Source organism: Streptomyces sp. NPDC051452 (assembly GCF_044454765.1).
In the GTDB taxonomy this organism is placed as follows: Bacteria; Actinomycetota; Actinomycetes; order Streptomycetales; family Streptomycetaceae; genus Streptomyces.
Genome location: NZ_JBITEB010000003.1, coordinates 399,809 through 615,286 on the forward strand (window position 1 = coordinate 399,809; position 215,478 = coordinate 615,286).

At 71.1% G+C, this 215,478-nt stretch carries 198 protein-coding genes, 3 tRNA genes, 3 pseudogenes and 1 riboswitch (1 of these 205 running past the window's edge); of the genes and pseudogenes, 112 read left to right on the top strand and 92 right to left on the bottom strand.

The genetic code is table 11. The annotated features are described in order from the left end of the window. Together ACIBA9_RS11190 and ACIBA9_RS11195 are read right to left on the bottom strand one after the other, a co-directional pair. Positions 1 to 127: the 5' end (the start) of an ABC1 kinase family protein gene (locus tag ACIBA9_RS11190; protein WP_399361793.1), read on the bottom strand. It extends 1,241 nt beyond the left edge of the window; only the first 127 of its 1,368 coding nucleotides appear in the window; its start codon is at positions 125 to 127; its stop codon lies off the left edge, out of view. Continuing rightward, positions 120 to 1,334, bottom strand: coding sequence for a TOMM precursor leader peptide-binding protein (locus tag ACIBA9_RS11195; protein ID WP_399361795.1), 1,215 nt, complete (start codon positions 1,332 to 1,334; stop codon positions 120 to 122). The genes ACIBA9_RS11190 and ACIBA9_RS11195 overlap by 8 nt, the downstream gene beginning before the upstream one ends. 344 nt (positions 1,335 to 1,678) lie before the next feature. Between ACIBA9_RS11195 and ACIBA9_RS11200 the strand changes: the two genes are divergently transcribed. The 4 genes from ACIBA9_RS11200 (at position 1,679) to ACIBA9_RS11215 (ending at position 5,613) form a co-directional block, all read left to right on the top strand. After that, complete coding sequence (locus ACIBA9_RS11200) at positions 1,679 to 2,275, top strand: M48 family metallopeptidase (RefSeq protein ID WP_399361797.1); 597 nt, start codon at positions 1,679 to 1,681, stop codon at positions 2,273 to 2,275. A 175-nt stretch (positions 2,276 to 2,450) separates the two neighbouring features. Continuing rightward, positions 2,451 to 4,148 (top strand): TerD family protein, encoded by a 1,698-nt coding sequence (locus ACIBA9_RS11205; RefSeq protein WP_399361799.1) that lies wholly within the window; start codon positions 2,451 to 2,453, stop codon positions 4,146 to 4,148. A gap of 11 nt (positions 4,149 to 4,159) precedes the next feature. Then, complete coding sequence (locus ACIBA9_RS11210; protein ID WP_362160318.1) at positions 4,160 to 4,840, top strand: AIM24 family protein; 681 nt, start codon at positions 4,160 to 4,162, stop codon at positions 4,838 to 4,840. A 17-nt stretch (positions 4,841 to 4,857) separates the two neighbouring features. Beyond that, entirely contained in the window at positions 4,858 to 5,613 is a 756-nt protein-coding gene (locus ACIBA9_RS11215; protein ID WP_399361801.1) for an AIM24 family protein, read from the top strand. Between the two features lie 75 nt (positions 5,614 to 5,688). On the opposite strand, the gene ACIBA9_RS11220 is transcribed toward ACIBA9_RS11215, so the two are convergent. Then, complete coding sequence (locus ACIBA9_RS11220; protein WP_399361803.1) at positions 5,689 to 6,204, bottom strand: NUDIX hydrolase; 516 nt, start codon at positions 6,202 to 6,204, stop codon at positions 5,689 to 5,691. Beyond that, a complete protein-coding gene (locus tag ACIBA9_RS11225) occupies positions 6,201 to 7,676 on the bottom strand; it encodes a zinc-dependent metalloprotease (protein WP_399361805.1) in 1,476 nt (491 codons plus the stop codon). Before ACIBA9_RS11225 ends, ACIBA9_RS11220 begins: the two co-directional genes overlap by 4 nt. A gap of 191 nt (positions 7,677 to 7,867) precedes the next feature. Here ACIBA9_RS11225 and ACIBA9_RS11230 point away from each other — a divergent pair, with 191 nt between their 5' ends. From ACIBA9_RS11230 to ACIBA9_RS11245, 4 genes are all read left to right on the top strand, one after another. Next, entirely contained in the window at positions 7,868 to 8,980 is a 1,113-nt protein-coding gene (locus ACIBA9_RS11230; RefSeq protein ID WP_399361807.1) for an SDR family oxidoreductase, read from the top strand. Positions 8,981 to 9,412: 432 nt separating this feature from the next. Then, positions 9,413 to 9,874 carry a molybdenum cofactor biosynthesis protein MoaE gene (locus ACIBA9_RS11235; RefSeq protein ID WP_399361809.1) on the top strand — a complete coding sequence of 154 codons (462 nt, stop codon included), beginning with the start codon at positions 9,413 to 9,415 and terminating at the stop codon, positions 9,872 to 9,874. Positions 9,875 to 10,023: 149 nt separating this feature from the next. Then, a complete protein-coding gene (locus ACIBA9_RS11240) occupies positions 10,024 to 10,197 on the top strand; it encodes a hypothetical protein (RefSeq protein ID WP_362160334.1) in 174 nt (57 codons plus the stop codon). Between the two features lie 50 nt (positions 10,198 to 10,247). After that, positions 10,248 to 11,345 carry a PDZ domain-containing protein gene (locus ACIBA9_RS11245; RefSeq protein ID WP_399361811.1) on the top strand — a complete coding sequence of 366 codons (1,098 nt, stop codon included), beginning with the start codon at positions 10,248 to 10,250 and terminating at the stop codon, positions 11,343 to 11,345. A gap of 182 nt (positions 11,346 to 11,527) precedes the next feature. Here the strand turns inward: ACIBA9_RS11245 and ACIBA9_RS11250 are convergent, their stop codons facing one another. Continuing rightward, positions 11,528 to 12,070, bottom strand: a complete 543-nt coding sequence (locus ACIBA9_RS11250; protein ID WP_399361813.1) for a PPA1309 family protein — start codon at positions 12,068 to 12,070, stop codon at positions 11,528 to 11,530. Between the two features lie 164 nt (positions 12,071 to 12,234). Between ACIBA9_RS11250 and ACIBA9_RS11255 the strand changes: the two genes are divergently transcribed. From ACIBA9_RS11255 to ACIBA9_RS11270, 4 genes are all read left to right on the top strand, one after another. Continuing rightward, positions 12,235 to 15,156 (top strand): UPF0182 family protein, encoded by a 2,922-nt coding sequence (locus ACIBA9_RS11255; RefSeq protein WP_399362110.1) that lies wholly within the window; start codon positions 12,235 to 12,237, stop codon positions 15,154 to 15,156. Positions 15,157 to 15,197: 41 nt separating this feature from the next. Then, a tRNA-Met gene (locus tag ACIBA9_RS11260) sits at positions 15,198 to 15,271 on the top strand. Between the two features lie 206 nt (positions 15,272 to 15,477). After that, the gene (locus ACIBA9_RS11265; RefSeq protein WP_399361815.1) at positions 15,478 to 17,289 is read left to right on the top strand and encodes a tetratricopeptide repeat protein; all 1,812 of its coding nucleotides are present in this window, start codon (positions 15,478 to 15,480) and stop codon (positions 17,287 to 17,289) included. A gap of 60 nt (positions 17,290 to 17,349) precedes the next feature. Further along, positions 17,350 to 17,423: transfer RNA gene (locus tag ACIBA9_RS11270), tRNA-Met, on the top strand. A 135-nt stretch (positions 17,424 to 17,558) separates the two neighbouring features. On the opposite strand, the gene ACIBA9_RS11275 is transcribed toward ACIBA9_RS11270, so the two are convergent. Beyond that, positions 17,559 to 17,975: a Fur family transcriptional regulator gene (locus ACIBA9_RS11275; protein ID WP_362160343.1), complete on the bottom strand. Its 417-nt coding sequence runs from the start codon at positions 17,973 to 17,975 to the stop codon at positions 17,559 to 17,561. Positions 17,976 to 18,118: 143 nt separating this feature from the next. On the opposite strand from ACIBA9_RS11275, the gene ACIBA9_RS11280 reads away from it, so the two are divergent. Further along, complete coding sequence (locus tag ACIBA9_RS11280; protein WP_399362112.1) at positions 18,119 to 19,573, top strand: catalase; 1,455 nt, start codon at positions 18,119 to 18,121, stop codon at positions 19,571 to 19,573. 67 nt (positions 19,574 to 19,640) lie between these two features. Here ACIBA9_RS11280 and ACIBA9_RS11285 read toward each other — a convergent pair whose 3' ends face one another. Both ACIBA9_RS11285 and hisN read right to left on the bottom strand, forming a co-directional pair. Continuing rightward, complete coding sequence (locus ACIBA9_RS11285; protein WP_362160346.1) at positions 19,641 to 20,042, bottom strand: CBS domain-containing protein; 402 nt, start codon at positions 20,040 to 20,042, stop codon at positions 19,641 to 19,643. Positions 20,043 to 20,331: 289 nt separating this feature from the next. Further along, positions 20,332 to 21,132, bottom strand: a complete 801-nt coding sequence (hisN, locus tag ACIBA9_RS11290) for a histidinol-phosphatase (protein ID WP_399361817.1) — start codon at positions 21,130 to 21,132, stop codon at positions 20,332 to 20,334. Between the two features lie 175 nt (positions 21,133 to 21,307). On the opposite strand from hisN, the gene ACIBA9_RS11295 reads away from it, so the two are divergent. Beyond that, the gene (locus ACIBA9_RS11295; protein ID WP_399361819.1) at positions 21,308 to 22,009 is read left to right on the top strand and encodes a TetR/AcrR family transcriptional regulator; all 702 of its coding nucleotides are present in this window, start codon (positions 21,308 to 21,310) and stop codon (positions 22,007 to 22,009) included. 16 nt (positions 22,010 to 22,025) lie between these two features. On the opposite strand, the gene ACIBA9_RS11300 is transcribed toward ACIBA9_RS11295, so the two are convergent. The 4 genes from ACIBA9_RS11300 to ACIBA9_RS11315 form a co-directional block, all read right to left on the bottom strand. Next, positions 22,026 to 22,349 carry a DMT family transporter gene (locus tag ACIBA9_RS11300; RefSeq protein WP_399361821.1) on the bottom strand — a complete coding sequence of 108 codons (324 nt, stop codon included), beginning with the start codon at positions 22,347 to 22,349 and terminating at the stop codon, positions 22,026 to 22,028. Between the two features lie 84 nt (positions 22,350 to 22,433). Continuing rightward, entirely contained in the window at positions 22,434 to 23,447 is a 1,014-nt protein-coding gene (rsgA, locus tag ACIBA9_RS11305) for a ribosome small subunit-dependent GTPase A (RefSeq protein ID WP_399361823.1), read from the bottom strand. Positions 23,448 to 23,459: 12 nt separating this feature from the next. Then, complete coding sequence (aroA, locus tag ACIBA9_RS11310; RefSeq protein WP_399361825.1) at positions 23,460 to 24,776, bottom strand: 3-phosphoshikimate 1-carboxyvinyltransferase; 1,317 nt, start codon at positions 24,774 to 24,776, stop codon at positions 23,460 to 23,462. Positions 24,777 to 24,804: 28 nt separating this feature from the next. Beyond that, the gene (locus tag ACIBA9_RS11315; protein WP_362160363.1) at positions 24,805 to 25,527 is read right to left on the bottom strand and encodes a M50 family metallopeptidase; all 723 of its coding nucleotides are present in this window, start codon (positions 25,525 to 25,527) and stop codon (positions 24,805 to 24,807) included. Between the two features lie 50 nt (positions 25,528 to 25,577). Here ACIBA9_RS11315 and ACIBA9_RS11320 point away from each other — a divergent pair, with 50 nt between their 5' ends. From ACIBA9_RS11320 to ACIBA9_RS11365, 10 genes are all read left to right on the top strand, one after another. After that, entirely contained in the window at positions 25,578 to 26,393 is an 816-nt protein-coding gene (locus ACIBA9_RS11320) for an SOS response-associated peptidase (protein ID WP_362160365.1), read from the top strand. A gap of 118 nt (positions 26,394 to 26,511) precedes the next feature. Beyond that, positions 26,512 to 27,168, top strand: a complete 657-nt coding sequence (locus tag ACIBA9_RS11325) for an alpha/beta family hydrolase (RefSeq protein ID WP_399362114.1) — start codon at positions 26,512 to 26,514, stop codon at positions 27,166 to 27,168. Between the two features lie 256 nt (positions 27,169 to 27,424). Then, positions 27,425 to 28,108: a sigma-70 family RNA polymerase sigma factor gene (locus ACIBA9_RS11330; RefSeq protein WP_399361828.1), complete on the top strand. Its 684-nt coding sequence runs from the start codon at positions 27,425 to 27,427 to the stop codon at positions 28,106 to 28,108. Further along, positions 28,105 to 28,407 carry a mycothiol system anti-sigma-R factor gene (gene rsrA / locus ACIBA9_RS11335; protein ID WP_362160373.1) on the top strand — a complete coding sequence of 101 codons (303 nt, stop codon included), beginning with the start codon at positions 28,105 to 28,107 and terminating at the stop codon, positions 28,405 to 28,407. The genes ACIBA9_RS11330 and rsrA overlap by 4 nt, the downstream gene beginning before the upstream one ends. A 108-nt stretch (positions 28,408 to 28,515) precedes the next feature. Beyond that, on the top strand, positions 28,516 to 29,829 hold the full coding sequence (locus tag ACIBA9_RS11340; protein ID WP_399361830.1) for an HD-GYP domain-containing protein: 1,314 nt from the start codon (positions 28,516 to 28,518) through the stop codon (positions 29,827 to 29,829). Continuing rightward, complete coding sequence (locus ACIBA9_RS11345) at positions 29,826 to 31,118, top strand: HD-GYP domain-containing protein (RefSeq protein WP_399361832.1); 1,293 nt, start codon at positions 29,826 to 29,828, stop codon at positions 31,116 to 31,118. The genes ACIBA9_RS11340 and ACIBA9_RS11345 overlap by 4 nt, the downstream gene beginning before the upstream one ends. Before the next feature lie 100 nt (positions 31,119 to 31,218). After that, positions 31,219 to 32,199 (top strand): hypothetical protein, encoded by a 981-nt coding sequence (locus ACIBA9_RS11350; protein WP_362160557.1) that lies wholly within the window; start codon positions 31,219 to 31,221, stop codon positions 32,197 to 32,199. 72 nt (positions 32,200 to 32,271) lie between these two features. Continuing rightward, positions 32,272 to 32,922, top strand: coding sequence for a peptide deformylase (gene def / locus ACIBA9_RS11355; protein WP_362160379.1), 651 nt, complete (start codon positions 32,272 to 32,274; stop codon positions 32,920 to 32,922). A 293-nt stretch (positions 32,923 to 33,215) separates the two neighbouring features. Continuing rightward, on the top strand, positions 33,216 to 34,301 hold the full coding sequence (cyc1, locus tag ACIBA9_RS11360; RefSeq protein WP_399361835.1) for an epi-isozizaene synthase: 1,086 nt from the start codon (positions 33,216 to 33,218) through the stop codon (positions 34,299 to 34,301). After that, positions 34,298 to 35,668: a cytochrome P450 gene (locus ACIBA9_RS11365; protein ID WP_362160383.1), complete on the top strand. Its 1,371-nt coding sequence runs from the start codon at positions 34,298 to 34,300 to the stop codon at positions 35,666 to 35,668. The genes cyc1 and ACIBA9_RS11365 overlap by 4 nt, the downstream gene beginning before the upstream one ends. Positions 35,669 to 35,690: 22 nt before the next feature. On the opposite strand, the gene ACIBA9_RS11370 is transcribed toward ACIBA9_RS11365, so the two are convergent. Next, positions 35,691 to 36,653, bottom strand: coding sequence for a GlxA family transcriptional regulator (locus ACIBA9_RS11370; RefSeq protein ID WP_399361837.1), 963 nt, complete (start codon positions 36,651 to 36,653; stop codon positions 35,691 to 35,693). A 93-nt stretch (positions 36,654 to 36,746) separates the two neighbouring features. On the opposite strand from ACIBA9_RS11370, the gene ACIBA9_RS11375 reads away from it, so the two are divergent. Further along, entirely contained in the window at positions 36,747 to 36,923 is a 177-nt protein-coding gene (locus ACIBA9_RS11375) for a hypothetical protein (protein ID WP_399361839.1), read from the top strand. A gap of 104 nt (positions 36,924 to 37,027) precedes the next feature. On the opposite strand, the gene ACIBA9_RS11380 is transcribed toward ACIBA9_RS11375, so the two are convergent. The 6 genes from ACIBA9_RS11380 to nagB form a co-directional block, all read right to left on the bottom strand. Beyond that, positions 37,028 to 38,038 carry a ribonucleotide-diphosphate reductase subunit beta gene (locus tag ACIBA9_RS11380; RefSeq protein WP_362160389.1) on the bottom strand — a complete coding sequence of 337 codons (1,011 nt, stop codon included), beginning with the start codon at positions 38,036 to 38,038 and terminating at the stop codon, positions 37,028 to 37,030. Beyond that, entirely contained in the window at positions 38,038 to 40,434 is a 2,397-nt protein-coding gene (locus ACIBA9_RS11385; RefSeq protein ID WP_399361841.1) for a ribonucleoside-diphosphate reductase subunit alpha, read from the bottom strand. The genes ACIBA9_RS11380 and ACIBA9_RS11385 overlap by 1 nt, the downstream gene beginning before the upstream one ends. Positions 40,435 to 40,558: 124 nt before the next feature. Continuing rightward, a riboswitch (cobalamin riboswitch) is annotated at positions 40,559 to 40,700 on the bottom strand. A gap of 138 nt (positions 40,701 to 40,838) precedes the next feature. Continuing rightward, complete coding sequence (gene mctP, locus ACIBA9_RS11390) at positions 40,839 to 42,467, bottom strand: monocarboxylate uptake permease MctP (protein ID WP_399361843.1); 1,629 nt, start codon at positions 42,465 to 42,467, stop codon at positions 40,839 to 40,841. After that, the gene (locus ACIBA9_RS11395; protein ID WP_362160398.1) at positions 42,464 to 42,727 is read right to left on the bottom strand and encodes a DUF3311 domain-containing protein; all 264 of its coding nucleotides are present in this window, start codon (positions 42,725 to 42,727) and stop codon (positions 42,464 to 42,466) included. Before ACIBA9_RS11395 ends, mctP begins: the two co-directional genes overlap by 4 nt. A 145-nt stretch (positions 42,728 to 42,872) precedes the next feature. Beyond that, positions 42,873 to 43,637, bottom strand: a complete 765-nt coding sequence (locus tag ACIBA9_RS11400) for a GntR family transcriptional regulator (RefSeq protein WP_362160400.1) — start codon at positions 43,635 to 43,637, stop codon at positions 42,873 to 42,875. A 187-nt stretch (positions 43,638 to 43,824) separates the two neighbouring features. Then, entirely contained in the window at positions 43,825 to 44,610 is a 786-nt protein-coding gene (gene nagB / locus ACIBA9_RS11405; protein WP_399361846.1) for a glucosamine-6-phosphate deaminase, read from the bottom strand. A 519-nt stretch (positions 44,611 to 45,129) separates the two neighbouring features. Between nagB and ACIBA9_RS11410 the strand changes: the two genes are divergently transcribed. Further along, positions 45,130 to 46,596 carry a sensor histidine kinase gene (locus ACIBA9_RS11410; protein ID WP_399362116.1) on the top strand — a complete coding sequence of 489 codons (1,467 nt, stop codon included), beginning with the start codon at positions 45,130 to 45,132 and terminating at the stop codon, positions 46,594 to 46,596. Positions 46,597 to 46,810: 214 nt separating this feature from the next. On the opposite strand, the gene ACIBA9_RS11415 is transcribed toward ACIBA9_RS11410, so the two are convergent. Beyond that, complete coding sequence (locus ACIBA9_RS11415) at positions 46,811 to 47,068, bottom strand: WhiB family transcriptional regulator (RefSeq protein ID WP_003992873.1); 258 nt, start codon at positions 47,066 to 47,068, stop codon at positions 46,811 to 46,813. A 320-nt stretch (positions 47,069 to 47,388) separates the two neighbouring features. Then, entirely contained in the window at positions 47,389 to 48,357 is a 969-nt protein-coding gene (locus tag ACIBA9_RS11420) for a diacylglycerol/lipid kinase family protein (protein ID WP_399361848.1), read from the bottom strand. A 146-nt stretch (positions 48,358 to 48,503) separates the two neighbouring features. Between ACIBA9_RS11420 and ACIBA9_RS11425 the strand changes: the two genes are divergently transcribed. Continuing rightward, positions 48,504 to 48,962 carry a hypothetical protein gene (locus ACIBA9_RS11425; RefSeq protein WP_399361850.1) on the top strand — a complete coding sequence of 153 codons (459 nt, stop codon included), beginning with the start codon at positions 48,504 to 48,506 and terminating at the stop codon, positions 48,960 to 48,962. Between the two features lie 3 nt (positions 48,963 to 48,965). On the opposite strand, the gene ACIBA9_RS11430 is transcribed toward ACIBA9_RS11425, so the two are convergent. The 3 genes from ACIBA9_RS11430 to ACIBA9_RS11440 all read right to left on the bottom strand — a co-directional run bounded on the left by ACIBA9_RS11430 (position 48,966) and on the right by ACIBA9_RS11440 (position 51,213). Next, positions 48,966 to 50,072 (bottom strand): RNA polymerase sigma factor SigF, encoded by a 1,107-nt coding sequence (locus ACIBA9_RS11430; protein ID WP_362160413.1) that lies wholly within the window; start codon positions 50,070 to 50,072, stop codon positions 48,966 to 48,968. 17 nt (positions 50,073 to 50,089) lie between these two features. Beyond that, complete coding sequence (locus ACIBA9_RS11435; RefSeq protein WP_362160416.1) at positions 50,090 to 50,506, bottom strand: anti-sigma regulatory factor; 417 nt, start codon at positions 50,504 to 50,506, stop codon at positions 50,090 to 50,092. A gap of 446 nt (positions 50,507 to 50,952) precedes the next feature. After that, positions 50,953 to 51,213, bottom strand: a complete 261-nt coding sequence (locus tag ACIBA9_RS11440; protein WP_362160418.1) for a UBP-type zinc finger domain-containing protein — start codon at positions 51,211 to 51,213, stop codon at positions 50,953 to 50,955. Positions 51,214 to 51,274: 61 nt separating this feature from the next. On the opposite strand from ACIBA9_RS11440, the gene ACIBA9_RS11445 reads away from it, so the two are divergent. After that, positions 51,275 to 52,870, top strand: a complete 1,596-nt coding sequence (locus ACIBA9_RS11445; RefSeq protein WP_399361853.1) for a Na+/H+ antiporter — start codon at positions 51,275 to 51,277, stop codon at positions 52,868 to 52,870. Positions 52,871 to 52,888: 18 nt separating this feature from the next. Here ACIBA9_RS11445 and ACIBA9_RS11450 read toward each other — a convergent pair whose 3' ends face one another. Then, on the bottom strand, positions 52,889 to 53,782 hold the full coding sequence (locus ACIBA9_RS11450; protein WP_399361855.1) for a 1-aminocyclopropane-1-carboxylate deaminase/D-cysteine desulfhydrase: 894 nt from the start codon (positions 53,780 to 53,782) through the stop codon (positions 52,889 to 52,891). A 145-nt stretch (positions 53,783 to 53,927) separates the two neighbouring features. Then, on the bottom strand, positions 53,928 to 54,521 hold the full coding sequence (locus ACIBA9_RS11455; RefSeq protein ID WP_399361857.1) for an N-acetylmuramoyl-L-alanine amidase: 594 nt from the start codon (positions 54,519 to 54,521) through the stop codon (positions 53,928 to 53,930). Between the two features lie 293 nt (positions 54,522 to 54,814). On the opposite strand from ACIBA9_RS11455, the gene ACIBA9_RS11460 reads away from it, so the two are divergent. The 3 genes from ACIBA9_RS11460 to ACIBA9_RS11470 all read left to right on the top strand — a co-directional run bounded on the left by ACIBA9_RS11460 (position 54,815) and on the right by ACIBA9_RS11470 (position 58,349). Next, a complete protein-coding gene (locus ACIBA9_RS11460; RefSeq protein WP_399361859.1) occupies positions 54,815 to 56,221 on the top strand; it encodes a family 2B encapsulin nanocompartment shell protein in 1,407 nt (468 codons plus the stop codon). A gap of 112 nt (positions 56,222 to 56,333) precedes the next feature. Then, on the top strand, positions 56,334 to 57,503 hold the full coding sequence (locus tag ACIBA9_RS11465) for a family 2 encapsulin nanocompartment cargo protein polyprenyl transferase (RefSeq protein WP_399361861.1): 1,170 nt from the start codon (positions 56,334 to 56,336) through the stop codon (positions 57,501 to 57,503). A gap of 513 nt (positions 57,504 to 58,016) precedes the next feature. After that, on the top strand, positions 58,017 to 58,349 hold the full coding sequence (locus ACIBA9_RS11470) for a DUF952 domain-containing protein (protein ID WP_399361863.1): 333 nt from the start codon (positions 58,017 to 58,019) through the stop codon (positions 58,347 to 58,349). Positions 58,350 to 58,605: 256 nt separating this feature from the next. Here the strand turns inward: ACIBA9_RS11470 and ACIBA9_RS11475 are convergent, their stop codons facing one another. The 5 genes from ACIBA9_RS11475 to ACIBA9_RS11495 form a co-directional block, all read right to left on the bottom strand. Beyond that, positions 58,606 to 59,379, bottom strand: coding sequence for a VOC family protein (locus tag ACIBA9_RS11475; RefSeq protein WP_399361865.1), 774 nt, complete (start codon positions 59,377 to 59,379; stop codon positions 58,606 to 58,608). Positions 59,380 to 59,422: 43 nt separating this feature from the next. Next, the gene (locus tag ACIBA9_RS11480) at positions 59,423 to 59,839 is read right to left on the bottom strand and encodes a VOC family protein (RefSeq protein WP_399361867.1); all 417 of its coding nucleotides are present in this window, start codon (positions 59,837 to 59,839) and stop codon (positions 59,423 to 59,425) included. Positions 59,840 to 59,961: 122 nt separating this feature from the next. Further along, positions 59,962 to 60,363 carry a helix-turn-helix transcriptional regulator gene (locus ACIBA9_RS11485; protein WP_362160442.1) on the bottom strand — a complete coding sequence of 134 codons (402 nt, stop codon included), beginning with the start codon at positions 60,361 to 60,363 and terminating at the stop codon, positions 59,962 to 59,964. Positions 60,364 to 60,543: 180 nt separating this feature from the next. Continuing rightward, on the bottom strand, positions 60,544 to 60,939 hold the full coding sequence (gene sodN / locus ACIBA9_RS11490; RefSeq protein ID WP_362160445.1) for a superoxide dismutase, Ni: 396 nt from the start codon (positions 60,937 to 60,939) through the stop codon (positions 60,544 to 60,546). Between the two features lie 75 nt (positions 60,940 to 61,014). Next, positions 61,015 to 61,164, bottom strand: coding sequence for a hypothetical protein (locus ACIBA9_RS11495; RefSeq protein ID WP_399362133.1), 150 nt, complete (start codon positions 61,162 to 61,164; stop codon positions 61,015 to 61,017). Between ACIBA9_RS11495 and sodX the strand changes: the two genes are divergently transcribed. After that, on the top strand, positions 61,124 to 61,519 hold the full coding sequence (gene sodX, locus ACIBA9_RS11500; protein WP_399362118.1) for a nickel-type superoxide dismutase maturation protease: 396 nt from the start codon (positions 61,124 to 61,126) through the stop codon (positions 61,517 to 61,519). The two genes, ACIBA9_RS11495 and sodX, sit on opposite strands and share 41 nt — an antisense overlap. On the opposite strand, the gene ACIBA9_RS11505 is transcribed toward sodX, so the two are convergent. Then, positions 61,423 to 62,052 carry a CGNR zinc finger domain-containing protein gene (locus ACIBA9_RS11505; RefSeq protein WP_362160447.1) on the bottom strand — a complete coding sequence of 210 codons (630 nt, stop codon included), beginning with the start codon at positions 62,050 to 62,052 and terminating at the stop codon, positions 61,423 to 61,425. The genes sodX and ACIBA9_RS11505 overlap by 97 nt on opposite strands. A gap of 101 nt (positions 62,053 to 62,153) precedes the next feature. Here ACIBA9_RS11505 and ACIBA9_RS11510 point away from each other — a divergent pair, with 101 nt between their 5' ends. Then, positions 62,154 to 62,930: a class I SAM-dependent methyltransferase gene (locus ACIBA9_RS11510; protein ID WP_399361869.1), complete on the top strand. Its 777-nt coding sequence runs from the start codon at positions 62,154 to 62,156 to the stop codon at positions 62,928 to 62,930. Positions 62,931 to 63,069: 139 nt separating this feature from the next. Here ACIBA9_RS11510 and ACIBA9_RS11515 read toward each other — a convergent pair whose 3' ends face one another. The 3 genes from ACIBA9_RS11515 to ACIBA9_RS11525 are packed head-to-tail and all read right to left on the bottom strand — an operon-like array spanning position 63,070 to position 65,798. Beyond that, positions 63,070 to 63,876, bottom strand: a complete 807-nt coding sequence (locus ACIBA9_RS11515) for an amino acid ABC transporter ATP-binding protein (RefSeq protein ID WP_362160452.1) — start codon at positions 63,874 to 63,876, stop codon at positions 63,070 to 63,072. Then, positions 63,873 to 64,805 carry an amino acid ABC transporter permease gene (locus ACIBA9_RS11520; RefSeq protein ID WP_399361872.1) on the bottom strand — a complete coding sequence of 311 codons (933 nt, stop codon included), beginning with the start codon at positions 64,803 to 64,805 and terminating at the stop codon, positions 63,873 to 63,875. Before ACIBA9_RS11520 ends, ACIBA9_RS11515 begins: the two co-directional genes overlap by 4 nt. Positions 64,806 to 64,844: 39 nt before the next feature. Next, complete coding sequence (locus ACIBA9_RS11525) at positions 64,845 to 65,798, bottom strand: ABC transporter substrate-binding protein (RefSeq protein WP_399361874.1); 954 nt, start codon at positions 65,796 to 65,798, stop codon at positions 64,845 to 64,847. A gap of 553 nt (positions 65,799 to 66,351) precedes the next feature. On the opposite strand from ACIBA9_RS11525, the gene ACIBA9_RS11530 reads away from it, so the two are divergent. The 4 genes from ACIBA9_RS11530 (at position 66,352) to ACIBA9_RS11545 (ending at position 69,625) form a co-directional block, all read left to right on the top strand. Continuing rightward, positions 66,352 to 67,575: an NADP-dependent malic enzyme gene (locus ACIBA9_RS11530; RefSeq protein ID WP_399361876.1), complete on the top strand. Its 1,224-nt coding sequence runs from the start codon at positions 66,352 to 66,354 to the stop codon at positions 67,573 to 67,575. 192 nt (positions 67,576 to 67,767) lie between these two features. Further along, a complete protein-coding gene (locus tag ACIBA9_RS11535) occupies positions 67,768 to 68,733 on the top strand; it encodes a zinc-binding dehydrogenase (protein ID WP_399361878.1) in 966 nt (321 codons plus the stop codon). A gap of 119 nt (positions 68,734 to 68,852) precedes the next feature. After that, a complete protein-coding gene (locus tag ACIBA9_RS11540; RefSeq protein WP_129802197.1) occupies positions 68,853 to 69,062 on the top strand; it encodes a helix-turn-helix domain-containing protein in 210 nt (69 codons plus the stop codon). Next, positions 69,062 to 69,625, top strand: a complete 564-nt coding sequence (locus ACIBA9_RS11545; protein WP_399361880.1) for a Clp protease N-terminal domain-containing protein — start codon at positions 69,062 to 69,064, stop codon at positions 69,623 to 69,625. Before ACIBA9_RS11540 ends, ACIBA9_RS11545 begins: the two co-directional genes overlap by 1 nt. An 86-nt stretch (positions 69,626 to 69,711) precedes the next feature. Here ACIBA9_RS11545 and ACIBA9_RS11550 read toward each other — a convergent pair whose 3' ends face one another. The 7 genes from ACIBA9_RS11550 to ACIBA9_RS11580 form a co-directional block, all read right to left on the bottom strand. Continuing rightward, positions 69,712 to 70,779, bottom strand: coding sequence for a helix-turn-helix transcriptional regulator (locus ACIBA9_RS11550; protein ID WP_399361882.1), 1,068 nt, complete (start codon positions 70,777 to 70,779; stop codon positions 69,712 to 69,714). A 1-nt stretch (position 70,780) separates the two neighbouring features. Then, complete coding sequence (locus ACIBA9_RS11555) at positions 70,781 to 71,692, bottom strand: DUF4097 family beta strand repeat-containing protein (RefSeq protein ID WP_399361884.1); 912 nt, start codon at positions 71,690 to 71,692, stop codon at positions 70,781 to 70,783. A gap of 215 nt (positions 71,693 to 71,907) precedes the next feature. Continuing rightward, entirely contained in the window at positions 71,908 to 72,087 is a 180-nt protein-coding gene (locus ACIBA9_RS11560; protein ID WP_362160473.1) for a DUF6104 family protein, read from the bottom strand. Between the two features lie 145 nt (positions 72,088 to 72,232). Further along, positions 72,233 to 76,051, bottom strand: coding sequence for a multifunctional oxoglutarate decarboxylase/oxoglutarate dehydrogenase thiamine pyrophosphate-binding subunit/dihydrolipoyllysine-residue succinyltransferase subunit (locus ACIBA9_RS11565; RefSeq protein ID WP_399361886.1), 3,819 nt, complete (start codon positions 76,049 to 76,051; stop codon positions 72,233 to 72,235). A gap of 303 nt (positions 76,052 to 76,354) precedes the next feature. Continuing rightward, positions 76,355 to 77,470, bottom strand: a complete 1,116-nt coding sequence (locus ACIBA9_RS11570) for an ATP-binding protein (protein WP_362160477.1) — start codon at positions 77,468 to 77,470, stop codon at positions 76,355 to 76,357. Then, positions 77,467 to 78,207 (bottom strand): response regulator transcription factor, encoded by a 741-nt coding sequence (locus ACIBA9_RS11575; protein ID WP_362160480.1) that lies wholly within the window; start codon positions 78,205 to 78,207, stop codon positions 77,467 to 77,469. The genes ACIBA9_RS11570 and ACIBA9_RS11575 overlap by 4 nt, the downstream gene beginning before the upstream one ends. A gap of 112 nt (positions 78,208 to 78,319) precedes the next feature. Beyond that, a complete protein-coding gene (locus ACIBA9_RS11580; RefSeq protein ID WP_399361888.1) occupies positions 78,320 to 78,997 on the bottom strand; it encodes a spermidine synthase in 678 nt (225 codons plus the stop codon). A 198-nt stretch (positions 78,998 to 79,195) separates the two neighbouring features. Here ACIBA9_RS11580 and ACIBA9_RS11585 point away from each other — a divergent pair, with 198 nt between their 5' ends. The 3 genes from ACIBA9_RS11585 (at position 79,196) to lon (ending at position 83,207) form a co-directional block, all read left to right on the top strand. Beyond that, positions 79,196 to 80,005 (top strand): rhomboid-like protein, encoded by an 810-nt coding sequence (locus ACIBA9_RS11585; protein WP_399361890.1) that lies wholly within the window; start codon positions 79,196 to 79,198, stop codon positions 80,003 to 80,005. A gap of 108 nt (positions 80,006 to 80,113) precedes the next feature. Then, positions 80,114 to 80,674: a GNAT family N-acetyltransferase gene (locus tag ACIBA9_RS11590; RefSeq protein ID WP_399361892.1), complete on the top strand. Its 561-nt coding sequence runs from the start codon at positions 80,114 to 80,116 to the stop codon at positions 80,672 to 80,674. Positions 80,675 to 80,786: 112 nt separating this feature from the next. Next, the gene (lon, locus tag ACIBA9_RS11595; RefSeq protein ID WP_399361894.1) at positions 80,787 to 83,207 is read left to right on the top strand and encodes an endopeptidase La; all 2,421 of its coding nucleotides are present in this window, start codon (positions 80,787 to 80,789) and stop codon (positions 83,205 to 83,207) included. Positions 83,208 to 83,328: 121 nt separating this feature from the next. Here the strand turns inward: lon and ACIBA9_RS11600 are convergent, their stop codons facing one another. Next, positions 83,329 to 84,153, bottom strand: coding sequence for a lysozyme (locus ACIBA9_RS11600; RefSeq protein WP_399361896.1), 825 nt, complete (start codon positions 84,151 to 84,153; stop codon positions 83,329 to 83,331). A gap of 241 nt (positions 84,154 to 84,394) precedes the next feature. Here ACIBA9_RS11600 and ACIBA9_RS11605 point away from each other — a divergent pair, with 241 nt between their 5' ends. After that, on the top strand, positions 84,395 to 84,886 hold the full coding sequence (locus ACIBA9_RS11605) for a MarR family winged helix-turn-helix transcriptional regulator (RefSeq protein ID WP_399362120.1): 492 nt from the start codon (positions 84,395 to 84,397) through the stop codon (positions 84,884 to 84,886). A gap of 793 nt (positions 84,887 to 85,679) precedes the next feature. Here ACIBA9_RS11605 and ACIBA9_RS11610 read toward each other — a convergent pair. Continuing rightward, positions 85,680 to 86,468: a protein phosphatase 2C domain-containing protein gene (locus ACIBA9_RS11610; protein WP_399361898.1), complete on the bottom strand. Its 789-nt coding sequence runs from the start codon at positions 86,466 to 86,468 to the stop codon at positions 85,680 to 85,682. 384 nt (positions 86,469 to 86,852) lie between these two features. On the opposite strand from ACIBA9_RS11610, the gene ACIBA9_RS11615 reads away from it, so the two are divergent. The 5 genes from ACIBA9_RS11615 to ACIBA9_RS11635 are packed head-to-tail and all read left to right on the top strand — an operon-like array spanning position 86,853 to position 92,562. Next, positions 86,853 to 89,729: a nitrate- and nitrite sensing domain-containing protein gene (locus ACIBA9_RS11615; protein WP_399361900.1), complete on the top strand. Its 2,877-nt coding sequence runs from the start codon at positions 86,853 to 86,855 to the stop codon at positions 89,727 to 89,729. Then, positions 89,726 to 90,238 carry a roadblock/LC7 domain-containing protein gene (locus tag ACIBA9_RS11620; protein WP_399361902.1) on the top strand — a complete coding sequence of 171 codons (513 nt, stop codon included), beginning with the start codon at positions 89,726 to 89,728 and terminating at the stop codon, positions 90,236 to 90,238. The genes ACIBA9_RS11615 and ACIBA9_RS11620 overlap by 4 nt, the downstream gene beginning before the upstream one ends. Beyond that, positions 90,235 to 90,642, top strand: coding sequence for a DUF742 domain-containing protein (locus ACIBA9_RS11625; protein WP_399361904.1), 408 nt, complete (start codon positions 90,235 to 90,237; stop codon positions 90,640 to 90,642). Before ACIBA9_RS11620 ends, ACIBA9_RS11625 begins: the two co-directional genes overlap by 4 nt. Beyond that, on the top strand, positions 90,623 to 91,282 hold the full coding sequence (locus tag ACIBA9_RS11630; protein WP_399361906.1) for a GTP-binding protein: 660 nt from the start codon (positions 90,623 to 90,625) through the stop codon (positions 91,280 to 91,282). Before ACIBA9_RS11625 ends, ACIBA9_RS11630 begins: the two co-directional genes overlap by 20 nt. A gap of 26 nt (positions 91,283 to 91,308) precedes the next feature. Further along, positions 91,309 to 92,562: a styrene monooxygenase/indole monooxygenase family protein gene (locus ACIBA9_RS11635; RefSeq protein ID WP_399361908.1), complete on the top strand. Its 1,254-nt coding sequence runs from the start codon at positions 91,309 to 91,311 to the stop codon at positions 92,560 to 92,562. Positions 92,563 to 92,669: 107 nt separating this feature from the next. On the opposite strand, the gene ACIBA9_RS11640 is transcribed toward ACIBA9_RS11635, so the two are convergent. The 5 genes from ACIBA9_RS11640 to ACIBA9_RS11660 all read right to left on the bottom strand — a co-directional run bounded on the left by ACIBA9_RS11640 (position 92,670) and on the right by ACIBA9_RS11660 (position 96,274). Beyond that, complete coding sequence (locus ACIBA9_RS11640) at positions 92,670 to 92,960, bottom strand: hypothetical protein (protein WP_399361910.1); 291 nt, start codon at positions 92,958 to 92,960, stop codon at positions 92,670 to 92,672. A 163-nt stretch (positions 92,961 to 93,123) separates the two neighbouring features. Then, entirely contained in the window at positions 93,124 to 94,167 is a 1,044-nt protein-coding gene (locus ACIBA9_RS11645) for an NlpC/P60 family protein (RefSeq protein ID WP_399361912.1), read from the bottom strand. A gap of 110 nt (positions 94,168 to 94,277) precedes the next feature. Further along, positions 94,278 to 94,592, bottom strand: a complete 315-nt coding sequence (locus ACIBA9_RS11650; RefSeq protein ID WP_393901564.1) for a hypothetical protein — start codon at positions 94,590 to 94,592, stop codon at positions 94,278 to 94,280. Positions 94,593 to 94,602: 10 nt separating this feature from the next. Further along, a complete protein-coding gene (locus ACIBA9_RS11655; protein WP_393901563.1) occupies positions 94,603 to 95,253 on the bottom strand; it encodes a TetR/AcrR family transcriptional regulator in 651 nt (216 codons plus the stop codon). A gap of 82 nt (positions 95,254 to 95,335) precedes the next feature. Next, the gene (locus ACIBA9_RS11660) at positions 95,336 to 96,274 is read right to left on the bottom strand and encodes a diiron oxygenase (RefSeq protein ID WP_362160515.1); all 939 of its coding nucleotides are present in this window, start codon (positions 96,272 to 96,274) and stop codon (positions 95,336 to 95,338) included. A 160-nt stretch (positions 96,275 to 96,434) separates the two neighbouring features. On the opposite strand from ACIBA9_RS11660, the gene ACIBA9_RS11665 reads away from it, so the two are divergent. After that, complete coding sequence (locus ACIBA9_RS11665) at positions 96,435 to 97,367, top strand: hypothetical protein (protein ID WP_399362122.1); 933 nt, start codon at positions 96,435 to 96,437, stop codon at positions 97,365 to 97,367. 152 nt (positions 97,368 to 97,519) lie between these two features. Here ACIBA9_RS11665 and ACIBA9_RS11670 read toward each other — a convergent pair whose 3' ends face one another. The 5 genes from ACIBA9_RS11670 to ACIBA9_RS11690 all read right to left on the bottom strand — a co-directional run bounded on the left by ACIBA9_RS11670 (position 97,520) and on the right by ACIBA9_RS11690 (position 103,828). Then, entirely contained in the window at positions 97,520 to 98,977 is a 1,458-nt protein-coding gene (locus ACIBA9_RS11670; RefSeq protein WP_399362124.1) for a peptidoglycan D,D-transpeptidase FtsI family protein, read from the bottom strand. Positions 98,978 to 99,000: 23 nt separating this feature from the next. Beyond that, positions 99,001 to 100,362, bottom strand: a complete 1,362-nt coding sequence (locus ACIBA9_RS11675) for an FtsW/RodA/SpoVE family cell cycle protein (RefSeq protein WP_399361915.1) — start codon at positions 100,360 to 100,362, stop codon at positions 99,001 to 99,003. A 619-nt stretch (positions 100,363 to 100,981) separates the two neighbouring features. Continuing rightward, entirely contained in the window at positions 100,982 to 102,238 is a 1,257-nt protein-coding gene (locus ACIBA9_RS11680) for an ATP-binding protein (protein WP_399361917.1), read from the bottom strand. Then, on the bottom strand, positions 102,235 to 103,086 hold the full coding sequence (locus ACIBA9_RS11685; protein ID WP_399361919.1) for a hypothetical protein: 852 nt from the start codon (positions 103,084 to 103,086) through the stop codon (positions 102,235 to 102,237). The genes ACIBA9_RS11680 and ACIBA9_RS11685 overlap by 4 nt, the downstream gene beginning before the upstream one ends. Positions 103,087 to 103,318: 232 nt before the next feature. Further along, complete coding sequence (locus ACIBA9_RS11690) at positions 103,319 to 103,828, bottom strand: dual specificity protein phosphatase family protein (protein WP_399361921.1); 510 nt, start codon at positions 103,826 to 103,828, stop codon at positions 103,319 to 103,321. A 100-nt stretch (positions 103,829 to 103,928) separates the two neighbouring features. Here ACIBA9_RS11690 and ACIBA9_RS11695 point away from each other — a divergent pair, with 100 nt between their 5' ends. After that, complete coding sequence (locus ACIBA9_RS11695; protein WP_399361923.1) at positions 103,929 to 104,732, top strand: nuclease-related domain-containing protein; 804 nt, start codon at positions 103,929 to 103,931, stop codon at positions 104,730 to 104,732. Positions 104,733 to 104,787: 55 nt separating this feature from the next. Here the strand turns inward: ACIBA9_RS11695 and ligD are convergent, their stop codons facing one another. Then, positions 104,788 to 105,675: a non-homologous end-joining DNA ligase gene (gene ligD / locus ACIBA9_RS11700; RefSeq protein ID WP_393901557.1), complete on the bottom strand. Its 888-nt coding sequence runs from the start codon at positions 105,673 to 105,675 to the stop codon at positions 104,788 to 104,790. Between the two features lie 53 nt (positions 105,676 to 105,728). Between ligD and ACIBA9_RS11705 the strand changes: the two genes are divergently transcribed. Next, positions 105,729 to 106,847: a Ku protein gene (locus ACIBA9_RS11705; RefSeq protein WP_399361926.1), complete on the top strand. Its 1,119-nt coding sequence runs from the start codon at positions 105,729 to 105,731 to the stop codon at positions 106,845 to 106,847. Between the two features lie 233 nt (positions 106,848 to 107,080). Further along, positions 107,081 to 107,461, top strand: coding sequence for an ArsR/SmtB family transcription factor (locus ACIBA9_RS11710; protein ID WP_399361928.1), 381 nt, complete (start codon positions 107,081 to 107,083; stop codon positions 107,459 to 107,461). Positions 107,462 to 107,724: 263 nt separating this feature from the next. Here ACIBA9_RS11710 and ACIBA9_RS11715 read toward each other — a convergent pair whose 3' ends face one another. Further along, the gene (locus ACIBA9_RS11715; RefSeq protein ID WP_399361930.1) at positions 107,725 to 108,066 is read right to left on the bottom strand and encodes a hypothetical protein; all 342 of its coding nucleotides are present in this window, start codon (positions 108,064 to 108,066) and stop codon (positions 107,725 to 107,727) included. A 70-nt stretch (positions 108,067 to 108,136) separates the two neighbouring features. After that, positions 108,137 to 108,661 carry a hypothetical protein gene (locus tag ACIBA9_RS11720; protein WP_399361932.1) on the bottom strand — a complete coding sequence of 175 codons (525 nt, stop codon included), beginning with the start codon at positions 108,659 to 108,661 and terminating at the stop codon, positions 108,137 to 108,139. A gap of 656 nt (positions 108,662 to 109,317) precedes the next feature. On the opposite strand from ACIBA9_RS11720, the gene ACIBA9_RS11725 reads away from it, so the two are divergent. From ACIBA9_RS11725 to ACIBA9_RS11735, 3 genes are read left to right on the top strand one after another with little or no spacing between them, the layout of a single operon-like run. Next, on the top strand, positions 109,318 to 109,626 hold the full coding sequence (locus tag ACIBA9_RS11725) for a ferrous iron transport protein A (RefSeq protein ID WP_399361934.1): 309 nt from the start codon (positions 109,318 to 109,320) through the stop codon (positions 109,624 to 109,626). Further along, positions 109,623 to 111,557: a ferrous iron transporter B gene (locus tag ACIBA9_RS11730; protein ID WP_399361936.1), complete on the top strand. Its 1,935-nt coding sequence runs from the start codon at positions 109,623 to 109,625 to the stop codon at positions 111,555 to 111,557. The genes ACIBA9_RS11725 and ACIBA9_RS11730 overlap by 4 nt, the downstream gene beginning before the upstream one ends. Beyond that, positions 111,554 to 112,132: a NifU family protein gene (locus ACIBA9_RS11735; protein ID WP_399361938.1), complete on the top strand. Its 579-nt coding sequence runs from the start codon at positions 111,554 to 111,556 to the stop codon at positions 112,130 to 112,132. The genes ACIBA9_RS11730 and ACIBA9_RS11735 overlap by 4 nt, the downstream gene beginning before the upstream one ends. Positions 112,133 to 112,450: 318 nt before the next feature. On the opposite strand, the gene ACIBA9_RS11740 is transcribed toward ACIBA9_RS11735, so the two are convergent. Then, complete coding sequence (locus ACIBA9_RS11740; RefSeq protein ID WP_399361940.1) at positions 112,451 to 113,614, bottom strand: metallophosphoesterase family protein; 1,164 nt, start codon at positions 113,612 to 113,614, stop codon at positions 112,451 to 112,453. A gap of 125 nt (positions 113,615 to 113,739) precedes the next feature. Here ACIBA9_RS11740 and ACIBA9_RS11745 point away from each other — a divergent pair. From ACIBA9_RS11745 to ACIBA9_RS11765, 5 genes and pseudogenes are all read left to right on the top strand, one after another. After that, positions 113,740 to 113,924: pseudogene (locus ACIBA9_RS11745) on the top strand (IS481 family transposase); the annotation flags it as partial. Beyond that, positions 113,900 to 114,213: pseudogene (locus ACIBA9_RS11750) on the top strand (TerD family protein); the annotation flags it as partial. The pseudogenes ACIBA9_RS11745 and ACIBA9_RS11750, both read left to right, overlap by 25 nt. A gap of 322 nt (positions 114,214 to 114,535) precedes the next feature. After that, positions 114,536 to 115,882, top strand: coding sequence for a hypothetical protein (locus tag ACIBA9_RS11755; RefSeq protein WP_399361942.1), 1,347 nt, complete (start codon positions 114,536 to 114,538; stop codon positions 115,880 to 115,882). 116 nt (positions 115,883 to 115,998) lie between these two features. Beyond that, complete coding sequence (locus ACIBA9_RS11760) at positions 115,999 to 117,258, top strand: DUF4041 domain-containing protein (protein ID WP_399361944.1); 1,260 nt, start codon at positions 115,999 to 116,001, stop codon at positions 117,256 to 117,258. 517 nt (positions 117,259 to 117,775) lie between these two features. Beyond that, positions 117,776 to 118,198, top strand: coding sequence for a hypothetical protein (locus tag ACIBA9_RS11765; RefSeq protein WP_399361946.1), 423 nt, complete (start codon positions 117,776 to 117,778; stop codon positions 118,196 to 118,198). 360 nt (positions 118,199 to 118,558) lie between these two features. Here the strand turns inward: ACIBA9_RS11765 and ACIBA9_RS11770 are convergent, their stop codons facing one another. From ACIBA9_RS11770 to ACIBA9_RS11785, 4 genes are all read right to left on the bottom strand, one after another. Continuing rightward, the gene (locus ACIBA9_RS11770) at positions 118,559 to 118,993 is read right to left on the bottom strand and encodes a cupin domain-containing protein (RefSeq protein WP_399361948.1); all 435 of its coding nucleotides are present in this window, start codon (positions 118,991 to 118,993) and stop codon (positions 118,559 to 118,561) included. Between the two features lie 192 nt (positions 118,994 to 119,185). Continuing rightward, a complete protein-coding gene (locus tag ACIBA9_RS11775; RefSeq protein ID WP_399361950.1) occupies positions 119,186 to 120,988 on the bottom strand; it encodes a hypothetical protein in 1,803 nt (600 codons plus the stop codon). Positions 120,989 to 121,371: 383 nt separating this feature from the next. Next, positions 121,372 to 121,842: a GNAT family N-acetyltransferase gene (locus ACIBA9_RS11780; protein WP_399361952.1), complete on the bottom strand. Its 471-nt coding sequence runs from the start codon at positions 121,840 to 121,842 to the stop codon at positions 121,372 to 121,374. 848 nt (positions 121,843 to 122,690) lie between these two features. Then, positions 122,691 to 122,762 (bottom strand) — tRNA-Arg (locus ACIBA9_RS11785). Between the two features lie 167 nt (positions 122,763 to 122,929). Between ACIBA9_RS11785 and ACIBA9_RS11790 the strand changes: the two genes are divergently transcribed. From ACIBA9_RS11790 to ACIBA9_RS11910, 25 genes are all read left to right on the top strand, one after another. Beyond that, positions 122,930 to 123,490: a response regulator gene (locus ACIBA9_RS11790; RefSeq protein ID WP_399361954.1), complete on the top strand. Its 561-nt coding sequence runs from the start codon at positions 122,930 to 122,932 to the stop codon at positions 123,488 to 123,490. A 174-nt stretch (positions 123,491 to 123,664) separates the two neighbouring features. Next, on the top strand, positions 123,665 to 124,957 hold the full coding sequence (gene nrtL, locus ACIBA9_RS11795; RefSeq protein ID WP_399361956.1) for an ArgS-related anticodon-binding protein NrtL: 1,293 nt from the start codon (positions 123,665 to 123,667) through the stop codon (positions 124,955 to 124,957). A 54-nt stretch (positions 124,958 to 125,011) separates the two neighbouring features. Then, positions 125,012 to 126,403 carry a diaminopimelate decarboxylase gene (gene lysA, locus ACIBA9_RS11800; protein WP_362163113.1) on the top strand — a complete coding sequence of 464 codons (1,392 nt, stop codon included), beginning with the start codon at positions 125,012 to 125,014 and terminating at the stop codon, positions 126,401 to 126,403. 402 nt (positions 126,404 to 126,805) lie between these two features. Then, complete coding sequence (locus ACIBA9_RS11805; RefSeq protein WP_399362126.1) at positions 126,806 to 128,098, top strand: homoserine dehydrogenase; 1,293 nt, start codon at positions 126,806 to 126,808, stop codon at positions 128,096 to 128,098. A gap of 6 nt (positions 128,099 to 128,104) precedes the next feature. Further along, complete coding sequence (gene thrC / locus ACIBA9_RS11810) at positions 128,105 to 129,163, top strand: threonine synthase (protein ID WP_399361958.1); 1,059 nt, start codon at positions 128,105 to 128,107, stop codon at positions 129,161 to 129,163. Between the two features lie 382 nt (positions 129,164 to 129,545). Further along, positions 129,546 to 130,463: a homoserine kinase gene (gene thrB, locus ACIBA9_RS11815; protein ID WP_399362128.1), complete on the top strand. Its 918-nt coding sequence runs from the start codon at positions 129,546 to 129,548 to the stop codon at positions 130,461 to 130,463. Positions 130,464 to 130,868: 405 nt separating this feature from the next. After that, the gene (rho, locus tag ACIBA9_RS11820) at positions 130,869 to 132,935 is read left to right on the top strand and encodes a transcription termination factor Rho (RefSeq protein WP_399361960.1); all 2,067 of its coding nucleotides are present in this window, start codon (positions 130,869 to 130,871) and stop codon (positions 132,933 to 132,935) included. 353 nt (positions 132,936 to 133,288) lie between these two features. Continuing rightward, positions 133,289 to 134,425, top strand: coding sequence for an LCP family protein (locus tag ACIBA9_RS11825; RefSeq protein ID WP_399361962.1), 1,137 nt, complete (start codon positions 133,289 to 133,291; stop codon positions 134,423 to 134,425). Between the two features lie 149 nt (positions 134,426 to 134,574). After that, on the top strand, positions 134,575 to 134,799 hold the full coding sequence (gene rpmE, locus ACIBA9_RS11830; RefSeq protein ID WP_018571447.1) for a 50S ribosomal protein L31: 225 nt from the start codon (positions 134,575 to 134,577) through the stop codon (positions 134,797 to 134,799). Between the two features lie 105 nt (positions 134,800 to 134,904). Then, positions 134,905 to 135,981, top strand: coding sequence for a peptide chain release factor 1 (prfA, locus tag ACIBA9_RS11835; protein WP_362163105.1), 1,077 nt, complete (start codon positions 134,905 to 134,907; stop codon positions 135,979 to 135,981). A 39-nt stretch (positions 135,982 to 136,020) separates the two neighbouring features. After that, positions 136,021 to 136,866, top strand: coding sequence for a peptide chain release factor N(5)-glutamine methyltransferase (gene prmC / locus ACIBA9_RS11840; protein WP_362163103.1), 846 nt, complete (start codon positions 136,021 to 136,023; stop codon positions 136,864 to 136,866). Positions 136,867 to 136,918: 52 nt separating this feature from the next. After that, entirely contained in the window at positions 136,919 to 137,566 is a 648-nt protein-coding gene (locus ACIBA9_RS11845; RefSeq protein ID WP_362163101.1) for an L-threonylcarbamoyladenylate synthase, read from the top strand. Then, positions 137,563 to 138,240, top strand: coding sequence for a protein-tyrosine-phosphatase (locus ACIBA9_RS11850; protein WP_399361965.1), 678 nt, complete (start codon positions 137,563 to 137,565; stop codon positions 138,238 to 138,240). The genes ACIBA9_RS11845 and ACIBA9_RS11850 overlap by 4 nt, the downstream gene beginning before the upstream one ends. A 96-nt stretch (positions 138,241 to 138,336) precedes the next feature. Beyond that, on the top strand, positions 138,337 to 139,575 hold the full coding sequence (gene glyA / locus ACIBA9_RS11855; protein WP_399361967.1) for a serine hydroxymethyltransferase: 1,239 nt from the start codon (positions 138,337 to 138,339) through the stop codon (positions 139,573 to 139,575). Positions 139,576 to 139,736: 161 nt separating this feature from the next. Then, entirely contained in the window at positions 139,737 to 141,083 is a 1,347-nt protein-coding gene (locus tag ACIBA9_RS11860; protein WP_399361969.1) for an MraY family glycosyltransferase, read from the top strand. Positions 141,084 to 141,385: 302 nt separating this feature from the next. Further along, positions 141,386 to 141,829: a hypothetical protein gene (locus ACIBA9_RS11865; protein WP_362163093.1), complete on the top strand. Its 444-nt coding sequence runs from the start codon at positions 141,386 to 141,388 to the stop codon at positions 141,827 to 141,829. Positions 141,830 to 142,054: 225 nt separating this feature from the next. Continuing rightward, on the top strand, positions 142,055 to 142,876 hold the full coding sequence (gene atpB / locus ACIBA9_RS11870; protein WP_399361971.1) for a F0F1 ATP synthase subunit A: 822 nt from the start codon (positions 142,055 to 142,057) through the stop codon (positions 142,874 to 142,876). Positions 142,877 to 142,949: 73 nt separating this feature from the next. Further along, entirely contained in the window at positions 142,950 to 143,192 is a 243-nt protein-coding gene (locus ACIBA9_RS11875) for a F0F1 ATP synthase subunit C (RefSeq protein ID WP_352224704.1), read from the top strand. 41 nt (positions 143,193 to 143,233) lie between these two features. Further along, positions 143,234 to 143,779 carry a F0F1 ATP synthase subunit B gene (locus tag ACIBA9_RS11880; protein ID WP_399361973.1) on the top strand — a complete coding sequence of 182 codons (546 nt, stop codon included), beginning with the start codon at positions 143,234 to 143,236 and terminating at the stop codon, positions 143,777 to 143,779. Beyond that, on the top strand, positions 143,776 to 144,591 hold the full coding sequence (locus ACIBA9_RS11885) for a F0F1 ATP synthase subunit delta (protein ID WP_399361975.1): 816 nt from the start codon (positions 143,776 to 143,778) through the stop codon (positions 144,589 to 144,591). Before ACIBA9_RS11880 ends, ACIBA9_RS11885 begins: the two co-directional genes overlap by 4 nt. Before the next feature lie 140 nt (positions 144,592 to 144,731). After that, the gene (gene atpA, locus ACIBA9_RS11890; protein WP_399361977.1) at positions 144,732 to 146,324 is read left to right on the top strand and encodes a F0F1 ATP synthase subunit alpha; all 1,593 of its coding nucleotides are present in this window, start codon (positions 144,732 to 144,734) and stop codon (positions 146,322 to 146,324) included. Between the two features lie 21 nt (positions 146,325 to 146,345). Continuing rightward, positions 146,346 to 147,263, top strand: coding sequence for a F0F1 ATP synthase subunit gamma (locus ACIBA9_RS11895; protein ID WP_399361979.1), 918 nt, complete (start codon positions 146,346 to 146,348; stop codon positions 147,261 to 147,263). Further along, positions 147,263 to 148,699 (top strand): F0F1 ATP synthase subunit beta, encoded by a 1,437-nt coding sequence (gene atpD / locus ACIBA9_RS11900; RefSeq protein WP_399361981.1) that lies wholly within the window; start codon positions 147,263 to 147,265, stop codon positions 148,697 to 148,699. Before ACIBA9_RS11895 ends, atpD begins: the two co-directional genes overlap by 1 nt. A gap of 111 nt (positions 148,700 to 148,810) precedes the next feature. Beyond that, a complete protein-coding gene (locus ACIBA9_RS11905) occupies positions 148,811 to 149,185 on the top strand; it encodes a F0F1 ATP synthase subunit epsilon (RefSeq protein WP_362163079.1) in 375 nt (124 codons plus the stop codon). A 154-nt stretch (positions 149,186 to 149,339) separates the two neighbouring features. Beyond that, entirely contained in the window at positions 149,340 to 149,786 is a 447-nt protein-coding gene (locus ACIBA9_RS11910; protein ID WP_399361983.1) for a DUF2550 domain-containing protein, read from the top strand. A 29-nt stretch (positions 149,787 to 149,815) separates the two neighbouring features. Here the strand turns inward: ACIBA9_RS11910 and ACIBA9_RS11915 are convergent, their stop codons facing one another. Further along, positions 149,816 to 151,636: a glycosyl hydrolase family 18 protein gene (locus ACIBA9_RS11915; protein ID WP_399361985.1), complete on the bottom strand. Its 1,821-nt coding sequence runs from the start codon at positions 151,634 to 151,636 to the stop codon at positions 149,816 to 149,818. 298 nt (positions 151,637 to 151,934) lie between these two features. On the opposite strand from ACIBA9_RS11915, the gene ACIBA9_RS11920 reads away from it, so the two are divergent. Genes ACIBA9_RS11920 through ACIBA9_RS11935 form a run of 4 tightly spaced genes read left to right on the top strand, consistent with a single transcriptional unit; the run spans position 151,935 to position 154,788 of the window. Then, positions 151,935 to 152,639: a response regulator transcription factor gene (locus ACIBA9_RS11920; RefSeq protein ID WP_399361987.1), complete on the top strand. Its 705-nt coding sequence runs from the start codon at positions 151,935 to 151,937 to the stop codon at positions 152,637 to 152,639. Next, positions 152,636 to 154,099 (top strand): ATP-binding protein, encoded by a 1,464-nt coding sequence (locus ACIBA9_RS11925; protein WP_399361989.1) that lies wholly within the window; start codon positions 152,636 to 152,638, stop codon positions 154,097 to 154,099. Before ACIBA9_RS11920 ends, ACIBA9_RS11925 begins: the two co-directional genes overlap by 4 nt. A 57-nt stretch (positions 154,100 to 154,156) precedes the next feature. Next, positions 154,157 to 154,561 (top strand): hypothetical protein, encoded by a 405-nt coding sequence (locus ACIBA9_RS11930; RefSeq protein WP_399361991.1) that lies wholly within the window; start codon positions 154,157 to 154,159, stop codon positions 154,559 to 154,561. Beyond that, the gene (locus tag ACIBA9_RS11935; protein ID WP_399361993.1) at positions 154,561 to 154,788 is read left to right on the top strand and encodes a hypothetical protein; all 228 of its coding nucleotides are present in this window, start codon (positions 154,561 to 154,563) and stop codon (positions 154,786 to 154,788) included. The genes ACIBA9_RS11930 and ACIBA9_RS11935 overlap by 1 nt, the downstream gene beginning before the upstream one ends. A 19-nt stretch (positions 154,789 to 154,807) precedes the next feature. Here the strand turns inward: ACIBA9_RS11935 and ACIBA9_RS11940 are convergent, their stop codons facing one another. Genes ACIBA9_RS11940 through ACIBA9_RS11950 form a run of 3 tightly spaced genes read right to left on the bottom strand, consistent with a single transcriptional unit; the run spans position 154,808 to position 156,964 of the window. Next, positions 154,808 to 155,380, bottom strand: coding sequence for a cob(I)yrinic acid a,c-diamide adenosyltransferase (locus tag ACIBA9_RS11940; RefSeq protein WP_362163067.1), 573 nt, complete (start codon positions 155,378 to 155,380; stop codon positions 154,808 to 154,810). 13 nt (positions 155,381 to 155,393) lie between these two features. Then, positions 155,394 to 156,143, bottom strand: a complete 750-nt coding sequence (locus ACIBA9_RS11945) for an ABC transporter permease (protein ID WP_399361995.1) — start codon at positions 156,141 to 156,143, stop codon at positions 155,394 to 155,396. 29 nt (positions 156,144 to 156,172) lie between these two features. Next, the gene (locus ACIBA9_RS11950) at positions 156,173 to 156,964 is read right to left on the bottom strand and encodes an ABC transporter ATP-binding protein (protein ID WP_399361997.1); all 792 of its coding nucleotides are present in this window, start codon (positions 156,962 to 156,964) and stop codon (positions 156,173 to 156,175) included. Positions 156,965 to 157,043: 79 nt separating this feature from the next. On the opposite strand from ACIBA9_RS11950, the gene ACIBA9_RS11955 reads away from it, so the two are divergent. From ACIBA9_RS11955 to ACIBA9_RS11970, 4 genes are all read left to right on the top strand, one after another. Continuing rightward, on the top strand, positions 157,044 to 157,685 hold the full coding sequence (locus ACIBA9_RS11955) for a TetR/AcrR family transcriptional regulator (RefSeq protein ID WP_399361999.1): 642 nt from the start codon (positions 157,044 to 157,046) through the stop codon (positions 157,683 to 157,685). Between the two features lie 146 nt (positions 157,686 to 157,831). After that, positions 157,832 to 158,680 carry a 3-hydroxyacyl-CoA dehydrogenase family protein gene (locus ACIBA9_RS11960; protein WP_393900212.1) on the top strand — a complete coding sequence of 283 codons (849 nt, stop codon included), beginning with the start codon at positions 157,832 to 157,834 and terminating at the stop codon, positions 158,678 to 158,680. A 214-nt stretch (positions 158,681 to 158,894) separates the two neighbouring features. Then, positions 158,895 to 159,218 carry an STAS domain-containing protein gene (locus tag ACIBA9_RS11965; protein ID WP_362163059.1) on the top strand — a complete coding sequence of 108 codons (324 nt, stop codon included), beginning with the start codon at positions 158,895 to 158,897 and terminating at the stop codon, positions 159,216 to 159,218. 272 nt (positions 159,219 to 159,490) lie between these two features. Beyond that, positions 159,491 to 161,878: an ATP-binding protein gene (locus tag ACIBA9_RS11970; RefSeq protein ID WP_399362002.1), complete on the top strand. Its 2,388-nt coding sequence runs from the start codon at positions 159,491 to 159,493 to the stop codon at positions 161,876 to 161,878. Between the two features lie 275 nt (positions 161,879 to 162,153). Here the strand turns inward: ACIBA9_RS11970 and nucS are convergent, their stop codons facing one another. Then, complete coding sequence (nucS, locus tag ACIBA9_RS11975) at positions 162,154 to 162,825, bottom strand: endonuclease NucS (protein WP_399362004.1); 672 nt, start codon at positions 162,823 to 162,825, stop codon at positions 162,154 to 162,156. 276 nt (positions 162,826 to 163,101) lie between these two features. Between nucS and ACIBA9_RS11980 the strand changes: the two genes are divergently transcribed. Beyond that, positions 163,102 to 163,494: an SCO5389 family protein gene (locus ACIBA9_RS11980; protein ID WP_362163053.1), complete on the top strand. Its 393-nt coding sequence runs from the start codon at positions 163,102 to 163,104 to the stop codon at positions 163,492 to 163,494. A 123-nt stretch (positions 163,495 to 163,617) separates the two neighbouring features. On the opposite strand, the gene ACIBA9_RS11985 is transcribed toward ACIBA9_RS11980, so the two are convergent. Then, a complete protein-coding gene (locus ACIBA9_RS11985) occupies positions 163,618 to 164,646 on the bottom strand; it encodes an LLM class flavin-dependent oxidoreductase (protein WP_399362006.1) in 1,029 nt (342 codons plus the stop codon). Positions 164,647 to 164,869: 223 nt separating this feature from the next. On the opposite strand from ACIBA9_RS11985, the gene ACIBA9_RS11990 reads away from it, so the two are divergent. Next, positions 164,870 to 165,202 (top strand): ATP/GTP-binding protein, encoded by a 333-nt coding sequence (locus ACIBA9_RS11990; protein WP_399362008.1) that lies wholly within the window; start codon positions 164,870 to 164,872, stop codon positions 165,200 to 165,202. Between the two features lie 41 nt (positions 165,203 to 165,243). Here ACIBA9_RS11990 and ACIBA9_RS11995 read toward each other — a convergent pair whose 3' ends face one another. From ACIBA9_RS11995 to mce, 8 genes are all read right to left on the bottom strand, one after another. Further along, positions 165,244 to 166,128, bottom strand: a complete 885-nt coding sequence (locus ACIBA9_RS11995) for an ABC transporter permease (protein ID WP_399362010.1) — start codon at positions 166,126 to 166,128, stop codon at positions 165,244 to 165,246. Continuing rightward, positions 166,125 to 167,501: an ABC transporter ATP-binding protein gene (locus ACIBA9_RS12000; protein WP_399362012.1), complete on the bottom strand. Its 1,377-nt coding sequence runs from the start codon at positions 167,499 to 167,501 to the stop codon at positions 166,125 to 166,127. The genes ACIBA9_RS11995 and ACIBA9_RS12000 overlap by 4 nt, the downstream gene beginning before the upstream one ends. Before the next feature lie 132 nt (positions 167,502 to 167,633). Beyond that, a complete protein-coding gene (locus ACIBA9_RS12005) occupies positions 167,634 to 168,407 on the bottom strand; it encodes an ABC transporter permease (RefSeq protein ID WP_399362014.1) in 774 nt (257 codons plus the stop codon). A gap of 3 nt (positions 168,408 to 168,410) precedes the next feature. After that, positions 168,411 to 169,385, bottom strand: coding sequence for an ABC transporter ATP-binding protein (locus ACIBA9_RS12010; protein WP_399362016.1), 975 nt, complete (start codon positions 169,383 to 169,385; stop codon positions 168,411 to 168,413). A gap of 56 nt (positions 169,386 to 169,441) precedes the next feature. After that, positions 169,442 to 169,702, bottom strand: coding sequence for a DUF3253 domain-containing protein (locus ACIBA9_RS12015; RefSeq protein WP_399362018.1), 261 nt, complete (start codon positions 169,700 to 169,702; stop codon positions 169,442 to 169,444). Positions 169,703 to 169,883: 181 nt separating this feature from the next. Next, positions 169,884 to 170,819, bottom strand: coding sequence for a cellulose-binding protein (locus ACIBA9_RS12020; protein WP_362163037.1), 936 nt, complete (start codon positions 170,817 to 170,819; stop codon positions 169,884 to 169,886). Between the two features lie 183 nt (positions 170,820 to 171,002). Beyond that, positions 171,003 to 174,917: a polarized growth protein Scy gene (gene scy / locus ACIBA9_RS12025; protein ID WP_399362021.1), complete on the bottom strand. Its 3,915-nt coding sequence runs from the start codon at positions 174,915 to 174,917 to the stop codon at positions 171,003 to 171,005. A 207-nt stretch (positions 174,918 to 175,124) separates the two neighbouring features. Then, positions 175,125 to 175,565 (bottom strand): methylmalonyl-CoA epimerase, encoded by a 441-nt coding sequence (gene mce, locus ACIBA9_RS12030; protein ID WP_362163033.1) that lies wholly within the window; start codon positions 175,563 to 175,565, stop codon positions 175,125 to 175,127. Positions 175,566 to 175,714: 149 nt separating this feature from the next. On the opposite strand from mce, the gene ACIBA9_RS12035 reads away from it, so the two are divergent. The 3 genes from ACIBA9_RS12035 to ACIBA9_RS12045 all read left to right on the top strand — a co-directional run bounded on the left by ACIBA9_RS12035 (position 175,715) and on the right by ACIBA9_RS12045 (position 179,390). After that, positions 175,715 to 176,914, top strand: coding sequence for an acetyl-CoA C-acetyltransferase (locus ACIBA9_RS12035; protein ID WP_399362023.1), 1,200 nt, complete (start codon positions 175,715 to 175,717; stop codon positions 176,912 to 176,914). A 31-nt stretch (positions 176,915 to 176,945) separates the two neighbouring features. Beyond that, a complete protein-coding gene (meaB, locus tag ACIBA9_RS12040; protein WP_399362025.1) occupies positions 176,946 to 177,902 on the top strand; it encodes a methylmalonyl Co-A mutase-associated GTPase MeaB in 957 nt (318 codons plus the stop codon). 210 nt (positions 177,903 to 178,112) lie between these two features. Further along, positions 178,113 to 179,390 carry an MFS transporter gene (locus ACIBA9_RS12045; RefSeq protein ID WP_399362027.1) on the top strand — a complete coding sequence of 426 codons (1,278 nt, stop codon included), beginning with the start codon at positions 178,113 to 178,115 and terminating at the stop codon, positions 179,388 to 179,390. Here the strand turns inward: ACIBA9_RS12045 and ACIBA9_RS12050 are convergent. The 4 genes from ACIBA9_RS12050 to ACIBA9_RS12065 form a co-directional block, all read right to left on the bottom strand. Beyond that, positions 179,344 to 179,820, bottom strand: a complete 477-nt coding sequence (locus ACIBA9_RS12050; protein WP_393900201.1) for a MarR family winged helix-turn-helix transcriptional regulator — start codon at positions 179,818 to 179,820, stop codon at positions 179,344 to 179,346. The genes ACIBA9_RS12045 and ACIBA9_RS12050 overlap by 47 nt on opposite strands. Before the next feature lie 92 nt (positions 179,821 to 179,912). Continuing rightward, positions 179,913 to 180,719: an AIM24 family protein gene (locus tag ACIBA9_RS12055; protein ID WP_399362029.1), complete on the bottom strand. Its 807-nt coding sequence runs from the start codon at positions 180,717 to 180,719 to the stop codon at positions 179,913 to 179,915. Further along, a complete protein-coding gene (locus ACIBA9_RS12060; protein ID WP_399362031.1) occupies positions 180,716 to 181,366 on the bottom strand; it encodes an AIM24 family protein in 651 nt (216 codons plus the stop codon). Before ACIBA9_RS12060 ends, ACIBA9_RS12055 begins: the two co-directional genes overlap by 4 nt. Then, positions 181,366 to 181,998, bottom strand: a complete 633-nt coding sequence (locus tag ACIBA9_RS12065; RefSeq protein ID WP_399362130.1) for an AIM24 family protein — start codon at positions 181,996 to 181,998, stop codon at positions 181,366 to 181,368. The genes ACIBA9_RS12060 and ACIBA9_RS12065 overlap by 1 nt, the downstream gene beginning before the upstream one ends. Before the next feature lie 181 nt (positions 181,999 to 182,179). On the opposite strand from ACIBA9_RS12065, the gene ACIBA9_RS12070 reads away from it, so the two are divergent. From ACIBA9_RS12070 to ACIBA9_RS12090, 5 genes are all read left to right on the top strand, one after another. Continuing rightward, on the top strand, positions 182,180 to 182,530 hold the full coding sequence (locus ACIBA9_RS12070; RefSeq protein ID WP_362163023.1) for a DUF3817 domain-containing protein: 351 nt from the start codon (positions 182,180 to 182,182) through the stop codon (positions 182,528 to 182,530). Beyond that, the gene (locus ACIBA9_RS12075) at positions 182,527 to 182,829 is read left to right on the top strand and encodes an MTH1187 family thiamine-binding protein (protein ID WP_362163022.1); all 303 of its coding nucleotides are present in this window, start codon (positions 182,527 to 182,529) and stop codon (positions 182,827 to 182,829) included. The genes ACIBA9_RS12070 and ACIBA9_RS12075 overlap by 4 nt, the downstream gene beginning before the upstream one ends. A gap of 561 nt (positions 182,830 to 183,390) precedes the next feature. Further along, entirely contained in the window at positions 183,391 to 183,897 is a 507-nt protein-coding gene (locus tag ACIBA9_RS12080) for a MarR family transcriptional regulator (protein ID WP_362163020.1), read from the top strand. Between the two features lie 43 nt (positions 183,898 to 183,940). Next, positions 183,941 to 184,279 carry a DUF3817 domain-containing protein gene (locus ACIBA9_RS12085; RefSeq protein ID WP_362163018.1) on the top strand — a complete coding sequence of 113 codons (339 nt, stop codon included), beginning with the start codon at positions 183,941 to 183,943 and terminating at the stop codon, positions 184,277 to 184,279. An 84-nt stretch (positions 184,280 to 184,363) separates the two neighbouring features. Then, positions 184,364 to 186,064 (top strand): methylmalonyl-CoA mutase, encoded by a 1,701-nt coding sequence (locus ACIBA9_RS12090; RefSeq protein ID WP_399362034.1) that lies wholly within the window; start codon positions 184,364 to 184,366, stop codon positions 186,062 to 186,064. Positions 186,065 to 186,139: 75 nt separating this feature from the next. Here ACIBA9_RS12090 and ACIBA9_RS12095 read toward each other — a convergent pair whose 3' ends face one another. Beyond that, on the bottom strand, positions 186,140 to 186,784 hold the full coding sequence (locus tag ACIBA9_RS12095) for a TetR/AcrR family transcriptional regulator (protein ID WP_399362035.1): 645 nt from the start codon (positions 186,782 to 186,784) through the stop codon (positions 186,140 to 186,142). 210 nt (positions 186,785 to 186,994) lie between these two features. Between ACIBA9_RS12095 and ACIBA9_RS12100 the strand changes: the two genes are divergently transcribed. From ACIBA9_RS12100 to ACIBA9_RS12115, 4 genes are all read left to right on the top strand, one after another. Beyond that, the gene (locus ACIBA9_RS12100; protein ID WP_399362037.1) at positions 186,995 to 187,963 is read left to right on the top strand and encodes a tetratricopeptide repeat protein; all 969 of its coding nucleotides are present in this window, start codon (positions 186,995 to 186,997) and stop codon (positions 187,961 to 187,963) included. Positions 187,964 to 188,585: 622 nt separating this feature from the next. Further along, positions 188,586 to 189,233 carry a DUF6230 family protein gene (locus ACIBA9_RS12105; RefSeq protein WP_399362039.1) on the top strand — a complete coding sequence of 216 codons (648 nt, stop codon included), beginning with the start codon at positions 188,586 to 188,588 and terminating at the stop codon, positions 189,231 to 189,233. Between the two features lie 117 nt (positions 189,234 to 189,350). After that, positions 189,351 to 189,902 carry a DUF6114 domain-containing protein gene (locus ACIBA9_RS12110; RefSeq protein ID WP_399362041.1) on the top strand — a complete coding sequence of 184 codons (552 nt, stop codon included), beginning with the start codon at positions 189,351 to 189,353 and terminating at the stop codon, positions 189,900 to 189,902. Beyond that, on the top strand, positions 189,892 to 191,325 hold the full coding sequence (locus ACIBA9_RS12115) for a hypothetical protein (protein WP_399362043.1): 1,434 nt from the start codon (positions 189,892 to 189,894) through the stop codon (positions 191,323 to 191,325). Before ACIBA9_RS12110 ends, ACIBA9_RS12115 begins: the two co-directional genes overlap by 11 nt. Before the next feature lie 93 nt (positions 191,326 to 191,418). On the opposite strand, the gene pyk is transcribed toward ACIBA9_RS12115, so the two are convergent. The 3 genes from pyk to pta form a co-directional block, all read right to left on the bottom strand. Continuing rightward, a complete protein-coding gene (gene pyk, locus ACIBA9_RS12120; protein ID WP_399362045.1) occupies positions 191,419 to 192,843 on the bottom strand; it encodes a pyruvate kinase in 1,425 nt (474 codons plus the stop codon). A gap of 84 nt (positions 192,844 to 192,927) precedes the next feature. Next, entirely contained in the window at positions 192,928 to 194,148 is a 1,221-nt protein-coding gene (locus ACIBA9_RS12125; protein ID WP_399362047.1) for an acetate kinase, read from the bottom strand. A gap of 23 nt (positions 194,149 to 194,171) precedes the next feature. Beyond that, entirely contained in the window at positions 194,172 to 196,247 is a 2,076-nt protein-coding gene (gene pta / locus ACIBA9_RS12130; RefSeq protein ID WP_399362048.1) for a phosphate acetyltransferase, read from the bottom strand. A gap of 201 nt (positions 196,248 to 196,448) precedes the next feature. Between pta and ACIBA9_RS12135 the strand changes: the two genes are divergently transcribed. Next, positions 196,449 to 197,474 carry an ATP-dependent 6-phosphofructokinase gene (locus ACIBA9_RS12135; RefSeq protein WP_362162999.1) on the top strand — a complete coding sequence of 342 codons (1,026 nt, stop codon included), beginning with the start codon at positions 196,449 to 196,451 and terminating at the stop codon, positions 197,472 to 197,474. 42 nt (positions 197,475 to 197,516) lie between these two features. Here the strand turns inward: ACIBA9_RS12135 and ACIBA9_RS12140 are convergent, their stop codons facing one another. The 3 genes from ACIBA9_RS12140 to ACIBA9_RS12150 all read right to left on the bottom strand — a co-directional run bounded on the left by ACIBA9_RS12140 (position 197,517) and on the right by ACIBA9_RS12150 (position 200,707). Further along, positions 197,517 to 198,224 carry a helix-turn-helix domain-containing protein gene (locus ACIBA9_RS12140; protein WP_399362050.1) on the bottom strand — a complete coding sequence of 236 codons (708 nt, stop codon included), beginning with the start codon at positions 198,222 to 198,224 and terminating at the stop codon, positions 197,517 to 197,519. Positions 198,225 to 198,368: 144 nt separating this feature from the next. Beyond that, complete coding sequence (locus ACIBA9_RS12145) at positions 198,369 to 199,058, bottom strand: response regulator (protein ID WP_393900191.1); 690 nt, start codon at positions 199,056 to 199,058, stop codon at positions 198,369 to 198,371. Beyond that, entirely contained in the window at positions 199,055 to 200,707 is a 1,653-nt protein-coding gene (locus ACIBA9_RS12150) for an ATP-binding protein (protein WP_399362053.1), read from the bottom strand. The genes ACIBA9_RS12145 and ACIBA9_RS12150 overlap by 4 nt, the downstream gene beginning before the upstream one ends. A 154-nt stretch (positions 200,708 to 200,861) precedes the next feature. Between ACIBA9_RS12150 and ACIBA9_RS12155 the strand changes: the two genes are divergently transcribed. Further along, positions 200,862 to 202,280, top strand: coding sequence for a cation:dicarboxylate symporter family transporter (locus tag ACIBA9_RS12155; RefSeq protein ID WP_399362055.1), 1,419 nt, complete (start codon positions 200,862 to 200,864; stop codon positions 202,278 to 202,280). A 110-nt stretch (positions 202,281 to 202,390) separates the two neighbouring features. Here ACIBA9_RS12155 and ACIBA9_RS12160 read toward each other — a convergent pair whose 3' ends face one another. Beyond that, positions 202,391 to 203,014, bottom strand: coding sequence for a TetR/AcrR family transcriptional regulator (locus ACIBA9_RS12160; RefSeq protein WP_399362057.1), 624 nt, complete (start codon positions 203,012 to 203,014; stop codon positions 202,391 to 202,393). A gap of 141 nt (positions 203,015 to 203,155) precedes the next feature. Here ACIBA9_RS12160 and ACIBA9_RS12165 point away from each other — a divergent pair, with 141 nt between their 5' ends. From ACIBA9_RS12165 to ACIBA9_RS12185, 5 genes are all read left to right on the top strand, one after another. Further along, positions 203,156 to 204,829 (top strand): MFS transporter, encoded by a 1,674-nt coding sequence (locus ACIBA9_RS12165; protein WP_399362059.1) that lies wholly within the window; start codon positions 203,156 to 203,158, stop codon positions 204,827 to 204,829. 94 nt (positions 204,830 to 204,923) lie between these two features. Continuing rightward, positions 204,924 to 205,688, top strand: coding sequence for a DUF2127 domain-containing protein (locus tag ACIBA9_RS12170; RefSeq protein WP_399362061.1), 765 nt, complete (start codon positions 204,924 to 204,926; stop codon positions 205,686 to 205,688). A gap of 48 nt (positions 205,689 to 205,736) precedes the next feature. Next, positions 205,737 to 206,165 (top strand): MerR family transcriptional regulator, encoded by a 429-nt coding sequence (locus ACIBA9_RS12175; protein WP_399362063.1) that lies wholly within the window; start codon positions 205,737 to 205,739, stop codon positions 206,163 to 206,165. Next, positions 206,162 to 206,494 (top strand): thioredoxin family protein, encoded by a 333-nt coding sequence (locus ACIBA9_RS12180; protein WP_399362065.1) that lies wholly within the window; start codon positions 206,162 to 206,164, stop codon positions 206,492 to 206,494. Before ACIBA9_RS12175 ends, ACIBA9_RS12180 begins: the two co-directional genes overlap by 4 nt. A gap of 171 nt (positions 206,495 to 206,665) precedes the next feature. Further along, positions 206,666 to 208,891: a HelD family protein gene (locus ACIBA9_RS12185; protein WP_399362132.1), complete on the top strand. Its 2,226-nt coding sequence runs from the start codon at positions 206,666 to 206,668 to the stop codon at positions 208,889 to 208,891. Between the two features lie 85 nt (positions 208,892 to 208,976). On the opposite strand, the gene glgB is transcribed toward ACIBA9_RS12185, so the two are convergent. From glgB to ACIBA9_RS12205, 4 genes and pseudogenes are all read right to left on the bottom strand, one after another. After that, positions 208,977 to 211,304, bottom strand: coding sequence for a 1,4-alpha-glucan branching enzyme (glgB, locus tag ACIBA9_RS12190; RefSeq protein WP_399362067.1), 2,328 nt, complete (start codon positions 211,302 to 211,304; stop codon positions 208,977 to 208,979). 22 nt (positions 211,305 to 211,326) lie between these two features. Continuing rightward, positions 211,327 to 212,730, bottom strand: coding sequence for a phosphotransferase (locus ACIBA9_RS12195; protein ID WP_399362069.1), 1,404 nt, complete (start codon positions 212,728 to 212,730; stop codon positions 211,327 to 211,329). 94 nt (positions 212,731 to 212,824) lie between these two features. Then, on the bottom strand, positions 212,825 to 214,525 hold the full coding sequence (treS, locus tag ACIBA9_RS12200; RefSeq protein ID WP_399362071.1) for a maltose alpha-D-glucosyltransferase: 1,701 nt from the start codon (positions 214,523 to 214,525) through the stop codon (positions 212,825 to 212,827). Further along, positions 214,522 to 215,478 (bottom strand): annotated as a pseudogene (locus tag ACIBA9_RS12205) (alpha-1,4-glucan--maltose-1-phosphate maltosyltransferase); the annotation flags it as partial. The gene treS and the pseudogene ACIBA9_RS12205, both read right to left, overlap by 4 nt.

Sequence of the window (215,478 nt, forward strand, 5' to 3'; positions counted from 1 at the left end):
CGACGATCTCCGCGGACTCGCCCACGATGCGCTTGCCCAGCCCCCAGGTCGCTCGGCCGGCGAAGCCGAGCGGGAGCGCGGCGAGCTTGGCGGTACGGGTGACCGCCTTGCGGGGAAGATCAGACATGCGCCCTCCAAGTCCCAGTCGGCCGCGCCGCGCCTGTCTCGCGTCGTCGCCCGGTCGGCGGCCGTTGCACCGCCATTGTCGCGCGTGACCGCCCGCCGGTTGAGGAGTGCCTCCCTTTAGCTCTCTCCACCGCGCCGCATCCGCATGCCGGATGTGGCCGCACAGGTCGGGAATGCCAGTTCAGAGCGGGTGCGGCCACTTCCCACCGGACGCCGACGGCCGACGGCGACCCGCCGTCGAGGAAGGCCAGGGCGTGCGCCGCGGCCAGTCCGGCCACCGCCGTGGCCAGTGCCAGATCGCAGGCCCCGACCCGGCGGGCCCGGCCGGACCGCCACTGGGAGATCAACCGGGGCCAGACCGGGTCCCGGTCCGTGCGCTCCTGGTGCAGACAGCTCGCGCAGCCCGACTCGCCGGGTAGGACCAGCGGGCCGACGACGCCAGTGCCCTCCACGACCCCGGCGTACAGATGAGGGGTTCCGGAGGCCATGAGCGGCTCGGCGCCGAGCGGATCGGGCGCGTGCACGGCCACGTCGTCCCGGGGGGTGAGGACCACCAGGGACAGTCCGGGGTCCTCGGCGCCGGAGCCGGGGGTGTGCGGGCGGCGCGGCGCGCGGTCCGGTGCCGCGCGGCGGACGGCGGCTCGCGCCGCCGCGTCCCGGCGCTCCCCGAGCGACTCGGCGGCAAGCCCGCCGGGCGCCACGTCCCAGGGCTCCACCCGGCCCACGTCCCGTACGTCCACCTCGCCGACCCCGGCGCCCGACAGCACCGACGCCAGCACGGCGCCGACCCGCCCGGCGCCGCGCACCTGCACTCTCAGTGATCGGCGGGCGGCGAGCCGGGCGAGTGCGTCACCCGGAGCCGCGGTGGTCAGGGTCAGCGCCGCGAGGTCGGGGCGCATCCGCCGCAGGACGTCCTCCTTCTCGCGCAGGGTGTCCGCGGCCGGCCCGCCGCCGCGCGCGTCGTCCACGAGGCCCGCCCGGGCCAGTCCTTCCACCAGCGCGTCGACGTGCCCGTCCGGCAGGTCCATGCGACGGCCCTCCTCGCGCAGCAACGGCAGTCCGCGCGTGCCGTCGAGGAGTTCCAGGAAGCTGCCCGTCGCCGTGTCCATCGGGCCGAGCGTCAGCGCGTGCGCCGGCGTCATACCGAACTGCACGGTGTTGAGATCACGCCAGCCGCGCCGCAGCGCCGGTTTCACCATCGGATGCATGACTGTCCCCCGTATCCGTCCAAACGTCGCGGAACATCCTTCGGTCGGCGGAACCGGTCACGCTCCGCCCACACCGGACAGCATGCACGGCCCGTGCGCCGGCCGTCGAAGGTTGTCCACAGGCAGGGGATTTTCATCATATGAACCAACCGGCGTGAGGCCGGAAGAGGCCGGAAGCGGCCAGAAGGGGTCGGAAGAGGTCTAAGGGGGCCGCGTGGATCCGGGGTGAATGGGTGTAAAGAGGGTGATCGGATCGATCGTACAAATCAAACGCATGGTGGGGGATCCGCATCGAACGGACTCGGAGCCGGGACTTGCCCCGGCCCAGCGGGTAACGTCGGGGCGTGCCCGCCGACCCACTGCACCGCGCCGGAAAACCACAGCGCAGCACGACGAGCCAGCCGCCCGTCGGCTCAAGGGCGAGCGCGATCGAGGTCCGCAGGAGTGCCCGGCGTCGCCGGACCGTCTCCGCGTACCGCGAGGGCGATCGCACCGTCGTGCTGATCCCTGCCAGGATGTCCAAGGCGGAGGAACAGCGCTGGGTGACCGTCATGCTCGACAAACTCGCCGCCCAGGAGAGCAAGCGGCGGCTGGGCGACGCCCAGCTGGCCGAACGCGCCGAGCGGCTGTCGGCCCAGTACTTCGACGGCCGGGCCCGGGCCGCCTCCGTGCGCTGGGTCACCAACCAGAACACCCGCTGGGGCTCGTGCACGCCGGCCGAGCGCAGCATCCGCCTCTCGCACCGGTTGCAGGGCATGCCGGAGTACGTCGTCGACTACGTGCTCTGCCACGAACTGGCGCATCTGCTGGTCCCCGGTCACGGGCCCGACTTCTGGCGCTTGCTGGAGGCCTATCCGCGCACCGAGCGGGCCCGCGGCTACCTCGAAGGGGTGGTCGCCGCGGAACGGCTGCCGCACCTGCCCGACACCGGCGAGGACTGAGCGCTCCGGCCGGCGTGCCCCGCGCCCCGGGCCGCGACCGGCGCGTCCGGGTGAGCGGTCGGGCGCGGTTGTGTACCGGGTGTGTACCGACCAGGCCCGGCCGGGGTCGATGTCGGCCGTTGCCGTTAGCCTGGCGCGACGCACTCGCATTCGGGATGGGGGACGGTCGTAACGCATGGCCAGGGAATTCCAACGCGGCCACAAGGCCAGGATCAGTGACCTCACGGCGGGCACGGATCTGTACGTAGGCGTGCAGATCTCCGGCCCCGGGCTGACCTTCGACATCAGCTGCTTCGGTCTGGACGCGGACGAGCGCCTCTCGGACGACCGGTACTTCGTCTTCTTCAACCAGCCGAAGTCCCCCGAGGAGTCCATCCAGCTGCTGGGTGCCCAGTCGGGCGACACGGAGTCCTTCCGGGTCACGCTCGACCGGATCCCCTCGCGGATCCGCAGGCTGTCCTTCACGGCGACCATCGACGGCCCCGGGCAGATGTCGCAGGTCGCTCCCGGCTATCTGCGGGTCGTGGCCGGTGGCGAGGAGGTCGCGCGGTACTCCTTCAGCGGGTCCGAGTTCTCCACCGAGCGGGCGGTGATGCTCGGTGACTTCTACTTCAAGGACGGCTGGCGGTTCGCCGCCGTCGGACAGGGCTTCGACGGCGGCCTGGAAGCGCTGCTGAAGAACTTCGGCGGCGAGGTGCTGGAGGAGGAGGCGTCCGACGCCCCGCAGCAGCCCCAGTCGGGTGCCGCGCCCGGCTTCGCCCCGCCCGCCCAGACCGGCGCCCCGCCCGCGTTCGGCGCGCCGGCCGCCCCCCTCCCGGCTCCCGCACCGCAGCCCGTCCCGGCGCCGCCGCCCACCCCGCAGGGCTATACGCCGGCGCCCACCCCGCAGGGCTATACGCCGCCGCCCGGCACCACCCCGCCTCCGCCGCCCGCGCCCGTAGCGAACATGCACGGCGCGCCGACCGTCATCGCCCCCCTGACGCCGCCCGTCGGCGGCACCCTCCCGCCGCCACCCCCGGCGCCGTCGCCCTACGGCCAGCCGCCGCAGCAGTCGTACGGCGGTCAGCCGAGCGCGCCGATGCCCCCGGGCTACGGTCACCAGCCGCCCGGCCACGGCGGCCCGCCCACCGCGCCCATGCCCCCGGGCTACGGCCAGGTGCCCGGCCAGCAGGCCGCGCCCTACGGAGTGCCCCAGGGGGCGCCGCGGGGCGGTGCCGGAGTGACCGCGGCGCTCCAGGCGTTCAAGGAGACGCCGACCGGGCAGCGCTGGACGCAGCAGAACAGCAAGCTGGTCCGCGTCGACCTCGGCATCGGCGGCCAGCCCGTGCTGGCCCGGCAGGGCAGCATGGTGCTCTACCAGGGCAAGGTCGACTTCGGCTACAAGGGCGCCGGGTTCGCCGGGCGACTCGTCGGCAACGCCACCGGCCAGGAGATGCAGCTGATGCGCTGCACCGGCCAGGGCCAGGTGTTCCTCGCCGAGAACTCCACCCATCTGCATCCCGTGGAGCTGCAGGGCGACGCGATCTGCGTCTCCGCCGAGAACGTCCTCGCCTTCGACGAGAGCCTCCAGTACGAGGTCCGCCGCATCGAGGGCCACGGCATCCCCGGCGGCGCGCTGTTCACCATGCAGTTCCAGGGCACCGGCACGATCGTGGTCAAGACGCACGGCACGCCCGTCGTCCTGCCCGTGACCCCGACGACGTTCGCCGACTGCAACGCGGTCGTCGCCTGGTCGGCGGCCTCCCAGGTGATCGTCTCCAGCCAGGTCCGCATGCGCCGCAACGCCTACCCGGGCGACACCGGGGAGAGCGTCAACCTGCAGTTCCGGGGCGCACCCGGCAACTTCATCGTCGTCCAGCCGTACGAGGTCTGAGGGAGCCCGTCATGAACCAGCCGCTCGCGGGCCATGCCCCCGCACCCGTCACCGCCCGCATGGAGAACCACGGCAACCACATGCTGAAGGTCGCCCTGCAGACCGGAAGCGACCTCCTCGCACGCGTGGGGTCGATGGTCGCCTACGAGGGCTTCATCCAGTACGAGCCCAATCCGCCGGCCGTCCGCCAGATCGCCCGTGACTGGATCACCGGCGAGGGCGCGCCCCTGATGAAGTGCTCCGGCGACGGTCTGCTCTACCTCGCCGACTACGGCGCCGACGTCGTCGTGATCAATCTCGACGGCGACGGCATCTCGGTGAACGCCACCAACCTGCTCGCCTTCGACGCCCACCTCACCTGGGGCGTGGAGCGGGTCAAGGGGCTCGCGAAGTTCGCCGGGCAGGGCCTGTGGAACACGAAGATCTCCGGACAGGGCTGGGTCGCGCTCACCTCCCGGGGCAAGCCGATCGTCGTGGACTGCGGCGGCGGCGAGGACGAGACGTACGTCGACCCGGACGCGCTCGTCGCCTGGTCCCCGAACCTGAAGGTGAAGGGCAAGCGCAGCTTCAAGGCGCAGTCGCTGATCGGCCGGGGCAGCGGCGAGGCCTACCAGATGGCCTTCTCCGGCCAGGGCATCGTCGTCGTCCAGCCCAGTGAGGACAGCACCGACCGCCTCCGGTTCCGGGGCTGAGGGGGAACCAGAACACCATGCAGAGTTCGCTTTTCGCGCACAACGACCTGCAGTCCCAGGAGCGCTGGAGCCTGCAGAACAAGCAGATGCTCCGCGTCACCCTGGACGGCCACGAGGACCTCCTCGCCCGCAAGGGCACCATGGTCGCCTATCAGGGCCTGGTCGAGTTCGACGCCGAGTACCGCAGCAACAACCAGGCACGCGCGCGCGCGTACACCGGCGAGGGCCTGGACCTGATGCGCTGCCACGGGCAGGGCACGGTCTACCTCGCCAACCTCGCCCAGCACGTGCACGTCATGGACGTCGAGCAGGACGGGCTGACCGTCGACAGCGGCTACGTGCTCGCCATGGACTCCTCGCTGCACCACGAGGTCATCGCCGTCGACAGCCTCTACGGCATCTCCGGCTCCGGGAAGTACCAGCTGAACATCACCGGGCGCGGCAAGGTGGCCCTGATGACCTCGGGCGCGCCGCTGCTGATGCAGGTCACGCCCGACAAGTACGTCAACTGCGACGCGGACGCGATCGTCGCCTGGTCCACCGGGCTGCGGGTGCAGATGCAGGCGCAGACCCATTCCTCCGGAGTGTGGCGCAGGCGCGGCAACACCGGCGAGGGGTGGGAGCTGAGCTTCCTGGGCTCCGGGTTCGCGCTCGTCCAGCCCAGCGAGCTGTTGCCGCCGCAGAACGCGCACATCGGGCAGGGTGTGGCCGCCCAGTTCGGCATGGGACAGCAGGGCGCGCGCGGACAGAACCAGGGGAACGTCTGGAGCTGACCTGCCCGTAAACAGAGGCAGAGGCAGAGGCAGAGGTGTGAGGGGCGGCCGCGTGTGCGGTCGCCCCTCACCGTTTCAGAGCCGGTCCCGGGTCGCCTGTACCAGCCGTACGACCGAGTCGTCCGCCACGTCGGCCACCTCGTCGTAGGCGAACCAGCGCAGGTCCAGGGATTCGTCGCTGATCGCCTCGACGGCACCGGCCGGGGCGAGCGCCGCGTACTGGACGTCGAGGTGCCAGGCGCACGGCGTGTGGTGGCGGTCCAGGCGCACCGGGCCGCCGGGCAGCAGGGTCAGCCCCGCGATGCCCGACTCCTCGGTCGCCTCGCGCTGGGCCGCCTCCTCCAGGGTGCCGTCGGCCGGCTCGCAGTGGCCGCCCATCTGCAGCCACATCCGCAACTTCTTGTGCAGGGTCAGCAGCACCCGGCCGCGCTCCGGGTCGATCACCAGGGCGCTCGCCGTGATGTGGCCGTCCCGGCAGGCCTTCCACATGCCGTCCGGGTGCGTCTCCAGATGACCCAGATAGACCTGGCGCAGGTCTTCCTGGCCCTCGTACTCCTTCAGGACGAGGACCGCGTCGTCGTGCAGGCTCACTCGGTGTCGTCGCCCTCCGCGTCGCCGTCGTCCTTCTTGCGCAGGTCGGGTCGGCCCTCGGAAGCGGTGCCGGAGACGCCGCCGGACGCCGCGCCGTCCGCCGCCTCACCGAGCATCCTGTCCAGCTCGGAGAAGTCCATCTGCTCGCGGTGGACGAAGCCGTCCGGGTCGTCCAGATCGCCGGCGGTGGGCAGCATGTCCGGGTGGTGCCACAGGGCGTCCCGGCCGTCGACCCCGCGCGCGTCCGTGAGCGAGGCCCACAGACGGGAGGCGTCGCGCAGCCGGCGCGGGCGCAGCTCCAGGCCGATCAGCGTGGCGAAGGTCTGCTCCGCCGGTCCACCGGTCGCCCGGCGGCGGCGCAGGGTCTCGCGCAGGGCGTCGGCCGACGACAGACGCGGCTTCGCGGCCGCGTGCACCACCGCGTCCACCCAGCCCTCGACCAGGGCCAGAGCGGTCTCCAGACGGGCCAGCGCGGCCTTCTGCTCGGGCGTGTCCTCCGGCTGGAACATGCCCTGCTGAAGGGCGTCCTGCAACTGCTCGGGGTTCTGCGGGTCGAACTGGCCGACCACGTCCTCCAGCTTGGCGGTGTCGACCTTGATGCCGCGCGCGTAGCCCTCGACCGCGCCGAACAGGTGCGAGCGCAGCCACGGCACATGTGCGAACAGGCGCTGGTGCGCGGCCTCGCGCAGCGCCAGGTACAGCCGCACCTCCTCCTGCGGGACACCGAGGTCCTTGCCGAAGGCCTCGACGTTGGCCGGGAGCAGCGCGGCCCTGCCGGCCGGGCCGAGCGGCAGGCCGACGTCCGAGGAGCCGACGACCTCGCCCGCGAGCACGCCGACGGCCTGCCCGATCTGCGTGCCGAACATGGCACCGCCCATCGAACGCATCATGCCGATCAGCGGGCCCGCCATGGCCTGCATCTCCTCCGGCAGGACGTCGCCCATGGCCGCGCCGACCCGCTCGGCGACCGGGTCGACCAGCTCCTGCCAGGCGGGCAGCGTCGCCTCGACCCACTCCGCGCGGGACCAGGCCACCGCGGAGGAGGAACCCGAGGGCAGGGATGTCGCGTCGTCCAGCCACAGGTCGGCCAGGCGGACGGACTCCTCGACCGACCTGCGCTCGGCCGGCCCCACGCTGGCGTCCTTCGTGCCGTCCGGGGCGCCCTGGGCGACCGTCTGGCGGGCGATCTGCTTGGCCATGTCCCAGTTCACCGGGCCGCCCTCGTAGGAGAGCATCTGGCCCAGCTGCTGGAACGCGGCGCCCAGGTCGGTGGGGTTCAGGGAACCGAACATGGCTGCGAGCGGATTGTCGGCGCCGGGGCCGCCAAAGCCCCCGGCTCCGGGGAGTCCGCCGAAACCGAACGGGTTGGCCGGTCCCTGCCCACCGCCGCTCTCCTGGTCCTTCTTCTTGCCCTCGTCGCCGTCGTCCGGCTCCTCCGGCGGAAGGCCGAATCCGAATGGGGTGTCACTCACGGGATTCCTCGGCTGGTAAGGCCACCGGTTCTCTCCGGCGGCGCGGCTGCCCGACGTCACCACCCAGCGTAGACACCCGGACCCGATCGGGCCTCGGTGCTTCGCCCACGGAAGGCCTGCGGCAGGATGGATGCACCTGGTACGCGCGCGTCACACGCGCTCGTACTGAAGACAACCGCTGGAGACGCCCGGTGAGTTCCCCAGATCCTCAGGTTCGCGCAGCGCGAAACCTCTCAACCCCTCCCGCCGTGCGCGGGCCCGTCGTCGCGGTCACCGGCGCCGCCACCGGGGTCGGCGCCCTGCTCACCGAGCGGCTCGCCGCCTCCAAGGAGATCAAACAGGTCGTCGCCATCGACGAGCGGCGCGGGGAGTGCGCGGACGCCGAGTGGCACATCCTCGACGTCCGCGACCCGGCGATCGCGGAGAAGCTGCGCGGCGCGGACGTGGTCGTCCACCTCGCCCTCGACCTCGATCTGGAGACCGATCCGGCGGCCCGCACCGCTTACAACGTCCGGGGGACCCAGACCGTGCTGACGGCCGCGGCGGCGGCCGGTGTGCACCGGGTGGTGCTGTGCACCTCGACGATGGTCTACGGCGCGCTGCCGGACAACGAGCTGCCCCTCTCGGAGGACGCCGAGCTGCGCGCGACGGCCGAGGCCACGGGCGTGGGGGACCTGCTGGAGATCGAGCGGCTGGCGCGGCGGGCTCCGCGGGCCCATCCCGGCCTGAACGTCACCGTCGTACGGCCGGCCGTCCTGGTCGGGGGCACGGACACCGCGCTGACGCGGTACTTCGAGTCGCCCCGGCTGCTGGTGGTGGCCGGGTCGCGGCCCGCCTGGCAGTTCTGCCACGTCGACGATCTCTGCGGGGCGCTGGAGTACGCCGTGCAGGAGAAGGTCGACGGGGAGCTGGCCGTCGGCTGCGACGGATGGCTGGAGCAGGAGGAGGTCGAGGAGCTGAGCGGGATCCGGCGGATGGAACTGCCCTCCGCGGTCGCGCTCGGCGCGGCGGCCCGGCTGCACCGGATCGGGCTCACCCCGTCCCCGGCGGGTGACCTGGCCTACACGATGTACCCCTGGGTGGTCAGCGGCAGCCGGCTGCACGAGGCGGGGTGGCGGCCGCGGTGGACCAACGAGGAAGTGCTCGCCGAGCTGCTGGAGGAGGTCGCCGGACGGCACACCGTCGCCGGACGGCGGCTGGGCCGCAAGGACGCGACCGCCGCGGGGGCGGCGGGGGCCACGGTGGCCCTGCTGGGCGCCGCCGCCGTGGTCCGCCGGGCCCGCAAGGCGCGCCGGCGCGTGTGAATCGTGGCTCCGCGCCCGCGCCCTGTCGTGCGCCCGCGCCCTGTCGTGCGCCCGCGCCCTGTCGCGCGTCGGCGCGTGTGAGCCGGAGTCGCCGCGCACTCCCGCGCCGGGGTCTGTCGGCCGGATCGCACGCCCCCAGTTCTTTGCCGGGGCCCCTGTCGGCCGGAACGCGCGCGCAGTTCCTTGCCGGGACCTGTCGGCCGGGATTCGCGCTCGCAGTTCTTCGCCGACGCGTGTGGGGCGGGGTTTGGCCCGCGCTTGCCGCGTCGGGCGTGTGAGTCGGGGTTTCGCCGCTGCCCGCCTCGCACCGACGCGCGCGGGCCGGGGTCCCGCTCGTGCTCCCCTCCTGTAGGAGGCTCCAAACGCCCCCGCGCGCGTGCCTGGTGAAAGTCGTATTCCGGGTTGTCGCAGGCGTGCGGCACCATGGGGGTCATGGCACAGGCGAACGAGCACCCGGGTGAGCACGCGGCTCAGGATCCCCTCAAGCTGATCGGGATCCGGGAGACCCCGCTGTCGGTGGACGAGGTGTTCCGGGCCGTCGGGGAGGCGGCGGCGGGAGGGATCGCGCTGTTCGTGGGGACCGTGCGGAACCACGACGGGGGCGCCGGCGTGGACGCGCTCGGCTACTCCTGCCACCCCAGCGCGGAGGAGGAGATACGGCGGGTCGCCGAGAAGGTCGTCGCGGACTATCCGGTGCGCGCGCTGGCCGCCGTCCACCGGGTGGGGGATCTGCGGGTCGGGGAGATCGCCGTGGTCGTCGCCGTCGCCTGCCCGCACCGGGCGGAAGCCTTCGAGGCCTGCCGCAGGCTGATCGACGACCTCAAGCACGAGGTGCCCATCTGGAAGCACCAGACCTTCTCCGACGGCACCGAGGAGTGGGTCGGCGCCTGCTGAGCCCGGCCGTCGGCCCGGCGTGCGGGTCACGTCCGGGGAACAGTCCGTTCGGGTTGCGTAACCGGCACCCTGGCGTGAGCGTTGTCATGGCGAATGGTTAATCTGCTGATCAGTCAGTTCGCGGACGCTCATGGGGTTGGGAGGTCGGCATGGCGGCGCTTGCCTGGTTGCTGATTCCGCTGGTGGCGGCGATAGCGGCCGGACTGTGGGGCACATGGGCCAACCGGACCCGCAAGGTCCGCAGTGACGGCCCGGAGCTGGACGGGTACGCCCGTTTCCGCGCGGCCATGGAGAAGACCGACTCCGGCGCGCGCGGTGCGTGACGCGGGTGCCCTGACAGTGCGCTGACAGAGCCGTCCCGTACTGTCGTGCCATGCCACGCCGCACCGCGACGATGCTCGCCTCCACCCTGATGCTGATCGCGCTCCTGTGCGCGGGAGTGCTCATCCCCGTGCCGTACTCGGAGATGTCCCCGGGCCCGACCGTGAACACCCTGGCGGAGCACGACGGCGAGCCGGTGCTGCAGATCTCCGGCCACAAGACCTACCCGGCCGACGGTCACCTGAACATGACCACCGTGCGTGTGACCAGCGCGGACTTCCGGATGAACCTGGTCGAGGCCGTCTACGGCTGGCTGGCGCACGACAGCAAGATCGTGCCGCACGACACGCTGTACCCGGACGGCAAGACCGAGCAGCAGTCCACCCAGGAGAATGCCGAGGAGTTCAGCCAGTCCCAGGAGAGCGCCAAGGTCTCCGCCCTGAGGGAGCTGGGCGTCCCGGTCAAGTCCTGGGTGATCGTCTCCACCGTCGTCAAGAACTCCCCGGCCGAGGGCCGACTGCACGCCGGTGACGTGATCAAGGCCGTGGACGGTACGGCGGTAAAGCAACCCACCGACGTGGCCAAGCTGGTCACCCGGCGCAAGCCCGGTCAGGACGTCGTCTTCACCGTGGTCCCCGCCAAGGAGCAGGCCGCCGCCGAGAAGGCGAACAAGGCGGCGACCAAGACCCGGGACGTCCGGATCAGGACCGCGACCTCGGACGACAGCGGCGCCAAGCGGGCCATCGTCGGGATCTCCGCGGGGACCGACCACACCTTCCCGTTCACCATCGACATCAAGCTCGCCGATGTCGGCGGCCCCAGCGCCGGTCTGATGTTCGCCCTCGGCATCTACGACAAGCTCACCCCGGGCGACCTCACCGGCGGCAAGTTCGTCGCGGGTACCGGGACCATCGACGACAACGGCACCGTCGGTCCGATCGGCGGCATCGAGATGAAGACCGTCGGCGCGCGCGACAAGGGCGCCCAGTACTTCCTGACGCCGGCCGAGAACTGCGCGGCGGCGGCCAAGGACACTCCGAGCGGGCTCACCCTGGTCAAGGTCAAGACGATCAAGGACGCGCTCGGCGCTCTGAAGGACATCCGCGGCGGGAACACCGCGGCACTGCCCAAGTGCACCACCAAGGGCTGAGAACACCACCCACGCGCCCGCGCGCAGCCTCGGCGGCCGGAGAAGCTGCCCGAAAAGCGACCGGAGAAGCGACCGGAGAAGCGGTCGGAGAAGCTGCCGGAGAAGCGGCCGAGAGCGGCCGGTGACACGGCTGGGGGCGCCCCGCTGAGCCGGGGCGCCCCCATCGCCGTACCCGCCGGGACTCAGTCCGCGAACGTCGCGACCAGGGCCTCCGCGAGGCCCGGTACCAGGGCCGGGCCGGTCAGGACCTCCGTCGCGGAGTCCTTCTCGCGCAGCCGCAGCGCCGACTCGCGGGTGCCGTCGCGCAGCACCGCGACCGTCATACGGACCTCCTGGCGCTCGGGGTGCTCGGCCACCCACTTGGCCAGCTTCGCCTCGCTCAGACCCTGCGGGACCTGTGCCTCGGCCGACGGCGGCAGCATCAGGCGCTCCACCGTGAGCGCGCAGCCGGCCACCGCGTCGGGCCAGGCGATGGTGCCGAGGAACTCGTCCAGTGGTTTGCCGGCCGGGATCTCGTCCTGCTCGATCGGGGTGAGACCGGTGGTCTCCGGCGCGTCCTGGAGGCCCAGCTGGGCCGCGAGCGCGGGTTCCTGGACCCGCAGCCGTGCGGTGTCGACGAGGGCGAAGAGGCGAGCGGGCTGGTCCCAGCCGAGGCCGGAGGCGTACTCGTCGATCTCGAGTACGGCCCGGGTGAGGGGGTTCGCTGCCATGGGAGTGTTGGACATGGTCACAATCCTGCCTCGTTCCCGGCCGATATCGGGAACCGAGTAAACCGTGAGTAAGTTGCATAGGTGTGGGCCCGCGATCACGGGGGGCCACGGAGGGCCCGCGAACACGAGGGCCTGACGGATCGACAGCGAACTTCGAGGGGCGCACCTTGGCTTTCCAGATGCCGGACCGCGGCGGAGGCCCGACGGGGCCGCGGATGAGGGCGGGCCGTCCGTCCCGGCGTGTCCGGGCCCTGCTCATGACACTGGGCGTGCTGGCCGTCCTCGGCATGGCGTTCACCATGTTCGCGGGCTTCTGGACGGACTGGCTGTGGTACCGCTCGGTGCACTACTCGTCCGTCTTCACCACCACCCTGTGGACGAAGATCGGGCTGTTCCTGGTCTTCGGTCTGCTGATGGCGGTGGCGGTCGGCGTCAACATCTGGCTCGCCCACCGGCTGCGGCCGCCGCTGAGCGCCATGTCCATGGAGCAGCAGAGCCTGGACCGCTACCGGATGGGCATCGCGCCGTACAAGAAGTGGCTGCTGCTCGCCGTCACCGCCCTCGTCGGCCTCATCGCCGGCGCGTCGGCGGCCGGCCAGTGGCGGACCTGGCTGATGTGGGTCAACGGCGTGCCCTTCCACCAGAAGGACCCGCAGTTCCACCTCGACGTGGCCTTCTACGCCTTCGACCTGCCCTGGTACCGCTTCCTGCTGGGCTTCGGCTTCGCCGCGGCCATCCTCGGCCTGATCGCCGCCGCGCTCACCCACTACCTGTACGGCGGGCTGCGGGTCACCAGCCCCGGCGCGCGCGCCACCGCCGCCGCGACCGGGCATCTGTCGGTGCTCCTCGGCATCTTCGTGGCGCTGAAGGCGGTCGCCTATTGGCTCGACCGGTACGGCCTGGCCGTGAAGTCCAGCGACTTCAAGGCGACCGACAACTGGACGGGCCTGCGTTACGTCGACGCCAACGCCTATCTGCCGGCCAAGACGATCCTGTTCTGCATCGCGGTCATCTGCGCCCTGCTGTTCTTCGCCACGCTGTGGCGGCGCACCTGGCAGCTGCCGGTCATCGGCTTCGGCCTGATGGTCCTCTCGGCGATCCTGATCGGCGGCCTCTACCCGGCGATCGTGCAGAAGTTCCAGGTCCAGCCGAACGAGCAGGCCAAGGAAGCCCCGTACGTCCAGAAGAACCTCACGGCGACCCGCGAGGCGTACGGCATCGACGACACCAAGGTCACCGAGTATCCGGGCAAGTCCACCACCACGGACAAGACCAGGCTCCGCGACGACGTGAACGACGCCGCCAGCCTGCGCATCATGGACCCGAACATCGTCTCGCCGACGTTCCAGCAGCTTCAGCAGATGAAGAACTACTACGGGTTCCCGACCAACCTCGACGTGGACCGTTACCCGACCAAGGACGGCAAGGACCAGGACACCGTCCTCGGGCTGCGCGAGCTGAACCTGGACGGCATCCCGAAGAACAACTGGATCAACGACCACTTCCGCTACACCCACGGCTACGGCGTCGTCGCCGCCAAGGGCACCGAGGCGAGCGGCAACGGCGAGCCGGTGTTCACCGAGTACGACCTGCCCTCGCGCGGCGACCTCGGCACGTACCAGCAGCGGATCTACTACGGCGAGAAGACCACCACCTACTCCATCGTCGGCGGTCCCCAGAAGGAGATCGACTACTCCGACGACAACGGTGAGAAGACCACCAGCTACGGCGGCAGGAGCGGGGTCAACCTCGACAACCCGGTCAACCGGGCCGCGTACGCGGTGGCGTTCAACGAGCCGCAGATCCTCTACTCGGGCGCGATCGGCAAGAACTCGCGGATCCTGTACAACCGCACCCCCAAGGAGCGGGTCGAGGCCGTCGCCCCCTGGCTGACCATCGACGGCGACGCCTACCCGGCGATCGTGAACCACCGCATCCAGTGGATCGTCGACGCGTACACGACCACCAACGGCTACCCGTACGCCTCCCGTACGACCCTCGGCGACACGACGGCCGACTCGCTGACCGCGACGAACAACTCGCGCGCGGTGGTGGCCCAGCAGAATCAGGTCAACTACATCCGCAACTCGGTGAAGGCGACCGTCGACGCGTACACCGGTGACGTCAAGCTGTACCAGTGGGACACCAAGGACCCGGTGCTGAAGACCTGGATGAAGGCCTTCCCGGGCACGGTGAAGCCGCGCGGCGACATCTCCCCGGACCTGATGGGCCATCTCCGGTACCCGCAGGACCTGTTCAAGGTCCAGCGCGAGCTGCTCACCCGCTACCACGTGACGGACGCGCAGACGTTCCTCACCGGCAGCGAGGTGTGGCAGGTGCCGGACGACCCGACGAACAAGTCGGGCGACGCGGTGCCGCCGTACTACCTGAGCATGAAGATGCCCGACCAGGCCAAGCAGGCCTTCTCGCTGTCGACGACGTTCACGCCCAACGGCCGCTACAACCTCAGCGCGTTCATGTCGGTGGACGCCGTGGCCGGCAGCGGCGACTACGGCAAGATCAGGATCCTGAAACTGCCGACCAGCACGACCGTCGACGGTCCCAGACAGGTACAGAGCCAGTTCAACTCCGAACAGGACATCGCCGCGGCGATCAAACTCCTCAAGGGCGGTGACTCGGAAGTCGAGTACGGCAACCTGCTGACCGTGCCACTGGACGGGGGACTGCTCTACGCGGAGCCGGTCTACGTACGCGGCGGCGGACTCAAGTACCCGTTGCTGCGCAAGGTATTGGTCACCTACGAGGGCAAGACCGCGTTCGAGAACACGCTCGACGAGGCGCTCGACAAGGTCTTCGGCGCGAAGGGCTCGACCGCCACACCGCCGGACACCGGGACCACCAAGCCGCCGCAGTCCGGCAACCCGACGGTCCGGCAGGCCCTGGACGACGCCCAGAAGGCCTTCGACGCCGGGCAGGAGGCGCTGAAGGGGCCGGACGGGCCGGACTGGGGCGCGTACGCCAAGGCGCAGCAGGACCTGCGGAACGCGCTCAAGCGGGCCGAGGACGCGCAGACCCAGGCCGGCAACGGCAAGAACGCCGACCATGGTGCCGCCGGGAACGGCGACAAGAACAGGAGTTGATCAAGCCGCCCCCGCGCCGTGGTACGGTTATGAGGCAACGGCGCGGGGTGGAGCAGCTCGGTAGCTCGCTGGGCTCATAACCCAGAGGTCGCAGGTTCAAATCCTGTCCCCGCTACTGCGATCGAAGGCCCGGATCCTACAAGGATCCGGGCCTTCGTGGTGTGCGAACTCATGTCCGGAGGGGAGGGATCGCCGCGCCGCCGTGGGGAGTTGGGGGGAACTGTGTTTGACTTGTCTCTCTGTGGGCATGTCGACAAAACGCTCAAGTGACCTCATGGGCTGCGGTATACCGGGTATACCCAGGTTGCAGGTGGTGCGACGATGGACGTTATGGGGGACAAGGCAACTCTGTACGGGACAGGGCGATTTGTGCGGTCTTCCGGCGAGGAGGCGTCCCGCGACGAACGGGATGACATGGGGGAAGCCGCCGAGGAGCTGCGTCTGCGGCTCGCCGCCGAGAGCGGTGACACCGAGGCCATGAGCGTCCTCGGATCCATGCTGCTGCGCCGTGGTGACCTCGACGGAGCCGAGCCCCATCTGCGTGCCGCCACGGCGAGCGGCGACCGGGCCGCCGCGAACAACCTCGGCGTCCTGCTGCACCAGCGCGGCTATGCCGACGAGGCCGCCGGCTGGTGGCGGATCGCCGCCGTCGCGGGGTCCGCCGCCGCCGCGCACGCGCTGGGCCGCCACCACCGCGAGCGCGGGGACGAGCCGGCCGCTGAGTACTGGCTGCGCCAGTCCGCCGAGCAGGGCCACGCCCTCGGCGCCTACGCGCTCGCCGACCTGCTGGAGCACCGGGGGGACGTCACCGCCGGGCACTGGATGCGGGCCGCGGCCGAGCGGGGGCACCGGGAGGCCGCCTACCGGCTGGCGCGCGCGGTCGACCGCAGGACCGGACACGAGGACGAGCCCGGTACCGACAACGCTGTCGAAGAGGCCGAACAGTGGTACCGGCAGGCGGCTGCCCGCGGCCATCGCAGGGCCGCGCTGCACCTCGGGGCGATCCTGGAGAAGCGCGGGGACCTGAAGGAGGCCGGACGCTGGTACCTGACCTCCGCCAAGGACGGCGAGGCGCGCGCCGCGTGCGCCCTCGGCTTCCTGCTGCGGGACGCGGGGGATTCCGACAGCGCGGCCGTGTGGTGGCTGCGCGCCGCCCAGGACGGTGACGGCAACGCGGCCAACGCGCTCGGCGCGCTGCATGCCGAGCGCGGGGAGACGCAGACCGCCGAGCGCTGGTACCGGGCCGCGCTGGACGCCGGCGACGACAACGGCGCCTACAACCTCGGGCTGCTCTGTGCCGAGCAGGGGCGTACCGCACAGGCCGAGCAGTGGTACCGGCGGGCCGCGTACGCCGGGCACCGGGAGGCGGCCAACGCGCTGGCGATCCTGCTGCTCCAGGGCGGCGACACGACCGGGGCCGAGCCCTGGTTCTCCAAGGCCGCCGAGGCCGGCAGCGTGGACGCCGCGTTCAACCTGGGCATCCTGTACGCCGGCCGCGGCGCCGAGGACATGGCGCTGCGGTGGTACGAGCGGGCGGCGGCCGCCGGGCACACCGAGGCGGCCCTGCAGGTGGGTATCGCCCGGCTGCGCGAGGGCGACGAGCGGGAGGCCGAGCGGCACCTGCGCTGCGCGGCGGGCGGCGGCAGCCCGGAGGCCGCATACCGGCTGGCCACCCTGCTCGACGCCCGGCGGCCGCCGGAGCCCGCGCACGAGCTGGGCGAGGTCGTCCACGAGAAGACCGAGTGCGAGGAGTGGTACGAGCGGGCCGCTTCCCAGGGACACCGGCGCGCGCAGGTGCGGGTGGGCATGCTGGCCGCAGCCCGGGGCGATGTGGTGGAGGCCGCCCGCTGGTACCGGGCGGCCGCGGAGGCCGGATCCCGCAACGGCGCCTTCAACCTCGGGCTGCTGCTGGCGCGTGAGGGAAGCGAGCCGGAGGCCGCCGTGTGGTGGACCAGGGCCGCCGATGCCGGGCACGGGCGGGCGGCGCTGCGGCTCGCCCTGGTCTACGCGCGTCGCGGCGAGCTGGCGGAGGGCCAGAAGTGGGCGCACAGGGCGGTCGCCCTCGGTCCGGCGGAGGTGGCCGAACGGGCGGGCAAGCTGCGGGACGCACTCCGCGAGGAACTGTCGGCGTGAGCCGTGAGGCGAAGCGATTTGCTTCTCGGCGCCTGCCTCGCGTAATGTCGTGTTCACCGACGCGGGGTGGAGCAGCTCGGTAGCTCGCTGGGCTCATAACCCAGAGGTCGCAGGTTCAAATCCTGTCCCCGCTACTGAAGGCCGAGGGCCGGAATCCAGAAATGGGTTCCGGCCCTCGGTTTTTGTGCGCAGAGGCCAAACGAGGAGCCCCGGAGCCGACAGGCGGCTTCGGGGCTCTTTCTCGTTCTCGTCGGCGAGAGGTCTTGACCTCAGGCGCTCGCGCAGTTCGGGCACAGCCCGCGGTACGTCACCTCGACGTCCGACACCGTGAAGCCGAAGCGCTCGGTGTCGGGGAGGTCGGCGAGCGGGTTGCCCGTGGGGTGGACGTCGCGGATCGAGCCGCACCGGGCGCAGACCAGGTGGTGGTGCGGCCGGTGCGCGTTCGGGTCGTACCGCTTGGCCCGGCGGTCCGTGCTGACTTCCAGCACCTCTCCGAGGGACACGAGCTCGCCCAGGGTGTTGTAGACGGTCGCCCGGGAGATCTCCGGCAGCTTCGCGACGGCCCGGGCGTGGACCTCGTCGGCCGTCAGATGCACGTGCTCGCCGTCCAGGACCTCGGCCACCACGCGCCGCTGCGAGGTCATCCGCCATCCGCGTCCACGCAGCCGTTCCAGAAGGTCACTCATACCACCAGCCTAGCAGCAGACGTGACCAGGTCGGGAATGGGTGTGAGATTAGATCGATATGCGCCTTAGACAAAGTCCATTGTAGGATCGAGTTCGGCTTTGGCCGCGCGACAGGAGTAGCAGGGATGACGCAGGAGGCGTACGTGACGCAGGGACCGCTCACCACGGAGGCCGGGGCCCCGGTCGCCGACAACCAGAACAGCGAGACCGCGGGCGTCGGCGGCCCCGTCCTCGTCCAGGACCAGCTGCTGCTGGAGAAGCTGGCCCACTTCAACCGCGAGCGGATCCCCGAGCGCGTGGTGCACGCCCGCGGCGCCGGCGCCTACGGCACCTTCACGGTGACCGCCGACGTCACGCCGTACACGCGTGCCGCGTTCCTGTCCGGGGTCGGCAAGGAGACCGAGGTCTTCCTGCGCTTCTCGACTGTGGCCGGCAACCTCGGCGCGGCGGACGCCGTCCGCGACCCGCGGGGCTTCGCGGTGAAGTTCTACACCGAGGAGGGCAACTACGACCTCGTCGGCAACAACACCCCGGTGTTCTTCATCCGGGACGCGATCAAGTTCCCGGACTTCATCCACACCCAGAAGCGCGACCCGTACACCGGCAGCCAGGAGGCGGAGAACGTCTGGGACTTCTGGGGTCTGAGCCCGGAGAGCACCCACCAGGTGACCTGGCTCTTCGGCGACCGCGGCATCCCGGCGTCCTACCGCCACATGGACGGCTTCGGCTCGCACACCTTCCAGTGGAACAACGCGGCCGGCGAGGTCTTCTGGGTCAAGTACCACTTCAAGACCGACCAGGGGATCAGGAACCTCACCGCCCGGCAGGCGGAGCTCCTCGCGGGCCAGGACCCCGACTCCCACCAGCGCGACCTGCGCGAGGCGATCGAGCGCGGCGAGTTCCCGAGCTGGACCGTGGGCGTGCAGATCATGCCGGCGGCCGACGCGGCGGCGTACCGCTTCAACCCGTTCGACCTGACCAAGGTGTGGTCGCACGCGGACTACCCGGTCGTCGAGATCGGCAGGCTGGAGCTGAACCGCAACCCGCGCAACGTCTTCGCCGAGGTCGAGCAGTCGATCTTCAGCCCCTCCCACTTCGTGCCGGGCATCGGTCCGTCGCCCGACAAGATGCTCCAGGGCCGGCTCTTCGCCTACGGCGACGCGCACCGCTACCGCGTCGGCATCAACGCCGACCACCTGCCGGTCAACCGGCCGCACGCCACCGAGTCGCGCACGAACGCGCGGGACGGGCAGCTCTACGACGGCCGCCACGGTGCCGCGAAGAACTACGAGCCGAACAGCTTCGGCGGCCCGCGGCAGACCGGCCGCCCGCTGTGGCAGCCGTTCGACGGCTTCACGGCCGCCACCGGCACCCACCCGACGCCGCGGCACGCCGAGGACGACGACTTCGTGCAGGCGGGCGACCTCTACCGGCTGATGTCGCCCGAGGAGCGGGAGCGGCTGATCGCCAACCTCGCGGGCGCGATCTCGCGGGTCTCGCGTCACGACATCGCCGAGCGCGCGATCGGCAACTTCCGCAACGCCGACGCCGACTTCGGCAAGCGCCTGGAGGTCGCGGTGCGGGAGCTGCGCGGCTGAGCCGGCCGCACTCGCGGCCGGGCGGGCCGGATCCCCAGGTGCTCGGGGGTCCGGCCCGCTCCGCGTCTCAGGGCACCGGCACGGGCGCGTGCTCGGGTGCCGGGAGCCAGCAGCGGATGATGTCGCGGACCGAGACGATCCCGGCCACCTCGCCCTCGTCGAGCACCACCAGGTGCCGGAAGCCGCCGTGGGACATGGCGCGGGCGGCCTCCTGCAGGCTCCAGGAGGGGGAGGCGAAGACGACCTCGGTGGTGGTGTGGGCGTGGGTGGGTTCGGTGTCGGGGTTCTGGCCGAGGCCGACGGAGTCGAGGATGTCGCGTTCGGTGAGGATGCCGATGCCGATGCCGTCCGGGTCCAGGACGACGGCGGCGCCGACGCGGCGTGCCGACATCAGGGCGGCTGCCTGGCGGAGGGTGTGGGCGGGGCCGACGGTGAGGATCACCGTGCTCATGGCGTCACGGACGAACATGGTGGGGCCACCTCCTGGGGGGTCTGTGAAGCTGTGCGGCCCGGCGCCGGAGGCACCTGTCCATGGCTCTTCACAAGTTCACAAGTGGGGGTGCACCCAGAATGGCAGGCAAAGGAAGAGTCAACAAGGGGGCGCGTGCGGCCCGTTGAGGGCGTGCGGAAGATCGGGAACGATGTCGACCGCGCGGGCCGTGCGACCGAGATGATCTTTCGATCGTCGCGATCACGTTCGACGGGGAACATGCCGGCCGGTGCCGGGAAGGCCCCCGGACCCGCTCACCCGCGTCCGCTCACTCGCGTCCGCCGAGATATCCCAGCAACTCGTCGTGCAGCAGGCCGTTGGACGCGGCCGCGTTGCCGCTGTGGGGGCCCGGGCGGCCGTCGAGGCCGGTGAAGGTGCCGCCCGCCTCGGTGACCACGATCGCGGTGGCCGCCATGTCCCACAGGGACAGCTCCGGCTCGGCGCAGAAGTCGACGGAACCCTCGGCGACCATCATGTACGGCCAGAAGTCGCCGTACGCGCGCGTGCGCCACACATGGCGGGACAAGTCGAGGAAGCCGTCGAGGCGGCCCTGCTCCTCCCAGCCGGTGAGCGAGGAGTACGCGAAGGAGGCGTCCGTGAGCCTGCCCACCCGGGAGACGTGGATGCGGCCGGCGGAGGTCAGGCTGCGGCCCGAGAAGGCGCCGTTGCCCTTCGCGGCCCACCAGCGGCGGCCGAGGGCGGGAGCGGACACGACGCCGACGACGGGCTGATAGCCGCCCTCGCCCGCCTCCATCAGCGAGATGAGCGTGGCCCAGACCGGCACACCGCGTACGTAGTTCTTGGTGCCGTCGATGGGGTCGATCACCCAGCGGCGGGGGCCGGTGCCCTCCACGCCGTACTCCTCGCCGAGGATCGCGTCCCGTGGACGGGCCCGCTGGAGGTGACCGCGGATCAGCTCTTCCGCCGCCTTGTCGGCCTCGCTCACCGGGGTCATGTCCGGCTTCGTCTCCACCTTCAGGTCGAGAGCCTTGAAGCGGTCCATGGTCGTGGCGTCGGCGGCGTCCGCGAGGACGTGGGCGAGGCGCAGGTCGTCGAGGTAGTCCGGCATGTGATGAACGGTATCGGTCGCCGCGGCCGCGGAGCCACAGGGGCGCCTCCCCGCGCGCGCCGGGCCCCGTGCCCTCGACGGCCGAAGTGCGCCGCCCCCGCGCCGCGAACCCTTGACAGTGCATACGGGCGAGTCAAATCTGGGCGCAGAGCCGCTCCGCCTCAGGGAGGCGACGATGCCCGCTGCCCGTGCATCACTTCTGGACGCCGCCGCCACGGCCCTCGCGCGCCGGCCGTGGTCGGCGGTGCGGATGGTCGACGTGGCCGCGGCGGCCGGGGTGTCCCGGCAGACGCTGTACAACGAGTTCGGCAGCAAGGACGGGCTGGCCCGGGCCCTGGTCCGGCGGGAGGCCGACGGCTACCTCGCCGGGGTGGAGCGGGCGCTCGGCAGCTCCGGCGAGCCGGGGGAGCGGCTCACCGCGACCGCCGAGTGGACGGCCGCCGCGGCCCGGGACAACGCGGTGGTCCGGGCCCTGCTCACCGGCTGCTGGAGCGAGCGGCTGCCGGTACCGGCACTCACCGGCGCCCCGTCCCCCTCCTCGGTGCCCGCCCAGCGTCGCGCCGACGAGCCGCTGCCGACGCCCGGCGACTTCCTCCGGGAGGTGCGGGACCGCGCGGTGAGCGCGCTCACCGCGCCCGCCCCGACCGCCGTCCTCCCCTCGGCCACGACCGCCCGCACGGCTGCCACCGCCCCCGGGCATACGACCGCCCGCGCGCCCACGGCCCGAGCCGATCGGTCCACGACCACGTCCGCGGCCGAGCTGACCCGCTCGTGCGAACTGGTCGTCCGCCTCGCCCTGTCCTGTGTCGCCGCGCCACCAGGGAAGGGCGGCATGGCGGAGCTGGTGCGGGCGGTGCTGCCGCGACGGACGGGATAGCCGTCGGCGAGAGGGTTCAGTGCGCGGATCCCGACAACTGCAGGCCGATCACCCCGACGATGACCAGGCTGATGGAGACGATCTTCAGGACGGACACCAGGTCGTCGAGGAAGATCATGCCGTAGATCGCGGTGCCGGCCGCGCCGATCCCGGTCCACACGGCGTAGGCGGGGCCGACGTCGAGCTTGCGCAGCGACAGGGTCAGCAGACCGAAGCTGCCGAGCGCGAACGAGGCGAACGCGATCGTCGGCCACAGCCGGGTGAACCCGTGCGAGAGCTTCAGACACACGGCGAAACCGGTCTCCAGGATCCCGGCCACTATCACCAGCAGCCACGCCATGCGCTGTCCTCCCGTTGGTCCGGATCTCCGGCTGGGTGCGATTATGCACTTACCGGCCTCCGGCCCCGGCAAACAACGCGGCGCTCAGTCGCCCTCGGTGCGCTCCCGGGTGGCCAGCAGCCGGCGCAGGGAGTACAGCCTGGCCGGGTCTGCGTGGCCCTCGGCGACCCAGGCGTCCAGCGCGCAGTCCGGCTCGTCGTGGCTGCACGCGCGCGGACAGCCCTCCGTACCCGGCACCAGGTCGGGGAAGGCATGGATCACACGGGACGGATCGACGTGCGCGAGCCCGAAGGAGCGCACGCCGGGAGTGTCGACGACCCAGCCGCCGCGGGCGCTCGCCAGCGGCAGGGCGAGGGCCGAGGTGGTGGTGTGGCGACCCCGGCCGGTCACCGCGTTCACATGCCCCGTCGTACGCCGGCGGTCCTTTGGCACCAGCGCGTTGACCAGGGTCGTCTTGCCCACGCCCGAGTGGCCCACGAAGGCGGTGATCCTGCCGTCCAGCTGGGCGCGCACCCGGTCCGCCGCGTCGCCGCTCTCCAGCTCCTCGCGGCTGGTGACGACGTACGGGATGTCGAGGGCGCCGTACAGCTCCAGCAGCTTGTCCGGCGACGCCAGGTCCGACTTGGTCATCACCAGCAGCGGTTCGAGCCCACCGTCGTAGGCCGCGACCAGACAGCGGTCGATCAGCCGGGGACGCGGCTCGGGGTCGGCCAGGGCGGTGACGATCGCCAGCTGGTCGGCGTTGGCGACGACCACCCGCTCGTAGGGATCGTCGTCGTCGGCCGTGCGCCGCAGGACCGAGCCGCGCTCCTCGATGCGCACGATCCGCGCGAGCGTGTCCTTCCTTCCGGACAGGTCGCCCACCAGCGCCACCCGGTCGCCGACGACGGCCGCCTTGCGGCCCAGCTCACGGGCCTTCATGGCCATCACGACCCGGTCCTCGACCAGGCAGGTCAGCCGCCCCCGGTCGACGGTGAGGACCATGGCCTCGGCCGCGTCCTCGTGCTTGGGCCGGGTGTGGGTGCGCGGCCGGTTGCCCTTGCGGTTGGGGCGGCTGCGGATGTCGTCCTCGTCGGTGTGCTTGCCGTAGCGGCGCATGGCGATACGTCCCTACTGCCCGAGCATCCCGGTCCACAACTCGGGGAAGTCCGGAAGGGTCTTCGCCGTCGTCGCCACGTTCTCGATCCGCACGCCCTCGACCGCCAGGCCGATGATCGCGCCGGCGGTCGCCATGCGGTGGTCCTCGTAGGTGTGGAAGGTGCCGCCGTGCAGCGGGCGCGGGCGGATGTGCAGGCCGTCGGCGGTCTCGGTCACGTCACCGCCCAGCTCGTTGATCTCCTTGGTGAGCGCGGCCAGCCGGTCCGTCTCGTGCAGCCGCAGATGGGCCACGCCCCGCAGGGTCGAGGGGGAGTCGGCCAGCGCGGCGACCGCCGCGACGCCCGGGGTCAGCTCGCCCACGTCGCCGAGGTCGACGTCGATGCCGTGGATCGCGCCCGAGCCGGTGAACACCAGCCCGTACTCGGTCAGTTCGCAGGAACCGCCCATCTCCGTGAAGATCTCCCGCAGCCGGTCGCCCGGCTGGGTGGTCCGGGCCGGCCAGTCCGGGATCAGCACCTTGCCGGCCGTGACCAGGGCCGCCGCCAGGAACGGCTGGGCGTTCGACAGGTCCGGCTCGACCGTCAGATCCCGGCCGAGCAGCGCGCCCGGCGTCACCCGCCACACGTTCGGCTCGCCGCCCGACTCCGGGGTGTCCACCTGGGCGCCGACCGCGCGCAGCATGTCCACCGTCATCCGGATGTGCGGCAGGGAGGGCAGGGTCGCGCCGGTGTGCCGGACCTCGACGCCCTGGTTGAAGCGCGGACCCGACAGCAGCAGCGCCGAGACGAACTGGGAGGACGAGGAGGCGTCGACGGAGACCGGGCCGCCGTCCAGGGCCCCGCCGCCGTGCACGGTCAGCGGCAGCGCGCCCCGGCCGTCGTCGTCGATCCGGGCGCCGAGCACGCGCAGCGCGTCGATCACGCCGTTCAGGGGGCGCTCGTAGGACCGGGGGTCCCCGTCGAAGCGGATCGGGCCGTCGGCGAGCGCGGCCACCGGGGGCAGGAACCGCATCACCGTGCCGGCGTTGCCGACGTCGACCGTGGCCGGGCCGCGCAGCCCGGTGGGCAGCACCCGCCAGGCCTCGCCGGTGCCGTCGGGGCCGACGCCCTCCTCGATCTCCACGCCCATGGCCCTGAGCGCGCCGGCCATGAGCAGGGTGTCGCGGGAGCGCAGCGGGCGGCGCAGCCAGCCGGGCTCCGAGGCCAGGGCGGCGAGTACGAGGGCGCGGTTGGTCACCGACTTGGACCCCGGCACGTGGACCGTCGCGTCGACGGCTCCGCTCGCGTGCGGGGCGGGCCAGAGGGCGGGTGGGGCGGTGTTCGGGGCCATGGGCCCACTGTATAAGGGTGTCCGGCCGTCAACCTTCCAGCAGCCAGCGGCCCCCGCCGATCAGCGAGCACAGCGACACGGCGTGGAAGAGGAACAGCCACAGCCCGGCCGGTACGTGCGCCAGCCGGGACAGCTGGTCCGCGTCCGAGTCCCCGGCCCCGCCCCGGGACCGCTTCAGCTGTAGCTCGAAGGGCGGCCGTACCCCGCCGAAGAGCAGGAACCACACCACCGCGTACGCGAACGCCGCCTGCACCTGGGGTCCCGCCATCCAGGACACCAGCAGGAAGGCGCCCCCCGTGAGCACCACGGTCAGCACGCCGTAGGCGTTGCGGATCATCACCAGCATCACGAGCAGCAGCGCGGTCGCCACCCACAGCAGCAGCGTGATCCGCCCTGCGGCCAGCAGGGCGGCCCCGCCCAGGCCCAGCAGCGAGGGCGCCGTGTATCCCGCGGCGGCCGTGAGGATCATGCCCAGGCCGTACGGCTTGCCCCGGCTGACCGTGAGGCCGCTGGTGTCGGAGTGCAGGCGGATGCCGGTCAGCTGCCGGCCGGTGAGCAGGGCGATCAGGCCGTGGCCGCCCTCGTGCGCGATGGTGACGGCGTTGCGCGATATGCGCCACAGGGGGTGGGGGACGACGACGGCGAGCGCGGCGGCCAGGGTGGCCAGCACCACCCACAGGTCGGGGTGGGGCTGGGTGCCGGTGAGACGGTCCCAGAGGTCGGGCAGCGCGAGGGCGGCGAAGCTGTCCATGTGTCCGAGTGGCTCCCTGCGGTGGTACGGAGTCTGGCAGTCTGGCACGTATGTGCGGACGGTATGCGTCGAGTCGTAGGCCCGAGGATCTCGCGGGGGTCTTCGGGATCGAGAAGTGGGAGCCCGAGGAGTCCCTCGAGCCGGATTACAACGTGGCTCCGACCAAGGAGGTCTACGCCGTCCTCGACCGTCCCCTGAAAGACGCGGACTCCGAGCGTCCGGTTCGCCAGCTGCGGAAGCTCAAGTGGGGTCTGGTGCCCTCCTGGGCCAAGACGCCCGAGGGCGGCGCGCGGATGATCAACGCCCGCGCGGAGACCGTGCACGAGAAGCCGTCCTACCGGCGGGCCTTCGCCACCCGCCGCTGCATCCTGCCCGCCGACGGCTACTTCGAGTGGGTCACCGGCGAGCAGGAGCGGGAGCTGGAGGTCGAGGGCAGGAAGAAGCGGCCGCGCAAGCAGCCGTATTTCGTGCTGCCCGCCGACGGCTCGGTGTTCGCGATGGCCGGGCTGTACGAGTTCTGGCGCGACGCGACCCTGCCCGACGACCATCCGCGGGCCTGGTGGGTCACCTGCTCGGTGATCACCACCGAGGCGGAGACGACCCCGCTGGCCGTCGCGCCCGCCGAGGGGCCGCGCTCCCTCGCCGAGATCCACCCCCGGATGCCGCTGATGCTCACCCCGGACCGCTGGGACGCGTGGCTGGACCCCGCCCGCACCGACCCCGACGGCCTGCGCGAGCTGCTGGCCCCGCCGCCGGCCGGCCTGATGCGCGCCTACCCGGTCTCCACGGCCGTCAGCAACGTCCGCAACAACGGCCCGGAGCTGCTCAAGGAGCTGACGGCCCCCGAGGAGGGCACACTCTTCTGACGTGAACGACGTGAACGACGTGGACGACGTGGACGACGTGAACGACGTGGACGACGTGAACGACGCGGATGACGCGAACACCGGGGACGACGTGAGTGCCGTGAACAGTGCCGATGCCGTGAGCAGCGCGGATACCGGGAACGGCGCGACCGCGCAGACGGTCGGGACGCCGGCCGGGGACGCCCGGATCACCTGGCACCGGGCGCCCGAGCCGCGGCTGGTGCTGGCCGTGAGCCATGGGGCGGGCGGCGGCGTCGAGGCCCGAGACCTCCAGGCGCTCGCCCGGACCCTGCCCGGACACGGGGTGACCGTCGCCCTGGTCGAGCAGCCCTGGAGAGTCGCGGGCAGGAAGATCGCGCCCGCGCCGAAGACGCTGGACACCGGGTGGCGCGGGGTGTGGCCCGCGCTCGCCGCGCCCGGCCTGCCGGTGATCTCCGGCGGGCGCAGTGCCGGCGCCCGGGTCGCCTGCCGTACGGCCGCCGAACTGGGCGCCCGGGCCGTGCTCGCGCTGAGCTTCCCGCTGCATCCGCCGGGCCGGCCGGAGAAGTCCCGGGCCGCGGAACTGCTGGGAACCGGGGTGCCCACCCTGGTGGTGCAGGGCGGGAACGACCCCTTCGGCAGGCCCGGGGAGTTCCCGGCGGGCGATTTCGAGCTGGCCGAGGTGCCCCACGGCGACCACGGTTTCGTCGTCCCCAAGCGCGCGGAGATCACCCAGGAGCGCGCCCTGGAGATCATCTGCGGCCGGGTCGCCGAATGGGCCGCGCCACTCGGGTGACCGCCGGGAATGCGGCGCGGTGGACCACTGTTGTGGCGAATGGAAGTGCTGAGGCCTCGGCACCGTCGTCGTAGGAGAGGAAGTCCGCCGCATGGGTTCGACCGTATGCCCGAGCCGTCAGCGCAGCGCTGACCTGGACTGGACGGTGCTGCACGCGGCCAGGACCGCTCCTATTCGAGCGGCGGCAGGCACGGGTCGTGTTCTATCCTCCGAAACGAGTGGGATCGGTTTCGGTCCCGCCCGAGACCTTGAGGAGGTGGGTCCGGTCACTGGGACCGACAACGGCCAGGCGGAGCTGCCCGAGGGCCAGGGCGCGCGTGCGGAGGACTCCTCCGAGTCCACCGCGCAGCGCAGTGCGCGCTTCGAGCGGGACGCGCTGGAATTCCTCGACCAGATGTACTCGGCCGCCCTGCGCATGACGCGCAACCCGGCCGACGCCGAGGACCTGGTGCAGGAGACGTATGCCAAGGCGTACGCGTCGTTCCACCAGTTCCGCGAGGGCACCAACCTCAAGGCGTGGCTGTACCGGATCCTCACCAACACCTTCATCAACTCCTACCGCAAGAAGCAGCGCGAACCCCAGCGCTCCGCCGCGGAGGAGATCGAGGACTGGCAGCTCGCCCGCGCCGAGTCGCACATGTCGACGGGCCTGCGCTCCGCCGAGTCGCAGGCGCTGGACCACCTGCCCGACTCGGACGTGAAGGCAGCGCTGCAGGCGATCCCCGAAGAGTTCCGCATCGCCGTCTACCTCGCCGATGTCGAGGGCTTTGCGTACAAGGAGATCGCGGACATCATGGGGACACCCATCGGAACGGTGATGTCCCGGCTGCACCGGGGCCGCCGTCAACTGCGCGGCATGCTGGAGGACTACGCCCGCGAGCGCGGACTGGTCCCGGCCGGCGCCGGAGAGTCGAACGAAGCGAAAGGCTCGGGCTCATGAGCTGCGGAGAGCCGCACGAGACGGACTGCAGTGAGGTCCTCGACCATTTGTATGAGTTCCTCGACAGGGAGGTGCCGGATGTCGATCGGGACAAGTTCCAGCACCACTTCGAGGAATGCTCGCCGTGCCTGGAGAAGTACGGCCTGGAGCAGGCCGTGAAGAAGCTGGTCAAGCGGTGCTGCGGGCATGACGACGTCCCCGCCGACCTGCGCGCCAAGGTCATGGGGAGGCTGGAGCTGATCCGCTCCGGCCAGGCCGTGCCCGAGCACGACGTGACCGCCAACGCTCCGGAGAACTGAGCGCCGGGCCGTCACCCGTATGTGCTAATCCTCAGCTCATAGACCCCACACCCCCGATCGGCCGCCCTAGGCTCCGAGCCTGGACAGGCATGGTCGGGGAGGGACGCGATGGAGGCGCTGCCGGCGAGAGCACGCGGCTATGTGGCCACGGTCGCCCTGCTGGCCGTCGTCTGCGTGGTGAGGCTCCCGGCGACCCGCGCCCCCTGGTGGCCGATCGTCCTGCTCGCCGCGCTCTACACCGCCTGCGAGGCCGTCGTACGCAGACGGCTCGGCGGCACCTTCTATCCGGTGCTGCTCGCCGGGGCGTTCCTGCTGCCGCCGCCGGCAGCGGCGCTCCTCCCGCTGGCCGCCGGACTCGTCTGCCCCGTCGAGCCCGCCTGCCGCGCCGCCTCACCGCGCCGTGTCTGGCGGGCCGCGCGGCCCGCGCTCGCCGTGTGGGGCGCAGGTGAGGTGCACTGGGCCCTCGGCGGCCGGAGCGCCGTGGTCGCCTGCGACTTCCCCTACGTCCTGCTGCCCGCCGGCGCGGCGGTGCTCGCCTTCTGCCTGATCCTGACCACCCTCGACGGCGGCCTGCGCGCGATCGCCGGGCAGGTGCCGCCGCGCCGGGCCTGGCACGGCCTGCTGTCCCGCTCCCTCGCGCCGGTGGCGGTCCACGGGCTCGCCGGGCTGATGATGGCCGTACTGTGGCGCAGCCCCTACGGCCCGGTCGCCGCGCTGTTGGTGCTGCTGCCGATGTACGTCTCCTGCTGGGTGTTCGCCCGGTACCACCGCGAACGCGCAGCCCACCAGGCCACCATCCGCGCCCTCGTCCAGGCCGTCGACATCAAGGACGGCTACACCCGCGGTCACAGCGAACGCGTCGGACAGGCCACCGTGCTGATCGCCCGCGAACTCGGCATGGACGACGAACGCGTGGAGACCCTGCGCTTCGCCGGCATCCTGCACGACGTGGGGAAACTGGGCGTGCCCACCCGGCTGCTGCGCAAGGACGGGCCGCTCACCCCGGAGGAACGGCGGATCATCGAGCTGCACCCCGAGTACGGCCACGAGATGGTCCGCGGGATCTCCTTCCTCGGCGAGGCCCGCGCGGCGATCCTGCACCACCACGAACGGCTCGACGGCAGCGGCTACCCGTACGGCCTGGCCGGCCGGCAGATCCCCGAGTGCGCCCGGGTGGTCGCCGTCGCCGACGCCTTCGACGCGATGACCTCCACCCGCTCCTACAGCCGGGCCCGCCCGGTCGAGGCGGCCGTCGCCGAGCTGGAGCGCTGCGCCGGCACCCACTTCGATCCCCGCATGGTCGACGCGCTCGTCCGCGCCCTGCGCGCCCACGGCTGGCACCCCGCGGTCACCGCCGACGAGCACGCTTACCGCCCGGCACCCGAGCAGCACCCGGTGCCGAGCACCCGGACGCCCCGATGACCGCGCTGCGGCTCATCCACGGCGCCGCCGCCCTCACCGCGGCCGGCTGCCTCGCCGCCGTCCTGTGGACGGGCCTGGCCGACCGGGGCGTCGCCCTGGCCTTCGGGGTGCTCATCGCCGTCGGCGAGCTGACCCGGTGGAGCGGAGCCGAGGACCGGCAGGCCGCGCCCCTCGCCGCCGCCGGATCACTGTCCTACGCCCTGCTGGGCGCCGACGCCGGGCGGCCGGCCGGCGTCGGCGCCGCCGAGGTCGTCACCGTCGTCCTCGTCGCGGCGCTGCTCGGCGGCGTCCCGCACATCTGGTCCGGCCGCACCTCCACCCTCGACCACCTGGCCCGCCGCGTCCTGACCGTGGCGTTCGTCGCCGTCTGCTTCCAACCGCTGTACAACCGGGGCGCGTTCGACTCCTGGGACGGCTCCGCCTACGCGCTGCTGCTGCTCGGCCTGCTCGGCCTGAGCGCCCTGTGCGACGCCGTACTGGCCGCCGCCCTCGGCCACTGCCGCACCCGCTGGCCGTTCGGCCCGCTGCTGCGCGAGGAACTGCGCGGACTGCTCGGCATCGGCACCGCGGTGTGCGCGACCGGCGCGGTGATGGCGCTCGCGGTCGCCGTCGCCGGACTGTGGGCGCTGCCCGTGTTCTGCCTGCCCCTGCTGCTCACCCAGTTCTCCGTCCGCCGTTACGCGGCCGTGCGCGCCACCTACCGGCAGACCATCGCCTCCCTCGCCCGCGCCACCGAGACGGCCGGATACACCCCCGCCGGTCACGCGCACCGCGTCGCCGCGCTGAGCCTCGCGGTCGGCCGGGACCTCGGCCTGAGCGCACCCGAGCTGACCGTGCTGGAATACGCCGCCCTCATGCACGACATCGGGCAGCTCAGCCTGGTCGACCCGGTCCCGGCGGGCGCGACCGCCGTGCTGCCCCGCGCGGAGCAGCGGCGCATCGCCCTGCTCGGCGGGGCCGTCGTCCGTCAGACCGGCGTGGCCGCGGCCGTCGCCGTGGTCGTCGAGCGGCAGGCCGACCCGGTGGCCGAGCAGCCGGTCGCGGCGCGGATCGTGCGGGCCGTGAACGCCTATGAGGAGAAGACGCGGGAAACCGGACCCGAGGGCCCTCTGCGCGCGCTGGAGGAGCTGCGCCTCGGCACCGCCGGGGACTACGCTCCCGAGGTCGTGGAGTCGCTCGCCCGGGTGCTGGCCCGGCCCGGCGGACGGCACGAGGACGTGCGGTCCGTGAGCGGTGGGAGACGGACGGCACTGTCTGACCCGGCCCCCGGCTGGGTAACCCATGGGTAATGAGCGCCTTTCCCACCGTACGTGGTTGGATGCGAGGGAGAGGGTGTCCGGGGGCACAAGCCAGCCCACTATGCGGAAATGGAACTGGCAGGCGGGAATCGTGAGGATCTTCGGCAAGGCACGGCACCGGCCCTCCGCCTCCTGGCGGCAGGCCACCGACCGGGCGTTCACGCTGATCGGCGACGGTCGGTACGAGGACGCGGGCGAGTTGCTCACCCGGGCCGCCGATCTGGAACCCTGGCTGGCGGAGTCCTGGTTCAACCTCGCGCTGCTGCACAAGTTCCGGCACGACTGGGAGCAGGCCCGCGCGGCCGGACTGCGCGCCGTGGCCCTGCTGGACCGCGAGGCCGGCGCCCCGGACTGGTGGAACGTCGGCATCGCCGCGACCGCCCTGCAGGACTGGCCGCTGGCCCGCCGGGCCTGGCAGGCGTACGGGCTGAAGGTCCCCGGCGGTGCCAACGCGTCCGCGGCACCCGTCGGCATGGAACTCGGCAGCGCGGCCGTGCGGCTCTCCCCGGAGGGCGAGGCCGAGGTGGTGTGGGGCCGCAGGCTCGATCCGGCGCGGATAGAGGTGCTCTCCATCCCGCTGCCCTCCTCCGGCCGGCGCTGGGGCGAGGTCGTCCTGCACGACGGCGTCCCGCACGGCGAGCGCACGACGTCCACCGGGCACTCCTACCCGGTCTTCGACGAGATCGAGCTGTGGGCGCCGTCGCCCGTCCCCACCTGGGTGGTTCTGCTGGAGGCGGCCACCGAGGCCGACCGGGACGCGCTGGAGCAGCTGGCCGCCGACGCCGGGTTCGCCGCGGAGGACTGGTCGTCCTCGGTGCGCCTGCTGTGCCGGATGTGTTCGGAGTCCCGGATGCCGTCGGACGAGGGGGACGGCATGCACCTGGACCCCCATGACCACAGCGAGCCGGGGCACCCCGGCCCGCTGGGCCACCGCACCGACGGGCAGCTGTGGGTGCCGGAGCGCGAGTGCGGGCTGGCCGCGCCGGCCTCGCTGGTGCGCGGACTGCTGGACGGCTGGGTCGCGGACAGTCCCGACTCCCGGGACTGGCGGGACCTGGAAGAGGTTTGCTGAGCAGCGGGTGACCGGCCCCCTTTAGGCTGTACCCGCAGAATGTTCCGGGCTTGAGGAAGGCGTACGTCGGTCATGGCGCAGCAGGACACCGATCAGCAGCACGCGGGCGTGCTCCCCGTCGACGACGAGGGCTATGTCGTCGACACGGAGGACTGCGAGGAGCGTGAGACGGCCTACCGCGAGCGCGGGACCTCGCGCCCGATCACGGTCGTCGGCAACCCGGTGCTGCACAAGGAGTGCAGGGACGTCACCGAGTTCGGCGAGGAACTGCAACGGCTGGTCGACGACATGTTCGCCAGCCAGCACACCGCCGAGGGCGTGGGCCTGGCCGCCAACCAGATCGGCGTCGACCAGAAGGTCTTCGTCTACGACTGCCCCGACGACGAGGGCGTCCGGCACGTGGGCGTGGTGTGCAACCCGGTCCTCGTCGAACTGCCCGCCGACCGGCGCCGGCTGGACGACAGCAACGAGGGCTGCCTGTCGGTGCCGACCGCGTACGCGCCGCTGCCCCGTCCCGACTTCGCCGAGGTGACCGGCCAGGACGAGAAGGGCAACCCGATCAAGGTCCGCGGCACCGGCTACTTCGCACGCTGTTTGCAGCACGAGACCGACCACCTCTACGGCTACCTCTACATCGACCGCCTGTCCAAGCGGGACCGCAAGGACGCGCTGCGGCAGATGGCCGAGAACGAGCCACGCTATCCCGTCGTCGCCAACGACTAGACGAGCCGGCGCGGTCAGGGCGCCCGGCGGGGATCACTCCCGGTCGGGCGCCCTTCGCATGCCCGGCGTTCGCTCGCGCGTGCGTCGTACATCCGATCCCTTGTGTGCCCCTGGTGATCCCTAACCAGTCAGGCAAGGGGGGATTCTCAGCATCCCGGGGTAGTGAATGGAGCAAATCCGTTCCCACGGCGGTCAGTTGTGGTGCTGAATGGGAAGTGCGGGGATACGCAACGGCGCACGCCCGGCACAACGGGAGGGGTGTGCGCTCCTGGCGGCTGAGAGGGGTTTGTTCCGTGCAAGCTTTCCCACACGGCACCACAGCGACGCCGACGGCAGTCGTGGTCCCACCCTCACTGGCTCTGCCGGTGATCGAGTCCGCCTTTTCCCGGAAGCTGCACCCCTATTGGCCGCGGCTCCAGGAGAAGACGCGGCTGTGGCTGCTGGAAAAGCGGCTCATGCCGGCGGACAAGGTGCGGGAATATGCCGATGGACTGTGCTATACGGACCTGATGGCGGGCTACTACGCAGGCGCCTCCGACGAGGTCCTGCAGGCCATAGCCGACTACAGTGCCTGGTTCTTCGTCTGGGACGACCGCCACGACCGCTGCGTCGTGCACGGCCGGACCGGCGACTGGCGGCGGCTGAGGTACGGCCTGCACGCGGCACTCGACGCACCCAGGCACCATCTGGAGCACCCCGACCCGCTGGTCGCGGGTTTCGCCGACAGCGTCCTGCGGCTGTACGGCTTCCTGCCGCACACCTGGAACCAGCGGTTCGCCCGGCACTTCCACGCGGTGATCGAGGCCTACGACCGCGAGTTCCGCAACCGCATCGAGGGATACGTGCCCGGCGTCGAGGAGTACCTGGCCCTGCGTCGGCACACCTTCGCCCACTGGATATGGACGGACCTGCTGGAGGCGAGTGCCGGGTGCGAACTCCCGGACAGCGTAAGGAAAAACCCGGCCTATCGGCGGGCCGCGCTACTGAGCCAGGAATTCGCCGCCTGGTACAACGACCTGTGTTCGCTGCCGAAGGAGATAGCGGGCGACGAGGTCCACAATCTCGGAATCAGTCTCATCAGTCATGAGGGACTCACCCTCGAAGAAGCCGTCGACGAAGTGAGGCGACGCGTCGAGGAATGCGTCAGTGAATTCCTCGAAGCCGAGGAGGGCGTCCTGCGGTTCGCCGACGAGCTCGACGACGGAACGCCCCGCGGAAAGGAATTGAGTGCCGCCGTGCGCATCTGCGTCGGCAATATGCGCAACTGGTTCAGCTCCGTCTACTGGTTCCACCACGAGTCCGGCCGGTACATGGTCGACAACTGGGACGACCGGTCCACGCCCCCGTACGTCACCAACGAAGCGGCAGGTGAGAAATGACCGTCGAGTCTGTGCGGCCCGCGACACCCGAGACAGCCGAACTGCGCGAACCGCCCCTGGCCGGGGGCGCCGTGCCGGGCCTCGGGCACGGCCTGAAACTGGTCCGCGACCCGCTCGCCTTCATGTCCGGGCTGGGCGAGCACGGCGACGTCGTGCGCCTCAAGCTCGGTCCCAAGACGGTGTACGCCGTCACCACACCGGCGCTCACCGGCGCACTGGCCCTGAGCCCCGACTTCAAGATCGACGGCCCGCTGTGGGAGTCCCTGGAGGGGCTGCTCGGCAAGGAGGGCGTGGCCACCGCCAACGGCCCCCGTCACCGGCGTCAACGACGCACCATCCAGCCCGCGTTCCGGCTGGACGCGATACCGGACTACGGGCCGGTCATGGAGGAGGAGGCGCACGCGCTCACCGAGCGCTGGCGGCCCGGCGAGACCGTCGACTGCACCTCCGAGTCCTTCCGGGTCGCCGTCCGCATCGCCGCCCGCTGCCTGCTGCGCGGCGAGTACATGGACGAGCGCGCCGAGCGGCTGAGCGTCGACCTCGCCACCGTCTTCCGCGGGATGTACCGCAGGATGGTGATCCCGCTCGGACCGCTGTACCGGCTGCCGCTTCCGGCCAACCGGGAATTCAACCGGGCCTTGGCCGATTTGCATCTGCTGGTCGACGAGATCATCGCCGAGCGCAGGGCATCTGGTCAAAAGCCGGACGATTTGCTGACGGCATTGCTGGAGGCGAAGGACGACAATGGCGACCCCATCGGGGAACAGGAGATCCACGACCAGGTCGTCGCGATACTCACCCCCGGAAGCGAAACTGTCGCCTCCACGATCATGTGGCTGCTGCAGGTCCTGGCGGAACATCCGGAACACGCCGAGAAGGTGCGCGCCGAAGTGGAATCCGTGACCGGCGGACGGCCCGTCGGATTCGAGCACGTTCGCGCGCTCCGGCACACCAACAATGTCGTCGTCGAGGCCATGCGGCTCAGGCCCGCCGTATGGATATTGACGCGGCGCGCGGTGACCGACACCTCGCTCGGCGGCTATCGCATTCCGGCCGGGGCGGACATCGTCTACAGCCCGTACGCCATCCAGCGCGACGCCCGCTCCTACGCCCGCCATCTCGACTTCGACCCCGACCGCTGGCTGCCCGAGCGGTCCAAGGAGGTCCCGAAGTACGCCATGAGCCCCTTCAGCGTGGGCAATCGCAAGTGCCCCAGCGACCACTTCTCCATGGCCCAGCTGAGCCTGATCACCGCGGCGATCTCGGCGAAGTACCGCTTCGAGCAGGCCGGCGGATCGAACGACGCGACCCGGGTGGGCATCACGCTGCGGCCGCACGACCTGCTGCTGCGGCCGATGCCCTGGTGAGCCGGCTGTCACCGGCGCGCGCTCAGGCGGCCCGCGGGCCCCGGAACGCGCGCCGGTAGGCGTTCGGTGTCGTCCCGAGCGCGCGCACGAACTGGTGCCGCAGCGCGGCCGCCGTGCCGAATCCGGCGCGCCAGGCGATCGCGTCCATGGTCTCGTCCGTGCGCTCCAGCAACTCCTGTGCCAACAGGACCCGTTGGCGCAGGATCCACCGGTAGGGGGTGGTGCCGGTCTCCTGCTGGAAGCGCCGGGCGAAGGTGCGCGGCGACATGAGCGCGCGGGCGGCGAGCTGCTCGACGGTCACCTCCTGGTCGAGGTGGGCCTCCATCCACGCCAGGACGTCCCCGACGGTGTCGCAGGAGGCCCTCGGCAGCGGCCGTTCGATGTACTGCGCCTGCCCGCCGTCCCGGTGCGGCGGCACCACCATCCGACGGGCGATCTTGTTGGCGACCTCGGGGCCCTGTTCCTTGCGCACGAGGTGCAGACAGGCGTCGATGCCGGCGGCGGTGCCCGCGGAGGTGATCACCGGATCCTCGTCCACGTAGAGCACGTCCGGCTCGACCCGGAGCCGGGGGTAGCGCCGGGCGAGCTGGTCGGCGTCGTGCCAGTGCACCGTGCACCGCCGTCCGTCCAGCAGCCCCGCGGCCGCCAGCACGAAGACCCCGGAGCAGACGCTGAGCACGCGCGCGCCCCGGTCCACCGCCCGCCGCAGCGCCGCCAGCAGCTCCTCGGGGTACGCGCGCTCGGTATAGGTCTCGCCCGCCGGTACGGCGATCAGGTCCGCCTCCTCCAGCCGCTCCAGCCCGTGCGGCGTCGAGACGGTGAACCCGCAGTGGGTGGCGAGGTCGGGACCCTCGGCCGAGACCACGGCGAAGTCGTACACGGGAAGTCCCTCGTCACTGCGGTCGATGCCGAACACCTCGCACACGACACCCAGCTCGAAGGGGTGCACCCCGTCCAGCAGCACGGCGGCCACATTCGTCAGCATGCCGTCAGTGTGCCCCGTCAGTGGCAGGAAATCGAGGTCCTATGGCAGTCCTGCCACTGACGGTAAGGAGTGTCCGGCGCGACAGTGGTGTCCATGAACGGAAACCAGATCGAAGGCCTCATCGGAATGCTCGTCACCCTCGGGATCCTGGTCCTGATGATCCTGCCGTCCGCCATCGGCGCGATCCACGACCGGCGCGTCGATCGCCGGCTCGCGGAGGCGGAGCGGGGCGACACCCGCGCGCGCCACGGCACGGCCCGCACCGCCTGACGAAACACCCGGCCGCAGAGGCGGACCCCGGAAAGCGGACGGCGCCGCCCACCCGCACGACCGAGACGGTGTGGGGGCGGGCGGCGCCGCGAGGCGAGGGTCGCTCAGAAGTCCTCGTCCAGGTCCACGGTGCCCTCCACCGCGACCTGGTACGCCGACGGGCGGCGCTCGAAGAAGTTGGTCAGCTCCTGGACGCCCTGCAACTCCATGAAGGAGAAGGGGTTCTCGGAGCCGTAGACCGGCGCGAAGCCCAGGCGGGACAGGCGCTGGTCGGCCACGCACTCCAGGTACTGCCGCATCGACTCGGTGTTCATGCCCGGCAGGCCGTCACCGCACAGGTCGCGGGCGAACTGCAGCTCGGCCTCGACGGCCTCCTTGAGCATGTCCTTGACCTGCTGCTCCAGCTGGTCGTCGAAGAGGTCCGGCTCCTCCTTGCGGACGGTGTCGACCACGTCGAAGGCGAAGGACATGTGCATCGTCTCGTCACGGAACACCCAGTTGGTGCCGGTCGCGAGGCCGTGCAGCAGACCGCGGCTGCGGAACCAGTAGACGTAGGCGAAGGCGCCGTAGAAGAACAGCCCCTCGATGCACGCGGCGAAGCAGATCAGGTTCAGCAGGAAGCGCCGCCGGTCCGCCCTGGACTCCAGCCGGTCCAGCTTCTCCACCGAGTCCATCCACTTGAAGCAGAACTCGGCCTTCTCGCGGATGGACTGGATGTTCTCCACGGCCGCGAAGGCGGCGTTGCGGTCCTCCGGGTCGGGCAGATAGGTGTCGAGCAGCGTCAGATAGAACTGGACGTGCACGGCCTCCTCGAACAGCTGGCGCGACAGGTACAGGCGCGCCTCCGGGGAGTTGATGTGCTTGTACAGCGTCAGCACCAGGTTGTTCGCGACGATCGAGTCGCCCGTGGCGAAGAACGCCACCAGACGGCCGATCAGGTGCTGCTCCGACGGCGTCAGCTTCGCGAGGTCGGCGACGTCCGAGTGGAGGTCGACCTCCTCCACGGTCCAGGTGTTCTTGATGGCGTCCCGGTAGCGCTCGTAGAAGTCGGGGTAGCGCATCGGTCGGAGAGTCAGCTCGAAGCCCGGGTCGAGCAGGTTGGTGTTACGGGACATCACTGGCAGGCCTCGCAGGACTCGGGGTTCTCAAGGGAGCAGGCGACGGCGTCGGGGTCGTTCACCTGCTGGACGGGGATGGACGGCTGCGCCTGCGCCTGCGCCTGCGCCGGCGCCTGGGCCTGGGCGGCACGGGCGATACGCGTCGCCGGGCGGGAGCGCAGGTAGTACGTCGTCTTCAGGCCCGACTTCCAGGCGTACGCGTACATCGAGGAGAGCTTGCCGATCGTCGGCGTCTCCAGGAACAGGTTCAGCGACTGCGCCTGGTCCAGGAACGGGGTGCGCGCCGCGGCCATGTCGATCAGGCCGCGCTGCGGGATCTCCCATGCCGTGCGGTACAGCGCCCGTACGTCGTCGGGGATCCAGGCGAAGTCCTGCACCGAGCCGTTGGACTCGCGCAGCGCCTCCCGGGTGCGCGCGTCCCAGACGCCCAGGTTCTTCAGCTCCCGCACCAGGTACGAGTTGACCTGGAGGAACTCGCCGGACAGCGTCTCGCGCTTGAACAGGTTGGACACCTGCGGCTCGATGCACTCGTACACGCCCGCGATGGAGGCGATGGTGGCGGTCGGGGCGATGGCGAGCAGCAGCGAGTTGCGCATGCCGGTGGTCGCGATCCGCTCCCGCAGCGCGGCCCAGCGCTCCGGCCAGGTGAACTCGACGCCGTAGTGGTCGGGGTGCAGCACACCCTGGGCGGTACGGGTCTTCTCCCAGGCCGGCAGCGGGCCGTTGCGCTCGGCGAGGTCGGCGGAGGCCTCGTACGCGGCGAGCATGATGCGCTCGGCGATCCGCGTGGACAGGGCCTTGGCCTCGGGGGAGTCGAAGGGCAGGCGCAGCTTGAAGAAGACGTCCTGCAGACCCATCGCGCCCAGGCCGACGGGACGCCACTTGGCGTTGGAGCGGCCCGCCTGCTCGGTCGGGTAGAAGTTGATGTCCACCACGCGGTCGAGGAAGGTGACGGCCGTGCGGACCGTCTCGTCCAGCCGCTCCCAGTCGATGCCGTCGGCGGTCACGAAGGCGCCGAGGTTGACCGAGCCCAGGTTGCAGACCGCGGTCTCGCCGTCGTCGGTGACCTCCAGGATCTCCGTGCAGAGGTTGGAGGAGTGGACGACATGGCCCGCGGTCGCCGTCTGGTTGGCGGTGCGGTTGGCGGCGTCCTTGAAGGTCATCCAGCCGTTGCCGGTCTGCGCCAGGGTGCGCATCATGCGGCCGTACAGCTCACGCGCCGCGATCGTCTTCTTCGCCAGGCCCTTCGCCTCGGCCTCGCGGTAGGCGGCGTCGAACTCCTCGCCCCACAGGTCCACCAGCTCCGGCACGTCCGCGGGGGAGAACAGCGACCACGACGCGTCCGCGTTGACCCGGCGCATGAACTCGTCCGGGATCCAGTGCGCCAGGTTGAGGTTGTGCGTACGCCGGGCGTCCTCACCGGTGTTGTCGCGCAGCTCCAGGAACTCCTCGATGTCGGAGTGCCAGGTCTCCAGGTACACCGCGGCCGCGCCCTTGCGCCGGCCGCCCTGGTTCACGGCGGCCACCGAGGCGTCCAGGGTCTTCAGGAACGGCACGATGCCGTTGGAGTGCCCGTTGGTGCCGCGGATCAGCGAACCCCGGCTGCGGATGCGGGAGTAGGACAGGCCGATGCCGCCGGCGTGCTTGGAGAGGCGGGCGACCTGGTGGTAGCGGTCGTAGATGGAGTCCAGCTCGTCCAGCGGGGAGTCGAGGAGGTAGCAGGACGACATCTGCGGGTGCCGCGTACCGGAGTTGAAGAGCGTGGGGGAGGACGGCAGATAGTCGAGGCGGCTCATGAGCCCGTAGAGCGCCGCGACCTCGTCCACCGAGCGGGCGGTGTCGTCCTCGGCCAGGCCGGCGGCGACGCGCAGCATGAAGTGCTGGGGCGTCTCGACGACCTTGCGGGTGATGGGGTGCCGCAGCAGGTAGCGGCTGTGCAGGGTGCGCAGGCCGAAGTAGCCGAAGCGGTCGTCGGCGTCGACGTCGATCAGCGCGTCGAGCCGCGCGGCGTGCTGCCGGACGAACTCGGCGGTCCGGTCGGCGACGAGCCCCTCGCGGTGCCCCACGGCGACGGAGTCCGTGAAGGAGGTGACGCCCTGTGAGGCGGCCTCCTCACGGATGGAGAGGGTCAGCAGGCGGGCGGCCAGCCGGGAGTAGGCGGGGTCCTCGGCGATCAGTCCGGCGGCCGCCTCGGTCGCCAGCTCGCGCAACTCGGCTGTGATTTCGGAGGCAGTCCGTGCAGACCGGCCACGCAGCGCGGAGGCGGCGACCCGGCCGGGGTCGGCGTCGGGGAGGTCGACGGTCAGCTCGGTCAGGGTCCGCAGCAGCGCGGCACCGGGACCGTCGGTCTCCAGCTCGCTGACTGAAGCCGGTTCGGCTGGCGCGATGGTCACGTGGGGCTCTCCCTCGCTCGGCACGGGGACCTGGCGGAGGGCAGGGGGCAGCCACGAACGCGTACGGCGTGGCGTCCTCCGGCCCGCTCCACGAGGCCCGGACGTCTCAAGGCACCCGAACCGGACGGCCGGGTGCGCTGTCGGCAGGTCCTCGGACTGGCCAGGCGTGCGCTTACACGCAAGTACACCGTTGCGGGACAGTTCCGGATTCGCACCGGATTCCCCTGCGACGACAGCGAGGACGAGCATACATCTAGTGCCGGGCTGTCGTGGCACCCCCACATGTAGTGTCTGTTGCGTGTTGCGGTGGTATCGGAGCGTCAACTCGAGGCAGCACGGCGGGCCGCCGGGAATCCACTTCCCGGCGGCCCGCCGTGGGTGTCGTGCGCTGTGCCGAGGGCGGCTCAGTGGGCGTCCGCCGCGGTCACCGGCGGAAGCTCCACCTGGACCCCGGGGTCGCCCGCGTCGGCCGTGTAGTCCTCCGGCCGGGTCTCGTCGACGCCCTCCGGCGCCTTCAGGGCCCGCAGGACGAAGGTGAGGACGACGGTGACGACGACGTTCAGGACGAACGCCGTCAGGCCGATGTAGCCGATCTCGCCGATGCCGGGGATCTCCTTGGCGGAGCCACCGAAGTGAGCCTGCGTCGGCGAGGCCACCCCGTACGCGGCGAGCGTGCCGTACACCATGCCGACCGCCCAGCCGGCCAGCAGCGCCCAGCGGTGGAACCAGCGGGTGAACAGGCCGCCGACCAGGGCCGGGAAGGTCTGCAGGATCCAGATGCCGCCCAGCAGCTGGAAGTTGATGGCGACCGTCTTGTCCATGGTGAGGACGAAGACCAGCGCGCCCACCTTCACCAGCAGGGACACGACCTTGGAGACCTGGGCCTCCTGCTTCGGCGTGGCGTCCGGCTTGATGAAGTCCTTGTAGATGTTGCGGGTGAAGAGGTTCGCCGCCGCGATGGACATGATCGCCGCCGGGACGAGCGCCCCGATGCCGATCGCCGCGAAGGCCACGCCCGCGAACCAGTCCGGGAACATGTCCTCGAACAGCTGGGGGATGGCCAGCTGGCCGTTGGTGACCTTCACCCCGGCCGCGATGGCCATGAAGCCCAGCAGCGCCAGCAGGCCCAGCATGAGCGAGTACAGCGGCAGGATGGTGGTGTTGCGGCGGATCACCTCGCGGCTCCTGGAGGACAGGGTCGCGGTGATGGAGTGCGGGTACATGAACAGCGCCAGCGCCGAACCCAGCGCCAGCGTGGCGTAGGTCCACTGGGCCGCCTCCGGCGGGACGAGCGCGCCGCGCGGCTTGTGGGTGGCCGGGTTGATCTGGCCGAACGCGTCGCCCGCCTTGGCGAAGATGTCGTCGAAGCCGCCCAGCTTGATCGGGATGTAGATGATCGCCACCGCGATGACGATGTAGATCAGCGCGTCCTTCACGAACGCGATCAGCGCGGGCGCCCGCAGACCGGAGGAGTAGGTGTAGGCCGCCAGCACACCGAAGGCGATGAGCAGCGGCAGGTCCTTCACGAACCAGTTCGTGTTCTCGCCGCCGCCGACGCCCATCACGTCCAGCACCGCCTGGATGCCCACGAGCTGGAGCGCGATGTACGGCATCGTCGCCAGGATGCCGGTGACCGCCACCGCCAGCGACAGACTCTTGGAGCCGAACCGGCCGCGCACGAAGTCCGAGGTGGTCACATAGCCGTGCGTGTGCGAGACCGACCACAGCCGGGGCAGGAACGTGAAGATCAGCGGGTACACCAGGATCGTGTACGGCACCGCGAAGAAGCCGGACGCGCCCGCCGCGTAGATCGCCGCCGGTACGGCGACGAAGGTGTACGCCGTGTACAGATCACCGCCGAGCAGGAACCAGGTGACCCAGGTGCCGAACGACCGTCCGCCCAGACCCCATTCGTCCAGCGAGTGCTCGTTCTCGGCCTTGCGCCAGCGCGCGGCCAGGAAGCCCATGACCGTGACGGCCAGGAAGAAGAAGATGAAGACGCCGAGCGCGACGCCGTTGACGCCGTCCTTCACTTCGCGCCACCCCCCTGCGCGTTCCCGCGGGAGCGCTGGTCGCGCCGCCACAGGCTGTACGCGGTCATCGTGAGCACCGTGGAGACCAGCACCCAGAGCATCTGGTACCAGTAGAAGAACGGGATCCCGATGAACGCGGGATCCGTCTTGGCGTACGAGCCGACCCACAGCATCGCCACGAAGGGCGCGACGAGACACAGGCCGATGACCACCCGGGTCGGTGTGACGACCGGTGGTCTCACTTCAGGTGTTTCCGACATGCCATGGCTCCGTCCCCTCGCTGATCACCTGTAATGCGCAGGCAATCTAGGTGACGGCGTCAGGGCACGGGAAGACCTCGTCCGTATATCGGTCCGCCGGTTCTCGGACGCGGTGTGCGGGCCGGGTGGGGAAGCCCGGCCGCCCTCAGTCCTGCGGCCGCTTCAGGCGGGCCACGAACTTGTACCGGTCGCCCCGGTACACCGAGCGCACCCACTCCACCGGCTGGCCCGCGCGGTCCAGGGAGTGCCGGGAGAGCATCAGCATCGGCAGGCCCACGTCGGTGCCGAGCAGGCCCGCCTCGCGGGGGGTGGCCAGAGAGGTCTCGATGGTCTCCTCGGCCTCGGCGAGATGGATGTCGTAGACCTCGGCGAGCGCGGTGTACAGGGACGTGTACTTCGCCAGCGACCGGCGCAGCGCCGGGAAGCGCTTGGCGCTCAGATGGGTGGTCTCGATCGCCATGGGCTCGCCGTTGGCCATGCGCAGCCGCTCGATGCGCAGCACGCGGCCGCCGGCGGTGATGTCGAGCAGGCCGGCGAGCCGGTCGTCGGCGGTGATGTAGCCGATGTCCAGCAGCTGCGAGGTCGGCTCCAGACCCTGGGCGCGCATGTCCTCGGTGTAGGAGGTGAGCTGCAGCGCCTGGGAGACCTTGGGCTTGGCGACGAAGGTGCCCTTGCCCTGGATGCGTTCGAGCCGGCCCTCCACGACCAGCTCCTGCAGGGCCTGGCGGACGGTGGTGCGGGAGGTGTCGAACTCGGCGGCCAGGGTGCGCTCGGGCGGCACCGGGGTGCCCGGTGCCTGCGTCTCCGTCATGTCGAGCAGGTGCTTCTTCAAGCGGTAGTACTTGGGCACGCGCGCGGTACGGACGGTCGTGCCGGCCTCGTTCTCCGCACTGCTGACGTCGGTGCTCATGCTCTGCCTTCCCGGCTCCGGATGCCGAAAGCGGCCGACCTGGCATCGGCCGCGGCTCACATCGTGGCACGGCTTCGGGTGCCAGGCGCCCACCCGCACGCTCCGTGATCTCCTCTGTATACCGGCGCGCCCGCTGTTGGTCTAGTCCAACGAGCCGCAGAGCGTGCGGCGGCGGCGCGCCGGGCGCTCAGATGCCCTGCCAGTCGGGCTTGTGGGCGTAGGTGTGCCGGAAGTAGTCGGCCAGCTTGAGCTTGCCGGCCGCCGCCTCGTCGACGACCACCGTCGCGTGCGGGTGCAGCTGGAGCGCGGAGGCGGGACAGACCGCCGCGACCGGTCCCTCCACGGTCGCGGCGACCGCGTCCGCCTTGCCCTCGCCGGTCGCCAGCAGCACCAGGTGCCGGGCCTCCAGGATGGTGCCGATGCCCTGGGTGATGACGTGGTGCGGGACCTGCTCGACGGCACCGTCGAAGAAGCGGGCGTTGTCGATCCGCGTCTGCTCGGTCAGGGTCTTGATCCGGGTGCGCGAGGCGAGCGAGGAGCACGGTTCGTTGAACCCGATGTGCCCGTCGGTCCCGATGCCGAGCAGCTGGAGGTCGACCCCGCCGGCCTCCGCGAGCGCGCGGTCGTACGCCTCGCATGCCGCCTGTAGGTCCGCGGCCGTCCCGTCCGGGCCCAGGAACGCGTCCATGCCGATGCCGAGCGGCTCCAGCACCTCCCGGCGCAGCACCGAGCGGTAGGACTCGGGGTGGTCGGCGGGCAGCCCCACGTACTCGTCGAGCTGCGCGATCCGTGCCCGCGAGGTGTCCGCGGCGCCGGAGCGCACCTTGGTGGTCAGCGCCTGGTAGATGGGCAGCGGGGTGGAGCCGGTGGCCACGCCGAGCAGGGCGTCGGGCTTGCGTCGCAGCAGCTGGGCCATTGCCTCGGCGATCAGCTCGCCGCCCGCCGCGGCGTCCGGAACGATGACAACTTCCACGCTGGGCCTGCCGTTCTGAAGAGGGCTCTGTGCGTCTCTGTGGTTTAGACCAATCTAACAGAATCGGTGTTCGACGGAGGGGTGCACGCAGAGTTCGCGCCGCCTCGCCGGCCGGGGTCGATGCCCGGGCGGGAGGACGGTCGCTCGTGGAAATTGCCCCGTCCATCCGGCCCCACGACCGACCGGCGCGGGCTAGGCTGCGTGGCATCGCGTGCCATTCCTCGATGTCACCGTCGCGGTGACTGTCGCACCATGGACACGCCTACGTGGTCTAGTCCACAATCCAACTGAACAAGCCTCCGTCTTCCCCGCACAGGAAGGCGGACCGAGGATCCGGAGCTCTCTGCCCTGACTGCCCCGGCTCCTCGACCTTCGGCCGGACGGGACCGCACACCCCGCGGCCGATGATGCTCCGGGCTGCGGTGCCGGGAGGGCTGAGGGTCCCTTCCAGGCGCCGCGGCCCGCGGGTGTTTTTCGGCCACCCGCAAGGCCCCGGGTACGCTCGCACACGTGCCCTCCATGAACGAACTCGTACGCCAGCACACGGCTCTCGACGACTCCGACCTCGAGTGGCTCCACCTGCTGGTCTCGGAGTGGCAGCTGCTCTCCGACCTCTCCTTCGCCGACCTGGTCCTGTGGGTCCCCACCCGCGACGGCACCCGGTACGTCTCGGTGGCGCAGATGCGCCCCAACACCGGCCCGACGTCCTACCAGGACGACATGGTCGGCCATCTCGTCCCGCGCGGCCGCCGGCCGATGCTGGACGCGGCGCTGGACGAGGGCCGGATCGTGCGCGAGGGCGATCCGGAGTGGCGCGAGGAGGTCCCCGTACGGGTCGAGTCCATCCCCGTCCGGCGTGAGGGCCGCGTCCTCGGCGTGATTGCCCGCAACACCAACCTGCTCACCGTCCGTACCCCGAGCCGGCTGGAGCTCACCTATCTGCAGAGCGCCTCGGACCTCGCGCAGATGATCGCGGCCGGCTCCTTCCCCCTTCCCGACCAGCAGGTGGACATGGACGCCTCGCCGCGCGCCGGCGACGGTCTGATCCGGCTGGACGCGGACGGCATCGTCCAGTACGCCTCCCCGAACGCGCTGTCCGCCTACCACCGCCTCGGCCTCGCCGCCGACCTGGTCGGCCACCACCTCGGGCAGACGACGGCCGAACTGGCCCCGACCCGGGGCCCGGTGGACGAGGCGCTCGCCAAGGTGGCCAGCGGCTGGGCGCCGCGCGAGTTCGAGATCGAGGCCCACGACGGGGTGATCCAGTTCCGGACCATCCCGCTCAAGCCCAAGGGCACCCGCATCGGTTCGCTGGTGCTGTGCCGGGACGTGACCGAACTGCGGCGCCGGGAACGCGAACTGATCACCAAGGACGCGACCATCCGGGAGATCCACCACCGGGTGAAGAACAACCTTCAGACGGTCGCCGCCCTGCTGCGGCTGCAAGCCCGGCGCATCGATTCCGAGCGCGGCCGAGAGGCGCTGGAGGAGGCCGTGCGCCGGGTCGGCTCGATCGCGATCGTGCATGAGACGCTGTCTCAGAACCTGGACGAGCGCGTGGAGTTCGACGACATCGCCGACCGGGTGCTGGCGATGGTCGCGGAGATCTCGCCGGGCAAGGTGACCGGCCGGCGCACCGGGCGGTTCGGGATACTCGACGCCGAGGTCGCCACCCCGTTGTCGATGGTCCTCACCGAGGTGCTGCAGAACGCGCTGGAGCACGGCTTTCGCGAGGGCGACACCGGTACGGTCGAGGTCTGCGCGGTCCGCGGCGGCACCGCGAAGGAGAACCGCCTCCTGGTCACCGTCCAGGACGACGGCGTCGGCCTGCCCGAGGGCTTCGACCCGCACCGCTCGGGCAACCTCGGCCTGCAGATCGTACGGACGCTGGTGGAGGGCGAGTTGGGCGGCACGTTCGACATGGTCCCGGCGCCCGGGCGGGGGACCCGGGTGGTTCTGGACCTTCCGGTGCGGGCGCAGAAGTAGGCGCGCCCGGAGCGGGCCCGGTACGGATCCCGCCCCGGACAGCATTGAGCCCCGGACCACTCGGTGGTCCGGGGCTCACACTCGAAGCTATGCGCATCGGGGGTACTGCGCGCTGCGACTCGGGGGCGGGAGATGCGTACTCGCTGTCCACGAAGTAATGCCGTGAGGCACACGCGCCGCCAAGCTCAGGCCGTCAACAACAGGGGTGGGACTGTCAGGCGGAGGCCTGGCGAGCCCGGTTGCGGGCGGCACGGCGCTTCATCGCGCGACGCTCGTCCTCGCTGAGACCACCCCAGACGCCGGAGTCCTGACCGGACTCGAGCGCCCACTGCAGACACTGCTCGATCACCGGGCAGCGACGGCAGACGGCCTTGGCTTCCTCGATCTGCAGCAGCGCAGGACCGGTGTTGCCGATGGGGAAGAAGAGCTCGGGGTCTTCCTCGCGGCAAACGGCGTTGTGACGCCAGTCCATGGCTGCTACCTCTCCTTGGTATTACGTGCAAGTTGCTTGTGAATGTGAACGCTTTCACGAATCCCTCAACAAGTGAAGGGCCGACCGCCGAGTCTTCCCCGGCGTGGTCCTTGGTTTGAAGAGGGGTTCTGGTGATCAGTGGATGCCGGTGTTGCGGGCTGTCCCGATCGCCACGTAGAGACTCGCAAACCTCAGCGGCGGATACAACCCCTTCCGGAAAGTTTTTTTTGATTCCTCGGTGTCGACTGGGTCACAGCCGTACTTCCATGGGGTGGATCCTGGCCTAAACGTTCGAGTGAAAGGAGTTTGGCCCGTTCCGCTCACACAATCACACGCAGTGCGCGGCGTACGCCTGTGAACGTCACGCTGGTTCGCAGCCCCAGGTGGTCACCGTCCATCTGAAGGGGGAGAGGCGCCTTCGAATGCAAGGTGAACCGGTCCAGATCGTGCAGGGAGAGGGCATGCCTGCCCTGGGGTCCGCGCTCGGGGGACGAAGTGAGCAACTGGGTGCCATACCGGGCAGCAGCGGCGGTCGACAGACGGCTGAGACCGAGCACGTCGATGCCGGTATCGAACGAGGCCTTAGGTGACGTGTACATAGGGCGATTGCCGAGATACGTCCAGGGGGACGTGTTCGAGACTATGGCCACCACGAGGTCCTCGACCGGGTCCGCGCCGGGCCGCTCCAACGTGATGCCGCCGTGCCGGCGGTTCGGCTCGCCGAGGAACTGCCGGATCACCTGCCGTACATACAGCGCGTGCGTCGACTTCCTGCCGCGCTCGCGCTGCTGCTCGACCCGGCCCACCACCCCCGCGTCGAAGCCGAGCCCGGCGTTGAAGGTGAACCAGCGGTCGGGAACCGCCTCGTCCTCGGTGCCGGGCGTCCCGGAGGTCAGTCCCAGTCCGACGACCCGCTCCCGGCCCTCGCGCAGGGCGTCCAGCAGGGCGCCGGTCGCCTCGACGGGGTCGTTGGGCAAGCCCAGGGCCCGGGCGAAGACGTTCGTGGAACCACCGGGGACGACGGCGAGGCCGGGCAGCCGCTCCGGGGCGGGGCCGGCGTGCAGGAGGCCGTTGACCACCTCGTTGACCGTGCCGTCCCCGCCGAGCGCCACCACCATGTCGATGTCGTCGCTCTCCGCCGCCTGCCGGCCCAGATCGCGCGCGTGGCCGCGGTACTCGGTGGTGACCGCCTCCAGCTTCATCTCGCTCGCCAGCGCGTGGGTCAGGACGTCACGCCTGCGTGCGCTTGTGGTGGTTGCCGCTGGGTTGACCACGAGGAGTGCACGCATGCATGGCAGCGTACCTACTGGGTGGTACCCGGCCCAGACCGAGGTAGGGATCCGGTAAGAGAGGCGGGCGTGAGCCTGGACACGCGCGGACACCGGGGTCCGGGGCACGGGCGGGGGCCCCGGCGGCCGAGAGCTACCCTGCTGGGGTGAGCAGCGAGCAGAACCACGCCCAGGACTCCGCGGACGGCGCAGAGACGGCCACCGCCGCGCCGCGCCCCCGGCGGCTGACGTACGCGGCCGCGCTCGCCGGGATCGAGGGACTCGCCCTGCTGGCCGGCGGCCTGTGGGTGCTCGTCCTCGGCGTCGCCGGCGACCCCGACGACCGGCAGCAGGCCGTGACCCTGGGCATCACGCTGGTCGTGCTCGCGCTGCTGCCGCTGCTCGCCGCGCGCGGGCTGCTGCTGCGCCGCGGCTGGAGCCGTGGTCCGGCCGTGATCACTCAGCTCATGGCCCTGCCGGTGGCCTACAACCTGCTCCAGGCCGACAGCATGGCGATCCCGGCCGGAATCGCGCTGGGGGTGGTCGCCGTGGCGGCGCTGGTGCTCCTCGTCAACGGCGAGACGACCCGGGCCCTCGGGATCAAGGGACCGGGCCGGGCCCGGTAGGGCTCACTCCTCGACGAGGAGTTTCTCGCGCAGCTGGGCCAGCGTGCGGGCGAGCAGCCGCGAGACGTGCATCTGCGAGATGCCGACCTCCTGCGCGATCTGCGACTGGGTCATGTTCCCGAAGAAACGCAGCAACAGGATCCGCTTCTCGCGCGGCGGCAGATCCTCCAGCAGCGGCTTGAGGGACTCGCGGTACTCCACGCCCTCCAGCGCCTCGTCCTCGGCGCCGAGGGTGTCGGCGACCGCCGGAGACTCGTCGTCGGTGTCGGGGACGTCCAGCGACAGGGTGGAGTACGCGTTCGCGGACTCCAGGCCCTCCAGGACCTCCTCCTCGGAGATGGCGAGCTTCTCGGCCAGCTCGTGGACCGTGGGGGAGCGGCCGTGCAGCTGGGACAGCTCGGCCGTCGCCGTGGTCAGCGCGAGCCGCAGCTCCTGCAGCCGGCGCGGCACGCGGACCGCCCAGCCCTTGTCCCGGAAGTGCCGCTTGATCTCGCCGACGACGGTCGGGGTGGCGTACGTGGAGAACTCCACGCCACGCTCCGGGTCGAAGCGGTCGACGGACTTGATGAGTCCGATCGTGGCGACCTGGGTGAGGTCGTCCAGCGGCTCGCCGCGGTTGCGGAAACGGCGTGCCAGGTGCTCGACGAGCGGCAGATGCATACGGACCAGCTGGTTGCGCAGTTCCGCGTACTGCGCGCTGCCCGCGTTCAGCTTGCGCAGCTCGACGAACATCGCCCGCGCCCCACTGCGGTCGTGCGGGGTGTGCACTGCCCGCACGACCTCCTTGGCCGGCGCGTCGTCCTCCGCGTTGCGCTCGTGCTCGCTCATCGTCCCGCCCGTAGCCCTTCCCCGCGCCCCCGCGTCGGCGCGGCCGGCGGGAGCGGCCCCCTCGCGCCCCGGCGAAGGAGTGCCCCGCACGGCACTCTCGGTGCCGTCCCCCGCGGGGTCGCCCTCGGGGTGTGGCCTGGCCTGCTCGGGGATGCCGTCGATGCCGTCCGCCATGCGCCGGGAACCGTCCAGGGGGGCTTCCCCGGACGCCTCGGCTCCGGACCAGGGGGCTCCCCCGTCCCCGGTCGGCAGCTCGCGTGTGCCACGCTCTTCGTCCCGCACCGGACCGTCCCCGTTCCTCACGCCGGCCCGGGGCCCGCGCCGCGCTGTTTGTAGAGGCTGATCGACACGGTCTTGTCCTCGTCTACGGCGGACGAGACCTTGCCCGCGAGGGCCGACAGCACGGTCCACGCGAAGGTGTCCCGCGAGGGCGCGTGGCCGTCGGTGGTCGGCGCCGACACCGTGACCTCCAGCGAGTCGTCGACAAGCCGGAAGACACAGCTGAGCACGGAGCCGGGCACCGCCTGCTGAAGCAGGATCGCGCAGGCCTCGTCGACGGCGATGCGCAGGTCCTCGATCTCGTCCAGGGTGAAGTCCAAGCGGGCCGCAAGACCGGCCGTGGCCGTCCGCAGCACCGACAGGTAGGCACCCGCGGCCGGAAGCCGGACTTCCACGAAGTCCTGGTTCGTCGCGGGCTCGCCTGCGATCTGGGACACCCTCACCTCCATGGTGGTACAAGCTCTACGGGGCCGAGGGTCGCCCCCCGGGGTAACGCGTATGTGGTTCCGCGGTGACGCTATCGCGCCCCGGACGTTCCTGTCCTAGGGCCCCCGACCCCCTGGCGTCACTCACAGTAAAGCTGTGGATACGCTCCGTGTCTAGAGGTTCCGCGGGCCCAAATGGGAAGAGCGCGCGCCGGGTTGACGTACCCAGCCGTCGGATGCTCGAACCGTCCCGCCACGGCGGCCACTTGCGGTGTCGGCGGCGGCCACTTGCAGTGTCACACGAAAACACCGCGGGCGGGAGCGTGGGACGAGCGGGCGGCGGCGCGGGCCGGTCGCGGGCGTGCCCGGACCACGGCGAGTCGGCGGCCGGCGTGCTCATCCGGCGGCGTGGTCATCCGCCCGGGTGCTCGAGCGGGCGTCCCCATCCGGTCGCCTGCTCAGACAAGGACATGGTCGACGAAGCACCACCGCCAGTCCTCGCCCGGCTCGTAGGTCCGCATCACCGGGTGACCGGACACCGCGTGGTGCTCCGTGGCGTGCCGCCCCGGCGAGGAGTCGCAGCAGCCGACATGGCCGCAGGACAGACAGAGCCGCAGCTGCACGGGGTGTGTGCCGTCCCGCAGGCACTCCGGGCAGGTCTCGTTCAGCGGGTCCGGCTCCGGGTGCGGCAGCGCGTCGGCATGCGTGCACTGTTTCATGATTGCCAGATTACGACGGGTGTGCGGGTGGCCGCGCGAAAAACGAGGGTGGGAGAAAACGATGGACGTGATGCCGCTGCTGTTGCTGGTGGCGGGCAGCGCCGCGGTCGCGGGGGCGGCCCGGCGCAGCCCCGTCCCCGCACCGCTGCTCCTGGTCGCGGTCGGCCTGGTGGTCGCCTACGTGCCCGGGATCCCCGACTACACCCTCGACCCCGAAGTGGTCCTGCCGCTGCTGCTGCCGCCGCTGCTCTACACCTCGGCCAGCGACAGCTCCTACCTCGACCTGCGGGCCCAGCTGAGACCGGTGGCACTGCTGTCGGTTGGCTATGTGCTCTTCGCGACGTTCGCCGTCGGCTGGGCCGCCTATCTGATCATCCCCGGGATGCCGCTGACCGCCGCGCTGGTGCTGGGCGCGGTCGTGGCGCCCCCGGACGCGGTGGCCGCGACGGCGATCGCGCGCCGGGTCGGACTGCCGTCCCGCATCACCACCATCCTGCAGGGCGAGTCGCTGCTGAACGACGCCACCGCGATCACCGCGTACAAGGTGGCCCTGGCCGCCGCCGTCGGCGAGGGCGCGACCTGGGCGGGCGGCATCCGCGAGTTCCTGATCGCCGCGGTCGGCGGCGTCGGCGTCGGGCTCGTCCTCATGGCGCCCCTGCACTGGCTGCGTACGCATCTGAGGGAACCGCTCCTGCAGAACACCCTCTCCCTGCTCATCCCGTTCGTCGCCTACGGAGTCGCCGAGCAGTTGCACGCCTCCGGAGTCCTCGCGGTCGTGGTCGTCGCCCTGTACCTGGGCCACCGCGCGTGGGAGGTCGACTTCGCCACCCGACTCCAGGAGGAAGCGGTGTGGAAGATGGTCGCCTTCATCCTGGAGTCGGCGGTCTTCGCCCTGATCGGCCTGCAACTGCCTGTCGTCCTCAAGGGCCTCGGCGCGCACGAGGTCGCGGCGGCCGTCGGGTACGCCGTCGTGCTCTTCGTGGTCGTCGTCCTGACCCGGTTCATCTGGGTCTATCCCGCGGCCTTCCTGCCCCGGCTGCTGTCCAAGCGCATCCGGGAACGCGAGGACAACCCGACCTGGCGGGGTGCGATGGTGACCGGCTGGGCCGGGATGCGGGGCGTGGTCTCCCTGGCCATCGCCTTCTCCATCCCGCTCACCGTGCACGGCGGCCGGCCCTTCCCGCAGCACAGTCTGATCCTGTTCCTGACCTTCACCACCGTCATCGGCACGCTGGTCGTCCAGGGACTGAGCCTGCCCCCGCTGATCCGCCTGCTGCGCTTCCCCGGCCGCGACCGGCAGGCCGAGACGCTCGCCGAGGCCAACGCCCAGGCCCAGGCCTCCCGGGCCGCCGACACCCGCCTCGACGAACTCCTCTCCGACGAGCGCAACGACCTGCCCCCGCCGCTCGCCGACCGGCTGCGCCAGGCCCTGGAGCGCCGCCGCAACGCCGTCTGGGAGCGCCTCGGCCAGACCAACCCGGTCACCGGGGAGTCCGTGGACGACACCTACCGCCGGCTGTCCCGCGAGATGATCAGCGCCGAACGCGAGGTCTTCGTCAGACTGCGCGACCACCGCTACATCGACGACGAGATGCTGCGCGTCCTGCTGCGCCGGCTGGACCTGGAGGAGGCGGCGGCGTACCGGGAGGCTGGATAGGAGGCGGGATAGTCGGGGCTAGGGGAACGGCCGGCCCGTGAGGACCGCGGCGATCGTCGTCCCGCGCGCGAAGGCACCCTCCGCCGCGAGGGTGGTCAGCGCGTAGAGCAGCTTGGCGACATAGAGACGCTCGACGGGCAGACCGTGGCGTCCTTCGAAGTCCTGTGCGAACGCCTCGAGTTCGGGGGGCGTACGGGCGTAGCCGCCGAAGTGGAAGCGGTCGTCGAGGGACCAGGAGCCGGTGCGGGCACCGAAGGCACGTTCTTGCAGGGACCGGGTGTCCGCCTCCAGGAAGCCGCCCTTGAGCACCGGGACGCCGAGGGCGCGCTGCTCGGCGCGGAGGCCCGCGGCCAGGCCCGCGAGCGTGCCGCCGGTGCCACAGGCGACGGCGACGACGTCGGCGTGGTCGCGCAACTCCTCGCCCAGGGCGCGGCAGCCGTGCACGGCCGCGGTGTTGCTGCCGCCCTCCGGGACGACGTACGCCTCCTCGGCGCCGGCCGAGCGCAGCACGGCGGCCAGCGTCCCGGGCTCGCTCTTGCGGCGGTACGTCGACCTGTCGACGAAGCACAGGCGCATGCCGTCGGCCACGCACCGGGCGAGGGAGGAGTTCAGCGGGCGGTCGGCCAGCTCCTGGCCGCGCACCACACCGACCGTCGGGAAGCCGAGCAGACGACCCGCGGCGGCGGTGGCCCGCAGATGGTTGGAGTACGCCCCGCCGAAGGTGAGGAGAGGGCGCCCGGCGGCCGCCTCGATGTTCGGCGCCAGCTTGCGCCACTTGTTGCCGATCAGCTCCGGGTGGATCAGATCGTCCCGCTTGAGCAGCAGACGCAGACCACGACGGTCGAAGCGGTCGTCGCACACCTCCTGAAGGGGGGAGGGGAGCCGGGGGAGGAGCCGGGCGGCACTGCACACCCCTCCATTGTCCCCCGCACGCCCGGCCGTCGTCCCTCGCCCCGGCGGCCGTCTCCGGGAGGCCGCTTCGAGCGCCGCACAGGGAGGAAGCGGCGGCCTGGCCGTCCCGCGGTCGACGCCGTCTCCGTGGGCCGCTCGCCGGCCGTTACCCCTTCAGGCGTTCCGCGATGCGGTGCCGTAGCCATGCCATCGTGAACCCCCGCGGATCCACCTTGCCCGGCTGCCATTCCAGGTGCCCGATGACCGACCGCTGCGTCCACCCGTGGAGGCGGCACACCGCGGCGGCGGCCCGCTCGATCGCGTCCAGCTGCGCCTCGGGCCAGGGGTCCTCGCCGTCGCCCAGGTTCTCGCACTCGAAGCCGTAGAAGTGCCGGTTGCCGTCGGTGTTCGCCTCGTTGTCCGACGGCAGCCCCTTCTCGGCGATGACCGCGCGCAGGACCTCGTCGTCGCCCAGGCCGGCGTGGTTGGCGCGGCCGTAGCCGACCAGGTGGACCGTGCCGTCCTTGGTGATCACGCCGTGGCACAGCGGGCCGGGCAGATCCGGCCGCCCATCCCGGCAGACCTCCACCGTGGGCGCGCCGCCCCTGGTCGCCGTGTGATGGATCATCACTCCGTGGACGGGCCCCCAGGGCCCCTTGTGGTTGCGGTTGTGGTGCCGCCAGTCGCCGACCTCGACGACCGTGGCGCCCTCCGTCCGGAGCGCGTCCAGGAACTCACTCGCGGACATGGGTGGGGCCATGACCGACTCCTTCGTGCCGTGCCGTGCCGACGACCGCCGATCGCGGCCCTCTCGTACCGCTGCTTCCTACCGAAAACGGACGTGTCGGACCACATTGTTCGCACGTTGTGCGAGCCGATCCGGACAGGTCGGACGACCGGGGTGCCCTGGAACAAGTCCCTCTTTCTGCCCAGTCGTGTGATGATCCATTCCCGCTCGTTCGGGTAATGGTGTGCGCACGTTCCGTGATGGAAGGCTTGGTCGCGAGACCGGTGTGTGATGCGGCACCGGCAAACATGGGAGGGCGTTTCCTTATGTCGGTAGGCGAAGAGGTCCGCACGGAGCAGGGCAAGGCGCAGCAGTCCCTCGGGACGGCGGCGGCGCGGAACCTGGCCACCACCACCAAGTCCGTTCCGCAGATGCAGGAGATCAGCTCCCGCTGGCTGCTGCGCTCACTCCCCTGGGTGGACGTCCAGGGCGGCACGTACCGGGTGAACCGGCGCCTGACGTACGCCGTCGGTGACGGCCGCATCACCTTCGTGAAGACCGGGGACCAGGTGGAGGTCATCCCGGCCGAACTCGGTGAGCTGCCGGCCCTGCGGTCCTACGAGGACGAGGAGGTGCTGACGGAGCTGGCCCGGCGCTGCCGCCAGCGCGACTTCGCGCCGGGCGAGGTGATCGCCGACTTCGGAAACCAGACCGACGAGGTGTACCTGCTCGCCCACGGAAGGGTGGAGAAGGTCGGCACGGGCCCGTACGGGGACGACGCGGTCCTCGGAGTCCTGGCCGACGGCGCCTACTTCGGCGAGCAGTCGCTGATCGACCCGGACGCCATCTGGGAGTTCACCGCCCGCGCGGACACCGCGACCACCGTGCTGATCCTCAGCCGGCAGGACTTCGAGCAGGTGGCGGAGCGGTCGGACTCGCTGCGGGAACACCTCGAGCAGGTGCGCGCGATCCCCGAGCAGCGGACCAACAAGTACGGCGAGAAGGAAGTCGCCCTGGCCGCCGGTCACTCCGGCGAGCCCGACATCCCGCACACCTTCGTGGACTACGAGCCCCGGCCGCGTGAGTACGAACTGAGCATCGCCCAGACCGTCCTGCGCATCCACTCGCGCGTAGCCGACCTGTACAACCAGCCGATGAACCAGACCGAGCAGCAGTTGCGGCTCACGGTCGAGGCGCTCAAGGAGCGCCAGGAGCACGAGCTGGTGAACAACCGGGAGTTCGGTCTCCTCAACAACTGCGAGTACGACCAGCGGATCCAGCCGCACGACGGCGTGCCCAGCCCGGACGACCTGGACGAGCTGCTCAGCCGCCGCCGGGGTACCAAGCTGCTTCTGGCCCACCCGCGCGCCATCTCCGCGATCGGCCGCGAGCTGAACAAGCGGGGCCTGGTCCCGGAGACGGTCGACGTGGCCGGCAACCGCATCCCCACCTGGCGCGGTGTGCCGATCTACCCGTGCAACAAGATCCCGATCAGCGAGGCCCGCACGACCTCCATCATCGCCATGCGTACCGGCGAGGCGGAGCAGGGTGTCATCGGCCTCAGGCAGTCCGGCATCCCGGACGAGATCGAACCGAGCCTGTCCGTCCGGTTCATGGGCATCAACGAGCAGGCGATCATCAAGTACCTGGTGACGGCCTACTACTCCGCCGCCGTCCTGGTGCCGGATGCGCTCGGTGTGCTGGAGAACGTGGAGATCGGCCGGTGGAGGTGACGTTTCCACACGTCACGGCCGCGTTCTTGCCCGCCGGGGCCGGTCCGACCCCGGGGTGCTCGGCCGGCCGGTCCGAGAACGCCGGCGTCCGCGGACCCGGCGAGGGGGAGGCATGGCCGAGTTCATGACGGAGACGGGGCCACCGACGACGAAGGCGGGACAGCGAGCCCCCGCCGTGCCGCGCCCCGGCACGGCGGGGGACCGGGGAAAGGGGGCAGGAGACGGTGGCGCCGGCCCGCTCGACGGGACGGAGGCGGCGGCACTGCTGGAGCGCACGCGTGCCCTGGTCGACCCGGAGCTGCGCGCCGCGATCGAGTCGCTGCCTCCCTCGATGCGCCGGGTCGCGCTCTACCACTTCGGCTGGCTGCACGCGGACGGCACCGCGGCGACCGCCAACGCCGGCAAGGCGATACGGCCCGCGCTGGTCCTTGCCGCCGCCACCGCGCTGGGTGGCCCTCCGGCCCGGGCGGCGGCCGTCCGGGCCGCGGCGGCGGTCGAACTGGTCCACAACTTCACCTTGTTGCACGACGACGTGATGGACCGGGACACCTCCCGACGGCACCGGCCCACGGCCTGGACCGTGTTCGGCGACCCCGACGCGATCCTCTCCGGGGACGCCATGCAGGCGCTCGCCCTCCGGCTGCTCGCCGAGGATCCGCACCCGGCCTCCCGCCCTGCGGCGGTCCGGCTCACGGCCTGCGTCATGGAGCTGTGCGCCGGCCAGCACACCGACACGGCCCTGGAGACCCGCCTCCCGGGCGAGGTCGCCCTCGACGAGGTGCTCGTCATGGCCGAGGCCAAGACCGGGGCGCTGCTGGGCTGCGCCTGTGCCCTCGGCGGGCTGTACGCGGGCGCCGGTGACGAGGAGGTCGCCGCGCTGGACGGCTTCGGCCGGCAGGCGGGGCTCGCCTTCCAGCTGATCGACGACGTCATCGGCATATGGGGGGACTCGCGGCACACCGGCAAGCCGGTCGGCGCGGATCTCGCGGCCCGCAAGAAGTCCCTGCCGGTGGTGGCGGCGCTCACCTCCGGCACCCCGGCGGCGGCCGAACTGGCCGAGCTGTACGCCAAGCCCTACCGGAAGGAAGAGGCGGACGCGGCCGGGGAGATCGCCCGCACGGCACAGGCCGTGGAGCGGGCCGGCGGCCGGGACTGGGCGCAGGCCGAAGCCGCCGACCGGATGGCCCGCGCCATGCAGGAACTGGCCTGCGCGGTCCCCGACCCCGAGGCGGCGGGCGGCCTGCTGGCGCTCGCCGAGTTCGTGACCCGGCGCAGCGGCTGAGCGCTGCCGGCCGGTGGCGGAGCGGGCCCCGCACCGTCCCACAGGGTGCGGGGCCCACCGCCGGGCCGGCCGAGCGTCGGGATCGTCGTCGACGGCCTGTCCCCGTCGAGGCCGTGCGCGGACGTGAACGGGAAAGCGCCGAGCGTGCCGCGGCGGATGCCGGCGAGCACCGACCCCGTGACCGCTCTACGCTGGGGGCATGGACAGGGAGGAATCCGTCTGTCCCGGTTGTGGACAGCCCGTCGAAACGGTGGTCCGGCGGCACAAGACCCTCGGCGCCTGGGTACCGGTCTGGGGCCCCGGCCCCTGCCGCAACCCGGCCTGCGCGACCCGAGCGGACCGCGAGGCGCCCGCAGCCCCGGTGCACGCCGACCCCCCGGTCCCCCCGGCCACGGGGCCACGGCCCGGGCATCCCGACTGACACGGGGACCGACACCGGGCCGACGGCCGGCCCATGTCGAGAAAGCGCCGCAGCCGGTCCGCTCCGCCCGGCCGGCGTCGTAGCGTGGCCGCATGCCGAAACTACCCCGCATCTTCCATGTCACCGAACGCGCCCTGTGGGAGGCGGCACGCGAGCGCGGCGCCTACGAGATATCGACACGCGGCCGCACCCTTCAGGAGGAGGGGTTCATCCACTTCTCCACCCGTGAGCAGCTCCCGCGGATCGCCGCTCTCCTGTACGGCGACTACGCGGGGCCGGACGAACTGGTCGTCCTCGTCGTCGACCCGGCCAGGGTCGGGGTCCCGGTGAAGTACGAGGCGCTGCGGCCGGGCGGGGAGGAGTTCCCGCACGTGTACGGGCCGGTGCCGGTGGACGCCGTGGTGGAAGTGGAACCCTGGGGATGACCGGGGCGGCGGGTGCGCGCCGCCGCGGGTGGTGGCGCTGGGCGGTGACGGCGTGGGTGGTGGCCGTCTCCGCCGGGGGAGCACTCACGCTGGTGCTCCAGGAGGACGCCCGGCCCAAGGGCCCGTACGTCTGGCGGGACGCGAATGGTACGTCGCCCCGGCCGGACCTGATCGGCGAGCCTCGGCCACCGGAGCGCCCCGGCTGTCCGCCGCGCCCGACGGCGGGGATCGGGGAACCGTCCGCCGGACCGGCGCCTCAGTGCGCCGAGGCGTCGGTGTCGCCCTGATCGCCGTCCCGTAGGACACCCGTCTCCGGGTCCCGGCCGGTGAGGCAGTACGTGCCGCCGGCCGGATCGCGCAGTACCGTCCAGTGCGGGCCACCGCCCACCGCGACCGCCCCGAGCCGCTCGTGGGCGCGGCGGACCGCCGGGATGTCCGCGCAGGCGAGGTCGAGATGCGCGCGGGCCGGACGCTCCTCGTCGAGGCGTTGCAGCAGCAGCCGTACGGGCAGCCCGGCGGGCGGCTTCAGCACGGTGAACTCCGGCCGGGAGCCCACCAGCCGCTCCCACCCGGTGAGCCGGGCCCAGAACGCGGTCTCGGCGTCGTAGCGGGACGGTGGGATGTCGAGACACACCTGGTCCAGGCGACTGCCCGCGACCACCGGCGGCCGGCCCCTCTCCCCCTGCCAGGGCACGGCGCAGAACAACTCGCCCGCCGGTGAGCGCAGTACGGCCCAGTCGCCGTGGTCCGTCACGAGGTCGGCGCCCAGTTCGCGGGCACCCTGGACCAGCCCTCGCACATCCTCGGCGCAGAGGTCGACATGCGCGCCGCCCTCTCCCTCGGCGACGCCTTGCAGCTTGACGCAGGCGTCCGCCCCGCCGGTCGCGTCGGGCAGCAGTGTCACGAACTCACCCGCGTCGCCGCGGGGTTCGGACACCCGGGTGCCGGTGACGGCCGTCCAGAACGCGCGCGCCTCGGCCAGCGTCGCGGCGGGCCGGTCGATGAAGGCATGGGTCCAGCGAATGATCACGCCGGGAAGTGTAGGCGCGAAGTCACCCCAGGCCGTGGGGACTTCACCGGGCGGGCCGCTGGAGGAAGCGCAACTGGTTGCCCGCCGGGTCCCGGAAGGCGCAGTCGCGCACTCCGTACGGCTGGTCCGTCGGCTCCTGCAACACGTCCGCGCCCGACTCCCGTACCCGCTCGAAGAGCGCGTCGCAGTCCGCGGTGGTGAAGATGACGCCGCGCAGCATGCCCTTGGCGAGCAGTTCGGCCATCATCTGCCGGTCGGCGGGCGAGGCGTCCGGGTTCGCGCCGGGCGGCTCCAGCACGATCTCCACGTCCGGCTGGAGTGGCGAGCCCAGGGTCACCCACCGCATGTTCTCGAAGCCCACGTCGTTGCGGACCTCCAGGCCGAGCACGTCACGATAGAAGGCCAGGGCCTTGTCATGGTCGTCCACCGCGATGAAACACTGCTTGAGTTTCACGTCCATGGGGCCACGCTAGGCCGCCGCGGGCCACCTTGCGCAACGGTCGGACGCGAGGGTCGGACGCGAAGGTCGGGCGCGACGGGCCGGCAACGGTCGCAGCGGTCGGTCTCGAGGAGGCGCGGCGGTCAGTACGGACGCCGGCGCGGGCGGGTGAAGGTTCGGGCCACACAGGACGGGATCACCGCGCTCGCCTCGTGGTCGCGGGCCCGGTAGGCGCTCGGTGTCTCGCCGACCAGCTCGGTGAAGCGTGAGCTGAAGGAGCCGAGGGAGGTACAGCCGACGGCGAGGCAGACCTCGGTCACGGTGAGGTCGCCCCGGCGCAGCAGCGCCTTGGCCCGCTCGATCCGCCGGGTCATCAGATAGGTGTACGGGGTTTCGCCGAAGGCCTTGCGGAAGCTGCGCTGGAAGTGGCCGGGGGACATCAGGGCGTCGCGGGCCAGCTCGCTCATGTCGAGCGGTTCGGCGTACTCGCGGTCCATGCGGTCGCGCACCCGGCGCAGCCGTCTGAGGTCCTCCAGGACGGTCATTCCGCCAGCTTCGCACAGCGCCGCACGACACGACCTCCCCGGGTCGCCCCGGTTCCGTCCCCGGGCGAAAAGGCCCGCACCCGGCCCTTCGGTACGCCGTTCTCGGCGAGCTGGGGACCGGGTGCGGGCAGGGAGACGCCGCGGTCAAGGAAGCCGCGGGTCAGAAGGCGCGCGGAAAGATCACGCCTTCTTGGTCTCCCAGAAGATCTTGTCGATCTGGGCGATGTAGTCCAGCGCCTTCTGGCCCGTCGCCGGGTCGGTGGACGCCTTGGCGGCCGAGAGGGCCTTCAGGGTGTCGTTGACCAGCTGGTGCAGTTCGGGGTACTTCTCGAAGTGCGGGGGCTTGAAGTAGTCGCTCCAGAGCACGGAGACGTGGTGCTTGGCGAGCTCCGCGCGCTGCTCCTTGATGACAGTGGCACGCGCCTGGAAGTGCGGGTCGTCGTTGCCGGCCATCTTTTCCTGGACGGCCTTGACCGAGTCCGCCTCGATGCGGGCCTGGGCCGGGTCGTACACGCCGCAGGGCAGGTCGCAGTGGGCGCTGACCTTGACTGTGGGGGCAAACAGGCGGGAAAGCATGGAGCATTCCTTCCTCGTGATCGTCTTCTCGGGTGCGACATTACTCCCTGAGGAAGGCGTTTTCTCGGGTGCCCCCTAGGGCTTAGGGCAAAAGTCCAGGGTCAGACTGAGACTGGTGGAGGAACGGACCGGGGAGGTGCCGGTGATGCCGGAGCCGTCGCAGGAGACCGAGGGGGGCAGGGCCGTGGCGCCCTTGGGGCTGGCCGAGGTGACGGGACCGTCCATGGTTCCCACGCTCCGGCACGGCGACCGGCTGCTGCTGCGGTACGGCGCGGTCGTCCGGCCGGGGGACATCGTGGTCCTGCGCCATCCGTTCCAGCAGGACCTGCTGGTCGTCAAGCGGGCCGTGGAGCGGCGCGAGGGCGGTTGGTGGGTGCTCGGGGACAACCCGTACGCGGGCGGGGACAGCACCGACTACGGGGTGGTGCCGGACGAACTCGTCCTGGGCAGGGCGTGGCTCAGGTACCGGCCCCGGCCGGCCGGTCAGCGCTCGCCGCTGACGCTGGCGCGCTGGGCGCTGTCGGCCGCGCGGCCGCTGTTCTGCGACCCGTCGGCCTCCAGGCGTTTGCGGGCCCGGTAGGCGGCCACGTTGGCGCGGGTGGCGCAGCGGTCGGAGCAGTAGCGCCGGGAGCGGTTGGTGGAGGTGTCGAGGTAGGCGTTGCGGCACGGGGACGCCTCGCACAGGCCGAGGCGGTCCACGCCGTGCGAGGTCAGGTGGAAGGCGAGGCCCATCGCGGCGATCGCCGCGTAGCCCGCGGTGGCGTTGGAGGGGTGGTCGGCCAGGTGCATGTGCCACAGCGGGCGGCCGTCCTCGTCCCGGTGGTCGTGCCCGGAGATCTGCGGGCTCACCGGGAACTCCAGCAGCAGTGAGTTCAACAGGTCCACGGCGAGGGTCTCGTCGCTCTTGTCGGCCGCCTCGAAGACCGCGCGCAGCCGGGCCCGGACCGAACGGAACCGCGTGACGTCGGAGTCGGTGGCGCGCCGGGCCGCCGACGCGTTGGCGCCGAAGAGGTCGCGGACGGCCTCGACCGAGGTCAGGGAGTCCTTGCCCCGGGCCGGCTCCTCGCTGTTGACGAGGCGGACGGCGTAATCCGAGTAATAGGCCAGTTCCACTTGTAGTCCTTACGGTGGCGCTCTATGGTCATGTCTGCGGTCGGGTAACAGCCGGTCGTGCATACAGGGTATTACGCGGAGCAAGCGGAGAGGGGGGTTCCATGACCACGGGGACCACACGCACCACGAGCACCGGAACCGACTGGGCGGCCTGGCAGCGGAGCTGGGACCGTCAGCAGGAGTGGTACATGCCGGACCGCGAGGAGCGCTTCCGGATCATGCTCGACATGGTCGAGGCGCTCGTCGGCACCGCCCCGCGCGTGCTCGACCTGGCGTGCGGCACCGGCAGCATCACCGCCCGGCTGCTCGCCCGTTTCCCCGGGGCCACCAGCACCGGCGTCGACCTCGACCCGGCGCTGCTCGCCATCGCGCGCGGCACCTTCGACGGCGACGACCGCGTCTCCTTCGTCACCGCCGACCTGAAGGACCCCGACTGGCCGGCCGGTCTGCCGTACGACTCCTACGACGCCGTGCTGACCGCCACGGCCCTGCACTGGCTGCACAGCGACCCCCTCGCCGGCCTCTACGGCCAGGTCGCGCGGCTCGTCCGGGACGGCGGCGTCTTCATGAACGCCGACCACATGATCGACGAGAGCACACCGCGGATCAACGCGGCGGAGCGCGCCCAGCGGCACGCGCGCATGGACCAGGCCAAGCGGGGCGGCGCCCTGGACTGGGCCGAGTGGTGGCGGGTCGCCGCCGAGGACCCGGTACTGGCCGCGCCGACGGCCCGCCGCTTCGAGATCTACGGCGAGCACGCCGACGGTGACATGCCCTCGGCGGCGTGGCACGCCCGGGTGCTGCGGGAGAAGGGCTTCGGCGAGGCCCGCCCGGTGTGGTGCTCGCCGTCGGACACCTTGCTGCTGGCGGTGAAGTAGGCAGGGGCGCGCGTACCCCGGCGGCGCGTCCGGCGGACACGTGGAAGGGCGGTACGGGAGTCCCGTACCGCCCTTCCACGCCGTACCGTCACCGCGGCGGAGACCTCGGCGCGACCGAGGCCTCACCGCGGCCGGAGCCTCACAGCACCTTGGACAGGAAGGACTGCGTCCGCTCGTGCTGGGGGTTGGTCAGGACGTCCCGGGGGCGGCCGGACTCGACCACCACACCGCCGTCCATGAACACCAGGCTGTCGCCCACCTCGCGGGCGAAACCCATCTCGTGGGTGACGACGACCATGGTCATACCGGACTCGGCGAGGTCGCGCATGACGTCCAGGACGTCACCGACCAGCTCCGGGTCGAGCGCCGAGGTCGGCTCGTCGAACAGCATCAGCTTCGGGTCCATCGCGAGGGCCCGGGCGATCGCCACCCGCTGCTGCTGCCCGCCGGAGAGCTGCGAGGGGTAGTTACCGGCCTTGTCGGACAGGCCGACCCGCTCCAGCAGCTGCATCGCGCGCTCCCTGGCCTGGGCCCGGCTGACGCCCTTGACCTGGACCGGCGCCTCGATGACGTTCTCGGCGGCCGTCATGTGCGGGAACAGGTTGAAGCGCTGGAAGACCATGCCGATGTCCCGGCGCTTGCGGGCGACCTCGCTGTCCTTCAGCTCGTAGAGCTTCTCGCCCTTCTGCCGGTAGCCGACCAGCTCCCCGTCGACGTACAGCCGGCCCGCGTTGACCTTCTCCAGGTGGTTGATGCACCGCAGGAAGGTCGACTTGCCGGAGCCGGAGGGGCCGATGAGGCAGAACACCTCGCCCGGCTTCACCTCCAGGTCGATGCCCTTGAGCACCTCGACGTGGCCGAAGGACTTGTGGACGCCCTCCGCCTTCACCATCGGGACGGCCCCCTTCGCCGGGGCGTCCTGCGTCGTGTTCGGCTTGTCGGTCATGCCGTGACCTTCCTGCTCGAGAAGGTCGTCAGATGCGCCCTTATCTTCTGCCACGGGGTGGGCGGCAGGCTCCGGCTGGAGCCCCGGGCGTAGTACCGCTCGACGTAGTACTGGCCCACGCTCAGCACCGAGGTCATGATCAGGTACCAGGCGGCGGCGAGGAAGTACATCTCCACCGGCGCCCCGGAGTTCTGGCCGATGTCCTGGGCGTAGCGGAACAGCTCGGGATACTGGACCACCGACACCAGCGAGGTGGTCTTCAGCATGTTGATGACCTCGTTGCCGGTCGGCGGCACGATCACCCGCATGGCCTGCGGGATGACGATCCGGCGCAGCGTCTTGCCGTGGCTCATGCCCAGCGCGTGGGCGGCCTCGGTCTGTCCCTCGTCGACGGCGAGCAGACCGGCACGGCAGATCTCCGCCATGTACGCGGCCTCGTTCAGGCCGAGGCCGAGCAGCGCGGTCAGCAGCGGGGTCATGAAGTCCGACCACTGGTCCTTGTAGACCGGGCCGAGGTTGATGTACTGGAAGACCAGGCCGAGGTTGAACCAGACGACCAGCTGGACCAGGACCGGGGTGCCGCGGAAGAACCAGATGTAGAACCAGGCGATCGAGGAGGTCACCGGGTTCTTGGACAGCCGCATCACCGCGAGGACGATGCCGCCGACGATACCGATCAGCATCGACAGGACCGTCAGCAGGAGGGTCTTGCCGACACCGGTCAGGATCCGGTGGTCGAAGAAGTAGTCCGGTACCGCGTTCCAGTTGATCTGGCCCTGGCTGAACGCGTAGACGATCGCGGCGAGGAGCGCGATGGCGATGACGGCGGAAACGTATCGCCCGTAGTGCCGGACGGGGATGGCCTTGATGGCCTCCGGCCCGGCCGGGGGAGTGCCCGGCCCCCCGGCCGTCTTGTGGATGTCAGTCACGGGTGTTGCCTCTCAGTGGCCGCTCGAAAGGTCAGCGGGTCACTTGCCGCCGTTGATCACGGACTTCTTGACGGCGCCGTCCTGGGCGCCCCACTTCTCGAGGATCTTCTGGTACTCGCCGTTGGCGATGATCGCGTCCATCGCGGCCCGCAGCGCGTCCCGCAGCTGGGTGTCCTTCTTGGCCACGGCGATGCCGTACGGCGCCGCCTCGACCTGGTGACCGACGGTCTCGAAGTCCTTGCCACCGCCGGAGGTCTTCACCGCGTAGGCGGCCACCGGGAAGTCCGAGGAGGCCGCGTCCACACCGCCCGAGCGCAGCCGGGTCTGGGACTGCTGGTCGTCGTCGAAGGCCTCGATGTTGATCTTCTTGCCGCCCGGACACTTCTTGCTCTCCTGCTTGGCCAGGTCCTCCGAGACCGTGCCGCGCTCGACGGCGAGCTTCTTGCCGCACAGGTCCGACCAGCCCTGGATGCCCCGGGTGTCGCCCTTGCGGGTGTAGATGGAGACACCGGCGGTCAGGTAGTCGACGAAGTCGACACCCTCGCCGACCTTCTTGCCCGTGTCGGGGTCGACGCCCTCCTGACGGTTCTTGTTGTCGGTCATCGCCGACATCGCCAGGTCGTAGCGGCCCGAGCGCAGACCGGTGAGCAGGGCGTCGAAGGTGCCGTTGTCGAACTGGAACGTGACGCCGAGCTGCTTGCCCATGGCCGCCGCGAGGTCCGGGTCCAGGCCGGCCACCTTGCCGGAGGAGTCCTTGAACTCCACCGGCGCGTAGGCGATGTCCGAACCGACCTTGATCGTGCCCTTGTCGCGGATCTCCTTGGGGAGCTTGTCGGCCAGCGGGGCGCTGCCCGCGGACGCGCTGCCGGAGCCGTTGTCCTTGGTCTGGTCACCGCAGCCGGTGAGCAGCAGGGCGCCTGCGACCGCGATCGCACCGACCGCGGCAAGACGGGAGTGCGCGGCGGTGGTACGACGGGTGGAGCTTGCGGTCATCGTGGTTCCTCCGGCGGATGGGAAGAGTTGCCGATGGGTCGACGGAAACACACACCTTCGGGTGTCGCGACCTCGTGGGTTTACGGCATCTTGCCATTCGGGCTACGCCATTCAGGGGCGTCGTCATGTCAAAATCGGATAACGGGTGACCCCCGAACCGCATCAGGTCGGTACATCCCCGGTCCATCACCACCGAACCATCTTCGGTAATCCAGCTCAAGTGCCGGAAAATCTTCATCCCGTCTCACGATGTGATCATCGGGCTCTGTCCCCTCACCCCCGGACGGGCCCGGCGCGCCGCCGCCCACGCGTCATCGCCGCGTGGGTTTCCGGCGCCGGGATGTGACCTTGCGCCTATTGGACTCGTCGTGGGCGCCGTCCGTCCGGTAAGAAGGTTCTTTACACCCCTCATCCGGGGCTCAGGGCGCGTGTGCGGCGCGCCCGTCGCGTATGTGCTCGTACGTATCCGCAATCGAGCCTTGCGCGGTGCCCGCCCGCTCCTCACCAGGAGTGGTCGACCCTCAAACCATGCATAGCTAAGGGGTAATACAAAGTGGCAGCGGAGATCGTCAATCCTCGCAGCGACAGCAGTACGGATCAGGACGGCGGGGCCGAGCCCCTCGATTCCTTCGACCCGGCGTTCGCGTTGCACCGCGGCGGCAAGATGGCCGTGCAGGCCACCGTGCCGATCCGCGACAAGGACGACCTTTCCCTGGCGTACACGCCCGGCGTCGCGCGCGTGTGCACCGCGATCGCCGAGCAGCCGGAGCTGGTCAACGACTACACGTGGAAGTCCTCGGTGGTCGCCGTCGTGACCGACGGGACCGCCGTGCTCGGACTCGGGGACATCGGTCCCGAGGCCTCCCTCCCGGTGATGGAGGGCAAGGCGATCCTGTTCAAGCAGTTCGGTGGCGTCGACGCGGTGCCGATCGCGCTCGCGTGCACCGACGTGGACGACATCATCGAGACCGTCGTCCGGCTGGCTCCCTCCTTCGGCGGAGTCAACCTGGAGGACATCTCGGCGCCCCGGTGCTTCGAGATCGAGCGCCGGCTGCAGGAGCGCCTCGACATCCCGGTCTTCCACGACGACCAGCACGGCACGGCCGTCGTGACGCTCGCGGCGCTGCGTAACGCGGCGCGCCTGAGCGGACGCGAGATCGGGCAGCTGCGGGCCGTCATCTCGGGCGCCGGAGCGGCCGGAGTGGCCATCGCCAGGATGCTGATCGAAGCCGGCATCGGGGATGTGGCCGTGGCGGACCGCAAGGGCGTCGTGTCGGCCGGCCGGGGGGACCTGACTCCGGTCAAGCAGGAGCTGGCCTCCTTCACCAACAAGGCCGGCCTCAGCGGCTCCCTGGAGGACGCGCTCGCGGGCGCGGACGTCTTCATCGGCGTCTCCGGCGGTACGGTCGCGGAGGAGGCCGTGGCCTCCATGGCGGAGGGCGCCTTCGTCTTCGCCATGGCCAACCCCAACCCGGAGATCCACCCCGAGGTGGCCCACAAGTACGCGGCCGTCGTCGCGACCGGGCGCTCCGACTTCCCCAACCAGATCAACAACGTGCTGGCCTTCCCCGGCATCTTCGCCGGCGCGCTGCAGGTGCGGGCCACACGGATCACCGAGGGAATGAAGATCGCCGCGGCGGAGGCGCTGGCCGCGGTCGTCGGTGACGATCTCGCCGCCGACTACGTGATCCCCTCGCCGTTCGACGAGCGGGTCGCTCCCGCCGTGACCGCGGCGGTGGCCGCGGCCGCTCGTGCGGCGGGCGTCGCGCGTCGCTGACGTCGACCCCCGAATGGCCCCGTCCCCCGGGACGGGGCCATTCGCCTGTCCGGCTCCTGCCCGGCTCCCGCCCGATCGGGTGACGAGCGTGGCTGACGGCGCGTGGGCCGAGCGGGTGCCGTCGCGCAAGAGGGCATGTGTCACAGTCCTCCACGGTTCCGCCGGCCGGGCGGCGCACCTATCGTCGAGCCCATGTTCGCTGTCTACGCCGCCCGCATCGACCGCGACCAGCCGCTTTCCGGCCTGGAGTTGGGAGAGCGCCCGGCTCCCGAGGCCCGTCCCGGCTGGAGCACCGTCACCGTGCGGGCCGCTTCCCTCAATCACCACGACCTCTGGTCGCTGCGCGGCGTCGGGCTCCCCCAGGAGCGGCTGCCGATGATCCTCGGCTGCGACGCCGCCGGCATCGACGAGGACGGCAACGAGGTCGTACTGCACTCCGTCATCGGCCAGAGTGGCCACGGCGTCGGCCCGGACGAGCCGCGCTCCATCCTCACCGAGCGCTACCAGGGCACCTTCGCCGAACGGGTCGCCGTGCCGACCTGGAACGTGCTGCCCAAGCCCAGGGAGCTGTCCTTCGCCGAGGCCGCCTGTCTGCCGACCGCGTGGCTGACGGCGTACCGGATGCTGTTCACCAACGCCGGGGTACGCCCCGGGGACTCGGTCCTCGTCCAGGGCGCGGGCGGCGGAGTCGCCACGGCCGCGATCGTGCTCGGCAAGGCCGCGGGGCTGCGGGTCTTCGCCAGCAGCCGGGACGAGGCGCGGCGCAAGCGGGCCCTGGAACTCGGCGCGGTGGAGGCCGTGGAGCCGGGGGCTCGGCTGCCGCAGCGGGTGGACGCCGTCATCGAGACCGTGGGCGCGGCCACCTGGTCCCACTCGGTGAAGTCCCTGCGGCCCGGCGGCACCCTCGTCATCTCCGGTGCCACCAGCGGGGACCGGCCCTCCCATGCCGAGCTGACCCGGATCTTCTTCCTCGAACTGAAGATCGTCGGCTCCACCATGGGCACCAAGGACGAGCTTGAGGACCTGCTCTCCTTCTGCGCAGCGACCGGTGTGCGGCCTGTCATCGACGAGGAGCTGCCGCTCGACCGGGCCCGCGAGGGCTTCGAACGGCTCGCCGCGGGGGAGCAGTTCGGAAAGATCGTGCTCACCAACTCCTGAACAGCGGTCCCCGTGAGCGGGGGTCGCCGGGCGGGCCCGGAGCGCCGGGCCCGCCTTTTTCCTGCCCGACCTGTCAACTGGGATTGACAGCAGCGCCCCTGTCAATCTAAGTTGACATCATGACGGAGGCAACCGAACTCGCCGAGCGTGCCGGCGACCGTGACCCGCGAGTCGGGCTGCGGGCCGTGGCCGCGCTGCGCAGGCTGCTGGAGCAGCTGGAGGCGGTACAGGTGCGCAGTGCGCGCAATCAGGGCTGGTCGTGGCAGGAGATCGCCGCGGAGCTCGGTGTCAGCAGGCAGGCCGTGCACAAGAAGTACGGGAGGCGTTGATGTTCGAACGGTTCACGAAGGATGCCCGGGCCCTGGTCCAGGGTGCGTTCGCACAGGCCGAGGAGGACGGCGCCCGGTCGGTCGGCGCCGGGCATCTGCTGCTCGCCCTGCTCGACACGGAGGGCGGCCGGGCGTCCCGCGCACTGTCCGCCCTCGGACTCGCCGAGCGCCGGGACTCGATACGGCGCGCCCTCGGCGAGGCGCGGAGGCGGGCGGGACTGAGCCGCGCCGACACCGACGCGCTGGCCGGGCTGGGGATCGACGTGTCGGAGATCATCGCCCGGGTGGAGGAGGCGCACGGCGTCGGGGCGATGTCCGAGAGTTCGCGGGTCATCGGCCGACGTGACGGACGCCGGCCGGTTTTCGGCCGGGACGCGAAGGGCGTGCTGGAGCGGGCCCTGCGGGCGGCGGTGGGGCACGGGGACCGGCACATCGGCGCTGAACACCTCCTGCTGGCGCTGACGGTCACGCCGGGGGCGGCCGCCGAGGTGCTGGCCGAGCACGGGGCGACGTACGAGGCGGTGAGGAGGGTGCTGTACGGAGTGACGGCGGAGGCGGAGTAGGACCTGTCGTCGCATTCCCGTCGTCGCCCCAAGGGCGGACGGGAATGCGACGACAGGCCATGGTTCCCGCCGCGCGGCGGTCGGTGTCAGGGGCCCGGCCGGCGGAGCAGGGCCGTGATGTGGGCCGCCGCCGTCGACAGATGGTGACGGGCGTCGTGGAGCTGGTCGGGGCCGATGCCGTTGTCCCTGGCCGCGTCGCGGATGTCGTCGCGGAAGCGGTCCAGCAGACGGTCGAGGTCGCGCGGCGGATCGCCGGTGAAGTCCTCGTGCGCCCATGAGGGTTCGTACGCGGCCGGGAAGTCCTCCGGGGTGGTGGAGTAGTGGGGTCCGGACGCCGGCGCCGACCCTGCCGTACCGGCGGAGGCGCGGCCGAAGGGGCCCCGGTCCTTGACGAAGTCCTTCCCGAAGTCCTTGCCGAACTCGCTGAACTCCTTCGCCAGTTCGGACAGGCCCTCACGCACTCCGGTCGGCCAGTCCCCGCGGGTGAAGTGGTCCTGTACGCGGTCCTGGACCTGCCGGGCGATCCGCTGCATCTCCTCCTGTGCCTGCGCCCGCGCCCGCGACTGGGCCTCCTGGGCCTGGCGGCGGGCCTGCTGGGCCTCCTCGCGGGCCCGGCGGCTCTCGTCCTTGGCGCGGCGGGCCTGCTCCTTCCACTCCTGCCGGGCCCGGCGCATCTCCTCCTTGGCGGCGCGCCAGGACTCCTTGTCGCCGAAGTCGCCGTACTCCCCGAAGGGTCCGGTCGCGCCGCCCGACGCCTTGCCGTCCCGCCGGGCCTCGGTGGCCGCCGCCCGCATCTCGCGGCGCAGGTCGCCCGCGGCGCCGCGCACGTCGGCCTTCATCTCGGCGGCCAGTTCCGCGACCGACTCCCGGATCTCCAGCTCCAGATCGGCCAACTCGCCGCCGCGGTCCGCCAGTTCGGCGCGGCCCGCGTCCGTGATGGAGTACACCTTGCGGCCGCCCTCGGTGGTGTGCCGGACCAGGCCCTCGGCCTCCAGCTTGGCCAGACGGGGGTAGACCGTGCCGGCCGAGGGGGCGTACAACCCCTGGAAGCGCTCCTCCAGGAGCCGGATCACCTCGTAGCCGTGGCGCGGGGCCTCGTCGAGCAGCTTGAGCAGGTAAAGGCGCAGGCGGCCGTGGGCGAAGACGGGGGGCATGTCAGAGCACCTTCTTGTCGGTCGAGCCGTCGGCCGGGGCGGGAACGGTGCCGGCGCCGCTGTCCGTGTCGCGCGGGGTCCCGGCCTCCCAGGGGGCGCTCTCCTCGTCCCGCGGCGGACGGCGCAGCAGGGCGATCGAACCCGAGACGGTGGTGGCGCGGAGCTTGCCGGTGCCCGCGCCGAGCCGACCGGTGACCTTGTGGGCGCCCCACTGGCCGTGCACCCGCAGCCCGTCGAAGGCGTTGGAGATCGTGCCGCTCGCCGTGTTGGCCTCCACCTCGGCGTCCGCCGGGTGCGGCAGCCGGACGGCGATCTCGCCGGAGACGCTGGCGAGGCTGACCTCCGTCGGCCCCTCCGGGTCCAGGGCGACCATCATGGAGCCGCTGACGGAGTCGGCGCGGACGGAGGGGCCGGAGCCCTCGACCACGGTGAGGTCCCCGGAGACCGACTTGAACCGCAGGGTGCCGGTGACCGCCTGGGCCTCCAGGTTCCCCGAGACGGTGTCCGCCTGGACCGGGCCCGAGACGCCGACCAGGGTGGTGTCACCGGTCACGCCCTTGATCGTGGCCTGGCCGCGGATGCCGGAGACGACCGCACCGGCGCCGACCACGCCCACCTCCACGCGGGTGCCGGTCGGGACCGCGAGGGTGACGACGGCGCTGCGGTTCCAGCCCTTGCGGTCGAGCCACTTCAGGAAGCCCTTCCAGGGCAGGTCCTCGTAGGCCACGGTGAGGGTGCCGCGCCGCTCGGTCACGAGCAGGGGCGGACCCTCGATCTCCGAGACCTCCAGCCGGGCGGGACCCTCGTCCGTGCCCACGATGTTCACCGTGCCGTTGACGACGCGGACGCGCAGCTCGCGCACCTCGGTGTCGAAGGTCAGCTTCTGCGGCTCGGCGACGGACCACTCGGACATGGGACCTCCTGGGCAGCACGGATGACGGGACGGATCGCGACACGCCATATCGCGTTCTCTGAGAAACACGATATATCGTGGACGAGGGAAGTCAAGACACCGTCACTCGCCCGTGGGACACAGCGCCCGACTCGTGCAAGAGCGCGCCAGGGCGCCCGGCTCGTGGAAGCGCCCTGCTCGTCCGAGCCGTCCGGTCGGCAGGCGGTGTGGGCGGACTACTCGTCGTCCTCGTCGTCCAGGCGGGCGAGCCAGGTCGCCAGACGCTCCACCGGGACCTCGAAGTCGGGGTTCAGGTCGACGAACGCGCGCAGCTGCTCGGCGAGCCACTCGAAGCTGATCTCCTCCTCACCTCGCCGCTTCTGCAGTTCTTCGATGCCTCGGTCGGTGAAGTACACGGGTGCTCTCCTGTGAGTCGGCCAGGGCCGGAGGCCGGGGGTCGATGCACTCCAGGGTATGCGGCGCCCCGCGCCGGAAGAGCCGAAGGGCCCGGCCCCGGTCCGTGCGGACCGGGGCCGGGCCCCTCGTGTGCGTGCCGGAGGCCTAGGCCTCGAACACCTCGCGCATCAGCTGTTCCTGCTCGGCCTGGTGGCGCTTGGCGGAGCCCACCGCCGGGGACGAGCCGTGCGGACGCGAGATGCGCCGCAGCCGCTCGCCCGCCGGGATGTCCGCGCCGACCGCCAGGTCCAGGTGGTCGATCAGGTTGAGCGCGATGAACGGCCAGGCACCCTGGTTCGCCGGCTCCTCCTGCGTCCACAGGTACTTCTCGGCGTTCGGGTACTTGTTGACCTCCGCCTGGAGCTCGGCACCCGGCAGCGGGTACAGGCGCTCGATGCGGATGATCGCCGTGTCCGTGGCGCCGCGCTTGCGCCGCTCGGCCTCCAGGTCGTAGTAGACCTTGCCGGCGCAGAAGACGACCTTGCGGACGGAGGCCGGGTCGACCGTGCTGTCACCGATGACGGGACGGAACTCGCCCGTGGTGAACTCCTCCGCCTTCGAGGCCGCGGCCTTCAGACGCAGCATCGACTTCGGGGTGAAGACGACCAGCGGCTTGTGGTGCGGGTTGTGCACCTGCCACCGCAGGAGGTGGAAGTAGTTCGACGGCAGCGTGGGCATCGCGACCGTCATGTTGTTCTGGGCGCAGAGCTGGAGGAACCGCTCGGGACGCGCGGACGAGTGGTCCGGGCCCTGGCCCTCGTAGCCGTGCGGCAGCAGCAGGGTGACGCCGGAGGTCTGGCCCCACTTCTGCTCCGCCGAGGAGATGAACTCGTCCACGACCGTCTGCGCGCCGTTGACGAAGTCGCCGAACTGGGCCTCCCACATCACCAGCGCGTCCGGGCGGGCCAGCGAGTAGCCGTACTCGAAGCCCATCGCCGCGTACTCGGACAGCAGCGAGTTGTAGACGTTCAGGCGGGCCTGGTCCTCGGAGAGGTACTGCAGCGGGGTGTACTCCTCGCCGGTCTCCCGGTCGATGAGCACCGCGTGCCGCTGGCCGAAGGTGCCGCGCTGGGAGTCCTGGCCCGCCAGGCGGACCGGGGTGCCGTCCAGCAGCAGGGAGCCGATGGCGAGGGTCTCGCCCATGCCCCAGTCGATCGTGCCGTCCTCGACCATCGCCGCACGGCGCTGCAGCTGGGGGAGCAGACGCGGGTGGACGGTGATGTGGTCGGGGACGTTGACCTGGGACTCGGCGATCCGCTTGACGACCTCCGCGGAGATCGCGGTCGGGACCGCGACCGGGAAGCCGTCCTGCGGCGCCTGGGTGTCGTCGGCGGCCGGCTGCGAGGTGGCCTCGCGGACCTCGGTGAAGACCTTCTCCAGCTGGCCCTGGTAGTCCTGCAGGGCCTGCTCGGCCTCTTCCAGGGTGATGTCGCCCCGGCCGATCAGCGACTCGGTGTAGAGCTTGCGCACCGAGCGCTTCTTGTCGATCAGGTCGTACATCAGCGGCTGGGTGAAGGCCGGGTTGTCGGACTCGTTGTGACCGCGGCGGCGGTAGCAGATGAGGTCGATCACCACGTCCTTGTTGAACGCCTGGCGGAACTCGAAGGCCAGACGCGCGACCCGGACGACGGCCTCGGGGTCGTCGCCGTTCACGTGGAAGATCGGGGCCTCGATCATGCGCGCCACGTCCGTGGCGTACATCGACGAACGCGAGGACTCGGGAGCCGCGGTGAAGCCGACCTGGTTGTTGATGACGATGTGCACGGTGCCGCCGGTGCGGTAGCCGCGCAGCTGCGACATGTTCAGGGTCTCGGCCACCACGCCCTGGCCCGCGAAGGCCGCGTCGCCGTGGATCGCCACCGGCAGGACCGTGAAGTCCGTGCCGCCCTTGTTGATGATGTCCTGCTTGGCGCGGGCGACACCCTCCAGGACCGGGTCGACGGCCTCCAGATGGGAGGGGTTCGCGACCAGGCTGACCTTGATCTGCTCGCCGTCCAGGCCGGTGAAGGTGCCTTCGGCGCCCAGGTGGTACTTCACGTCGCCGGAGCCGTGCATCGACTTCGGGTCGAGGTTGCCCTCGAACTCGCGGAAGATCTGCGCGTACGACTTGCCGACGATGTTCGCCAGGACGTTCAGCCGGCCGCGGTGGGCCATGCCGATGACGACCTCGTCCAGCCGCGACTCGGCCGCGGAGTCGATCACCGCGTCCAGCAGCGGGATGACGGACTCGCCGCCCTCCAGCGAGAAGCGCTTCTGGCCGACGTACTTCGTCTGCAGGAAGGTCTCGAAGGCCTCGGCCGCGTTCAGCCGGCGCAGGATGCGCAGCTGCTCCTCGCGCTCCGGCTTGGAGTGCGGGCGCTCGACGCGGTCCTGGATCCACTTGCGCTGCTTGGGGTCCTGGATGTGCATGAACTCGATGCCGGTGGTGCGGCAGTACGAGTCACGGAGCACGCCGAGGATGTCGCGCAGCTTCATCATCGACTTGCCGGCGAAGCCGCCGACGGCGAACTCGCGCTCCAGGTCCCACAGGGTGAGGCCGTGCTCGGTGATGTCCAGGTCGGGGTGCTTGCGCTGCTGGTACTCCAGCGGGTCGGTGTCGGCCATGACGTGGCCGCGGACCCGGTAGGAGTGGATCAGCTCGAAGACGCGGGCGGCCTTGGTGACGTCGTCGTCGTGGCTGGCGTCGATGTCCTTGAGCCAGCGGACCGGCTCGTAGGGGATGCGCAGCGCCTCGAAGATGTCGTCGTAGAAGCCGTTCTCGCCGAGCAGCAGGTTGGCGACCTGGCGCAGGAACTCGCCGGAGGCGGCGCCCTGGATCACCCGGTGGTCGTAGGTCGACGTGAGCGTCATGACCTTCGAGATGCCGAGCTTGTTCAGGGTGTCCTGGCTGGTGCCCTGGAACTCCGCCGGGTAGTCCATGGAGCCCACGCCCATGATCACCGACTGGCCGGGCATCAGCCGCGGCACGGAGTGGACGGTGCCGAGGCCGCCGGGGTTGGTCAGGGAGACCGTCACGCCGGTGAAGTCGTCCATCGTCAGCTTGCCGTCGCGGGCGCGGCGGACGATGTCCTCGTAGGCCTGCCAGAACTCGAAGAAGTTCAGCGTCTCGGCCTTCTTGATGGCGGCCACGACGAGCTGGCGGTCACCGTTCGGCTTGACCAGGTCGATGGCCAGGCCGAGGTTGACGTGCGCCGGCTTGATCAGCGTCGGCTTGCCGTCCTTCTCGCCGAAGGCGTGGTTCATCGCCGGCATGGCCTTGATGGCCTGCACCATCGCGTACCCGATGAGGTGCGTGAAGGAGATCTTCCCGCCGCGGGCGCGCTTGAGGTGGTTGTTGATGACGATGCGGTTGTCGAACAGCAGCTTCACCGGGACCGCGCGCACCGACGTGGCGGTCGGCAGCTCCAGCGAGGCGTTCATGTTCTTCGCGACGGCGGCCGACGGGCCACGCAGCGTCACGTACTCGGGGCCCTCGGGGGCCTCCGCGGCGGGAGCGGCCTTGGCCTTCGGCTGAGCGGGCGCCTGTGCGGGTTGCGCCGGCTTGGCCGGGGCGGCGGGAGCCGCGGTCGCGGCGGGCTTCGCCGCCGCGGGGGCCGGGGCGGCGGCCTGGGGGGCCGCGGGCTGCGCCGGCGGGGCCGGGGGCCGGGACGCCGGAGCCGCGGGCTGCGCCTGCGGAGCCGATGGGGTGGTCCCTGCGGCCCCCGCGGCCGCAGTACCCGCCGGAGCCGGGGTGGCAGGAGCACCCGGCTTGTAATCGGCGAAGAAGTCCCACCAGGCGCGGTCGACCGAATTCGGGTCCTGGAGGTACTGCTGATAGATCTCGTCGACGAGCCACTCGTTGGGACCGAACGCCGCTGCGGGGTTCTTCCCGGTGGCTTGGTCCTCGGTCGAGACGCTCGGGTTACTGGGGGACTGTGGCGACACGGCGGCAACCGCCCTCTTCCGCTTCACAAGGTGATGGACAGCGGGAATAAAGGCTACGCCTCCCAGACCGGGAAGGTCAGGTCGGGCCCGTTCATCGTCGTGTAAGTCACATCAGAAATCTTGTTTCAGGGCTTGATATGGCGGGAAACAAGTGTGGTTCCGCATACGGAAGAGTGCACCGGCACCGGCCCTGCGCGCCTTCGTTCGACGGGTGGCGCGGGCCTGTCCCTGATCACACGTGCCGAGCTGCGCTAAGACGGCGGCGACTGCCGTGGATCTTGTGCTTCCGGTTCGAACTTTACGTCAACTTGAAGCGGAGGGCAGACCCGGAAGGGTGACGATGATCCGACAGCCTCGTTCGGATTCGGCCACACCGATCCGGCCGCCGTGCAGATCCACCGCCCACCGGGCGATCGCCAGCCCGAGTCCCGTACCGCCGTCGCTGCCCGGTCCGTGCGGTCGGGTCACCGCGCCGCGGTTGAACCGCTCGAACACCCGGTGCCACTCCGACCTGGGGATTCCGGGACCCTCGTCCAGGACCTCCAGCTCCAGGGACCGGGGCTGCGGCCCGCGCCGCGCCCGCACCGTCACCCGGCCGTGCGGCGGGCTGTGCTTGACCGCGTTGTCGATCAGGTTGGCGACGACCTGGTGGATGCGCTCCGGGTCGGCGTGCGCCGTCAGCTCCGGCGGGGAGACGTCGAGGTGCAGATGGACGTCCGTACGCGTGTGACCGCCCGAGCCGGAGGCGATCCCCGCGCGCGCGGAGGCGACCATGTTGGCCTCCTTCAGCACGCCCGACAGATACGGCCACACCTCGAACCGCCGCGTCTTCAGCGGTACGACTCCGTTGTCGAGTCGGGAGAGGTCCAGCAGCGTCTCCACCAGCCGGCCGAGCCGCTCGGTCTGCCCCAGCGCCGTGCGCATGGTCTCCGGGTCGGCCTCGGTGACGCCGTCCACGATGTTCTCCAGCACCGCGCGCAGACCGGCGATCGGGGTCCGCAGCTCGTGCGAGACGTTCGCCACCAGCTCCTTGCGCTGCCGGTCCTGGGCCTCCAGCTCGTCGGCCATGAGATTGATCGTCCCGGCCAGGTCGCCCAGCTCGTCCCGGCGGTTGTCGCGCACGCGGCGGGTGTAGTCGCCCTGCGAGATGGACCGGGCGACCGTGTTCATCTCGTCCAGCGGCATGGTGAGCGAATGCGCCACGAACTGCGTGATCAGCAGTGTGGCGATCATCGAGAAGACCGTGATGAAGCGCAGCTCCGTCTTGGTGTGCACCGCGATCATCGACAGACCGGTGGTGATCAGCACCGAGATGACGACCAGCGCGCCCAGCTTGGTCTTGATCGAGAACGGGCGTACGCCGCCCCAGGGGTCCACCCGAGGGCTCCTCCGCGTGGCCTGGCGCCCGCCGCCGCTCATGGTGTCGGCGTCTCCAGCGCGTAGCCCACGCCGTGCACCGTGCGGATCCGCTCGGCGCCGATCTTGCGGCGCAGTGCCTTGATGTGGCTGTCGACCGTGCGGGTGCCCGAGGCGTCCGCCCAGTCCCACACCTCGGCCAGCAGCTGCTCCCGGGAGAGCACCGCGCGCGGGGTGTTCGCCAGGCACACCAGCAGGTCGAACTCGGTGGGCGTCAGATGCACGTCCTCCGACTTCACCCGCACCCGGCGCTGCGCGTGGTCGATCTCCAGCTCGCCGAGGCGCAGGATGCCCGAGCGGGGCGTGGAGGCGGCGATGGTCGCCCGCTCCACGCGGCGCAGCAGCACGTGCACACGGGCCGCCAGCTCCCGCATCGAGAACGGCTTGGTCATGTAGTCGTCGGCGCCGACCCCGAGCCCGACCAGCATGTCGGTCTCGTCGTCCCGCGCGGTGAGCATCAGCACCGGCACCGGCCGCTGCGCCTGCACCCGCCGGCAGACCTCGAGCCCGTCGAAGCCCGGCAGCATGATGTCGAGGATCAGCAGGTCGGGCTGCCAGGCCTCGGCCGTGTCGACGGCGGCGGGACCGTCGCCCGCGGTCTGCACGAGAAATCCCTCGGCACGGAGCCTGGCCGCGATGGCGTCGACGATCGTGGGGTCGTCCTCGACCACCAGCACCCGGCGCTGGGCACCGGGGGTCGTCGTGGCCGCGCCGCTCTGGGAGGTGTGTGTCTGCTCCATCGCCCGCCCCTGTTGTTGCTTTCCGGAATCCGTGGGGTGATCCCATGACTGCGATTGACGCTTGAATGATCTGCGTCAGGGCAGCACATTACGGGGACTCACCGCGCTGTCGCTATCCAGGCCGGACGGCGAGATGAACGACGTCGGGAACGCCCCGGGCAACGGGCACCTCTTCGGTACGCACCTGTCGGAACCCGGCATTCCGCAAGGTTCCTTCAAATTCCGGAGAGGGTCGCGCCGACCACACCGCCAGTATGCCGCCGGGTCTCAACACCCTTGCGCAGGACGCGAGTCCGGCCGCCGTGTAGAGGTCGTCGTTGCCCTCCGTGACGGTCCATCCCGGCCCGTTGTCGATGTCCAGACACAGCGCGTCGAACGTGTCCGAAGTCTCATTGACGTACCTCACGAGATCCGCTTCCACGATCTCGGAGCGCGGGTCGGCGAGCGCGGCGGCGGACAGTCCGGCCAGCGGGCCGTCGCGGTGCCAGTCGACGATGGCGGGCTCGCGCTCCACGACCACGATCCGTCCCCAGCGTGCGTCGGCGGCCGCATGTGCGAGTGAGAATCCCACGCCGAGGCCGCCCAGCAGCACGTCCGGCGCCGGGCGTCCGTCCAGCGCGGCGTGCGCGGCGTCCACCAGCAGGCGCTCCGAGCGGCCGTCGGAAGTGTCCATCAGGAAACAGCCGTTGGCGATGATCTGGAGCAGCGCGCCGTGCCTGCGCAGCACCACCTCGCCGTAGGGGCCGTGGCGCCGGTCGAGGATCACGGGGGAGTCGTGCACGGCGGTCATGGGCCCATCCTGCTTCAACAAGGCCTGGCGTTCACGGGAATTACGGATGACCAGCCGTTCGGCGGAGGCCTCCCGGACGGGGCCCGGACGCAGCCGGAGCGTGAGAGGTTGCTGTGAATCCGCTCTCGGGTGGCGTCGGTCATAGACAGCGGCCCGATGATCGCCAAGGGTGGAGCGCGACGGAAGGAGCGCCTCACCGTGGAACGGATCGCGACGGGCCCCGCGACGGCCATGTCCCCGCCGGGCGCGCCCCTTTCCGGCGCCCCCGCCGCCTTTCCCGCACCGGCGGTCCCCGGACTGCTGGACGGCATGCCGCGCCAGCGCGGCCCGGCGCCCGCCGCCGAGCCGGCCGGCACCGCCCCGGCCGCGCGCTGGTGGCGCCTGCTGCCCATCCCGGCCGGCGCCCCGTTCACCTTCGCCTACGCCGCCCTCCTGGCCGTCACCTCCGTGGTCGCGGCGCTGGCCGACCCTGCCGTCGTGCACGCCCTGCACCAGGACTCCAGCACGGACGTGGCCCATCTGCTGAGCGCCCCCGTGCCGGTGCTGCTGGCGAGCGCGGTGTGGATCGCGGGCGGGGTCGTCTCGCCGTACGCGCTGGCCTTCCTGGTCGTGCTCACCGCGCTGGAGCGGCGGATAGGGGGGACGCGTACGGCCTGTGTGTTCCTCGCCGGGCATGTCCTGGCCACGCTCGCCACCGAGGTCCCGGTGGGCATCGCGGTCCTGTGCGGGCACCTTCCGGGGACCTCCCTGCACCGCCTCGACTACGGCATCAGCTTCGGCGTCGCGGGCAGCGTCGGCGCCCTGGCCGGGCTGCTCGGGCCCTGGCTGCGCTGGCCCCTGCTCACGCTGGTGGGCGGGACGCTCCTGAACGACCTGATCGTCTTCGCGGACCCGATGACCAACTGGGGCCACCTCATCGCCCTCGCGACCGGTGTCGCCGCCTGGCCGCTGGTCCGCCGCTGGCAGCGGACCCCCGCACCGGCGCTCGCCGTAGCCGTACCCCGGTAGACCTCCGCCGGCCGCCGGCGCGACACACCCCGGGGTGGGGCCCGGGCCGGTGGCTTGGTCGGTCCGCGAGCCTTGATCGCCGCCGAGCGCGCTGGTTGTCTGGCCGGCATGATCGAACTCGGACCCGTCGCCTGGCCACCCGCCCCGATCAGGACCCGGAGGCTCGTGATCCGTGAGCCCGAGGCCCGGGACCGCGCGGCGTTCATCGACCTCCTTGCGTCGCCGGAGGTGCACACCTACCTCGGCGGCCCACGCGCGCGTGACGAGCTCGAGCGCGAGATGCCCGAGGTGCCCGAGCGGTGGCCCGGCAGTTTCGTCGTCGATCTCGATGGGGCGATGATCGGCCACATCCTGCTCAGAAGAGCGCACGGGAACCGTCGCCCGGCTGCCGCGGGGAAGGTCGATCTCGGCTACCTGTTCCTGCCGCGCGCGTGGGGACTCGGATACGCCGCCGAGGCCTGCGAGGCGGCCCTGCGCTGGTTCGACGGCGTCCTTCCCGGCGAGCCGGTCGTGCTCCACACCCAGACCGCCAACGTCGGCTCCATGCGCCTCGCGGCGAAGCTGGGATTCACCGAGGTGGAGCGGTTCCGGGCCTGGGACGCCGAGCAGTGGCTCGGCCTGCGATCACCCGGCACGAACTCCGCTCGAGTGCCGGGTCCACCCGCGTAGGGCAATCGACTGTCAGCGACCGATCGCTCAGAGCGAACAGCGGTCTGGGAACAATCATGGGCTCCCCAGCATTGAGTCGGCATAGCTCAAGTTGACTGCCTAAGGGGAGATCATGGCTGCTGAGTCCACGGCGTTCACGCTCGTCCTGCCCGTGCTGCCGCTCGACGACGAGGTCGTGCTGCCCGGGATGGTGGTTCCGCTGGACCTGAGCGACGCCGAGGTACGGGCCGCGGTGGAGGCCGCCCAGGCCGCCGCCCGGTCGGAGCCCGGGAAGCCCAGGGTCCTGCTGGTGCCGCGCATCGACGGGACGTACGCGAAGACCGGTGTGCTGGGCACCGTCGAACAGGTCGGCCGGCTGGCCGACGGCGACCCCGGGGCGCTGATCCGTGGCCGCAGCCGGGTGAGCATCGGCGCCGGCACCACCGGTCCCGGTGCCGCGCTCTGGGTGGAGGGCACCCGCGTCGAGGAGACCGTGCCCGACCCGCTGCCCGGCCAGACCGTCGAACTCGTCAAGGAGTACAAGGCGCTCGCCACCGCCTGGCTGAAGAAGCGCGGCGCCTGGCAGGTCGTGGACCGCGTCCAGGCCATCGACGACGTCTCCGCGCTCGCCGACAACTCCGGTTACTCACCGTTCCTGACCATCGAGCAGAAGGTCGAGCTGCTGGAGACCGCCGACCCGGTGGCCCGGCTGAAGCTCGCCGCGCAGCAGCTGCGTCACCACCTCGCCGAGCAGGACGTGGCGGAGACCATCGCCAAGGACGTCCAGGAGGGCGTCGACAAGCAGCAGCGCGAGTTCCTGCTGCGCCGGCAGCTGGAGGCGGTCCGCAAGGAGCTGCGCGAGCTGAACGGCGAGCAGGAGGGCGAGGAGTCCGACGACTACCGCACCCGCGTGGAGGCGGCCGACCTGCCCGAGAAGGTCCGCGAGGCCGCCCTGAAGGAGGTCGACAAGCTGGAGCGATCCTCCGACCAGTCGCCCGAGGGCTCGTGGATCCGGACCTGGCTGGACACCGTCCTGGAGCTGCCGTGGAACGAGCGGACCGAGGACGCGTACGACATCCAGGGCGCCCAGGCCGTGCTCGACGCCGAGCACGCCGGGCTGGAGGACGTGAAGGAGCGCATCACCGAGTACCTGGCGGTGCGCAAGCGGCGCGGCGACCGGGGTCTCGGTGTGGTCGGCGGGCGGCGCGGCGGTGCGGTGCTCGCCCTGGTGGGCCCGCCCGGCGTCGGCAAGACCAGCCTGGGCGAGAGCGTCGCCCACGCGATGGGGCGCAAGTTCGTCCGGGTCGCGCTCGGTGGCGTCCGCGACGAGGCCGAGATCCGCGGCCACCGCCGTACCTACGTCGGCGCGCTGCCCGGCCGGATCGTGCGGGCCGTCAAGGAGGCCGGGTCCATGAACCCGGTGGTCCTGCTGGACGAGATCGACAAGGTGGGCTCGGACTTCCGGGGCGACCCGGCAGCGGCCCTGCTGGAGGTCCTGGACCCGGCCCAGAACCACACCTTCCGTGACCACTACCTGGAGGTCGAGCTCGACCTGTCGGACGTGGTCTTCCTCGCCACCGCCAACGTCCTGGAAGCCATCCCGGAGGCGCTCGCCGACCGTATGGAGATCGTCCGCCTGGACGGTTACACCGAGGACGAGAAGATCGTCATCGCCCGCGACCACCTGCTCCCGCGCCAGCTGGAGCGGGCCGGCCTCGCCGACGACGAGGTGACGATCGACGAGGGCGCGCTGCGCAAGCTCGCCGGCGAGTACACGCGCGAGGCGGGCGTGCGCAACCTGGAGCGGTCGGTCGCCCGACTGCTGCGCAAGGTCGCCGCACAGCACGAACTCGGCGAGCGCGAGCTGCCGTTCACCGTGCGGGACGAGGACCTGCGGGGCCTGATCGGGCGCCCGCACCACGTGCCCGAGTCCGCTCAGGACCCGGCCGAGCGCCGCACCGCCGTCCCCGGCGTGGCGACCGGCCTGGCGGTCACCGGCGCGGGCGGCGACGTGCTCTTCGTGGAGGCGTCCCTGGCCGACCCGGAGACCGGCGCGGCCGGTCTGACCCTGACCGGCCAGCTGGGCGACGTGATGAAGGAGTCCGCGCGGATCGCGCTGAGCTTCCTGCGCAGCCACGGCGCCGAACTGGAACTGCCCGTGGGCGACCTGAAGGACCGGGGTGTGCACATCCACTTCCCGGCGGGCGCGGTCCCGAAGGACGGTCCGAGCGCCGGCGTCACCATGACGACGGCCCTCGCGTCCCTGCTCTCCGGCCGCCTGGTCCGCACGGACGTGGCCATGACCGGCGAGGTCTCGCTGACCGGCCGGGTGCTGCCCATCGGCGGCGTCAAGCAGAAGCTGCTGGCCGCCCACCGCGCCGGGGTGACCACCGTGATCATCCCCAAGCGCAACGAGCCCGACCTGGACGACGTCCCGGCCGAGGTGCTGGACAAGCTCGACGTCCACGCCGTGACCGACGTGCGCCAGGTCCTGGAGCTGGCGCTCGCGCCCGCCGGGAGCGGGGCGAAGCCGGAGGTTCCCGTGGCGGCGTGACGGACGTCATGGGACGGATGGAGGCCCGGGTTCCGTGAGGACCCGGGCCTTCGCCATGCCGGAGCCCGGTCGGGTCCGGGGGCGGTTCGCCCCCGGACGGGCGGGATTCCCGCGGTGGGCGCTAGCCGTTGGCGAGGGCCTGTACGCGGTCCAGGGCGCCGTTGAACTTGTCGTGGTCGCCGACGGTCGGACCGGAGGAGGTGTACTGCCACATCGTGTAGTACGACCAGCCGGCCGGCAGCGCGCCGGGGTCCGCGGCGTACCGGGCGATCCACAGCGGGTCGTTCGCGGCGAAGCCGGCGTAGTCGCCGGTGCACTGGGTCCACCAGCTGGCGGCGGTGTAGATCACCGGGTAGCGGCCGGTGCGCGCCCTGTAGGTGTTGACGAAGTCCGCGATCCAGCTGGTCATCTGGCTCGCGGTCTTGCCGTAGCAGGCGGCGCCGTAGGGGTTCCACTCGATGTCGAGGGTGCCGGGCAGGGTCTTGCCGTCCCGGGACCAGCCGCCGCCGTGGTCGACGAAGTAGTTGGCCTGGGTCGCGCCGCTGGTGGTGTCCGGGGTCGCGAAGTGGTAGGCGCCGCGGATCATGCCGACGTTGTAGGCGCCGTTGTACTGCTGCGCGAAGTACGGGTTCGTGTAGTACGTGCCTTCGGAGCCCTTCGTGTACGCCCAGCGCACCCCGCTGTTCCACAGGGTCGACCAGGCGACGTTGCCCTGGTAGGCGGAGACGTCCACGCCCTCGGTCTGGGTGGCGTCGCCGGTGCTGGGCGCGGAGCCGTGGCCGTCGTGCGCGAGGACGCCCATCCCCAGGTAGGCGGAGCCGCGGCTGGGCGTGGTCGCGGCCTGGGCGGAGGTGAGGGGCAGCGTGAGGGCGAGCGCCGCGAGCAGGGCCGTGACGAGGGCGGCGAGGGGGCGTGGGTGGGCGGGACCGGGTCTGTGCACGGGCATGACGTGCCTCCGGGTAACGAGGTGGGGGGACCGTGGCGGTGACCGATGCGTGGGGAGTCGTACCACTGGCGTGGGCATGCCATTGGTTGCCTGATAAAGAAGCTACGCACGTAGATGTCGGCGTGGGAAGGGGGTCCGGGCGCCGCCGTTGGTCTACGCCTGCGAAATACTGACCGAGCTGGGGCGATGACGACGCATGACAGAAACTTTCAGGACCGCGAAACCGATCAGGGGTACCGACGTGCACGAGGACGCGAACGGCGACGCGGGAAGCGTCTTGGGCGAGGTGACGCCGAGGGGCCCGGACCAGGAGTTCCTGACGCTGGAGCGCGAGTTGACCGTGCTGCTCCGGCGCGCCCGGGCCAACCAGGGCGAGATGGCCCGCGAGGTCCATCCCGACCTGGAGTCCGCCGCGTACGGGCTGCTCATCCGGCTGGACGAGCTGGGCGGACAGCGGGCCACCGAACTCGCCGCCTACATCGGCGTGGGCAAGGCCACCATGTCCCGCCAGCTACGCGCCCTGGAGGAGCTGGGGCTGATCACCCGCCAGCCCGACCCGGCCGACGGCCGCGCCTGGCTGGTCACCCTCACCGACGAGGGCCGCCGCCGGGTCGGCACGGTACGCGAGGCCCGCCGCGCCCGTTACGTCAGCCAGCTCGCCCACTGGGACCGCCGTGAGGTCGCGGAACTGGCCCGCCTGCTGCACCAGTTGAACGGCGTCATGGAGAGATAGCCCACCGCCCCCCGGGCGACTGGGACGCCCACCGTCTCCCGTCCGGTGCCGGCTCAGGCGTCCCACGGTCCCCCGAGTGACTGGGACGCCCGCCGTCTCCCGTCCGGTGCCGGCTCAGGCGACCATGGCGCGAAGCACCCGACCGGCCCGCCCGAGCCGACACCCCGCGGGCCCCGCGGCCCGCCCCCGGCGCGGATCCGGCCCCCACGGTGCGGCGACCAGCCCCGCCCGGCCCCGGGCCGAGGGGCGCTCGGCCGCCGGACGCCTGGGGCCGTCGTACAGAGCGACGAGCCCGGCCCGCCCCCGGACGCCGCCCTGTCCTGCCCGTCCGGTGACGGCTCAAACGACCAAGGCGCGCAGCGCCTCACCGGACGAGAACCGTCCCGCCCGAGCCGACATCGCGCGGGAATCCTGCCCGCCCCGGTGCGGATCCGGGCCGCCACCGAGCGGCGACCAGCCCCGCCCGGTCCCGGACGTAGAGCGACCAGCTGAGCGCCCCCGATTCGGGTCGCCGGTGCGGCGAGCACGCAGGTTCGACCCGGTACGACTCCGGCCACCACCGCGTATGCGTAGACCTTCCCGGGCCAGCCGGGACCTCCCCGACCCCGCCCGACCCGCCTGGGCTCCACCCGACCCCGCTTGGGACCCGCCGGGACCCACCGGCCCCGCCCGGAACCCACCGGCCCCGCCGGAACCCACCGGCCCCGCCGCCAGGCGCCGCCCGGGCCCACCACACCCCCACCCGGGCCCCCAGGCCCAGGACCCCTCCGGCACGCCAGGCCGCCACCCCGGCTCACAGCTCCACGTACGTCGCCGTCGCGTCGTCGTGGGTCTTGGCGGGGCCGAGGAACGTCCGCTCCTCCTGGTCGGCCGTCTCCAGTTCGCGGACGCGTTCGATCAGCGAGCGGGCGCCGCACTTGGCGACCAGGTCGAACAGGGCCGTCCAGTCGCCCTCGTGGAACGTCTCCGTCCAGCGGGTCGCGCCGTCCGTCAGCGCGGCCAGCGCGCGGACCTCGCGCCGGGGGAGGGTGCCGGTGACGGCGCGGGCCGCCACCGAGGGATCGGCGGCGGCCGTGAAGAAGCCGCCCTCCTTGTTGCGCAGGGTCGCGTCCACCAGGGCGTCGGTGGCCAGGGCGGAGCGGGGCAGCAGGTCGAGCCGGTCGTCCAGCACCGGCGTGACCGTGCCGTCGGGGCCCTGGAGCAGCAAGGCCGAGTCGGAGAGCACCAGATACTCGAACACGGCGGCGGACCACCGGGCCAGGACGACGGTTGCCTGCGGGGTTCGCGGGTGAGAAAGGTCACAGGCGTCCGCGTGCCCCTCGGCGGTGCGGGTGATCGCCTGTGCGAGTACCTCCGACAGCGTCAGATCTCGGCCGGAAACGGACAGTTCGAGCAGCGCGCCGCCGAGCCGCGCGGTGTACCAGGGAACGGAATGCAGACATCCCGTGCCGCCGCTGGGCGGAGTGACCCCGTCCAGGACGATCACGCAACCTCCCTGTCCGGAGGCGGTTAGTCCGACACCGGCGAAGTCCTCGTTGGGGCGAGTGGCGGCGCCGGGTTCCGAGACGAGATCAGTTCGCATCCGGCCAGTCTGCACGAGGCCTTCACAGCTTCCGCGAAAGGCCTGCAAGCGCCGTCGAAACGGGATGCCCCCGCAGGTCAGGCGCCTGATTTGGGAGAAAATGATCTACTCCGGGAAGGCGTGGTGGCGAATACTGCCAAAGCCCGCCGCGCGCGTCCAACCGGCCCGCCGCGCATGGGCCTTCCGGGCACCGCCGGAACTTGCTCGTCAACTCCCCTCCGATGTTCACTCCTTCAGGTGGCGGGTCAGGTGATGCGCGACCACTGCCCACCGGCGCTGGGAGGGTCGGGAACCGTACGAATCGGGTGCACGCACCATGTGGCACCAAGATGACGGGGCGCCACCCGGGCCCTTGGGTATACGAGTTCAGGAATGCGAGCACCGGTGCAGAAAAAGCGGCCTCGGCGCACAGGCAGGCAGACGGCGGCCCCCACGGGGACCGCCCAGCAGACTTCCGTGGGCACCGGCCGCCCCACCCATGTGCGCAACCGGCTCATCGTCGCCGTCGCCGTGGTGGCCGCCGCCGTCGCGGGGGCCGGCGCACCCGCCCTGCTGAGCGCCTCCGCGGACGTCAGCGACTCCCAGCAACTGGTGACGCTGGCCGAACGAACCCAGGACGCGCTGTCCCTCGCGCACGCCCTCTCCGACGAGCGTGACCAGGTCACCAGCTACATCGCGGCCGGCCGCCCCAAGTCCAAGGCGCCCACCGAGGACCGCAGCGCACGGGTGGACCGGCAGGTCGAGGAGCTCCGCGCGCACACCGATACCCCGGCGGCCCTGCGCACCGACCTCGACGGCATCGCCGCCGTCCGCCGGTCCGCGCTCACCGGCAAGAGCACCGCGCTCCAGGCCCACCAGGCCTACTCGCAGACCATCACCGAGCTGCACCGGCTCGCCGGACGGCTGGCCGAGCAGATGCCCCCGAGGGCCGGCTCCGGCGCCTACGCGCTCGCCGAGCTGGACACCGCCGTCCAGCAGTCCGCTGCCGCGCGCGGCCTGCTGCTGGCCGCGCTGAACGTCCCGTCGAACACCCGGACGGTGATCAGCCCCACCACCGGCCTGCCCACCACGGCCAATACCGCGACGGACGCGGACAGGAAGCAGCGCGACGCCCTCACGGCCGCCGCCCAGCAGGCACGGCTGCGGGCCGACGCGAGCCTCGCCGACTTCCGCGCGACCGCCCCCGAGGCGGCCGTCGGCTCCTACGACTCCACGGTCACCGGTCCCGAGGTCAACTCCGCCGAGAAGTACCTCGCCACGCTCACCGACCAGCCGACGCTGGCCGACAGCGAGCTGACCACCAGCACCAAGAAGCTGGACGCGGCCCTGTCCTCCCGTGTCGACCTGATGCGCGGCGCCGAGTCCGCGCTCTACGACCACCGGGTCAAGGACCTCGCCAAGCTGCGGGACGACGACGTCACCGCCCTGGAGATCCGCGTCGCCGTGCTCGGCGCCCTGATGCTGCTGACCATCGGCATCGCCACGGCCATGGCCCGCACCCTCACCCGCCCCCTGTCGGTCCTGCGCCGCGGCTCGGCCCGGCTGGCGCAGGCCGAGGACCCGGCGGCCCAGGAACCCATCGCCTTCACCGGCCGCAACGACGAGTTCGCCCAGGTCGTCCGCTCGGTCAACGCCCTGCACGCCCACGCGGCCGCCCTGCACGAGCGCGTGGCCACCCTGGAGACCGACCGCAAGCACCTGGTCGGTCAGCGGCAGAAGATGGCCGACGCCCGCGAGGCCCTGCGCGCCGAACTCGCCGACTCCGCCGCCCAGCTGGACCGGCTGCGCACCAGCATCGGCTCCACCTTCGTCAACCTCGCCCTGCGCACCCTGGGCCTGGTCGAACGTCAGCTCGCGGTCATCGAGGGCCTGGAGGAGCGCGAGCAGGACCCCGAGCGCCTCGCCACCCTGTTCAAGCTGGACCACTTCGCCACGGTCATGCGCCGGCACAGCGAGAACCTCCTGGTCCTCGCCGGCGCCGAGCACGTCCAGCAGCACCACAACCCGGTCCCGCTGGTGGACGTGGTCCGCGCGGCGGTCAGCGAGATCGAACGCTACGAACGCGTCCGCATCGCCGCCCTCCCCCCGCACGCCCATGTCGCGGGCTTCGCCGCGGACGACCTCTCCCACCTCCTGGCCGAGCTGATGGAGAACGCCACCGCGTTCTCCCCGCCGGACCTGCCCGTCGAGGTCTCCGGCTGGCTGCTGGAATCCGGCGAGGTCATGCTGTCCGTCCAGGACGAGGGCATCGGCATGGCGGGGGAGCGCCTCGGCCGTCTCAACGCGCGCCTCGCCGAGTTCGACCCGCAGTCCCCGTACGACCAGGAGGGCGAGGACGGCCTCGGGCTCGGCCTCTACGTCGTGGCCCGCCTCGCGCATCGGCACGGCACCCGCGTCCAGCTGCGCGAGCAGAAGCAGGGCGGCATCGCCGCGGTCGTGGTGCTGCCCGCCCCGCTGCTCGCCGACGCCCCGCAGGCCGGGCTCCCGGCCCAGGCCACGGCGGCGGGCGGCACGGGCACCTTCTCCCTGCCCGGCGCCGACGCCGAGGCCAACTCCAACGTCCTGCACGCCCGCACCAAGGAGGGCGACGTCCTGGTCGCCCTGGCGGAGAAGGCGGTACGCGACGCCTCCGGCCACCCGGCCGAGGCAGACCGCGAGCACACCCCCGCCGACCCGGCGGAACCGCACGAGCACGCCTGCGCCGACCCGGCCGAGGAGCACCACGAGCGCACCTCCGGCGCCCCCGCGGAGCACGCGGTCCACGAGCAGCACGAGCAGGCGGGCCCGGCGGCCCCCCACCCGGAGACCGGCCCGGACAGCCGTCCGAAGGTCCCGGAGGAGACGCTCGCCGAGACGACGATGGAGCTGCTGCTGCCGGACCTGTCGGCGGCCGAGGCACCGGGCGGGACCCACGCCCCGGCGGCCCCCGGCGGCGGCGACCCCGCGACCGGCGCGGCCGGAGCGGCGACGCAGGAGACGGTGCCGCAGGAGACGGCGACGGAAGACCCCGTCACCAGCAAGGGCCTTCCCAAGCGCACACCCAAGATCACCGCACCGGCCGCACCGCCCCGCCAGCGCAGCACGAGCGTCGACGCCGACGCCCTGCGCCGCCGGCTCGGCGGCTTCCGCCGCGGCGCGGAGGCCGGCTACCGCGATGTGGAGGCGGAGGTCGCCGACCGTACGGCCGGCCACCAGCGGCCGGCCAGCTATGCACACGCCGAAGAAGCCACGGGGGGCACAGCCGAGGAGGCAAGCAGTTGACCGCGCCCAGTACCTACGGACTGAGCAGTGAAGCACGCAACCTGCATTGGCTGCTGACCAACCTGGTCGAGGAAGTACCCGGCATCCAGTCCGTCGCCGTGGTCTCCTCCGACGGTCTGCTCCTGCTCTCGTCCGACCCGGAGCACACGGAGGAGGCCCGCCAGGCCCGCGCCGCCCAGCGCGGCGGCCCGAAAGGCTCCGCCGCCGACCTCGCCACCATCGTCTCCGGCATCGGCAGCCTCACCGTCGGCGCCGCGAAGCTGATGGACTCCGGCGCGGTCAAGCACACGATGGTCGCGATGGAGGAGGGCAGCCTGTTCGTCATGACGATCAGCGACGGCTCGCTGCTCGGTGTCCACGGCTCCGCCGAGTGCGACATGAGCGTCGTGGCGTACCACATGGCCCTGTTCGTGGGCCGGGCCGGCCACGTCCTGACCCCCGAACTACGCTCCGAGCTGAGGCAGTCGCTGGAATCGTCCGAGGGCGCGACGACCGGAGGCGCCCGATGAACGGCACCTCCAGGCTCCCCGTCCGCGGCGGCGACCGCAAACCCGCCCGGGTCCGCCCCTACTCGCTCACCGGCGGCCGTACCCGCTTCGGCCACGTCCTCCTCGTGGAGACGTTCGTGGCCGCGCTGGAGGCCCCCGAGGAGCGCAAGGAACTGACGAACGGCAACCTCGCCACCCGGGTCATGCCGGAGATGCGGGCCATCGTCGAACTGTGCCGCCGTATGCGAACGGTGGCCGAGATCGCCGCGCTGCTGAAGATGCCGCTCGGTGTGGTCCGCGTGCTCCTGAGCGACCTCGCGGACCAGGGAAAGATCCGTGTGTACGGCACCGGAACCGGTCACGGCACCGGCCGCCCGGACCGCGCTCTGCTGGAAAGGGTGCTGAGTGGACTCCGCCGTCTCTGACGCCGCCGCCTCCGCCGTCGGAGGCAACCCCCTCGCCGTCGGACATCTCGAGCCCGACGAGGACCCGAGGTCCTGGCAGACGGACCGCACCCGGGCCCCCATCGCCACGAAGATAGTGGTGGCCGGGGGCTTCGGCGTCGGCAAGACCACCCTGGTCACCTCCGTCTCGGAGATCACGCCCCTGCAGACCGAGGCGCTGATGACCGAGGCCAGCGAGGACACCGACGACCTGTCCGCCACGCCGGGCAAGCTCACCACCACCGTGGCCATGGACTTCGGCCGCATCACGCTCGACGACGACCTGGTGCTCTACCTGTTCGGCACGCCTGGCCAGCAGCGGTTCTGGTTCATGTGGGACGACCTGGTGCGTGGCGCGATCGGCGCCGTCGTCCTGGCCGACACCCGCCGGCTGAAGGACTCCTTCCCGGCGCTGGACTACTTCGAGAGCTGCGGACTGCCGTACGTCGTCGCGGTCAACCACTTCGACGGCAGCGAGCGGTTCGATCCGGAGGACGTGCGGGAGGCGCTGACGATACCCGCGCACATCCCTGTCATGATCATGGATGCGCGGCGGCGAATCTCGGCCATCGAAACCCTCCTGGCCCTGGTCGCCCACGCGCTGGACGAAACCCCCGAGTAGTCCTCACCCGTAGGAGAACCACCCGCATGCGGAAGATACTCGTCGTCGGAGCCGGCCAGTCCGGACTCCAGCTCGCCCTCGGCCTCCAGTCGCACGGCTACGAGGTCACTTTGATGTCGAACCGGACCGCGGACGAGATCCGTTCCGGCCGCGTCATGTCGACGCAGTGCATGTTCGACACCGCCCTGCGGCACGAGCGCGATCTCCAGCTGAACTTCTGGGAGTCCCAGGCCCCGAAGATCGAGGGGCTCGGCGTCTCGGTCGCGGCCCCCGGCTCGCACGACCCGGGCCCCACCCAGCGGGCGATCGACTGGGTGGGCAGGCTGGACGGGTACGCGCAGTCGGTCGACCAGCGGGTGAAGATGGCCGGCTGGATGGAGACCTTCGCCCAGCGCGGCGGCCAGCTGGTCATCCACGGCGCGGCCGTCGGCGACCTCGACTACTTCTCCCGCACCTACGACCTGGTGCTGGTCGCGGCCGGCAAGGGCGAGCTGGTGTCGATGTTCGCCCGCGACCCGGAGCGCTCCCCCTACGCCGAGCCGCAGCGCGCCCTCGCGGTGGCCTACGTCCACGGGCTGGGCCCGCGCCCGGAGCACCCCGACTTCGACGCGGTCCGCTGCAACCTTGTCCCCGGCGTCGGCGAGCTGTTCATCATGCCGACGTTCACCACCTCCGGCCGTGCCGACATCCTGTTCTGGGAGGGCATACCCGGCGGCCCGCTCGACGCCTTCCGCGGCGTGAAGGACCCGGCGGAGCACCTCTCCCTGACCCTGGAACTCATGGAGAAGTTCACACCCTGGGAGTACGCGCGGGCGACGAAGGTCGAGCTGACGGACGCGGGCGGCACGCTGGCGGGCCGTTACGCCCCCACCGTCCGCAACCCCGTCGGCCGTCTCCCCTCCGGCGGCCTGGTCCTCGGAGTCGCCGACGTCGTCGTCGCCAACGACCCGATCACCGGACAGGGCTCCAACTCGGCCTCCAAGTGCGCGGCCGCCTACCTCGCGTCCATCCTGGAGCGGGGGGACCAGCCGTTCGACGAGGCGTGGATGCGCGCCACGTTCGACCGGTACTGGGCCACCGCCCAGCACGTCACCAAGTGGACCAACGCCATGCTGGCGCCGCCGCCGGAGCACGTCCTGAACCTCATCGGGGCGGCCGGCCAACTGCAGCCCGTGGCGGACCGGTTCGCCAACGCCTTCAACGACCCGGCCGACTTCGATAACTTCTTCTACGACCCGGAGAAGACCGGCGCCTACCTGGCCTCGGTGACCGGAGCCTGACACCCCTCTGACCTGGCCTGCGACCGTCGTCGTCGGTCGCCTTCGCACGGCCCACGGACGGCCCCGGCATGCGCCGGGGCCGTCTTCCGGTTGCCGGGAGGCCGTCCTCAGTCTCCGTCGCCGGCGGGACGGGTCCTGGCGAACGCTCCGGCCCGGATCTGAAGCACCGCACCGAGCACGACGAGTCCCAGGGCAACGGCGGAAACAACCAGCCCCACACCGGAGGAGACGCCGAGAAGTCTGGTTCCGCCGTCCAGGACGAAGCCGCCCCCCATCGCGATCCGACCCCAACCGGACCTGCGTGAACGCGCGTGCGGTGCGACTCCCCGGCCGGTCAAGGCCAACACGCCGACGACCACCGCAAAGCAGCCGGCTCCCAAAATGATCCACGCGACCATGGCACCCCTCCGCGGGGAGGCTACTGCACGGGCGTGGCCCGCGGCCCGGCGGTGCCGTAAAACACCAGCCGGGGCGCCCTCGCCATCGCGGAGCCCGAGCGCCGCCGCCGGAGGCCTCGCTCCCGGCGTGGCCGCTCTCCACGGTGGTCGACTCGTGGTCCGGCTAGCCTCGTGGGCGCGTGTCGTCCGGACGGACCGCGCCGAGCACCGGGTAGGACGCCAGAGGGGAGACCTGCACCCTCTCGCCGGGTCTCGGCGCCTGGACGACCTTGCCGTCGCCCACGTACATCGCCACGTGCGTCGCCTCCGGGAAGTAGACCACGAGGTCGCCGGGGCGCAGCTGTCTCAGCGGGACGCGTTCCAGCTGCCGCCACTGCTCCTGGCTGGTGCGCGGGATCGGTGTGCCCGCCCGCTCCCAGGCCCGCGAGGTCAGGCCCGAGCAGTCGTAGGCCGCGGGGCCCTGCGCGCCCCACTGGTAGGGCTTGCCGAGCTGGTCCAGGGCATAGCTGACGGCGCGGTCGCCCGCGGGGGAGGCGGGGCGGTCCTCGGGGAGGGCGCCGGCGGTGCCGAGCCGCTGCTGGGCCTCGGAGACGCCCTGCTCCTCAAGGCGTGACACCGCGGCGAGCTGGGCGGGGGTGAGGGAGGCCAGCAGGCGTTCGACCTCGTCCAGGCCGGCCCGGACGTCGTCGCGTGCCCTGCGTTGCCGGCCGGCGAGGGTCAGCTGGGTGTCGAGCGCCTCGCGGGCCTCCCGGGCGAGGACGTCCTTGCGCTTCTCCGCCGTGGTCAGCCGGGCCACCGTACGGGCCCGCTGGCGGGACAGCTCGCCGATGACATGGCCCTCGTCCAGCGCGTGCTGCGGGTCCGGGGCCAGGAGCACGCGGACGTAGGGGCCGAGGCCGCCGCTGCTCTGGTACTGCTGCCGGGCCAGCCGGCCGGCGTCGGTCCGGCTGCCCCGCAGCGCGAGGCGGGCGCGGGCCAGCTCGCCGTCGAGGCGGGCCACCTCGGCCCGCTGCCGCCGCAGCTGCTCGGCGGTGGCGTTGTAGGACTCGGTGGCCTGCTCGGTCTGCCGGTACAGCCGCTGGAGATCCGTCAGCAGCTGGGAGACCGACCGCTCGGGTGCCGGCGCGGCCACCGCCGGCACGGGCGCGAGGACGGCCTGGGCCACCACCGCGGCCGTACAGGCCAGGCGCAGAAGTCTTCCTGACACGTCATCACCTCCGATGCGGGGGAAGCGGACGGTCCGCCTCTCGTCGCAAGGTGATAATCAGACGTGTCGGTCGATCACGGGGTAAGTCTGCGCCACATGGCGCAGCGGTTTCACCCGTCGGGGTCGTCCGGCTTGCCGGACGGCGCGCTGTGTGGCTTGGTGGCCGGTTTCGTCCAGGGCCACTTGAGGCCGCCGCCGGAGACGTCGTCCGGGTCGTAGCGGTACTTCCATCCCTTGATCAGTCCCAGCCGCCTGGTGTGCCCCCTCGGCTCGCGGCGGTAGACCAGCACCGTGGGCGGGCCGCCGTCGGCGCCGGGGACGGGGATGCGGTACGTCTTCGGCGGGTGCCCGGTCGGACCGAGCAGCACGGGCAGCACACGGCCGTCCATCGGGCCGCCCTCGAAGGGGGTGTCCTGGCTCTTCACGGCTCCAGTGTCAGCCTTCCTCGGCCAGCGCGCCGACGACGGCCGCCGTCTGCGGGTCACGGCCGGCGGTGACCGCGAGGACGGCCACGAACTGCTCCACCAGCCAGTCCCGCAGCTCCTCGACCGGCGGCAGCTTGTCCTCGTCCAGCCAGATCAGCGAGGCCGCCTCCACGGCCGTGATCCACGTCCGGACCGTCATCCGCAGCCGCGGACCGGGGTCGGGGACTCCCAGATGGCTGTAGATGTGCTCGGCGGCGGCCCGGCGCACCCCGTCCACGATGGCGGTCGTCCGGGACGTCTCCACCACGCTGCCGCCCTGCAACAGCGCGCTGAAACCGGTGCCGTGCCCGTCCACGAAGGCCAGATAGCGGTCGAGCGCGTGGGACAGCCGGGGCAGCAGCGGGCCCTCGCGGGGCTCGTCGAAGCACTGCCGCAGCTCCTCGGCGGCGGACCGCAGGGCGGCCTCGTACAGCTGCTGCTTGCCACCGGGGAAGTACCGGTACACCAGCGGGCGCGAGACCCCGGCCGCCTCCGCCACGTCGTCCAGGGACACGTCCTCGGGCGCGCGGTGCGCGAAGAGGGACAGGGCGGCGTCGAGGAGCTGGCTGCGCCGCTCCTCGACGCTCAGGCGGCGGTAGGCGGGGGTGGCGGCCGGGGTCATGACCGGCAGCCTAATCGCCGCGGGGGCGCGGCACGGCGGCCACGCGTCCACTCCGGCCACCCGCGACCACCCGGGGCCGGGGTCAGGCCAGCAGCCCCGAGGACCTCCACAGCCGCCGCCCCACGCCCCGCAGCACCCCGATGTCGTCCAGGAAGTCCGTCAGCCGCTTCGCGCCCGTCTGCATGACCTCCCGGCGGTGCCCGCTCGCCTTCACCTGGGCCATCGCCTCCCGCTTGTCCAGGCCGACGTTCGCGTACACGTCCGGGTTCACGAAGGCGACCGAGAACACCCGCGCGAACTCCCCGGAGGTGACCCGGGTGAACTCCTGCGACCACTTGGGGGCGGTCACCATCTGGCGCCGCAGCTCCTCACGGGCGTACCGGACATGGCGCGCCTCCTCCACGACGTGGATCCGCGTGACGCCCCGGACCAGGGGCTGCACCCGCTCGTCGGGGAAGGTCAGCCGCTGCATCCAGTCCAGGATCTCCTCGCCGAGCAGCGTGGCCGTGAAGGAGCCGGGGGTCGTCGAGACGGTCTTGAACACCCGGCCGAGGTTCAGGTGCGCCCGGCTCACCGGGTACCAGGGCGTGTCGCCCCGCGAGATCAGCCGCGCGAACATCTTCGAGTGCCGGCACTCGTCCTCGATCTCGGTGAGCGCGTAGCGCACGTGCGCGCTCGTCGCCGCCTTGTCGTAGATGTGCCGGACGAGCAGCTGCATCAGGATGATCTCGAACCAGATGCCGAGCGAGGCGAGGGCCGCGGCTTCGTGCTGGGAGAGCAGGATGCGCTGTTCCTCGCTCATCCGCTTCCACATCGGGGTGCCGTACAGCGACACCAGCTCCGGCGGCCAGAACCACTTGCCCGGCTCGAAGGGCGCCTCCCAGTCCAGCTCCTCGTCCGGGTCGAAGGAGTGCTTGGCGGAGGAGGCCAGCAGCCGTTCGGCCACCTGCTCCCGGTCCTTGAGCAGGCCGAGCGCGTCGCGCAGGCCGTCCAGCGCGTCCGCTTCCGTCAGGGTCGTCATGGCTCCCTCACCTCGTTACCCGGGGGTACGTCGTCCGCCTCTTATGAGACTGCCTGTCAGCAAGGCCGTCAATCCCCTGTGCGCGACTTGTTGACGACGCGTCGGGGCGCCGGACCGGGGTCCGTGTGTCACCCGGGTGCAGTAGCGTGCTGGCGTGTCCATGCCTCCGCCGCAGCAGCCGCGGCATCCGAACCAGCCGCAGCAGCAACCGAACCAGCCGCAGCCCGCCTACGGTGAGCAGCCCGCGTACGGCCAGCAGCCTCCCTACGGCCAGCAGCCCGGGTACGGCCAACAGCCCCCGCAGGGCCAGCAGCCCCCGCAGGGCCAGCAGCCCGGGTACGGTCAGGTGCCGCCGCAGCCCGCCCCGGGCCCGTACGGCTCCCCCTACCCCCAGCAGCAGCCGTACCCCGGCCAGCCCCAGCAGCCGTACCCCGGGTGGGGTGGTACGCCGCCCATGGCCCCGCCTCCCAAGAAGCGCCGGGTCGGTCTGGTGCTCGGGATCGTGGGCGGTGTCATCGCGGCGGTCGTCGCCGTGCTCGTCGTGCTCGGCACGGTCGCCGAGAGCGGCTTCCCCGAGGCCAAGAACAAGCTCACCCTGCCCAGGACGCTGCTGGACGGGCAGTACCAGCTCGGCCGCGACATGTCCGCCTCCGAGGGCAAGAAGATCGAGAACGAGGCCGACGGCGCCTGGGACGCCAAGGACATGCGCGGCGTGGTCGGCAGCTACACCCTGGGCGGCGACCAGTCCAAGGGCACCCTGGTGGTCTCGGGCATGTACGGCCGGTTCAAGAACTCCGACGCGGCCCGGCACAACATGATGAAGGGCGCCGCCCAGAGCGACAGCGCGACCGTCGCCGTCCCGGCGAAGGACTTCGACCTGGACGTCACGATCAGCTGCCAGGTGCTGACCCAGAACCAGCTCGGCACGAAGATCACCCTGCCCATGTGCGCCTGGGCCGACGGCAACACGGGTGCCACGATCGCCGAGGTGACCACGGCCGGCGTCTCGCAGAACCCGTCGGACGTGGACCTCGCGGCGCTCGCGAAGAAGACGCTCCGGATCCGCTCCGAGACGGTCAAGCCGATCGACTGACCGCCCCCGGGTCGGTCCACACGCTGAGGGCGCACGGCATCGGGCCGTGCGCCCTCATACGTCGGATCCGACAGCGGGCCCACCGGGAGCCCACCGCTGGACGGTGGCCGAAGGGTGGAGGCCGTGGGGGCCGTCGCCGCCCGGAGAGCCGCTCACAGTCCGAGAACCGCGCGCATCACATCCCGGGCGATGGGCGCCGCGTCCCCGCCGCCGCTGATCTCGCCCCGGTCCGCCGAGGCGTCCTCCACGACCACGGCGACCGCCACCCCCGGCTCCACGGCGTCGTCGGCCTGCGCCCAGGAGACGAACCACGCGTACGGCACACCGGAGTTGCCGACCCCGTGCTGGGCGGTGCCGGTCTTGCCGCCGACCGTGGCGCCGGGGATCGCCGCCTGGGTGCCCGTGCCCTCCTCGACCACGTCGGTCATCAACTCCTTCAGCCGCTCGGCCGTGGACAGCCGCATCACCTGGCGAACCGGCCGCGGCCCGGCCCCGGCGACCGTCTCGCCGCCCTTGCGGGTGGTCCGCTCCACCAGATACGGCGAGCGCAACTGACCGTCGTTCGCGACGGCCGACGCGACCATCGCCATCTGCAACGGCGTGGCCCGCGTGTTGTACTGCCCGATCGAGGACAGCGCCAGCTGCGCCTTGTCCACGTGCCGGTCGAAAGTGCTGGGCGAGACGGAGAACGGAATGCGCACACCTGTGTCGTTGAACCCGAACCCCTCGGCCGTCGACACCATGCCCTCCGCCCCCACGTCCACACCGAGCTTGGCGAACACGGTGTTGCAGGACCACTCGAAGGCCGTCCGCAGCGAGGCGTCCCGGCAGCCGTCGGCCTCGTTGGTCAGCCGGGTCGTGGTGCCCGGCAGCCGGTAGGGATCGGGGGAGCGCGTCCGCGCGTCCAGGTCCGTGATCACCCCGGCGTCCAGCGCCGCCGCCGCCGTGACCACCTTGAACGTCGAGCCCGGCGGATACGTCTGCCGTACCGCCCGGTTGAGCATCGGCTTCTCCGGATCGTGGTTGAGTCGCGCCCACGCCGACGTCACCGCCTCGCCGTTGCCCGACAGCGCCGCGGGGTCGTACGACGGGCTGGTCACCAGCGCCAGGACACGGCCCGTCGCCGGCTCGATCGCGGCCACCGCGCCCTTGCGCCCGGCGAGACCCCGGTACGCCGCTTCCTGGGCCCGCCGGTTCAGGGTGGTCACGACGTCACCGCCCGGACTGGGCTTGCGCGTCACGTCGTTCCACAGCGGGAGCGCGGACAGCATCGGATCGGTGCCGGCGAGCACCCCGTCCTCGGCGTGCTCCAGGAAGGTGGTGCCGTACAGCTGCGAGGCGAAGCCGGTGACCGGGGCGAACAACGGCCCGTTGCGGTAGGTGCGTTCGTAACGGAGCTGCTCACCGGTGTCCAGGGACCCGGTGACCGGCTCGCCCCCGACCAGGATGTCACCGCGCGGCTGCTGGTAACGGGCGATCGAGGGACGGCGGTTGGCGGGATTGTCGTCGTAGACGCGGGACTGAACCAGTTGCACCCGGGCGGCGTTGACCAGCAGGGCCGCCAGCAGCAGGGTGCAGAACGCGCAGGCGTGCCGGATGTAGCGGGCCATCGGGCGGCCGCCGGTGTGCTCGGTCACGGGGCCTCCCGGCCGTCGTACTGGCTGCGCGCCGAGTCGCTCACCCGGATCAGCAGCGCCACGATCGCCCAGTTGGTGACCACCGAGGAGCCGCCCTGGGCGAGGAACGGCATCGCCATGCCGGTCAGCGGGATCAGGCCGGTGACCCCGCCCGCGATCACGAACACCTGGAGCGCGAGGATCGAGGCCAGCCCGACCGCGAGGAGCCGGCCGAACGGCTCGCGCAGGGCGAGCCCCGCCCGGTAGCCGCGCTCCACGAGCAGCGCGTACAGCAGGATGATCGCCGCGAGTCCCGCCAGGCCCAGTTCCTCGCCCGCCGTGGCCAGGATGAAGTCCGACTTGGTGGCGAAGCCGATGAGGACGGAGTGCCCGAGCCCGAGGCCGGTGCCGAGGAACCCGCCCGCCGCGAAGGCGAACAGGGACTGGGCGAGCTGGTTGGGGCCCTGCCCGGCCTCGATGGTGGCGAAGGGGTGCAGCCAGTCCTCGAACCGGCCGTTCACATGCGGTTCGAGCCGGCCGACGGCGACGGCGCCGAGCACCGCCAGCGTCAGCCCGACCGCGATCCAGCCGGTGCGGCCGGTGGCGACGTAGAGCAGCACCACGAACAGGCCGAAGAACAGCAGTGAGGTGCCGAGGTCGCGTTCCAGGACCAGCACGCCGACGCTCAGCAGCCAGATCGTCACGATGGGGCCGAGCACCCGCCCGGTCGGGAACTGCATCCGCCACACCCGGCGGCCCGTGTACGCGAGGGCGTTGCGGTTGGCGGCCAGATAGGCGGCGAAGAACACCGCGAGCAGCACCTTCGCGAACTCGCCCGGCTGGATGGAGAATCCGGCGATCCGGATCCAGATGCGGGCGCCGTTGACGGCCGGGAAGAGGATCGGCAGCAACAGCAGGGCCAGGGCAGCGACCACGCACACGTAGGAGTAGCGCTGGAGCACCCGGTGGTCGCGCAGTACCAGGACGACGGCGATGAACAGGCTCACCCCCAGCGTGGACCACACCAGTTGGGTGGGAGCCGCCCGGTCGCCCGGGGTCTCCAGGTCCAGTCGGTAGATCAGCACCAGCCCGAGGCCGTTGAGCAGCACACCGATCGGCAGCGGCAGCGGATCGGCGTACGGCGCCCGGATGCGGACCGCGATATGCGCGCACAGGGCGAGCACACCGAGCCCGGCCCCGTATCCCGCGGCACCGGGCGGCACGGTGCCGGTCCGTGCCAGCCCCACCGCGCAGTAGCCGTACACGGAGAGCAGGACGGCCAGCACGATCAGCGCGAGTTCGATGCCGCGGCGCCGGGGGAGGCGCACGGCGGGCGCGGGAGCCTGGGCCGCCGCCAGAGTGGTTCCGGCCTTCATCATGCCCGGAACCTACCCAAACAGGACGACTCCCGCCCCAAGCCACCCACCCCGCGTGGCGAACCCCCACACCGGCTTCCCCGTTTCCCGGGGGCCGCGACCAGCGACGGCCACGTTCCGGCACCGCTCACCGCAGCCCCCTCGGGGGCGCGGGGAACTGCGCGCTTGGCCCAATCGGTCCCACACCCGGACCACGAGCCGCGCTCCCCGCAAGGGGGCCGACGGGCGGGGTCGGTCGAAGGCCGCGCCCACGGCGTCCAAGAGGTGGTTCAGGGCGCCCCGCGAGAGGCGCACCGAGCCGGTGAACGAGAGGAACCCGTGGACGGCTCCCGCGACGGGGAGGTGCTGGGCCGGGACGCCGGCGGCGGCCGGCTCGCGGGCGTAGCGGCCGCCCTCACGGCCGCGAGGCGCACCGCAGGCTCGCGAGGCCCACCACCCGCACGACGTGGCGAGCGCGCGCCGACGCGTCCTTGCCCGCACCCCCTCCCTCGGCCGAACCGCTCCGCCCCGGGAGAGGCGGCCACCTTCCGGCACCGCTCACCGCGGCTTCGCCAGGGCCGCGGGGAACTGCGGGTTCAGCCGGATCGGGTCCGCAACCACACACCGCGAGCCGCACCACCCCTCACCCCTCACCGCCCTCCGCACAGGGCAACACCAGCCGCGCCACCGCCCCACCCTCGTCCGCGTCGAGGAACGTCAGTCGCGCGCCCAGCACCTCCGCCTGCCCCAGCGCAATGGTCAGACCGAGCCCGTGCCCCTTGGCCCCACCCTCCGTACGGAACCGCTGCGGCCCATGAGCCAGCAGGTACTCCGGATACCCACCCCCGTGATCCCGTACGGTCACCACCGGGCCGTCCACCGTCAGCACCACCGGCGGAGCACCATGCTTGTGCGCGTTGGTCACCAGATTCCCCAGCACCCGCTCCAGCCGCCGCCGGTCGCTCTCCACCCGCACGTCCCGCACGATCCGTACCTCGGTGTCCGTACCGGACGCCCGCACCACCCGCCGGGCCAGCGCCCCCAGCTCCTCGGTGTCGACCTCGAGCCGCTCCCGGCCGGTGTCCAGCCGGGAGATCTCCAGCAGATCCTCGGTGAGCGTGCGCAGTGCCGCCACCCGGTCCCGCACCAGCTCCGTCGGCCGGCCCGGCGGCAGCAGCTCGGCCGCGGCGTGCAGGCCGGTCAGCGGGGTACGCAGCTCGTGCGCCACGTCCGCGGTGAAGCGCTGCTCGCTCTGGAGCTTGCCCTGAAGGGACGACGCCATGGAGTCCAGCGCCGCCGCCACCACGGCCACCTCGTCCTGCGACCGGGACGGATTCTGCGTACGCGGGTCGTTCACCCGGGCGTCCAGATCACCGGCGCTGATCCGCCGCGCCACCCGCGCGGTGCCGTGCAGCCGCCGGGTCACCCGCGTCACCGCGAACACGCCGACCAGCACGGTGGCCCCGATCGCGAGCCCGGACGACCACAGGATCGCGTTGTCGAGCCCGGCGATGGTCCCCGACTGCTGCGAGTAGTCGACCTCCACCGCGAGCGCCCGGTGCCCGGCGGCCGGACCCGCCGCCCACATCGAGGGGTGCCCCCGGTGCGTCGAGACCATCGTGCCGCGCCGACCGCCCGCCGCCAGGTTCCGCAGCGGCGCGGGCAGCCCTTCGGGGTCCACCCCGGCGCCCGGCAGCAGCCGGTCCCCGGCCTCGTAGGCCTCGGTGGCGTCCGCGAGCCGGGACAGCGCGAGGTCGCGGGCCTGGCCCACGGTCTGGTTGGTCACCGAGACGTGCACCAGCACGCCGAGCAGCGCGGCCAGCGCACAGCACATCACCGTGATGAACGCGGCCGCCTTCACGGCGAGCGGACCGGCCCACCGGGGCAGCGCCAACCTCATCGCGCGCTCGCGTACGAATCGGCGGCCGGCGAAGACGGCGAAGACGGCGAAGACGGCGAAGACGGCGAAGACGGCGAAGACGGCGAAGACGGCGAAGACGGCGAAGACAGGGAAGACGACGAGGACGGAGCCGGCGACGGCGAGGGAGACGCGGACGGCTTCTTGCTGTGCCGCCCCCCACCGGTGTGCAGATACTCGTCACGGGAGAACGTCATCGCCCGCTGCCCCGGATCCCACACCCAGGTGGTGCGGTACTCGTACCCGGAGATGTCCGCCGGCGAGCGTTCGATCAGCGCCCGCCCGGCCAGCTCGACCCCGAGGATCGCGTCGTTGTCGGCCAGCACCTGCACCAGCCGGTGGTTCTCGACGGTGTACACGCGCACCGCCGTCTGATTGGTCGGGTAGAGCCGGAAGCCGAGCGTCAGATCGGCCCGCCCGTCGCCCGTGAGATCCCGGTAGTACGGCTTCAGCAGCGGGCAGCGCGCCTTGTCCCCACCCGGCCGGCACTCCTTCATCCGGTCCACGGTCGCGTGGTAGGCGCCCTTGGAGCCGTAGTCGTCGGGATGCGCCGCGATCTCCGCCTCGACGACGTCCACCGGGTCGACGCGGCGGATGTCGTCACCGGGCACCGCCACTCCCTTGACGACCGCCCGGGTCGCGACGTCGTACGGGTAGGCCGGGCTGGCGGCCGGCCTGAGGTCGGGCCAGAGCCTCGCGGGACTGACGGCGGTCGGGGTGGCCCCGGAGCCCTGCAAACCGCCGGTGTCCCCGCAGGCCGTCGCGGTCGCCGACAGCAGGGCGACGGCGACCGCGGCGAGGGCGGTGCGGGTGGGACGGCGGGCTGGCACGGTGCTCCTGGGGCGTCGGGGTCGGGAGGGAGACCCCGTACACCTTAATTCGTAGAATCGTAGATTCGTGCGGAAGTGGTATCAGATCACAATGGAAGTCCGATTTGTACACCGCGTCCCGCCGCTGGTCACGGTGCCGGTCACTATGCCGGACATGGTGCGGGTCGCGGTGCTGGACATGGTGCGGGTCACGGTGCCGGTCACTGTGCGGGTCGCGGTGCTGGGAGGAAGGCTACTCGGCCAGCTCCTCCAGCAACCGCGCGGTGGAAAGGCCCGCCCGCAGGTACTCGACGAACAGCTCGTTGTGCAGCGCCCACGCCGAGCGCCGGGCGCGGATCAGCCGGATCGCCTCCTCGGCCGAGTGCCCGCGTCGCGTGAGAGCGTGCCCGATGACCAGACCGGACCGGTTGTAACCATGGTGGCAGCGCACGAGTACCCGCCGGCCGGCGTCCAGCGACTCGTCCACCGCGCGGGCCAGCCGCATCACCCCGGCGAGCTGCGTCCCGTCCAGCGGACCGTCCGGGATCGGCCACACATGATGCTCCACGCCCGGATCCGGCCCGTACCCCGCCACCCGCAGCAGCGACTGCACCACGTCGAACTCGTCGCGCACCACGACGCGCTCCAGGCGCCCCGGACGGACCAGGTACTCCTGGCCGCCCATCCACAGGCCGGGCACGATCTCGCTCCACGGGCGCTCCGGCGCCGGCGGTATGCCGGGCTGCCTTCCCTGGGTACGCACCGGCGCCTCCCCAACTCCCCCGCACAGGGCCGTCATCCACGGTAACCGGTCTTGCCCCGGGAGCACCCCGCCTGTTCCCATGGTCGAGGGGTGATGGCGCATGAGCGGACTGCGCGTGGTGCCGGCATTCCGGCACCACCGGGAACGGCTGTACGTCTGCCGCCCGGACGGCGGCAACGTCGCCTGGTACGACCGTGAGGCCGGCCGGGTCAACCTGCTCGGCGAGGACAGCCGCGACGAGGTGCTCGCGGTCCTCAAGCCGTTCCTGACCGGCCCGGTGACCGTGGGCCCGCCACCGGTCCCGACCCCGGCGGAACTGGCCCGGCTGACCCTGCACCCGGACGACGACCTGGCGCCCAACCGCCCCGGCGAGGCCCTGCTCGTCGCCATCGATCGCGACCCGGGCCCCGGCCGCCGGCTGCGCCCCGACCCGCGCCGGCGCGCCCTGGCTGCCGAGGAGACCGTCGGGAAGGTTCTGGACGGGCTGGAGGGCGCGGGCTGGCACACCCTGCACTCGGTGCCGCTCCCCGGCGGCGCCCGCATCCACCACCTGCTGATCGGCCCCGGCGGCGTGTTCGCCGTCCACGCCCTGTACGCCCGCAAGACCCGGGTCCTGGTCGCCGGCCCGATGGTCACCCTGGGCCGCCGCGAGGCCGAGCCGCTGCTGCGCGGGCTGCGCGCCGACGCCGACCGCGCCTCGTACGCCCTGACGGCCGAGGTCCGTCCGGTGCTGGCCCTGGCGGGCCCGGCCCGGCTGACCGTGACCGCCGAGCCCCGGGGGATGCGGATCCTCCAGGATCCGGAGCTGGGCACCCTGGCCGGCCTGGGCGGGGTGCTGAAACCGGCGGACGTGGAGGCGCTGCACGCGATGGCCCGGGACCGGAACACGTGGGGGAGGGTTTAGCCCCCCGGAAACAGCCCTTCGGAAGGGGTGACGGCGCCGGCGCGAGGGGCGCGGGTCAGGGCAGCGCTGCCGCCCGCCCGCGCTCCAGCAGCGGGGCCATCAGATCCCCCAGGTCCCGCAGGCGCGGGGCGATGTCCTCGGCCTGGAATTCCAGCCGGCCGGGATCGTCGCACTCCTCGACCTCCGCCCAGGTCACCGGCGTGGACACCAGGGGAGCGTGACGGGCGCGCACGGTGTAGGGCGTGGCCGTGGTCTTGCGGGCCGCGTTCTGGCTCCAGTCGACGAACACCTTCCCCGGCCGCAGGCTCTTCGTCATCCGGTGCACCACCAGATCGGGCATCGCCCGTTCCGCCTCCACCGCCAGCGCCTTGGCGTACTCGGACGTCCGTTCGGGGGAACTCCCGCGCACCGCGGCCAGCAGGTGCAGCCCCTTCGACCCGGCGGTCTTCGGGTACGCCTCGATCCCGTCCGCCGCGAGCCGCTCGCGAAGCCACAGGGCCACCTCGCAGCACTCGACGACGGTCGCCGGAGCGCCCGGGTCCAGGTCGAACACCAGCCGGTCGGCCTCCTCCGGGTTCTGCACCAGCCACTGGTGGGTGTGGAACTCGGCGACCAGGTTCGCCGCCCAGACCAGACTCGGCAGGTCCTGCACCAGCACCATCCGGGCCGGTCCCTCCGTCGACGACCGCAGGACCTCGGCGGTCGTGACCCAGTCGGGCGTACCCGGCGGCACGTTCTTGGTGAAGAACCGCTGCCCCTGCGGGCCGTCCGGATAGCGCAGGAAGGACACCGCGCGATCGCGCAGATGCGGCAACAGGACATCGGCGCTGGTCGCGTAGTAGTGCAGCAGCTCTCCCTTGGTGAAGCCGGTCTCCGGATAGAGCACCTTCTCCAGGTTGCTGAGCGCGACGCGCCGCCCCTCCACCTCCGTGATAGGCGTCATAGGATGACAATCCCAGATCGACCGGACAAAACGGTAAAGGAAGGGTGCGGCACGTGCGATCGATATGGAACGGCGCCATCTCCTTCGGTCTCGTCAGCATCCCGATCAAACTGGTGAACGCGACCGAGAGCCACTCGATCGCCTTCCGCCAGATCCACACCGAGGACAACGGCCGCATCCGCTACCGCAAGGTGTGCGAACTGGAGGACCGCGAGGTCACCCAGGCCGAGATCGGCAAGGCGTACGAGGACGCGGACGGCACGATGATCCCGATCACCGACGACGACCTCACCCACCTGCCCATCCCCACCGCCCGCACGATCGAGATCGTCGCCTTCGTGCCGGGCGACCGGATCGACCCGCTCCAGATGGGCTCCGCCTACTACCTGGCGGCCGGCGGGGCCCCGGCCGCCAAGCCGTACACCCTCCTGCGGGAGGCCCTTAAACGCAGCAACAAGGTCGCCATCGCCAAGTTCGCGCTGCGCGGCCGGGAGCGCCTGGGCATGCTGCGGGTGGTCGGCGACGCCATCGCCATGCACGGCCTGCTCTGGCCGGACGAGGTGCGCGCGCCCGAGGGCGTGGCCCCGGACGCCGACGTCACCATCCGCGACAAGGAACTCGATCTCGCCGACGCCCTCATGGACACGCTCGGCGAGGTCGACCTGACGGACCTGCACGACGAGTACCGCGAGGCGCTGGAGGAGGTCATCGCCGCGAAGGCCTCCGGCGAGGCCCCGCCCGGGATGCCCGAACCGGCGACCGGGGGCAAGGTCCTGGATCTGATGGCGGCGCTGGAGAACAGTGTGCGGGCGGCCCGGGAGTCGCGGGGCGCGGAGCCGTCTCCCGGCGGCGAGGCCGAGGTCAGGCCGCTGTCACGGGGCCGGGCCGCGCCCAAGGAGACCGGGGGCAAGAAGTCGACGTCCACGGCGAAGAAGACGGCCGCCGCCAAGAAGCCGGCGGCCACCCGGAAGTCGACCTCCAAGACCGCGCAGGGCACGAGGAAGACGACGACGGCGAAGAGCACGACGACGAAGACTGCTACGGCGAAGAACGCGACGACGAAGAACGCGACGACGAAGAACGGGATCGCAAAGAGCACGACGGCGAGGAGCGGGGCGTCCGCGAAGAAGACGGCGGCGAAGAAGACGGCGTCACGCAAGCGCTCGGCTTGAGAGCGGTAGGCGGCCCCTGCCGTCGGATGGGCCGCCTACCGCTGGACGTCCCTGCCGCCGGACGTCCCGACCGCCGGGCGGCCCGTACGATCGACGGTCGGAGTCGTACGGGAAGTTCACGGAGGGAGCCACAGTTGGCCTCGAACCGGTCCGCCGGCGCGGACGCGAGGCGGGAGGCCAGACGGGCACCCCGCCCTCTGCCGACCCCTGTCTCGGCCCCCGCCCCGACCTCCGTGTCGGCCCTCCTCCCGGCCCCCGTTTCGCCGTCGGAGGCGCTGCCGGGCACGCTGCCGGATCCGTTGCCGGAGCCGGCCGTCGAGGACCTCCGCCTGGAGACGGTACTGGGCGCGCTCAGCGACCCCTTGCGGCTGCGGATCGTACGCAAGCTGCTCCTGGAGTCCGAGGAGTACGACCACACCTGCGGCTGGTTCGGCCTGGACCGCCCCAAGTCCTCGCTGACCCACCACTTCAAGGCGCTGCGCGAGGCGGGGATCACCCGGCAGCGCCAGTACGGCCTGGAGCGCCGGAGTCAGATCCGGATCACCGACCTGGACGCGCGCTTCCCGGGCTTGCTGAACCTGGTGGCCACCTGGACCCCACCGGCCACCCCCTGACCGACAAAGAGATCGATAAAAAGATCCACAAAGGATCCATATAAAGATCCATACAAAGATCGACAAGATCGACAAAAAGGGGGTCTTCCCTTTCACCCTTCGGCGGGGGTAGGTTCCGCTTACCCCGCGAGCGCGTCCCAAAAGACGCCGGCCCACCAGTTCCGGACGGCAGGCCACGCGGGGGCCAACTACCGGCGCGCGACAGCGGCCGGGTTCACCGCGGCGGCGTCACAGGCGCGAAGGCCTGCGCCGGTGGCGGCGGCTCAGCTGAGCCGCCGCCCCAGCTTCGCGGACTGCCGGTTGTGCCCCTTGGTGTCCCACCACTCCTCCAGGTGCGCGTGGACGAGGTGCACGAGCTGCCGCAGTCGGTCGGGAGGCGGCGCGGGCGAGGTGAGCACGTCCACCCAGGATCTGTCGTCCCAGGGCAGGGCGACCACCCAACGCTCATCCGGGTGGCCCTGGCGGCCCACGGTCAGCCGGTACGTCAACGTCACGCCGCGGTTCGGCTGGTGCTCGACCGTCATCTCGCTGACGTCGAAACGGAGCCCGTCAGCAGCGACGTACGACCGACTCAGGGCCTCCTCGGCTGGCGTCTTCTCCGGCACGGGAGTCACCCATCCTTTCGCCTCGGCCCACGCCTCGACAGGCCGTATGGCCACATGACCGTCTGACCGTCTAGCAGGCCGCGACACCGGCGACGGCCGGCTGATCGACCTTGTAGGCCGTCAGGAGGTCGTTGTTACCGCCCGGAGTGCCGAGGATGGTGCGGAACTTCTCCACCCGCGGGCACTGGTTGAGGTAGGTGGAGTAGCCACCGCGCCCGTTGGGGGATCCGGTCCCGATGGCCGCGGCTATCTTCCGGTCCATGGTGCTGTTCCAGCCGTGCCGCAGCTTAATGTGCTTCCAGCCCCAGGTCTTCGTGCCACAGCGCAGGGTGTAGAAGGTGGGAGGCCCGACGGGCACCTGGCGGTAGTACTTCTTCAGGACGTAGGTGCGGCTGTGGCTCCTGCACTTGGAGTCGAAACTGGCGGCCGCGGCTACCGAGACGCTCCCTCCGGACCCGGAGGCGGCCGCCACGGAGGTGGCGGAGGCGGTGGCGGAGCCGGAGGTGGCGGACGCGGAGCCGGCTGCCGGGATCAGCAGGGCCGACATGGCGGCAGCAAGAGAGAGCCCCGCCTTGACGGAGACGTTGAGACGCACGTGTTCCCCCTAAATCCCCGTGGTCAACGGGGAGTTGACGTACAGCGCCACATCGGCGACGCGGGCTCATTGTTCCGCCGCGGGCCGCACGTCGGTCAACTCAATTACATGCCTGGTTGAGGCCGGCTCGAAGCCCCCCGGAGGACAGCCGACCCTATGGCCGGACACCGTCGGCATCCGGCGCGACCGCCTCTCCGCCCACCCTGAACCCGGCATCCTGAAGTACACGGAATACGGTCCCCCGGCGGTGTTCCACCGACCTCGGCGCTGGTCACCCTCTCGGTCACGGCAGCGGACATTCGGCCGGCGTATGGCTGAGCCCTCCTGCTGAGACGTCCGGCGCGGAGCCATGAGAGGCATGGACTACCGTCTGCGAACGCATTCCGCTCACGGTCGAGTCTCTTGCGCGGACCCTCCGCACTTGGTATCGGTCGGCGGGTCCGTTGGGACCCACGCCTGCGGCCGGCACGATCACGCACTGGCCCCGAGGAACCCGTAGGGAAGGCTCTGGGCCACTATGCGCGGCATCGACGTGGGGTCGGCGAAGACCATCGTCCCCGGGGTCTCGGCGTCGAGGCGAGATCGATATTGCCAGCACCGGGATGAAAGGTTAGCCTGCCCTAAGCTACTTTGTCGGGTGATTCCAGGGTTTGGGGATGTCGATGGTCTCAGCGCAGCTGAGTGCGAGTCAGAAGCGCGACTCGTCCGTGCTGGTGGACTCCGCACCGGCCGGCCGACTGGCCGACCTGCGACCCGGGATGAGTGGCGAGGTGATCGACATCGACGAGTCGGTCGAGCCGAGCACCGCGCGACGGCTGTTCGACCTGGGGTTCGCCCCCGGCGCCGAGGTCACCGTGCTGCGAAAAGCGCCGCTCGGCGACCCTGTCGTCCTCCGGATCGCGGAGTACGAGGTGGCGCTGCGCAAAGCACAGACCGCCGGCATCCGTGTACGACGCACCGTATGAGCTCGCACTGCGGTCCGGTAGCCAAGACGGTCACCGGTGAAACCCGCCTGGCTCTGGTCGGCAGCCCGAACTCGGGCAAGAGCACGCTCTTCAATGCCCTGACCGGCCTGCGGACCAAGACCGGCAACTATCCCGGAGTGACCGTCGCTCGCTATGAGGGGGTGGCGCGGGTCGACGGCCATGAGGTGGTCATCGAGGACCTGCCCGGCACCTACAGTCTCGATCCGATCAGCCCCGACGAGCAGGTCGTCGCTGATGTGCTCAACCCGGACAACCCGGACCTCGACACACCCGACGGCATCCTTGTCACGATCGACGCGACGACGCTGCGCCGCTCCCTCGGGCTGCTCGCCCAGGCCATGCAGACCGGCCTGCCGATCTGCGTGGTGCTCACCTTCCGCGACGAGCTGGCCCGGCGCGGCGGGACACTCGATATCTCGGCCCTCCGCCGTGCGCTGGGTGTGCCGGTCGTCGGGGTGACGAGCGGGTCACGCAACGAACTGGCGCAGTTGCAGTCCATGCTGAGCCACGCCGCATGGGAGCGGCCGGTCGTCCCGCCACCCACCGACCCGTTGCAGCGGCGGGCCTGGGTGGAGTCTCTGCTACAGAGCGCGGGTTACGAGGTGCCCGAGGTCGACCGCCGCACGCGGCGCATCGATGCCGTGCTGCTGCACCCGCTGTGGGGCACCCTCATCTTTTTCGCGACCATGCTCGCGTTCTTCGAGATCATCTTCACCGTCGCGGCACCGCTGCAGGATGCGGTGCAGAGCGTCTTCGACTGGCTCGGCACGCTGGTCACCGAGCACGTCTCGAATCCGCTGCTCTCCGGCTTCCTCGGCAACGCCCTTATCGGCGGCGTGGGTGGCGTGGTGGTCTTCCTGCCGCAGATCGCCCTGCTGTTCCTCATGATCTCGTTGCTGGAAGGCAGCGGCTACCTCTCCCGCGCGGCATTCCTGATGGACCGGCTCATGGCCAGGGCCGGGCTGGAGGGCCGGGCGTTCGTCGCCCTGCTCTCCAGCCTCGCCTGCGCCATCCCGGGCATCATGGCCACCCGCTCCCTTCCGTCGGCAAGGGACCGCTTTGCGACCATGATGGGCGCGCCGCTGATGACCTGCTCGGCGCGCCTGCCGGTCTACGTGCTGCTGATCGGCCTGCTGGTGAGTCCCGACACCAGGGTCGGTCCCTTCGGTGCCCAGGGCGTCGTCATGTTCGCCCTGTACATCGTCGGTGCGCTCTCGGCCATGGTGACGGCCTGGGTCTTCAAACGGTTCAGCAGCCGAGGCGGCCCGGCGCTGCCGTTCTACATGGAGATGCCGTCCTATCGGCTGCCGCGTCCGCGGTCGGTGGCCGACGCCATCTGGAGCGCCTGCAAGGGCTTCTTGCAGAAGGTCGGCCGGATCATCCTGCTCGTCACCGTCGGGCTGTGGCTGCTGCTCAGCCTGCCCATGCACAGCGACGCGCAGCTGCGCTCCGCCGGGATCGATCCGGTCGACCAGACCGCGGTCTCGGCCTATACGGTCAATCACAGTTACGCCGCCGACATCGGTCACGCCATCGAGCCCGTCTTCGAACCCCTGGGCTTCGACTGGCAGATCAACATCGGTGTGCTGGGGTCGCTGTCCGCCCGCGAGGTGTTCGTCGCCACCCTCGGCCAGGTCGCTGCCGCCCAGAACCCTGATGAGCCGACCAAGGCGCTGACGCACATGACCTACACCGACGGGCCGCACAAGGGACAGAAGCTCTTCACTCCGGCCACGACGGCCGCCTTGATGGTCTTCTTCCTCTATGCGCTGCAGTGCATGTCGACCATCGGGACCATGCGCCGTGAGACCGGCTCGTGGAGATGGCCCGCGATCGCCTTCGGCTACATGTTCGTACTGGCCTGGACCATGTCCTTCCTGACGCACACCGTCGTGGGACTGCTGGCATGAGCGTCGTTCCCATGCACCCTGAGGCCACGGCCGACCCGCAGACCGTCCGCTGGGTGATCCCCGTTGGCACGCTGCCGGTCGTCGGGGAGGTCGCCGAGGCACCGGACGAGCTCGGGGAGATGCTCCACTCCGGAGACGTCGCCTGCATCGAGGTGGAGACACAGGCCGTGACGATCCGGCTCGCCGACGGCCGGAGCTGGTCTGGTAGGGGAGCGCGGGTGCGAGACGCGCTCAGTGCGGCACTGCAGCACCCTCGGCGGTGGCGGCCGGCCGACGTGGTCACCGAGGACGACGTGCTGCGCGCCGCACTGCGGGACGTCCTGGACGGATCCGTCGGTGACTACATCCGCTCCCACGGCGGCGAAGTGACGATCGTGTCCGCCCACGACCGGCGCGCGGAGGTGCGAATGGCGGGCACCTGCTCGCACTGCCCGGCCGCGGGATCCACCCTGCACTCCCGCCTCGAGTCGGCGCTGCGTGCCCGATTCCCCGACCTGGTGGAACTGCGGGCAACGGAGGAGCCCGGCAAGACGGCAAGGCGCACATGGCTCACCATGCGCCGCCGCGGCGCCTGACTACCGCGGCCCCCTGTACTCCTCCAGGCTCCGTCCCTTTCGCCGAGCCTGACCTGGGCCGCAGAAAGGGCTGGGCCGCAGGGACAGAGCCCGCCCGCCGGGTGGAGCGGGGCGGAGACAGGAGCGCAGGCCCGGCCGGGGGCCGGGCCGTGCGCGGGGAGTGGAGCGAGCCGCCTGAACCCGTAGAGAAGGTTGTAACTCAGTCGGCCGCATGGGGCTTGTCCGATCCCGGTTCATGCTTGACGTTGTCTTCAACGGCTGCCGCAGAGCTGATCTCGATCGTGGCCCACGCCTCGGATATGAAGGACGGTTGGGGCCTCAGTTGCAGGTGCCGTTGCCGGAGTCGCCGTACTGCAGCGCTGTGGAGTCGAAGCCGGGGCCGGGCAGGGCGGGCTTGTAGTCCCAGTTGTAGCTGTGGGGCTTGAGGGTGAGCTTCATGACGCCGAAGGCGCTGGCCTGGGCGGTGACCACGTTGGGGTTGTCGTAGTTGCCGGGCGAGCCGGCGAGGGTGTCGAGGGCCTCGCCGCCGGAGCCGACGATGAACTCCGGGATGCCGTGGGTCGGGTCGTACTGGCCGGCGGGGTTCATCGGGCGCAGCCGGGCGTATGCGTGCTCGTGACCGTTGAGGATGAGCGTGGCGTGGTGCTGGTAGAGGAGCTTCCACCACGCGTCGGTCGCCGCACCCTCGGCGCCGCCGGCTCCCGGCGCGGATGCGGGCACCGTGGCGGTCGAGGCCGTCGTGGCGCTGAAGGTCGCCTGGTGCCAGTACGCGATTGTGCACTGACGCTTGTTGGCGGCCAGGTCGTTCGAGAGCCACTGGGTCTCCCGGCCCAGGAGGCCGCTGTCCGTCGTGGAGCAGTCGTGGTTGAACGTGTCGGAGTTGCACTCGGCGTTGAGCGAGATGATGTGCCAGTTGCCGAGGTTGTAGGAGTACCACCCCTGCTTGTCGGCGGTGTCGTCGCCGGCCTGGCCCTGGGTCTCCGGCGTGCCGGCCTGGTCGTGGCCGTTGAAGTAGCCGAAGTAGCCGGCGCCGTTCTGGCCTGCCTCGTTGTCGCCCTTCTTGGTGTACGGGTAGTACTCGTGGTTGCCCGGCGCCGGACGTTCGAGCATCCTCAGGCCGCCCCATGCCTGCTCGAAGGACTGCTCGAAGTCGGTCAGCTTGCCAACCTGGTACTGCTCGTCACCCAGCAGTGCCACGGCATCGGGGTGCATGCCCGTGGCCTGCTTGGCGGTGGCGAACTCGGCGCTTATGCCGCCCAGAGTGGGGCTGCCGCACTTGAGCGACGCCGGGGTGGCGGCGTTTTCGGCGTCGTCGGGCTCGCAGGCGATGTCGCCGACGGCCGCCAGGGTGTACGAGGCCGCCCTGTGGTGGGCGTAGGGCCAGTCGTTGTCGCTCTGGTTCGCGACGGCGACAGCGGTGCCGGTGACCGCGAGGACGGCCAGGCCGACAGCTGCGGAGGAGATCTTGGTGACGCGTCTCATGTGCGGTGTCCTTCCAGGGCGGGAGTAGCCAACGCACGTTAGGCAGTCGATCTATCAGTTGACACAAACACGTTCCAACGGTTCGGTGAACTCCCTTCGTGACAGGGCGACCAGGGCATCCCTGCTGTGGACGGCTGCAAGGTGGCCGTCTGGCCGGCCTGCCAACGCTGTTGCCCCGCACGCTGCGCAGATCGTCGAGCGGCCCGTCGGCGTCGGCGGCTTCGTGGTCGCCGGACAACGCAACCAGCTTGGCCGCGGCTATGCCCGCCAGGGCGTCACCGTCCACCTGAGCGAGGACAAGATCTACGTCTTGCGCCGGTCATGAAGTCGTATGCGGAAGAGGCACCAGCGACTCTCCATGTCGAAACCCTCGTCGACGGGGAGCAAGGTGGCCCGTGGGGGACCTTAAAACGGCTCCCCCCGAGCCGGCGGACACGCTCCCGAAGGGCAGCGGCACCCGCATCACCGGCTTCCGCCTGTCTTTGGTCAAGAGCATGGGAAGCAGCCGCGGCAACGCCGAGTCCGGCTTTATCCGCAGCGTCGACGACGCGGTGCACCGCTTCTACTCCACTGTGGTGGAGTCAGCCATCTGCGGCTGAATCCGACAAGCCAAGTGTCGCTCCTGCCGATAGAGCGCTCCCAGGGGCACGCCATGGCTGGGGCGGTCTAGCTCCTGCACCAGCTATGGCGCGCTGCGCCGACACAGGGGCGCATCTCACCGGGGCCGTGACCGGGGACGCGGCGCAGGGTGCTGTCAGAGACCGGCCGCGGGAACGCCGGGCGCCACATGGAGATGTCGGGCCTCCAGCATGAGGTCGAGGCATCCTGCACGGCGAGGGCAGCGGGCAACGCCTGACCCAGGGACGGGCCTGGGACCTGCGGCGACTCCGCCTTCAATCCTGGGCTAACTTTTCAGCGGCAGTGATCGTCGCTACGGTGCAACTCACAGGGAGTGAGTCCTCGGCACCGGGTCTTCTGGGGGATGTGATGGGCAGACGTCGCGGTTTCTTCGCGGAGCTGAACTACCAGGCGCAGCAGGCGGAGAAGCGTCGACGCCAGCAGGAGGCCGCCGCCCATCGCGCTCATCTTGCAGCGCAGCGCGAAGCCGAACGAGCCAGGAAGGCACACGAGCGCGCGTGGGCGGCGGCGGCACGAGCCTCTGCCACCGAGAAGAAGGCCGCGGAGCGTGAGGCCGCGCGGCTCCATGTCGAGTCCCGGCTCGCCGAGGTCGAGTCCATGAACACCGATCTGGCCAGCGACCTCGCCGATATCGACAGTATGCTCGCCTGGACCTTGGACATAGACGACCACGTCGATCTCGAATCATTGAAGATCTCGGAGGTTGAGCACCCTCCGTTCAAGCCAGGTCGCCTGGCTGTCCCTACGCCCGAGGTTGTGGAGCCGAAGTACGCCCCTGAGCCCGTGTATCAAGAGCCGACTGCGCCCAGCGGACTCTCAGCCGTGCTTGGCGGGAAGAAGCGGCACCAACGGGCCATCGAGGAGGCCAGGGCTGCTTTTGAGAAGGCGCATGGCGACTGGGAACTCTCCAGAAAGGCTCTCCACAGCGGCTACGCCAAGGCAGTGACCCAGCGTGAGAAGCTGGAATCCAGGCGCGTGGCGAAGCTATCTGCCGCCGAGAAGAAGTACAAGCAGGAATGCGAGAAGCGTGAGGCTGAAGCGTCAGCTCACAACGCCCAGCTCACCAAGCTCATCAACGACCTAGCTTTTGATGTCGAATCCGCCATCGAGGAGTACGTCGGCATCGTCCTGTCCAACTCGGTCTATCCCGAGGCTTTCCCGGTCGAGCACGACCATGCGTTCAATCTCGCATCTCGAGAACTCGCGCTTACAGTCAGTGTTCCCGAGCCCTCAACTATGCCTTCAGTGAAGGGATACCGGTACGTGAAGGCGAAGGACGAGATAACGTCAACTGCCCTGCCCGTTCGCGAAAAGAAGGAGCGTTACGCGAACGCGGTCTGGCAGGTCGCGGTTCGCAGTCTGCACGAAGTCTTTGAGGCCGACCGTGCTGGCAAAATCCACTCGATCGCGCTAACGGTCGGCGTCAATACAGTCGACCCTGCCACCGGGCTCCCGACTACCGTTCCTCTTGCCGTCGTCGCTGCGGACCGCGAGACCTTCAACGGGTTCGATCTGGCAAAAGTTGTCCCGCAGGCCACTTTGCAGCACCTCGGTGCCGCAATGTCGAAGTCACCATTCGACCTGGTACCAGCAGACACTAGTCGCGGCATCCGCGTTCGAGGAAAGTGAAGATGCGGTTCAACCCACCGCCAGGGTGGCCGACGCCGCCCGAGGGCTGGACTCCTCCGCCAGGGTGGAAGCCCGACCCGGCTTGGCCAGCCCCGCCACTTGGCTGGCACCTCTTCGTGTCCGACGACGAGTCCGAATCGGACCACGACGTCGGCGAGTCCGCCACCGCGTCAACCGTCGAAGCCCCCACCGGCGCGGCGCAAGGGGCACCGGGAACTAGGCCAGACCAGACACTTGCTGGCCCCCGTACTGCACTACCGTTGGGCGGGGTCGACCCCGCGCCGCTGTTGGCCCGTATCGCCGATCTCGAAGCCGCGCTCGCCACCGCACAAAGTGGCGCCGATGTGATCGATCTCAGCGACCAACGCGCCTTGCAGGACGTCGGCATCTATCGCTACCACCATCCTCTTGAGAGCGCGGCGGCTTACAAGGACCGGCTCCGCAACCTCGACGGCCAGATCGATGACGTCATCAAGAGCGGTCGTGCGATCCTCACCGCCGACCTGTTCACCTTCGATGGATCTCTGGCACGAGGGCGGAAACTGACTGGGGATCTGTCCAAGCTGATGCTACGGGCTTACAACGCGGAGGCCGAAAATTGTGTGCGCTCGCTGAGGTCAGGGAACGTGCGCACCGCGCAGAAGCGGCTGGAGTCGGCGGTCACCGCGATTGAGAAGCTTGGGGCGATCATGGAGATGCGGATCAACCCCGAGTATCACGCTCTGCGAATCGCTGAGCTCGAACTGACTGCCGACTTCCAGATGAAGGTTCAGGAAGAGCGCGAGCGCGCCCGTCAGGAGCGCCAACTTCTGCGCGAGCAGCGCCGGGCTGAGCAGGAATTGGCCGCCGAGAAGGAGCGACTCGAGAAAGAGCGAGCGCACTACATCAGCGTCCTGGACTCGCTCCGCGCCAAAGGTGACGACGTCGCTGCCACCGAACTCTCCCGTCGCCTCGCGGACATCGAAAATGCCATCGCAGCCAACGATTACCGCATTGCCAACATCCGCGCCGGCTATGTATACGTCATCTCCAACATTGGCGCATTCGGCCCGAACATCGTCAAGATCGGCATGACCCGCCGCCTTGAACCGATGGACCGCGTCAGAGAGCTCGGCGATGCTTCAGTACCGTTCCGGTACGACGTCCATGCCATGTTCTTTTCCGAGGACGCGGTGACACTGGAGTCCGAGCTCCATAAGGCGTTCGCCGATCGACGCGTCAACTTCGTAAACCAGCGACGCGAATTCTTCTTCGCCACACCATCCGAGGTTCGAGCACTCTTGGCAGACAAAGTAGGCGGCCTGCTTGAGTTCACGGAGGAACCCGCGGCTCTCGAGTACTTCCAGAGCCGTAACCGCTGGCCGGAGCAGAGCTGAATGCGGATCCCGTTAGAGGCTCGGGCGCAGCGCCAGCGGTATCGGCATCCTCCGAGCCAGGCAACCCATCAGCGCGCGACGGTCCAGCAGCGAGGGCGCAGCTGGCCGGGCCCCGATCATTCACGTGTGCGCGCCGAGATGAGCGGATCGACTGGGCTGTCCGGTTTCTGTTGGTTTGCTCTGCGGCGTGATCGCTGCGGGGCAGGCCGGTATGCCGGGTCTCGTCGCGGTGGGCGTCGGCTTCCACCGGCCGAGGGTGCTGTGGTCCCTCCTTCCCGGGGCAGCGGCGGGGCGAGTGGGCCGGCTCAGGACCGGTGCCAGCCGGTGTGACCGCCGGTGACCGGTCCCGCGTGAAGCGCGTCTGGCCTGAGTCGGTGCGTCTCAGCGAGGTGTCGGCCTTCCCTGCGTGGACTGTGGGTGGTTTCCAGGGTGTGACCGTCGTCGGGGCGGGGCCCTGTCGGTGCCCTCTCGTACGCTCCGCTCTTGAACAAGCAGTTCGAGTGGAGAGGGGACGCGGATGGGTGGCAACGCGTGGAGACACACGGGCCCGTATCAGCGTGATCTGGCGGCCGCGTTCCGGCAGGAGCAGGAAGACGAGCTGGCGCGGGACAACCACGGCTTCGAGGGGCGGTCCGTCGAGGAGCTGTGGCGCGACCCCGAGTGGCATGAGTACATCTTCACCGGCGGCACGAGCTCCGTGTTGGACTTCCCTCTCATGATCGAGGCCGCGGACACCGACGACGGTCCGTTCATGCGGCCGCTGACCGATGACCAGGTGCGAGCATGGGCTCCTCACAGCCGGCCCACCTACGAGGAGTGGCACGCCGCACTCGGCTCTGAACAGTTGGACTTCCCAGGCCGCGGCCGGGGGAACTGCACAGTGCTCTACCGCGACGGTAGGCCCGCGCAGATCGCCTACTGGGGCGTCACCGCCGACTAGGGGAGTCGGTACCGCCTTGCGCTGTGGCCCCACACCTGTCCCGGGTCCGGGGCCACATCGTTTTGCGGGGCTCACGTGGGAGAACGCTTCAAGCTCCCGCCCACGCCTCGTCCACAGACCGCGTCATAGGGCCGCTCCGCGCCGCACACGTGCACATACGCGAAGACCCCGGCCTCAGCGTTTCCGCTGGTGACGGGGTCTTTGGGTACCTCATGCCGGGTGCCCCCGGCAGGATTCGAACCTCCGGAGGCCCCTTGCATGTTGCGAGATTCGGCTGGTTAGAGCGTTCTGCGCCTTGCGGTAGCCAGTCTCATCTCGCGAACCCGCCGGGGGTGCCCCCGGCAGCCGCTGCCGCAGTGATCACTGGAAGGGGCAGCCGGGGTTCGGCGCATCCTCCGAGAACGGGGCGCCGTGCGGCAGGACGTAGAGCACGTCCAGGACGAGGGGTGTGTCACCCATGTTGCGGCCGATGTGGACGTGGCCGGCTCCGGCCGGTTCCTGAATGGCGCTGCCTGGGGGGTACACGCCGTCGGAGGCGCAGGTGGAATCGAAGTGGCTGAGGGTGCCCTGCTTGACGATGCCGTACAGCGGGCCGTCGTGGTAGTGCCAGCCTGTGCTCTGCCCGGGCGGGACGGTGATCTCCCGCAGGGTGTAGTCGGTGCCGTTCACGGTGGTCTGACGGATCACGCGGGCGGTGACCCCCGGTCCCGGAGGCGTTGCCTGGGCGGTGCCGCAGACCAGGACGGTGGCAGCGGTCACCACCCCTGTTATGGCGGTACGGAGAGCGTGGCGCATGCGGGGCCTCCTGCAGGTACGAGAGCCGATACCGCCGTGAACATAAGGCCAGACAAGGGCTGTTGGGGCCGGAACCCACTCTTTCGCAGCCGACCTCGGGCGGTGGCGCCTCATGAGGGAGGAGGATTGCCCGGTCCGTCACTGCTCGCCGCTCTCCTCGGCAGCCTGCGGCGTCGGTGTCTGGGTGGGGGATCAGAGCGCGTTCATGGTGTATCCCCACCAAGGGGCGCGCTCACCATCCCAGGTGACCCGGCCACTGTCAGGGCTCACCCATTCACGCTTCGCGGTGGAGAGGTTGTAGAGCGCCCGCTGGTAATCGTCCCAGGTGCCTTCCCACCCGCCTGCAGGTGTGTCGTTGTAGCCCGACGCTGCCGTCCAGATGTGGTTGTTGTCGTACCACGTCGGCACGAGGCCGTTGACCCCGATCGCGCCGTAGTCGTGTGCGTTGCTGAACCCGTCGGCGTCGGTGATGACGGTGTGCAGGGAGTTGTCGGGCTGCGGGGCGTAGCGGGCGATACGCGTACCGTCCGGGGAGGCTGACAACACTGCCGGGGCCGCTACGCGGCTGGGGTCCGATGGGTTCCCCGGTGTACCGACATAGTCTGCAATGGCGCTATTGGGGGTCAGGGCGCCGGTGTCCAGGTGGTAGATCCACTGCCCGTTCGGTGCCTCATTGCTTGTGTTGCCTCCGTAGACCGCTACTTCATCACCTGCAGGGTCCGGGACTGGCAGGTTCTCCGGTTCCACGCCCCACCCGTTGAGGGTGTTCGCGCTGTTTGGGAGCGTCGGGTAGGTCGCCGCTGCGGTGTCCGGGTTGTAGAAGACGCGACCCACGCCGCCGTAAGCGCCGATGACACGGGCGGTCACCAGGTGACTGACCGAGCCGGCGTTCACGGGAGTCGGCAGGAAGACGATGTTGACGAAGGCGTCTCCATCCTGCTGGCCGGTGAGGGCCTTAGCCGGCGCGGTGCCCGTCAGGTTCTGCACGTGGATGGTCTGGGTGTTGGTGCCCTGGTAGGGACTGGCCAACGGCACGGTTCCCCAGGCTGCCCAGGTGGCGTCGTCGTTGAGCGCAACCTCGGTGACGCGGCTGGTGGACGGAACTGTGGCCAGCGTGCGCACTGCCTGCCCGGGGCGTTTGGCTTTGACCTGCCACGAGTGGTCCTGCCTCTGTTCGCTCCACAGCATGGTGCCGTCGGGGCCTGCGGCGTGGGCCCTGATGGTCGTGCCATAGCCGGAGGCGGTGTACAGAGTGCGGGTCGCTCCTCCGGAGGGGGAGTACGCCACGATGCGGGCCGTGTTGGCGGTGTCGATGCCGAATACATACGGGGCGGTGAACGGCCCGGTGACGGTCTGCTTGACCGTCGCGCTGCTGGCTGCGCGCGCGTAGCCCGCGGCGGGAGCCACGACTCGATAGGAGGTCGTGCCGCGGGATGAGGTGTCCAGGGAGAAGTCGTGCTTCCCGCCGGACGAGGTAGTGGCATTCACGAGGGTCTTCCAGGCACCGCCGGAATAGCGTTGCAGAGTGACCGGCCTGACCGCAGCAGGAGAGAGGGCGACGGTCAGGGTGGCCGGCGCCGCCAACTCGACCGTCGGCGCACTGAGACGCGCGGTAGCCGTGGTCTTCGCATACGCGGTCCACGAGACGGGGCTGGAGGTTGCCGAGGCGTACCTCGACGTTTTCAGCGCGAACAGGCGAGCGGAGTGACGTCCGGCGGTGGTGTTCTTCTGGCTGAAGTAGGCATCGCCGTGGGAGTTGGTCTTCCCGGAAGCGACCTTCACCCAGTGCCCGGAAACGAGCTCCTGCCACTGGTAGGCACGGCCGATCGACGGGGAGATGTGTCCGCGCAGGCTCACCTTTCCCCCGACCGACGTGGACAGTGACGAGGAGGTGATGGTGGCAGTGGACTTGGTGGCCGCCTCTGCTGGCGCGGTCACTACGACGGTTGCTGCTACCGCCATCACGGCAGTAGCAGCAAGGCGGCGTACGGGCACGGAGTCTCCTGGTTGATAGAGCGATGACATAGCCACTCTCTACGGCGTGGGCCAAGGTACTGGCATATGCCAAGCCAGTTGACGTCGCCCCTCGGATTCCTGAAGTGGTCCCGCGCGCACAGCCACCGCGAGCGGTCGGCAGCACCGGGCCGTCCAGCGCGCATGCACTCTTCCGAGCCGGGGCGGGGTCGGGTGTCGAGGCCCTGCCGAGTCGCTACGCCACGTGGGTCGACGGTCGACAGCAGGCCGCCGATCGGAAGATCGAAGAGTTGTTGCGCGAGTACGAGTGATCACAGCTGGCGGGCATCGACCTCCGGGTGGCCACCAGCCTCTCGTCGTGTGACCACCTCAGGGCAGAACTGTCCGCGCTTCCGTAGAACAGCTCACCGAGCGGGGAAGGTGAGTCGCAGAACGATCTCGCCGTCGTCGATCTCCCCGGTGGGTTCGAACCCGAACTTCTGGTAGAAGGGCCACGGCTCGCCGTCGCCGGGCTCGTAGCTGGTCAGCAGCTCGGTGGCGCCGTCCGCGCGCACCAGGGCGGCGACCTGCGTGAGCGCCTCTCGGCCGATCCCTCGCCCCTGGTACCGCTTGTCGACCAGGAGGCGCCAGAGGAAGTGTCGCCCTTCGTAAAGACCGGCCGGCGGTTTCCACGACAGCATCACGAAGCCAACTGGCTCATCGCCGCGGTACACGGCGCGGTACCAGGGATTGGCCTCCGGTTTCTTCGCCGCCTCCTTGAGGGAGTGGGACACGGAGGCGACGAATTGCTTCTGGTCACGTCGGACGCGGAGGGCACGGACGGCATCGCGGTTGTCGTCGGTGATCTCCCGTAGGTGCACGCTCGGGGATCTCATGCCACACCCCTTCCGCATCCGGCAGCTGCGCCGTCCCGGCCTGCGTGAGGAGCCGCTACCGGACGGCATTCCCGCGCATCGGCGTTGTCGTGGCCGCCAGGTCGGACGTCTTCGCAGCGTATTCGACCCAGGCGATCTGGAGCGGGACTGGCACGCCGGGCCGTGACCGCGCCCAGAGGCAGCTCCTAGGAGAGCGACCTGGCCTGACGCGGCGATGCGCATGCGCAGGCCCCTTCGTCAGTTGGATGGGCTGACCTGGGCAATCGCTCGGCCGCGACCGGCTCCCCGTCGACCCGCGGACGAGCCGGATGCCGCAGTCGAAGGTGATCGCGGGAGGTTTCCTTCGAAACTTATTGAAAAGCTATTGACTTATGGCATCTGGCGCGCATCGTGATTAGTAGGCCATAACACCGAAAGAGTTGCTAAGTCGATCAGGACGTCTAGTCGGCGTAGTGACCTGGACAGGATGTGGTCCAGGCCCCCAGCAAGCCGGCGCGATACCGAGACAACAGTGACGACTGAAGCTTCAGGACACGAGCAGTACTACTGGGGACTGTTTTCTGCCCTCAAGGCGCGGCCACTGCACTGTGCTCTACCGCGACGGTTAGCCGACCGAGATCGGCCACTGCGGGGCACCGCCGATGAACCGACCCTCAGGCCCCTGGACTAGTCCGGGGGCCCTGCCGTCTGCCGGGGCTGACCTGGGCAGACGCCCCAAGATCCCGTCCACGCCTCGTCCACGGACCCCGGCATACGCCCGCTCCGGGCGGCACATGCCTGCACATACGCGAAGACCCCGGCCTCAGCGTTTCCGCTGGTGACGGGGTCTTTGGGCACCTCATGCTGGGTGCCCCCGGCAGGATTCGAACCTGCGCACACGGCTCCGGAGGCCGTTGCTCTATCCCCTGAGCTACGGGGGCGTGTCGGGCGCTGAGCTGCTCGCTCGCGGCGACGGATAGAACACTAGCAGGTCCGGAGGGGTGATCAGGAACCCGTTTCCCCGGGTGGGGCGGCGGGTGGTCGCCTGTAGGGGGTGGAAGTGGGGAAAACCCGGACGCGGTGGCCGGTCCGGACCTACTCTCGAGTTGTGCCAGGCGCGTCGGGACGGGTGCTTGTTGTGGACGACAACAAGGTCATCCGGCAGCTGATCAGGGTCAACCTTGAGCTTGAAGGGCTCGAGGTCGTGACCGCGGCCGATGGTGCCGAGTGTCTGGATGTCGTGCACCAGGTGCGGCCCGATGTCGTCACGCTCGACGTCGTCATGCCCCGGCTGGACGGTCTGCGCACCGCCGCCCGGCTCCGCGCCGACCCCCGTACGCGCCACCTCCCGCTCGCCATCATCAGCGCGTGTACGCAGTTCGAGGTCGAGGCCGGCCTCGATGTCGGCGTCGACGCCTTCCTCGCCAAGCCCTTCGAACCGGCCGAACTCGTCCGCCTCGTCACGCGTCTGATCGAGCACCGCCCCCCGGGCGGAGGCGACGGCCACGGCGGAGAAGGGCGCGGGGGAGTGGGCTCCGGGTCGGAACCGGACGAGGGCGGTGACAGCGGCGGGGGCGGTGACACCGATGGTGATGGCGAGGGTGGCGGTAACGGCGATGACGACGGGGTCGCCGACGGCGTGTCCGGCGGGGTCTCCTTCGGCTCATAGGCGTACTCGGCCTACGGGGAGATACGTAGTACGGAGGCGGAGGGGTCGGCATCGGCGGGATGGCTTCCTCTGGCTTCCCCGGCATCAGGGACCGCTGCGCCACCCCCGCCCTCCCCGTCCCGCAGGCTGAAACCGCCTCGCGTCCCCACCCCCCTCCTCCCCTACGCTTGTCCCGTGACCCCCGTCGAGCTCTCCCGCACCGTGCTGCACGCCGTGCGTCGTGCTGTCGTCGACGGGGAGCTGAGGGTGGACGTGCCCGAGCGCGCCGTGGTGACCGAGCCGGGGCCCGGTGGATGCGGGGACTACTCCACCAACATCGCCCTCCAGCTCGCCCGCCCGGCCGGGCTGCCCCCGCGGCGCGTCGCCGAGGTTCTGCGAGCCCGGCTCCTCGACGCGGACGGTATCCAGGACGTCGTCGTCACCGGACCCGGGTTCCTCAACCTCCGCCTCGACCCGCGCAGCGACCTCGTCGGTGACCTGGTCCGGGAGATCCGGGGCCGGGGCTCGGCCTACGGGCACGGCGACTCGCTGGCCGGGCAGGTCGTCGTCCTGCGCGTGCCCCACGAGGTCCGCGCCGAGGCCGTCGCCCACGCGGTGGCCCGCATCGTGGCCACACAAGGCGGACGGGTCACCGTCGAGCACGGCGAGCCCGCCGATCTGCGGCCCGTGCCGGCGCCCGGGGACCCCGCCCCGCTCGGCCCCGACGCCGCCCAGTGGGCCCTCCTCCACCCCGCCCCGCACGACCGGCCCCGGATCTCCGCCGACCACCTGGTCCAGCGGGAGAGCAACCCCCTCTTCCGCGTCCGGTACGCCCACGCCCGCATCCGGTCCCTCGGCCGCAACGCCGTCCGCCTGGGGTTCAGCGCCGAGCCCGGCCCCGTCGACGGCGGCCAAGGCCAAGCCCCCGCGTCCGGCCCGGTCCCTGCCGACCCCCTGGGGTTCAGCGCCGAGCCCGGCCCCGTCGACAGCGGCCAAGGCCAAGCTCCCCTCCACAGCGGCCAAGGCCAAGCCCTCGTCGCCAACGGCCAAGGCCAAGCTCCCGTCGCCAACGGCCAAGGCCAAGCCCCCGCGTCCCGCCCGGCCCCTGCCGACCCCCCGGGACTGAGCGCCGAACCCGGCCTGCTCAAGAGCGGTCAAGGCCACCCCTCCGACCCCGACCCCGACCCCGGCCCCGACCCCGACCCCGACCCCGGCCTCGCCGCCCTCCTCCCCCCTCTCCTCACCCCCCTGGCCGACTACCCCCGCATCCTCGCCGCGGCCGCCACCCACCGTGCCCCGGACCGGCTCGCACGGCATCTGGTGACCCTTGCCGATGCCGTGCTGCCCCTTCTGCCCTCCGTGCTTCCCGTCGGGGAGGAGAAACCCTCGGCCGCCCACCGGGCCCGGCTGGCTCTCGCCGAAGCCGCCGGGACGGTGTTGGCCGGTGGCCTCTCCCTGCTCGGCATCGACGCACCCGAACACCTCTGAGGGCCGGAGAAGACATGCGCCCCGGAGAGACACAGAGAGTCTGAGAGTCACGTCATGAGCCGTTCCGCGCACCCCGCCGGGCCCCGTCACGCCGACGTCCTGACCGAGGGGCACTACTCCGCGCCGCCCACGGACCTCAACGCCCTCGACCGCAAGGTGTGGGCCCAGACGGTGACGCGGAACGCCGACGGCGTCGTCACCGTCGGCGGGATCGAGGTCACCCGGCTCGCCGAGGAGTTCGGCACCCCCGCGTACATCCTCGACGAGAGCGACTTCCGGGCCCGGGCGCGCGCCTGGCGCACCGCCTTCGGCGCCGACGCCGACGTGTTCTACGCCGGCAAGGCGTTCCTCTCGCGCGCCGTCGTACGGTGGCTGGACGAGGAGGGTCTGAACCTGGACGTATGCTCCGGCGGCGAACTGGCCACCGCGCTGTCCGCCGGGATGCCCGCCGAGCGGATCGCCTTCCACGGCAACAACAAGTCCGCCGAGGAGATCGAGCGGGCCGTCGGCGCCGGGGTCGGGCGGATCGTCCTCGACTCCTTCCAGGAGATCGTGCGGGTCGCCCACATCGCGCAGTCCCTCGGCAAGCGGCAGAAGGTCCAGATCCGGATCACCGTCGGCGTCGAGGCGCACACGCACGAGTTCATCGCCACCGCGCACGAGGACCAGAAGTTCGGGATCCCGCTCGCCGGCGGACAGGCCGCCGAGGCCGTGCGGCGCGCCCTGGGGCTCGACGGGCTGGAGCTGATCGGCATCCACAGCCACATCGGGTCGCAGATCTTCGACATGTCCGGTTTCGAGGTGGCCGCCCACCGCGTGGTCGGGCTGCTGAAGGACATCCGGGACGAGCACGGGGTGGAACTGCCCGAGATCGACCTCGGGGGCGGCCTCGGCATCGCCTACACGAGCGACGACGACCCGCGTGAGCCGCACGAGATCGCCAAGGCGCTCACCGAGATCGTCGGCCGGGAGTGCGAGGCCGCCCGGCTGAGCACGCCCCGCATCTCCGTCGAGCCCGGGCGCGCCATCGTCGGGCCGACCGCCTTCACCCTGTACGAGGTCGGCACCGTCAAGCCGCTGGAGGGGCTGCGCACCTACGTCTCCGTCGACGGTGGCATGTCCGACAACATCCGCACCGCGCTGTACGACGCCGAGTACAGCGTCGCCCTCGTCTCCCGGGCCTCCGACGCCGAGCCCATGCTCGCGCGCGTCGTCGGCAAGCACTGCGAGAGCGGGGACATCGTGGTCAAGGACGCGTTCCTGCCCGCCGACCTGGCACCCGGTGACCTCGTCGCCGTACCGGCGACCGGCGCGTACTGCCGGTCCATGGCCAGCAACTACAACCATGTGCTCAGGCCGCCCGTCGTCGCCGTGCGGGACGGGGAGGCGCGGGTCGTCGTCCGGCGCGAGACGGAGGAGGACCTCCTGCGTCTCGATGTCGGGTGAGACGAAGCCCCGCGGTCGGCGCCCTACAGCCGCCCCCGCGGCGGTGGTCCGGGCCCTGCGGTCGCCCCCGCGGCGGTGATCCGGGCCCTGCGGTCGCCCCCGCGGCGGTGGTCCGGGCCCTGCGGTCGCCCCGGCGGCGGTGGTCCGGGCCCTACGGCCGCCCCGGCGGCGGTGATCCGGCTCCGCGGTCGTCCCGGTGGCGGTGATGCGAAGCCCCGCGGCCGCTGCGTGTCCTGTCTTTCGGTCACCCGATCGGTCGCCGAAAGCCGCAGGTGGAAGATCTTCGGTCGGCCACCCCACCACAAATGAAATAGATGTCTCACGATCCGGACGAAGGGTAGAAACTCCCGTCCGGTGAGTGAGACTGGTCCAACCGTAACCGGTATGAGGAAACGAGGTCGGATGATGCGTACGCGTCCGCTGAAGGTGGCGCTGCTGGGCTGTGGAGTGGTCGGCTCAGAGGTGGCGCGCATCATGACGACGCACGCCGACGACCTCGCCGCCCGGATCGGCGCCCCGCTCGAACTCGCCGGCGTGGCCGTGCGGCGTCCGGGCAAGGTGCGCGAGGGCATCGATCCCGCACTCGTCACCACCGACGCCACCGCCCTGGTCAAACGCGGCGACATCGACGTGGTCGTCGAGGTCATCGGCGGGATCGAGCCCGCCAGGTCGCTGATCACCACCGCCTTCGCGCACGGCGCCTCCGTCGTCTCCGCCAACAAGGCGCTGCTCGCCCAGGACGGGGCCGCGCTGCACGCCGCCGCCGGGGAGCACGGCCGCGACCTCTACTACGAGGCCGCCGTCGCCGGTGCCATCCCGCTGATCCGGCCGCTGCGCGAGTCCCTCGCCGGGGACAAGGTGAACCGGGTGCTCGGCATCGTCAACGGCACCACGAACTTCATCCTCGACAAGATGGACTCCACGGGAGCGGGATACCAGGAGGCCCTCGACGAGGCCACCGCCCTCGGATACGCGGAGGCCGACCCGACCGCCGACGTCGAGGGGTTCGACGCCGCCGCCAAGGCCGCCATCCTCGCCGGGATCGCCTTCCACACGCGCGTACGGCTCGACGACGTCTACCGCGAGGGCATGACCGAGGTCACCGCCGCCGACTTCCGCTCGGCCACGCAGATGGGCTGCACCATCAAGCTGCTCGCCATCTGCGAGCGCGCCGAGGACGGCGGGTCGGTCACCGCGCGCGTGCACCCGGCGATGATCCCGCTCAGCCATCCGCTCGCCTCGGTGCGCGGCGCGTACAACGCCGTCTTCGTGGAGTCCGACGCGGCCGGGCAGCTGATGTTCTACGGCCCCGGCGCCGGCGGTTCGCCGACCGCGTCCGCCGTGCTCGGCGACCTGGTCGCCGTCTGCCGCAACCGGGTGAACGGCACGACCGGGCCCGGCGAGTCGGCGTACGCGGACCTGACCGTCTCCCCGATGGGCGACGTCGTCACCCGCTACCACATCAGCCTCGACGTCGCGGACAAGCCGGGTGTGCTCGCCCAGGTCGCGACGGTGTTCGCCGAACACGGGGTGTCGATCGACACCGTTCGGCAGTCGGGCAAGGACGGCGAGGCCTCCCTCGTCGTCGTCACCCACCGGGCCCTCGACGCCTCCCTGTCCGGGACCGTCGAGGCGCTGCGCAAGCTCGACACCGTGCGGGGTGTCGCCAGCATCATGCGGGTTGAAGGAGAGTAACCAGCAATGACCCACCAATGGCGCGGAATCATCGAGGAGTACCGGGACAGGCTCCCGGTATCCGCCACCACGCCGGTCGTGACGCTCCGCGAGGGCGGCACGCCCCTCGTACCCGCGCAGGTGCTCTCCGAGCGCACGGGCTGCGAGGTCCACCTGAAGGTGGAGGGGGCCAACCCCACCGGGTCCTTCAAGGACCGGGGCATGACCATGGCCATCTCCAAGGCCAAGGAGGAGGGGGCGAAGGCCGTCATCTGCGCCTCCACCGGAAACACCTCGGCCTCCGCCGCCGCGTACGCCGTACGCGCCGGCATGGTCTCCGCCGTGCTCGTGCCGCAGGGCAAGATCGCCCTCGGCAAGATGGGCCAGGCCCTCGTGCACGGCGCGAAGATCCTCCAGGTCGACGGCAACTTCGACGACTGCCTCACGCTCGCCCGGGAACTGAGCGAGAACTACCCCGTGGCGCTGGTGAATTCCGTCAACCCGGTCCGGATCGAGGGCCAGAAGACGGCCGCCTTCGAGATCGTGGACATGCTCGGCGACGCGCCCGACATCCATGTCCTCCCGGTCGGCAACGCGGGCAACATTACCGCCTACTGGAAGGGCTACACGGAGTACGCCGCGGACGGCATCGCCGCCGGCACCCCGCGCATGTGGGGCTTCCAGGCCTCCGGCAGTGCCCCGATCGTGCGCGGCGAGGTGGTCAAGGACCCCTCGACCATCGCCACCGCCATCCGCATCGGCAATCCGGCCTCCTGGAACTACGCGCTGGCCGCGCGGGACGAGTCCGGCGGTGTCATCGACGAGGTGACGGACCGTGAGATCCTGCGGGCCTACCGGCTGTTGGCCGCCCAGGAGGGTGTCTTCGTGGAGCCCGCCTCCGCCGCCTCCGTGGCCGGTCTGCTCAAGGCCGCCGAGCAGGGCAAGGTCGACCCGGGCCAGCGCATCGTGTGCACCGTCACCGGCAACGGTCTGAAGGACCCCGACTGGGCCGTCGCCGGCGCCCCGCAGCCGGTCACCGTCCCCGTCGACGCGGCCACCGCCGCCGAGCGCCTCGGCCTCGCCTGACGGACGGCACCGGCCTCCGGACCAGGAGGCCGGGGCCACCCCTGCCGACGGCCGCCTCCGCTCGGAATCCGGGCGGTGTCCGGGGCTCCCCGACCACGGGAGCCCCGGGGCCGTCCGGCCCCGCTGACCAGGAGCACGAAGGGCCTACGACACGCATCGTGCGCCTCCTGTGCGCCCTATGTCGCCACAGAACCTTCCTTCGATAGGCTGTACGTAACCCGCCTACCGCATATGCCCCCGCGTGTGGCAGGGCGCCGCGTTGTTCTTGCGGCCCGACGGGTCTTCGTACGTCATCGGATGTCCACCGAACATCGGTCGCATGTCCATCGAGTCCATCGAGCGTCATTCGACCGTCACGCAGCTCAAGGAGAGTCAACGAGCGATGGCCGGTCCAGCGTTCCGCGCCGCCGCCGTCCGGGTGCGCACTCCCGCCACCAGCGCCAACATCGGTCCGGGCTTCGACGCCCTGGGCCTCGCGCTGGGGCTCTACGACGACGTCGTCGTCCGGGTGGCCGACTCCGGGCTGCACATCGACATCGCGGGCGAGGGCGGCGAGACCCTGCCGCGGGACGAACGGCACCTGCTCGTCCGTTCCCTGCGCACCGCCTTCGACCTGCTGGGCGGACAGCCCCGCGGTCTGGAGATCGTCTGCGCCAACCGCATCCCGCACGGCCGTGGTCTGGGCTCCTCCTCGGCCGCCATCTGCGCCGGGATCGTGGCCGCGCGTGCCGTGACCATAGGCGGAGAGGCCCGGCTGGACGATGCCGCGCTGCTGGAGCTGGCCACCGAGATCGAAGGCCACCCGGACAACGTGGCGGCCTGTCTGCTGGGCGGTTTCACGCTGTCCTGGATGGAGTCGGGCGCCGCCCGGGCCATCAGGATGGAGCCGCACGATTCCATCGTTCCGGTGGTTTTCGTACCCGGTAAACCGGTCCTGACCGAGACCGCGCGCGGGCTGCTCCCGCGCACCGTGCCGCATGTCGACGCCGCCGCCAACGCGGGCCGTGCCGCCCTGCTCGTCGAGGCCCTCACCCGGCGCCCCGAGCTGCTGCTGCCCGCCACCGAGGACCGCCTCCACCAGGAGTACCGCGCCCCCGCCATGCCGGAGAGCGCGGCGCTGGTGGAGCGGCTGCGGGCCGACGGCGTCCCGGCCGTGATCTCGGGCGCCGGACCCACCGTCATGGCCCTCGCCGACGCCGGCACCGCCGACAAGGTCGAGGCGCTGGCCGGCACCGAGTGGGCCGCCAACCGGCTGAGCCTGGACATGCGGGGAGCGAGCGTGCTGCCGCTTGCGCCCTGACACACGGTTGCCGGATTTGGAGAGGGGGAATGTTTGTTGGATCCGGTAGTGTTAACCTCAAGTCTGCACCCGACCCCACCATGGCGAGGTGCCTCGTGTCCCCGTCCGGGACAGACATTCTTCCGGGAGCCTCCCACGCCACTCCGTGTTCCTTGCGCCGTACCTGGGCAGTACGTCGTATGCGAGCGCTGAGCGGGCCGCCGGGCACGCTCCGGAATCGGTGCTACCACGCCACGTGACACCGCGTGTCACGGCTCGCGGAAGCGCCATCACCAGCAAATCTCTTTCCGCCGCTTTGGCGGACCACCGCCCCGGCACGGTTCGCAGAAGACAGGACCGTAGCCGGACAGCACAACCGGTCGCCGAGCCAGACAGGCCGACGTCCGCTCCAGGGAAGGACCCTTCGTGAGCGACACCACCGATCTGATGGGCGCACGTGTCGAGGAGACCGCTGCCGCGCCCGCCACGGACGCCTCCGCGCCTGCCACCGGTGCCGGCTCCCGGCGGCGCCGCGGTACCGGCCTCGAGGGCATGGTGCTGGCCGAGCTGCAGCAGGTCGCCTCGGGCCTCGGTATCAGGGGCACGGCGCGGATGCGCAAGAGCCAGCTGATCGAGGTCATCAAGGAGGCGCAGGCCGGGGGAGGAGCCCCCAAGGCCGAGGCCGCCACCGAGACCAAGCCCAAGCGCCGGGCCACCTCCAAGGCCCGCACCGGCGAGGCCGCCGACGGCGAGAAGAAGGCCGCGGCCAAGAGCGAGGCCGCCGCCGAGAAGGCCGTGGCCCAGCAGCAGATCGAGATTCCCGGCCAGCCGGCCGGGGGCACCGCCCCGCTCGACCGGAGCCGGGAGAACGGCACGGACGACGCGCCGACCGAGCGCCGTCGTCGTCGCGCCACCGCGGAGGCGGGCAGCCCCGCCGGGAACGGCACCGAGACCGTCGCCGCCGAGGCGAAGGGCGAGGCCAAGGCCGAGACGCAGGCCCAGCAGCAGGGCGAGGCCAAGGGCGACGCCGGTGACGGTGACGGCCGTGGCCGCCGCGACCGCCGCGAGCGCGGCCGCGACCGCGACCGCCGCAACAAGGGTGACGAGCAGCAGGGCCAGGGCGGCCGCCAGGACCGCACCGACCGGCAGGACCGCCCCGACCGCCAGGACCGGCAGGAGCGGCAGGACCGTCAGCAGCAGGGTCAGCAGAGCGGTGGCCGGCAGGACCGCAACACCGGCCCGCAGGACGACGACGACTTCGACGGCGGCCGCCGGGGCCGTCGCGGCCGCTACCGCGACCGCCGTGGCCGCCGTGGCCGCGACGAGATCGCCGAGCCGCAGGTCACCGACGACGACGTCCTGATCCCCGTCGCCGGCATCCTGGACATCCTGGACAACTACGCGTTCATCCGGACCTCCGGCTACCTGCCCGGCCCGAACGACGTGTACGTCTCCCTCGCCCAGGTCCGCAAGAACGGCCTGCGCAAGGGCGACCACCTCACGGGTGCGGTCCGCCAGCCCAAGGAGGGCGAGCGCCGCGAGAAGTTCAACGCGCTGGTCCGCCTCGACTCCGTCAACGGCATGGCGCCCGAACACGGCCGTGGCCGCCCGGAGTTCAACAAGCTGACCCCGCTCTACCCGCAGGACCGCCTCCGCCTGGAGACCGACCCGGGCGTGCTGACGACCCGGATCATCGACCTCGTCGCGCCGATCGGCAAGGGCCAGCGCGGTCTGATCGTGGCTCCGCCGAAGACCGGCAAGACCATGATCATGCAGGCGATCGCCAACGCGATCACGCACAACAACCCCGAGTGCCACCTGATGGTCGTCCTCGTCGACGAGCGTCCGGAAGAGGTCACCGACATGCAGCGGTCGGTGAAGGGCGAGGTCATCTCCTCGACCTTCGACCGCCCGGCCGAGGACCACACCACGGTCGCCGAGCTGGCCATCGAGCGCGCCAAGCGCCTGGTGGAGCTGGGTCACGACGTCGTCGTGCTGCTCGACTCGATCACGCGTCTGGGCCGTGCGTACAACCTGGCCGCCCCGGCCTCCGGCCGCATCCTGTCCGGTGGTGTCGACTCGACGGCCCTCTACCCGCCGAAGCGCTTCTTCGGTGCGGCCCGCAACATCGAGGACGGCGGCTCGCTCACCATCCTCGCCACCGCGCTGGTGGACACGGGCTCCCGCATGGACGAGGTCATCTTCGAGGAGTTCAAGGGCACCGGCAACGCCGAGCTCAAGCTCGACCGGAAGCTCGCGGACAAGCGCATCTTCCCGGCGGTGGACGTCGACGCGTCCGGTACCCGTAAGGAAGAGATCCTGCTCGGCAACGAGGAGCTGGCCGTCACCTGGAAGCTGCGCCGGGTGCTGCACGCGCTGGACCAGCAGCAGGCCATCGAACTGCTGCTGGACAAGATGAAGCAGACGAAGTCGAACGGCGAGTTCCTGATGCAGATCCAGAAGACGACGCCGACCCCCGGCAACGGTGACTGAGCGCCCTTGAGGTGACCCTCGTCGAGACGGTCGCGACCGCCCCCTGTCCTTCGGTGACAGGGGGCGGTCCGCTGTTTGCGGGGGCACCCATGGCGAGACCTTTGCCACAGCCCGGCCGGCCGGCGGGAAGCGCGGGCATGTCCGCCGGGGCGACGAAAACCGCAGGTGAGCGCGGGCCGGAGGAAACACGGTAGCCACGCTGCGTGTCCGTGGGCGCACGGTCCGAAGACTTCGCGTCGTGCAACCCTTTCCCGAGTTTCTCCGTCTGACCGGACGGGGCGACGATGGAGCGGTGACGACCGCGCCTGACCCTGAGAGCAGGGGGTAATCGACCGACGAGACCTAGGAGCGATGTGTCCGCCGACAGCACGCCGGAGCCCGGCATACCGGATCCGGCCCAGACCGGCCCCAGCCGCCGTGGCAAGGGCCGCCGCCGCAAGCCCCAGGGCAGGAGCCGCAAGGCCCTGCTGGTCACGGCCTGGACGGCCGCGGGCGTGGTCGTGCTGGGCGGGGTCGGCGCGGGGTACGTGTACTTCAAGCTCAACGGCAACCTCAAAAGCGTCGACATCGACCAGGCCCTCGGCAACGACCGGCCCACGAAGATCGACAACGGCTCGGAGAACATCCTGGTCCTCGGGTCCGACACACGCGCCGGCAAGAACAGGAAGCTCGGCGGCGGCACCGACGACGGCAGCGCCCGCTCCGACACGGCGATGATCGTCCACGTCTACGAGGGCCACAGGAAGGCCGACGTGGTCTCGATCCCGCGGGACACGCTCGTCGACCGCCCGCAGTGCACCGACACCAAGGGCACCGCGCACCCCGCGGCGTCCGGCGTGATGTTCAACGAGGCCTACTCCACCGGAGGCGCGGCCTGCGCGGTCAAGACCGTCGAGTCGATCAGCGGCATCCGCATGGACCACTACCTGGAGGTCGACTTCGAGGGCTTCCAGAAGCTCGTCGACGACCTCGGCGGGGTCCAGGTCAGCACGACCAGGGCCATCGCCGACCCGCAGAGCCATCTGCACCTCAAGGCCGGCACCCACACCCTCGACGGACAGCAGGCGCTCGGCCTGGTCCGCACCCGGCACGGCGTTGGCGACGGCTCCGACCTGGGCCGCATCCAGCTCCAGCAGGCGTTCGTCAAGGCGCTGATGGACCAGGTCAAGCACGTCGGCGTCTTCTCGAACCCCAAGAAGCTCTACGACCTCGGCGACACCGCGACCAAGTCCGTCACCACCGACTCCGACCTCGGCTCGGTCGACTCCCTGATCGACTTCGCGAACGGCCTCAAGGGCATCAGCTCGTCGCACATGAAGATGGTCACGATGCCGGTCCGCTACGACCCGGCCGACCCCAACCGGGTCCTGTTGGAGAAGTCCAAGGCCCAGCTGGTGTGGAACGCCCTGAAGAACGACAAGCCGATCCCCCGGTCGGCCACCGAGGGAACCGCGACCGGCGAGGCCAAGGGCGTGGTCAACGCCCCGTAAGGGGTTGTCCGCCCCCGCTGGAATAGAACAACCGCACCCCCGGTTTGGGTGGATGGCCCCAGTCCTGGCAGACTGGTACGTCGGCTCCGGTTCACGCACCCGCACCCCGCGGCGGCGACCCGGCGCCCTCCCGGAACCTAGGAGACACCTTGAAGCGCGACATCCACCCCGAGTACGTCGAGACGCAGGTCAGCTGCACCTGTGGCGCGTCGTTCACCACCCGCAGCACCATCGACTCCGGCACCATCCGGGCCGAGGTGTGCTCCGAGTGCCACCCGTTCTACACGGGCAAGCAGAAGATCCTCGACACCGGTGGCCGTGTGGCCCGCTTCGAGGCCCGCTTCGGCAAGGCTGCCGCCGGCTCCAAGAAGTAGCGAGCCCGATTTCGCCGGTCCACGGCCATGCCCTTTCGGGGGTGTGCTGGGGACCGGCGTTTTTGGTCGCCGCCCTACCCTTCACCGCAGTACAGGAGCCGAAAGATGTTCGAGGCCGTCGAGGAACTCGTCGCCGAGCACGCCGATCTGGAGAAGAAGCTCGCCGATCCCTCGGTCCACTCCGACCAGGCGAACGCGCGCAAGCTCAACAAGCGTTACGCCGAGCTGACCCCGATCGTCGCCACGTACCGCTCCTGGAAGCAGACCGGTGACGACATCGAGACCGCGCGCGAGTTCGCCGCCGACGACCCCGACTTCGTGGCCGAGGTCAAGGACCTGGAGAAGCAGCGCGAGGAGCTGACCGAGAAGCTGCGCCTGCTGCTCGTCCCGCGTGACCCCAGTGACGACAAGGACGTCATCCTGGAGATCAAGGCGGGCGCCGGCGGCGACGAGTCGGCGCTGTTCGCGGGCGACCTGCTGCGGATGTACCTGCGCTACGCCGAGCGCGTCGGCTGGAAGACCGAGATCATCGACGCCACCGAGTCCGAGCTGGGCGGCTACAAGGACGTCCAGGTCGCCGTGAAGACCAAGGGCGGTCAGGGCGCCACCGAGCCCGGCCAGGGCGTGTGGGCCCGGCTGAAGTACGAGGGCGGCGTGCACCGCGTGCAGCGCGTGCCGGCCACCGAGTCCCAGGGCCGCATCCACACCTCCGCCGCCGGCGTCCTCGTGACCCCGGAGGCCGAGGAGATCGACGTCGAGATCAACCCCAACGACCTGCGGATCGACGTCTACCGGTCCTCCGGCCCGGGCGGCCAGTCCGTCAACACCACCGACTCCGCCGTGCGCATCACGCACCTTCCCACCGGAGTCGTGGCCTCCTGCCAGAACGAGAAGAGCCAGCTGCAGAACAAGGAGCAGGCCATGCGTATCCTGCGCTCCAGGCTGCTCGCGGCCGCGCAGGAGGAGGCCGAGCGGGAGGCGGCGGACGCCCGCCGCAGCCAGGTGCGCACCGTCGACCGCTCCGAGAAGATCCGCACCTACAACTACCCGGAGAACCGCATTTCCGACCACCGCGTCGGCTTCAAGGCGTACAACCTGGACCAGGTCCTGGACGGCGACCTCGACGCGATGATCCAGGCCTGCGTCGACGCCGACTCGGCGGCGAAGCTGGCGGCCGCGTAAGAGGCGTCCGCACGCACGAGTACGACACGGAGGACTTGCGTGAACCTGCTGCTCGCGGAGGTGGCCCAGGCCACCCAGCGGCTGGCCGACGCCGGCGTGCCCTCGCCGCGCAACGACGCGGAGGAGCTCGCCGCGTTCGTGCACGGGGTGAAGCGCGGCGAACTGCACTCCGTGAAGAACGCGGACTTCGACGCCCGGTACTGGGAGGTCATCGCCCGGCGTGAGCAGCGCGAGCCGCTGCAGCACATCACCGGCCGGGCCTACTTCCGGTATCTGGAGCTCCAGGTCGGGCCGGGCGTCTTCGTGCCCCGGCCCGAGACCGAGTCCGTGGTCGGCTGGGCCATAGACGCCGTACGCGCCATGGACGTCGTCGAGCCGTGCATCGTCGACCTGTGCACCGGCTCCGGCGCCATCGCGCTCGCGCTCGCGCAGGAGGTCCCGCGCTCGCGCGTGCACGCCGTGGAGCTGTCCGAGGACGCCCTGGTGTGGACCCGCAAGAACGTGGCGGGCTCCAGGGTCGACCTGCGCCAGGGCGACGCGCTGAGCGCGTTCCCCGACCTCGACGGCCAGGTCGACCTGGTGATCTCCAACCCGCCGTACATCCCGCTCACCGAGTGGGAGTACGTGGCGCCCGAGGCCCGCGACTACGACCCGGAGCTGGCGCTCTTCTCCGGCGAGGACGGACTCGACCTGATCCGCGGCATCGAGCGCACCGCGCACCGGCTGCTGCGCCCGGGCGGGGTCGTCGTCATCGAGCACGCCGACACCCAGGGCGGACAGGTGCCGTGGATCTTCACAGAGGAGCGGGGTTGGGCCGACGCGGCCGACCACCCCGACCTCAACAACCGTCCCCGCTTCGCCACCGCCCGCAAGGCGCTGCCGTGAGCACCCACGAGACTCTCATCCCGCAGTACGTGTACGAGGAGGCCCGCTAGTTATGGCACGGCGATACGACACCAACGACGCGACCGACCGCGTGACGGGTCTGCGTGAAGCCGCGTCCGCCGTCCGCCGGGGCGAGCTGGTGGTGCTGCCGACCGACACGGTGTACGGCATCGGCGCCGACGCGTTCTCCGCGGAGGCCGTCGCCGACCTGCTCGCCGCCAAGGGCCGGGGCCGCAACATGCCCACCCCCGTCCTCATCGGCTCCCCGAACACCCTGCACGGGCTCGTCACGGACTTCTCCGAGATGGCCTGGGAGCTGGTCGACGCGTTCTGGCCGGGCGCGCTGACCCTGGTCGCCCGGCACCAGCCCTCGCTCCAGTGGGACCTCGGCGACACCCGGGGCACGGTCGCGGTGCGCATGCCGCTGCACCCGGTCGCCATCGAGCTGCTGACCGAGGTCGGCCCCATGGCCGTCTCCTCGGCGAACCTCACCGGCCACCCGGCGCCGGAGGACTGCGACGCAGCCCAGCGGATGCTCGGCGACTCCGTCTCCGTCTACCTCGACGGCGGCCCCACGCCGGGCAACGTGCCGTCCTCCATCGTGGACGTCTCCCGCGAGGTGCCGCTGCTGCTGCGCGAGGGCGCCATCTCCCCGGAGGAGCTGCGCAAGGTCGTACCCGACCTCGAGGTGGCGAATTGACGGCCCCTGAGGCGGGGCGTGGCATAGGCACCGGGGAACGTGCCGCGGAGGAGACGACCACCTTCGGCTTTCCGCGCGACACCTTCCGCATCCTCCATGTCAGCACCGGCAACGTGTGCCGCTCGCCCATCACCGAGCGGCTGACCCGCCATTTCCTGGCGGAGCGGCTCGGCGTGCTCGGCGGCGGGCTGATCGTGGAGAGCGCGGGCACCTGGGGCCACGAGGGCGCCCCCATGGAGGCCAACGCGGAGACGGTGCTGGCCGACTTCGGCGCGGACGCCTCCGGGTTCACCGGCCGGGAGCTGCTGGACGACCACGTCATCACGGCCGACCTCGTGCTGACCGCCACCCGCGACCACCGCTCCCAGGTCATCTCCATGGGCCACTCGGCGGGCCTGCGCACCTTCACCCTGAAGGAGTTCACCCGCCTGGTCCGGGCCATAGACCCGACCACGCTGCCGCCGCTGGAGGAGGGCGTGGTCATGCGGGCCCGTGCCCTGGTGCGTGCCGCGGCCGCGCTGCGCGGATGGCTGCTGGCCCCGACCGCCGAGGCGGACGAGGTCTTCGACCCCTACGGTGCCCCGCTGCCGTTCTTCCGGTCCATCGGCGACGAGATACACCAGGCGCTGGACCCGGTGGTGACGGCGCTGACCGGGGTGCCCGCGCGCACCTGAGACACACCGGCAATCCGGACGGGTGTGAGACCGCGCGTCCCCCGCACCCCGGGCCTACATTGGGGATACGTCACCGTCGACCGCCCGGAGCCCGCCATGTCGGTCACCACCCTCCACGAGACCGAGGCCCTGCGGCGGCAGGACCCGGAGCTGGCCGAGATCCTCCTCGGGGAGGCGCGGCGGCAGTCGACGACGCTCCAGCTCATCGCCGCGGAGAACTTCACCTCGCCCGCCGTGCTGACCGCTCTCGGCTCGCCGCTCGCCAACAAGTACGCCGAGGGCTACCCCGGCGCCCGGCACCACGGCGGCTGTGAGCTGGTGGACGTCGCCGAGCGGCTCGCCATCGAGCGCGCCAAGGCGCTGTTCGGCGCCGAACACGCCAACGTCCAGTCCCACTCGGGCTCTTCGGCCGTTCTGGCCGCCTACGCGGCCCTGCTGCGTCCCGGCGACACCGTCCTCGCGCTCGGCCTGCCCCACGGCGGCCACCTCACCCATGGCTCGCCGGCGAACTTCTCCGGCCGATGGTTCGACTTCGTCGGATACGGCGTCGACGCCGAGACCGGGCTCGTCGACCACGACCAGGTGCGCCATCTGGCCCGCAACCACCGGCCCAAGGCCATCGTCTTCGGCTCCATCGCCTACCCCCGCCACTTCGACCACGCGTTCTTCCGCGAGGTCGCCGACGAGGTCGGGGCCTATCTCATCGCGGACGCGGCGCACCCGATGGGCCTGGTCGCCGGTGGCGCGGCGCCGAGCCCGGTGCCGTACGCGGACATCGTGTGCGCCACCACACACAAGGTGCTGCGCGGTCCGCGCGGCGGGATGATCCTGTGCGGGGCCGAGCTGGCCGAGCGGGTGGACCGGGCCGTCTTCCCGTTCACCCAGGGGGGTGCGCAGATGCACACCATCGCCGCCAAGGCCGTCGCGTTCGGTGAGGCGGCGACCCCGGCGTTCGCGGCGTACGCCCATCAGGTCGTCGCCAACGCGCGGGTGCTCGCCGGTCATCTGGCCGCGGAGGGGCTCGCCGTCATCACCGGTGGCACCGACACGCATCTGATCACCGCCGACCCGGCTCCGCTGGGCGTGGACGGCCGCACCGCCCGCGGCCGGCTGCTCGCCGCCGGTCTGGTGCTGGACACGTGCGCGCTGCCGCACGGCGACGGCCGCGGCCTGCGGCTGGGTACGGCCGCCGTGACCACCCAGGGCATGGGGGAGCCTGAGATGGTGCGGATCGCCGCGCTGCTCGCCTCCGTGCTGCGCGGCGGGACGGAACCGGCGGGGGCGCGGGAGGAGGTGCGCGAGCTCACCGGTAGATTTCCCCCCTACCCCGGCTGAACGCGGCGGGGCGCGGTGCCGTAGACCCTGGTGTGCCCGGCCCGGAACCGAGGCGTACAGCCTCACGTGCAACCATCGTCGCTACCCGGAAGTCCTCATCCATATGCGTCCCTCGCTAGGGTGTGGGGCTGTGATGGCCAGCGAGACCTGTGGGGAAGCCCGTGCGTGAATACCTGCTGACGCTCTGCATCACGGCCGCGGTGACGTACCTGCTGACGGGGCCGGTACGGAAGTTCGCGATCGTGGCCGGGGCGATGCCGGAGATCAGGGCCCGTGACGTGCACCGGGAACCCACTCCGCGGCTCGGCGGTATCGCCATGTTCTTCGGGCTGTGCGCGGGTCTGCTGGTCGCCGATCACCTGGCCAACCTGAACGAGGTCTTCGAGAAGTCGAACGAGCCGCGCGCCCTGCTCTCGGGGGCCGCGCTGATCTGGCTGATCGGGGTCCTCGACGACAAGTTCGAGATCGACGCGCTGATCAAGCTGGGCGGCCAGATGATCGCCGCCGGTGTGATGGTCATGCAGGGTCTGACGATCCTGTGGCTGCCCATCCCCGGCGTCGGCAACGTGGCGCTGACCCAGTGGCAGGGCACACTGCTCACGGTCGCCCTGGTCGTCATCACGATCAACGCCGTGAACTTCGTGGACGGTCTCGACGGCCTCGCGGCGGGCATGGTGTGCATCGCGGCGGCGGCGTTCTTCCTGTACTCGTACCGGATCTGGTACTCCTACGGCATCGAGGCGGCGGCCCCGGCGACGCTGTTCGCGGCGATCCTGATGGGCATGTGCCTGGGCTTCCTGCCGCACAACATGCACCCCGCGCGGATCTTCATGGGCGACTCGGGCTCGATGCTGATCGGGCTGGTGCTGGCCGCCGGCGCGATCTCCGTCACCGGACAGGTCGACCCGGACCAGTTGTTCGACACGTCCGAGCGCAGCACCGTGCACCAGATGGTGCCCGTCTACATCCCGCTGCTGATGCCGCTCACGATCATCGCCGTGCCGGCCGCCGACCTGGTGCTGGCGATCGTCCGGCGTACCTGGCGCGGCCAGTCCCCGTTCGCGGCGGACCGCGGGCACCTGCACCACCGTCTGCTGGAGATCGGCCACTCGCACAGCCGGGCGGTGCTGATCATGTACTTCTGGTCGGCGCTGATCGGCTTCGGGGCGCTGGCGTACTCGGTCAACTCCGCGTCGATGTGGATCGTGCTGGGTGTGGTCTTCCTCAGCGCGATCGGCCTGGTCCTGCTGCTGCTCCCGCGCTTCACCCCGCGGGTGCCGGTGTGGGCGCAGCGGTTCGTGCCGCCGCGCTACCGCAGGAGGCGGCGTCTCGCCGAGGAGGAGATCGCGGCGGACGGCGTCGCGCCCGACGAGGGCGACGGGGTGGCCGAGCCGGCCGAGGCCGAGGCCGGGGAGAGCGGGGAGCGGGCCCCCGTGGTCGCCGGTGTCTCGGGCGTCAACGGGGCGACGGCGATCGGCCCCCGTTCGCGTTTCCTCGACCGCCGCTGAGACGGTCAAGGTAAGAATCTGACTAGAGCATTGCCATCTCGTGGGGGAGCAAAGCCCCCTAATACCAGACAAGTGGGCCCGGTTTTTGCGCAGACGTGCACAGTCACTCTCATGTGTGACAGCAAGCACACCAAGCAGGTAAAGACCTCATCAAATAGTTTGTGATACGGTTCACGAGAACCCCGGAGAGAGCCGAAGGACCCAGTGCGACGGTCCATCGGTGTGAGGTCTCGACCGCCTCGGCCCGGGACTACGCTCGTCCATGACGACACCTGCCCCCCTGTGAAAGCGGAGTTGCCGCCATGCCGTCCAATGACGTCCGGATCCTGACCCAGGCCGCCGTGCCCACGGCTGCCGTCGGCGCGATCGCAGCCGTCGTCAGCGGTGTGGTCGCGGGTGGCAAGGGGGCGATCGGGGCCGTCGTCGCGACGGTGATCGTGATCTTGTTCATGGGGCTCGGTCTCTACGTGCTGCAGCGCACCGCCAAATCGCTTCCGCATCTTTTCCAGGCCATGGGTCTGCTGCTCTACGCGGCGCAGATCCTGCTGCTCTTCGTGTTCATGGCCGCGTTCAAGCACACGACGTTGTTCCACCCCAAGGCTTTCGCGTTCACGCTCCTCGCCGGCACCCTCACCTGGATCGCCGCGCAGACACGAGCGCACATGAAGTCGAAGATTCTCTACGTCGAACCCGAACCGACCTCTTCCACCGCCGAAAAGTCCCACAAGTCGGGGCACTCGTCGTGAGCGGTAGGGCCGGGATAAAGACACATGAGAGACCCTGCTATCGTCCGGTGCCAACTGCGGCATCGCGGGCGCGGGCATCCGAGCTGACGCCTGTTCCATCGCGAGGCGAGATGCCCCACAGCCGCCCCCACATCCGTAACACCAGTCCCGTGCCGAACCGCGGCCGTGCGCCGCGCCGACACAACGAGGTTGCCGTACCTATGCGCCACGCTGAAGGAGCCCGCGGTGAGTGCTGACCCGACGCAGGTGCTCGCCTTCGAGACCGACTGCCACATCTTCAACGGCTGTGGCTTCCCGGCTCCCGGCCTGCACTCGTTCCTGTTCAAGCCCCTGTGGGGCGACGGCGACAGCAACGTGTACTTCAACAAGACCATGCTGCTGGCGCTGCTGGGCTCGATCATCATCGTCGCCTTCTTCTGGGCCGCCTTCCGTAAGCCGAAGGTCGTCCCGGGCAAGCTGCAGATGGTCGCCGAGTCCGGCTACGACTTCATCCGTCGGGGAGTCGTCTACGAGACCATCGGCAAGAAGGAAGGCGAGAAGTACGTCCCGCTGGTCGTCTCGCTGTTCTTCTTCATCTGGATGATGAACCTCTGGTCGGTCATTCCGGTCGCCCAGTTCCCGGTGACGTCGATCATCTCGTACCCGCTCGTCCTCGCGCTGATCGTGTACGTCCTGTGGATCTCGCTGACGTTCAAGCGCCACGGTTTCGTCGGCTTCTTCAAGAACGTCACCGGCTACGACAAGTCGCTCGGCGCGGTACTGCCGCTCGCCATGACCATCGAGTTCTTCTCGAACCTGCTGGTGCGGCCCTTCACCCACGCGGTGCGACTGTTCGCGAACATGTTCGCGGGCCACACCCTGCTGCTGCTCTTCACGATCGCCAGCTGGTACCTGCTGAACGGCATCGGCATCGCCTACGCCGGCGTCAGCTTCATCATGACCATCGTGATGACGGCCTTCGAGCTCTTCATCCAGGCACTGCAGGCGTACGTCTTCGTCCTCCTGACGTGCACCTACATTCAGGGCGCCCTCGCCGAGCACCACTGAGTGCCGCCCCACCCACCCCTGATCGTCCGGTGGCCAACCCCCACCGGTCCGTAAAGAAGAAGGAAGAATCGGCATGTCCGCTCTGCAGACCCTTGCTGCCGCCGGCGTCCACGGCTCCCTCGGTTCCATCGGCTACGGCCTCGCGGCCATCGGCCCCGGCGTCGGCGTCGGCATCATCTTCGGTAACGGCACCCAGGCCCTGGCCCGCCAGCCCGAGGCTGCCGGTCTGATCCGCGCCAACCAGATCCTTGGTTTCGCCTTCTGTGAGGCGCTCGCCCTGATCGGTCTGGTCATGCCGTTCGTCTACGGCACCTGATCCACCGATCAGCGAAAGCCCCCTAGACGAAAGGCACTGACATGAGCCAGCTGCTCATCACGGCGGCCGAGAGCGGGGAAAACCCCCTCATCCCGCCGATCCCCGAGCTTGTCATCGGCCTGCTCGCCTTCGTCATCGTCTTCGGCTTCCTCGCCAAGAAGCTCCTCCCGAACATCAACAAGGTTCTGGAAGAGCGTCGCGAGGCCATCGAGGGCGGTATCGAAAAGGCCGAGGCCGCGCAGACCGAGGCCCAGAGCGTCCTTGAGCAGTACAAGGCCCAGCTCGCCGAGGCCCGGCACGAGGCCGCGCGCCTGCGCCAGGAGGCGCAGGAGCAGGGTGCCGCGCTCATCGCGGAGATGCGGGCCGAGGGCCAGCGTCAGCGCGAGGAGATCATCACCGCCGGCCACGCGCAGATCGAGGCCGACCGCAAGGCCGCCGCGACGGCGCTGCGTCAGGACGTGGGCAAGCTCGCCACCGAACTGGCCGGCAAGCTCGTCGGTGAGTCCCTCGAGGACCACGCCCGGCAGAGCCGTGTGATCGACCGCTTCCTCGGCGAGCTCGAGGAGAAGGCCGAGGCCACGCGATGAACGGAGCGAGCCGCGAGGCACTGGCAGCCGCACGTGAGCGCCTCGACGCGCTGACGGACTCCACGTCCGTGGACGCCGCGCAGCTCGCCGACGAGCTGGCGGCCGTCGCCGCGCTGCTCGACCGCGAGGCCGGCCTGCGCCGGGTCCTCACCGACCCGGCCCAGGCCGGGGAGGCGAAGGCGCAGCTGGTCCAGCGTCTGATCGGTGGCCAGGTCAGCGGCGCGACCGCCGACCTGGTGTCCGGGCTGGCACGGTCCCGCTGGTCGCAGTCCCGCGACCTGGTGGACGCGCTGGAGGAACTGGCGAACATCGCCGACCTCACGGCCGCGGAGAAGACGGGCACGCTCGACGACGTCGAGGACGAGCTGTTCCGGTTCGGCCGGATCGTCACCTCCAGCACCGAGCTGCGCGCCGCGCTGACCGACCGTGCCGCCGGCGCGCAGGCCAAGTCCGAGCTGCTGCACCGGCTGCTCGGCGGACGGGCCAAGCCGGCCACGGAGCGTCTGGTGACGCGCCTGGTGACCGCGCCGCGTGGTCGTAGCCTGGAAGCGGGACTGGAGTCCCTCTCCAAGCTCGCCGCGGAGCGCCGGGACCGCGTGGTCGCCGTCGTCACCTCGGCGGTGCCGCTGAGCGACGGACAGAAGCAGCGCCTCGGCGCGGCCCTGACCAAGCTCTACGGTCGCCGGATCCACCTCAACCTCGACGTCGACCCCGAGGTCGTCGGCGGAGTCCGGGTGCAGGTCGGTGACGAGGTCATCAACGGTTCCCTCGCGGACCGGCTGGAGGACGCGGCCCGCCGCATGGCGAGCTAGCGGAACTCGAGCACTCGACAAGAAGCAGTACGTACTTACGGCCCATGTTGGGCCGTGCAGAGGATTCACCTCTTTCAGGGGGGAGTCCCCATCCCCCCAAAGTGAAACTTCGGGCCCAACAAGGAGAGCAGGGAACCCAGATGGCGGAGCTCACGATCCGGCCGGAGGAGATCCGGGACGCACTGGAGAACTTCGTCCAGTCGTACAAGCCGGACGCGGCCTCGCGCGAGGAGGTCGGTACGGTCACCGTCGCCGGCGACGGTATCGCCAAGATCGAGGGTCTGCCCTCGGCCATGGCGAACGAGCTGCTGAAGTTCGAGGACGGCACCCTCGGTCTCGCGTTGAACCTGGAAGAGCGCGAGATCGGTGCCGTCGTCCTCGGTGAGTTCAGCGGTATCGAGGAGGGTCAGCCGGTCACGCGCACCGGTGAGGTCCTCTCCGTCGCGGTAGGCGAGGGCTACCTCGGCCGCGTCGTCGACCCGCTCGGCCAGCCGATCGACGGCCTCGGCGAGATCGAGACGTCCGGCCGCCGCGCCCTCGAGCTGCAGGCCCCCACGGTCATGCAGCGCAAGTCGGTGCACGAGCCGATGGAGACGGGCTACAAGGCCGTCGACGCGATGACCCCGATCGGCCGTGGTCAGCGTCAGCTGATCATCGGTGACCGCCAGACCGGCAAGACCGCCCTGGCCGTCGACACGATCATCAACCAGCGCGACAACTGGCGCACCGGCGACCCGAAGAAGCAGGTCCGCTGCATCTACGTCGCCATCGGCCAGAAGGGCTCCACCATCGCCGGCGTGCGCCGCGCGCTGGAGGAGAACGGCGCCCTGGAGTACACGACCATCGTCGCCGCCCCGGCGTCCGACCCGGCCGGCTTCAAGTACCTCGCGCCGTACACCGGTTCGGCCATCGGTCAGCAGTGGATGTACGAGGGCAAGCACGTCCTCATCATCTTCGACGACCTGTCGAAGCAGGCCGACGCCTACCGTGCCGTGTCGCTGCTGCTGCGCCGCCCGCCGGGCCGTGAGGCCTACCCGGGTGACGTCTTCTACCTGCACTCCCGCCTGCTGGAGCGCTGCGCCAAGCTCTCCGACGACATGGGTGCCGGTTCGATGACCGGTCTGCCGATCGTCGAGACCAAGGCCAATGACGTCTCGGCGTTCATCCCGACCAACGTCATCTCCATCACCGACGGCCAGTGCTTCCTGGAGTCGGACCTGTTCAACGCCGGTCAGCGCCCCGCGCTGAACGTCGGTATCTCCGTCTCCCGAGTCGGTGGTTCCGCGCAGCACAAGGCGATGCGCCAGGTCTCCGGCCGTCTGCGTGTCGACCTCGCCCAGTTCCGTGAGCTGGAGGCGTTCGCCGCCTTCGGTTCCGACCTGGACGCCGCGTCGAAGTCGCAGCTGGAGCGCGGTCAGCGCATGGTCGAGCTGCTGAAGCAGGACCAGTACCAGCCGATGGCCACCGAGGACCAGGTCGTCTCCGTCTGGGCCGGCACCAACGGCCGTATGGACGACGTCCCGGTCGCCGACATCCGCCGCTTCGAGCGGGAGCTGCTGGACTTCCTGCACCGGAAGTACCAGGGCCTGCTCACCTCCATCCGGGAGGGCGCCAAGATGTCGGACGACACGATCCAGGCCATCGACGACGCGATCGCGGAGTTCAAGAAGCAGTTCGAGACCTCGGACGGGAAGCTGCTCGGCGAGGACACTCCTGCCGCCGCTTCCAAGTGACGTAAGGAAGGGACCTGACTCATGGGAGCCCAGCTCCGGGTCTACAAGCGTCGCATCCGATCCGTCACCGCGACCAAGAAGATCACCAAGGCGATGGAGATGATCGCCGCCTCGCGTGTCGTCAAGGCGCAGCGCAAGGTGGCGGCCTCCACGCCGTACGCGACCGAGCTCACGCGTGCGGTCACGGCGGTCGGCACGGGTTCGAACACCAAGCACCCGCTCACCACGGAGGCGGAGAACCCGGCCCGTGCCGCGGTCCTGCTCCTCACGAGCGACCGCGGTCTGGCCGGTGCCTTCAACTCCAACTCCATCAAGGCCGCGGAGCAGCTGACCGCGCGCCTGGAGCGCGAGGGCAAGCAGGTCGAAACGTTCATCGTCGGCCGGCGCGGTGTCGCCCACTACAACTTCCGCGAGCGCAAGATCTCGGAGTCGTGGACGGGCTTCACCGACGAGCCGTCGTACGCGGACGCCAAGAAGGTCGCGGCGCCTCTGATCGAGGCCATCGAGAAGGAGACGGCGGACGGCGGCGTGGACGAGCTCCACATCGTCTACACCGAGTTCGTCTCGATGATGACGCAGACCGCGCTCGACGCCCGGCTGCTGCCGCTGCGGCTCGAAGAGGTCGCCGAGGAGGCCTCGCCCAAGGGCGAGATCCTCCCGCTGTACGACTTCGAGCCGTCGGCGGAGGACGTCCTCGACGCCCTGCTGCCGCGCTATGTCGAGAGCCGGATCTACAACGCGCTGCTCCAGTCGGCCGCTTCGAAGCACGCCGCCACGCGGCGCGCGATGAAGTCGGCCACCGACAACGCGGGCGAGCTGATCAACACGCTCTCCCGTCTTGCCAATGCGGCCCGCCAGGCCGAAATCACCCAGGAAATCAGCGAGATCGTCGGTGGCGCCAGCGCCTTGGCCGACGCGACCGCGGGGAGTGACCGCTAATGACCACCACTGTTGAGACCGCGACGGCTACGGGCCGCGTCGCCCGGGTCATCGGCCCGGTCGTCGACGTGGAGTTCCCCGTCGACGCGATGCCGGACATCTACAACGCGCTGCACGTCGAGGTGGCCGACCCGGCCAACGCCGGCGAGAAGAAGACGCTGACCCTGGAGGTCGCCCAGCACCTGGGTGACGGCCTGGTCCGCACCATCTCCATGCAGCCCACCGACGGTCTGGTCCGCCAGGCCGCGGTCACCGACACCGGCAACTCCATCACGGTGCCAGTCGGCGACTTCACCAAGGGCAAGGTGTTCAACACCCTCGGTGAGGTGCTGAACGTCGACGAGCAGTACACCGGTGAGCGCTGGGGCATCCACCGCAAGGCGCCGAACTTCGACGAGCTCGAGTCGAAGACCGAGATGTTCGAGACCGGCGTCAAGGTCATCGACCTGCTGACCCCGTACGTCAAGGGCGGCAAGATCGGTCTGTTCGGTGGTGCCGGCGTCGGCAAGACGGTGCTCATCCAGGAGATGATCTACCGCGTCGCCAACAACCACGACGGTGTCTCCGTGTTCGCCGGTGTCGGTGAGCGCACCCGTGAGGGCAACGACCTCATCGAGGAGATGTCGGACTCGGGCGTCATCGACAAGACCGCGCTGGTCTTCGGTCAGATGGACGAGCCCCCGGGCACCCGTCTGCGCGTCGCGCTGGCCGGCCTCACCATGGCCGAGTACTTCCGTGACGTCCAGAAGCAGGACGTGCTGTTCTTCATCGACAACATCTTCCGCTTCACGCAGGCCGGTTCCGAGGTCTCCACGCTGCTCGGCCGTATGCCCTCCGCGGTGGGCTACCAGCCGAACCTGGCCGACGAGATGGGTCTCCTCCAGGAGCGCATCACCTCGACCCGTGGTCACTCGATCACCTCGATGCAGGCGATCTACGTCCCCGCGGACGACCTGACCGACCCGGCCCCGGCCACCACCTTCGCCCACCTCGACGCGACGACGGTGCTCTCCCGTCCGATCTCGGAGAAGGGCATCTACCCGGCCGTGGACCCGCTGGACTCCACGTCCCGCATCCTGGACCCGCGCTACATCGCCGCGGACCACTACAACGCGGCCATGCGGGTGAAGTCGGTACTGCAGAAGTACAAGGACCTCCAGGACATCATCGCGATCCTCGGTATCGACGAGCTGGGCGAAGAGGACAAGCTCGTCGTCCACCGGGCCCGTCGTGTGGAGCGCTTCCTGTCCCAGAACACCCACGTCGCCAAGCAGTTCACCGGCGTCGACGGGTCGGACGTCCCGCTGGACGAGTCGATCGCGGCCTTCAACGCGATCATCGACGGCGAGTACGACCACTTCCCGGAGCAGGCGTTCTTCATGTGCGGTGGCATTGAGGACCTCAAGGCCAACGCCAAGGAGCTGGGCGTCTCCTGAGCCTCGTGCTCGGCTGAGGGGGCGGGCCGCGTCCCGCCCCCTCAGCCACGCCCCTTAGAATTGACCCCAACACCCGGCACTACCGCCGGGTGGTGACCCGAGGAGCCACCCTTGGCTGCTGAGCTGCACGTCGAGCTGGTCGCCGCCGACCGCCAGGTCTGGTCCGGCGAGGCCACCCTGGTCGTGGCGCGTACCACGTCCGGCGACATCGGCGTCATGCCCGGTCACCAGCCGCTGCTCGGTGTGCTGGAGTCGGGCCCGGTGACCATCCGTACGAGTGATGGTGGAACGGTCGTCGCCGCGGTGCACGGCGGTTTCATCTCGTTCGCGGACGACAAGCTGTCGCTGCTGGCGGAGATCGCGGAGCTGTCGGACGAGATCGATGTCCAGCGCACGGAGCGGGAGCTGGAGCGTGCGAAGGCGGAGGGCGACGCCGCCGCCGAGCGCCGCGCGGACGTCCGTCTCCGTGCGGCGACGGGGCGCTGACCCAGTCGCCCTGTACGTTGACGTCACTCAGCCGCGGCCGGCCCGGAGTAATCCGGTGCCGGTCGCGGCTGAGGTAGATGTGGGTGTTTTTTCCGTTTCATTACTCAGTCGCAGAAGCAGTTCCCCTACCTAGGAGACGAGGAGGTCGGTGCCGATGGTCCTCGCTCTGACTGTGTGCGGGATCGTGGTCGCGCTCGTGGTGGTGGGACTGTTCCTGTTCGGGCTGCGGCGCAGACTGATCCAGCGTTCCGGCGGGACCTTCGACTGTTCCCTGCGCTGGGACACGGCCGGGAAAGCCGACGGCGGCGGCAAGGGCTGGAGCTACGGCGTCGCCCGCTACAACGGCGACCGCATCGAGTGGTACCGCGTCTTCTCCTACGCCTACCGCCCCCGCCGGGTGCTGGAGCGTGCGCAGATCGAGGTGGCCGGCCGCCGGCTGCCCGAGGGCGAGGAGGAGCTGGCGCTGCTCTCCGACGCGGTGGTCCTGGCCTGTGTGCACCGGGGTACGAGCCTCGAACTCGCCATGAGCGAAGACGCGCTGACCGGATTCCTCGCGTGGCTGGAGGCAGCCCCGCCCGGTCAGCGCGTCAATGTGGCTTAGCGCCGTACTGCGGAGATTTCCGCAGCTTGTTACAGGTTGTTGCTGATGGCGCTCACCAGTTCACCGTTGGTGGTGTCACCGCTGAACTCCCAGAAGAACGCTCCGCCGAGGCCCTGGCTCTTGGCCCAGGCCATCTTGCTCGCGATGGTGGCCGGGGTGTCGTAGGACCACCAGTTGCTGCCGCAGTGCGCGTAGGCCGTGCCGGCGACGGTGCCGGTGGCCGGGCAGGACGACTTCAGGACCTTGTAGTCCTCGATGCCCTGCTCGTAGGTGCCCGCCGCCGGGCCCGTGGCCGTGCCGCCCGGGGCGTCCTGGGTGACGCCGGTCCAGCCGCGGCCGTAGAAGCCGATGCCGATCAGCAGCTTCTTGGCGGGGACGCCGACCGCCTTGTACTTGGCCAGCGCGTCGGCGGTGGTGAAGCCGTCCTTCGGGATGCCGCTGTACGAGTTCAGCGGGGAGTGCGGGGCGGTCGGGCCCTTGGCGTCCCAGGCGCCGAAGAAGTCGTACGTCATCACGTTGTACCAGTCGACGTACTGGGCGGCGCCCGCGTAGTCGGCGGCCTCGATCTTGCCGCCGGCCGAGCCGTCGGCCGTGGTGGCCGCGGTGACCAGGTTGCCGGAGCCGAACTTGGCGCGCAGGGCGGCCATCACGTTCTTGAAGGCGGCCGCGCCACTGGTGTCGCAGGTCAGCCCGCAGGCGTTCGGGTACTCCCAGTCGATGTCGATGCCGTCGAAGACATCGGCCCAGCGCGGGTCCTCGACCAGGTTGTAGCAGGACTGGGCGAAGGCGGTGGGGTTGGCCGCCGCCTGTGCGAAGCCGCCGGACCAGGTCCAGCCGCCGAAGGACCACAGCACCTTGAGGCCGGGGTACTTGGCCTTCAGCTCGCGCAACTGGTTGAAGTTGCCGCGCAGCGGCTGGTCCCAGGTGTCGGCGACGCCGCTGACGGACTGGTCGGCGGTGAACGCCTTGTCGTAGTCGGCGTAGGAGTCGCCGATCGCGCACTGGCCGTTCGTCACGTTGCCGAAGGCGTAGTTGATGTGCGTGATCTTCGACGCGGAGCCGGACGTCACCAGGTTCTTGACGTTGTAGTTGCGGCCGTAGATGCCCCACTCGGTGAAGTAGCCGAGCTTGACCTTGTCACCGGTGGGCGGGGGAGTGGTGCCGCCGCCGGTGGTGTGCACGGCGACCGCGCCGCTGACCGGGCCGGTCTGGTTGGCGGTGTCCCGGGCCTGCACGGTGTAGGAGTAGTCGGTGCCGGCGGTCAGGCCGGTGTCGGTGTACGACGTCGTCGTCACCGTGGAGACGACCTTGCCGTCGCGCAGGACGTCGTAGTTCTTGATGCCCTTGTCGTCGGTGGCCGCGCCCCAGGCGAGCTTCACCGAGGTGTCGGTGACGCCGGAGGCGGTCGGGGTGCCGGGGGCGGAGGGCGCCGCGTCACCGGGGACGGTCGTGCCGTCGCAGCTGTCGCCGTTCAGCTTGCAGTTGGACGGCGAGCCGGGGCCCGCGCCGTTGAAGCCGAAGGAGACCGAGGCGCCGGGGGCGAGGGTGCCGTTGTAGGACTTGTTCTTGGCGGTCCAGTGGTTGCCCGAGCTGGTGACGTCCGCGTCCCACGCCGAGCTGACGGACGTACCGGAGGGGAAGTCCCACTCGACGGTCCAGGAACTGATGCTGGAGCTGCCGGTGTTCTTGATGGTCCACTGGCCGCCGAAGCCGGTTCCCCAGTCGCTGGTCTTGGTGAAGCCGGCCGTCGCGTTGGCCGCGGCCTGGGCGGGGCTCGCGAGGCCGACCAGGCCGGCCAGGGGGAGCAACAGGGTCGCGAACCCTGCCGCGGCTCTGTGTCTGAAACGCATGCTGCGCCTCCCTCTTCATCGGGGGTGTCACGGGCATGACTGAGCCTCCACGCCCGTCAGTGCTGCGAGAGTAGAAAGGTCTGGACCACAGGTCAATAGGTCTGGACCAGTTGCTCCCGCTCCCCTCGGGACCCCCAACTCCAGTGCCGGTACGGCGGCTTGGTCCCTGCTGCGCCGTTCCGGCGGGACCGGTGGACGGCTGACGTGCGTCTTCACCGTGCCCCGCGCCCTCCACCCGCCGCCCGCGCGACCCTCGTCGAACGAGGGGTCGTACCCTGACCGGCGACGAGGAGGGCGCATGGGTGACGTGACAGGCTCCGGCACGGTCCTGGTCGTGGACGACGACGCCGCGATCCGCCGCTCCCTGGAGCGCGGACTGAGGCTGAACGGCTTCGCGGTGCGGACCGCGGCCGGCGGTGCCGAAGCGCTCGATCTGATCGAGGGTGCCTCGCCGGACGTCCTCGTGCTGGACGTGTCGATGCCGGGGATGAGCGGTATCGAGCTGTGCGCGCGGCTCCGGGGCGCGGGCAGCGACCTGCCGGTGCTCATGCTCTCCGCGCTCGACGAGACCGCCGACCGTATCGCCGGACTCCAGGCGGGCGGCGATGACTACCTGGTCAAACCGTTCGCGCTGCGGGAACTGGTGCTGCGGCTGCACGCCCTGCTGCGCCGTCGGCCCCCGGCCGGCCGGGAAGTGCTGCGGGTCGCGGGACTGGTGATCGATCCGGCGGCCCGTACCGCCGAGCTGGACGGCCGCCCGCTGGAGCTGACCCGCCGCGAGTTCGAACTGCTGGAGGTGCTCGCCCGCAACGCGGGGCTGGTGCTCACCCGAGACCAGCTGCTGGAGCGGGTTTGGGGCTACGACTTCGACGTGCGTACCGACGCCGTCGACACCTTCGTCAGCTATCTGCGGCGCAAGCTGGAGGCGGACGGGAGCGGCCGGCTGGTCCACACGGTACGCGGGGTCGGTTTCGTGCTCCGGGAAGCACGGGGCGCCCGGTGAGACTCTCCACCCGCGTCGGCCTCACCGTCGGCTGCACCGTCCCGCTGCTGGTCCTGGCCTCCGGCTGGCTGCTGCTGCACCTGGTCGCCCGCGACCTGCACCGCGCCGAGGACCAGCACCTCAGGCAGCGGGCCACGGCCCTCGCCCCGGACGCCCGGTCCCTGCTGCGGGCCTCGGCGAACGGCCGTCCCAAGGCCGCCGACACCAGGGAACGGCGGCTGTTCAGCGCGGCCCTCGACGTCGGCGTACGGGTCGTCGGACCGGACGCCGACTTCAGCGGCGGGCCCCAGCCCGGCCGCTCGGCGGTCCTGCCCGCCCCCACCGACGGACCGGTCACCGTCCGCGACGGCGGCCGGAGCTGGCGCGCCCTTGCCCGGCCGGTGCGGGGCGCCACCGCGTCCGGCACGCTGTGGGTCTTCGCCACCGACACCGCCGACCGTTCCCAACTCGGACTCGTGCGGCGCCGGGTGGCGTTCACCGCGCTGCTCGCCGCGCCCCTGTCCGGTCTGCTCGCCTGGGGCCTGGCCGCCGGTGCGAGCGCCCCGCTGCGGCGGCTGACGCGGCGTACCGCGGGCCTCGACCCGCGCGCCAGCAGTGCCCGGCTCGACCACCGGCGCACCGGGGTGACGGAGGTCGACGAGCTGGCGGCGACCGTACGGACCGTCCTCGCCCGGTACGACGAACAGGCCGCCCGCACCGCCGAGGCGTTGGAGACCGCCCGCTCCTTCTCCTCGGCCGCCGCGCACGAACTGCGCACGCCGCTGATGAGCATGGGCACCAATCTCGACATCCTCGCCGGCCACCCCACTCTGCCCGAACCGGACCGTGCCGAGGTCGTCACCGATCTGCTGCGCGAACACGCCCGGCTGCTCGGCCTGTTGGTGATGCTCCGCGAGCTGGGGCGCGGCGACCTGGTGGAGGCCGACGCCCTGCGGACCGTCGACCTGTCCGAGGTGGCCGAGGCCGCCGTCGCCGAGGCGCGCCGCGGCGCACCGGACGCCGACGTCCGCCTGGACGCCACGCCCGGGCTCACCGTGCACGGCTGGGAGCCCGGGCTGCGGATGCTGCTGGACAACCTGGTCGGCAACGCGCTCGCCCATGGCCGCGACAGCGGGGGCCGGGCCAGGGTGCGGGTGGGGGTGCGCGGTCTGCCGGGCCAGCTGCTGATCACCGTCGACGATCACGGACCCGGTGTGCCCCCCGAGGCCCGCGGGCGCGTCTTCGAGCGGTTCCGGCGCGGCCCGGACAGCGCGGGCTCAGGGCTCGGCCTCACCCTCGTCGCCCAGCAGACGGCGCTGCACCGGGGCAGCGTCACCGTGCTGGACGGCCCGGACGGCGTGGGAGCCCGCTTCGAGGTACGGCTGCCCTCGGACGGCGGCGGCCCGCCCGGCCGGCGGAACTGGCTGATCGGCACGGCCGGGGCGAACCGGTCACAGAGTTTCCCCAAAGAGCTTCCCTAGCCTGTCGTCGCGACGGACGGCCGGCCGTGGCCGTCGGGGAAGTGAACGGAGAGGCAGATGCACATACGACGACACACGCGGACACTGCTCGCGGGGCTCGCCGCGACGGCCGTCCTGGCGGGCACGGCGGGGACGGCGGCCGCGGACGCCGGCACGCCCTCGGCCGCGCCGGCCGGGGACGGGGCGAAGGCGCTCTGCAAGCGGGTACCGAAGATCGACCGGCGTATCGAACGGGCCCTGAGGCGACTGGACGCCAAGGCGGGCACGCGCGGCTCGGTGGCTCGGCTGCGAAAGCGCGTCGACAACGCGAAGAAGGCGGGGCACACCGAGATCGCCACCTACCTGCAGAACCGGCTGACCACCCGCGAGTCCCTGCGCACCGATCTGCGGCAGCGGCAGAAGGATCTGACCGCCGTCAAGACGTGGTGCCAGGACCACGACGGCGGGAAGGCGGCGAGCTGATGCGAACCCGGCGGCCGGTGCCCGCGCTCGCGGCGGCCGCCGTCCTCGCGGCCCTGGTCACGGGCTGCGCCCACCAGGACGGCGCCTCCTCGCATCCGGCATCCGGTGCCTCGACGGCGCCTTCCGGCACGCCCTCGGGGTACGCGGAGATGAAGAGGAAGGTCGACGCGGCCGAGTCCGCGGCGGCCGCCGCGGACCGGGACGCGACCGGCGCGGCGGATCGGTGAGCGGGGTGGCGGGCCGCGTTCAGCGCTCGCCGCCCGGCACCCACAGGACGTCCCCGGTCTCCTTGTTCGCGTTGCGGGCCAGGATGAACAGCAGGTCGGAGAGGCGGTTGAGGTAGGTCGCGGTGAGCGGGTTCATCGTCTCGCCGTGGGCCTCCAGCGCCGACCAGGTGGAGCGCTCGGCACGGCGTACCACCGTGCACGCCTGGTGCAGGAGGGCCGCGCCCGGGGTGCCGGCCGGGAGGATGAAGGAGCGCAGTTTCTCCAGCCGCTCGTTGAAGCGGTCGCAGTCCGCCTCCAGCTTGTCGATGTAGAACTGCTCGACCCTCAGCGGCGGGAACCGCGGATCCTCCACCACCGGCGTCGACAGGTCCGCGCCCACGTCGAACAGGTCGTTCTGGACGCGGGTGAGGACCTGGACGACCTCCGGGTCCAGGTCGCCCAGCGCGATCGCGGTGCCGATCACCGCGTTGGCCTCGTTGGCGTCCGCGTACGCGGAGATCCTGAGGTCCGTCTTGGGCACCCGGCTCATGTCCCCGAGGCTGGTGGTGCCCTTGTCGCCGGTCCTGGTGTAGATGCGCGTCAGATTGACCATGCGACCAGCGTAGTTACGCCCCGGCGGTGCGGAAGACCCGTGTGCCCACTGTCACGGCGAGTGCCGCGAAACCCACGGCGACGAGGACGCCGTAGAGCATGTGTGTGCTGGTGTACTGCCCGACGTAGGCGTCGCGCACCGCGTCCACCAGATAGCGGAACGGCATGAAGTGCGAGAGCAGGTCCAGCCAGCCCGGGGCGAGGGACATCGGCAGCATCAGGCCGGACAGCAGCATCGACGGCATCGACACCGCGTTGATCAGCGGGCCGAACTCCTGCGGGGTGCGGACCTTCATCCCCAGCGCGTACGACAGCGAGGCCAGCGAGAGCGTGAGCAGCGCGACGAAGGCGAAGCCGATCAGGATGCCCGCGAGCGGTGCGCGCAGCCCCATCACCAGCGCGGCCAGCACCAGCAGCACCGCCTGGAAGACGAAGACCGTGGCGTCGCGCAGCACCCGGCCCAGCAGCAGGGCGAGCCGGCTCACCGGCGTCACCCGCATCCGCTCCAGCACCCCCTGCCCGTTCTCCATGATGACCGCAAAGCCGGCGAACAGCGCGCCGAACAGGCCGAGTTGCAGCAGCAGCCCGGGGACGAGCAGTTGCCAGGAGCTGCCCGTACCGCCCAGCGGCAGCCGGGTGAGCAGCGGGCCGAAGAAGACCAGGTACAGCAGGGGGGTCAGTACCCCGAAGAGCAGGGCGAAGCGGGAACGCAGGGACTGGCGCGCGTAACGGCCGTAGACGAGGGCCGTGTCGTGAAGAAGCATGTGCGGGGGTCCTGTACGGATCGGGGCCGTCATACGGCGAGGGGTGCGGTGCCGGCCGCCGGGGCGGGGGCGCGGCCGGTGACGGCGAGGAAGGTGTCCTGCAGCGTGGCGTCTGCCGAGCCGCCGTACTCCAGCTTGAGCGCGGCCGGTGTGCCCTCGGCGGCGACCACGCCCCGGTCCACGATCACCAGGCGGTCGGCCAGGGCGTCGGCCTCGTCCAGGTAGTGGGTGGTCAGGAAGACGGTGGTGCCGTCTGTGTCGCGCAGCCGGCGGACCAGGTCCCACAGGTCGGCGCGGCTGCCGGGGTCCAGGCCGGTGGTCGGCTCGTCGAGGAAGAGCACCTTCGGGCGGTGGGTGAGCGCCATCGCGATGTCCAGCCGGCGCCGCTGGCCACCGGAGAGGGCGCCGGTCCTGCGGTCGAGCAGCCCGGTCAGATCCAGCTCGCGGGCGAGTTCCGCGGCCCGCCGCGCCGCCTCGGTCCTCGTCAGGCGGTACAGCCGGCCCTGGGTGACCAGTTCCTCCCGCACGGTGATCCGCGGATCGACCCCGCCCGACTGGGCGACGTAGCCGATCGTCCGGCGCACCCCGGCCGGATCGGTCGCCAGGTCGTGTCCGGCGACGGTGGCGGCGCCGCCTGTGGGTCGGAGCAGGGTGGTGAGCATCCGCAGGGTGGTCGTCTTGCCGGCGCCGTTGGGCCCGAGGAAGCCGAGGATCTCGCCCTCCCGCACGGTGAGGTCGACGCATCTGACGGCCTCGACGGGCCCGGCCTTGGTGGGAAAGGTGCGGGCGAGGCCCGCCGCGCTGATGACTGCTGCTGGCATGCCCCCAGAAAAACAGAGTCCCTGCAATTTTGCAATGACTCCAAGTTTTGTGCGTACCCAGCGAAGTTAGGATGCGGGCATGGCAGAGGGGCTCAGGGAGCGCAAGAAGCGGCAGACCCGGCAGTACATCTCGGACGTCGCCACGGGACTGTTCCTGGAGCGCGGCTTCGAGGCGGTGACCGTCGCCGAGATCGCCGAGGCCGCCAACGTCTCCGTCAACACCGTCTACAACTATTTCCCGGCCAAGGAGGACCTCTTCTTCGACCGCTCGGCCGGCATCACCGACCGGCTCGCGCGCTGGGTCCGCGGCAGGCCCGAGGGCGAGTCGGCCGCCGCGGCGGTTTTGCGTGAATTGCGCGAGGAGGTCGCGGCCGTCTCCCCCCGGGTCGGCCTGCTGCCCGGGTACGCGGACTTCATGAAGGTCATCGAGGAGGCGCCCGCGCTGCGCTCCCGGCTGTGGGCGATCGCCCAGGAGGTGCAGGCCAACCTGGAACAGGTCCTGCGCGAGGAGACCGGCGCGGCCGAGGATGACGAACTGCCTCATCTGATGGCGGGTCAGATCGGCTGGGTGCACAGCACGGTCACCGCCGTCATCGGGCGCGAGATGGTCAAGGGCCGCGAACCGGGCGAAGTGTCACGAGAGGTGCTCGCCCTCCTCGACCAAATCGAGGACCTGTTGAGCGAGCGGGTCCTCAACTACGCCGTGCGTGCCACGCCCTGAGCGCGTGACGGGACCGCCGCGACAAGACGTGACCGGTGTCTCACGCCCTGAGACCGTGACACGCGTTACTTACCGCTCACACGGCACCGCCGGAGCGCTAGGGTCCGCCGGAGAAACAGACTTGGAGAGCGTTCTAGGGAGTCGGAGTGGCACGGAAGCTCGCTGTCATCGGGGCCGGTCTCATGGGGTCCGGTATCGCCCAGGTCGCCGCGCAGGCGGGCTGGGACGTCGTCCTGCGTGACGTCACCGACGAGGCGCTGAGGCGTGGCACGGACGGCATCAAGGCCTCGTACGACAAGTTCGTGAGCAAGGGCAAGCTGGCGGCGGACGCCGCCGAGGCCGCCCTGGGCCGGATCACCGCGACCACCGATCTGGACGCGGCCGCCGACGCCGACATCGTCGTCGAGGCCGTCTTCGAGAAGCTGGAGGTCAAGCACGAGATCTTCCGCGCGCTCGACAAGCTGGTGCGCGAGGACGCCGTACTCGCCTCCAACACCTCCGCCATCCCGATCACCAAGATCGCGGCGGCCACCGAGCACCCCGAGCGGGTCGTCGGCGTGCACTTCTTCTCGCCGGTGCCGATGATGCAGCTCGTCGAGCTGGTCCGCGGCTACAAGACCAGCGACGAAACCCTCGCCACCGCCCGGGAGTTCGCCGAGTCCGTCGGCAAGACCTGCATCGTCGTCAACCGGGACGTCGCCGGCTTCGTCACCACCCGGCTGATCTCCGCCCTCGTCGTCGAGGCGACCAAGCTCTACGAGTCGGGCGTCGCGACCGCCGAGGACATCGACCTCGCCTGCAAGCTGGGCTTCGGCCACGCCATGGGACCGCTCGCCACCGCGGACCTCACCGGCGTCGACATCCTGCTGCACGCGACCGGCAACATCTACACCGAGTCCCAGGACGAGAAGTTCGCGCCGCCGGAGCTGATGCGCCGGATGGTGGACGCCGGTGACATCGGCCGCAAGAGCGGGCAGGGCTTCTACACCTACTGAGAAGCATCGCTTCGTCGTACCCGGACCCGTCGGTACGAGGGAGCGGAACCCAGCCGTACGCACGTACGCCGGACATTCACCCCGGGGGCATCACCCCTGGGGGTGAATTCGGTATCGGTTCGCTTACAAGCAGCAACCGCACCGCCACTCACACAGTCAGACGGTGCACAGCACCGTCACGGAATACGCCAACCGCACTCAACGGGGAGCGCATATGTATATCAGGGGCGACCATGCCGAGCTGGTCGTCGGGGGCCGCCTCGACGTCCGCAGCGCGGCGGACGCCCGTACGGCCCTGCACGCGGCCGTCGACCACGGTGTCGGTGACCTGGTGCTCGACCTGTCCGCACTGGACTCCTGGGACGCCACCGGCCTCGGGGTGATCATGGGCGCCCACCGCCGGGCCGGCCGCTGCGGCCGCCGCCTGGTGCTGCGCGACGTACCCGCCCAGATGCAGCGCCTGCTGGTCGCCACCCGGCTGCACCGCATCCTCGCCGTCGAGGGCGGCATCGGCGTGGAGTCGCTGCCCAGGGTGTGACAACCCCGGCCCGGTGCCCGCCGGGCGACGGGGAAGAGGGGGGAGCGGCGGCCGCGGCGCGCGCCGCCGGCAATCCTCACAAGACCGTGACCTCTCGGAGCGCACGGCACCCCACCCTGTCGGAGAGACTGAACGAAGGTTTAGTGTTCGGTCGCCCGCCGCCTCGCGGGCCCTCGACCGAGCGGGCCCGGATCGGAAGCGACGGCGCGGTGTGCGGCAGGCCGGGACGGGCCGGACACGGGCACACGAACGCTTTTGGGGGGCTTGAACCCATGGACCCGAACATCCCGGGACCCGAGGAGCACGGACCGGCGTACAGTCGCCGGCCGCCCCGGGAATCCCTCACCTCCGACTTCGTCCCGAGCGTGCCCGCGCCCGCCCGTACGGCACAGCTCGTCTGCGGCGACCTGCTGCTGACCGTCAACCCGGTCGACGGAAGCGAGATAGAGCCCTGTCCGCCCGCCGACCGGCCCGGCCGCCCACGCAAGCGCACCCCGGCCGAGCGCGCCGACGCCGAACGCGCCGCCCGCCCGCCGGTGCCGCCCGGCCCCACACAGCCGGTGTACTCCCTGCTGGAGCGCCAGGACGAACGCGAGCGCCTGGTCCGGCTGCTGACCCGGGGCCGCTCGGTGCGGCTGACCGGCCCCGGCGGCTCCGGCCGCACCGCCCTCCTCGACCTGGTCGCCGAGGACTGCCAGGACCTCGCCCCCGACGGCGTGGTCCGTCTGAACGGCTTCAACCGCACGGCCGACGAGGTCGCGTCCGACCTCTTCCACATCGTCTACGACGCCCCACGGCACCGCCCGGACGCCGACGAGATGGCCGCCTTGCTGGGGGAGATCGGCGCGGTCGTCGTCCTGGACGACATCGAGTTCGGCGGCGGTGCCCTGGACGAGCTGCTCGACGCCACCCCCGAGTGCGCGTATCTGCTCGGTGCCACCCCCGATGTCCCCGCGCCGTCCGCCGAGGCGGAGATCGAGGAGGTCTTCCTCGGCGGCCTCGACCGCGCCGCGGGCGTGGAGATCCTGGAGCGGACCATCGGCCGTGTCCTCACCGAGGAGGAGGCCAACTGGGCGGGCGACCTCTGGTTCGAGTCCGAGGGGCTGCCGCTGCGCTTCGTCCAGGCCGGCGCCCTGCTGCGGCAGCGCGAGGAACAGCGGGTCAGCACCGGCGCGGTGGACGAGTACGGCGTCTTCGAGGACCTGCGTCCGGCGGCGGACATACCCGTCGACCTGGAGGAGGACATCCCGCTGCCCTCTCTCGGCGAGGCCGCGGCCCCCGCCCCGCTGCTCGCCTCCCGGCTCAGCGGCTGGGCCCGCGCCACCCTGCGCTTCGCCGTCGCCCTCGGCGGCGAACTGCCCCACCAGGCACACCTTCCGGCCCTTGTCGGCGACACCCACGCCGACGCCGCCCTCGCCGAACTGGCGGGCTGCGGACTGATCTCCCCGGTCGGCCCGCGATACCGCCTCGCCGCCGGGGTGCGGACCCAGCTGGAGGCCGCCGGATTCGCCGACGACGCCGAGGCCCGGGCCCTCGCCGCCGCCCAGCACTACACCTGGTGGGCCGGCCACCCCTCGGTCACACCCGAGCGGGTGTGCGCGGAGGCCGACGCGGTGCTGGCCGCGCTCGCCGCCGCCGTGCCGCAGACGTCCCCGGCCGCCGAGGGCGAGGAGGCCCCCGCCGTACGGCTCGCCCGGACGGCGGCGCCCGCGTTCGCCGCCGGGCTGCACTGGAGCGCCTGGGAACGGGCCCTGCGCTCCGGCTCGCAGGCTTCCCGCACGGCCGGTGAGACATCCGAACAGGCCTATTTCCACCACGAGTTGGGTGTCCTCGCGCTCTGCTGCGGACAGTTCGAACGGGCCCGCACCGAGCTGGAGGCCTCCATCGGGCTGCGCGGGGCGCTCGCCGACAAGCGGGGCACCGTGGCCGGCCGACGGGCGCTGGCGCTGGTCGCCGACCGCTCGGGCGAGGTGCCCGAACGCGCGGTCATGCAGGGCGAGGACGTGCCGGAGGTGGGGCGCGAGGACGCGGTGCCGCCGCTCCCCGGCCTCCCCGGCGACACCCTGGTCACCCGGCGGGCCCCCGCTGTCACCCCGTACGGCGGGCTCAGGCGGCTGGCCCGGCGCAACCTGGTGGCGGCCGGCTCCGGCGCGCTGCTCGCCGTCGTGCTCGGTACGGTCGTCACCCTCGGCATGACGTCCCACGAGAACGCGGGCGACAACCCGGCCGGCAAGGTCGACGTCAACCCGTCGGAGAGCCAGGACACGGACGACGGCGGCCTGGGCACGACGCCGCGCCGGCCCGCCGGCGACCACACCGGGACGGCGTCGGCCCGCACCACGGCACCGGGCCCCGGCGGCGCCCACGGCGCGACCGACGACCCGGCACCGCGTATCACGGTGACTCCGTCCACCGGACCGGGGTGGACGAAGGGGCCACGGCCCGGCAGTACGTCACCGAGGCCGTCCAAGCCGGAGACGACGAAGCCGGGTTCACCGTCCCCCACCAAGGAGCCGACCTCGCCCCCGCCGTCCTCGTCGCCGCCCCCCTCCGGCACCCCCACGCAGACGCCGTCCTCGACGGGCTCGTCCACCCCGTCCACGACGGACTCCGCGAGCGGCCCGGTGGCATCCGGCACCTCCGCCCCGACGGACGCGTAGAAGAGGACGACGGGGGTTCGCCTGCACGGCGATCCGGCCCGGCCGCCCCCCACAGGACACCACCGCTCCCGCCACCCGGGCCCAGTGCCGGGGTGGCGGGGGAGCGGGGTGTGCGGCGTCGCGAGGGGTGTTCGACGTCCGCGGGGCGGGAGAAGGGCGGTCGCTCCGCCTGCCCCGCCACCCCGGCGCACGCTAGCTGTATCGGTGGCGGGCGGCGCCGGGCCGTCCCGAGGCCCGCGGGGGCGCCGCCGTCCCGGCGCCCGGGCCGGGGAGGGTCAGAAGAGGCGGAGTTTGTCGTCCTCGATGCCGCGGAGGGCGTTGTAGTCCAGGATCGTGCAGCTGATGCCGCGGTCGGTGGCGAGGACGCGGGCCTGGGGCTTGATCTCCTGGGCCGCGAAGACGCCGCGCACCGGCGCGAGATGCGGGTCGCGGTTCAACAGCTCCAGATAGCGCGTGAGTTGCTCCACGCCGTCGATCTCACCCCGCCGCTTGATCTCGACCGCGACGGTCTGGCCGTCGGCGTCCCGGCAGAGGATGTCCACCGGGCCGATCGCCGTCATGTACTCGCGGCGGATCAGCGTGTAGCCGTCGCCGAGCGTCTCGATGCGGTCGGCGAGCAGTTCCTGGAGGTGCGCTTCCACGCCGTCCTTGATCAGACCCGGGTCCACGCCGAGTTCGTGCGAGGAGTCGTGGAGGATCTCCTCCATCGTGATGATCAGTTTCTCGCCCGCCTTGTTGACGACCGTCCACACACCCTCGTCCTCGCCCGCGCCCTCCTTCAGCGCGCAGGGCGGCGACATCCAGTTGAGGGGCTTGTAGGCCCGGTCGTCGGCGTGGATGGAGACGCTGCCGTCCGCCTTGACCAGGATCAGGCGGGGCGCCGAGGGCAGGTGGGCGGTGAGCCGGCCGGCATAGTCGACCGAGCACCGGGCAATGACGAGACGCATGGTCGGCAACGCTACTCGACGCCCGTCGGTGCGCGCGATCCGCCCGTCCCGCTCCCTGCCGATCGCACCAATTGTCCCTGGAAACTCTTGTTCATCCCTGGCCGATTGTGGGCGTAACGGGACCGTTCTATATACGCATTCTGCTGGTGTGGTCACCGACCGTTGCCTACCGTAGTGAACGGGAGGTCGCGGCGTAGGCACTGAGCGTGTTCGAACGTGCGCACTCCCTTTTCTGTCCGGCAACCCCCGCTGTTCGGGGGTGCGAGAGGAGAACCCATGTCGCTCGACGTCTCACCGGCCCTACTCGAACAGGCCGAGCGAGGCGAGGTCGACGAAGCAGCATTCGTCGACTGCGTCCGGACCTCCCTGCCTTACGCATGGGAGATGATCAGCTCCCTGGTGGCCCAGCTGAAGGTCGACGGCGGTCCCTTCGCCGACAACCAGACGCCCCCGCCGAACGAGCAGGCACGCGGTCAGCTGCTGCGCGCACTCGCGAGTGACGCCATCCGAGGCGCGCTGCAGCGGCACTTCGGGGTGCGGCTGGCCTTCCAGAACTGCCACCGGGTGGCCGTGTTCCCGCTGGACGCCTCGGTGGACGAGACGTTGGCACGCTTCACCTCGGCGCGCAATCAGTTGCTCAACCAGTCGCCGGAGCTCCGGGACTGCTGACGCGCGGCGTGGCCACGGCCGAGGTACGGCCGCCACATTCGAGCCGTTTGCTTGCCGCTCCACCCGCGGGAGGTGCCATCAGTACTGGGGCGGCAAGCCCCCCGGCCGGCTCGCGCGCCTCGGTCAGCGCAACCGGGGCAGCACCTCGGTGCCGAGACGCCGTAGGTTCTCCTCCGTGGCCGCGAGGTCGCCCGAGCCCTCCGTGAGGAGGGCGAAGCGGGAGATGCCGGTGCGTTCGGCGGTGGCCGCGAGCCGGTCGGCGGCGAGGCGCGGGGTGCCCACCGGGTGCAGCCCGCAGAGCAGTTCCGTGTACGCGTGCGGGTCGCGCATCGAGCGCGCCCGTCCGTCCACCGTCACATGGGCGTCCAGCCCCTGCTTCAGCCAGCCCGGCATCGCCTTGAGCAGGCTCTCCACGGCGTCCGGGCCCCGGTCGGCGAGCTGGCAGACCCCGGCCGACACATGGGCGGCCCCCGCGATCTCCTCGGCCGGCCGGCCCGCCGCGCGGGCGCAGCGCTGCCACAGGCCGACCATCTCGGCCTTCTCCTCGTCCCCGACGTGCATCCCGAGCAGCATGGGAAGCCCCTGTTCGGCCGCCAGCCGCACGCTCGCCGGAGAGGTGCACGCGATCACCACCTCGGGGCCCGGGGCGTCCGTCAGCGCCTCCGACGGACGGGGCACGACCGGCACCTCGCGGAAGGAGTACCGCTCGCCGGAGGCCGACACGGACGGCTCGCGCAGCCAGCGCAGCAGCAGATCGAGTGATTCGGGGAATCCTTGTTCGTAGGCCTCGAGGCCCGCCCCGAAGACCTCCAGGTCCACCCAGGGGCCGCCGCGGCCCACCCCCAGCGTGAACCGCCCGCCGCTCGTCACGTGCAGCAGCGCGGCCTGCTCGCCGAGGGCGACCGGGTGCGCGGTGGGCAGTACGCTGACCGCCGTACCGACGCGGATGCGCCGGGTCCGGCCGAGCAGCAGGGCGGCCAGGGTGACCGCCGACGGACAGGTGCCGTAGGGCACGAAGTGGTGCTCGGCCAGCCAGACGGCGTCCAGCCCGGCCTCCTCCGCGACCTCCGCCGAGCGCACCGCCCGGTACAGGGCCTCCCCCTGACCCTGGCCCGGGAACTGGGCGGCCAGCACAAAAGTTCCTACGCGCATCGCTCTTCCTGCTTCCTTGGCTCCGGCTCGGAGCTCCCCCACCGGGCATAACCGTCTGACACGTGCCCAGGACACGGCTTCGGCGAGGAGATTTGCGGATTGTCTGCAGAATGGGTCGCCCGGGAGGGGGACTTGTACGGTTTGGTGCCGTACGCGTATCCCTCGCGGCGGCGCGTAGGCTGGATGCAGCCCGTGCTCCCTGTATAGCCCCGAGAGGTGTCCCGTGTCCCCGCGTCGCAATCGACCGAAGGCAGCCGGAACGTCGGGCCGGAGCGCCGAGGACGACCAGGCCGGCCGGTACGGCGGCTGGCAGTCCACCGAGAGCTGGGGGGGCGAGGAGTGGAGTGTGCGCCATGTCGCCGGCGCCAGCGCCCAGGGCAAGACCTATCGCTGCCCGGGCTGCGACCAGATGATCGCCTCCGGCGTCCCGCACGTGGTGGCCTGGCCGGAGCACGTGGGCGTCGACGACCGCCGGCACTGGCACAAGGCGTGCTGGAACGCGAAGGACCGCCGCACCACGCGGGTGCAGCGGTCCCGTAACGCGCCCAGGTTCTGAGCCGGAGCCCCGGCCCCGGCCTGCCGGGCTGTCCGGCGCGGCTAGACGTCGCGGCTGTGGAGCAGGGCGTAGGCCCCTCCGTACGCGGCGGCCGTCACGACCAGCATGATCCACAGCGGGTCCCAGCCCGACGGGCCGGACTGGGTCAGCGAGTTGGCGTAGAAGACGCTCAGCTGGTTCGGGATCGAGTACTCGAACAGCCACTCCCGGAGCTTGCTGAGGGAGTCCGTGGCCATGAACAGCGCGAGCACCAGCGGGGCGAGCACCACGCCGATCATGATGGTGATGGCGCCCGCCGAATGCCGGATCACCGAGCCCATGAGGAGCGAGAACAGTCCGAGCAGCGCGATGTAGAGGCTGATGCCGACGGTGGCCTTGAGCCAGTCCCCGGCGCCGGGGGTCCGGGCGGCGGTGCCGTCCAGCAGGGACGCCTGGACCACGGCCACGAAGCCGGAGGTCACGAGGGTGACGACGAAGGCCAGGGCGACGAAGACGATCGACTTCGCGGCGAGCACCCGGGCCCGGCTGGGGCACGCCGTCATCGTCGTACGGATCATGCCGGTGCCGTACTCCGAGGCCGTGGTCAGCACGCCGAGCGTGATGATGCAGATGCTGCCGAGGAGCAGTCCGAAGAACCCGAACGACAGGGGGTTCTCACCGTTCAGGCTCGACGCGTCGGAGTGGGCCTCGACCAGCGTGCCGGCCAGCAGGCCGATGCCGACGACGAGCACCACGAAGACGCCGAGCGTCCACATCGTCGACCGCACCGACTTGATCTTCGTCCACTCGGAGGCCAGCGCGTGCCCGAGGTGGGTGCGCACCACGGGGATCGGCGAGGTGTACCCGGGGTACGGGCCGCCGGGCGCCGCCTGCCAGTCGGGCGCGGCTGCGGGGGCCTGCGGCATCGGGGGCTGGTGGGTGCTCATCGGGCGTCCTCGGGCTGGATGGTGTCGGAGGGGGCGGGAGCGGGGGTGGCGGCCGGGGGAGCGGCGGGCGCCTGCTGCGGCGCGGCCGGGGCGGCGACCGGCTGCTCCTGCGCGGGCTGCGCCGACTGGGGCGACTGCGCGGGCTGTGCCGACGGGGGCGACTGCGCGGGCTGCGCGGCCGACTGGGGCTGCGGCGTCTGCGGAGCCGGAGCGCTCTGCTGCGCGGCCTGGGCGGCCTGCTGGGCGTACGGGTTGGGGGCCGGGGCGCCGGGAGCGCCGTACGCGCCCGCCGGGGCGCCGCCGTACGGGCCCGTGGGCGCCGGGGACATCGTGAACGGCCGGCCGCCCTGCTGGGGCGGCGGCGGGGCGTACCAGCCCGGCTGGCCCTGGCCGGGCACCGGCATGGGCGGCTGGGCGCCGGGCGGCAGCGGCTGCTGGAGGCCCGCCTTCTGGTCGACGGTCGAGCGGTAGTCGACGGCGCCCTGCGTCATCCGCATGTACGCCTCCTCCAGCGAGGCCTGGTGCGGCGACAGCTCCCACAGCCGGACGCCCGCCTCGTGCGCGAGGTCGCTGATCCGGGGCAGCGGCAGCCCGGTCACGCGCAGGGCGCCGTCCTGCTCCGGCAGGACGTGGCCACCGGCCTCGGTGAGCGAGGAGGACAGCTTCTCGCGCAGCTGCGGCTCGGTGTCCGGCGTACGCACACGGGCGAAGTCCGCCGAGTTCGCCGAGATGAAGTCCCGCACGCTCATGTCGGCGAGCAGTTGCCCGCGCCCGATCACGATCAGGTGGTCGGCGGTCAGGGCCATCTCGCTCATCAGGTGCGAGGAGACGAAGACCGTACGGCCCTCGGCCGCGAGGGCCTTCATCAGGTTGCGGACCCAGTGGATGCCCTCGGGGTCGAGGCCGTTGACCGGCTCGTCGAACAGCAGCACCTGCGGATCGCCGAGCAGCGCGGCGGCGATGCCCAGACGCTGTCCCATGCCGAGGGAGAAGCCCTTGGAGCGCCTCTTCGCCACTTCCTGGAGGCCGACGACCCCGAGCACCTCGTCCACCCGGCGGGCCGGGATGCCCGACAGCTGGGCGAGGCTCAGCAGGTGGTTGCGGGCGCTCCGGCCGCCGTGCACGGCCTTGGCGTCGAGCAGCGCGCCGACCTGCCGCGGGGCGTTGGGCAGCCTGCGGTAGGGATAGCCGCCGATGGTCACCGAGCCGGACGTGGGGTTGTCCAGCCCGAGGATCATCCGCATCGTCGTCGACTTGCCCGAGCCGTTGGGCCCGAGGAAGCCGGTGACGGCTCCCGGCCGCACTTGGAAGGAAAGGTTGTACACGGCGGTCTTGTCGCCGTAGCGCTTGGTCAGGCCTACAGCCTCGATCATGCTCCGCACCCATCGAAAGGTTCAGGACAGCGGGGCACACGCCCCCGTAAGGGTTAGGAGGATATCGAGGCGCTGACGGTTCCGCCCAAAGGAAGGTAAAGCCCAAAGCACTACGGGGTGTGACGTGGGCCTCTACTGGGCGTCCCGCCTCTTGAGGAGGACGTAACCGCCCGCGAGCGCCGCGACCACCCACAGTGCCATGATCCCGAGGCCGCCCCAGGGACCGTACGGGGTGTCGTCGCCGACCCTGGGCACCACCTGCATGATCCGGCTGCCCGCCTGGTCCGGCAGGAACCGGCCGATCTTCTTCGTGGCGTCGACGTTGCCGAGGATGTTGGAGATCAGGAAGAAGAACGGCATCAGGATGCCGAGCGACAGCAGCGGCGAGCGCAGCATCGCGGCGATCCCCATGGAGAACATCGCGATCAGGGCCATGTACAGACCGCCGCCGAACACCGCGCGCAGCACGCCGGGGTCGTCGATCGCGGTCCGGTAGGGGCCGAGCATCGCCTGGCCGAGGAAGAACGCGGCGAAGCTCGTCACCATCCCGACGGCCAGCGCGAGCGCGGTGGCCACCGCGATCTTGCCGAACAGGAAGGTGGCGCGCTGCGGCACGGCGGCCAGCGAGACCCGGATCATTCCGGTGCTGTACTCGTTCGAGACGACCAGCACGCCGAAGACGATCATCGCGAGCTGGCCGAGGGTCATGCCCGCGAAGCTGACGACCGTGGGATCGAAGGAGAGCCGGTCCCGCACGGGCATGTCGTCGTACTGGCTCCTCGACAGCGCGGAGATCAGCATCCCGAGGACGACGGTGACGACCACGGCCAGCGACAGCGTCCACAGTGTGGACGCCACCGACCGAATCTTGGTCCACTCGGACCGGATGACCTGTGCGGCCGCCATGCCTCACGCCCCTTTCCAGCCGGCGCCCCAGTCCGGTGCGGCGGGGCCGTCCGGGCCGGCGCCGGGCCCGGGACCGGAGTGCGCGTGGTACTCCACCGACCCCGCCGTCAGCTGCATGAACGCCTCCTCCAGCGAGGCCTGCCGGGGACTCAGCTCGTGCAGCACGAGTCCGCTGCGTGCCGCCAGTTCGCCGATCCGCTCGGCCTTGCCGCCCTCCACCTCCAGGGCTTCGCCGCCCGTCTCCACCACCGTGATCCCGGCCTGGTGGAGCACGTCGAGCAGGCGTTCGCGCTGCGGGGAGCGGATGCGGACGTACGCCCGCGAGTTCTGCCGGATGAAGTCGGCCATGGAGGTGTCCGCGAGCAGCCGGCCCTGGCCGATGACGACCAGGTGATCCGCCGTCAGTGCCATCTCGCTCATCAGATGGCTGGAGACGAAGACCGTCCGCCCCTGGGCGGCCAGCGACTTCATCAGGTTGCGGATCCAGTGGATGCCCTCCGGGTCGAGCCCGTTGACCGGCTCGTCGAACATCAGGATCCGCGGGTCGCCGAGCAGCGCCCCGGCGATCCCGAGCCGCTGTCCCATGCCCAGCGAGAACCCCTTGGCCTTCTTCCGCGCCACCGCCGTCAGCCCGACGGTGTCCAGCACCTCCGCCACCCTCCGCCGCGGGATCCCGTTGCTCTGGGCGAGGCACAGCAGGTGGTTGTAGGCGCTCCGGCCGCCGTGCACGGCCTTGGCGTCCAGCAGGGCGCCGACGTACGTCAGCGGGTCCCTGAGCCGGTCGTAGTGGGTGCCGTCGATCCGTACGTCGCCGGCGGTGGGATGGTCGAGCCCGAGGATCATCCGCATGGTCGTGGACTTACCGGCGCCGTTGGGCCCGAGGAACCCGGTCACGATGCCCGGTCTGACCGTGAACGTCAGGTGGTCGACGGCCACCTTGTCGCCGTACCGCTTGGTCAGCCCCGTCAACTCGATCATGCGGCCACGCTAGGACGGGCCCCGGGGCCCTGCCACTCGGGCGCCGGGCGGTCGCGTCAGCCCGTACGCCGGATCCGGATCGGACCCCGGGCCGTGTCCGGGTCCACGGGGGAGCCGTGTTGGGTGATCTCCACCAGCCCCCGAGCGGCGAGCCGGGCCGCGGCCCGCCGCACCGGCTCCATCAGCTCCCGCCAGCCCTCACCCGCCGACGGGTCCACCGCGCGGGCCACGTCGGAGGGGCAGACGGACTTACCCGGTGCCCTCTGGTCGAGCAGCCCCAGAACGGCATCCTCGAGATCCCGATCACCAACGGACACCACGACCCCTTCCCCACGACGCCCCCCGCCCAAGCGCCCCGGCCCCCTCCATCCAGGCTAAGCGCCCCAGCGCCCTGGCGGCCTCGCCCGGGACGCCCGCTCGGTAAGCCGTTCAGCCAGCCGGAAGGGGCGGCGGGAGCAGGTCCCGTCGCCCCTTCCGGCGTCGTCCGGCCGGCGGAGGTTACCGGGTCTGCTGCGCCGGGACGCCTCGGGAGATCGGCTCGTCGTCGGTGGACGTGCCGGCCGCGGCCACCGCGGCGCCGGTCAGCGTGGCGAGCATCTCGCGGACGTTCGTCAGCTGGGCGTTGATGGAGTCGCGGCGGTTGGTGAGGGCGGCCAGCTCGCGCTCGGATTCCGAACGGATGCGGTCGGCCTTGGCGTTGGCGTCGGCCACGATGTCCTCGGCCTGGCGCTGGGCCGTCTCCACCGTCTGGCGGGCGCGGCGCTCGGCGTCCGTGCGCAGCTTCTCCGCCTCCAGGCGCAGCTGCTCGGCCCGGTGCTCGATCTCGGCGAGACGCTTCTCGGCCTTCTGCTGACGCGAGGCCAGGTCGCGCTCGGACTGCTCGCGGCGCTTGGCCAGGTTCGTCTCGAAGTCGGCGGCGGCCTGCGCGGCCTTGGCGCGGGTCTCCTCGAAGAGGGCGTCCGCCTCCTCGCGCTTGGACTGCGCGTCCTTCTGCGCCTCGGAACGCAGCTGCGAGGCGTCGGCCTTGGCCTTCTCGACGATCCGGACGCCCTCGTCCTCGGACTTGGCCTTCCGCTCGGCCGCGTAGGTCTCGGCGTCGTTGCGGACCTGCTGGGCCGCCGACTCGGCGAGGTCCCGGTGCTGCTCGGCCGCCCGACGGGCCTCCTCACGCAGCTCCTTGGCCTCTTCCTCGGCCAGGCGCAGGATCTTCTCGACCCGCGCGCCGAGACCCGCGTACGACGGCTCGGCGTCGGTGACCTGGGCCTGGGCGTTCTGCGTCTCGAGGTGCAGCTCCTCGATGCGCTTTTCCAGGGCGGTGATACGGGCGAGAGCACTGTCACGGTCGGAGACGAGCTTGGAGATACGTTCGTCCACCTGAGCGCGGTCGTACCCACGCCGCACAAGCTCGAAGCCGTAGGGGGAAGTGTCGCTCATGGGATTCCTGTCGAATGAGACCGGTGAGGTGATAGGTGGAATCCTAGGGGCCGAAGCGGTGTGTCATCGAGCGGATACGTGTTTGATCTGGAGAATGACACCTCTTTTGAGTGGCTGACGGGCGCACGGCTTGCCAAGGACCCGGGCAAAGCCCCCAGAAGACACCGGAACGCCTCTTTCGCGCTAGCCGTCTGACGACTTGCCACCCGATCGAGGGGCGCCCACGGTCGCGCCCGCCTTGACACCGCCGTCCTTGCCGCCACCCGGGGCCTCGAAGGACTCCAGCGCCTCCAGGACGTCCTGCACCCGGGAGATCTCGGCGTTGATGTCCTCGCGCCGGCGCACCAGGACCTCCAGCTCGCGCTTGCCCTCCTCGACCGTGCGCCGCGCCTCGCGGATCGCCTCGGCCTTCAGCTCCTCGGCCTCCTTGACGAGGCTGGCCTTCTTCAGCTCGGCCTCCTTGAGCAGACCCTCCGCCTTCTTCACCGCGGCGATACGCACCTTGCCCGCCTCGGAGTCGGCGTCGGACAGCACCTCCTTGGCCTTGGCCTGCGCCTTGGCGTGCTGTTCCTCGGCGGCCTTGATGAGCGCGTCGCAGCGGTCGCCGGCGGTCCTCATGGTCTCGGCGGCCTCCCGGCGCGCCCGCTCGTGCAACTCCTCGACCTCGCCGGTGATGCGGTCGCGCAGCTCCTCCGCCCGCTCCCTTATCGCCGTGGCGTCCCGGCGCGCACCGACCAGCAGCTCGTCGGCGTCCGTACGGGCCCGCTCCACCAGGGAGTTGCCCTCGACGGTCGCCTCGGAGACGATCCGGTCGGCCTCGCTGCGGGCCGCGCCCACCATCGTGTCGGCCTGCGACTCGGCGTCCGCGGTGGTCTTCAGCGCCTGCTGCCGCGCCTCGCTGAGCAGCTTGTCCGCCTCGGCCGCGGTCTCCGTGATGAGCGTGTCGACCTGCTCCGCCGCCTCCGAGCGCCGCTTGTTGGCGTCCTTGCGGGCCTCGTCCAGGGTCCGCTCGGCCTCCTCGCGCGCGGAGTTGACGAGCCGTTCGGCCTCCGCCTCCGAGTCCGCCTTGAGCCGGTCGGCGTCCGCGCGCACCCGCTCGGCGTGCTGCTGGGCCGAGCCGACCGTCTCGGCGGCCTCGGCACGCAGCCGCTCGGCGTCCCCGGTGGCGTCCCCGATCAGCTGCTCGGCGGTCGCCACCGCCTCCGCACGGACCCGGTCCGCCTCGCCGAGCGCCTCGGTGCGCACGCGCTCGGCCTCGGCCGCGGTCTCCGCGCGCAGCCGCTCGGCCTCCGCGACCGTCTCGTTCTGCAGCCGCTCGGCCTCGCTGCGGGCCTCGGTGATCAGGGTGTCGGCCTGGGTCGCCGCGTCGGAGCGGATCCGGTTGGCGTCCTCGCGGGCGTCCGCCCGGGTACGGGCCGCGGCCTGGTCGGCCTCGGCGAGCGCGTCGGACGCCTCGGTGCGCACCCGCTGGGCGTACTCGGAGGCGTCCGAGCGCAGCCGCTCGGCCTCCGTGATCGCCTCCGTGACCGTCCGCTCGGCCAGCGCCTTCGCGGCCTCGGACTCCTCGTTCGCCTCGTGCCGGATACGGCCGGCGTCCTCGCTGGCCCGCTCCCGCTCGGCGTAGGCGTCGGCGCGGACCCGGTCCGCCTCCTCCTCGGCCTCGCGGCGGGTACGGTCCGCCACGTGCTCGGCGGCCGAGCGCAGTCCGGCGATCTCCTCCTGCGCCTGCTCGTGCAGCCCGGCGACGGAGTCCCGCACCTGCTGGGCGTGCTGCTCGGCGGCGGAGACCATCTCGCCGGCGCGCCGGTCGGCCTCCTCCACCAGGCGGATCGCCTCGGCCTGCGCCTCCTCCACGCGCCTGCGGGCGGACGCCAGCAGCTCCTCGCTCTGCTCGCGGGCGCGCTGACGCTCCTGGTCGGCCTCCTCGCGGGCGCCGCCGAGGAGTTCCTCGGCCTCGCGGCGCCGCCGTGCGGCCTCCTCCTGCGCGGCGGCCAGCGTCTCGGACGCCTCGGTGCCCAGCCGTTCGGCGGCGGCCTGCGCCTCCGCGCGGACCCGGTCGGCGCTCTCCTGTGCCTCCGTCTTCAGCCGCTCGGCCTCGGCGGCGGCCTCCGAGCGCAGCCGTACGGCGACGGTCTCGCCCTCGGCGCGCGCGGCGGACGCGTCGGACGCGGCCTCGTCGCGCAGCCGGTCCGCCTCCGCCGCGGCCTGCTGCTGGAGCGTGCGGATCCGTTCGGCGGACTCCGCGCGCAGGCGCTCGGTCTCCTCGGCGGCCTCCCGGCGGATCCGGGAGGCCTCCTCGCGGGCGTCGGTGAGCGCCTGCTCGGCGGAGGCCAGCCGCTCCTGGCTCTCCGTCTGCAGCCGCGTCAGCTCCTCGGCGGCCTCGGCGCGGCGGGCCTCGACGGCACGCTCGGTCTCCTCGCGCAGCTCGCGCGCGGCCCGCTCGGCGTCCGCCCCGACCGCCTCGGCGCGCTCGGCGGCCTCGTCGCGCAGCCGCTCGGCCTCCTTGCGGGTGCGCTCCAGGGTCTCCTCGGCCTGCCGGCGCAGTGCCGTGGCGCGCTCGATGGCCTCGGTGCGGACCTTCTCGCTGTCGGCGGTCGCCTTCTGCCGCAGCTCGTCGGCGTCCGCCTTGGCCTTGGCCAGCAGTTCCTCGGCGGACTTGGCCGCCTCCTCGATCTGCGCCACCGCCTCCCGGCGGGCCTCGGCGCGGATCGACTCGCCCTCGGCGACCGCGTCCGCGCGCAGCTGCTCGGCCTCGCCGCGCAGCCGCCGGGCCTCCTCCTGGAGTTCGACCGTCTTGGCGCGGTACTCCTTGGTGTCGTCCTTCGCCGCGCCCTTGAGCTGCTCGGCGATGTCGTGCGCCTCGGCCCGCAGCCGGTCCGCCTCGGCCTCGGCCTCGGTGCGGATCCGCTCGGCCTCCTCGGCGGCGGCCCTGGTGGTCTTCTGGGCGTCCTCGGACGCCTTGTTCAGCACGTCCTCGGCGGTCCGGGCCGCCTTCGACAGCTGGCTGGCCGTCTCCTCGGCGGTGATCGAGCGGGCCTTCTCGGCGGCCTCGGCGACGATCTTCTCGGCCTCGGCCCGCGCGTCGGCGACCAGGTGCTCGGCCTCGGACTTGGTGTTCTCGGCCTCCTTGGTGGCCTCCTCGACCAGCCGGGCGACCTGCTCCTTGGCCGTGCGGGTACGGGTCTCGTTGGCGGACTCGGCGCTCGCGAGGGCCTTGGCGGCGGCCTCCTTCGCCTCGGTGACCACCTTCTCGGCCTCGGCCTGCGCCTTGCGCAGCGCCTCCTCGGCCGCCGTCATCCGCTCCTCGGCGGCCCGGCTCAGCTCGGCGGCCTGCCGACGGGCGCTGTCCGACTCGCTGACGGTTGCGGTGCGCAGCTGCTCTGCGTGGTCGGTGGCCTCCTGCGCCTGGGTGGAGGCGGCGTTCAGCAGCCGCTCGGCGTCCGTGCGGGCGCGGCGCAGGATCTGCTCGGCCTCGGCGCGGGCGGCCTCGGCATCGCTCTGCAGCCGCTCCCGGGCCTCCCGGGTGAGCCGCTCGGCCTCCGCGCGGGCGGCGGCCATGGCCTGCTCGGCCTCGGCGCGCGACTCGTCCAGCAGCCGGCGCGCCTGCTGCTCGGTGCGGGCGCGCAACTGCTCCGCCCAGGCCACGTTCTCGTTGACGTGCGACTCGACGGTGGAGCGGCGCTCGGCCAGCTCCTGGTCGAGCTGCTGGCGCCGGGTCACGGCCTCCTGGTGCAGCTCCGCCTGGAGACGGGCGGCCTGTTCGGCGTGCTCCTGCAGGATGCGCTGGGTCTGCGCGCGGGCCTGGCTCAGCTCCCGCTCGGCGTCCTGGCGCAGCTGCTCCGCCTGCATCTGGGCGTTGCGGAGCAACTGCTCGGCCTGGTAGCCGATGTCACCGCCGTCGTAGGCGGGCCGGGTCATGAGGGTGCGGCGCGCCTCGTGCAGCTTGGCGCGCAGCACCTCGACCTGGTAGCCGAGGTCCTCGGCGTGCTGGATCGCCTTTTCCCGCTCGGTCTTCAGCCGCTTCATCTCGGCCTCGAACCGAGAGAGGTGGTCGACGTCAGCCGCCGGCTCTCGCTCCTGGCTCTCGTAGCCCCGCACTGCGCGGTCCCATCCGTCCCCTGGTCAGCTTCTTCGACGAGCTCCGTCCATCCGCCGAACGGGGCCCCCGGGGAATGGTGTCAGATCAACGGCGGAGCACGGGCTGCCGCCCCGACGCTCGTCCCCCGAAACCCGGACCCCGGCATGCGGTCGCCCCCGCGTTCAGGGACGACCGCCCCCAACCCTACCGGCCCATATGTACGCGGGTCAGTGCTCGGGCGACTCAACCGGGGCCGAAGTGACCAGTTCGGTGAGAACACCGTGGCAATCCTTGGGGTGCAGGAAGGTGATCCGGGACCCCATGGAACCGCGGCGCGGCTCGTCGTACAGGACGCGTACGCCCTTGCCGCGGACGGCGTCGGCGTCGGCGTCGACATCCGCCGTACCGAAGGCGATGTGGTGCACGCCCTCCCCGTTCTTGGCCAGCCACTTGCCGACCGCCGAGTCCTCGCGGGTCGGTTCGAGCAGTTGGAGGTAGGAGGCGCCGCCGTCCGAGGTCTCGTTGATCTTGAGCATGGCCTCGCGCACGCCCTGCTCCTCGTTGACCTCGGTGTGGAACACCTCGAAGCCGTAGGTGGCCCGGTAGAACTCGACGGTCGCGTCGAGGTCGTGGCAGGCGATCCCGATGTGGTCGATTCGCGTCAGCATGGGTTCAGTGCAGCGCTCCTCGGGTGGTTACGCAACGTGCGCGCGATCACACCGGCGGGCCGATGACGGCGTGCTCTACCGCTCAGTACATTCGAAGTAAACCCTCGTTCACTCCTCGGCCTCGCAGGCCGGTAAGGGGATCGCAGCTCATGCCTTCTGGAACGACCAGTTCGGTGATCGTCGCAGGCGCCCGTACCCCCATGGGACGGTTGCTGGGCTCGCTCAAGTCCTTCTCCGGAGCCGACCTCGGCGGCTTCGCGATCAAGGCCGCTCTCGACCGTGCGGGGATCGGCGGCGACCAGGTGCAGTACGTGATCATGGGCCAGGTGCTGCAGGCCGGGGCCGGGCAGATCCCCGCGCGCCAGGCCGCGGTCAAGGCCGGTATCCCGATGAGCGTCCCGGCGCTCACCATCAACAAGGTCTGCCTGTCCGGCCTCGACGCGATCGCGCTGGCCGACCAGCTGATCCGGGCCGGCGAGTTCGACATCGTCGTGGCCGGCGGCCAGGAGTCCATGACCAACGCCCCGCATCTGCTGCCGAAGTCCCGCGAGGGCTTCAAGTACGGCGCGGTCCAGATGCTCGACGCGATGGCCTACGACGGTCTGACCGACTCCTTCGAGGGCGTCGCCATGGGCGAGTCCACGGAGAAGCACAACACGCGCCTCGGCATCGACCGCGCGGCGCAGGACGAGATCGCCGCCCTGTCCCACCAGCGGGCCGCGGCCGCGCAGAAGAACGGCGTCTTCGAGGCCGAGATCACCCCGGTGGAGATCCCGCAGCGCAAGGGCGAGCCGGTCGTCTTCAGCAAGGACGAGGGCATCCGCGGCGACACCACCGTGGAGTCGCTGGGCAGGCTGCGCCCGGCCTTCGCCAAGGACGGCACGATCACCGCCGGATCCTCCTCGCAGATCTCGGACGGCGCCGCGGCCGTGGTCGTGATGAGCAAGGCCAAGGCCGAGGAGCTGGGCCTGGAGTGGCTCGCCGAGATCGGCGCCCACGGCAATGTGGCGGGCCCGGACAACTCCCTGCAGTCCCAGCCGTCCAACGCCATCCGGCATGCCCTGGGGAAGGAGGGCCTGGAGGTCGCCGACCTCGACCTCGTCGAGATCAACGAGGCCTTCGCCGCCGTCGCCGTGCAGTCAATGAAGGACCTCGGCGTGTCCACGGAAAAGGTGAACGTCAACGGCGGCGCCATCGCGCTGGGTCACCCGATCGGCATGTCCGGCGCTCGGCTCGTGCTCCACTTGGCGCTGGAGCTCAAGCGGCGCGGCGGCGGCGTCGGCGCGGCCGCGCTGTGCGGCGGCGGCGGTCAGGGTGACGCGCTGATCGTGCGGGTCCCGAAGGCCTGAGTCGGACTTTCCTCAAGCGAACGGAGCTGTGATGCAGGACGTCTCCTCTCTGGTGGCCCAGGCCAGGGACGGCCGGCCGCGGGCCGTGGCCCGGCTGATCTCCCTGGTGGAGGGGGCGTCCTCGCAGCTCAGGGAGGTCATGGCGGCCCTGGCCCCGCTGACCGGCAATGCCTGGGTGGTGGGTCTCACCGGCTCGCCCGGCGTCGGCAAGTCCACCTCGACCTCCGCCCTCGTGACCGCGTACCGCAAACAGGGCAAGCGGGTCGGTGTCCTGGCCGTCGACCCGTCGTCCCCGTTCTCGGGGGGCGCGCTGCTCGGCGACCGCGTGCGGATGTCGGACCACGCCTCCGACCCCGGTGTCTACATCCGCTCGATGGCCACCCGGGGGCACCTGGGCGGCCTGGCCTGGGCGGCGCCGCAGGCGATCCGGGTGCTGGACGCGGCCGGCTGCGACGTGATCCTGGTCGAGACCGTCGGCGTCGGCCAGTCGGAGGTGGAGATCGCCTCCCAGGCGGACACCTCCGTCGTCCTGCTGGCTCCCGGCATGGGCGACGGCATCCAGGCGGCCAAGGCCGGCATCCTGGAGATCGGCGACGTCTACGTCGTCAACAAGGCCGACCGCGACGGGGCCGACGCCACGGCCCGCGAACTGAACCACATGCTGGGCCTGGGCGAGTCCCGCGGGCCCGGCGACTGGCGCCCGCCGATCGTGAAGACGGTCGCCGCCCGCGCCGAGGGCGTGGACGAGGTCGTCGAGGCACTGGAGAAGCACCGCGCCTGGATGGAGGAGCACGGCGTCCTCGCCGAGCGCCGCCGGGCCCGCGCGTCCCGGGAGGTGGAGACCATCGCGGTCACCGCGCTGCGCGCGCGCATCGCCGATCTGCACGGCGACCGCCGCCTCAGCGCCCTCGCCGAGCGCATCGTCGCCGGCGAGCTGGACCCCTACCGCGCGGCGGACGAGTTGGTGGCGGGCCTGACCGAGGGCTGACCCCTGGTCGGCTCCGGCGCCGCGCTGCTAGCGTGACCGGCATGTTCCTCCTCCTGGCGTAGAGCACACCCCGGACGCGGGGCCCTCTGGGGCCTGTCGTCACTCCCGTCCGCCCCCTTCGGGTGACGGCGAGGACATGACGACAGGCCTGGGAGAGGCCGCCGCGTCCTTCGGTGTCCCCTCTTCCCGCCTCCGCAGAGGAACCTCAGCGTGTCCACGCACCCTGCGCGGCCCTCGTACGCCGCCGTCCTGCGCGTCCCGCACGCGCGCCGCACCTTCGCCGCCGCCCTGACCGCCCGCCTGTCCTACGGCACGGTCGCGCTCGCGGTCATGCTCTCCGTCACCCGGGCGACCGGGTCCTACGCCGTCTGTGGCGCCGTGATGTCGTTGTTCGGCGCCACCACCGTCTTCCTGATGCCCCTGCGGGCGTCCCTGATCGACCGGTTCGGCCCGCGCCGCGCCCTGCCGCCCATGGCGTCGCTCTACGGCGCCCTGCTGTGTGCCCTGGCCGCTCTCACCTGGCATTCCGGGGCGCCGGCCGCGCTGGTCGCCACGACCGCCGCCCTGGCCGGTGCCTGCGCGCCGCCGCTCGGCCCCACCATGCGTGCCCTGTGGAGCGAACTCGTCGAGGACCGGGCGCTGCTCCAGCGCGCCTACGGACTGGACGGCGTCGCCGAGGAACTGCTCTACGTGTCCGGTCCGGCGCTGGTCGGCCTGCTGGCCGGCTTCGCGCCGCCGGCGGCCGGCGTCCTGCTCAGCGCCGTGCTGGTCGTCGCCGGCACCGGTGCCTTCGTCACCTCCCCGGCGATGACCGGACCCCGTCCGGCTTCCCGGGGCACCGCGTCCGGCCGAATGGGTGATCTGCTGCCCGCGGTGGCCGTGGCGGCCGGCGCCGGTCTGGCGCTCAGCGGGGTGGATCTGCTGGTGGTGGCCTTCGCCGGTGAGCGGTCCTACGACCCCGCGCTGGTGCCCTGGGTGCTGGGCGCGCTGAGCCTGGGCAGCGCGGTGGGCGGTCTGGTCAACGGAGCGATCCGGTGGCGTACGGCCACACGGGTGCGATTGTGCCGGTTCGCCGTCGCCCTCGGCCTGATGATCGCGGTGGCGGGCCTGGCGCCCGGCCTGTGGACGCTCACCGCGGCGCTCGCCTGCGCGGGCGCGTTCCTCGCCCCGGCCCTGACGACGGCGTATCTGCTCGCCGACGAGACGGCGGCGCGGGAGGCCCGCACCCGGGCCGGGGCCTGGGTGAACGCCGCTGTCAACGCGGGCGGTTCCAGCGGCGCGCTGCTGACCGGGCTGCTGCTCGGCGCGGTGCCGCTCGGCGGGTGCTTCCTGCTCGCGGGCGCTGCGGCCATGTCGGCCGGGCTGCTCGCGGCCCCCCGCCCCCGGGCGGGGGCCTCCAGGGCCCGGTGTGTGCTCCGGCGCCCTGGAGGATCGGCCGAGGTCAGGGACGCCCGCGCTGCCCCCGCAGATGCTCCGCGATCGGCTTGAGCGCCTTGTCGAGTTCTATCAGGGCCTCCGGCTCCAGCAGGTCGATGAAGTGCCGCCGCACCGACGCCACATGGTGCGGCGCCACCTTCTTCATCGTCTCCATGCCATGCTCGGTGAGCACGGCGTAGAGGCCCCGCCGGTCGGACTCGCAGTTCTCGCGGCGCACCAGGTTCGCGTTCTCCATCCGCGTGATCTGGTGCGAGAGCCGGCTCTTGGACTGCAGGGTCGCGGAGGCGAGATCACTCATCCGCATCCGTACGTCGTCCGACTCGGACAAATTCACCAGGATCTCGTAGTCGTTCATCGTCAGGCCGAACGGCTGAAGATCCTTTTCGAGCTGATACGTCAACAGCCTGTTGACCTCCAGGTGGGTGCGCCAGGCGCACTGCTCCGCATCGGTCAGCCAGCGCGTGGCCGTCTCGGTCTCCATGAATGAAGTCTACCTAAGAAGTTGAATGGCGAACTACTTCGGGTGGTGTGACTGTGCGCACGCGTTCGACGTCACACTCCGCAGACTACCGCTCACAGCCCGAAGCGACGCTGGAGGTCGCCCAGCTGTCCGGGAAGGCGCGGTGCGCCCGACGATTGCGGACCGTGCCCGAGTGGCGCCGTTCCGCCACCGCCCGGCACCCCTGGTTCGGACGGGAGGGCCCCCGTGGCCGACTCGGCCATGAGGGCCTCCGACGACTGCAGCAGGACCGTCCCGGCGCCCACGAACTCGAACTGGTGCTCCTCGCCGGAAACCCCGCCGAGGCCAGTCATCGCACGCAGTCCGCCCAGTACACCCGTCAGGTACCCATGGTCGTAGTGATGGCACGGAGACGGGCAGTCGGCCCACCCGACGAGGGCCTGTGGGTCGACCCTGATCGGGGGTTCGACGAACACCACCGGACCGTTTGATGCGGCTACGAACTTCCCGGTTCCGATCAGCGTCAGGAAACCCGGCACGATCGATTGTTTGAGCGCGAGACTTGGCTGAAAAGCGAGCAGATTGCCCGCGCGAATGGTCAAGTTCCCGTCGTCCAGGTCATAGGAGTTGACGTCGAAGGCCCGGTCGGCCAGCAGCATCTTGCCCGAGCCCTCCGCCACGACCCAGTCGCTCGCGTGCAGTGGCGAATGGAACGAGGTGCGCACGAGCCGGTCGAGTCGGCCGTGCCCGACGCCGTTGAACTCGATCGCCCCGTAGTAGGCGATCATCTTTCCCTTCTGCAGGAACCACTGGCCGCTCTTGAGCTCGACGCAGAAGGTGTACGCGTTCAGGTTGTCGTCGGCGGGCAGCGTCATCGGGTCGTACACGACCGGGCCACCCGGGGGTCCGTACGCGCTCACAGCTTCTCCTCCGAGGCCTGGACGAACACCGTGCCGTGACCGCTCAGCTCCAGCTGGAAGGCCTCGCCGGAGCCGCGGCCCACCATGTCCCGCCAGCCGAGCGCGGTGGACAGTCTGTTGCGCAGCTCGCCGCGGTGGGCGACATAGGCCTGGGGGTCGACATGGACCGAACGCTGGGGGGTGACCGGGACCTCGAAGACGCCGCCGTGCGCCATCACCGCGACCGAGCCGTGCCCCTGGAGCGTGGTGGTGAACAGCCCCTGACCCGTGACCTGGCCCCGGACCAGTCCCATGACCCCGCCCTGCGAACCCATGAACATCGTGCCCTGCCGCAGGGTGCCCTCGAAGGCGAGCAGCCGGTCGGCCTCGACGTGCAGGGTGTCGCCGGAGAGGGTGACGACGTGCGCGTGGTGGCCGCCGTGCCCGAAGAAGACGGTGCCGCTGCCCTCGACCGACATGAGCGGGGTCGCCTCGCCGGCCACCCGCCGCCCGATCATGGACATCACCCCGCCCTGCCCGCCCTGGACGCTCGGGGTGAAGGACACCTCTCCCCGGTAGGCGAGCATCGCCCCGCGCTGGCTGAACAGCCGCTGCCCGGGCGCCACCGTCGCCTCGACCATCTTGGAGTTGATCTCCCGGAAGGCCATCACAGATCACCCGCGATCGTGTTCCGCTCGCTCGGCTGCACGTACACGAGCCCGTCACCCTCGAAACGGATCTGGAAGGCCTCCCCGCCACCCTCCCCGAGAAGCGTGCGGAACGTCACACCCGACTGGAAGGACTGCCGCACATCGCCCTGGTGGGCCACATAGGCGCCCGGATCCACGATCAGCGGATATTGCGGAGTGACCCGCAGCACCACCGCCGGCCCGTCGGACATGATCGCCGCCTGACCGTGCCCCTCGACGGTCGTCGTGAACAGGCCGTTGCCCTGCGAGGCGCCGCGCAGCCCCGTGAACGTCGTGCCCGTTCTGAGCCCCGCGTCGGTCGCGAGCAGATTGCCGGCCTCGACATGGAGTCTGTCCCCCTGGAGAGCGACCAGATTGATCTCGGCGGCCCGGTCCGCGAACCAGCAGGTTCCCCGCCCCCTCACCTCCATCACCGTCATCTGCTCGCCGGTGAGCCGCCGGGTCACCATCCCGCGCAGCCCCTCGCCGCCACCGCTCAGCTTCTTGAAGGCCATCTCCCCGTCGTACGCGACCATCGAGCCGTTCTTCGCCTTGACGGCGTCCCCGGTCATGTCGACGGCGAGCACCTTGCTCCCTTGGAGTCGGAACATCGCCACGCAGCGAAAGTAACGGCGACCCGGGTGGACGGAACAGGGCCCACGGGTGGACGTCGACCCTGAGCGCACCCCTAGGGTCACCGTTTGCCACAATGGACGAACGCTTGTGCTTCCGTTCACAAAGCGGCTTGACGAAGTGACCGCGCCCTCAGCGACTCTCACCCGAAGGTGACCCGTGGACCTCAAGACAGCCTCCGCCATCCGCCGTCTCCGTCTGATCTCCGTCCCGGAGGGCATCTCCTGGATCGTGCTCGCGGCCTGCACGATCATCAAGTACACGGTGGACTCCGGCTTCGACGTCGCCCCGGTCCTCGGCCCGATCCACGGCGTGCTGTTCGTCCTCTACGTGCTCTTCTGGGCCGACGCCTGGAACCGCACCAAGTGGAACAAGGGCAAGGCCGCCCTCTACCTCGCGTACTCGGTCATCCCCGGTGGCGGCTTCATCATCGAGCGCAAGCTGCGCCGCGAGGCCGAGGACGCCGTCATCGCCGCCCGCGCCCGCAAGGAAGGCGTGGTGAACGCGTGATCGTCGCCTTCTCCGTGACGCCGCTCGGCGTCGGCGAGGACGTCGGGGAGTACGTCGCCGACGCCGTCCGGGTGGTCCGCGAGTCGGGCCTGCCGAACCGTACGGACGCCATGTTCACCTCCGTCGAGGGCGAGTGGGACGAGGTCATGGACGTCGTCAGGCGCGCCGTCGCGGCCGTCGAGGCGCGCGCGCCCCGGGTCTCGCTCGTCCTCAAGGCGGACATCCGGCCCGGCGTGACCGACGGGCTCACCTCCAAGGTCGAGACGGTCGAGCGGCATCTGGAGCGGCAGCCCCGGTAGCACCCGGCCGGGGGGCCTCGGCCGCCGCCGTCAGGGCCATGCCCGGCGGCGTCCGCTCGTATACAGCGCCTGATGTCCGTACCGGCGCGCGGTCGGCAGCCCCGCGGCGGCCGGTTGCGCCCCAGCAGCCGGGCCGGCGCCCCGGGGGATCCGCTCGGCGGGGTCGCTCCACGGGCCGCCGATGCCGCGCGCGGGGGCAGATGAGGGCCGGCTGCCACGGGGGAGCCCTGCTTCGGCTACGCCCTGCGTCCCGGGCTCGCCGCCTCGCTGCTGCTCCTGCTGCTGCCGGGGGCCGGGCCGGCGTACAAGTGGTTCGTGCGCGCCGCCGGAGGATCCGCGCGGGCGGCCCATGGCCCTGCCGAGCGCGGGGCTGATGACGGCGCAGGGCGTCGGGACGGCGCCGGCCGGGGTGGCCGCGTAGCCGGTCGGGGCGCGCAGGGCCGTGGTGGGGGCGGGCGTGGCGGGGGTCGTGTGCGTTTGCGCGCCGGCCCTGGCCGTGCGGGCGACCGAAAGCCGAGACGGGGCTGCCCCGCATATGACCGACGGGTAGGGTCTGCTGACGTGCCGAAGCCACTCAGCCTCTCGTTCGACCCCATCGCCCGAGCCGACGAACTCTGGAAGCAGCGCTGGGGGAACGTGCCCTCCATGGCCGCGATCACCTCGATCATGCGCGCCCAGCAGATCCTGCTCGCCGAGGTGGACGCGGTGGTCAAGCCGTACGGGCTGACGTTCGCCCGGTACGAGGCGCTGGTGCTGCTCACCTTTTCCAAGGCCGGTGAGCTGCCGATGTCCAAGATCGGTGAGCGGCTGATGGTGCATCCCACGTCCGTGACGAACACGGTGGACCGCCTGGTGAGGTCCGGTCTGGTGGCCAAGCGCCCCAACCCCAACGACGGGCGCGGCACCCTCGCCGTCATCACCGCCAAGGGCCGCGAGGTGGTCGAGGCCGCCACCCGCGACCTCATGGGGATGGACTTCGGGCTCGGGGCGTACGACGCGGAGGAGTGCCAGGAGATCTTCGCGATGCTCCGGCCGCTGCGGATCTCGGCACACGACTTCGAGGAGTGACCCGGGGCAAGATCTCCCGGAACGGGTGGTTACGCTCGGCTCCATGAAAAAGAGCGTGCTGACCCGCTACCGGGTCATGGCCTACGTCACCGGTGTGCTGCTGGTGCTGCTGACCCTCGGCTGCATCGCCAAGTACGGCCTGGACATGGACGGCGCCGCCGACTTCACCCGGGTCGTCGCCATCGCCCACGGCTGGCTGTACGTCGTCTACCTGATCTTCGCCTTCGACCTGGGCTCCAAGGCGAAGTGGCCGGTCGGCAAGCAGCTGTGGGTGCTGCTCGCGGGGACGATCCCGACCGCCGCCTTCTTCGTCGAGCGGAGGATCAGCCGCGAGCTGGAGGCCCGGTCAACCGAGCAGGCCCCGGCCGTCGCCAAGGCCTGAGGCCGCGCGCCCGCACCGCCGTACGAGTGCCGTACGGCGGTCCCCCATCGACATTTACTAGGACGTCCAAGTAAATTCATGGGTATGGACGCTGACGCCATCGAGGAGGGCCGCCGACGCTGGCAGGCCCGTTACGACGCCGCGAGCAAGCGCGACGCAGACTTCACCACGCTCTCCGGTGATCCGGTGGAGCCGGTGTACGGGCCCAGGCCGGGTGACACGTACGAGGGATTCGAGCGCATCGGCTGGCCGGGGGAGTACCCCTTCACCCGCGGACTGCACCCGACCGGCTACCGGGGGCGCACCTGGACCATCCGGCAGTTCGCCGGGTTCGGCAACGCCGAGCAGACCAACGAGCGCTACAAGATGATCCTCGCCGCCGGCGGCGGGGGCCTGTCCGTCGCCTTCGACATGCCGACACTGATGGGGCGCGACTCCGACGACGCCCGCGCGCTCGGCGAGGTCGGGCACTGCGGGGTCGCCATCGACTCGGCCGCCGACATGGAGGTCCTGTTCAAGGACATCCCGCTGGGCGACGTCACCACCTCCATGACGATCAGCGGGCCGGCCGTGCCCGTGTTCTGCATGTACCTGGTCGCCGCCGAGCGCCAGGGCGTGGACCCGGGCGTGCTCAACGGCACCCTGCAGACCGACATCTTCAAGGAGTACATCGCGCAGAAGGAGTGGCTCTTCCAGCCCGAACCGCATCTGCGCCTGATCGGCGACCTGATGGAGCACTGCGCCGCCGGCATCCCCGCCTACAAGCCGCTGTCGGTCTCCGGCTACCACATCCGCGAGGCCGGGGCCACGGCCGCGCAGGAGCTGGCCTACACGCTCGCCGACGGCTTCGGCTACGTCGAGCTGGGGCTCAGCCGGGGACTGGACGTGGACGTCTTCGCGCCCGGACTCTCCTTCTTCTTCGACGCGCACGTGGACTTCTTCGAGGAGATCGCCAAGTTCCGGGCGGCGCGCCGGATCTGGGCCCGCTGGATGCGGGACGTCTACGGCGCGAAGAGCGACAAGGCGCAGTGGCTGCGCTTCCACACGCAGACCGCCGGGGTCTCCCTGACCGCGCAGCAGCCGTACAACAACGTCGTGCGCACCGCCGTGGAGGCGCTGGCCGCGGTGCTCGGCGGCACCAACTCGCTGCACACCAACGCCCTGGACGAGACCCTCGCACTGCCGAGCGAGCGGGCCGCCGAGATCGCGCTGCGCACGCAGCAGGTGCTGATGGAGGAGACCGGGGTCGCGAGCGTGGCCGACCCGCTGGGCGGTTCCTGGTACATCGAGCAGCTGACGGACCGGATCGAGGCCGACGCGGAGAAGATCTTCGAACAGATCAAGGAGCGGGGCCTGCGGGCCCACCCCGACGGGCGGCACCCGATCGGCCCCATCACCTCGGGAATCCTGCGCGGGATCGAGGACGGCTGGTTCACCGGCGAGATCGCCGAGTCGGCCTTCCGCTACCAGCGGTCCCTGGAGAAGGGGGAGAAGCGGGTCGTGGGCGTCAACGTCCACACCGGCTCCGTCACCGGCGACCTGGAGATCCTGCGGGTCAGCCACGAGGTGGAGCGCGAGCAGGTGCGGGTGCTCGCCGAGCGGAAGGCGGCACGCGACGAGGCCGCGGTGCGCACCGCCCTGGACGGCATGCTGGCCGCCGCGCGCGACGGTTCCAACATGATCGAGCCCATGCTGGAGGCGGTACGCGCCGAGGCGACCCTGGGCGAGATCTGCGGGGTGCTGCGCGACGAGTGGGGGATCTACACCGAGCCGGCCGGTTTCTAGGAGCCGTCAGCCGTCAGCCGTCAGCCGCCCGTCATCCGGTCCAGTGGGCCGGGGGCGGGCGGTCCGGTCACCCGGTCACCCGGCCGGCCGGTCGGCGGCCGTACCCGTGGACGCGGCCAGCCCCAGCAGCAGCACGCGCGTGAAGTCGCGCACCCACTCCTCGTCCGCCGCCTTGCCGCTGACCAGGGTGCGGTGCACCACCGCGCCCGCCACCACGTCGAAGATCAGGTCCACCGTGCGGGCGGACTCCTCCGGATCGGGTTCGGGCGCGAGTTCGCCCCGCCGCTGCGCCCGTGCGCGGCCCTCCAGGACCAGACACATCTGACGCTCCACGATCGAGGCGCGGATCCGCTCGCGCAGCGCGTCGTCGCGGGTCGACTCCGCGATCACCGCCATCAGACCGCTCTTGGCCTCCGGGCGGGCCAGGATGGCCGCGAACTGCAGCACCACGCCCTCGATGTCGGCGGCCAGGCTGCCCCGGTCGGGCAGTTCCAGCTCGTCGAACAGCTCCGCCACCGCGTCGACGACCAGTTCGTTCTTGCCCGCCCAGCGGCGGTACAGGGTGGTCTTGGCGACCCCGGCGCGCGTCGCGACGTCCCCCAGCGTGAGCTTGGACCAGCCCAGCTCCACCAGCGCCTCCCGTGTCGCGGCCAGGATCGCGGCGTCCGCCGCGGCGCTGCGCGGGCGTCCGGCACGGCTGACGGGGGTGCGGCTCTGCATCCCACGACCATAACCGGCGGGTCGTGTGGCGTCGTGAGGGAGATCACCGGGGCGGGGTGTCGCGCGGTGTCCCGATGGCATTACGCTACGACTCGTAGCGAAAGCTCGCGATGGACGTTCGCGAGCCGTGATCCCGGCGCGGGGTGGGGACCCGGCGCCGATCACCCCGATTTTTTTCATTCCGGCGCGCGAACAGGGGAGGATAGACGCATGCAGCCACGGAACATGTCCATGAGCGGCGTCGTCGACCTCGCCGCGGTCAAGGCGGCCCAGGAGGCCAAGGCCAAGGCCGAGCAGGCGCGCGCCGAAGCCGCCCGGCAGGGCGGGACGGGGGCCGTTTCCCCGGCCGATCTCGTCATCGACGTCGATGAGGCCGGATTCGAGCGGGATGTCCTGCAGCGATCCGCCGAAGTGCCCGTCGTCATCGACTTCTGGGCCGAGTGGTGTCAGCCCTGCAAGCAGCTGAGCCCGGTCCTGGAGCGCCTGGCCGTCGAGTACGGCGGACGCTTCCTCCTCGCCAAGATCGACGTCGACGCCAACCAGATGCTGATGCAGCAGTTCGGGGTGCAGGGCATCCCGGCCGTGTTCGCCGTCGTCGCCGGCCAGGCCCTGCCGCTCTTCCAGGGGGCGGCCGACGAACAGCAGATCCGGCAGACCCTGGACCAGCTGGTCCAGGTGGCCGAGGAGCGGTTCGGCCTGACCGGTCTGACCGTCGACCCGGACGCCGAGCCGGGCGGCGCCGTCGCCGCGCCGGTGGAGGGGCCGTACGAGGTGTCGCTGAACGCCGCGGCGCGGGCCTTGGACGCCGGCGACCTGGGCGGTGCCATCCAGGCCTACCGCAACGTGCTCGCCGACGACCCGGCCCACCCGGAGGCGAAGCTCGGCCTCGCGCAGGCCGAATTGCTCCAGCGGGTGCAGAACCTCGACCCGCAGAAGGTCCGCCAGGAGGCCGCCGAGAAGCCGGCCGACGCGGACGCCCAGATCGCCGCCGCCGACCTGGATCTGGTGGGCGGTCACGTCGAGGACGCCTTCGGGCGGCTCATCGACACCGTGCGCGGCACGGTGGGTGACGAGCGGGACGCGGTACGGCGTCGGTTGCTGGAGCTGTTCGAGCTCGTCGGCCCCGAGGACCCCCGGGTGGTGGGGGCGCGCCGAGCGCTGGCGCGCGCCCTGTACTGACCTGTCCTTAAACGCCGCGGCTTGTGATGCCGGGGTGAAAGATTGGCCGACGCGCTGCCCTGGCGGCCGCGCTTTACCAAATCTTGGTAATCGCGGCCGCTGTTACTCGGAGTAAATCACCGCCGTTGATCTGTCTGGTTTCGTCCAGGGATCAACGGCTTTGCTCTGCCCTTCGATGCCACCGAGCGTCGCGCTCCGAGACCGGCTGGTCGTCCTCCGGTTATCCGGCCGTTACTAGCCAGTAACGAACCCCCTTGTGTCCGGGCCGAGAATGCACCACGATCGGCGACGCTCGGTCCATTCCCTTCACCCCGGCAACCGGTCGGGACGCGGGAGACTCTGGGTCCCCACCGAGCAGGGCCGGCGGCAGTGACGCCGGCTCTTGGGCAGGGGGGTCTTCGCCGTACGGCGGAGCCTGTCCAGCAAGGTTGTGCGTGATGTGTGTCAGGCGCGACCAGTGGTTGTCGCTCGGGGGTGATCGCCGGTGATTCGGGCGCTGTTCGCGCCTCCGAGCGCGGGCGCTCTCCTTACCGAGGACGTAGCACTTCTCCCATCCCTGCCCGGCTGAGCCGCCGATGGGGGCGAGTCAGGGCCGGAGATGTACGTCCGAGAAGGAGGAAATATGGAGTCCCAGGTGCGTGGCGGGACCAGATGGAAGCGGTTCGCTGTGGTCATGGTGCCCAGCGTCGCCGCCACGGCGTGTATAGGTGTGGCCCTCGCGCAGGGCGCTCTTGCCGCTTCGTTCAGCGTTTCCGGTCAGGAGTTCAAGGTCACGGCCGATGAGCTCCACGGTAAGGGCTTCGCCCAGTACGGGGCTATCGACAGCGGCTACACGCTCGACGGGAAGAAGACGGCCCACGCCGTCGCCGTCTCGTCGTTCAACACCGCGACCATCACCAACATGTGCCAGTCCGTGGTCACGCCCGACGTGCCGGTGCTCGGGTCGATCACCCTCCGCCTGGAGGCGGGCGGCCCGGGGCACGAGCAGGTGCAGGCCGAGCGTCTGTACATCGACGTCGACGACCTCCAGGCCGACGCCACCTTCCACGGCATCGACATCGGTGTGGCCGCCAAGGACGCCAGCAAGGGTCCGGGCATGAAGGGCAACGGCGAGCAGGCCAACCCCTACGGCTTCGCCCAGCAGGCGGACTCGGCGGACCTGTCCGGCGTGAAGCAGACGGCGTGGGCGACCACCGCCGGAACCTTCAAGCTCAGCGGTCTGCACATGTCGCTCCACAGGGGCGACGGCAAGGGAATCGAGTGCTACTGAGCACTCGGTGACGGGCGGGGGAGCCGACGGCGCCCCCGCCCGTTCCACCTTCGGCCGCGTCTTCACGCGCGGCACACCTCACCACCACAGCAACGCCGCACCAGGGAGCTGTTTTCCATGAGCGCCGAGACTCCTGCCGCCGCATCCGGCCAGTTCACCCGCCGTAGGCTGCAGTTCCGCGCCTGGCGGGGCACGCGTCCGTTCTGGGCTGGTCTGTTCGTCTTGCTCAGCGGTCTTCCGATCATGTACTTCCCGTACTTCCATCTCCAGCTCGGTCATCTGACGCTGGCGATGGCGACCACGGCCGGGGCCGGCTCTCTGATCATCGGCGTGCTGCTCGTCGTACTGGGCATCAGCCTCTGGTTCCAGAAGCACGTGCGGACGTTCGCGGGTGTGGCCGCGATCCTGCTCGCGCTGGTGTCCCTGCCCGTCTCCAACTTCGGCGGCTTCGTCATGGGCTTCCTGCTCGCCCTCGTGGGCGGGGCGATGGCCGTGGCCTGGGCGCCGGGCGCGCCCGAGCAGCCGCCGGCCGAGGCCGCGCCGGACGAGGCGACCGCCCCCGCGGCGGCCCCGCTGCCGCACCAGGGCATGGGCCCGGTGAGCGAGTCGAACGACCTGTCAGGAACGAGCCCGGCCAACGGGGCGAACGGGAGGCACAGTGCCGGCTGACGAGGTGACCCGAGGGACCGAGGAGCAGGGGTCCCGCGCGAGAACCGGGCCCCGCCACGCGGCACCCAGGAGGCCGCTGTTCACCAGGTTCCACATGCCGGCCGGCAAGGCGATAGCCTCCGTGGCGATGCCGACCGCGGTGATCGTGGGCATGGGCTTCACGTCCACGCTCGCCCTCGCCGACAACAACGGCAGCCCGTCCCCGTCGACGTCGGCCAAGAGCCTGACGGCCGACGAGTACAAGGACTGCGTCAAGGCGCTGGGCGACGACAAGAACGCCTCCGGGACGCCGTCGCCGTCCGCCTCCGACAGTGGGTCCCCGGACACCAGGACGCCTTCGCCGGACGACGCCGGCAAGGACGCCAAGGGCACGGGAGACGCCAACGGCACCGGAGACGCCAAGGGCACCGGGGGCGGCCAGGACGCGAAGGACTCGGGCAAGACCTCTTCGCCGGATTCAGGTTCCGACGACAAGGCGACGCCCAAGCCGACCGCGACCTCCGGCTCCTCGGGTTCCGGCTCCTCGGACCCGGCTCCGGGCTCCGGCGGGGACACCACCACGCCCGCCACGCCCGCCCCCACCGAGTCCAAGGCCGGTGGCGGTCTGCTGGACACCATCGGGGACAAGCTGGGCGACCTCCTCACCGGCGGCAAGAAGGACGACTCCGGCACCTCCTCCGCGACCCCGGCGCCGTCCGCCTCCCCGTCCTCCGGCGCGCCCTCGGCCCCCACGGCCGGCGCCGGCACGCCGACGACCGGTCCCACGGCCTCCACCTCCGTCAAGGACACCGCGTCCAAGGCGGGCAAGACGGTCGAGGACACGGTCAAGAACACCACCGACAAGGTGACCCGGGCGGCCGGGGACGCCGGCAAGGCGGCCGGGGACGCGACCGCCTCGGCGACCCCGGACCCGACGCCGTCCGCGTCCGCGAGCACCTCCGCCGCCAAGGACTGCCCGGCGGCGACCGACGACGAGAGCGGCGTCGACAACAAGACCCCGGTGGCGGACGACCCCTGGTACCTCGATGCCAGCTCGCTGCTCCTCAAGGGCGCCGACTACCAGGGCATCGTCGAGGTGAAGACGGCCAACGGCACCAAGAAGAAGGTGCTGAAGTACGTCATCTCCAGCGGTACGGACATCGGCGACCTGCACCAGACCGTGCAGGACAAGCAGGCGAACAAGACGTACCACGTGCAGGCGTCCAAGGGCTCGACGTCCACCATCACCGACGGCGACACCGTCATGTACACCGAGAGCATCTCGGGCAACCTGTTCGGTCTGATCCCGGTGACGTTCAGCCCGGACAGCCCGCCCCCGCTGAACATCCCGCTGATCTACTTCACCCATGTGAAGGTGGTCCAGGCGGCGCAGTTCGGCGGCACCCTGCACATACCCGGCATGCACGTGTACACCACCGACTGAGCGGCGGCACAGGCCCGTTCGGGAGCCGCGACACAGCCGAGGGCGCCCCCTGTCACAGGGGGCGCCCTCGATGCCGTAACGGACCCGCGGAGGTCAGTTGCCGCCACCCAGGTGGTGGACGCGGATCATGTTGGTGGTGCCGGGGACGCCGGGAGGCGAGCCGGCGGTGATGATGACCGTCTCACCGGAGCCGAAGCGGCCCAGCTTGGCGATCTCCTGGTCCACCAGGTCGACCATCTCGTCCGTGGTGTTCACGAACGGCACGATGTGCGACTCCACGCCCCAGCTGAGGGTGAGCTGGTTGCGGGTGGCCTCGTCCGTGGTGAAGGCGATGATCGGCTGGCAGGCGCGGTACCGGGACAGCCGGCGCGCGGTGTCGCCGGACTGGGTGAAGGCGACCAGGCCCTTGGCCCCCAGGAAGTCGGCGATCTCGGCGGCCGCGCGGGCCACCGAACCGCCCTGCGTACGCGGCTTCTTGCCCGGCACCAGCGGCTGCAGGCCCTTGGACAGCAGCTCCTGCTCGGCCGCCTGGACGATCTTCGACATGGTCTTGACCGTCTCGATCGGGTACGCGCCCACGCTCGACTCCGCCGAGAGCATGACCGCGTCGGCGCCGTCCAGGATCGCGTTGGCCACGTCGGAGGCCTCGGCGCGGGTCGGACGGGAGTTGGTGATCATCGACTCCATCATCTGGGTCGCCACGATCACCGGCTTGGCGTTGCGCCGGCACAGCTCGATCAGGCGCTTCTGCACCATGGGGACCTTCTCGAGCGGGTACTCGACGGCGAGGTCGCCACGGGCGACCATCACACCGTCGAACGCCATCACGACGGCCTCCATGTTGTCCACCGCCTGCGGCTTCTCCACCTTGGCGATGACCGGGACCCGGCGGCCCTCCTCGTCCATCACGCGGTGGACGTCCTGGACGTCCTTGGCGTCCCGGACGAAGGACAGGGCGACCAGGTCGCAGCCCATGCGGAGGGCGAAGCGCAGGTCCTCGATGTCCTTCTCGCTCAGCGCGGGCACGTTGACGGCCGCGCCGGGCAGGTTGATGCCCTTGTGGTCGGAGACGACACCGCCCTCGATGACGATGGTCTTCACCCGGGGGCCCTCGACGTCCACGACCTTCAGCTCGACGTTGCCGTCGTTGATCAGGATCTGGTCGCCGCGCGAGACGTCGCCCGGCAGCCCCTTGTACGTCGTACCGCAGATGTGCTTGTCACCCGGCACGTCCTCGGTCGTGATGACGAACTCGTCACCGCGCTGCAGCTCGACCGGCCCCTCGGCGAAGGTCTCCAGGCGGATCTTCGGGCCCTGCAGGTCGGCGAGGACACCGATGGCCCGGCCGGTCTCCTTGGACGCGGCACGGACGCGGTCGTACCGGGCCTGGTGCTCGGCCTGGGAGCCGTGGCTGAAGTTGAACCGGGCCACGTTCATGCCCGCCTCGATCATGGCGACGAGCATCTCGTGGGAGTCGACCGCGGGGCCGAGAGTACAGACGATTTTCGAACGGCGCATGGAGCGATCCTATCGGTTTGTTTCGCTACGGAATATTCCGTCTGGCGGAAGATACAAATGAGTGCCGCACCGCTCAGGTGCTATTCAGTTGTTCTTTCCCACCAGTGCGTAGGTCTGCGTCGCGATCTCCAGTTCCTCGTCCGTCGGCACCACCGCCACGGCCACCCGTGCCGACGCCGGCGAAATCAGCCGTGCCTCCCCGGAGCGCACGGCGTTCAGCTCCGGGTCGACCGCGAGGCCTAGCCCTTCCAGGCCCGCGATCGCGGCCTGGCGCACCGGTGCGGCGTTCTCCCCGACCCCGGCGGTGAAGGCGACGGCGTCCACCTGTCCGAGAACGGCGTAATAGGCGCCGATGTACTTCCTGATCCGGTGAATGTAAATGTCGAAGGCGAGGGCGGCCCCTTCGTCGCCCTCGTCGATCCGGCGGCGGATCTCCCGCATGTCGTTGTCACCGCACAGTCCGAACAGACCGCTCCTCTTGTTGAGCAGAGTGTCGATCTCGTCCATGGACATTCCACCGACACGCGCCAAATGGAAGATGACGGCCGGGTCCAGATCTCCGGATCGCGTACCCATCACGAGCCCCTCCAAAGGCGTCAGTCCCATGGAGGTGTCCACGCACCTGCCCCCGCGCACCGCCGACGCCGAGGCGCCGTTGCCCAGGTGCAGCACGATGACGTTGGCCTCGGCGGGGTCCTTGCCCAGCAGCCGCGCGGTCTCCCGCGAGACGTAGGCGTGCGAGGTGCCGTGGAAGCCGTAGCGGCGGATGCGGTGGCGGTCGGCGATCCTCGGGTCGATCGCGTACCGGGCCGCGGACTCCGGCATCGTCGTGTGGAACGCGGTGTCGAAGACGGCGACCTGGGGCAGGTCGGGGCGCAGCGCCTGGGCGGTGCGGATGCCGGTGAGGTTGGCCGGGTTGTGCAGCGGCGCGACCGGGATCAGCCGCTCGATCTCGGTGAGCACCTCGTCGTCGACGACGGTGGGCTCGGTGAAGAACATCCCGCCGTGCACCACCCGGTGGCCGATGGCGGCCAGTTCCGGCGAGTCCAGGCCGAGCCCGTCGCGGCCCAGCTCCTCGGCGACCGCCTTGAGGGCGGCGTCGTGGTCGGCGATCGGCCCGCCGTGCTCGCGGGTCGCATCGGTGGCGACGCAGGTGTGCTTGAGCCGGGAGGTCTGTTCGCCGATGCGCTCCACCAGGCCGGCGGCGAGCCGGCTCGCGTCGCGCATGTCGAGGAGCTGGTACTTCAACGACGAGGAGCCGGAGTTCAGGACGAGGACGCGGCTCGCCGCGGGATTTTCGGTCACGGTGAATCGAACGCTCTCTGTGCTCAGGTGGCGGGGGTCTGGGCCTGGATCGCCGTGATGGCGACGGTGTTGACGATGTCCTGGACGAGGGCGCCCCGCGACAGGTCGTTCACCGGCTTGCGCAGCCCCTGCAGGACCGGGCCGACGGCGATCGCGCCGGCCGACCGCTGCACGGCCTTGTAGGTGTTGTTGCCGGTGTTGAGGTCGGGGAAGATCAGCACGCTGGCCTGGCCCGCGACCTCGGAGCCGGGCAGCTTGGTGGCGGCGACGGACGGCTCCACGGCCGCGTCGTACTGGATCGGTCCCTCGATCTTCAGGTCCGTGCGCCGGGCGCGCGCCAGTTCGGTGGCCTCGCGTACCTTCTCGACGTCGGCGCCCGAGCCGGAGGTGCCGGTGGAGTAGGACAGCATCGCGATCCGGGGCTCCACGCCGAACCGGGCCGCCGTGCCCGCCGACTGGATGGCGATGTCCGCCAGCTGCTCGGCGTCGGGGTCCGGGTTGACCGCGCAGTCGCCGTAGACCAGCACCTTGTCGGCCAGGCACATGAAGAACACGGACGAGACGATCGAGGACTCCGGCCGGGTCTTGATGATCTCGAAGGCCGGCCGGATGGTGGCCGCCGTGGAGTGCACCGAGCCGGAGACCATGCCGTCGGCCAGCCCCTCCTGGACCATCAGCGTGCCGAAGTAGTTCACGTCGGAGACCACGTCGTACGCCAGCTCGACCGTGACGCCCTTGTGGGCGCGCAGCTGCGCGTACTTCTCGGCGAAGGTGTCGCGCAGGTCGGAGGTCGCAGGATCGATCAGCTCGCTGTCGCCGAGGTCGATGCCGAGGTCGGCGGCCTTCTTGCGGATCCGGTCGACCGGCCCGAGCAGGGTCAGGTCGCACACCCCCCGGCGCAGCAGCACCTCGGCCGCGTGCAGCACCCGCTCCTCGGTGCCCTCGGGCAGGACGACCCGCCGCTTGTCGGAGCGGGCCTGCTCCAGCAGCTTGTGCTCGAACATCATCGGGGTGACCCGGTCGCTGCTCGGCGCCGAGACCCGGCGGGCCAGGTCGGCGGTGTCGGCGTACCGCTCGAACAGGCCGAGCGCGGTCTCCGCCTTGCGCGGGGTGGCCGCCGTCATCTTCCCCTCCAGCGAGAACAGCTGCTCGGCGGTGGGGAAGCTGTTGCCGCTCACCGAGAGCACCGGGGTGCCCGGGGCGAGGCGGGCGGCGAGGGTGAGGACCTCGTCGCTCGGCACCTCGTTCAGGGTGAGCAGCACACCGGCTATCGGCGGGGTGCCGGCGCTGTGCGCGGCCAGCGAGCCGACGACCAGGTCGGCGCGGTCGCCCGGGGTCACGACCAGGCAGCCCGGGGTCAGGGCGCCCAGGAAGTTGGGCAGCATCGCACCGCCGAAGACGAAGCCCAGCGCGTCCCGGGCGAGCCCCGAGTCGTCGCCCAGCAGCACCCGCGCGCCGAGGGTCTGGCCGATCTGCGCGACCGTCGGCGCGGACAGCGCCGGCTCGTCGGGCACGACGTAGCAGGGCACCGGCAGCCGGTTCGCGAGCCGCTCGGCGATCGGGTCGCGGTCCTCGCGGGCGACCCGGTTGGTGACCATCGCGAGCACGTCACAGCCGAGGCCGTCGTAGGCGCGGTAGGCGTTGCGGGTCTCGGCCAGCACCGACTCGGCGGTCTGCCGGCGGCCGCCGACCACCGGGATCACGGAGGCGCCGAACTCGTTGGCGAGGCGGGCGTTGAGGGACAGCTCGTCCGGCAGCTGGGTGTCGGCGAAGTCGGTGCCGAGGACGAGGACGACGTCGTAGTCCCGGGCCACCAGGTGGAAGCGGTCGACGAGCGCGGAGACCAGTTCGTCGGTGCCCTGCTCGGCCTGGAGCGCGGACGCCTCGTGGTAGTCCATGCCGTAGACGGTCGCCGGGTCCTGCGAGAGGCGGTAGCGCGCCCGCAGCAACTCGAACAGCCGATCGGGACCGTCGTGGACGAGGGGACGGAAGACTCCCACCCGGTCGACCTGCCGGGTCAGGAGTTCCATGACCCCCAGCTCCACCACCTGGCGGCCGTCACCGCGGTCGATCCCGGTCACGTACACGCTGCGCGTCACGTGTCCACTCCGTTCCTCATGCTCGTGCGTCCAGTTCGTTGTGTCTTCGGCATAAAAATCGCCCACCGAGGTGAGCGGAACCCTCTTGACAATACCCATGCTGCCGGATAAAGCGCCCGTCAAGACTTCACCTGCCCGGCGGACGTGAAACAATCGGCACTGGCTCACCGGTACACGACAGCGAGCAGGAGACACAGCACGATGCGCATCGGAGTTCTCACCGCAGGCGGCGACTGCCCCGGCCTGAACGCCGTGATCCGGTCGATCGTGCACCGCGCGGTGGCGCAGTACGGCGACGAGGTCATCGGCTTCGAGGACGGCTACCGCGGTCTACTCGACCGCCACTACCGCGCCCTCGACCTGGACGCGGTCAGCGGCATCCTGGCCCGCGGCGGCACCATCCTCGGCTCTTCCCGGCTGGAGCGCGACCGGCTGCGCGAGGCCTGCGAGGGCGCCGCCGACATGGTCGAGGAGTTCGGCATCGACGCGCTGATCCCGATCGGCGGCGAGGGCACGCTGACCGCGGCGCGCATGCTCTCCGACGCCGGCCTGCCGGTGGTCGGCGTCCCCAAGACCATCGACAACGACATCTCCTCCACCGACCGCACCTTCGGCTTCGACACGGCCGTCGGCGTCGCGGCGGAGGCGATGGACCGGCTGAAGACCACCGCCGAGTCCCACCAGCGCGTGATGGTCGTCGAGGTCATGGGCCGGCACGCCGGCTGGATCGCGCTGGAGTCCGGCATGGCCGCCGGCGCGCACGGCATCTGTCTGCCCGAGCGCCCCTTCGACCCCGCCGACCTGGTCAAGATGGTCGAGGAGCGCTTCGCCCGCGGCAAGAAGTTCGCCGTCATCTGCGTCGCCGAGGGAGCGCACCCCGCCGAGGGCTCCATGGAGTACGGCAAGGGTGACATCGACCAGTACGGCCACGAGCGCTTCCAGGGCATCGGCACCGCCCTGGCCTTCGAGCTGGAGCGGCGCCTGGGCAAGGAGGCCAAGCCGGTCATCCTCGGTCACGTCCAGCGCGGTGGCGTCCCCACCCCCTACGACCGCGTCCTCGCCACCCGCTTCGGCTGGCACGCCGTCGAGGCCGCGCACCAGGGAGAGTTCGGCCGGATGACCGCGCTGCGCGGCACCGACATCGTGATGGTGCCGCTCGCCGAGGCGGTCACCGAGCTGAAGACCGTACCGAAGGACCGGATGGACGAGGCGGAGTCGGTGTTCTAGGACGCCCCCCCCCTCCCGCCCGGCGAGCCCACCGCCCGCCGGTCAGGCGGTCCGGTCCGTCACCCCGTGCCAGAAGTTGTCGACGATCCGGTCGAGGAACTCCTGGCCGGACGCGCTGGCGCCCTTGCCGCCGCCACCCCAGCTGAGGGTGGCGGCCATGTGCCCCTGGTAGTCCTGGTGCAGTTCCTGCAGGACCGCCTCCAGGACGCCCTTGTCCAGGGGGGCCAGCTTCATTACCGGCCGGACATACGCCTGCCAGCGGGTGGTCACCGCGCTGTGCAGCAGCTCGGCGAGCCTCGCCTCCCGGCCGGTGACGGCCACGAAGTCGGGCAGCGCGAGGTCCAGCACCCGGGCCAGCGCGGCCGACTGGCGCTCGTTGCCCCGCCAGTCGTCGTGCTCCTCCATCCGCAGGTATCCGCGCAGGTCCAGGCCGACGGCGTGGGCGACGTCCTCGGGCGCCAGCGCCCGGGCGATCCGATGCTCGCGCAAGGTCCGCGGCCGGCCGATGAGTTCACCCGGCGAACACCACAACACCCCTGCCAGCGCGGCGAGTTCGGGGTGGCTCGGGGTGGCGGTACCGCGTTCCCAGGCGATCACGAGATCCGGGGTGACGTAGGGCAGCCCGTACGAGACGCGCATCCCGTGGGCGGCATGTTCGGGCCCCATGCCCAGGGCCGCGCGGAGCCTGCGGGCGGCCGGGGCGTTGAACGGCGGGGCGGGAGGTCCGGACTGAGGTGAGGGTTGGCGCACCCCGCACAAGGTAGGGCTGCGCGAAGGTGTTGACTACGGTCGGTTCGGACAAGATCACGCATCGTAGATTCGTACGTCTTCGTCGCGGCCGGCGCCGTGGCATCCGGTGCCACCCCGTGGGCCGGTCCCCGCGCCGGGCGCGGCTCACCGTCGCTGCGGGACCCAGCGGTACATCAGCTCCGGCCGGCCCACCTGCCCGTACAGCGGGCTGCGGTCCGCCCGGCCCGCGTCGACGAGGTGCTCCAGATAGCGGCGCGCGGTGATCCGGGAGATGCCCACCACCTCCGCGACACCGGCCGCGGTGAGACCCCCCGGGGTGTCGCGCAGCGCGCCGGTGACCCGCTCCAGCGTGGGCCCGCTCAGCCCCTTCGGCAGGGCCGCAGGTGACGGGGTGCGGAGCACGGCCAGGGCCCGGTCCACCTCGTCCTGGCCACTCGCCTCGCCGGCCGCCGCGTGGAACTCGGCGTAGCGCACCAGGCGGTCCCGGAGCGTCGCGAAGGTGAACGGCTTCAGCACGTACTGGACGACCCCCAGCGAGACGCCCTCGCGGACCACGGCCAGATCCCGGGCCGACGTCACCGCTATGACGTCCGCGTGGTGCCCGGCCGCGCGCAGCGAGCGGGCGAACTGCAGGCCGTGCACGTCCGGGAGGTGGAGGTCGAGCAGGAGCAGGTCCACCGGGGTGCGGTCCAGCACGCGGCGGGCCTCGGCGCCCGTGTGGGCCTTGCCGACCGCGACGAAGCCCGGCACCCGGCCCACGTACAGCACGTGCGCGTCGGCGGCCACCGGGTCGTCCTCGACCACCAGGACCCTGATCGGCCCGTCGTCCGTCATGCCCGGCCGCCTTCCGCCAGGGATGCGGCGCCGGCCGTCGCGGTGCGCAGCGGTAGCCGCGCCTCGAACACCGCCCCGCCCTGGCCGTCCGCGCCGGACTCCGCCACCGTCAGGGTGCCCTCGTGCCGGGTCACCGCCTGCCGGACCAGGGCGAGCCCGAGGCCCCGCCCGCCGGGCCCGGCCGGTTTCGTCGAGAACCCCCGCTGGAACACCAGGTCCGCGTGGGCGGGGTCGACGCCGGGGCCGGTGTCCGTCACCCGCAGGACCAGTTCGGCCCGCGACGCCTGCGCCGTCACCGTCACCCGTGCCCCCGCGCTGCCCTGTGCCGCGTCCACCGCGTTGTCGATCAGGTTGCCGAGGATGCTCACGAGGTCGCGCGCGGGCAGGCTCTCGGGGAGCAGGCCGTCGTCCAGGCGGCTGTCCGGCGACACCACCAGTTCCACGCCCCGCTCGTTGGCCTGGGCGGTCTTGCCCAGCAGCAGGGCGGCCAGCACCGGTTCGCCCACCGCCGCGACCACCTGGTCGGTCAGCGCCTGCGCCAGCTCCAGTTCGGCCGTGGCGAAGGCCACCGCTTCCTCCGCCCGGCCCAGTTCGATCAGCGACACCACCGTGTGCAGCCGGTTGGCCGCCTCGTGCGCCTGCGAGCGCAGCGCCTGGGTGAAGCCGCGCTCGGAGTCCAGCTCGCCCATCAGCGACTGTAGTTCGGTCACGTCCCGGAGGGTGGCGACCGTGCCGCGCCGCTCTCCGCCCGACACGGGGGAGGTGTTCACGACCAGGATCCGGGTCGCCGTCGGATGGACCTCGTCCACCCGGGGCTCGGACGCCAGCAGCGCGCCCGTGAGCGTGGCCGGCAGGCCGAGGTCGGCCACCGAGCGGCCGACCACGTCCTCCTCGTGGCCCACGCCCAGCAGCTCGCGCCCGCCGTCGTTGATCAGCGCGACCCGGTACCGGCCGTCCAGCATCAGCAGGCCCTCGCGGACCGCGTGCAGGGCCGCCTGGTGGTAGTCGTGCATCCGGCTCAGCTCGGTGGCGTTCATGCCGTGGGTGTGGCGGCGCAGCCGGGCGTTGACGACATAGGTGCCGACCGCGCCCAGCAGCAGGGTCCCGCCGGCCACCCCGAGCAGGGCGGCGACCTGTCCCCGGACCCGCGCGCTGATCGCCTCCACCTTGATCCCGGCGCTGACCAGCCCGATGACGCGGCCGTTCTCCCGCACCGGGGTCACCGCGCGGACGGACGGACCGAGCGTGCCGGTGTAGGTCTCGGTGAAGGTGCGGCCCTGCCGGGCGGGGGCGGTGCGGCCGAGGAAGCGTTTGCCGATCTGTCGCCGGTCGGGGTGGGTCCAGCGGATGCCGTCCGGGCTCATGATCGTGACGAAGTCGACGCCGGCGTCCCGCGTGACCAGCAGCGCGTACGGCTCCAGCTCGGCCGTCGGGTCGGGGGCGTGGATCGCCGGGCGCACCGAGGGGGCGTCCGCGACCGAGCGGGCCACCGCCGTGACCTGGCGGACCGCCGCGTCCTCGGCCTGCCGCCGGTCGCTGACGTAGGTGAACAGCGCGTACCCGGCCACGACCACCGCTATCAGCACGGCCTGCATGGCGAACAGCTGGCCCGCCAGGCTGCGGGGCCGGGGGAGGGAGGGGACGCGCATGCCAGCAGTGTGCCTCCCGGCCGGGGCGTGAACTAAATGAACGGAAGGGTGACCGCCCTCACAGTCCGGGAGATAGTCACGGCATTCCCCAACAACGCCCGGACGTGAGCCGCACGCCGGTTGTTCGCCGACGAAGACGTCAAGGAGGGCAGTCGTGGCCGCCAGCACCCCCGAAACGGCACCTGCCGCAGCCCGTGTGAAGCGGGACCGGACCCACTATCTGTACATCGCGGTCATCGTGGCGGTCGCGCTCGGTATCGCCGTGGGGCTGATCTGGCCCGATGCCGCCGTCGAGCTCAAGCCGCTGGGCACCGGCTTCGTGAACCTGATCAAGATGATGATCTCGCCGATCATCTTCTGCACGATCGTGCTCGGGATCGGGTCCGTACGGAAGGCGGCCAAGGTCGGTGCCGTCGGCGGTATCGCCCTCGGCTACTTCCTGGTGATGTCGCTCGTCGCACTCGCCATCGGCCTCGTCGTCGGCAACGTGCTGCACCCGGGCGAGGGGCTGCATCTGACCGAGGCCCTGCGCCAGAGCGGGCACGCCCAGGTCTCCAGCGAGGCGCTGCCCCCCGTCGACTTCGTGCTGTCGATCATCCCGACCACGTTCGTCTCGGCCTTCACCGAGGGCCAGGTCCTGCAGACGCTGCTGGTCGCCCTGCTCGCCGGGTTCGCGTTGCAGGCCCTCGGGTCGGCCGGGCAGCCGGTGCTGCGCGGCGTCGAGCACGTCCAGCGGCTCGTCTTCCGCGTTCTGTCCATGGTCATGTGGGCGGCGCCGGTCGGCGCGTTCGGCGCCATCGCGGCGGTGGTGGGCTCCGCCGGTCTGGACGCCCTGAAGAGCCTCGCCGTGCTGATGCTCGGCTTCTACCTCACCTGCGTCCTGTTCGTCTTCGTCGTGCTCGGCGCGCTGCTGCGGATCGTCGCCGGCCTGAACGTCTTCTCCCTGTGCAGGTACCTCGCCCGGGAGTTCCTGCTGATCCTGTCGACCTCCTCCTCCGAGTCCGCGCTGCCGCGGCTGATCGCCAAGATGGAGCACCTGGGCGTCAGCAAGCCGGTCGTCGGGATCACCGTGCCGACCGGCTACTCCTTCAATCTCGACGGCACCATGATCTACATGACGATGGCGTCGCTGTACATCGCCGACGCGCTGGGGACGCCGATGTCGGTCGGGGAGCAGATCCCGCTGCTGCTGTTCCTGCTGCTGGCGTCCAAGGGGGCGGCCGGGGTCAGCGGCGCGGGCCTGGCGACCCTGGCCGGAGGGCTGCAGTCGCACAAGCCGGCGCTGGTCGACGGGGTCGGGCTGATCGTGGGCATCGACCGGTTCATGAGCGAGGCCCGGGCGTTGACCAACTTCGCGGGCAACGCGGTCGCCACGGTGCTGGTGGGGACCTGGACCAAGGAGATCGACCAGGACCGTGTGCGGCGGGTCCTCGCGGGGGAGCTGCCGTTCGACGAGACGACACTGCTCGACGAGGGCCGGGTCGCGGTCGACGACACCGAGCCGGGGGAGACGCGGGAAGCACGAGGACCGCGGGAGCCACGAGAGAATGACGAGGAACTGGCCAAGGCCTAGTTCCCGGTCCCCCTAGTTCCCGGTCCCCGACCTTCCGGCCCCCGACCGACTCCGGACGCCCGGCCCCGCCTGAACCGGGGCCGGGCGTCCGGTCGTCCGGCTGTCTCGCCCTACGACTCCTCGCTCACCCGGGCCACCAGCGCGGTGGCCGTCGGGGCGGGTACGCCCGCCGCGGTCAGGACGGCGACCGTGGCCGAGGGGCCCGCCTCCCGCGCGGCCACCAGCCCGTCGTTGACCGCCTCCATCACCGCGAACAGCATCTGCTCGTGCACGTACGCCAGCGCCGGCGCGGGCAGCGCCGACTCGAACACGCCCTCGTCCAGGCCCCGCCGCAGCAGCCGGGCCTTGTTCTCGCGCAGTGGCGCGAGGCGTTCGCGGATGCCCTGCACGGTCACCGTGCGCTGGGCCAGCGCGATCAGCAGCCGGTAGCGGTCGGCGATCTCCCAGATCGCGAGGACCGAGCGTGCCACCGCCTCCGCCGGGTCGGACACCGCCCCTCGGGCCCGGGCGTCCGCGTCCGTCAGTGCCGCGACGGCCTCGTCCACCAGCGTGCTGATCAGTGCCTCCCGGCTGGGGAAGTGCCCGTACACCGTCCGCCGTACGACGCCCGCCGCGCGCGCGATCTGGTCCATGGAGGCATCGGGGTCGCGGAGCAGTTCGGCGAGGGCGACGTCGAGGATGCGGCGCCGGTTGGTGTCGGCGCGGCTGGTGTTACCCGTGGTCATGGCGGCCATTGTGCCCTCCTCGACTCGACTTGCACAGCACTGTGCAGAGACGTAGATTGCACATCGTTGTGCAATTGCACGGCACTGTGCAAGTAGCGTGCGCGCCGATGCGTACGTCCCGTCGCGGATCCGAGGAAGGCGACCCCTGCCATGCGACTCGTCATGACCGAACCGGTCGAGAGGATGGACCGGCCCTACGCCCGGCGCTGGTGGGCCCTGCTGGTGCTCTGCCTGAGCCTGCTGGTCATCGTGATGGCGAACACCGCCCTCACGGTCGCGGCGCCCGACATGACGAAGGACCTCGGGCTCTCCAGCGCCGACCTGCAATGGGTGATCGACGGCTACACCGTCCCGTACGCGGCGCTGATGCTGCTGCTCGGCGCGATCGGTGACAAGTACAGCCGGCGCGGGGCGCTCGTGCTGGGACTCGCCGTGTTCGGCGGCGGAGCCGTCTTCGGCTACCTCGCCGACAGCTCCACCACCGTCATCGCGGCCCGCGCCGTGATGGGTGTCGGCGCCGCGCTGATCATGCCGGCCACCCTTTCGCTGCTCGCCGCGACCTTCCCGCGCGCCGAGCGGGCCAAGGCCATCGTGCTGTGGACGGCGACCGCCGGCCTCGCCATCGCCGCCGGACCGGTGGTCGCGGGCGCCCTGCTGCGCGACCACGGCTGGTCCTCGACCTTCCTGATCAACGTGCCCGTCGCCGTGGTCGCGATCGCCGCGGCCTTCGTCCTCGTCCCGCCGTCCCGGGCCGGTCACCACGACCGCATCGACTACGTCGGCGGACTGCTCTCCGTGCTCTGGACCGGCTCGCTGGTCTACATGATCATCGAGGGCCCGCACTTCGGCTGGGGCGTCAAGGCCGTCACCGCCGCGGTCGTCGCCGGCGTCGCCCTGGTCGCCTTCGTCCTGTGGGAGCTGCGCCACCCGCGCCCCATCCTGGACGTGCGCCGCTTCGCCCACCGCCGCTTCGCGGGCTCCAACCTCGCCGTCGCCCTGTTCTTCCTCGCCGTCTTCGGCGCCTTCTACTACCTCACCCAGCACCTGCAGTTCGTCCTCGGCTACGACGCCCTGGAGACCGGCGTACGCATGCTGCCGCTGGCCGGTGCCGTCTTCGTCGGCTCCGCCCTGACCGGCTACCTCACCCCGCGCCTCGGCATGAAGTGGACCGTCGGCGCCGGCATGGTCGGCGGCACCACCGCCCTCGCCCTGCTGACCCGGGTCGACGCGAGCTCCACCTACGGCGACTTCGTGGCACCGCTGGTCATCCTGGGCCTCGCCATCGGCCTCGCCCTCTCGCCCTGCACCGACGCCATCATGGGCGCCTTCCCCGAGTCCGAGCTGGGCGTCGGCGGCGCCGTCAACGACACCTCGCTGGAACTGGGCGGCTCGCTCGGCATCGCCATCCTCGGCTCGCTGCTCGCGACCTCCTACGGCGACCACCTCACCGACGCCACCGCCGGCAGCAGGCTCCCGGCGAGCGCCCTGGACACCGCGCGGGACTCGGTCGGCGCCGGGTACGCCGTCGCGCAGGGCATCGGTGAAAAGGCACACCGGGTGGCGGCCCAGGCGGCGGCCGCGAAGGACCCGCAGCAGGCCGCGCAGCTCAAGCAGCAGGCGACCGAACTGGCGGGCGGCGCCCGGCAGATGGCCGACGCGGTCGGCTCCGCCTTCTCCGACGCCGTGGCCCACACCAGCCTGGTCGGCGCGATCGTCCTGGGCGTCGGCACCGTCCTGGTGGCCGTCCTGCTGCCGCGCCGCGAGGCCGTGGCGGCCGAGGTGGCGCAAGAGGAGAGGGAACTGGCGAACAGCACGGCCGACTGACCACCGCGCGCCTTCTTCCACTAACGTGCCGACCCGGATCAACCGGGACGGCACGTTCGCGCGTGGCGTCGGCAACTGTACGGAGGCACGGGGGATGAAGATCGACTGGGACCGGCGGACCTGCGCGCGCAAGGGCCATGTGACCTACGCGCCCGACGAGCCCGCGCTGCGGGAACGGCTGCACGCCCACACCGCGCACGGCGACGTGTGGCGCTGCCTGCGCTGCGGCGACTTCGCGCTCGGCGAGCCGCACGGCACGGGAGCGGCCTCGAACGCCCCACTGGTCCCGCGCGGCAAGGTGCTGCGGGACCTGTTCATCCTGCGCTTCCTGGCGATCGAGCGGGCCGTGCGCGGTGTGTTCATCGTGCTCGTCGCCGTCGCGGTGTGGAAGTTCAGCAACAGCCAGGACGCGGTGCGTCGGCTCTTCCACGAGTACCTGGACGTCTTCCGCCCGGTGTTCCGGCACTTCCACTACGACCTCGACCACTCGCCGGTGGTCGGCTCCATCCAGAAGGCCTTCGGTTACAAGCACTCCACGCTGCTGCTGGTGGCCGTCCTCCTGGTCGCCTACGCGCTGATCGAACTCGTCGAGGCGGTCGGGCTGTGGTACGCCAAGCGCTGGGCGGAATACCTGACGGTGGTCGCCACCGCCGCCTTCCTGCCGCTGGAGATCTGGGAACTCACCGAGCAGATCAGCTGGCTGAAGATCGCCACGCTCGTCCTCAACATCCTCGCGGTTCTCTACATCGCCCTGGCCAAGCGCCTGTTCGGGCTGCGTGGCGGCCGCCGCGCGTTCGAGGAGGAGCGGCACAGCGCATCGCTGCTGGAGGTGGAGGAGTCGGCCGGGGCGACCGTGTGACCGGCCGCCCTTGACTTGACGCCGACGTCAACGCCTACGGTCCTGGACATGCGAATCGGCGAGCTGGCCGCCCGGGCCCGCACCACCACCCGCACCCTGCGCTACTACGAGGCGCGGGGGCTGCTGACCGCCCGGCGCGACGACAAGGGGCACCGCACCTACGACGAGGACGACCTGCGGTTGCTGCGGCAGATCCGGACGCTGCGGGACTTCGGGTTCGACCTGGAGGAGACGCGGCCGTTCGTGGAGTGCCTGCGCGCCGGGCACCCCGCCGGCGACTCCTGCCCGGCCTCGCTCGCGGTCTACCGCCGCAAGCTGGACGAGCTGGACGCGCTCATGGGGCAGCTCGCGACGGTGCGGGAGAGCGTCGCGGGGCAGCTGCGCCGGGCCGAGCGGGCGCGGGACGCGCTGGCCGCCGATTCGCTGGTTCCGGGAGGCCCGGAACCCGGGTGCGAGCTGGGAGGGCTGACGCGATGAGCGTGACGAGCGGGCTGGCCGAGGTGTCGGACGACGACTTCGGGGCGGAGGTGCTCGGCGCCGATCTGCCGGTGCTGGTGCAATTCACGGCCGACTGGTGCGGACCGTGCCGGCAGCTGGGGCCGGTGCTGCGGGACATCGCCTTCGAGGAGGGCGACCGGCTGAAGATCGTCCAGCTGGACGTCGACCGCAATCCGGATACGACGGTCGCCTACGGCGTGCTGGCCACACCCACGCTGATGGTGTTCCGGGACGGTGAGCCGGTGCGCTCGATGGTGGGAGCGCGCCCCAAGCGGCGCCTGCTGGAGGAACTGGCGGACCTGCTGTAAGGCGCCCGTCCCGAGCACGAAAAAATCCCCTGAGCAATTGCGCTCGGGGGATTTTCGTGCGTATATTCAGTGGTTCACGACTTCGATTCGACGGGTCGCGAAGAACTTCACTGAGCAGAGTATATCCGGGCGGGAGCGGAATTGTCAAACACCGAATTTCCGGACGATGAATTGCGACACGAGCAGGAATTCATCGACGGACTGTACGCACGGGTGGACGTGCTGCGCGGTGCGGCCGAGACCTCGGTCGCGGACGCGCTCGCCCAGGGCGACAAGCCCATGCAGGCCCGGCTGGAACGGGACATCCTGGTCGCCGAGCGCTCGGGGCTGCTCGCCGCCCTGAACGCCGTGGACGGCTCGCTCTGCTTCGGCCGGATCGACCTCGCCGACGGCACCACGCACCACATCGGCCGCATCGGACTGCGCGAGGAGGACACCGAGCGCACCCCGGTCCTGATCGACTGGCGGGCCGACGTCGCCCGTCCCTTCTACCTGGCCACCGGTCACACCCCGATGGGCCTGCGCCGCCGCCGGCACATCGCCACCGAGGACCGGACCGTGACCGCCCTGCACGACGAGATCCTCGACCTCGGCGACACCGTCCGCACCGGCCACGAGGACCCCAGCGGGGACGCCGTGCTGCTGGCCGCGCTGAACTCGGCGCGCACCGGCCGCATGAGCGACATCGTGCAGACCATCCAGGCCGAACAGGACGAGATCATCCGGGCGCCCCACCGCGGCGTCCTGGTCGTCGAGGGCGGCCCCGGCACCGGCAAGACCGCGGTCGCCCTGCACCGCGCGGCCTACCTCCTCTACGAGCACCGGGAGCTGCTGGCGCGCCGGGCCGTCCTGATCGTCGGCCCCAACCCGGCCTTCCTCGGCTACATCGGCGAGGTGCTGCCCTCCCTCGGCGAGACCGGGGTGCTGCTGGCCACCGTCGGCGAACTGTTCCCCGGCGTGCACGCCACCGCCACCGACACCCCCGAGGCGGCCGCGGTGAAGGGCCGCGCCGGCATGGCCGACGTGCTCGCCGCCGTCGTACGCGACCGGCAGGCGCTGCCCGACCCCGTCATCGCCATCGAGCACGACCGCGAGGTGCTGATGCTCGACGACGGCCTGGTGAGCGTCGCCCGTGAGCGCACCCGCGCGGCCAAGCTGCCACACAACGCGGCCCGTGAGCACTTCGAGGGGCACATCCTCAACACCCTCACCGAGCTGTACGCCGAGCGCGTGGGCACCGACCCCTACGACGGCGGCAGCCTGCTCGACGCCTCGGACGTCACCCAGATCCGCGACGAACTCGCCGAGAACCCCGAAGTGTGGTCGGCCGTGGACCGGTTGTGGCCCCGGATCACGCCGCGGCGGCTGGTCGCCGACTTCCTCGCGGAGCCGGACGGCTACCTCGACGAGGCGGACGCCGACGCCGTCCGCCGCCCGGTGACCCGCGCCTGGACCGTGGCCGACGTCCCCCTGCTGGACGAGGCCGCCGAACTCCTCGGCGAGGACGACCGGCTGACCAGGGCGCGGGCGGAGCGCGAGCGCGAGACCCAGATCGCCTACGCGCAGGGCGTCCTGGACGTCTCCTACGCCTCCCGGAGCTATGAGTTCGAGGACAAGGAGGACGGCGACCCGGACGCCTCGGAGGTGCTCTCGGCGCACGACATCATCGACGCCGAGCGGTTCGCCGAGCGGCAGGAGGAGGCGGACCACCGCAGCGCCGCCGAGCGGGCGGCCGCCGACCGCGGCTGGGCGTTCGGCCACATCATCGTCGACGAGGCGCAGGAGTTGTCGCCGATGGCCTGGCGGCTGCTCATGCGGCGCAGCCCGACCCGCTCGATGACCCTGGTCGGAGACCCCGCGCAGACCGCCGAGGCGGCCGGTGTCGGCTCCTGGGCGGAGATCCTCGCCCCGTACGTCGAGGACCGCTGGGAGCACACCCGTCTCGGTGTCAACTACCGCACCCCGTCCGAGATCATGGACCTGGCGGCGGCCGTGGTCCGCGCCGAGCAGCCCGGCTTCCAGCCGCCCAGCTCGGTCCGCTCCACGGGGGTGCGGCCCTGGGTGCGGCGCGCGGCCGGGGACCTGCCCGGCGCGGTCGCCGAGGCGGTCGCCGAACTCACCCCGGCCGAGGGCCGGCTGGCGGTGATCGCCCCGCGCGGGCTGCACCGGCGGCTGGCCGCCCGGCTGGACGGGGTCACGGCCGGCGCCGAGCCCGACCTGACCGGGACCGTCGTCCTCCTCGACCCCCGGCAGGCCAAGGGCCTGGAGTTCGACTCGGTCCTGGTGGTCGAACCCTCCGCCTACGGCACGAGCGACCTGTACGTCGCCCTCACCCGGGCCACGCAGCGGCTCGGGGTGCTGTACACCGAGGAGCTGCCGAAGGCGCTGGCCGGATAGGCCGAAGCCCGGGCCCCCGGCGAGCGGGGGCCCGGGGGAGGGCGGCGCCCCGGGCGGGGGCGGGCGGGACTCGCGGCGACAGGCCCTACGCCGGCCGTAGCCACACCGTCGCCAGGGGCGGCAGCGTCAGCCGGATGCTGGCCGGGCGGCCGTGCCAGGGCTGGGGCTCGGGCTTGACGGCGTCCGGGTTGGTGACGTCGCCGCCGCCGTAGCCGCCCGCGTCGGTGTTCAGCACCTCCAGCCAGGCGGGCACGTCGTCGGGGACCCCGAGGCGGTAGTCGTGGCGGACCACCGGGGCCAGGTGGGAGACCGCGAGCAGGGGGGTGCCGTCGGCGTCGAGGCGCAGGAACGCGAAGACGTTGTCGTCGGCCGCGTCGCCCGTGATCCACTGGAAGCCCGCCGGATCGGTGTCCCGCTGCCACAGCGCGGGCGTGGCCCGGTAGTGGGCGTTCAGATCGCGGACGAGGTCGCGTACCCCCCGGTGGTCGGCCTCGGCGCCGTAGGACGGGTCGAGCAGCCACCAGTCGGGGCCGTGGGCCTCCGACCACTCCGCGCCCTGGGCGAACTCCTGGCCCATGAACAGCAGTTGCTTGCCCGGATGGGCCCACATATAGCCGAGGTAGGCGCGGTGGGCGGCCCGCTGCTGCCACCAGTCGCCCGGCATCTTCGACACCAGCGACCGCTTGCCGTGCACCACCTCGTCGTGGGAGATGGGCAGCACGTAGTTCTCGCTGTACGCGTACACCATCGAGAACGTCATCTCGTGGTGGTGGTACCTGCGGTGCACGGGATCGTGGCTCATGTACTGGAGCGAGTCGTGCATCCAGCCCATGTTCCACTTCAGTCCGAAGCCGAGCCCGCCGAAGCCGCTCGGGCCCTGGTGGTCGGTGGGCCGCGTGACACCGTCCCAGGCCGTGGACTCCTCGGCGATGGTCACCACGCCGGGGCAGCGCCGGTAGACGGTGGCGTTCATCTCCTGGAGGAACGCCACCGCGTCCAGGTTCTCCCGGCCGCCGTGCTCGTTCGGCGTCCACTGGCCCGGCTCGCGCGAGTAGTCCAGGTAGAGCATGGAGGCGACGGCGTCCACGCGCAGCCCGTCGATGTGGAACTCCTCGCACCAGTACACGGCGTTGGCGACGAGGAAGTTGCGTACCTCGCGCCGGCCGAAGTCGAACTCCAGCGTGCCCCAGTCCGGATGCGCGGCCCGCAGCGGGTCGTGGTGCTCGTACAGCGGACGCCCGTCGAAGGCGGCGAGCGCCCACTCGTCGCGCGGGAAGTGGGCCGGCACCCAGTCCATCAGCACACCGATGCCGGCCTGGTGCAGCCGGTCCACCAGGTACTTGAAGTCGTCGGGGGTGCCGAGCCGGGCCGTCGGCGCGTAGAAGCCGGTGACCTGGTATCCCCAGGAGCCGCCGAAGGGGTGCTCGGCGACCGGCATCAGCTCCACATGCGTGAAGCCCATCTCCGTGACATACGCCGTCAGTTGCTCGGCCAGCTGGCGGTAGGTCAGACCGGGTCGCCACGAGGGCAGGTGCACCTCGTAGACGGAGAAGGGCGCCTCGTGCGCCGGGGTCTTCGCGCGCTCGGACATCCACGCCTCGTCCCCCCACTCGTGGCGGGAGACGTGCACGATCGAGGACGTGGCGGGCGGCACCTCGGTACGGCGGGCCAGCGGGTCGGCGCGCAGGGTGCGCGAGCCGTCCGGGCGGGTGATCTCGAACTTGTACAGCTCGCCCTCGCCGACCCCCGGTACGAACAGCTCCCAGACGCCGGTGGAGCCGAGCGAGCGCATCGGCAGGGCGGAGCCGTCCCAGTAGCTGAAGCTCCCCGTGACCCGCACGCCCCGCGCGTTCGGCGCCCATACCGCGAACCGGGTGCCGGTCACGCCCTGGTGGGTCGTGACGTGCGCGCCGAGCGCCTGCCACAGCTGCTCGTGCCGGCCCTCGCCGATCAGATGCAGGTCGAGGTCGCCGAGCGTGGGCAGGAAGCGGTAGGCGTCCTCGGTCTCGTGCACGGCGCCGTCGTACGCCACGAGCAGCCGGTAGACCGGGACCTCGGACAGCGGGAGCAGTCCGGAGAAGAAACCGTCACCGTCGTCGTGCAGTTCGGCGCGCAGGTCGCCCGAGACCACGGTGACGGCCCGCGCGCCGGGCCGGAAGGCCCGGAAGGCGACGCCGCCGGGGACCGGGTGGGCGCCGAGTACGGCGTGCGGATCGTGGTGGGTGCCGTGCAGCAGCCGCCCGCGGTCGTCGGCGTCGACGGCGGGGGAGACGGCGGCCTCCAGCACGGGCGGCGCCGCCTGCGGTGGCACCTGCGGCACCTGCGGCACCTGCGGCGCCTGGGTCTCCTTGGCCTTCCTCTCCCCCTTCGGCTTGCCTGTCTTGTTCCTGGTGGCTGACTTCTTGGACGTCACGAGCGAGTCTCCCGGGCGAGGATCAGATCGGTTCGGACGCGGCGAGGCGACGGATCGCCGACATCGGTACGGGGAGCCAGTCGGGGCGGTGCCGGGCCTCGTAGACCACCTCGTAGACCGCCTTGTCGGTCTCGTAGGCCCGCAACAGCACCGGATCGGTGCGCGGATCGCGGCCGCTCACCTCCGCGTACCCCGAGCAGTAGGCGGCCCGGCAGGAGTGCGCCCAGTCCGGGGCCGCCGAAGCCGCCGAGTGGGCGGCGTAGTCGAAGGAGCGCAGCATCCCCGCGATGTCCCGCACCGGCGGCTGGGGCATCCGCCGCTCGGCCAGCGGCCGGGCCGGCTCGCCCTCGAAGTCGATCAGCGACCACCGGCCCGACGGCGAGCGCAGACACTGTCCGAGGTGCAGATCGCCGTGCACGCGCTGGGCCGTCCAGGTGCGGCCCTCGGCGGCGAGGGCGGCCAGCGCCTCGTAGGCCGACCGCAGGCCGGGCGCGTACGGCAGCAGCGCCGGCACCGCCCGTACGGCCGCCTCCAGCCGCTCGGTCATGCCGTCGACCAGCTGCTCCAGCTGGGCACGGCCGAGGGTGACCGTCGGCAGGGCGCGGGCGAGAGCGGTGTGCACCTCGGCGGTGGCCCGGCCGAGGGCCCGCGCCTCGGCGACGAAGTCCTCGCCCTTGGCCAGCTCGCGCAGCGCCAGCTCCCAGCCGTCGCTGGCCCCGCTGACGAAGGGCTGGAGCACGGCCAGGACGTAGGACCCGTCGGGCTCGTCCCGTGGCCCGGCATGCAGCCAAGCCGTCGGCGGGGGCACCCGGGGGCAGCCCTCGCCGGCCAGGGCGAGCGGTAGCTCCAGATCGGGGTTGACGCCGGGGACGACCCGGCGCAGCAACTTGAGAATGAACGTATCTCCGTAGACCACCGACGAGTTGGACTGCTCGGCGGTCATCAGCCGGGCCACCAGGCCGTCGCGGATCTCCTGGCGCGGGTCGCGCCCGAAACGCAGGTCGCCGATGCGGGCCCCGTTGCGCAGGGCCTCCAGGAGCACCTCGGCGGGCCGGGGGTCGTACAGGGCGTCGTACACCGTGCGGCCGGCGAACGGGCCGTCCGTGGCATGTCCGATCAGCGCGGGCGCCAGCCGGGGCGGCAACGCCTCGCGCACGCCTATGAGGAGCTGGTAGCAGTCGCCGGGGTGCGGCGCCGCGCCCGGCGCGGGCGGCTGGTCGACGCGCACCAGCAGGTGGTACAGGCCCAGCCGGCCGTCCGGCGGCAGCAGTTCGGTGGCGGCCACCGGGATGAGACCGGTGATCGGGCGCCCCTTGCCCGCGAACCAGCGCTGTCGCGGCAGCCATGCGCGCAACAAGGGGTCCAGCGAGGTGAGGAGGTGACTCGTGGGACCGGTGGTGCCAAGAGGGGTGACCGTTTCCGCCATCAGGCGTCACGTCCTTTCCCCGGGTCGTCGGGGTGTTACTGATGCGTGCCCCGGGTGGGGCGGTGGAAACGCCCCACCGCCCCACCCGGTGGGCTCAGACCGCGTCCCGGCGCAGCCGGAACCAGTAGAAGCCGTGTCCCGCGAGGGTGAGCAGGTACGGCAGTTCACCGATCGCGGGGAAGCGCACCCCGCCGAACAGCTCGACCGGGTGCCGTCCGCCGAAGAGGCTGAGGTCCAGCTCCGTGGGCTGCGCGAAGCGGGAGAAGTTGTGGACACACAGCACGAGATCGTCCTCGTACTCGCGCAGGAAGGCGATCACCGCCGGGTTGGAGGAGGGCAGTTCGGTGTAGGTGCCCAGTCCGAAGGCGGGGTTCTGCTTGCGGATCTCGATCATGCGGCGCGTCCAGTGCAGCAGGCTGGACGGCGAGGACATGGAGGCTTCCACGTTGGTGACCTGGTAGCCGTGGACCGGGTCCATGATCGTGGGCAGGAAGAGCCGTCCCGGGTCACAGGACGAGAAGCCGGCGTTGCGGTCGGGGGTCCACTGCATGGGGGTGCGGACGGCGTCGCGGTCGCCGAGCCAGATGTTGTCGCCCATGCCGATCTCGTCGCCGTAGTAGAGGATCGGTGAGCCGGGCAGGGACAGCAGCAGGGCGGTGAACAGCTCGATCTGGTTGCGGTCGTTGTCGAGCAGGGGGGCGAGCCGGCGGCGGATGCCGATGTTGGCGCGCATCCGTGGGTCCTTGGCGTACTCGGCCCACATGTAGTCGCGTTCCTCGTCGGTGACCATCTCCAGGGTCAGCTCGTCGTGGTTGCGCAGGAAGATGCCCCACTGGCAGCCGGAGGGGATCGCGGGGGTCTTGGCGAGGATCTCGGAGACCGGGTAGCGCGATTCGCGCCGTACGGCCATGAAGATGCGCGGCATGACGGGGAAGTGGAACGCCATGTGGCACTCGTCGCCGCCGGAGGTGTAGTCGCCGAAGTAGTCGACGACGTCCTCGGGCCACTGGTTGGCCTCCGCCAGCAGCACGGTGTCCGGGTACTGGGCGTCGATCTCCTTGCGGACCCGCCTGAGGAACGCGTGGGTGGCGGGCAGGTTCTCGCAGTTGGTGCCCTCCTGCTGGTACAGGTACGGCACCGCGTCCAGCCGGAACCCGTCGATGCCGAGATCCAGCCAGAACTTCAGCGCGGAGATCATCTCCTCCTGCACGGCCGGGTTCTCGTAGTTGAGGTCCGGCTGGTGCGAGAAGAAGCGATGCCAGTAGTACTGCTTGCGTACCGGGTCGTACGTCCAGTTGGAGGCCTCGGTGTCGACGAAGATGATGCGAGCGTCCTGGTACTGCTTGTCGTCGTCGGCCCAGACGTAGTAGTCCCCGTACGGACCGTCCGGGTCGCGCCTCGACTCCTGGAACCACGGGTGCTGGTCGCTGGTGTGGTTCATGACGAAGTCGATGATCACGCGCATGCCGCGCTGGTGGGCGGCGTCGACGAACTCCACGAAGTCGGCGAGGTCGCCGAACTCGGGCAGTACGGCGGTGTAGTCGGAGACGTCGTAACCGCCGTCACGCAGCGGTGACTTGAAGAACGGCGGCAGCCAGAGGCAGTCGACGCCGAGCCACTGCAGGTAGTCCAGTTTGGCGGTCAGGCCCTTCAGGTCGCCGACGCCGTCTCCGTTGCTGTCCTGGAAGGAGCGGACGAGGACCTCGTAGAAGACGGCTCGCTTGAACCAATCGGGATTCCGGTCCTTGGCGGGTGTGTCCTCGAACGTGTCCGGAACGGGCTCGTTGACGATCATATGGCGGGTGACCCTCCGATCTGCGGGTTGGACGGTCGCAGGACGGTGAAGACATGCGCGGGCCTGTGACCCGGTTCGAGGCGCACGTAGTTGGCCCTGCCCCAGTAGTAGGTCTCGCCGGTGAGCTCGTCGCGCACCGGCACGGACTCGTGCCATTCCAGGCCGAGTTGCGGCATGTCCAACGAGACCGTGGCTTCCTGGGTGTGGTGGGGGTCGAGGTTGGCGACCACGAGAACCGTGTTCGATCCGCTCCGCTTCGAGTAGGCGATCACCGCGTCCTGGTCGGTGTGGTGGAAGTGGAGATCACGCAGCTGCCGCAGGGCCGGGCTGCGGCGGCGGATGTCGTTCAGTGTGGTGATCAGGGGTGCGATGGTGCGTCCCTCGCGGGCGGCGGCTTCCCAGTCGCGTGGTGTGAGCTGGTATTTCTCCGAGTCGAGGTATTCCTCGCCGCCTTCCCGGAAGGGGGTGTTCTCGCACAGTTCGTAGCCGCTGTAGATGCCCCAGGCGGGGGAGAGGGTCGCGGCGAGCACGGCCCGGACCTCGAAGGCGGGGCGGCCGCCGTGCTGGAGGTAGCCGGGCAGGATGTCGGGGGTGTTGGGGAAGAGGTTGGGCCGCATGTAGGCCGCCGCCTCGCCCGACAGTTCCGTCAGGTACTCGGTGAGTTCCTGCTTGGTGTTGCGCCAGGTGAAGTAGGTGTAGGACTGCTGGAAGCCGATCTGGGCGAGGGTGTGCATCATCGCGGGCCGGGTGAACGCCTCGGCGAGGAAGATCACGTCGGGGTCCCGGCGGCCCACCTCGGCGATGACCCGTTCCCAGAACACCACGGGCTTGGTGTGGGGGTTGTCCACGCGGAAGATCCGCACCCCGTGTTCCATCCAGTGGCGCAGGATCCGCACGCTCTCCTCGACGAGGCCGTCCATGTCGGCGTCGAAGGCGATGGGGTAGATGTCCTG

Coding starts and splice junctions, on each gene's coding strand:
- aroA (WP_399361825.1), bottom strand. CDS start 24,776: ATGGCCCCGAACACCGCCCCACCCGCCCTCTGGCCCGCCCCGCACGCG.
- ACIBA9_RS12105 (WP_399362039.1), top strand. CDS start 188,586: ATGGAGTCCCAGGTGCGTGGCGGGACCAGATGGAAGCGGTTCGCTGTG.
- ACIBA9_RS11205 (WP_399361799.1), top strand. CDS start 2,451: ATGGCCAGGGAATTCCAACGCGGCCACAAGGCCAGGATCAGTGACCTC.
- ACIBA9_RS12090 (WP_399362034.1), top strand. CDS start 184,364: ATGGACGCTGACGCCATCGAGGAGGGCCGCCGACGCTGGCAGGCCCGT.
- ACIBA9_RS11320 (WP_362160365.1), top strand. CDS start 25,578: ATGTGCGGACGGTATGCGTCGAGTCGTAGGCCCGAGGATCTCGCGGGG.
- ACIBA9_RS11915 (WP_399361985.1), bottom strand. CDS start 151,636: ATGCGTTTCAGACACAGAGCCGCGGCAGGGTTCGCGACCCTGTTGCTC.
- ACIBA9_RS11255 (WP_399362110.1), top strand. CDS start 12,235: ATGCCGGACCGCGGCGGAGGCCCGACGGGGCCGCGGATGAGGGCGGGC.
- ACIBA9_RS11635 (WP_399361908.1), top strand. CDS start 91,309: ATGCGGAAGATACTCGTCGTCGGAGCCGGCCAGTCCGGACTCCAGCTC.
- ACIBA9_RS11995 (WP_399362010.1), bottom strand. CDS start 166,128: ATGAGCACCCACCAGCCCCCGATGCCGCAGGCCCCCGCAGCCGCGCCC.
- ACIBA9_RS11265 (WP_399361815.1), top strand. CDS start 15,478: ATGGACGTTATGGGGGACAAGGCAACTCTGTACGGGACAGGGCGATTT.
- ACIBA9_RS11495 (WP_399362133.1), bottom strand. CDS start 61,164: ATGGACGGTCCCGTCACCTCGGCCAGCCCCAAGGGCGCCACGGCCCTG.
- ACIBA9_RS11950 (WP_399361997.1), bottom strand. CDS start 156,964: ATGCCAGCAGCAGTCATCAGCGCGGCGGGCCTCGCCCGCACCTTTCCC.
- ACIBA9_RS11215 (WP_399361801.1), top strand. CDS start 4,858: ATGCAGAGTTCGCTTTTCGCGCACAACGACCTGCAGTCCCAGGAGCGC.
- ACIBA9_RS12020 (WP_362163037.1), bottom strand. CDS start 170,819: ATGAGCGACACTTCCCCCTACGGCTTCGAGCTTGTGCGGCGTGGGTAC.
- ACIBA9_RS11875 (WP_352224704.1), top strand. CDS start 142,950: ATGTCCGCTCTGCAGACCCTTGCTGCCGCCGGCGTCCACGGCTCCCTC.
- rsrA (WP_362160373.1), top strand. CDS start 28,105: ATGAGCTGCGGAGAGCCGCACGAGACGGACTGCAGTGAGGTCCTCGAC.
- ACIBA9_RS11400 (WP_362160400.1), bottom strand. CDS start 43,637: ATGAGCACCGACGTCAGCAGTGCGGAGAACGAGGCCGGCACGACCGTC.
- ACIBA9_RS11735 (WP_399361938.1), top strand. CDS start 111,554: ATGAGCGTCGTTCCCATGCACCCTGAGGCCACGGCCGACCCGCAGACC.
- ACIBA9_RS12100 (WP_399362037.1), top strand. CDS start 186,995: ATGCAGCCACGGAACATGTCCATGAGCGGCGTCGTCGACCTCGCCGCG.
- ACIBA9_RS11670 (WP_399362124.1), bottom strand. CDS start 98,977: ATGGCCCGCTACATCCGGCACGCCTGCGCGTTCTGCACCCTGCTGCTG.
- ACIBA9_RS12035 (WP_399362023.1), top strand. CDS start 175,715: ATGCCTTCTGGAACGACCAGTTCGGTGATCGTCGCAGGCGCCCGTACC.
- ACIBA9_RS11535 (WP_399361878.1), top strand. CDS start 67,768: ATGTTCGCTGTCTACGCCGCCCGCATCGACCGCGACCAGCCGCTTTCC.
- ACIBA9_RS11210 (WP_362160318.1), top strand. CDS start 4,160: ATGAACCAGCCGCTCGCGGGCCATGCCCCCGCACCCGTCACCGCCCGC.
- ACIBA9_RS12000 (WP_399362012.1), bottom strand. CDS start 167,501: ATGATCGAGGCTGTAGGCCTGACCAAGCGCTACGGCGACAAGACCGCC.
- ACIBA9_RS11550 (WP_399361882.1), bottom strand. CDS start 70,779: ATGCCCCCCGTCTTCGCCCACGGCCGCCTGCGCCTTTACCTGCTCAAG.
- ACIBA9_RS11665 (WP_399362122.1), top strand. CDS start 96,435: ATGCCTCCGCCGCAGCAGCCGCGGCATCCGAACCAGCCGCAGCAGCAA.
- ACIBA9_RS11540 (WP_129802197.1), top strand. CDS start 68,853: ATGACGGAGGCAACCGAACTCGCCGAGCGTGCCGGCGACCGTGACCCG.
- ACIBA9_RS11315 (WP_362160363.1), bottom strand. CDS start 25,527: ATGGACAGCTTCGCCGCCCTCGCGCTGCCCGACCTCTGGGACCGTCTC.
- atpA (WP_399361977.1), top strand. CDS start 144,732: ATGGCGGAGCTCACGATCCGGCCGGAGGAGATCCGGGACGCACTGGAG.
- ligD (WP_393901557.1), bottom strand. CDS start 105,675: ATGACGCCTATCACGGAGGTGGAGGGGCGGCGCGTCGCGCTCAGCAAC.
- ACIBA9_RS12160 (WP_399362057.1), bottom strand. CDS start 203,014: ATGGCCGCCATGACCACGGGTAACACCAGCCGCGCCGACACCAACCGG.
- ACIBA9_RS12145 (WP_393900191.1), bottom strand. CDS start 199,058: ATGACGGACGACGGGCCGATCAGGGTCCTGGTGGTCGAGGACGACCCG.
- ACIBA9_RS11555 (WP_399361884.1), bottom strand. CDS start 71,692: ATGTCCGAGTGGTCCGTCGCCGAGCCGCAGAAGCTGACCTTCGACACC.
- ACIBA9_RS11930 (WP_399361991.1), top strand. CDS start 154,157: ATGCACATACGACGACACACGCGGACACTGCTCGCGGGGCTCGCCGCG.
- ACIBA9_RS12005 (WP_399362014.1), bottom strand. CDS start 168,407: ATGGCGGCCGCACAGGTCATCCGGTCCGAGTGGACCAAGATTCGGTCG.
- ACIBA9_RS11410 (WP_399362116.1), top strand. CDS start 45,130: ATGAACGAACTCGTACGCCAGCACACGGCTCTCGACGACTCCGACCTC.
- ACIBA9_RS11300 (WP_399361821.1), bottom strand. CDS start 22,349: ATGGCGTGGCTGCTGGTGATAGTGGCCGGGATCCTGGAGACCGGTTTC.
- ACIBA9_RS11250 (WP_399361813.1), bottom strand. CDS start 12,070: ATGTCCAACACTCCCATGGCAGCGAACCCCCTCACCCGGGCCGTACTC.
- ACIBA9_RS11460 (WP_399361859.1), top strand. CDS start 54,815: ATGTCGGTAGGCGAAGAGGTCCGCACGGAGCAGGGCAAGGCGCAGCAG.
- ACIBA9_RS12165 (WP_399362059.1), top strand. CDS start 203,156: ATGCGACTCGTCATGACCGAACCGGTCGAGAGGATGGACCGGCCCTAC.
- ACIBA9_RS11445 (WP_399361853.1), top strand. CDS start 51,275: ATGGACGTGATGCCGCTGCTGTTGCTGGTGGCGGGCAGCGCCGCGGTC.
- ACIBA9_RS12110 (WP_399362041.1), top strand. CDS start 189,351: ATGAGCGCCGAGACTCCTGCCGCCGCATCCGGCCAGTTCACCCGCCGT.
- ACIBA9_RS11885 (WP_399361975.1), top strand. CDS start 143,776: ATGAACGGAGCGAGCCGCGAGGCACTGGCAGCCGCACGTGAGCGCCTC.
- ACIBA9_RS12150 (WP_399362053.1), bottom strand. CDS start 200,707: ATGCGCGTCCCCTCCCTCCCCCGGCCCCGCAGCCTGGCGGGCCAGCTG.
- ACIBA9_RS11970 (WP_399362002.1), top strand. CDS start 159,491: ATGGACCCGAACATCCCGGGACCCGAGGAGCACGGACCGGCGTACAGT.
- ACIBA9_RS11985 (WP_399362006.1), bottom strand. CDS start 164,646: ATGCGCGTAGGAACTTTTGTGCTGGCCGCCCAGTTCCCGGGCCAGGGT.
- ACIBA9_RS11575 (WP_362160480.1), bottom strand. CDS start 78,207: ATGGAGCAGACACACACCTCCCAGAGCGGCGCGGCCACGACGACCCCC.
- ACIBA9_RS11440 (WP_362160418.1), bottom strand. CDS start 51,213: ATGAAACAGTGCACGCATGCCGACGCGCTGCCGCACCCGGAGCCGGAC.
- ACIBA9_RS12175 (WP_399362063.1), top strand. CDS start 205,737: ATGCGAATCGGCGAGCTGGCCGCCCGGGCCCGCACCACCACCCGCACC.
- ACIBA9_RS11420 (WP_399361848.1), bottom strand. CDS start 48,357: ATGCGTGCACTCCTCGTGGTCAACCCAGCGGCAACCACCACAAGCGCA.
- ACIBA9_RS11275 (WP_362160343.1), bottom strand. CDS start 17,975: ATGAGTGACCTTCTGGAACGGCTGCGTGGACGCGGATGGCGGATGACC.
- lon (WP_399361894.1), top strand. CDS start 80,787: ATGGCTGCTGAGTCCACGGCGTTCACGCTCGTCCTGCCCGTGCTGCCG.
- hisN (WP_399361817.1), bottom strand. CDS start 21,132: ATGCCGGACTACCTCGACGACCTGCGCCTCGCCCACGTCCTCGCGGAC.
- ACIBA9_RS11525 (WP_399361874.1), bottom strand. CDS start 65,798: ATGACCGCAAGCTCCACCCGTCGTACCACCGCCGCGCACTCCCGTCTT.
- ACIBA9_RS11610 (WP_399361898.1), bottom strand. CDS start 86,468: ATGCGAACTGATCTCGTCTCGGAACCCGGCGCCGCCACTCGCCCCAAC.
- ACIBA9_RS11740 (WP_399361940.1), bottom strand. CDS start 113,614: ATGAGACGCGTCACCAAGATCTCCTCCGCAGCTGTCGGCCTGGCCGTC.
- ACIBA9_RS12060 (WP_399362031.1), bottom strand. CDS start 181,366: ATGGCCTTCCGGGAGATCAACTCCAAGATGGTCGAGGCGACGGTGGCG.
- ACIBA9_RS11910 (WP_399361983.1), top strand. CDS start 149,340: ATGGTCCTCGCTCTGACTGTGTGCGGGATCGTGGTCGCGCTCGTGGTG.
- ACIBA9_RS11680 (WP_399361917.1), bottom strand. CDS start 102,238: ATGAGGTTGGCGCTGCCCCGGTGGGCCGGTCCGCTCGCCGTGAAGGCG.
- ACIBA9_RS11245 (WP_399361811.1), top strand. CDS start 10,248: ATGCCACGCCGCACCGCGACGATGCTCGCCTCCACCCTGATGCTGATC.
- ACIBA9_RS12065 (WP_399362130.1), bottom strand. CDS start 181,998: ATGTTCCGACTCCAAGGGAGCAAGGTGCTCGCCGTCGACATGACCGGG.
- rsgA (WP_399361823.1), bottom strand. CDS start 23,447: ATGCGCCGCTACGGCAAGCACACCGACGAGGACGACATCCGCAGCCGC.
- ACIBA9_RS12085 (WP_362163018.1), top strand. CDS start 183,941: ATGAAAAAGAGCGTGCTGACCCGCTACCGGGTCATGGCCTACGTCACC.
- ACIBA9_RS11295 (WP_399361819.1), top strand. CDS start 21,308: ATGCCCGCTGCCCGTGCATCACTTCTGGACGCCGCCGCCACGGCCCTC.
- ACIBA9_RS11285 (WP_362160346.1), bottom strand. CDS start 20,042: ATGTTCGTCCGTGACGCCATGAGCACGGTGATCCTCACCGTCGGCCCC.
- ACIBA9_RS11480 (WP_399361867.1), bottom strand. CDS start 59,839: ATGGACGTGAAACTCAAGCAGTGTTTCATCGCGGTGGACGACCATGAC.
- ACIBA9_RS11235 (WP_399361809.1), top strand. CDS start 9,413: ATGGCACAGGCGAACGAGCACCCGGGTGAGCACGCGGCTCAGGATCCC.
- ACIBA9_RS12050 (WP_393900201.1), bottom strand. CDS start 179,820: ATGGAGACCGAGACGGCCACGCGCTGGCTGACCGATGCGGAGCAGTGC.
- ACIBA9_RS11895 (WP_399361979.1), top strand. CDS start 146,346: ATGGGAGCCCAGCTCCGGGTCTACAAGCGTCGCATCCGATCCGTCACC.
- nucS (WP_399362004.1), bottom strand. CDS start 162,825: ATGCGTCTCGTCATTGCCCGGTGCTCGGTCGACTATGCCGGCCGGCTC.
- thrC (WP_399361958.1), top strand. CDS start 128,105: ATGACCCACCAATGGCGCGGAATCATCGAGGAGTACCGGGACAGGCTC.
- ACIBA9_RS11580 (WP_399361888.1), bottom strand. CDS start 78,997: ATGACCGCCGTGCACGACTCCCCCGTGATCCTCGACCGGCGCCACGGC.
- ACIBA9_RS11940 (WP_362163067.1), bottom strand. CDS start 155,380: ATGGTCAATCTGACGCGCATCTACACCAGGACCGGCGACAAGGGCACC.
- ACIBA9_RS12135 (WP_362162999.1), top strand. CDS start 196,449: ATGCGCATCGGAGTTCTCACCGCAGGCGGCGACTGCCCCGGCCTGAAC.
- ACIBA9_RS11660 (WP_362160515.1), bottom strand. CDS start 96,274: ATGACGACCCTGACGGAAGCGGACGCGCTGGACGGCCTGCGCGACGCG.
- ACIBA9_RS11510 (WP_399361869.1), top strand. CDS start 62,154: ATGACCACGGGGACCACACGCACCACGAGCACCGGAACCGACTGGGCG.
- ACIBA9_RS11590 (WP_399361892.1), top strand. CDS start 80,114: ATGATCGAACTCGGACCCGTCGCCTGGCCACCCGCCCCGATCAGGACC.
- ACIBA9_RS11655 (WP_393901563.1), bottom strand. CDS start 95,253: ATGACCCCGGCCGCCACCCCCGCCTACCGCCGCCTGAGCGTCGAGGAG.
- meaB (WP_399362025.1), top strand. CDS start 176,946: ATGCAGGACGTCTCCTCTCTGGTGGCCCAGGCCAGGGACGGCCGGCCG.
- ACIBA9_RS11770 (WP_399361948.1), bottom strand. CDS start 118,993: ATGCGCCACGCTCTCCGTACCGCCATAACAGGGGTGGTGACCGCTGCC.
- sodN (WP_362160445.1), bottom strand. CDS start 60,939: ATGCTTTCCCGCCTGTTTGCCCCCACAGTCAAGGTCAGCGCCCACTGC.
- ACIBA9_RS12170 (WP_399362061.1), top strand. CDS start 204,924: ATGAAGATCGACTGGGACCGGCGGACCTGCGCGCGCAAGGGCCATGTG.
- ACIBA9_RS12180 (WP_399362065.1), top strand. CDS start 206,162: ATGAGCGTGACGAGCGGGCTGGCCGAGGTGTCGGACGACGACTTCGGG.
- ACIBA9_RS11935 (WP_399361993.1), top strand. CDS start 154,561: ATGCGAACCCGGCGGCCGGTGCCCGCGCTCGCGGCGGCCGCCGTCCTC.
- atpD (WP_399361981.1), top strand. CDS start 147,263: ATGACCACCACTGTTGAGACCGCGACGGCTACGGGCCGCGTCGCCCGG.
- ACIBA9_RS11725 (WP_399361934.1), top strand. CDS start 109,318: ATGTCGATGGTCTCAGCGCAGCTGAGTGCGAGTCAGAAGCGCGACTCG.
- ACIBA9_RS11415 (WP_003992873.1), bottom strand. CDS start 47,068: ATGGACTGGCGTCACAACGCCGTTTGCCGCGAGGAAGACCCCGAGCTC.
- ACIBA9_RS12195 (WP_399362069.1), bottom strand. CDS start 212,730: ATGGCGGAAACGGTCACCCCTCTTGGCACCACCGGTCCCACGAGTCAC.
- ACIBA9_RS11600 (WP_399361896.1), bottom strand. CDS start 84,153: ATGCCCGTGCACAGACCCGGTCCCGCCCACCCACGCCCCCTCGCCGCC.
- ACIBA9_RS11945 (WP_399361995.1), bottom strand. CDS start 156,143: ATGCTTCTTCACGACACGGCCCTCGTCTACGGCCGTTACGCGCGCCAG.
- ACIBA9_RS11365 (WP_362160383.1), top strand. CDS start 34,298: ATGACCGTCGAGTCTGTGCGGCCCGCGACACCCGAGACAGCCGAACTG.
- ACIBA9_RS11380 (WP_362160389.1), bottom strand. CDS start 38,038: ATGTCCCGTAACACCAACCTGCTCGACCCGGGCTTCGAGCTGACTCTC.
- ACIBA9_RS11465 (WP_399361861.1), top strand. CDS start 56,334: ATGGCCGAGTTCATGACGGAGACGGGGCCACCGACGACGAAGGCGGGA.
- ACIBA9_RS11545 (WP_399361880.1), top strand. CDS start 69,062: ATGTTCGAACGGTTCACGAAGGATGCCCGGGCCCTGGTCCAGGGTGCG.
- ACIBA9_RS11980 (WP_362163053.1), top strand. CDS start 163,102: ATGTCGCTCGACGTCTCACCGGCCCTACTCGAACAGGCCGAGCGAGGC.
- ACIBA9_RS11625 (WP_399361904.1), top strand. CDS start 90,235: ATGAACGGCACCTCCAGGCTCCCCGTCCGCGGCGGCGACCGCAAACCC.
- ACIBA9_RS11375 (WP_399361839.1), top strand. CDS start 36,747: ATGAACGGAAACCAGATCGAAGGCCTCATCGGAATGCTCGTCACCCTC.
- ACIBA9_RS11570 (WP_362160477.1), bottom strand. CDS start 77,470: ATGAGCGGCGGCGGGCGCCAGGCCACGCGGAGGAGCCCTCGGGTGGAC.
- mce (WP_362163033.1), bottom strand. CDS start 175,565: ATGCTGACGCGAATCGACCACATCGGGATCGCCTGCCACGACCTCGAC.
- ACIBA9_RS12095 (WP_399362035.1), bottom strand. CDS start 186,784: ATGCAGAGCCGCACCCCCGTCAGCCGTGCCGGACGCCCGCGCAGCGCC.
- ACIBA9_RS11240 (WP_362160334.1), top strand. CDS start 10,024: ATGGCGGCGCTTGCCTGGTTGCTGATTCCGCTGGTGGCGGCGATAGCG.
- def (WP_362160379.1), top strand. CDS start 32,272: ATGGCGCAGCAGGACACCGATCAGCAGCACGCGGGCGTGCTCCCCGTC.
- ACIBA9_RS11485 (WP_362160442.1), bottom strand. CDS start 60,363: ATGACCGTCCTGGAGGACCTCAGACGGCTGCGCCGGGTGCGCGACCGC.
- treS (WP_399362071.1), bottom strand. CDS start 214,525: ATGATCGTCAACGAGCCCGTTCCGGACACGTTCGAGGACACACCCGCC.
- ACIBA9_RS11515 (WP_362160452.1), bottom strand. CDS start 63,876: ATGACCGACAAGCCGAACACGACGCAGGACGCCCCGGCGAAGGGGGCC.
- lysA (WP_362163113.1), top strand. CDS start 125,012: ATGAGCCGTTCCGCGCACCCCGCCGGGCCCCGTCACGCCGACGTCCTG.
- ACIBA9_RS11455 (WP_399361857.1), bottom strand. CDS start 54,521: ATGGCCCCACCCATGTCCGCGAGTGAGTTCCTGGACGCGCTCCGGACG.
- ACIBA9_RS11340 (WP_399361830.1), top strand. CDS start 28,516: ATGGAGGCGCTGCCGGCGAGAGCACGCGGCTATGTGGCCACGGTCGCC.
- ACIBA9_RS11955 (WP_399361999.1), top strand. CDS start 157,044: ATGGCAGAGGGGCTCAGGGAGCGCAAGAAGCGGCAGACCCGGCAGTAC.
- glyA (WP_399361967.1), top strand. CDS start 138,337: ATGTCGGTCACCACCCTCCACGAGACCGAGGCCCTGCGGCGGCAGGAC.
- ACIBA9_RS11470 (WP_399361863.1), top strand. CDS start 58,017: ATGCCGAAACTACCCCGCATCTTCCATGTCACCGAACGCGCCCTGTGG.
- ACIBA9_RS11765 (WP_399361946.1), top strand. CDS start 117,776: ATGGGTGGCAACGCGTGGAGACACACGGGCCCGTATCAGCGTGATCTG.
- ACIBA9_RS11730 (WP_399361936.1), top strand. CDS start 109,623: ATGAGCTCGCACTGCGGTCCGGTAGCCAAGACGGTCACCGGTGAAACC.
- ACIBA9_RS11845 (WP_362163101.1), top strand. CDS start 136,919: ATGGCACGGCGATACGACACCAACGACGCGACCGACCGCGTGACGGGT.
- prfA (WP_362163105.1), top strand. CDS start 134,905: ATGTTCGAGGCCGTCGAGGAACTCGTCGCCGAGCACGCCGATCTGGAG.
- ACIBA9_RS11640 (WP_399361910.1), bottom strand. CDS start 92,960: ATGGTCGCGTGGATCATTTTGGGAGCCGGCTGCTTTGCGGTGGTCGTC.
- ACIBA9_RS11695 (WP_399361923.1), top strand. CDS start 103,929: ATGAGCGGACTGCGCGTGGTGCCGGCATTCCGGCACCACCGGGAACGG.
- ACIBA9_RS11780 (WP_399361952.1), bottom strand. CDS start 121,842: ATGAGATCCCCGAGCGTGCACCTACGGGAGATCACCGACGACAACCGC.
- ACIBA9_RS11675 (WP_399361915.1), bottom strand. CDS start 100,362: ATGATGAAGGCCGGAACCACTCTGGCGGCGGCCCAGGCTCCCGCGCCC.
- ACIBA9_RS11395 (WP_362160398.1), bottom strand. CDS start 42,727: ATGTCGGAAACACCTGAAGTGAGACCACCGGTCGTCACACCGACCCGG.
- ACIBA9_RS11345 (WP_399361832.1), top strand. CDS start 29,826: ATGACCGCGCTGCGGCTCATCCACGGCGCCGCCGCCCTCACCGCGGCC.
- ACIBA9_RS11805 (WP_399362126.1), top strand. CDS start 126,806: ATGATGCGTACGCGTCCGCTGAAGGTGGCGCTGCTGGGCTGTGGAGTG.
- ACIBA9_RS12010 (WP_399362016.1), bottom strand. CDS start 169,385: ATGATCGAGTTGACGGGGCTGACCAAGCGGTACGGCGACAAGGTGGCC.
- pyk (WP_399362045.1), bottom strand. CDS start 192,843: ATGCGCCGTTCGAAAATCGTCTGTACTCTCGGCCCCGCGGTCGACTCC.
- ACIBA9_RS11865 (WP_362163093.1), top strand. CDS start 141,386: ATGCCGTCCAATGACGTCCGGATCCTGACCCAGGCCGCCGTGCCCACG.
- ACIBA9_RS11920 (WP_399361987.1), top strand. CDS start 151,935: ATGGGTGACGTGACAGGCTCCGGCACGGTCCTGGTCGTGGACGACGAC.
- ACIBA9_RS11880 (WP_399361973.1), top strand. CDS start 143,234: ATGAGCCAGCTGCTCATCACGGCGGCCGAGAGCGGGGAAAACCCCCTC.
- ACIBA9_RS11370 (WP_399361837.1), bottom strand. CDS start 36,653: ATGCTGACGAATGTGGCCGCCGTGCTGCTGGACGGGGTGCACCCCTTC.
- thrB (WP_399362128.1), top strand. CDS start 129,546: ATGGCCGGTCCAGCGTTCCGCGCCGCCGCCGTCCGGGTGCGCACTCCC.
- ACIBA9_RS11965 (WP_362163059.1), top strand. CDS start 158,895: ATGTATATCAGGGGCGACCATGCCGAGCTGGTCGTCGGGGGCCGCCTC.
- ACIBA9_RS11195 (WP_399361795.1), bottom strand. CDS start 1,334: ATGCATCCGATGGTGAAACCGGCGCTGCGGCGCGGCTGGCGTGATCTC.